Genomic DNA, 180,171 nt, shown 5'->3' on the forward strand with positions numbered 1-180,171 from the left:
CCGTCCTATAATCTGGGATAATTCTTCTATAACCGTAAGCGTTGTCTGGTCTTTTTTGTTTTTATACACCTTATCTATTAGTACTAAATAATTACCCGTATCTTGTTTATAGAATGCTATGCTACAATCGTATACCAGAGTGGTTACCACATCTAATGGGTTACGGATCGTATCTTTAATTTTTAGATCAGGCGTATGCACTTGTGTTTCTATCTCGAGTATATACTTATTTTGCCATACAGGGACTTTATCTTCTTGCAAGGCTTGCCCTATGGTTCTTATTTTTTTAGGTGCTTTTTTTTTGGTGGACCAAAACATATCGTAGTATTAAAATAACCTTACTTTTTCGCCACTTTGTAGATCTATCTCTTTACCAGAGGCTAACTCCAGATTTTCTTTGCTACTATCCAACCGAATCTTATCGGCAGTTTCTTCTATTTCACTAGCAATAACTGTCTTTTTTTCTGTAAGATTAACTTCCTTATTGGTGGCTTGTTCTATAAGGTCTTCGCTGGCAGATAATTCTATATTTTCGCCTGCATTAACCATCACATTTTCGCCTGCATGCACTTCTGTCATTTTTCCTGAGGTAGCGGTAATATTTTCTTCGGCATCCAGATGGATGTTTTTTGCTTTTAGCGTTATGGTATCATTAGCAGAAATCGTGATATTGTTGCCATGGGTATCGATATGGATACTATTATTGTTTTTATCTTTTATCGTTATACTCTCGCTATTATTAGTATCGTTAAACTCTATGGTATGCCCGCTTCGGGTAATGATACTTTTATAGTTGTTTTGGTCTTTTCCTCCTGCGCCAGTAGATCCGTTAAAAAGGCTACCTAGTACAAAAGGGCGGTTAGGATCGTTGTATCGAAATCCTACCATTACCTGATCACCTACCTCTGGGATAAATACATGCCCCCTGTTTTGTGCATGGTGGGTACTGCTTCCTGCATCGGGGGTCATTACCCGTATCCAAGAGGTTTTCATCTCTGCGATTTGCCATTGAAACTGTACTTGTACCCGTCCTTTTTGTTTTGGGTCTTCGTTAGATACTACCGTTGCTATTTGGGGATGCGCTTCTGGAAAATCTACTTCTGGTTCTGGTAGTATTTGGATGCCCGAGGATATCGCCTCAAAACTATTGGTGTACTCGCTCGATCCTGTTGCGTCGTGTGTGATTTTTGTGATAATATACTCCCCATAGTTTTTGATATCAAAAGCTCCAATGCCTTTTTGTGCAGCAGTTACTTTAATTACAGAACCTATGGTTAATCCTTGTTTGGTACTGGTGCCACTAAGCACACTTGCTGTGGCAACGGCACTTGCCTGTTTGTTTTTAACAATGGTATCTATCTCACTTTTATCTTGTACTCTGGTAGTGGAATAGCCTTTGGTATCTACATTAAAAAGAGATTTAGAAGTCTCAAAAGCATGCGTCCCCAGTTCGTTTAATCCTGCTACTTGTCCTAACGTTTTGGATTCGTTTTTGGTGTCTTCTAAAGCGTTATAGCTAAAATTTGTACCACTACTGGCAATAGTTTTTATAGAAATATTAATACTATCCATATCTGCACCATATTCTATAGCGATAGGGTTTGGTAGTGTGGGTTTCCCAAAAACCAATTGTACCCCATCATAATACAACCATTCGTTATATTGTTTTGCCATACGTTGTATAAACTTAAAATGGCTTTCCCTGTACTGGGTTTGATATTCTATACGAGAACTATACACAGGGGATACCTGTGCTGGTATGTCTACAGCATTAATGGTATCGGTTAATATGGATCTTAAATTGGTGTCCTGCCAGGAGCGCATATGGGGGCTGTTTTCTAAAGCAATGGTTTTGGAGTAGCCACTAACCACCAGTTTACCATCATAACCATGTTCATGGCAAAGGTTCACATCGGTAACAATGCCAATAAACTCGGTATCGTTAAAATTGATGACCACCGATTTGCCAAGCCATTCTTTGGAGGCATCTAAGGTATATGCCCCTACCGTTTCTATACTATCATAGTCTACCGTAATCGAAAAAGAATGATGGTCGTTAATGGATTGTTCTAGGGTTACTTGCTCGAAGTTAAAAAGAGGTTCTCCGTTTATTCTAAGGGATGTTTTTGGTTCTATCATGGAGTGGTTTTATTTGGATATTCTATGTTTTTATTTACAATATATCAGTACGTATTGCACAACAAGGTTTTAAGCTCATATAATCCTATATAAAATTCTACTTTACTAAATAAACCTGTAAGGAAACCTAACCAAGCGACTGCTTGTATATAGAGCAAGAACACTCTATGATGAATCCGTATGACAGTTTATATAAAAAAGAAGAAGTTTTTAAATTGTCATTTCTTCAGTTATAAAATTAAGGGTTCTAATGCTTGCATGTTCATTTCCTATAAATTTTAACAAATAGCTTTGTTTTTTGGGGTGAAATTATGGTTAGCCCGTATTATTGCTATGTTTTGGGAGGGGGAAAAACCCCCTTTTGGATTTTTGGTTGTGCTTATATTTTTCATAAAAGTTGGTTTTTTATGTATGATTATGTCGTGAAACCTTAATTTATAATGCAATAATAGAGCTTAAAAGTTTCATTTTCCGACACCGTGGTATTTTTTCTAAAAAAAAGCATAAGTAGGGGTTCTTAGGTACATTTGGTTTCGGGGTTGGGGGCGGTACACAAAATTAATCGGGGTCGATTTGATCTAACAACTCTAAGAACCGTAAACGACCAGTTACGGGATTCTTACTTTTTGGGGAATGTTTTTTCAAAAAATCAAGGACTATAGCTTCCAGATGGGATTCTGTAAAGGTCATTTGCAGGTTATCTTTGGTATAGTCCAGTAGCCGTAATTGCCAAGGCGTGATAAAATAGATCTGCTCTCCACCCATAAAATTGGGCAATAAGGTTTTGATCTTGTATATTTTGATATACTGGCAATGGTCATGCAAATAACAATACCCATAGCGATAGTCATCTACTGCGCTGATATTTGTTTTTATAGAGGTGTTTTCTATCTGTTTTTTAATTTCCTCATACTGTATCGGGCTTTTAAAATCCATAAGCATGGTTTCTATTTTTAAGAGGATATCGTATATCTCTATTTTTTCTAAGCCGTTTAATTGTTTAAAAACGTTCTGGATGATGGTATCTTGGTATGTTATCATTTTGGTAGTCAATAGGGATTAAGAGTTTACTGCATTACATATTTTTTATAGGTAGCAAAAAGACTTTTTACATGGTTTCTGGCATTTTCTTCTTTTTCTTTTTTGGTTTTCATATAGTACCATACGGCTGCATCGGTTTTATCTTTAGCCATAATTGTGATAGCGTTATATTCTTCTTTGGTAAGTAGCTTATATCCTTTGGGGCAGATCTGGGTAAATCGTGCAAAAACATCTTCTCCTTTAGCGGTTTCTATAAAAGAGGGATGGATGGATTTATAGGTAAGCTCGTATTTGGAGTTTTTGTTACGCGACATATAGCTTTGTACCACCTGATTTGCAGTTTCCCGATTCGGGTAAATCCCAAAAACCCTGTCGCCAGCATAGGTAATGCCTTCAAAGCGGATTACTTCTTTTAAAAACACCGCTTCCAGATTCTTTTCTGGGGATTGCCCAAAACAGCTAATGGAAATAAAAAGCTGCAAGAAAAAGAACAGAGGTTTATTAAAATGGTTTGGTAAAAGTATTCGCATTAGTTGTTTTTGGTTTTAAGAGTTTATTTTTTTACAAAGACATCTGGGTACTTTGGTAACCGATGGAATTAAATAAGCTTTCCATACAAAAACAAAACACTTCCCCAAGCGCAAAGCTTTTTTGTACTATTTAAAAGTTCTTACTTACGAGCTACCTCCCATACCCAGTATCCTTGCTAGGAAAAACACAAACTCAACTCAAATGTAATTCCCGTTTTATGGCTTGTTTTTAGCATTCCAATATTTCTTTAAATTTATTTTTTTAACCATTGTCATAATACGATCATAAGTACCCTTGCCAATGATTATAATGCCTTTTTCCTTTTTTACTTCTACAACAGGATTTATATTTTTTAGCACTTCTGCAATGACTTCTTCTGCGGAAAGTATACGACTTAGTTCTACTATCTTTTGCTGTACCAAGATCTGATCTTCTTTAGATAATTGGTTGTATTTAGAATCACTATCCAGCATTAGTAATACATTGCTTTACGAAGCTGTCTGTTATATGCTTTATCTCTAAGTACAAAAATTCTAGTCCTGTAAATGATCTGTATTGCCTCCTCTACAGGTACTCCTTTTTTATACAATCGAATACTCCATTGGTATAACAAGCATTCATAACATTTTCCTGCTTGAATACAATCTTTAAAATCGTTTATGTCTATATGAAAGTGCATTACTATGCTAGAAATAAATTCTTTCTGGTGTTTGTAATATTTTTTGGCTTTCATTTTATTTTGAGGGGTTTAAAATCGAGTTATTTTTTTTAAATGTCCATAGAGTATGGTTATTTCACAATCTGTTAACTTACCGAGATCGGAAGCAAACTTTTGAATTCTACCTTTACGGAAACCAAGTAGTTTTTCCATATGTCTAATATTAAGCGATTGTTTATGCTTGCGTAGATAATGAGTTACTTTACGTCTCCTGTTTTTTGCCTTTAATAAGTCTCTTTCGTACTCGTCCATCTTTTCATATTTTGTTATACAACAATAAAATGACACTCGAAAAGCGATTGGGGAAATCTTCAAACGTGCCTGTTAATTGGCAATACGGAAATCCGTATTATGTTATGACGATGATATTTATGAACTCTATAAATAGATAAGGGATATTCTAATTTTATCAATCTATCTAAATTGCCCATTTTTAATTACATTTGCTTATCTTAAAAACAAGATTCGCACAATTGTTCGCTAAATTAGAACAATTGTGCGTATAAACAAAATATTACAAGACTTTTTTTAAAAAAATCATGAATGGGGTTTTACCAAAAACTAAAATCATATAAAGAAACAAGCGGTTTGTCTTATGACGAACTCGGTGAACCTATAGGTATGAAAGGGAATGCGCTGAGGATGGCTATTAACAGAGAAAGCTTGAGTGATCTTCAGAAAAAAACATTAGAACCTTTTTTTGTTAATAAACTGGACGATAAACATCCTGTGAAAAAGCAACTTGACGAAGTATATCGATTTTTATCCCAGTATACAGAGCTTGCTTTGCAAGACCCTCGAATTAAGAAAATAATTGATAGAGAAGTTGCTAAACGCCTATTTGATGTTGCCTCTAGCAAAGAAGCATTAGAAAAATTTCTTAATAGCTAAGTTTTAGTGAGTGTTTGAAAAATGCTGACGCCTCCAAATAATTATCGTTAAAAAGAGAAGATATTTGTTGTTTTACTTTGATTTTTTCTGTCTTCAATTCTTCCTCTAATCTTTTATCAATCTCTTGCTCCAAAAACGTAAATACCTTCTTTGATATAAATCCAGAATCATGAATATTTTGATTGATTTGTTTAGCTTCTCTTCTGTTCATTTTTCTACGGTATCTGCTTTTAAGCTATTATACTCGTTAAGTGTTTCAACAAGATATTCTTTTTTATCTTTCGTCTGAATATAACGACCATATATTCGATAAGATATTAAATAAGTTAAATGTTGAATTTTACTTGTTAATTCTAATACTGAAAAATGTCTTTTACGTGCCCATCTAATGAAAAAGAAAACACTCGTATTAATAAGTAATGAGCCTAAGAATAGTAAAATGTAATAGAATGAGTAAGGAATGTCTGGTTTAGGATAAAGTGAATAGATGGTAAACCATACCGATACTAAACCAAAGAAGCATAGCACTACGATTACTGTTTTTTGAAACAGAGGATTTTCACGATCTTTGTAACTATAGATCCAAGCACAAAACAATGTCAAAAAGAATAAACAAAAATACGGCGAACCACCTAATAAAAAGCGCCTCCAGTTACTCCAACCAAAGACGCGATTTATAATTATAGAATCATATGCTCTGAAGCAAGTGATCTTACCGTTAGTAATTTCTATTTCATAAGTGTCATCTAATATGTTAAGCCCTTCATGCAATTCTGTATCTGCAATGGAATAGGAACGATCTATCTTCTTTGATAAAAATGTATGTGTAAGTGGAGTGAATCCAATGGTACAAAATAGAAGTGCTATCAAGTAATATTTAACGTTCTTCCAACTCGTCTTTGCTGGTTTTGTAAATAGGTATATCTTTTTCATTATCAATGCCGATTTCATCCTCAATGCTCGCCTTGGTACAGGAGGAAATTATTGCTGTGGTTAAAAATAACAAAGAAATTGAGAATACACATGTTTTAAAATTCATCGCCTTAAGATTTAAAGTGTTACTAGTGAAAAAACTAATATTAATCATCTGATTTTCAAATAAAACTACCACCTTATTTAAGAAATAAATAATTTATTTTTCTATATTTTAATGGTTATTTTGCACCTTTTTTAAAAGAAAATTGAAGTTTTTCTATCTATATTCTTACTGTCTTTTTAATGAAAATGAACATAAAGTCTATGAAAACAGTTAAAGTTGTTAATTATTGAATACAAACAACTGATAAACAATATATTAAATCCTTAATTACAATATGGTTATCCCGTATATTAGTCATATTACTAATTATGACTATAAAACTATAACTGCCATATTAAAAAAAATTAGATTATAGAAATGTAGAATTAAATTAATGTGTCCTTATCAAGGAGTTTTTAAGTATTTTCAAAATTGAAAAACACGCACCTATACTATAAAAGCAAATTAAATATTATCATAAATCTCATTTTTCTTTGTGATTTTTTATTTTTTCTGTTTTAAAGTATTAATTTAGTCCTTGTATTAAGAAAATAACACTACTACTCCAACAAAAGAGATTTGTGCATTTTTCTTAGCCTACCCATAGATCACGCAACCTATAAAGTTGAAAAATAACTAATCGCGTATTACCACTGACAATGAAATCAGACTAATACGACCTGAAAAACATTAACGCCTATGTTAATGAAGCCAGATCGTGCTGATTTTTGTCAAATAATCAAAAAATTAGCCAAAAGTAAAAAAATGACCCCAGATCGTCTGCGGTCATTCTCAGGATTTGAATCCTTAACTGATGATGAAGCAGAAAAAACAATTCTCATGATGGAGCAATTCTGTGAGATAATCTTTAAACATATATCATCGTCTAATTATGAACAACAATGAAAGAAGGTATAAAAATCATAATGAATTATATTTAATTGAACATATATATCAATACTTTGATATTTTTTGAAAAATGTAACGGTTTTTTTTTAAGTTTGTAGGATAAGTAGCAAGAAACCCTCTATATGATGTGTTGATTTTGTTTCTTAAAAAATAAGACAGACGGTCGCTACAAACCGCAGTATTATTAATCTTACACGTGTTCTGACCGACGCTACAATCGGATTTTCACGACCTTAAAACCATTAACACCTATGTTAGTGAATAAAGATCGTGTTGATTCGAAAGAACAACGGCTTAAACAATTCCGAAAAATCAAAAAAATGACTCCTAAACGTCTAAGAACGTTTACAGGTTTCGAAAATGTATCTGATAAGGAAGCAGAACATATCATTCTTACAATGGAAGAATTTTGTAAAATAATGTTTAACCACATTACAAAGGGAAAGTAAAAAATATGGAAAATTTAAGGGTATTTCAAAAGTTTGGAAACAAATCAAAAAATCAAAAAATAGTACAAACTAATAGGGCTGTTATATACACTCGGGTATCTACTAAAGAACAAGCCATGAATAATGCCAGTCTAGAAACTCAAAAGACATACTGTGAAGATTATGCTCATAAAAACGGGCTTCAGGTAATATCCTATTTTGGAGGAACATACGAATCTGCAAAAAGAGATGATCGTATAGAGTTTCAAAAGATGTTACGTTATGTAAAGAACAAAAATAATAAGATATCATTTATCCTAGTATATGCCTATGATCGTTTTTCAAGAACAGGGGGTAGTAGTATAGGGCTAAGCGAAGAACTCAAGACCAAAGGCATTAACATTCTATCGGTAAGCCAACCTATAGATTTTAGCAACGATATAAGCAGTATCGTTTGTGAAAATCTATTTCACATGAATAGTCATATTTCCAATATGAACAGTAGAAACAAAATTATCACAGGAATGAAATCCAAACTTTCCAAAGGATATTGGATTAATACCCTTCCTTTTGGATACACTAATCTTAATCCAGGAAAAGGAAAAGCCCCCAATATTGTTATTAACGAAGATGGAAAACTACTAAAGCTTGCCTTTCAATGGAAATTACATAAAGATATGACCTATCGTGAAATTGCTGAAAGACTACAGAGAAAAGGATTAAAAATCAGATCAAAAAAATTAAGTGATTATTTTAGAAACCCTTTTTACTGTGGGGTAATTGTCCATAATCTACTTGATGAACCCATTTTAGGAAAACATGAGCCCTTAATCTCCAGAAGGGAATTTGCGAAAATAAATGATCTCCTATACCAAAATGGGAAGAAGTACACTAAGGATGATGAAAACCTACCCTTAAAACAATTTATTACAGCAGTTTCCTGTGGTACAAAATATACTGGATATCTAGTAAAACGTAAAAACCTCTACTACTATAAAAACAATCGGATTGGAAGCAAAGAAAATAGAAGTGCTAAAGTAATGCACCAAAAATTCGAAGAGGTTTTACGTCAGATCCAGATTAAAGACAAAAAGTACATCGCTCCTATGAAAGAGATTATGAAATATGTTTTTATAAAAGAACATGAGGAACAATTAAAAGAATATGATATCCAACAAAAGAAAAGCAAAGAAATAGAAAAAAAACTTGAAGTACTAGAGGAAAGATTTGTATTTCGTGAAATTACCGATGAGCAATTCCACAAATTTGAAGCAAAGTTAAAGCAGGAATTAAATACGATTCAAGTATACAATACTAAAAACACCTTTAATTTATCGAACCTTGAAAAATCTATTAATTTAGCATTACAACTTTCTTGTAACTTACAGGAATTATGGAACTTAGGAGATTTAGAGACAAAAAAAGCTGTACAGCATATGGTTTTTCCTGAAGGAATTCTATTTGATTATGAAAATGACTGTTATCGAACCCAGCGAATTAATTCATTATTTGGTATAATCCCTTCATTATCAAATAATTTTGATAAAAATAAAAACGGGATAACACCTAAAAATAAGGAGTTATCCCGTCTGGTACTCAAGGTGGGAATCGAACCCACACGACCGAAGTCACTGGATTTTGAATCCAGCGCGTCTACCAATTCCGCCACTTGAGCATATTGGGACGACAAAATTAATAAAATATTTGTTTGTTCTCACTAAATAACTAATAAAATAAGTGATAGAGTTGAAATAAATTTTTAAATTTGCACCTTGTTTTTAAAAAACAAGTTTTAACTCATTACAAAACAACATTTTACCCTATGCAACCCGGAGTTACAGAAGCAAAATTTTTTGCATGCAGCCAAAGTACAGAACTTGCCGAAAAAATAGTAGCAGCCTATGGCGCTAAATTGGGTAAAATCATTACGTCTACCTATAGTGATGGTGAATTTCAACCTTCCTTTGAGGAATCTGTTAGAGGCTCCAGAGTTTTTATTATTGGATCTACACACCCAAGCTCAGATCATTTAATGGAAATGTTACTAATGCTAGATGCTGCAAAAAGAGCATCTGCAAGACATATCACAGCAGTATTACCTTATTACGGTTGGGCTCGACAAGACCGAAAAGATAAACCAAGAGTCCCGATTGCAGCCAAGTTGATTGCCAAAATGCTAGAAACCGCAGGAGCAACAAGGATTATAACAATGGATTTACATGCAGATCAAATTCAAGGATTTTTTGAAAAACCAGTAGATCATTTATTCGCTTCCACTATATTTTTGCCATATGTACAATCCTTAAACCTAACCGACCTTACCATTGCTTCTCCAGATATGGGAGGCTCTAAAAGGGCGTATGCATATTCTAAAGCCCTAATGAGCGATGTTGTAATATGTTATAAGCAAAGAGAAAAAGCAAATATAATTTCGCATATGGAATTAATAGGTGATGTTACCGGAAAAAATGTAGTTCTGGTTGATGATATGGTAGATACTGCAGGAACATTAACCAAAGCCGCAGATTTGATGATGGAAAGAGGTGCTAAAAGTGTTAGAGCAATATGTACCCACCCTATCCTATCTGGTAACGCATATGAAAAACTAGAAAAGTCAAAATTAGAAGAATTAATCGTTACAGACTCTATTCCTCTAAAACAAAAAAGTGATAAAATCAGAGTGGTAAGCTGTGCTAACTTATTTGCAGATGTTATGAGCCGTGTTCATAACAATCAGTCTATCAGCTCTAACTTTATAATGTAAATCAATAATTAATAAATACTTAAAAATGAAATCATTAACAATCAATGCATCTCAAAGAGAAAGCGTAGGCAAAAAAGCAACAAAAGCCTTACGTAATGCTGGACAGGTACCTTGTGTTATTTACGGTGGAGACACTATTGTACACTTTGCAGCGCCAGAAATTGCTTTCAAAAATTTAGTGTACACTCCAGACGTTCATACCGTGGTAATAGCGTTGGATAATGGTACAAAAATAAACGCAATATTACAGGATATTCAGTTTCACCCTGTAACCGATAAAATTTTACATATCGATTTTATTGAAATTTTTGACGATAAACCAATTACTATGAATATCCCTTTTAAAACAACAGGAAACTCTCGTGGAGTTCGTGCTGGTGGGGTCTTACGTTTTAACTTAAGACGTATTAAAGTAAAAGGTCTTTCTTCTAACCTTCCTGATTTTATAGAAGGAGATATCACTAACTTAAAAATTGGAAACAAGTTATATGTTACCGATGTAGCTAGTGAAGATTACACAATACTTCATCCAGATAATACCGTTATCTGTATGATCAAAACATCTCGTACTGCAGTTGCAGATGATGAGGATGAGGAAGAAACTGAAACAACTGAAGCTCCTGCAGCAGAAGCTTAATTTTTCAGATTTAATATAATATAAGAGCATTCTGATTTGTTTTCAGAGTGCTTTTTTTATTTTTATAAAAAATTTAAGATCGTATCCCCCGATTTCATAATCGAGGTCAGGCTATCGCTGTATCTTTTTTATTGCCCTCTTCTACAAGCCATGAGCACAATAAAAAAGACGCCGCTCCTATCCTTTACGCAAAAAACAAAAACATGTTTTCGATAATTAAAAAATTATTTTTAAAACAAAAAACAAAAGAAACCCAAGAAGATCTTATGAAAAAATTTCTTGTTGCCGGTCTTGGTAATATCGGCCCCAAATACCAAAATACACGCCATAATATTGGCTTTAAGATTTTGGATTACTTAGCCAAAGAAGAAGACCTATCTTTTGAAACCAAAAAACTTGGAGACGCAGCGGTATATAAGTATAAGGGAAGAACCATTATACTACTAAAACCCAATACGTATATGAACCTTAGCGGAAAAGCGGTGCGATATTGGCTAGAAAAAGAAAAAATCCCTGTAGAAAACCTTTTGGTCATCACAGACGACATCAATCTTTCTTTTGGAGTAATACGTCTTAAACCTAAAGGAAGCGCTGGAGGGCATAATGGACTTAAAGATATAGAGGCACAATTACAAACCTCACAATATTCTAGATTTAGATTTGGAGTCGGAGATGAGTTCGGAAAAGGAAGACAGGTAGATTATGTATTAGGAGAATGGACTAAAGAAGAAGAATCCGCTATGATAGAGCGATTACCAAAAGGAATCTCGCTAATTCAATCTTTTGCTACAGCAGGAATAACAAATACGATGAATACCTTTAACGGAAAATAAAGAAACGTGTCATAACTATTTTTTATTTTTACAATTACTTTAAATTTTTGCTTCGTTAAAAGAAACTTTAATAATCAAATTAATGTCAATCACACTAGTCAATGGCAAATTGAATCTGACAATGAAAAAAACATCAAAACAGAATAGATGAAACGCTATACAGATGCCAAAACATATGATAATCAAATACCCTCTGTAGTTACAGTAGGTACTTTTGATGGTGTACATATTGGTCACAAAAAAATAATCGATCGTCTTATAGAAAGCGCAGAAAGAAATGGATTAGAATCTGTTATTCTAACATTTTTTCCGCATCCCAGAATGGTATTACAACAGGACTCTGATATAAAGCTTATCAATACTATTGAAGAACGTATTCAAATTTTAGAAAAAACTAAACTTTCGAGTGTTGTTATCCATCCTTTTACTAAAGAGTTTTCTCGACTCACTGCAGGAGAATATGTCCAAAAAATTTTAGTAAATCTACTTAATACAAAACATATTATTATAGGGTATGATCATCGTTTTGGTCGTAATCGTAATTCTAACATAACCGACCTTGCATCTTATGGTATAAAAAACAGTTTTACTGTCGAAGAAATTTCTAAACAAGACATTGATGATGTAGCAGTAAGTTCTACCAAAATAAGAGAGGCATTATTAGAGGGAGATATCACCAAAGCCAACAGTTATTTAGGATATGAATTTATGCTAACTGGTACCATAGAAAAAGGAAAAAAAATTGGCCGTACACTAAATTATCCTACAGCCAACCTACATATTAAAGAAGAATATAAACTTATCCCAAAAAATGGAGTATATATAGTAAAATCTACTATCGATAATAAAACTTGTTTTGGCATGATGAATATTGGCACTAATCCCACTGTTCATGGAACACACCAAACCATAGAAACCCATTTTTTTGACGCCACCTTTAACTTGTATGACAAAAAAATCCAAATTCAAATGCTAAAAAGAATTCGAGACCAAAAAAAGTTTAACTCTTTAGAAGAATTACAAGAAGCCATGCAAAAAGACGAAGATTTTTCTCGTGATTACATAAATACATTAGTATGATTAATCGTTGGTTGTTCTCGCATATAGATAACAGCGCCCTTATAGTATTCAGAGTTATTTTTGGGTTTTTAATTGCTGCAGAAGCTATAGGAGCTATTTTTACTGGCTGGGTTACTCGTACTCTTGTAGAACCAAAATTTACGTTTAATTTTATTGGTTTAGATTTTTTACAACCTTTACCTGGTAACGGTATGTATTATTACTTTGCAGTAATGGGCGTTTTTGGGATTTTAGTTATGATCGGTTTTAAATATCGATGGAGTATGATTGGATATACAATACTATGGGCAGGAGTGTATTTTATGCAAAAATCATCTTACAATAACCATTACTATCTACTATTACTGCTCTGTATAATAATGACTACATTACCAGCAGGGAGTTATTTTTCTATAGATGTAAAAAGAAACCCATTGCTTCAAAAAATATCCATGCCAAGATGGTGTATATTGCTTATCATTGCCCAGCTTTGGATCGTCTACACCTATGCATCTGTTGCCAAATTATACCCAGACTGGCTAGATTATACTGTTGCAAAAAACCTAATGGCTGGCAGGGCTCATTATCCCATTATAGGTAGTGCTCTTCAAGAACACTGGACTCATATATATATTGCTTATTTTGGAATTTTATTTGACCTTTTAATTATCCCGCTTTTATTATGGAAAAGGACCAGGTTATTGGCTTTTTATATCAGTATATTTTTCCATCTTTTTAATTCTATTATTTTTCAAATAGGAATATTCCCTTATTTATCACTAGCTTTTAGTGTGTTTTTCTTTTCTAAAGAAAAGATACATCACATTTTTATGAAGAAAAAGAAATTTTATACTGCCAATGAGGTAATCATCCCTACGTATCGCAAAATTTTACTACCTGTACTTGCATTATGGCTTATTATACAAATATCGCTCCCTATTCGCCATTGGTTTATCCCAGGAGATGTCTTGTGGACTGAGGAAGGACACCGATTAAGCTGGCGCATGATGCTAAGAGGAAGATCTGGTAATACTAGTTTTTTTATAGTCGATAAAAATGATCCCGAAGGAAAACGACAAGTAGTAAATAAAAGCGAATATCTCTCTAAAAAACAATTACGCTTAGTATCCTCAAGACCAGATGGAATATGGCAATTTGCACAAAAACTCAAAAAAGAATATGCTACAAAAGGTAAAGATATATCTGTTTATGTAACTAGTAAAGTATCCGTAAATGGTAAAAAATATAAAACATTGATTGATCCAGAAGTGGATATTGCTAACACCAAATGGAATTATTTTACAACCAATTCATGGGTTCTAAAATACAACTAGTATCAATCATTCTTTTTTTAGATATCTATTTATTTTTAAACACCACTTCAATCTAATCAAAACGATTAAAATGTATCGACACTTAATTAAAATAATATATAGTGTTATTATAGTACTATCGATTTCGGCTTATAGTCAAAACAAAAAAGAAATAACTATTTTTTCTTCCTTTGGAACAATTCCTAACACTGTAGATCCAAAATTGTATCTGGAACTTAAAAAAAGCTCTAATACTCTTACCACATTACAGCTTGTCGAAAAAATAGGTAGAATACATCTATTAGCAGGCAATACCGATTCTATAATTTATTATGGAAACCTTTTAAAAACGACTACTCTAAAAGAAAAAATATCCGATAAGCAAGCATACCTTTCTAAAGCTAACTACATTATAGGCTCTGGTAAACTTAAAAACGGGCTCTACGACGAGGCTATGAAATATTTTATAGAAGGTATTTCTAATTCCCCTATTTCAAAAATGCAAATAATGCATTATAAACATCAACTAGGACTAGGGATTGTATATTTAAAACAAAAGCAATATGATTTGGTTTTTCCTATTTTAAAATCTTGCATAAAAGAATCCAAAGACGAAGAAACCATAATACTTGCCAAAAAAACCTTAGGAGACACCTATTTTGAACAACAAAATGATAATGAGGCTAAATTTTATTATCTAGATGCTCTAAACAATATTCCTAAAAATACTTTTAACAAAACTCGAATAGAAATACAACTAAACCTAGGGAGAATAGAAGCTTTTCATGATCGAAATATCGAAGCCATAAATTATTTAATACCAATCATGAAAGAAGCTAAAGACAATCAATTTTATGATTTATATATAGAAATAGTTTATCACGTAGGAAGAACTTATCATAAATTAGGAGAATATGAATCGGCAGAAATAATATTAAACACCGCCTATGTTAATGCTGTACAATGGAATAGATTAGAATCACAAAAAAAGGTTATACAAATGCTTAAAAACCTTTATGTTGAGCGCAAAAATTATAAAAATGCTTATAGCTTAATGACGCAATATATAGATGTCTCTAATCAAATAATAAGAAAACAAAATCAAAAAATTACAAAAGAGATAGAAGTAAAATACCAAACTCTTCAAAAAGAAAAAGAAATACTATCTCTTAAAGAAGAGCAATTACTAAAAGAAAGCGAAATTAAAAAAGAACAAACTATCAAGAAGGCTTTTTTGATTGGTTTTCTTATTATCTTAATTCCTATAATCGGATTACTGTTTGTCTATTTTCAAAAACTAAAAACTCAAATCGCGCTTAACAAATCTCAAGAAGAAGTAAATACTCAAAAAGTATATGGGCTAATGAAAGATCAGGAGTTAAATTTGATTAAAGCTACTATGGAAGGACAGGATAATGAACGACAGCGCTTAGCACAAGAGCTACATGATAGTGTTGGTGGAAACCTTGCTAGCATAAAACTACAACTATCTAATACCGAAAAAATTAATGACCAGCAAATTAACATCATTAAACAGATAGATGAAACTTACAATCAAGTAAGAGATTTTTCGCACAATCTTATTCCAAAAAAATTTCAAAAAAATTCTATTTCGACATTAGTAAAAGAATACATTCATAATGTAAAAAACGGAAGCGATCAAAACATATCATTTCACCCACATCCTGAAGACCTAATAGACCAAATTAATCCATCATTTACAGAGGAGTTATTTAAAATCATACAAGAGCTATTGACTAATTGTTTAAAACATGCGAAAGCCAAAAATGTAGATATTTACCTCAATCACCATAAAGATTCTATCCAATTACTTTTTGAAGATGATGGCGTGGGTTTTGAAATTCATAAAACAGTGGAAGGTATTGGTTTTAAAAACATAAAAAATCGATTAAACCATTTGTCAGGAAATATACATATAGATTCTGCTGTTACAAGAGGCACTGTTATTAGTATAGAAATCCCATTAAAATAACATTTAAAAATTAAGCAGAATCATTTTCCTTATTTACAGCATCAGAAGCTTTTTTTATAATCGCTTTTAATCGTTCTGCCCTCAATTCTTTTTCTTTTCGTAACTTATTCTTCTTTCGATTCATAAGTTTAGTATGCTTAGCCTTATTTTGGGTGTTTTTTTCTTTTCCTTTTTTTGCCATACACAAAATTATGTAATTTACCCTTTCCATTGTCGCAGTACATGATTTATATCATATCGTACCTCGGATCGAATTTCTTTTTTACCTTTTCCTTGTCCAAATCGATTATCATAGTCTGTTTCTGCATGTCGTATATGTGCTTCTACAGCAAGATCAATCATTTTAGCATCAAATTGTTTAGCATCGGCTGTACGCCCTACTCTACCACTATATTTTTCACAAGCATGTTTTGCTATATCCTCCTCTCTTTTGGCAGGACAATTGGGGTATCGTTGTCTAATAGCTTTGGCAAATGCAACCTTATATTCTTGATCCTTTATCTCTCGAATTACGGCTGCTTTTTTATTTTTATCATCTCGTATCGCCTGATCTTTTTCACATTCTAATCGTGCTTTTTCTATCGCGATTTCTTCTACCAATTGCCCTTGGCGCTCATAGCGTTTTCTACGCTGGTTCCATGCCAATACTACCCCGCAAAGTGTAGAGTGTTTTTTAGAACGTCTGGTCATAGCAGCATTTCCAGGAGGCAACATCACATACCCTATAAATGGAGAACAACTAAAACAGGTTCCTTTATGATTTTCACTTTCTGCTACAAAAGATTTTCCTTTTCGAATACTTTTGCCACAATTCATACATCGAAGCTTCTCTTTTTTGGTAAGAAATATATTTTGTGCTACTGTTGCCAATTTTACTGTTTTAAAAAAAACAAAAATACTAGATATAGAGTTAATCAGCAACCTTAGAACAGGCTTACAAGATGTGCTTGTGAAAATATATATTGTTTTTGAGTAATTTTCTTAAAATTCACTATCTAACTATACCATAGATACCCTTAAATTTATTTAATTTTACTCTTTCATTGCGATAGGGATAGAAGCGACATCCTTTTTTTAATGGCGTACTGAGTTTTTCGAAGTACATAATTTAAAAAAGATATAGCGGATAGCCTGGCAATCGCCCAAAAAAGATATCATGTTAGTAGTACAAAACATCCTAGCAAACAAAGAGGCTTATATTACGGCTTTGGCTAAACGAAATTTTGATGCCGCTCCGGTTTTAGAAGAGGTTATTACCCTAGATGAAAACCGTCGTGCCACCCAAGCTAAATTAGATAATATTCTAGCAGATTCTAATAAATTCTCTAAAGAAATAGGTATTTTATTTAAAAATGGGGAGCAACAAAAAGCAAATCTTTTAAAAGAAAAAACAGCTCAACTTAAAGAAAACTCCAAACAATTATCTACAGAGCTAAACGATATACAAGAAAAATTAGTTCAAACGCTATATACTATTCCAAATATCCCAAATGACTCTGTGTCAAATGGGCAAAGTGATGACGATAATGAAGAAATTTATAAAGAAGGAGAAATCCCAACATTGCAAGAAGGAGCTTTACCGCATTGGGAACTTGCTAAAAAATATGATATTATAGATTTTGAATTAGGGGTAAAAATAACTGGTGCTGGTTTTCCTGTGTACAAAGGTAAGGGCGCTCGATTACAACGTGCTTTAATTAATTATTTTTTAGATAAAAATACTGCTGCTGGATATAAAGAGTTTCAAGTACCGTATTTAGTCAATGAAATCTCTGGCTATGGCACTGGACAATTACCAGATAAAGAAGGACAAATGTACCATGTTACAGGAGATGATTTATACCTAATCCCAACCGCAGAGGTTCCTGTAACCAATATGTTTAGAGATGAATTAGTTACTGAGAGTGAATTACCTATTTGCTGTACAGGATACACCCCATGTTTTAGACGCGAAGCTGGTTCTTATGGCGCTCATGTGCGTGGATTAAATCGTTTGCATCAATTTGATAAAGTAGAAATTGTGCGCATAGAAAAACCAGAAAACTCGTACAAAGCATTAGACGGTATGGTAGAACATGTAAAAGATATTCTTAGAGAGTTACAACTACCCTTCCGTATTTTACGTCTTTGTGGTGGTGACATAGGGTTTACCTCAGCGTTAACATTTGATTTTGAAGTTTTTTCTACCGCACAAGATCGTTGGTTAGAAATTAGTTCTGTATCTAATTTTGAATCATATCAGGCTAATCGTTTAAAATTACGTTTTAAAGATGCCAATGGAAAAAACCAATTAGTACATACATTAAATGGCAGTTCATTAGCATTACCAAGAGTTCTTGCTGGTATTCTAGAAAACTACCAAACTCCAAAAGGCATCAAAATACCTGATGTACTAGTCCCTTATTGTGGTTTTGAATATATAGATTAAGAAAAGACTATATAAACTAAGTCCTGCTATACGAAATATTACATAACAGGACTTAGTTATAAATATATATTCGTTTATTCTTTATATTCGCCAATAGCTGCAATCTATCTTTACCATAATCTTGCCTAAAATATACATAACGATCTCCATTGTAATTTAAATTCGTATTATTTTGTGGCCATCTTGCTTGAATATGACAACTCATACAATTGGTTTGAATATTAAAATTATTTTTAATTTTTTAGACTAGTCTAAAAAAATCAATAACCTCGGAGAATTAAACTGCACAATGTGTATTAAACTTCTTATAACGAATAAAAAAACCGAAAAAAGATGATAACCCTCTACAAATAAAGGATATTCATAATATACTACTAAGAAGCATTTTGCTATATTTACAAAAAAACTTATAAAATGCGCCTTATATTTTTGTACATCTCCTTATTATTTACTTTATCGACAGTTGCGCAGTCGGAGCAATTGGCAAAAAATTATATAGAGCAAGGACAATATGAAAAAGCTCTTACTGTGTATAAAAAATTATATACCAAAAATCCTAATCGTATTAATTATTTACTAGGACTTGTAGAATCTTATCAGCAATTAGAACAGTTTGATGAAGCTGAAAGTGTTTTGAAAAAAACGATGGAAAGAAGTCCTAATAATGCACAAATTTTAGTTGAATTAGGGCATCACTATGATCTTCAGGGGGAAAAAGAGGAGGCACGATCTTATTACAATAAAGCTATAGAAGCATATAGCAATAGTAGTACTAATCATGCATATTCTCTTGCTAAAAATTTTGAAAAATACAGTCTTTTAGATGATGCTGCTTTGATTTATGAAAAAGGGATGAGAGATAATCCAGGAACTAACTTTAACGTACAACTTGCCAAAATTTATGGAGAACAAGGCAAACTTGAAAAAATGTTTGAAAGCTATCTTGATTTACTAAAAATAGAGCACAATTATATAAATATTGTACAACGAAATTTTGAGGATTATATAACAGAAGATTCTATGAGTGAAGCTAATGTTATTTTAAAAAAATTACTCATAAAAAAACTTCAGCAAAATCCAGATATCTTGTATAACGAAATGCTAAGTTGGCTTTTTGTACAGCAAAAGGAGTTTAAGAAAGCTTTTACACAAGAAAAAGCAATTTATAAACGTAAGAATGAAGGTCCAGAAGGCATTATAGATCTAGCTAGAATTGCTATTGCTGAAAAAGATATTAAATCCGCTACAGAAATACTAAATTATATTTTGGAGACCACTGCTTCTAAAGACATGAAACTTACTGCTCATAAAATTATCTTGAAAGCAAAAGTTGATACTGCCACTAAAAAAGAATATAAAACCATTGTAGAACAATACAATACTGTATTTGAAGAATATGGAAAATCCAGAGAAACAATAGGATTACAGATAGATTATTCGCATTTCATGGCATTTAATCAAGATAAAAAACAAGAAGCTATTGATTTTTTAAAAGATATTTTAGAAAGAGAAAAGCTTTCCAGATTTCAGTCTTCCAGAATAAAAATGGAGATAGCCGATATCCTAATACTAGACCAAAAATTTAATCAGGCACTTATTTATTATACACAAGTACAAAACGCTTTAAAAAATAATTTTTTGGCTCAGGATGCCAGATTTAAAGTTGCTAAAACCAGCTACTATAAAGGGGATTTTGCTTGGGCACAAACACAATTAAATGTCTTAAAATCGTCTACTTCGCAATTAATAGCTAATGATGCTATGGAGTTAAGTCTTATTATTAGCGACAACTCTCTTGAGGATTCTACCCAAACTGCTTTAAAAATTTTTGCCAAAGCAGATTTATTAGCTTTTCAAAATAAAAATCAGGAAGCTATTGCAATGTATGAAACCATCTTAACACAACACAGAGGCGAAAAAATTGAAGACGAAGCTTTTTTATGTCAGGCAAAATTATTTGAAAAAGAAAAATTATTCGAAAAAGCGAAAGTTAACTATCTAAAAATTATTGAGTTTTATAATAATGATATTCTTGCCGACGACGCATACTACTGGTTGGCAGAATTATACGTAAACAAACTTGGAGAGCCAGAAAAAGCTAAAGAACTGTATGAGAAAATCATTTTTAATCATGCAGATAGTATCTACTTTGTAGAAGCTAGAAAAAAATATAGAACGCTTAGAGGAGATGCAATAAACTAGAGTATAACTCGTGATAATTTATAAGTCTTAGTTCACTACATTTGTCTGTTAGTAATTTTAGGTAAAAACTTATTATTATCATTAAAAATACAAACTACAATGTACATCTATAATGTTACTATAAATATTGAAGAGACTATTCATTATGAATGGTTAAACTGGATGAAAGACGAGCATATTCCTGATATGCTTTCTACAGGAAAATTCAGCAAAGCTTTGATGACAAAAGTACTAGTCGAAGAAGAAATGGGTGGCATCACCTACTCTGTGCAATATACCACTACCAGTAAAAAAACCTTACAAAAATACTATGATGAAGATGCAGATATTCTTAGAGCAAAATCAAATCGTTTTGCTGGTAAATTTGTAGCTTTTAGAACAGAATTAGAAATTGTAAGCGAACATAATGGCTAAACCAAAAAAAAAATACACTCCTAACCATACACGTTCTTCTGAAAAAACCGAGGTAAAAGCAAAAAAACACCTTGGTCAACATTTTTTGAAGGATGAAAGTATCGCTAAAAAAATTGGAGACACTCTTACTTTAAATAGTTATCGAAATGTTATTGAAATTGGCCCAGGAATGGGAGTGCTTACAAAATACATACTTCAAAAAGACCTAGATGTAATTGCTATGGATCTCGATAGCGAATCTATAGAATACCTCAACACTAATTTTCATCTCGAGCATCATGAAATTTTAAAAGGACATACTAAGTTTAAAGTAGTAGAAGCAGATTTTTTAAAGTTTGATCTATCTATGCTTTTTCCTGGAGAACAATTTGCTATCACAGGCAATTTTCCGTACAATATCTCTACCCAAATTGTTTTTAAAACCTTAGAAAACAAAGATCGTATTCCAGAATTTACTGGTATGTTCCAAAAAGAAGTTGCACAACGCATTTGTGAAAAAGCTGGTAGTAAAACATACGGTATTCTTTCTGTTCTCGCACAAGCATTTTATACTGCTGAATATTTATTTACTGTTCCCCCAGATGTTTTTAATCCGCCACCAAAAGTAGAAAGTGGCGTTCTACGATTAATTAGAAAAAAAGAATATTCACTTCCTTGTGATGAAAAATTATTTTTCAAGGTTGTAAAAACCTCTTTTGGACAACGACGTAAAACCCTAAGGAATAGCCTTAAAATTTTTCAATTAACAGAAGAAATTAGAGAGTTAGATATTTTATCTAAACGCCCCGAACAGTTATCTGTAGAGGAGTTCATCGAGCTAACATTAGTTGTACAAAATGCACCAATCGAGTAATTCAGATTTTGACTTAAATATATTACATAAAAAATATAATTTATATAACTATTATTCTTCAAAAAAAAACAACTAGGTATTCTACTGTAATATTGAATTACTTATATATTTAAAATAACATAACCATAAAGTGCAATCAAATTGTTTGGCTATCTTTGTTCCGCCTAGGCAAGGGATCTCTTAATAAATAAACATATGCAATTTCAAATTTCTGATGAACTTATCCAACAGGTAAAAGACCTCATTATTACAAAAGAGGACGTACATCTGCGAGATATACTTAATGAAATTCATTTTGCCGATGTTGCGGAAGTTTTAGGTGAACTTAGTTTACCAGAAGCTACTTATCTTATCAAACTACTGGACAGCGAAAAAACTTCTGAAGCACTAATGGAGTTAGAAGATGATTTTCGAGAACGTATTCTTGAAAATCTTTCAGCAAAAGAAATTGCTGAAGAGCTCGAGGAAATGGATACCGATGATGCTGCAGATATTATTGCAGAGTTACCAAATGACCTTGCAGAACAAGTAATTGCAGAGATAGAAGATGAACAACATGCCGAAGATATAAAAGAACTACTTTTGTATGATGAGGATACTGCTGGTGGCTTAATGGCTAAAGAATTAGTGAAAGTAAAAGAAACTTGGACTGTTGCTGGTTGTGTACGTGAAATGAGAATGCAAGCAGAAAATGTTACACGAGTACACTCTATATATGTAGTAGATAAAGAGGGAAAACTAAAAGGACGATTATCTTTAAAAGATTTATTAACTGCCTCTACAAAAACCCATATAAGTGAAATATACATACCAAAAGTAGACCATGTAGATGTTAATACAGAAGGAGAAGAAGTAGCTCGTATTATGCAAAAATATGATCTCGAGGCTATTCCTGTAGTAGACCTAGAAGGGGTTTTGGTTGGGCGTGTAACCATTGATGACATTGTAGATTTTATAAAAGATGAAGCTGAAAAAGATTATCAATTAGCTGCTGGTATATCTCAAGATGTTGAAGCAGATGATAATATCTGGGAGCTTACCAGAGCTCGTCTACCTTGGTTGATACTAGGGCTTTTTGGAGGATTAGGTAGTGTTTTTATCATGCAAGGTTTTGAAGATGTTATGGCAAATCCTAGAATTAGAGATTTGTTTTTTTATACCCCATTAATTGCTGCAATGGCTGGTAATGTAGGAGTACAATCTTCTGCTATTATCGTACAGGGATTAGCAAACAATGTAGTAAAAGGTAGTTTATTGAAACGATTGTTAAAAGAGGTTAGTCTTAGTTTGATTAATGGAACTGCATTAGCTTTACTTATCATCATCTTTGGTTTTATAATGGACTATGAACTTGCTTTTAGCTTAACAATTGCAACTGCATTAATGAGCGTTATTATTGTAGCTGCTTTAATAGGAACTTTTGTTCCTATAATTTTAGATAAAAAAGGTATTGATCCAGCTATTGCAACAGGTCCTTTTATCACAACCAGTAATGATATTTTTGGAATTTTTTTATTTTTCTATATTGCAAAGGTTATTTTAGGGTTTTAACAAAAAAATCTCCCACAATTGGGTCGAACACAATCAAAAAAAGCTTTATATTTTTCTAACTAGTTCAACCCAAAAATAAATACCAAAGAATTTTTTCTAGATTTACTCGAAACTTTTTAACAAGTATGTACTTGTGGACAAGCTATGTATTTATGACAGTATGCAGGACCAGTAACTGCCCCGCTGCAAGAACAACCACATAACGAAAGATCTACTCCTCCTTGTCCTTTAATTTTACTTTGATTTTCTCTAGAAAGCACATTTGCTCCTTTTATCTTTGAAAGATTCGTTTTCATGTAATTATATTTTAATGGTTAATAATTTTAAATTTATTATTAATTTTACTTACAGAAAATATTTTTAACTTTTTTAATAAATTATTTAGATAATCAAGCTTTATATATAAATAATTCATTAAATATCACTTAAAATCAACCAATTAAGCTATCTTTTTTTAATAAAACAAAAAATCATGAAACCCGAAGTTTTTGAATATCATCTTGCTGTACCAAAATCAGCAATTGATGATATGGAACATGTAAACAACGTAGTATATCTACAATGGGTACAAGATATAGCAAAAAAACATTGGGAATCTAAAACCGATAAAGCTATACAAAATACTTATGTTTGGGTAGTTCTTAATCATTTTATAGAATACCACCATCCCACCTTTGAAAATGAAAAGATCACCCTGCAAACCTGGGTGGATAACTATCGAGGAGTTAAAAGTGAACGTCATACCAAAATTATAAATACTACTACCCAAAAAGTATTAGTTTCTGCAAAAACCAGTTGGTGCCTTTTATATAAAGAATCCTTAAGACCTGCCAGAATTACAGATGAAATAAGTACTTTGTTTTTATAATGCTATATTTTTTCTCAAAAGAAATAAGTAAGTATAAAAGATAGTAGAATCAAAATTATATTGAAGAAATCTATAGTATCCGTTTTCATAAGGATTAAAAGTAAAAAGCTTCACAATCATAGTGAAGCTTTTTTAATGGTATCTACAATTCTTAATTTTTAATTACCATCTTCTTAGTACTTATTTTTTTACTTCCAATATACATTGTATAAAAATAAGTTCCTGATGCTAATCCATCACTATTAATATTCACTTCTTTGGTACCTGTTTCATTTAATGCTATTTTAGATATTATTTGACCTATTGAGTTACTAAAAACAATTGAGGCATTAGTAATTCCTGTAGGAAGATAATATTTAATTGAAGATGTGCTATTAAACGGGTTTGGTATATTTTGATATAGTATGGGACCACTATTTTTGGTCTCTTCATTATCACAAGCACAGCTTTCTACGGCATCCAACCTTGATAGTATATCTGTTATTTGCGTTTGCAATGCAACGACTTCATCTTGAGCATCATTTAAGTTTGATTGTAATGAAGAAACAATTGGAGAAAGGTCAACAGAAACGGCAGTACCTCCTTCTATTGCAATGGTAAGATTTGCTCCATTTAAAGTAGCAGATGTAAGATTTTGGTTATCAGAACTTATAAATGTCGATAAATCAATTGTATTTGACCCTCCAGAAATACTTAACATACTACCTGCCAAAGATAACTCTTGATTATCTGTATTATCCAAATATGCAGAAAGATCAATCGTTGCTGTACCTCCAGAGATCCCTAAAGTATTGGTTGTAAGAGATAACTCTTGGGCATCTGTATTATCCAAATATGTAGAAAGATCAATCGTTGCTGTACCTCCAGAAATCCCTAAAGTATTGGTTGTGAGAGATAACTCTTGGGCATCTGTGTTTAAAGAAGATGTATTAAGCCATTGTGTACCATCCCAAGTATATACTGTCTTATCTTCTGTATCATATATCAATAACCCTTCATCTGTAGGAGTTAATCCCCCTTCTAGAGCAGTTTTCTGAGCATTAGTTAACCGATTCATTTGCAAACCTTTATTAGATCCTGATAACTCTAATGAAGCATTAGCATTAGGTGTATCTGTTCCTATTCCCACGCTAAGTGAATTCGTTGCTCCTCCTAATACCATCGTATTATCATTTACTGCTGTAGCTGCATTTCCTATCGCTATCGCATTTGTTCCACTTACATTTGAGTTATATCCTATAGCGATATTATTAACAGGATCTGTTCCTCCTGGATCTGTAGAAGACGCCCCTGTACCAATAACTATAGCTCCGTTATTTTGCGCTACAGAACTAGCTCCAATTGCAATCGCCTCAGTATTATCAACATCTGTAAGGTAACCAATACCTATTGCCCTGCTTTGATCTATAGATCCTTGTCTACCAATCAGTATAGAGTTGGCAGAAGTATTATTATTCATATCTGCCAAATAGCCTACTGCAATAGCACCTGTACTTCGTATATCAACATCATTTCCTATACCAATAGAATATTGACCATCATTAAAGACACTATATCCTAGCATTATGACATCATTATTACTTGGTGTATTATCCGCACCAATAAAAGTACATCGTGATCTTACGGTATTATCAAAATCAGAATATGCTCCCATACCTACATTGTCTTCTCCTTCACGATTAGAAAATCCAGTTTCAAAACCAACATAGGTGTTTCTGTTGGCATTAGAAGTAGAATTGGTTCTGTTATTATCCCAACCTGATCGCGCACCTACAAAAGTATTGTAATCTGCATGTTCTGTCGCCACACCAGATGCAGCCCCTACAAATGTATTATAAATACCTCTATTTACATCTATCCCTGCAGAATCTCCAAATGCTGAATTATGATGTCCTTCACTAACATCAGATAATGCTTCATCTCCAACACCTGTGTTACGATATCCTGTTCCCGAAGATATTCCCGCTTCATTACCAACAAACGTATTTCTATACCCAGTAGTATTACTAAAACCAGCATCTTCGCCTATGAAAACATTTTCATATCCTGTGGTGTTATTTGTTCCAGATTCCTCACCCACAAAAGTATTGTCATACCCAGTAGTCGTATTCTCTCCTGATTCGGTTCCTACAAAGGTATTATCTCCTGCAGTTAAATTAAGTCTACCAGCTTCATGCCCTATAAATGTATTGTCAAATCCAGTAGTATTTTTGTGACCAGCGTAATATCCAATAAATGTACTTTCTGATGTAGTATTATCTCTACCTGCTCCAAAACCTACAAATGTTGTTCTTAATCCACTACTAAGATTTGACCCGGTACTATCTCCATACATGGTGTTATAATCACCAGTAGTAATATTTACTCCAGATCCTGTTCCTAAAGTTTCGTTTAGAGTTTGTGAATATAAAGAAGTATAGGTCGTTAAAAACAAAACACACATTAAAAAAAGTAAAAATTTTCTCATAGGTTTGGGTATTAAAAATTTGATAGATAAAGATACTATTAAATATAACAAAATATTAACAATAATAAAATTTATCCATTTCCAAATCCAAACCTCTTTCGGTTTATTTATCTAAAAAAAAGATTACCTGACCTCTATACTATTAATTTATTAGAAATAATTCTTCTATCTTGCATTAGAACTGATCTATTATTCGATGAAAAAAACAGAGCAAGGCATTGGTTGGTTACTCTTCCTATTTGTATTTATTATTTATGCTTTTTGTTCTCCTAGAACTATTACTTTTTGGGATAGTGCTGAATTTATAGCATCCAACTATAAGCTACAGGTTACTCATCCTCCTGGCGCACCATTTTACATGCTACTTTGTAAATTTATTTTGTCTTTTTTTCCAGTATCTATGTCGGCATATGTAACCAATTTAATCTCCTCTCTATTTGGAGCGCTAACGGTTTTACTTTTGTATTTTATAACAATACATATCGCTAATAAAATTATAAACAAAACATACACAAAGAATACACAAAATTGGTTGTCTATTGTATGTGGTGCTATTGCAGCACTTACTTTAGCTTTTATTCATAGTTTTTGGATTGCATCTACAGAAAGTGAAGTCTATACTCTTTCCTTTTTTCTTCTTTTAGTTATACTATACAACATGATATTATGGGAAAAAGCCAATAATCCTAAAAAAGAAGTTCGTTTACTTTTTTTTATAGCTTTACTTATTGGTGTTTCGGTAGGAGTTCATTTAATTAATATTTCAATCGTTATCCCGCTTTCTGTTTTATACATCTACAAAAAATTTAGATTTACCTTCAAAAATATATGTATCTCATTAGTTATTGGATGCTTACTTTTTTTTACTATTTATAGTGTTTTTATTCAAGGATTCTTAAGCATTGCAAACAAAATAGACATCTCTCTGGTAAATGACTTTGATTTTCCTGTAAATTCTGGACCTATATTACTTATCTGTTTTCTAGCAATCTGTTTTGGAATTGCTATTTGGTATAGCCACAAACAAAAAAAAGTTGTTCTACACCGTTTGTTATTAATGATTGTGTTTTTTGGTATTGGTATGAGTTCTTATACCGCGTCTATAATTAGAGCCAACACCTATACTCCAACCTCTAATGGTTCTTCAACCAGCAATCAATTATTACAATACATTAGAGCAGAACAATTCGGACTAGGTGAAGTCCCCTTAGTTAGAGGACATCTATACAATGCTCCTTTAGATAAGACTACTCCTTTTACAGATGGATCCTCAATTATTAAATACAACATAAAAAAGAAAAAATACACCACAATAGACAACGGGGATTTTAGCAAACCTAATTATGCAAGAGAATTTAGCATATTTTTTCCCAGAATGTATCATAAAGGAGCTTCAAATATTAATGGGTATAATAGTTGGGTTCCTATTAAAGGTAAAACTATTTCTTATCCTGTTCAAGATGAAATTCAACATATTAAAACTCCTACTTTTTCAGAAAATTTTAATTTTTTTATAACCTATCAAATATCATGGCTTAATTTAAGGTATTTGTTTTGGAATTTTATCGGAAGACAAAATGATATCAAAGGCACAGGAAATATTTTAAATGGAAACTGGAGTAGCGGAATAGATTTTTTTGATTCTTCCAGAATTGGCAGCCAAAAGAATATTCCCAATAGATATCATAATGATTTAAGTAATGATAATTATTATTTCCTACCCTTTCTTTTTGGAATTATTGGATTATTTACTTTACGCAAAAACTATCCTTACTTACTAACTACATTATTGTTTTTTTTAACCTTTGGTATCGGAATTACGATATACATAAATCCGACTCCTTCTAGTATTCTAATACGAGAACGTGACTACATTTTTATGGGCTCATTTATTATTTTTGCATTATGGGTAGGATTATCTGTACTTACTGTATTTAATCTATTTCGATTTATTGTTTCAGAAAAAAAACGATTGCTTGTTGTTGGTATATGTATTGGTTTACTTGTGCCAATTCATCTTTTTGCAAAAGGCTGGGATGATCACAATCGATCTAAGGATAATTTTGCTTATGATTTTGCAAAATCATATCTAGATTCCTGCCCAACTAATGCTATCCTAATAACTAATGGAGATAATATGACATTTCCGTTATGGTACTTGCAAGAAGTAGAAGAATACAGAACAGATATTCGAGTAATCAACTTTGATCAATTAACATTAGATTGGTATATCGAAAAATTAAAACGAAAAGTAAATTCCTCAAATCCAATATCGATAAGCTTACCTGAAAACCTCTACAACAATAGTCAACAACTTCTACCTCTAAAAAAAGAGGTAGAGCAACCAGTAGAGCTAAAGCTTTTATTCGATTTTTTAAATAATGATAAAACTAGTGTATTATGGAATGGGAAGAAAATTCATTATATCCCCTCTGATGTATTTTCAGTTGCTATCGATACCTCCAGAATCATTCAAAACCTATATAACCCAAAGGAATTAAAACTAAATTATACAGATCGTATTACCTGGAAGTTTTCAAAAGATTTTTATGCCATTAATGATCTTGTTTTATTAAACCTAGTGCAACAAAATATTTTAGAAAGACCAATTTGTTTTGCCATAAATGGAAACACAAATCACTATATAGGATTACAGAGGTATACTATACAACGTGGTTTAGTAGACTTACTAGCTCCTGTAAAACGTTCAGATCTTTCTTTAAACCCAAAAATTGTAGATACAAAAACCATGTATCCTATTTTTATTAAATCTAATATATTCGAAAACCTAAATGACCCTTCTATATTTATTGATGATGAAAACAGAACATATACTCAAGAAATTTTAAGAAGAAATTACTATTTTCTGGCTCAAGCATTATTAGAAGAAGGCAAAACAAACAAAGCAATTAAAGTATTAGATACTTGTATTTCAATTTTTCCAGACGAAACTATTCCATTTCGACAATATGCATATGCCTTAGGAAAGCTATATTATAGAGTTGGTAATCCTGATAAAGGAAGTAAAATTTGCCAAATTGCTATGCAAAATATTTGGGAAGAATTACAATGGATGACCTCTTTTGACCCTCCCTACCCAATTATAAATGTAAAACATGCAGTGCGGCTTAAAAATATGTATTCTCAGATGATTGAACAGTTTAGACTTAATCATCCCAAAGAATCCAATAGGTTATCGATTCAATTCAAAAAATTTGAAGTTAAATTTCAGAATTGGTATACTATAAACTGGCCTTATTAATTCGCGAACTTAAATATATGTATTTTTTTTCTACTGAAATTACTTCTTCCAAAATATATTCAGACAATCCTTTGTATCAAAGAACACGCAAAGCATACGAATTAGTGCTGGATAAGATACAAGGAAATGTTCTTGAAATTGGTTGTGGAGAAGGATACGGAGTAGCTATGTATCATAAAAAAGCAAAACAATTAACGCTTATCGATAAATCGAAATATTCAACATATTACATTAAAAAAAAGTTCCCTAACACTACTGTTTTTCACAAAAAAGCACCTCCTCTATCCTTTATTTCAGATAATAGTTTTGATATTATAATTTTATTTCAAATTATTGAGCATATTAAAAATGATAAACTCTTTATTGAAGAAATAAAAAGGGTTTTAAAACCCGGTGGAACAGCGTTTTTAACCACTCCAAATGCCATAAAATCCATTGCCAGGAACCCTTGGCACTATAAGGAATATACCTATAATCAAATTAATAACCTAATTAAAGATGTGTTCAATACATACACTATTATGGGTATCGAAGGGAATGAAAAAACAGATCATTATTATACAGCAAACGAAAAAACCGTAAAAAAAATTTTAAAATTAGACCTCTTTAAACTTCAATATAAAATACCATCATTTATTCTTAAGATCCCATACGAGGTATTAAATCGTTATAACAGAAAAAAGCTATTCAGAAAAAATAATGAATTAGTAAAAAGCATAGATATCAGAGATTATTATTTAAGAGAATATTCTGATAAGACTCTAGATTTTTTTTGCAAAATGCAAAAAACAAATTAATCCGTAATACGTTACCATAAATTTTTAAAATTATCATGACCTAATTTCTTATATAAAGAAACGTTAAGACCTGCCAGAATCACAGATGAAATAAGTATTTTGTTTTTATAAAAACAGATATAGTTATGAAAGCAATTAACATCCATGAAAAATTCTCAAAATTTGATAAGCAATGGCATCCTCATCGTATTGCTACGGTAGATGATAACCAGATATATCTTGCCAAATTAAGTGGGGATTTTATATGGCATTCGCACGAAGATGAAGATGAACTATTTCACGTAATAAAAGGAACCTTATACATGAAATTTAGAGATAAAACTGTTACTGTTCAGTCTGGTGAAATAATTGTAGTACCAAAAGGAGTAGAACATAGCCCTTCTACCAAAAATAACGAAGAAGTTCATGTGTTACTCTTTGAAAAACTAAGCGCTAAACACACTGGCGAGATACAAAATGAGCGAACAGTTGCCCAATATATAGATCTATAAAAACTATTAAAAAAACAAAGCTCTGGATTAAAATCGTAAGTAACAGTCATGCAAATACGATTTTTAATACTTAATTTTGAAAATCAATATAGATTTTATGAAAATATTACACCTAGACTCTAATCACCCTTTACTATTAAATCAACTCGAACTGGCAGGGTTTAAAAATGAAGAAGATTATACCTCTAGCAAAGAAGAAGTTGAATCTAAAATTAAAAACTATGATGGAGTAGTTATTCGAAGTCGGTTTGCAATTGATAAAACATTTTTAGACAAAGCCAAAAACCTAAAATTTATTGGACGTGTAGGGGCTGGTCTGGAGAATATTGATCTTGAATATGCTAAAAAAAAAGAAATCCAGCTATTTAATGCCCCAGAAGGAAATCGCAATGCAGTTGGAGAACATGCCTTAGGAATGATTCTATCTCTATTTAATAAAATAAATATTGCTGATAAAAGCATTCGGGATGGGAGATGGTTGCGTGAAGAACATCGAGGTATCGAATTAGATGGAAAAACAGTTGGCATTATTGGGTATGGTAATATGGGCAGAGCTTTTGCAAAAAAACTACGGGGTTTTGCCGTTGAAGTTCTCTGTTATGATATTCGTGAAGATGTAGAAAATAGTGATGCCACTCAAGTAGAATTAGAAGAGTTTTTTGAAAAAACCGATATTCTAAGCCTTCATACACCTCAAACTCCTGAAACTATAGGTATGATCAATAAAAAATTCATTAACCAGTTTAAGAAACCATTTTGGTTGATCAATACTGCTCGAGGAAAAAGCGTAATAACGGTAGACTTGGTTGAAGCTCTGGAAAATGGTAAGATTTTAGGTGCAGGTTTGGACGTCTTAGAATATGAAAAAGCATCTTTTGAAAATTTATTCAATTCAGAAAAAGATGTTCCAAAAGAATTTAAAAAACTCCTTAAAATGGATAATGTAATTTTAAGCCCACATGTGGCTGGCTGGACTATTGAATCTAAAGAAAAATTAGCACAAACTATAGTAGATAAAATCAAAGAAAAATTTTGTTAAAATCTATATTTATAAAATTACTGTCTGGTTATACTCAAGATTCAGAATATACTGAATCTCTATGGAGCGATATTAACAAACAACACAGTAAAAAAAATCGATACTATCACAATCTCTATCATCTAGAGAACCTTTATCATAATTTGCTAGAAATAAAGACCAGAATAAAAAATTGGGATATAGCCCTTTTTGCTTTATTCTATCATGATTACATATATAATGTGCTTAAACAAGATAATGAAGAACAAAGTGCTAAAAAAGCAGAAAAAATACTAAATACACTAAAAATTGAAAAGAAGGATATCACACTCTGTTCTAAAATTATTATAGCAACCAAAGGGCATAATATTTCTAAAAATAGTGATATAAACTATTTTACAGATGCCGATTTATCTATACTAGGAAATGATTGGAAAACCTACGAAGAGTATTATAAAAATGTAAGAAAGGAGTATAAATACTATCCAGATTTTGTATATAATAAAGGAAGAATAAAAGTCCTCCATCATTTTATAAATATGCCAACTATTTTTAAAACCAGTCATTTTTATAATAAATTTGAAGTACAAGCAAAAGAAAACTTACAACGAGAAATAGATTTACTCCATATATAATACCATTTGCACTTTGATGTAGTGCACAAATAAGATCATTTTTTACTTATCAAAAAAAGAATTTATTCTAAATTTTAGAGTAGAAATCCTGATGAAATTTCTAGATCTTTTAAAAAAATAAAGGAAGAACCATTATAGTAAATATGGGAAAATTGAAATAAATTATAGCTCCAGATAGAATGGAAATCGAACTTTGAGAACCAACAACCAAGTATTTTTATAAATAGAAAAAGTTGGTAAAAAACCAACTTTTTCTATTTATAATCTAAATCCACAACCTCGGGGTAAACTCCTGAGATATGCTTCCGAAAATATAATTTATTTTCGAAACCCAAGCCTTGGAAAATAAAACCCTTAATGAAGAGAAGATCAGTTTATTTTTTAATCATTGGCTTTAGGGTCACTACCATATTGATTATCTCCTTTTGTACCTTCTGTAAATGCAAGGATAATATTATAAAAAGGGATTAGCATATACCACCAATCCTTATCCACATCATGCATTCTGCGCACAGCAACTGCAATACTTGGTATTAATACCACAAGAGCATACAACCCTCCAAGTGTTGCCAATAACCCAATATCCAGAATACCTCCTAAAATGATCAATCCATACATGATAATCATATTGAACAAAAAGAACATCCAATACTCTTTACGTCTGGCTCTGCCAGAAAATCCTGTATAATTCTTTAAAGTTTTTAAATACCAATCCATATAAATTATTTTATTAGTTAGTTAGTATTACCAAATATAACAATAAATATAACTTATCTTAATACCTGATACGATAACCTTCTTACATATAAGTAAATATTCTTACATACCTTATGAATTTAGATTGATATTTTTCGTAATTTTCGCCAAACTAATAAATCATAACAAATACTATGAGTGAAGAAAACAATAATTTGGGAGACGATATAAAAAAAGGAGTAGATCAAGCAGCAGAAACGGCTAATGAATTTGCTAATGAAGCAAAAGAAGCTGCCAGTGATTTTACAAATGAAGCAAAAGAAATTGTTAATTCTACAGATAATAAAAAAGTTATTGCTGGTATTTTAGCAATCTTTTTAGGGAGTCTAGGAGTTCACAAGTTTATTTTGGGGTATCAAAAAGAAGGATTTATTTTATTAGGAATATCTTTAATTTCGATTCCTCTAGTATGTATTGGTATTGGTGCATTAACCATGTTTATACCATCAATTATAGGCCTTATAGAAGGTATCATGTACCTAACAAAAACTGACGAAGAGTTTTACCAAACCTACCAAGTTGGTAAAAAACCTTGGTTCTAACATACATAAAAAAGCCAAAATTATAATTTTGGCTTTTTTATTTCATTTTATTATCGTAATATTGCGATATTATAATATTGAATTATGGGAGTAACTAAAACACAAATATTTGATCAACAACAAAACGAACTAGCACAGTTTTTTAAAATACTTGGCCATCCTGCTCGCATAGCTATTCTTCAATATATAAGTAAACAAAACACTTGTATTTGTAATGATTTAGTAGAAGAAATAGGCTTAGCACAAGCAACGATATCTCAACACCTTAAAGAACTAAAAAGCATTGGATTACTAAAAGGAGAAGTTGAAGGCAAGAGTATGTGCTATTGTATTGATGTAGACAGATGGAACGTGCTACAAAAGAATTTAAACTCATTTTTTAATACCACTAAAACAAATTGTTGTTAAACACATTTAAAAACTACAACTATGAATACATCCAATTTTATATCGTTACTAGAAGAACATCAAGACAAATCTTTATTATTTGAATATGCTCCGGGTATGTTGGTTGGCACCAATTACCATATCACCGAAATAAAGCACACAACTATAGACTCTGTAGATTGTGGTGCAGGAACTGATTCTTGGAAAGAAACAGTTATTCAACTTTGGGAAAGCCCAACTGAATTAGGCAAAGAAAACTATATGACTTCATATAAAGCTTTGGCAATATTAAAAAAAGTCGGGCAAATGAAATCTTATGAAATGGATGCTGTTGTTAAAATAGAATATGGAAATGCTATGTTCCACACCTCTCAATTGCACGTAATAGATTTTGAAATTAAAGAAAATAAATTAGTAATAAAACTTACTGTAAACCCTACCGATTGTAAAGCAAAAGAAATATGTGGTGTTCCTGAAACCAACACTGTCGAATCTAATTCTTGTGCTCCAGGAAGTGGATGTTGTTAAAAAAAATAGCTCAATACATGTCTACAACATCTGGTTTTACCATTAAAACAGCTCCTTTTACAAAACAAGATTGGATCGCAGTTTCTCAAATTTATAAAGAAGGTATTGCAACAGGAATAGCGACTTTTGAAACGCAAATACCTACTTGGAACGACTGGAACGCTTTACATATAAAAACTTGTAGAATTAAAGCTGTTAACGACAATACAATAATAGGGTGGACTGCATTATCTCCTACCTCCAAAAGAAATACTTATAAAGGCGTAGCTGAAATAAGCATTTATATTTCCACAAAACACAGAAACCTAGGGATAGGAAAAATACTTTTGGAAAAATTAATTAATGAAAGTGAAAAAGCTGGATTCTGGTCTTTACAAGCAAGTATTTTTAGTGATAACAAAGCAAGTATTGCTCTACATAAATCTTTAGGATTTAGAGAAATAGGATATCGTGAAAAAATAGGAAAATTAAACAATATCTGGTATGACAACACCATTTTAGAACGAAGAAGTGAAATAATAATATAATCACAAAAACACCACAGCAGGAGCCAAAACGCATGGAGTAAATCCAAAAGCAATAGTTATTACAAAAAAGAAAATCCTGCTACATTTACAAAAACCAGAAATCAGATTAGAGAATACTGTAAAAACTTTATAGAGGAAAAATACTAAATACTATTTTTGTGATAACTACATAAACATAAAGACCTCAAAGGTTTTACAGCTTGAGGTCTTTATATTATTCATTGTAGAGTATGATCTATTATTTTATTTATCGCTGCTTTTAAAATATTTTTGCTCCAATTCTTCTTGAAACTCTTCCATCACAGGTTTTACTGTACTTTCTGGAAGATCTGCAATACGTATATACATTAAACCATCTACAGCATTGTTAAACAATGGATCTACATTAAACGCTACTACTTTGGCATTTTGTTTAATATATTTTTTGATTAAAACAGGAATACGTAAACTACCTGGTTCCACCTCATCTATAATTTTATCAAACTTATTTAAATCACTTTTACTCTCATCAAAAACAAAATCTTTATCAGCATCTTTTAATTTTACTTTAAATTCTTTTTTAGGCCTTACATATTGTGCTACATAAGGATCATAATAATGAGATCTCATGAACTCTATCATTAAAGACTTTGAAAAATTACTGAACTTATTACTTATACTTACTCCACCAATCAAATACTTATGCTCTGGAAAACGCAAAGTACAATGTACAATTCCTTTCCAAAGTAAAAACAACGGCATAGGCCTTTGTTGGTATTCCTTAATAATAAAAGCTCTTCCCATTTCTATAGATTCACTCATCATTTTATATAGCTCTGGTTCAAACCTAAATAAATCCTGCAAATAAAATCCATCAATACCACGACTACTATATATTTCTGACCCCATACCCATACGGTAAGCTCCTACTAATTTATTAGCATCATTATCCCATAAAAACATATGATGGTAGTAATCATCAAAAGAATCCAGATCTATAGAGTTATTTGTTCCCTCTCCTATTTCCCTAAAAGTAATTTCTCTTAATCTACCTATCTCATGTACAACATTTGGAACATCTGTTCTTTTAGCAAGAAAAACTTCATAATTTTTACTAACTAATAACCTTCTATCATTTTCTCTACAGTATTCTAATTCAGATTCTATTAAATTAATACTGCCTTTTACTGCAATTTTTTTGGGAGATTTTGAGGCTTTTGGCAACTTTAAATTCTGAGGAATAGATTCTCTTAATGTTTTTTTCTCAAAAGGATTAGCCAACATATACGTTTTCTTTCTCATAAAAGTTGTAAAGTCCTCAAGGTTAGCATACTCTAGCTGATCTTTTACAGAAACAGGATTTCCTATCCTAACTTTAATAATTCTCTTTTCTTGCAAAAAAAGCTCACTTGGTAACTTAGCAGTCCTTAGTAATCCACTAATTGATGCCATTTTATAAAAAAGTCTACTATTGCGTGCGTGAAAATATATAGGTATAACAGGGACTTTTGCTTTTTGCACTAATCGCATGGCACTTGGCGTCCATGGTCTATCCACATAATTCTTTCCTTCTTTTAATGTAGAAACTTCTCCCGCAGGGAAAATACCCAATGGTTTTCCTTCCCTTAGATGCAGAATAGCATTTTTAATTCCATTATGACTGGATTTAACTTCTTTTCTATTCTCAAAAGGATTTACAGGCATCATATATGGCCGCAGAGGTTTAAAGTTATGCAACAAAAAATTAGCGATAACTTTATAATCTGATCTATGCTCCAGCATCAATTTTAGTAATAACCCACCATCAAGGCCACCTAATGGATGATTAGATATGGTAATAAATGCTCCTTCTTTTGGCAATCTTTTAAAATCTTCTTCAGGAATTTCAAAAGTAACTCCATAGGAATCCAAAGCTTTATTAATATATTCTAATCCTTCGAGATGACTTATTTTATCATACTCTCGATTAACTTTGGAGATTCTTGTTGCTTTAATGATAATCCAACCAATAAAGGTGCCGATAAAACCAAGTTTATCTAATTTTAGCCCTTTGGCTACTTCTCTTGCTGTGATTATGGGCATTAATTATTATTTGTTCTAGCTTACAAATATAGCAAATTCATTGAATAGGTTTTCTTATTATCTCGAAACCATTTGATAAGTCTCTCTAGTAATTTGTTTCAACAAAATATCTTTATCTTTTTCTAAAGACATAATCGCTTCATCTGTAAAATGTCTAATAGTAAATAAAGATACATTTGTATTGTAAGTAACTCTAAATTTTGCTTTAAGTTTTACTAAAAGTTCATCAAAATGAATAAATTTATCTTCCAAACATACCGAAAAACTAATAGCAGAGTTTTGAATAAGTCCTACTTTTATTTGATACTCATGAAAAAGACTAAAAATTTGACTCATATTATCTTCTACAATAAACGAAAAATCTAAAGAAGATAGCGATAATAAAATTTGATTCTTCTTTACGATATAACATGGCAAATGAGGATCTAATGGTTGCCCTTTTTTTACAGATGTTCCTAAACCTTCTGGATTAAGAAATGATTTAACATATAATGGTATTTCTTTACGTTGTAGTGGCTGAATCGTTTTGGGGTGAATTACCGAAGCGCCATAAAAAGCCAACTCTATTGCCTCTTCATAAGAAATATGGGATAATAATTGAGTAGTATTAAAAACTCTTGGATCTGCATTAAGGACTCCTGGAACATCTTTCCATATACTCACACTATCTGCATTTAAACAATATGCAAAAATCCCTGCAGTATAATCACTTCCCTCTCTACCTAAAGTAGTAGTAAAATTGTTGTTATCAGAACCTATAAACCCTTGAGTTATGCTTAGTCCTTTTTTATTAGTTTTTTGAGCAATATTTTGTTGAGTAGTACTCCAGTTTACTTCTGTATCTCTGTAGACGCTATCTGTCTTTATGAAATCTCTAGCGTCTAACCAATCATTTGTGTATCCTCTATGATTTAAATACTCACTTATGATAGTTGTAGAAACCAATTCGCCATAACATACTATTTGATCATAAATAAAATCATGTTGTGTAGATTTATTTCTCCCTAATAATGTTTTCATATCAAGAAATAAACTTTTAATTTTCTCAAAAACTGGATGTTGTTTATTCTCAAAAAGATCTTCTACAATCTGATTATGATACTCTTCAATATTTTGGATTTCTTTTTTAAACCCATTGTCCTTTTTTAGATATACTTCCACGACATTTTCTAATGCATTTGTAGTTTTACCCATCGCTGATACTACAATGACTAGATCAGAAAATCCGGTTTTATCAAGAACCTTAATAACATTTCTTACCCCATCTGCATCTTTTACAGACGCACCTCCAAATTTAAAAACCCTCATCAATTTTATTTTAATAATACTCGTTAGGCAGTTTAAAAAACATTATAAATCAGATACAAATTTATGAATCCCTTCTTCATCCATCTGTACTAAGCACCAATCCTTTAAAAGTTTTGCTCCACTTTTTTCATAAAATTTTATAGCTGGAGTATTCCAATCCAAAACTACCCATTCTACTCTTTTTACACCTTCATTTTTTGCATATTTTAACACCTCAGTGTATAAAGCACTACCAACACCTGTTCCTCTCATAGACTCTTTAACAACAAGATCTTCTAGATGAACCGAACGCCCTTTCCATGTAGAAAAACGATAATACACTAATGCCATCCCCACAATTTCATCTTCTATCTCTGCAACAAAACAATGAAAAAGCGGATGATCTCCAAAACCCTCATCAATAAGATCTTTTATGCTAATCTTAACAGCGTCTGGTTCTTTTTCAAAAATTGCCAACTCTCTAATTAAGCCCAATACTTGAATCATATCTTCCTCCTTGGCACTTCTAATTACATAACTCATAAAAATAAAATTTATCAAAACTATAAAATTGTATTAAAAATAAGATCATTTTATTACTCTATCTTTATAATGTTTTTGTGTTTGTTTGCTTAAAAAAATTAATAATTGGCCTAACGAAAACGTTATAGTCTATTAAAAAATAATACTTTTGCACCAAGCAAAACTCACTATAAATGACAAGACAAAATCAAACCTTAGGAGAATTCATTATTGAGAATCAAAATGATTTTCCGTATGCAAGCGGAGAACTTTCTCGTTTGATCAACTCTATTCGATTAGCTGCTAAAATGGTAAATCACCAGGTAAACAAAGCAGGATTAGTAGATATTACAGGCACTATAGGAGAGACTAACATACAGGGTGAAGACCAGCAGAAACTAGATGTTTTAGCAAATGAGACCTTTATCAATACACTTACAAATAGAGAAATTGTGTGTGGTATAGCCTCAGAAGAAAATGATGATTTTATTACTATAAAAGGTCAAAAAAATGATCATCGCAATAATTATGTAGTTTTAATGGATCCGTTAGACGGCAGCTCCAACATTGATGTTAATGTGTCTGTAGGGACTATTTTTTCTATATATCGTAGAGTTACTCCTACAGGGACACCCGTTACTTTAGAAGATTTTCTGCAACCAGGAAACCTACAAGTAGCAGCTGGTTATATTATTTATGGAACATCTACCATGCTTGTTTACACCACAGGAAATGGTGTCAATGGATTTACACTAAATCCAGCATTAGGAACATATTATTTATCTCATCCAAATATGAAATTCCCTAAAGATGGCTCTATATACTCTGTTAATGAAGGAAACTATATTCATTTTCCCCAAGGAATAAAAAACTATATCAAATACTGCCAAGAAGAAAAAGACGATCGCCCTTATACATCCAGATATATTGGGTCGTTAGTAAGTGATATTCATCGTAATATGATTAAAGGTGGGATATACATGTATCCAAATACATCTAAATCTCCTAACGGGAAACTTCGTTTATTATATGAATGTAACCCAATGGCATTCATTACAGAGCAAGCAGGAGGAAAAGCCAGTGATGGTTACCAAAGAATTATGGATATAAAACCAACAGAACTACATGAACGTACCCCATTTATTTGTGGAAACAAAAATATGGTTGAAAAAGTAGAATCCTTTATGAAATAAAGCCAAACACCATGTAACTTTTTTTTATTATAGTTCTAAATAAAGCAATAATTATTATTTATAAAATCACTTATATATATACTCCTCAAAGATTTTAAAACCAACCATAAGGCACTAATTAATAAAAAAGTAAGGTTTTAGCGACCCAGAAGTAATATTATCGGTCATAATTGCCATGTTTTTAACGTTTTTATGTTAATTTTACGTAAGTTAGAAATTAAGAATCTAAATAAACCATCCATAATGGCTAAAGAAAATAAAGCTATTGAAGAAAAAGTTTCTGATGATCCTTCTTCAAAAATAGAAGCAATAAAAAATCTAATTTTTGGAGAAAATATTGCTGCTTATAATTCAGAATTTGAAAAAGTAAAAAAAGATATATCTTCAAAAAAGAAAGAGCTCGAAGATTTTATCGAAGATACTCGTAAAGAATTAAATCAAGCAATCGATAATTTAAGTACCGATATAAATATTAGGATTACCGAATTAGAAGATAATTTGGCAGATAAAGTTGAGATGTTGGACACTAAAAAAGTGGATAAAAAAATGTTAAGCGACCTTCTTATCAACCTAGGCGAAAAAATCAACCAAAAATAATCCAATCTATCCAAAATTATGGAAGAGCAGGATAAACTTAAAATTCTTAAAGAACTTCTTTTTACAGAAGAACATGAGTTTGCCGATTCCATTGCTCAAAAAATTGAAGATTTAACAAAAATTGTACATCAAAAAAAAGAACTTTCACACAAAGTCGATCCAATTATTGATGACAAATTACAACAATTTGTTTTAGAAATCCCTAAAACTTTGGGGCCTACTATTACTGAAGCTTTACGAGAAGAAATTAAAAACTCTCAAGACGCTGTAGTAGAAGCTTTATTTCCTATCATTGGTAAGATGATTAAGAAATATATTGCCCATGAAATGAAATTACTAAGTGAAAATATTAGTAGAAAAACTAAAAAAGCATTTTCATTTAAAAAATGGTTTCGACGAACCAAAGCTAAAGCTCAAGGGGTCAGCGATGGAGATTTAGCTATAAATGATTATGCAAAACCCAGACTTATTCAAATGTTTGTAATCGAAAAAAATTCTGGTATACTACTTGCTGATTATAGCCCATTATCAGAAGACACTATAGATAAAGAAATGATTGCAGGAATGCTTACAGCGATAAAAAGCTTTGTCGAAGATGCCTTTCATGGAGGAGATCAAAACCTAGAACTTATAGAGTATGAATTATACACTATACATATTCAAAATTTTTACTCTTACTATGTTGCTGCAGTAATATCCGGAGCCTATAACATGATGTTTAAAGAAGTTTTAGAAGATCAAATTATAGATTTTGCTAAGAACAATATTTCGAGTAAAGATTTAAAAGATAGCATCCTTTTTACTAAAAAATTAAAAAAATATTTTGCAGATGAAATTGTCTAAAAAAGTAGTGCTTTTAGGACACTTTGGTGTTGGAAAAACATCGTTATTCAGGCGTTTTATTGACAACGAGTTTTCTGAAGAATACAAAGTAACCCTTGGAGTACAAATCAAAAAGAAAACAGTACAATTGCCAGATGGCAGAGAATTATCTATGATAATTTGGGATACAGAAGGACATTCTAACAGTATTGAAGACACCAGAAAATCTTATCTTCTTGGCTCACATGCTTTTATTTATGTTTTTGATGTAACCCGACCAGAAACCTACCGCACACTTAATCAAGATCTAGAATATCTTAAAGAAAATTACACTAAAGTACCTGCCAAAATATTAGGCAATAAGCTAGACTTGGTAAATGAAAAAGAAATTAGTAATCATCTTACCTCTCAAAACATTTATTTTGATTGTTTAGCAAGTGCAAAAACTAATAAAAATGTTCAGGATTTCTTTTCTGATCTAGCAAAAGAAATAACTAAGTGAGTATGACAATACATCCTAACAACCACTTACAATTTAACCCCCAAATACAGGTCATTAACCTTGATAATGGTGGTTTTATAAAAAAAACTGACAAAAATATTTTTGATTGGTCAAAAGGCTCTTTAATTTTTGAAGTGCATCCCTTTTTTGAGGTTTTAAGAAATTTTGAAGAAAATAATCTTTTCGAAAAAAAAACATTAAATTTTCCTTGTATACACATAGAAGATGGTAAAGTTGAAAAAATCTGCGACATTACTTTTACCCTAGAAGAGCAAGAAGTTGTTATTATTCTTTTTGATTATACAACAAAATACAGAGACTTAAATCAAATTGCACAGCAAAAAAACGAGTCTATTTTACTAGCTCGTGAATTAGAGCTGAAGAACAAATACTTATTAGAAAAAGAAGAATTTAAAAACAGTTTTATCGCTAATATAAATCATGAAATAAGAACTCCTTTAACAAGTATTCTTGGATTTGTAGAAGTGCTTGAAAAAACAAAATTAACATTTGAACAAGAAGAACTTGCTAGAATTATTAAACGAGAAAGTCAACATCTTAACGCACTTATAGATGACATGATTGATCTTTCAAAGATAGAATCTGGTAAACTAAAAGTGGTAGAGGAACGTTTTTCTTTTTATAATTTAATGAATGGTTTTAAAGAATCTTATTCTAAAATAACCGAAGAAAAACAAATCATCTTTGAAACCAATATTGATCCTAACATACAAGAATACCTTATAGGAGATAGTACCAGAATATATCAAATCCTAAACAACATTCTTACAAATGCCTTTAAATTTACCGAAGAAGGTAAAATTGTTTTTTCTGTTACCAAAAATTACCAACGAACAAACAAACTAAGTCTCAACTTTAAAATTGAAGATACAGGAATTGGTATTCTCGAAGAAAACATCCCTTATCTTTTTGAAAGATTTACTCGTTTTAACACAGATAAACGAGTCTCTGGAACTGGGCTCGGACTTGCAATTGTAAAAAACTTAGTCGACCTCCTAAATGGTGAAATCAAAGTAAATAGTGCTCCAGAAAAAGGAACCTCTTTTAATATAAAACTTCCTTTTAAATTTGAAATAACAAAAGCAACCCCTAAACGTAAAAAGAAAAAATACACACTCCCTAAAAGCACAACTAAATTTAGGATTTTGGTAGTTGAAGACGAAGAGATAACACAGTATCTAATCATGAAGATCTTGATTTCTCAGGGTACCTTTTTTGTAGACATTGCTATTAATGGCGAAGAAGCAATAAAATATATAGAACGCAGAAAATACGACCTAATTTTAATGGATCTTAATATTTCTAAAATTGATGGTTATCAAACAACAAAGATAATTAGAAATAATTATGGAGATAAATTTATATCAGAAATACCAATTATTGGATTTTCTGGAAAATCTAACGATATCACTAGAGACAAATGCATCCGATCAGGAATGGATGATTTTATACCTAAACCTTTTGAGCAGGAAGAATTGATTTATAAAATCACAAAACAGATAGCAAAAAAGGCTACCGATTAGGTAGCCTTTTATTTACTATTATAAGACAATAAAATATTATCTATTCATATTTTTAATTTCGTCTGCAAAAGTATCTCCATCTACTCCTTGATCTACTAAGTTTAATGCTTTATCTACAACGTATTTTGCATTTTCTGATTTAAACCCTAAACCAATACTTAATTTTTCTAATAAGATGACTTGATCCTCTCCTTTAATATGATCTGCATAAACCATTCTAGCCAAATCATACAACCTCTCTAATCTATTATCATAACTCGTAGGCGGGTTTATAGGGTGTGTCTTATAGTCTTTTAAAATCTCTTTATAATCGTTTTCAGAAATCTCCAATTTTCTGGCTAATCTATCTAAAAAAGCTTTCTCTTCATCAGTAATCACTCCATCACTCATTGCTACTCTTACAATTGCTGCAAAATGGTCTTGGTTTCTTTTCTGAAATCCACTATCAAACAAATCAGATATTGACATTGTATACTTTATTTAATTTGGCTGCAAATATAACTAAACTATATGCCTTTTAAAATTTAAAATAGCCTTTTTTAACAAAAACGATTCTTAGTCTTTTTTTATTTCAAAAAGCATCAAGTTTATAGCTATTATCCCTTATATATTTATCACAAAAACACTTTACAACAGTATACACTAGTACCTTATTCTGTTCTTTATAAATATGTAACACCTTAATTAACAACAACTTATGTTTTATGTTGTTTTTTTGGCACAGCAATTGTTAATATAAATCAAAACAATGATTGTTAATTTAAAAATATGAGATATGAAAACTACATACACCTTTACACTACAACTAAACATTAAACCTTTTATTAATTTTTTAAAAGAGTTACCTGCTTCTTGTAGCTATGCTATACACAGGTAATAATGAGTTGGCAAAATATAACGCTCTACTCACGTAAAAGAGTACAAAAACAATAAAAAGCGAGATCAAAAAAATGGACTCGCTTTTTTTATGCCTATCATTTCCAAAATATACATCAATTATTTAAAATGGGGTTTTGGTAGTAACTCATTTTCATTAATCGCATATCTAAATCCAAAAAACCCTCCCATACCTATGCATGGGAAGATTTTAAGAATCACAAAAAAATCAGCTTACGCGTGAACGTAAAGGGGGTAACCTTATCTAATAGCATCCAAATTTTATCTTGACATAGTCCTACCCTGGTCAGGAATAAAAAATGGATTTTTTTTGAGGGTGTCTAAAAAATAATAACTGTTGTTTGACTGATGATTTATACTATTTTTAAACATCTTCATATACATATATGTTTTATCTAATGATTTTGTTACCCTTTTGACACTGCAATATTAATACATGTTAGTTTCATTTTCCGACACCGAATAAAAAAAACATGTTTTTTTAATAAAATTTCTTTTACATATCTTAATTAAGAAATTTTTAACCTGTAAAAAAACCTACTCACCCCTCTGAATATATACATTTATAAAAAATCTATTTAAAATAAAAACGGAGGCAAGCCTCAAAAGAATTAAACTCCACAATGTGGATTAAAAAAATCAAAATCAAAAAAATCTGATAACAAATGGGGTATCCTGATAAAAAATATTTGAATATTGATATTTCTGAAGCTTAAAACAGTACTATTTTTAAATTCGATTTAACATAAAAATGCTAAGCACATGACAAAAAAAATATACATACAACAACAAAAACACCTATTTGATCTTTCTGAAGGCAGTACCTATTTAAACGGAGCTTACATGTCTCCGCAGTTAAAATCCGTAACCAACGTTGGATTAAAAACTGTTGCTCAAAAGGGTCAACCTTATAAAATCACCCCTGAAGATTTTTTTACTCAAAAAGAAATACTAAAACAACGTTTTGCAACTTTGGTAGATGCGCCCGATTATAAAAACATGGCAATCATACCCTCAGCATCCTATGGCGTTGCAAACGCTGCCAACAACATCCCTTTTCAAAAAGGAGAAGAGATTATATTAGTCGACGAGCAGTTTCCTAGCAATGTATATGCATGGCAAGAAGTAGCTAAAAAACACAAAGTTTCTATAACCGTTATAAAACCGCCAAAAGATTTTAAGGATCGTGGAGCAAAATGGAATCAAAACATCTTAAACGCAATCTCTAAAAAAACAGCAGTAGTAGCAATGTGTAATGTACACTGGGCAGATGGTACTTTATTTGACCTAAAAGCTATACGAGCAAAAACCAAAACTATGAATAGCTATTTGGTTATTGATGGTACGCAAAGCGTGGGTGCTTTACCGTTTTCTATTAAAGAAATAGAACCAGACGCATTAATTTGTGGAGGATATAAATGGATGATGGGCCCCTACTCTATAGGTATGGCATATTACAGTGATGCTTTTAATAACGGCACTCCTATAGAACATAACTGGATGAATCGCTATAATAGCGAAGATTTTACTGGATTAACCAAATACGAAGATCGTTTTCAGGAAAAAGCTGCACGATACTCTGTGGGAGAATCCAGTAATTTTATATTAACCCCTATGCTCATTAAAGCAATAGAACAATTGATAGAATGGACCCCTGCAGCGATACAACAATACTGCAAAACTATATCTGCAAAGGCAGTACAAGAGCTTAAAGATCTAGGATGTTTTATCGAAGAAGATAATTTTAGAGCACACCACCTTTTTGGCGTATACTTGCCCGAAAACATAAACTTAGAAAATCTAAAAACAAGATTACAACAAGAAAATATTTTTGTCTCTTTTCGAGGAAAAGCCATGCGGGTTTCTCCTAATGTATATAATTCTGAAGAAGATTTTAACCAATTGCTTAGAGTATTGATACAAAACAATTAAGGTTTGTTGCATTTGGAGCACTCTTTTTTTGTCAATTCTTCTATTTTGCATAAAAATCATGTGTGATGAATAAAAAATTAACCATAGTAAACTTATTATCCGTGCTACTGGTGATAGTAATAAATTACGTATCCCAAGCACGTTATTTTAACGATATTACCATAGGTGAAGTTAGCAGACAATACAATACCCTATTTACTCCTGCAGGCTATGCATTTTCGATATGGGGAATTATCTTTTTAAGTCTTTTTGCCTATGTGATTTTTCAGATACGGCGAGTTTTCTTTAGTAAAAAAGATAGTGACTTTGTTACTAAAACCGGGTACTGGTTTTTTATAGCCAATTTGTTAAACTCCTTGTGGGTACTTGCTTTTACTTATGATTATACGGGATTATCAGTCCTACTAATGATCGGGATTTTGTTTTCTTTAATCCAAATAATTTTAAAAACAAATATGGAACGATGGGATGCCCCAATCTCCATAATTGCATTTGTTTGGTGGCCAATTTGCCTGTACTCTGGTTGGATTTCTGTAGCAACTATAGCTAATATAGCTACGTATCTTGTAAAAATAAACTGGTCTGGTTTTGGTATTTCTTCAGAAACATGGGCCATTGTCTTAATCATTGCCGCAATAGGTATTAATATAAGCATACTTATAAAAAGAAACATGAGAGAATTTGTTTTGGTAGGCATCTGGGCACTAGTAGCAATTTATATTCGCCATAAAGACACCTATCAATCTATTGCAATTACCGCTCTGGCGGGAAGTATACTTTTAATTCTACTCACTACAATACATGCATATAAGAATAAAGATACAAACCCTTTTAAGAAACTTAATCAATAACCTCGGAGCAGGCTTATGAGGTATGTTTCCGAAAATATATTTTGTTTTCGAGGCAAGCCTCCTTTAGAATTAAACTCCACAATGTGGATTAAAAAAGATAAAAAGTTAATTATCAAAAAAAAATCGTTTTATGCCAGTGGCACTTTGAATTTACTGTAGAAGAAAATGGACTATTTTTTTATTACAGTAAATTCAAAGTGTAAATGGTGTTAATCCCATTTTAAGAATTATGTATAAAATATAAAGAGTAGTATATTTGCTTCAAAATCTGCTACGTGAGTGCATCTATAATCTCGCAAACTTTTATACAGTCTCTACCACTACAGAAACTGCAAAAAGCTATTGCCCAGCCCGAAACAAAAATACATCTGCAAGGAAGTATTGGCTCGTCACTATCCTTTGTTATTGAAAACAGTTTTAAACAAGCCGAAAAGCCCTTTCTCTGTATTTTTAATGACAAAGAAGAAGCCGCTTATCATCTTAATGATCTAGAGCAGTTACTTGGCGATAAAAATGTACTTTTTTACCCTGGCAGTTATCGCCGACCATACCAAATCGAAGAAACCGATAATGCCAATGTGCTTTTAAGAGCCGAGGTACTAAACCGAATCAATTCCAGAAAAAAGCCAGCACTAATTATTACCTATCCAGATGCTTTGTTTGAAAAGGTAGTAACCCGAAAAGAGTTAGAAAAAAACACTCTAAAAATTAATCTCAACGACACTCTTTCTCTGGATTTTGTAAATGAAGTATTATTTGAATACCGATTTAAAAGAGTAGATTTTGTAACCGAACCAGGAGAGTTTTCGGTTCGTGGTGGAATTGTAGATGTTTTTTCTTTTAGTAATGACGAACCCTACCGAATCGAATTTTTTGGTAACGAAGTAGACAGTATTAGAACTTTTGATGTAGAAACACAACTATCTACCGACCAGATCAAAAAAATATCTATTATCCCTAATGTTGAAAACAAAGCGATACAAGAAACCCGAGAAAGCTTTTTAAAATATATATCCCCAGACACTATCATCCTTGCTAAGGACATGGATTTGATTTCGGCAAGAATTGATAAAAATTTCGAAAAAGCGCAAGAAGCTTTTCAAACACTATCCAAAGATATAAAACATGCTACTCCTGCAGAACTTTTTGCTACTTCGCAAGATTTAAATAAACAGTTATTGGGTTTCACTTTAATAGAAATAAGCAATCACCCTTTAACCAAAGCAGATTATGCTATAAAATTTGACATAAAACCACAGCCTTCTTTTAATAAACAATTTGATTTATTAATTCAAAATCTAAATGAAAATCAAGAAGCTGGTTATAAAAATTATATCTTTTGTGTAAGCGAGCAACAGGCAAAACGTTTTCATGATATTTTTGATGATGCCGATCTGGATGTAAAACAATATGAAACAGTAGTGTTTTCTGCTTTTCAAGGATTTACAGACCATGATCTTAAAATAGCTTGTTATACCGACCATCAAATATTCGAACGATATCACAAGTTTCATCTTAAAAACGGGTACGCCAAAAAACAAGCGATTACTTTAAAAGAACTTACCAATCTAGAGGTAGGAGATTATGTAACGCATATCGATCATGGTATTGGTAAATTTGGAGGATTACAAAAAATCGATGTAGATGGTAAAAAACAAGAAGCTATAAAACTAATTTATGGAGAAAGGGATGTACTGTATCTAAGCATTCATTCGCTTCATAAAATTACCAAATACAATGGCAAAGACGGCAAACCCCCACAGGTATACAAACTAGGCTCTAAAGCTTGGAAAACTCTTAAAGAAAAAACAAAATCCAGAGTTAAACATATTGCCTTTAACCTTATACAATTATACGCAAAGCGAAGGTTACAAAAAGGATTTCAGTACCATCCCGATAGTTATATGCAACACGAGCTAGAAGCCTCGTTTATATACGAAGATACTCCAGATCAAAGCACTGCAACAGAAGCTGTAAAAGCAGATATGGAGAGTGAACGCCCAATGGATAGACTTATCTGCGGGGATGTTGGATTTGGTAAAACCGAAGTAGCTATTCGTGCCGCATTTAAAGCAGTAGATAATGGCAAACAAGTAGCTATTTTGGTTCCTACTACCATTCTTGCATTTCAGCATGCAAAAACATTTAGAGAGCGGCTTAAGGATTTTCCGGTAACGGTAGATTATTTAAATCGTTTTCGCTCTGCAAAACAAAAAAAAGAAACTCTCGAAGGTCTGGCTGCAGGAAAAGTAGACATTATTATAGGCACCCACCAATTGGTAAACAAAAATGTACAATTTAAAGATCTTGGGCTACTGATTATAGATGAAGAACAAAAATTTGGAGTATCGGTAAAAGATAAACTAAAAACTATAAAAGAAAATGTAGATACCTTAACTCTAACAGCAACGCCTATACCAAGAACATTACAGTTTAGTTTAATGGCTGCCCGGGATTTATCTACCATTACCACTCCCCCACCCAATCGATATCCTATCGAAACCAATGTAATACGATTTAATGAAGAAACCATTCGGGATGCCGTAAGTTACGAGATACAGCGTGGCGGACAGGTATTTTTTATTCATAATAGAATTGAAAACATCAAAGAGGTAGCAGGTATGGTACAACGATTAGTGCCCGATGCAAAAATAGGTATTGGTCACGGGCAAATGGAAGGCAAAAAACTAGAAAGCCTTATGCTTTCCTTTATGAATGGAGAGTTTGATGTTCTGGTTTCTACTACCATTATCGAAAGTGGATTAGATGTACCTAATGCCAATACTATTTTTATTAATAATGCAAACAATTTTGGGGTGTCTGATCTGCATCAAATGCGAGGACGTGTAGGTCGTAGCAACAAAAAAGCTTTTTGTTACTTTATCACTCCGCCTTATTCTGCAATGACCGAAGATGCCAGAAAACGTATTACCGCATTAGAGCAATTCTCTGATCTGGGCAGCGGTTTAAATATTGCTATGAAAGATCTCGAAATTAGAGGAGCAGGAGATTTATTGGGGGGAGAACAAAGCGGGTTTATTAACGAAATTGGTTTTGAAACCTATCAAAAAATATTATCCGAAGCTATCGAAGAGCTTAAAGAAAATGAATTTGCAGAATTATATAAAGACGATAAAAAAGAAAAAGTATACTTAAAAGATACGCAAATCGACACCGATTTCGAATTGCTTTTCCCCGATGATTATATCAATAATATAACCGAAAGATTAAATCTGTATACCGAACTTAATTCCATCAAAAAAGAAGAAGAACTACAAGCATATCAAAAGCGATTAGTAGACCGTTTTGGAGAATTGCCAGATCCTGCTGCAGATTTATTAAACTCGGTTAGAATAAAATGGATTGCCACTTCTATCGGGTTAGAAAAAGTAATCCTAAAACAAAATAAGCTAATCGGCTATTTTATTAGTGACCAACAGTCTGGTTTTTACCAAAGCCCTACGTTTAGCAAAGTACTACAATTTGTACAGCAAAATCCAGCAGTTTGTAAAATGAAGGAAAAAAATACACGAAACGGTTTGCGATTATTACTAACTTTTGAAAATATTGCATCCATAGATAAAGCATTGCATGTATTGCAACCTTTTGCTGCGAAGGCAGAGAACGGAAGTTAGAAGTTAGAGGTCGGGAGACGAAACCTGGGAGTCGGGTGTTTGAGTTCTCTTGTCTCATCGAGCGATGCCCTGAGGTTCTCGAAGGGTTAGCGTAAAAAAATTGCACTTCGGCAAGCTCAGCAGGTGCTATCGAGGTGCTTTTGAGTCAGAAGCCCGAGGACAGAGGTCAGAAGCCTGAAGTTGATGTATATCCCTTCCAGAATCATCCACAATAACTTTGGATACTCCACTAGAACCCCAGAATCATCCACAGTAACTTTGGATACTCCACTAGAACCCCAGAATCATCCACAATAACTTTTGATACTCCACTAGAACCCCAGAATCATCCACAGTAACTTTTGATACTCCACTAGAGCCCCAGAATCATCCACAGTAACTTTTGATGATCCACTAGAACCCCAGAATCATCCACAGTAACTTTTGATGTTCCACTAGAGATCCAGAATCATCCACAATAACTTTGGATCTTCCATAGCAAGTTTTAATACTCTGTAAAAAAAAATTAACTACTACAACAATATTTTATCTTTAATACAGTTATACCCTCTCAAAAGGCATAGAACACCATAATATCCTACCTATTCGTTCTGCAATCCTTGTATACAAAGTATTCATTTTTAAAAACTATCATTTATGATGCAACGAAAGTATGGAATAAGCGATGCTATTCTACTAGAAACAGCAGATACCATTATTGGATATCTAGAAAATGACATTAACCAATTTACCACCTTTGATCCAGCAGAATTTCCTACTACTTTTATCAACACAGTAAAACAAAAAGTAACCGATGCCTTTATAGAAGGTGGGGACACTTTTAGCAAAACACAGCTAAAGGTACAGACAGGTATGGTAAACAAAGAGATGGATAATTGCAAAACCTATATGGAAGACCTAAAATACTGGGTAAAAAAATCCTTTATAGACCACCCTGCAATACAACAACAGTTTGGAGTTAATCGTTTTGGAGAAATTTTTGGTTCGCAACCAAGGCTTATTCAATTTATGGAAAGCCTATCGCATACCATCCATACCCATCGTGCAGAATTGGTAGCTACGGGTACTCCTGTCACTTTACTGGATCAGGCAGAACCCTTATCCACAGCTTTGCGAGATGCCAACACAACACAAGAAAACCTAAAAGGAAACCGTACCATTACCACAGAGTCCAGAATTATACACCTTAACAGTTTGTATGATCTATTAAGAAAAATAGAAGATGCTGCAGGGCTTATCTATAGAAACGAAGAAGCAAAAAAAAACCTGTATAGAATATCTGTAAACCAAAACTCTTCTGTATAAAAAAAACACAGAAAAATCAATACCCTTGGAGCAAGATAACGAGGTATGCTTTTGAAAATATATTTTGTTTTCGAGGCTAGCCTCGGAGGATTAAAATCCAAATCCCCTGTTCTATCTTTATACGCAGGGGATTTACCATTGTATCCCTGCACTACACTATGTTGTAATAAATAACTTTGTATGGTTATAAAAATCAGATATATTTGTAAGGCACTCTTATCGCAAACATACTCCATACGTTCTTCATATAACTGCAACCAACAAATCCAAAAAAACTTTAAAACCTAAAACAAGATGACTACCAGTATGTCTAATGAAATTAAAAACAAGATTCAAAAATCTTTACAGGAAATTGCAAATCCTATTATGAATGATCCCGATTGCGATAACATGGAAGAGGCAGTAGCAAAATCCATAAACAATCGTATGCGCATACTATCTAACAGCCTTATCTTTAATAGTAGTTATAACAGCGATACAGAGATCAAAGGCGCATCCTATCGCCATGTGAGTAACAGTGGAGGCGTAATTAAAGGAGAGATTGTTATAGAGCACAAACAAAAACAGAACATTTTTAAATATGGTGGTCCTGGCTACCCAGGTACCGAGAATGGGCAACTTTGCGAATATCCAAAAGGCTCCAGAAAATTTTATAAATGGAACAGTACTTTTTGCAAATGGGAGGATCTATACAAAGATACTAAAAGGACTACCACCCAAGGGCAAAGCTGGCATAATAAACTAACCAACAATGCAGCTTTTGAGCCTTGGTGGGGTAATAATCCAGGGATGGATGGTATAAAAAGTGATAGAAAACGAAACGGAGCAGACGATATGTGGGGCGACCCGGGAGTACAAAAATTTGGCGGCCCTTTTAGGCAGTATTCTAAAAATGTTATGGAATCTGTTTACGCCATTGTATACGATTTTAAATCCATGCTTGACCATTATATAAAAATTGACGATTCTTTTAGGGGGGAAGAGAAAAGAAGTTCCAAACAAGAAGTAGTAAAAGAAATTAATATAAAAGAGATTGAGGACACTACTACACATAGATTGGATGTGAACTTTTATAAAGGAGATTCTAACCAACATTTTAGCGGGTTTAACAAAGACATAAAAGGCTATAAAAAAGCGCAAAAAGACTCGGCATATCATGTAAACCGATCTAATACCTCTGTAAAAATAGAAGTAAAACTAACCAAGAAATACCACTAATGCCTAAAAAAATATTATACCTATTTATAACAGTGTTACTAATAGGGTGTAAAGAAAAACTTACTAAAGTCGTGACATATTATGACAATGGTAATATAAAATACATATACTATATTGATAAGGATTCTATTAGACAAGGAAAAGAAATAGCTTATTTTCCTAGTGAAAAAATTTCCTTTGTATCAAAGTATACTGATGGAAAAAATTTAGACACTATATATTATTATAATGATGACGAATCAAATGGGCTAAAAATCAAAAAGCTATTATTCGAAAATGGTTCTACCTATTATGAAGATTTTCATAAAAATGGTTTGCTAAAAAAGAAAGGCTTTTTAAATAAAAATAATCAACGTTTTGGCTTTTGGAAAAATTATGATAAAGATGGTAACCATTATTTTACCAAAGAGTATAAAATCATTGATGATATAGAATACACCAACCAGATGTGGATTACCTTACCCATAGGCGATACCTTAACAGAAGGGGTAAGTATACAATACCATTTTGACAAAAACAAACTACAACTAACAGATTCTATCTATGCATTTTTTCAAACCGACGTATCTTCTTTTGTTTTAGAAGATCAAGAAAAAACCACGGTTAGCGTTGTTTTACCAAAGGACTATACCCAAGCAAATTTTGTTCCCGATTTTTCTAACCGAGCAAAAGATCCAGACGAAAAACAGGGTATCCCTGTTATAGAGGTACAAAGTTTAAAAGAACATCCCAATCCCATGGCAGTATTACAAAAACCTATCGATACCACAGACTATAAAAAAACAGTGGCATTTTATTGGAAACCCAAGCGGATAGGAAAAGATACCATACGAGGGTATTTTAAAGACAAACTTACTCTTGTAGATGAAAGTAAACCTATACAATTAGACAAAGATCAAGATAGTATCATAACATCATACACTAAAAAAATATACTTTGAGTTTGCTGTGGAGGTTACTAAAGACTAAACTTTTACAAAGGAGTTTCTAACCAACATTTTAGCGGGTTTAACAAAGACATTGTGAGCTATAAAAAAGCGCAAAAAGATTCTGCCTATCATGTAAACCGATCTAACACCTCTGTAAAAATAGAAGTAAAACTAACCAAGAAATACCACTAATGCTTAAAAAAATATTATATCTATTTATACTAATCGTATTAATTGGTTGTAAAGAAAAACTTACTAAAGTTGTAACATATCATGATAATGGTAAAATAAAGGAAGTTCACCATATTAATAAGGGTTCCGTAAAACAAGGAGAAGTAATTTTTTATTATCCATCAGGAAGAGTCTCTTATTCTACTGTGTACACAGATGGAAAACTTAAAGATACTATCTATTATTATCATGATAATGATAAGAAAGAACTCGAAATTAAAAAATTTTTCTTAAATGATCACTTAATCTATTATGAAGATTATCATCATAAAGGTGTAACGAAACGAACTGGCACACTAAATATTGATAACCAAAAAGTTGGTGTTTGGAAAAACTATGATAAAGATGGTAACCACCATTTTACCAAAGAGTATAAGATCATTGATGGTATAGAATACACCAACCAGATGTGGGTGACACTGCCTACAGGCGATACCTTAACCGAAGGGGTAAGTATACAATACCATTTTGATAAAAACAAACTACAACTAACAGATTCTATCTATGCATTTTTTCAAACCGAAGATTCTGCTTTTAATGAAGAAGATAAGGAAAAGACTAAAGTTAGCGTTGTTTTACCAAAGGACTATACCCAAGCAAATTTTGTTCCCGATTTTTCTAACCGAGCAAAAGATCCGGACGAAAAAGAGGGTATCCATGCTATAGAGATACAAAGTTTAAAAGAACACCCCAACCCTAAGACCGTATTACAAAATCCTATCGATACCACAGACTATAAAAAAACAGTGGCATTTTACTGGAAACCCAAACGAACAGGAAAAGATACCATACGGGGCTATTTTAAAGAAGAATTTTCTTATTATGACCCTAATGATGAAGAAAACAAAAATATGGATAGAATACTTACCGTACTAGATAAAAAAATATACTTTGAGTTTGCTGTGGAGGTTACTAAAGACTAAACTTTTACAAAGGAAATTCTAACCAACATGTTAGTGGATTTAATAAAGATGTTGTGGGCTATAAACAGGCACAAAAAGATTCTGCATACCATGTTAATCGTAGTAATAGTTCTGTACGTATAGAAGTAAAACTAACCAAAAAATACCACTAATGCCTAAAACATTATTATATCTATTTGTACTAATCATATTACTAGGTTGTAAAGACAAGCTTACTAAAGTTGTAAAATATTACGATAACGGTAGTATAAAAGAAACCTATTATATAGATAAGGATTCGATAGAAAATGGAGAAAAAATATCATATTTCCCTTCAGGAAGAGTTTATTATAAAACATATCTTACTAAGGGAAACTATAAAGACACAGTATATTATTATCGAAATGACGATAAAAATGATATCAAATTCAAAAAGTTTTTTTTAAATAATGATTTTACTTATTACGAAGATTTCTATACTAATGGTAATATGGGTCAAAAAGGAGTTTTAAATGATAATGACCAAAGAATCGGTCTATGGAAAAACTATGATAAAGATGGTAACCACCATTTTACCAAAGAGTATAAAATCATTGATGGTAAAGAGCATGTAAATCAAATGTGGGTGACACTGCCTACAGGCGATACCTTAACCGAAGGGGTAAGCATACAATACCATTTTGATAAAAACAAATTACAGCTAACAGATTCTATCTATGCATTTTTTCAAACCGAGGATTCTGCTTTTAATGAAGAAGATAAGGAAAAAACCACGGTTAGCGTTGTTTTACCAAAGGACTATACCCAAGCAAATTTTGTTCCCGATTTTTCTAACCGAGCAAAAGATCCGGGCGAAAAACAGGGTATCCCTGTTATAGAGGTACAAAGTTTAAAAGAACATCCCAATCCTAAGATCGTATTACAAAAACCTATCGATACCACAGACTATAAAAAAACAGTGGCATTTTATTGGAAACCCAAACGAACAGGAAAAGATACCATACGGGGGTATTTTAAAGAAGAGTTTTCTTATTATGACCCTAATGATGAAGAAAATAAAAATATGGATAGAATACTTACCGTACTAGATAAAAAAATATACTTTGAGTTCCCTGTGGAGATAATGCAGTAGCATTTTAATTTAATAATATTACTAAAAATGAAAAAAATTATTATAGGTACAGGTTTTTACCTTCATCAAAAAATTATTTTGATTTTACTATTTATCGCATTTTTAATCCCAACAATCATATCTTTTTTAAGTGCTATACTATTGATTTTGGGATTATTTATTCAAAAAGGATCTATTTTGATTAAATGGTATCACGGATTACTCTTGTTTTCTATATTTCTTTTTCTCAGTAGTATCTTTTTTTACAAATTAACAGCAAAAAAAGGGATCTATATCAAGGATCATAAACTATATCAGGCTAAATTTATTTTTGGAAAACTGATTCGCAAAAAAAACGTGGATTTAACAAATAAAACCGATGTAAGTAAACTCACATTTAAAGGAAGGTATAAGTTTGCATGGGTAAGCATAGCTACACCAGATGCATCACAAACCATACAGCGTTTTGAAATACACATTTTTAACGAAAGGCATACAGATAAATTTTGCCTTATAGAAACTTTTAAGGAAGATATAGCAGAAAAAATCATTAAACTATTACAAGAAGAATTGAAATTAAATTACCAATCCTACAATCCAAGATTTTAATTTTTTTTTAACATTACCCTTTGTACATCACAAAAAATCTATGATTTTAGATAAATGATTGACAATTAAAAAACTACAGGTGTATTTGTTGTTGTTTTGTCATTCTAGCCCTTCAACAAGTTCAGGATAAACTAAAAGCTGAAATCCATTTTGCCATAGAGTTATCAATGAGTGGATTCCGTTCTGTAACGGAATGACAAATCAGCTCATCTCTATATCGCATAAATTTTTGTCATGTAATAAGAAAACAAATACTACAACTTCAAAAAATACAGAATCGGGTAATTTTCAACATATAAAAAAAAGAGGCTGAATTCTTTATTTTTAAGTTAGAATCCAGCCTTTTAAAAAATATAACGACTACTTCAATTTACTTATTTTGGAGCTAATTTTTTTAAAATCCTTAGGCTTTATATTAACAGACATGGTGGTGTGCTCTTGATAAACTAAATCTCCAGTTCTTCCGTTTACAATATTTATAATTTTATTATGATTTATCTGATTCCACATTAAATAATAAAAATCTTTATCTTCATTAAAGATTTTTTCTTGTAGTGTTTCGCTTTCTACTACTTCATATTTAAAAGAATAATCTTGCATTAAATTTTCTATTCTGGGGCTCTTTTTTTCTAATCCAAAAAAGCCATCGTACCCATATAACAGATTAGAATCTATATACAACGTATGATTTTTAAGATTCTTTAGCTCAGGAAATGCATAGTCATAATAGATATCAATAGGCTTTTCATTCTTCAAATTTTTATTTAATAATTGTAGATAATTCTTTAAATATCCCAATCTAAAATTGATAAAATTACCTTTAATTTTACCTGCTCTACCAGGAAACCCTATCTGTTGTCGAATTTTGACACTCGGTGTAAAGTAAATTGAACCCACTCTTGATATACTCCAAACATTTTTTTTCTTTTTCTTTTTTATTTTATCAATAACGCCAAAATCTATTGAGGAATAACTAAACGATCTTCTCATCCCTGATTTGGTAGTTATCTCAACCTCCAAAATCTCGAATCGAGCCAAAGCATTATCAATTTCTAAATCATCTCCCGTAAAATCATCTTCATAAACTACTTTATAAGGAGTTATATCCCAAACTTTACTAAGAATATTTTCATAAGATGATTTAGGAAAAAAATCAGGCAGAACAAATGTAGTTTGGGTGTTTGTAAACCTTTTTAAATCTTTGATGTTTAATTTCTTAAATCTATTTTTATGATGTGAGAAATCCCCAATTCTTACCTGAGAAATCCCAAATATTGGAGCAAAAATAATGAAGAAAATAATTACGATTTTTGATTTGTAGTTCATTTTATGATACTATTTTAATTTCAGTTATTAGAAAACTTAAAACAAAAATCTGGAAAATACATTTATTAAAAGTGTGAAAACAAAGATTTCTGTAATGATTCCTTTATTAAGAGGATACTTTGTTTTTATTTCCAATACTGATGTATTGCTTTTTATTACCACTATTCCGCATTTTGATATTTTTTCTTTTCACAGATCAAAAAACAAACATTACAGCTTAATATTAAAATTATTACTTTAGACCTCACAGATTTTCAATACTTGTGAGGTTCTAAAACCCCTTTATTTTATAGGTTTGTCGGGTAAATGTCGGGGGAAATACAAACCGAAAAATTTGAAAACTATTCTCTGAAAACTAATATTGCTGAAGAAAATGAAAATTAATCCCATTATGAAACAGCCAGAATTAGGTCAGAAAATTTCTGAACTTAGAAAATCCAAAGGACTAACACAAGAAGAGTTGGTAGAACAATGTAATATTAGTGTTCGAACCATACAACGCATCGAAGCAGGCGAAGTAACCCCAAGAAGTTATACTATAAAAACCATTTTATCGGCTCTGGATTATGATCTTGAAAAAATTAAATCTGAAGATTCTTTGGTTACCAAAGAGTTTAAAAAGTTACTTTTGTTAGATATCGATGATAGTAAAGAAATTAGTTTTTTAATACGACAACTATCTATTGCGTGGATTAGCGGAATTGTATATTTTATTTTAGGGTTTGCAGAGTTTGCCGTAGACTACTTTAGATACTATGAAGATGAAATGATAGCTAACACTGCTATCTACATTATTTTAAAATTAGCGGTTCTTACTTCGATTATTTTATTTATAAGAGGGTTTATCTTAACGGGAAAAATTTTCAAAAACTATTTATTACGTATTACAGCATTCCTTTTTATTTTTATTTGTGTAGTATTTTATATCTACGATATTTTATCCCTTTTTATAAACAACTTTAACTACCAATTTGTTCTTGGAGCAGAGGCGGTAACATACGGTGTAATAGGAATCTTATTTGGTATATCGGTATTGCGACTACAAAAAGGGTTAGGAGGGGTTGCAACTACAACTGGTATTTTTGAAATTATTACCTACAGCTGTATGGTTACTATATTTCTGGCAGTAGTTGGGTTAGTTCTTCTTACTCCTACTATTTTGCTAGAGATTATTTTACTCTATAAAGTCTTTACATTATTAAAAGCGAAACGACAGGAAATTAGCACAGATTAATATATAATACGATTTACGGATGAGAATTGCGTATAAATAATTGCAAAGGTTTTTCGCTAGATTGATGAATCAAATTAAAGAATAGTCATAGCTATTGTTTCATTTTATGAAGAAAATATAGTAGAAAAAGAATGCGATTATATGCGAGATTTTTATTCGTAAATCGTATAATACCTCAATCAAAACTTAAAAATGATAAAAAGCATCCTCCAAATGTTCAATCCTAGTTCCTGATTTATTTTTTATAATGGCAATGATATCAAAACGCACTTCTACATCCAAATCCTTATCTACAACATAATTATTAATAGCTTTTACCAAAGATTGAATTTGTTTGGGTTTTACAAAATCCTGAGGATTTCCAAATTCTGGTGTGCTTCTGGTTTTAACCTCTACTGCTACTACAATCGCATCTTTTTGAGCAATTATATCTATTTCGGACTTTAAATAACGATAATTCTTTTCTAGAATGTCATATCCTTTGTCTACTAAAAAATCTATAGCTAGTTTTTCTCCTTTTTTACCAAGTACATTATGTTCTGCCATAGTTATATATACTCTAAAACCACTTCCGTTTTATCTATTTGCAAAGACACTTCTGCACCAAGCATCAATGCTCTATTATCTTCCAAATGCCCCATAGGAAAATTAAACGCTACAGGAAAGTCATATTCTTTTACAATATCCAAAATAATTCTTTTATATTTTTTACCAAACGGAATATTATTATCATGCATCTTGGTCATTCCTCCTACAATCAATCCTGATAATTTATCAAAATACCCATTACGTTTCAAATTTTGTAGCATCCGATCTATATGATAAAGATATTCATCCAGGTCTTCTATACATAAAATTTTACCCGAAGTATCTATCGAAGAAGCAGAACCACACAAAGAATATAGTATAGATAAATTGCCCCCTACTAATTGCCCTTTGCATTTACCTTGGATATTTTTTTTAGAAGAAGGCACACTATATTTCATTTTTTTGCCAAACAAAGTTTTTTTTAATGAATTAATGGATGGAATAGTACTTTTATGTATATCTATTGGCATAGGAGCATGTATAGTAGCTATTCCAAAATTATGAATATGAGAATGTAAGACCGTAATATCAGAATACCCAATAATCCATTTAGGGGTTTTTATAAATGTAGAAAAATCGACTTTATCTATAATTCTAACAGTACCATACCCTCCTCTGGCACACCAAATAGCTTTAATCTCTTTATCTTCCAACATCTTTTGAAAATCATATGCTCGTTCCTGATCAGATCCAGCAAATTGATTATTTTCTTTACCTATTGTTGAACCTATAACTGGTTCTAAACCCCAAGATTTAAGAATATGAATAGCATCGTTTATCTCTTTAAAATCAACCTTTCTGGCAGTAGAAACAATAGCAATTTTATCTTCTTTTTTAACAAAATCAGGAGTAGCCATATTTTAAATTTTAAATTTTCAGACACGAATTAACAAAGACTTTCGTTATAATCTATTATATTGTACACAATTTTGTCCCTTCTACTCTATTTTAAACTTAATTGCCTATGATGATGTCAGATACTTCTTGTAATCTAGCTTCCTTAACAGAATATGTTCCATCTCCAGAAAATCCATGGAATGTAAGTAAGATAAATCACTTATATCGTAGGATTGCTTTTGGAGCATCTAAAACCGAGGTATTAGCTGCGTTAGCTCAAAACAATCCATCTGCCTTAGTTGATCAACTTATAGATGATGCTCTTGCATTAAACATTACACCGCCTCCCTCTTGGGGGCTCTGGAACAGAGATCAGTTCGATAATGCTCCTTTAGAGACCTTTGAGTATCGACAAGAAGGTAAAAAGCAAATGATAACAGATTTATTACAAAATAAAGTAAGAGAACGTCTTACTTTATTCTGGAGTAATCACTTTGTGACCGAAGATAACACCTATCAAAGCCCCGCATATCAATCTCAATATTACAACCTTTTACAAATACATGCTCTAGGTAATTTTAGAGATTTTGTATACGATATTGGTATATGCAATGCAATGTTAGTGTACCTTAACGGTGATGAAAACATAAAAGACAGACCTAATGAAAATTATGCGAGAGAACTGTATGAATTATTTACTCTTGGTGTAGACAATAGCTATACAGAAAGTGATATACAAGAAACCGCAAAAGCTCTAACAGGATATGTAAACACAAATAATATATCTTGGGGAGATATTGTTTTTGATCCAAGCAAATTTAGTAATGATTCTAAAAATATTTTTGGGCAAGTTGGAAATTGGACGTATGATGATGTAATCAATATTTTATTTCTACAAAGAGAAACACAGGTTGCTACTTTTATTTGTGCAAAGTTATATAGGTATTTTGTAAGTCCAACTTGTAATGATACTATCGTTGCAGAAATGGTACAAACTTTTATAGCTAATAATTATAATATTGCTACCGTACTTCGACAACTTTTTAAAAGTGAACATTTTTTTAATATAGAAGCCATAGGTACAATCATTAAAAGTCCTTGTGATTTAAACATTAGTTTTTTTAATGAAATTGGGTTTGCCCTACCTGCAGATGTTGATCTTATGGATTTTTATAGAAACACCGTACGAATTTTAGGGCAAGATGTATTAAGCCCTATTGATGTTGAAGGTTGGCAAGGAGACGAAGATTGGATCAGTCCCGACTTACTAATTGGGCGCTGGGAGAGTATTCGCTATATTCTTTCCAAAGCTTGGAGCCACAATCAAGATCAATTTAAAGATTTTTTGATAGGAATGCCTATTGGTGAGCCAGGGGATGGAAATTTAGTCGTTACTACAGACGATGTTACCCTTGTAGTAAAAACTATTCTTTTATATTTTTTCCCAAGAGGAATAACAGATCCCGTTATTTTCGCAGAAGCTTTAGGAGTATTTAAAATTGATGGTATACCCGAAAATTATTTTGAAGACGGAACATGGACACTAGGATATCCAGAAATACCACAACAATTTGCTGCTTTACTAAATTACATTGCAGAAATCCCTGAATTCCAACTTAAATAAAATCCAATGTCCGATACTAATAAACCCTATACTATACAATCCAACAAAAAAGGTTCTTGTAATACCGAGGATCATGTAAAATGGAATCGAAGATCTTTTCTACAAGCATTAGGTCTAGTAGGAGGAGGCACCATGATGCTTGCAAATACACCCCTCTCTGTTTCAAGACCATCACCCCTATCCATAGCACTTAGTCAAGCCGAAAATGATAACATATTAATTCTTTGCAGGTTAAGTGGTGGAAATGATGGTTTTAATACGATAATCCCAGTATACGATTACGATATTTATGCCAATGCAAGACCTTTGATAAAAATACCTCCAAGCGAGTTTATTTCTCTTAGTGATGAGTATGCAATGCCTAAACCAATGAATAAACTCGAAAGTGTTTGGGGAGATGGACAAATGAAAATTGTACATGGCGTTGGATATGAAGACTCCTCATTATCTCACTTTAAAGGATCAGATATCTATGCTAATACTAATCTGGTAGAAGAAGACAGAACTGGTTTTATGGGAAGATATTTTCAGGATATTTATCCAGATTATGTTTTTAATCCCCCTGCTAGTCCTCCGTCCATACAGATAGGAAGTATTGGAAACCTGATTTTTAAAGGACCAGAAAATGATTTTTCTTTTGCTGTTTCCGATCCTAAAAGATTATTACAAATTGCACAAAACGGAACTTCTTATAACACTGAAGGTCTTGGAGAGTGCACCTATAATGACAAAGTAAGACACCTAAGAGAAGTTACCAATACCACATTTACCTATGCAGATGTAATTAGTGCAGCTTATGATAAATCCGGACCAACAGATTTTGCAGGGTATCTAGATGATAGTCTGGGTAGACAACTAAGTATTATCTCCAGATTAATTAAAGGAGGGCTAGGAACAAAAGTATATCTAGTAACTTTAGGAGGATTTGATACACATAATAACCAAACACAAAGACATCAGGAATTACTTAACTCTTTCTCTGAAGCAATAAGTACTTTTTATAAAGATCTTACTGCTGCAGGTTGGGATGACAAAGTACTTACTATGACTATGTCTGAATTTGGCAGAAGATTTAAAGAAAATGGATCTTTAGGAACCGATCACGGTACTGCCGCACCAACTATGTTTTTTGGAACCGCACTTAATGGCAACGGTTTTGTTGGAGAACATCCAGACTTATCTAACTTAACTAGGGGCGGTAACGTATTTAACACTACCGATTTTAGACAAGTATATGCAACTGTTATGAAAGAATGGTTATGTGTTGATGAAACTACAGTCGGTAAAGTATTATTAGGAGGGTCTTATGAATCTTTAGATCTGGGCTTTAATTGTTCTGGCACAAACCCTAACATCCCAACTGATGGAGATGGAATTACACATATTGTTACCTATAGCGATAACCAAACGTATATAAATATTGCAACTCCAGAGACTACACATATGGATATTGCTTTATATAATGTGATAGGACAAAAAGTAGCTACTTTACGAAATGAAGTTGTAATGGAAGGAGAGCTTATTATCGATGTAAAACAATCTGCGAATACGCGATTAAGTACAGGCCCATATATATATAGAATCGAAACCAATAAAGGCAACTATAGTAGGTCTATTTTGATTTCTTAATGTATAAAATTAGCACCCTTAAAGCATGCTATAGTATATACATTTACTAAAACACATATTGTCTTCGAGGCAAGTCTCATAGAATTAAACTCCACAATGTGGATTAAAAATAAAAAGACAAATCTTATTAATAGATACTCCTTGAAAAAAGTGATTTTTTTCAAGGAGTATTAAGATCTATTTTATAGTGTTTATTACAAAATAGAGAACGTAAGATTAATACACAAAAGTCTTGTCTCTGGGTTCTGATAGTCTGAATTCTTATTATTACCTTTGTGCCTTATTTTTTAGCATTATGAGCACAAAGGGAAGATACACTATTACAGCAGCTTTACCATATACAAATGGTCCAATTCATATAGGTCATTTAGCAGGGGTTTATGTCCCCGCAGATATTTATTCTCGATATTTAAGAATGACGGGCAATGATGTTGCTTTTATATGTGGTAGTGATGAGCATGGTGCTGCAATCCCAATGCGTGCAAAAAAAGAAGGAGTTTCGCCACAGGTAATTATCGATAAATACCACTCTATAATCAAAAAATCTTTTCAAGATTTCGGAATATCTTTTGATAATTATTCAAGAACCTCTGCTCCTATTCATCATGAAACCGCTTCCGAATTTTTTAAGAAATTATATGAAGATGGTAAATTTATCGAAGAAACTTCAGAACAACTATATGATCCAGAAGCAGAGCAATTTCTTGCAGATCGATTTGTAACTGGCACCTGTCCAAAATGTGGTCATGAAGAAGCATATGGAGATCAGTGCGAAAAATGTGGAAGCTCGCTTAATGCAACCGATCTGATTAACCCAAAATCAACCATTTCTGGAGCAAAACCAATACTAAAAGAAACAAAACACTGGTTTTTACCTCTGGATCAGTATGAAGATTTTTTAAAAGAATGGGTACTAGTAGGACATAAAAAAGATTGGAAAACCAATGTATACGGACAAATAAAATCCTGGATCGATGATGGGCTTCGTCCTCGTGCCGTAACCCGTGATTTAGATTGGGGGATTCCTGTGCCAGTAGATGGTGCAGAAGGTAAGGTACTATATGTTTGGTTTGATGCACCTATAGGATACATCTCCTCTACCAAAGAATGGGCAGCCAGAGAAGGAAAAGACTGGGAGCCATACTGGAAAGATAAAGACACCAAATTGGTGCATTTTATTGGTAAAGACAATATTGTTTTTCACTGTATTATTTTTCCTAGTATGTTAAAAGCAGAAGGTAGTTACATATTACCAGAAAATGTACCTGCTAACGAATTCTTAAATTTAGAAGGCAATAAATTATCTACCTCCAAAAACTGGGCGGTATGGTTACACGAATACTTAGAAGAATTTCCTAACCAACAAGATGTTTTGCGTTATGCATTAACGGCAAATGCTCCTGAAACTAAAGACAATGATTTTACTTGGAAAGACTTTCAAGCAAGAAACAATAATGAACTAGTTGCTATATTTGGTAACTTTATTAATCGCGTAGTAGTTTTAACTAATAAATACTACGATGGTATTGTACCAACTCCAGACGCTTTATCTGAAGTAGATTTACAAACATTAGCCGAACTTAAAGCATATCCTGCAGTAATTTCAAGTTCTATAGAAAGATACCGATTTAGAGAAGCAAGTCAAGAGTTACTAAATGTTGCTCGATTAGGAAATAAATACCTAGCAGATGCAGAGCCTTGGAAATTAATTAAAACCGATGAAGAGCGTACTAAAACCATAATGTATATTGCATTGCAAATCGCATCGGCATTAGCAACTTTATCAGAACCTTTTTTACCGTTTACCAGTAATAAATTAAAATCTATTCTCTCCCATTCTAATCTTGACGTAGAATCTACATGGAATGACATTGTAATAAAAGAAGTCCTATTACCAGCAGGACATAAAATCGAAAAAGGCGAATTATTATTCTCTAAAATAGAAGATACCGAAATACAAACACAACTAGATAAATTGGAAGCTACTAAAAAAGCCAACGAAGCCGAAAACAAAACCATAGAGCCACAAAAAGACACTACCTCTTTTGAAGATTTTTCTAAAATGGATATCCGAATAGGAACTATCATAGAAGCTGAAAAAATGCCTAAAGCAAAAAAGTTATTAGTACTTAAGGTAGATACGGGAATTAATGTTAGAACCATCGTTTCTGGTATTGCAGAACATTTTTCTCCAGAAGAAGTTGTAGGTAAAAAAGTAACAGTATTAGTCAATCTAGCTCCAAGAGCATTACGAGGCGTAGAAAGCGAAGGTATGATCTTGATGACCGAAACTCCAGAAGGTAAATTGGTATTCTTAAATCCAGATGAGAATGGGGTTAATCCTGGTGCTGTAGTGAGTTAAATAATAAATTTCTAATTTCAATATAGATATCTCAACATATAAAGTAAAAGATCAATATAATATCGTATTGAAGAGAACAACAGAGATTTCTTAAGAAGAAAGTTTCGCCCTAGGGTTTGGTGGCGGCTTTATCACAGGTATATTTTAATCCTGTTTTTTATACAATAATAGCACCTATTACAGTTATTATGATAAAAAAGGAACTCTATCTATTATATCGTTTTAAAGAGTAAGACATGCTCAAAATAGCATACCATCCAATCTATACACATCCTTTACCAGAAAAGCATCGTTTTCCGATGCTTAAGTACGAACTATTACCAAAACAATTACTGCATGAAGGTACTTGTATAGAAGAAAACTTTTTTAAACCTAAAATCCCGGACGCTGCTCCTATTTTGGCAGTACATACAGAATCCTACTACAAAAGTCTTTTAAATCTATCTTTAGACCCAAAAGCGGCCAGAAAAATAGGATTTCCATTATCTAAAGAACTCATTGATCGAGAAGTTATTATTGCAGATGGTACTATAAAAGCCTCAAAATATGCTCTAAAACATGGGATTGCCATGAATATTGCCGGAGGCACACATCATGCATATACGAATCATGGAGAAGCATTTTGCCTGTTAAACGATCAGGCAATAGGAGCTCGCTACCTTTTACAGAGGGATCTAGCAAAAAAAATATTAATTGTAGATCTGGATGTACACCAAGGTAATGGTACTGCCGAAATTTTTGAAAAGGAAGGCAATGTGTTTACTTTTTCAATGCATGGAGCAAATAATTACCCTTTTAAGAAAGAAATATCGGATCTGGATATTGCATTACCCAACCAAACCGAAAATCAGGAATACTTAACTATTCTAAAAGAAACACTACCAAAACTTACACAAGATCAAAAACCAGATTTTATCTATTATTTATCTGGTGTAGATATTCTTGCTACAGATAAACTAGGAAAATTAGCTTGTACAATTGATGGCTGTGCAGAACGAGATAGATTTGTACTACAAACCTGTAAGGATCTTAATATTCCTGTTATGTGCTCAATGGGCGGAGGGTATTCTCCTGATATAAAAACTATTATTGAAGCACATGCTAATACTTTTAGAATTGCACAGAATATTTTCTTTTAATATCTAGCAGCAGCATAATTTGTATCTTGCTTACTTTAATCCCATAGGAATGAAACAAAAATCTATAATTATATGTATAGTACTAGGAGCTATATGTAGCTCTTTTGCACAGAGTACTGAGTCTAATGTTTTAAAGTTTACAGACGATATGATTTCTCCTAATGCTACTTTAGAAGATCTTTCTTGGATTAGTGGATACTGGCGTGGGGAAGCTTTTGGAGGAATAACCGAAGAAATTTGGAGTGATCCTTTGGGTAATTCTATGATGTTTTCATTTAAATTGGTAGTAAACGATACCGTTAAATTTTATGAACTTGGAGGAATAACACAAATCGACTCTACTTTATTGATGCAATTAAAGCACTTTAATGGTGATTTTAAAGGATGGGAAAAAAAGGAAGAAACCGTAGATTTTAAACTTGTAAAAGTAGAAAAAGATAAAGTTTACTTTGATGAGCTTACCTTCGAAAGAATTAGTGATTCTGAAATCAATGTTTATTTAGTTATCGATGATAAAGATGGATCTAGTGAAGAAGTTCAATTTAATTACAAAAAGCAATAATTTAGTATGCAAAAAGATTGTCCTGTTTGTGGAGATAAAATTATAGGAAGAGCCGATAAAAAATTTTGTAGTGATTATTGCCGTAATGCATATAATAATCAACTTAATAAGGATAGCAAAAACCTGATTCGTAATATTAATAATCTATTACGTAAAAACTATCGGATTCTAGAAGAGCTAAATCCAAATGATAAAACCAAAATAACGAAGTCGAAACTAATCACAAAAGGATTTGATTTTCAGTATTTTACCAGCATTTACACTACAAAAACAGGAAACATTTATTATTTTGTTTATGATCAAGGCTACTTACCTCTCGAAAATGAGTTTTACGCCTTAGTAAAAAGAAATAGCTAGCAAAAAAAGTAATATACTTTTTTTGCTAGCTATTTCTTTTACCAAATCTATTTTAAGCTATCTATCCCACCAGTTTTGTCCATCCATCTCTAATGCAGCTTTCATAATATCTCTCTGACTAATTTGGCCTATTAATTTACCATCTTCCAAAATTGGAAAACGCCTTCTTTTTGTTTGTAAAAACTTGTTTACAGCATCAAAAATATTTAAATTACCATCTATAGTTTCTACATCTTTCACCATAAAATTTTCAACTCTAGCATCTTCTATAGGCATATTATAATACCTACTTTCATTTAATTGTTTTATACAGTCTCCTTCAGAAATAATACCCAATAATCGATTGTTTACATCCACTACTGGTCCTCCTGATATTTTATGTTTTATCAAAGTTTCAATAACTTCCATCACAGACTGATCTGGACCAAATGTTATCAAGCCCTTTGTCATGTAATCTGAAACTTTTATCTGTGTCTCGTCTAGCTTCTTTGTTTTAGAACGAGCGCCTTGAAAACTAATGATTCCCATATGTTTTATGATTTAGTGAATCTTAAATATAGTGATTTACAATGATTTACACAATAAATCTATAGCTTGGCTATAACTAAAACCATATTTTCATATCTTTATACTTGTCATTTTTAATGGTCAGAAAAAAGTAATTCATTATTATTATGGTAGTATTTATTAAATATTTGTAGCTTATTTCTTACCTTTAACCTAAATCTCACTACAGAAATATGCGAAAGTTCCCCTCTTTACTTACATTTCTTCTCCTTATTGTCATTTTAGCGTATACTTTTTACAGTAGTAAACCGCAACGAATTACAGATCTTGAAACATCTAAACAAGAGTTTTCTACTCTTCGCGCTTTAGAACATGTAAAAAATATATCTAAGAGTTGTCACTATTTAGGAAGTGAGTCTCATGAAGATGTTAAGTCATATATCGTAGAAGAGTTAATAAAAATAGGATTGCAGCCTTTAGTTCAAAAAGGAGTTTCTATTTCTAACAATGGTATAATAAGCAATCCACAAAATATTATTGCAAAAATTAAAGGAAGCAATACTACAAAATCACTATTATTAATGTCTCATTATGATAGTTCGCCTCACTCATCTTATGGCGCAAGTGATGCAGGTAGCGGTGTAGCAACAATTCTGGAAGGAATAAGAGCGTATGTTGCCACAAATAAAGTACCCAAAAATGATATTATAATATGCATTACAGATGGAGAAGAATTAGGGCTTAACGGAGCGGATTACTTTATAAAAAAACATCCATGGGCTAAAAATATTGGGCTCGCACTTAATTTTGAAGCTAGAGGGAGCGGAGGAGATTCATACATGTTAATAGAAACCAATGGAAAGAATGAAAAAATGATCGATGAGTTTTCTAAAGCTGGTGTACAATACCCTGTAACAAATTCTTTAGCATATAGCATATACAAAATGCTACCTAATGATACCGATCTTACTGTATTAAGAGAACAGGGTAATATCGATGGGTTCAACTTTGCATTTATAGATGACCATTTTGATTATCATACCGCAAATGATACGTGGCAAAATTTGGATTTAAACACGCTACAACATCAAGGCAGTTATCTAATACCTCTATTATCTTATTTTTCTGAAACAGATTTAACCAATCTTAAATCAGACCAAGATTATATTTATTTTAACACTCCTATTTTTAACCTTATAAAATATCCATTTAGTTGGATATTTAGCTTGTTAATTTTATCCGTTATTTTATTTATAGGATTAATCTTTTATGGTAAATTTTCTTATAGAATCGATTTTAAAGAAGTTATAAAAGGTTTTGGTCTATTTTTACTATGTATTATTCTTGCAGGAATTTTAACTTTTTGCGCATGGCAATTGCTTACTATCATTTACCCTCAATATAGTGAAATTCAACATGGTTTTACATATAACGGCTATCACTATATTATTGTTTTTATACTACTATCAATTGCTATTTGCTTTAAAGTCTATGCCAAATTTAATAAAATTAAAAACCAAGCCAATTTATTAATAGCTCCATTATTTATATGGATTACTATCTGCTCTTTGGCAGCTTTATACTTAAAAGGAGCTAGCTATTTTATAATTATTGTATTTTTTGGTTTAATCTCCTTATTTGTCCTTATTCAACAAAAAAGACCCAATCCTTTTTTGATGGTTTTACTAGGAACTCCCTCCGTTTTTATTCTATCTCCTTTTATTGTTTCTTTTCCTGTTGCATTAGGTTTAAAAATTCTATTTGTTTCTTCTATTCTAACGGTTCTATTATTTGGTGCTTTACTTCCTGTATTTGGATTTTATAAACGAAAAAAATTAATTGGAAATCTTGCACTTCTTTTAAGTTTTGTTTTTCTTATTGTAGCACATACAAAGTCAGATTTTACAGAAGAAAGACAAAAGCCTAATAGCCTAGTATACATATTGGATACAGATCAAAATAAAGCAGTTTGGGCTACCTATGATCAAACTTTAGATTCTTGGAGTGAAAACTATATCAATCCAGAAGAAAATATCGCAGAAGCTTATAATGCAAACACTTTATACAGCAAGTATCGTAAATCATTTACATATACTAATCAAGCATCAGTTAAAAATATACCACAACCAAAACTAGAGGTTGGTAAAGATACTATTATTGGCAATCAAAGATATATAGATCTATGTATAGCTCCACAGCGAGATATAAACAGAATAGATGTTTATACGAAGACTTTATTTAATTTTGATTCTTTAAAAGCTAATGGAGAAACCACAAAAGATTTTAAGCATTCTAATACTAAAATCTATAATGCATTCTCTAAAAGATGGAGTCAAAACTTGCTCACTTATTATGTTACTAAAAACCAGCCTCTAGAATTACAAATGCAGTTTCATAAAGACTCTCTGCCTCAATTTATAGTATATGAATCCTCTTATGATTTGCTTAAAAACGAGCATTTTTCAATACCTGAAAGAGATAAAAATATGATGCCAAAACCATTTGTTCTTAATGATGCTATAATTATCAAAAAAAGTTTTGAGATAAAAGAGTACCTAGAGAAAAAAGTCGACACGTTGAACAATGAAATTACCGCAACACAATAAAATAAGTTTTAAAAGCCTCTAGAAATGAATCCTTCTATTAGAAATTGAAAAAATACTCTACTATCTCTTATACCATTTGTAGTTTGAGTTTACTGGAAAAGAAAATTAATATTTTTTTTGTTTCAGTGAAGAAGAAAAGCTTATGCTAGACTCGATCTGGTATTAAGCATAGCAGGGCTACGGTTTATTTTTATTCTGATACTGAGGCGGAAAAAACATTTTATTACGGTAAATTCAAATTATAAATGGTATTATTCATTAATATTATAACTACGTATTATGTTACCATAAAAAAATCCAAACCTTACTAAGATTTGGATTTTTTCATATTCAATAAAAAGATTTTTTTACCCTTTTAAACTTGCTTTTAAATACTCACGATTCATACGCGCAATATTTTCTAAAGAAATCCCTTTAGGGCATTCAATTTCGCAAGCGCCAGTATTGGTACAGTTACCAAAACCTTCTTCATCCATTTGATTTACCATTGCTAATACCCGATCTGTAGCTTCTATTTTACCTTGTGGTAAAAGAGCAAATTGAGATACTTTTGCAGAAGTAAATAACATTGCAGAAGCATTTTTACATGCTGCTACGCAGGCACCACATCCAATACAGGTAGCTGCTTCAAAAGCACTATCTGCATCATCTTTATTTACAGGTATTGCATTAGCATCAATAGTATTACCAGATGTATTTACCGAAATATACCCTCCTGCATGTTGTATTCTATCAAAAGAACTACGATCTACCATTAAATCCTTTATTACTGGAAATGCTTTTGCTCTAAATGGTTCGATATAAATAGTATCTCCGTCTTTAAACATACGCATATGTAATTGACAAGTCGTTACTAACCGATCTGGCCCATGAGGTTCTCCATTAATCTGTAATGAACAGGCACCGCAGATCCCTTCTCTACAATCGTGATCAAATACTACAGGATCTTCACCTTTGTTAATCAATTGCTCGTTTAACACGTCTAACATTTCTAAAAAAGACATGTCTCCTTCAATTCCTTTTACTTGATAGTCTACTATCTTTCCTTGTGACTTGGCATCACTCTGACGCCATATTTTTAGTGTAAGATTCATAGCTTTTATTTATAAGAACGTGTTTTTAATTCAATATTATCGAAGACTAAATCTTCTTTATGCAATTTAGCATCCTTTGGTTCTCCCATATACTCCCAAGCAGAAACATATTTAAAGTTTTCGTCGTCTCGCAATGCTTCTCCTTCTTGCTCACCAGACTGCTCTACAGATTCTTCTCTAAAGTGCCCTCCACAAGATTCTCTACGATCTAATGCATCTTTTGCAAACAACTCTCCTAATTCTAAGAAATCTGCTACTCTTCCTGCTTTTTCTAATTCAGGATTCATACTATTTGCTGTTCCTGGTACTTTTACATTTTTCCAGAAATCCTCACGTAAAACTGCAATTTCTTCGATTGCTTCTCTTAATCCTTTCTCATTACGAGACATCCCACATTTATTCCACATGATTTTACCTAATTTTTTATGGTAATAATCCACAGAATTCTCTCCAGATCCACTCATTAGCTTTGCTATACGATCTGTAACCTCTTTCTCTGCCTGATCAAATTCTGGTGTATCTGTAGGGATTTTTCCAGTACGAATATCATGAGATAAATAATCTCCTATTGTATATGGCAAAACAAAGTATCCATCTGCCAATCCTTGCATTAATGCAGATGCTCCTAATCTATTTGCACCGTGATCCGAAAAGTTTGCTTCTCCCGCCGCATAACAACCTGGGATTGTTGTTTGTAGATTATAATCCACCCAAAGACCTCCCATAGTATAATGAACTGCAGGATAAATCATCATTGGTGTTTTATATGGATTCTCATCTACAATTTTTTCATACATCTGAAAAAGGTTTCCATATTTATCTTCAATCACTTTTTCTCCTAATTCTCGAATCTGATCTGCTGTTGGATTGTGTATCCCAGAAGTTAAAGCCTTTTCTTTTCCGTAACGTTGTATCGCTGAAGCAAAATCTAAATATACTGCTTCCCCTGTTTTATTTACACCAAAACCAGCATCACATCTTTCTTTTGCTGCTCTGGATGCTACATCACGTGGCACTAAATTACCAAAAGCAGGATAACGACGCTCTAAGTAATAATCTCTTTCTTCTTCAGCTAATTGTGTTGGTTTTAATTTACCTGCACGTATTGCTTCTGAATCTTCAATTCTTTTAGGAACCCAAATACGGCCATCATTACGTAAAGACTCAGACATTAATGTTAGTTTAGACTGATGATCTCCTGATACTGGTATACAAGTTGGATGAATCTGCGTATAACAAGGGTTTGCAAAAAATGCTCCTCTACGATGCGCTCTCCATGCAGCCATAACATTACTTCCCATAGCATTGGTACTTAAAAAGAATACGTTACCATACCCTCCAGATGCTAATACCACCGCATGTGCTGAATGTCTTTCTATCTCTCCTGTAACTAAGTTACGTGCAATAATCCCTCTAGCTTTACCATCTACCTTTACCAAATCTAACATTTCGTGACGGTTAAATGCTTGTATCTTACCTCTATTTATCTGGCGATTCATGGCAGAATATGCTCCTAAAAGTAATTGTTGTCCTGTTTGTCCTTTAGCGTAGAATGTTCTGGATACCAAAACTCCTCCAAAAGAACGGTTATCTAATAAACCTCCATATTCACGAGCAAAAGGAACTCCTTGTGCTACACATTGATCTATAATATTACCAGAAACCTCAGCTAATCGATATACATTAGCCTCACGAGATCTATAATCCCCTCCTTTTACCGTATCGTAAAATAATCGGTAGCTAGAATCTCCATCTCCTTGATAATTTTTTGCCGCATTAATTCCTCCTTGTGCCGCTATAGAATGTGCACGACGAGGAGAATCTGAATAGCAAAATGTTTTTACGTTATATCCTAGCTCTGCTAAAGTTGCTGCAGCACTTCCGCCTGCTAAACCAGTACCTACAACGATAACATCAATATTACGTTTGTTTGCAGGGTTAACCAGGTTTATAGTGTTTTTATGTTTTGTCCACTTATCTGCCAGTGGACCTTCAGGTATTTTAGAATCTAAAATTGACATAATAGTGGTGTTTTTAATGAGTAAAATGAAGTACTAAAGAAACAATTATAAATCCTAATGGAATTATAATTGAAAATGCTTTAGCAAACTTGGTTGCCGCTATCGAATATTTGTTATTAAATCCAACAGACTGAAAAGACGATGCAAATCCATGCCATAAATGCAATGCTAAAAATACAAACGAAATAACATATATCCCTGTGCGTATAGGACTTTCGAATTTATGCAATAACTCAGGATAATATCGCATGGCGTCTTCTGGTGCAAACTCTACATATTTATGTACCATTTCTGGAATCCAAAAATCGTAAAAGTGCAGTCCTAAAAATGCAAGTACCACTAACCCAGAATAAATCATATTTCTGGACATCCAAGAGGCGTTAGCTCCTCCGTTATATTTTGCATAATTAACAGCTCTGGCATTTCTGTTCTTAATTTCTAACACAAACCCCATTACAAAATGAAAAACTACTCCAAAAATAAGTACAGGTTGTAATGCAAACTGAACTAATGGGTTAGTACCCATAAAGTGTGACAGTTCATTAAATATTTCTGCGCTAAAAATTGATGTTAAATTGATAGTAAAATGTTGTAATAAGAAAAACACTAAGAAAAGTCCCGATAGTGCCATGGCAACTTTTCTCGCTATTGAAGATTTTATCAATCCACCCATTATATAAAAATGTTTAGTTAATTGGAAAACAAAAATAGGGCTCACTAGTCTTTTAGCCAAGTTTTAAAGGGGGTTTATTCTGCTATTTATAATGAATATAAAAAAGAGAAAAAACTTTGTTTAGAGTTCCTTTCTAAATCATTCAAAATATAAAACTAACTTTAAACAAAAATTAAATTGTTTTAACAATTGTGTTAATTTTAAATATATGCAACCTATATCTTCTAAACTTCCAGAAGTTGGCACAACCATTTTTACTGTAATGAGCCAACTTTCTTCTAAACATAATGCTTTAAATTTATCTCAGGGGTTTCCTAATTTTGAGGCAAATCCAAAACTTATCGATCTAGTCTCAAAGGCAATGCACACAGGATACAATCAATATGCTCCCATGCCAGGGCTTATGTCTTTAAGAGAGATTATTGTTCAAAAAACCAATACTCTGTATGGAAGTAATTATCATCCTGAATCTGAAGTCACTGTAACTGCTGGTGCTACACAAGCAATATTTACTATTATTTCGGCTTTTATAAATCCAGGAGATGAAGTCCTTATTTTTAAACCAGCTTATGATTGTTATGAACCTTCTATACAGTTATTTGGCGGAACAGTCGTTCCTGTACAATTATCTGCGCCTAATTTTACTGTAGATTGGAAAGAAGTAGCTTCCAAAATTACCTCTAAAACTAAAATGGTGATCATAAACACCCCTCATAACCCTAGTGGAAGTATTTTATCTAAACAAGATATGCTTCAATTAGAAAAACTACTTAAAGGAACTAATATAATCTTGCTTAGTGACGAAGTATACGAGCATATTATTTTTGATGGTCAAAAACATCAAAGTGCAGCTTTATTTCCAGGATTAGCAGAACGTGCTTTTATTACCGCTTCTTTTGGAAAAACATTTCACACTACAGGTTGGAAAATGGGATATTGCCTGGCTCCAGCAGATTTAATGGCTGAGTTTAGGAAAGTACATCAGTTTAATGTCTTTTCATGTAGTCACCCAATGCAATATGCCCTAGCCGAATATTTAAAAACTCCTGAAAATTATCTTTCTTTGCCACAATTTTATCAAGAAAAAAGAGATTTATTTTTATCCTTACTTAAAGATTCTCGTTTTATTGTAACTCCTGCTTCTGGAACCTATTTTCAATTACTGGGGTATTCTGCTATTACACAAGAAAGTGATATTGCATTTGCCGAGAGATTAACTATAGAACACAAGATAGCTTCGATTCCTGTATCTGTTTTTAACCTTGACCAACAAGACGATAAGGTATTGCGATTTTGCTTTGCTAAAACAGAAGACACTTTAAAACAAGCTGCCGATATTTTGTGTGGGATTTGAAAGTTTTAGCAACGGTATTTCTGTAGGATGTGAGTCTTTGAGTATATTAATATTTGTTAAACCTTTTTTATTAGGCTGATGAAAATAAACTTCTTTCAAAAATCAAATCTAAGCTGGATAATCTCCACTTCTTCTTTTTTCTTTGTTTCTTTTTTTCCTGTATTTAGGTTAGAGAGAGAGATCCCTAGTAACCGCACAGAATCTTTCATCTTATCCTGATATAGTAATTCTTTTGCAGTTTCTAGCAAAATAGCTGCATCGTTTACAAAATAAGGTAATGTTTTACTTCGGGTTTGTAAGGTAAAATCGCTATATCGAATCTTTAGCGTTACTGTTCGTCCAGAAACTTTATTGTTTTTTAAACGTTTTTGAAGCTCTTCGGCAATGCTTTCTAGTCGTTCCAGCATATAAATCTCTGAGGCTATGTTTTCATTAAAAGTTCGCTCTGCTGCCAAAGATTTTCGTTCTCGATTAGGTTTTACTTCACTAAGATGAATACCTCGTACAATACGATAGTAATGCCCTCCAGATTTGCCAAAGTTTTGGATTAGAAATTCTTCAGATTTAGATTTTAAGTCTTTACCAGTGTAAATCCCCATTTGATACATTTTTGCTTGTGTAACTTTACCTACTCCATAGAATTTTTTAACATCCAATCCTTCCAAAAAATCAATTACCTCTTCTGGATTTACTGTTTTTTGCCCGTTAGGCTTATTATAATCACTGGCGACTTTTGCGACAAACTTATTAATAGATATCCCCGCAGAAGCTGTTAAACCAACTTCATCAAAAATACGTTGCCGTATTTCTTTAGCAATCAAGCTCGCGCTTGGGTTTCCTTTTTTATTCTCGGTAACATCCAAGTATGCTTCATCCAGAGACAACGGTTCTACTAAATCTGTAAACTCAAAAAATATTTTTCTAATTTGAGAGGAGATCTCTTTATATCGATCAAACCTAGGTCTAACAAAAATAAGATCCGGGCAAAGTTTTCTGGCTTTAAAACCTGGCATAGCAGATCGCACTCCAAACACACGAGCTTCATAACTAGCTGCGCTAACCACTCCTCGTTTCCCTCCTCCTCCTACTGCCAATGGTTTACCACGAAGATCTGGATCATCCATTTGCTCAACAGATGCATAAAATGCATCCATATCTACATGAATAATTTTTCTATTTGCCAATATCGCTTCCACATTACAAAAATAAGTCATATTGATGATTCAAATTATAATATATTTAGAGCATCTAATAATCATAAGTAATCTTTACAAATTTTTTTCACCTACACTAAAATGAATAAAAAATAATACAACCATGAAAACAGCTATTATACTTGGTGCAACAGGGGTAACAGGAGGGGTTTTATTACAAAAATTGCTTACAGATAGCCGATACGATATTATTAAGATTTTTTCTAGAAATAGTGTTGGCTTTTCCCATCCAAAAATACAAGAGTACCTTATAGATATGCTACAGTTAGAAAATTATAAGGCTAATTTTATGGGGGATCATGTATTTTGCTGTATCGGTACCACAAATACCAAAACTCCAGATAAAGATTTATATCGTAAAATAGATTACGGAATCCCTGTAACAGCTGCCAAACTTTGTAAAGAAAATAATATCTCTACATTTATTGTGATCTCTGCACTTGGTGCAAATACAAAAAGCACTATTTTTTATAATCGTATTAAAGAAGAAATGGAAGAAAGTGTTCTTGCTCTAGGAATTCTTAAAACTCATATCATGCAACCATCCCTTATTGGAGGAAAAAGAGAAGAAAAAAGAGCAGGTGAATATTTTTTTAAACAAGTCATGAAAATTATAAACCCTATTCTGATAGGTTCTTTAAAAAAATATCGTTCTATCTTTCCTGAGACAATAGCTGCTGCAATGATTTATATAGCAAATACTGACTTCGAAAAAACCCAAATCTTATCGGATGAGATAAAGGAAATAGCTAAGGAAAATAATTTTTAACCAAATTAGAGAAACAAATAATCATAAACTATGATTGAAATAGAACGTAAATTCCTAATCACTTCGGAAGAGTTTAAAAATGAAGCTAAAAAAAGTATTCGAATTGTACAAGGGTTTTTAAATACGGATCCAGAGCGAACTGTACGAATACGAATAAAGGGAGAACAAGGTTTTATAACCGTTAAAGGAAAAGGAAATGCCACTGGCGCATCCCGTTTTGAGTGGGAAAAAGAAATTAGTATTCCCGAAGCTGAACAACTTTTATCGTTATGCGAAAAAGGTAGTATTGAAAAGGTTCGCTACGAAATCCCTTTAGGAAATCATACGTTTGAAGTAGATGAGTTTTTTGGAGAAAACACAGGTTTGTTTGTTGCAGAAATTGAATTAAACGATGAAAATGAATCTTTTTTAAAACCAAATTGGTTAGGTAAAGAAATAACAGGAGAATCTAAATACTACAACTCTCAATTAAGTAAAAAACCTTATTTATCATGGTAAGTAAAAGCATCTGCATACTTTGTTTAGCAGCTATTCTTTACTACCAAAAACGACCTCAATAAAAAAACAACAGAGAACTAAATTCTACAGTTACTGCCGTAATTGATCAAAACGTTTCTGTAAAACAGATAAAAAGAAAAATTAATGAAAGATGGTTTTCAGGTTTTTGATTATATAGACGAAAAAAGTGGGAGCGCCATACTTATGCTACAATATTTTATCGATTAAAAAAAAGGTATGAATATGAAATTGTTCGCAAAACAAAAAAAGATGCAGATAGCCTAGCAAAATTAGCCCCTATGGTTAGATCAAAAAGGTTAATCCTAGAGAGACACATTCTTGGGGACAGTAAAAAGGTTCTCATTACGATACACTTTAATTAAAAAGAGTGGATATCTAGATATCCACTCTTTTTTAGTACTCTATAAACTACCCTAAATAACAGGTTGTTATTAACGTTTTACAAAACGTTTTGTATATTGATTTATTCCATCTGTAAACTTCAGAAAATAAATTCCTTGTTTTAGATTTCCTACATCTACCGTAGATTTCATTTTACCAGTAACGGTTATTACTGTTTTTCCTAGTAAATCTACTACGGAATAGGTTATGCTATCCGATTTTGTCTGAAATGATATATTTAGTACATCATTAACAGGATTAGGATATAGAGTAACCTTTATATTCTTATCCGAAGAGAATGGATTTTTTTCTTCAAGAAGAGAAGATCCTCCGATAACCACGGTATAATCCTCTACTTCTCCATAATTAAACGATCCACAAGCAGAAGGAAGGGAATTATATCTCATACTAACACGCATTCTTGTAGCTCCATTAGCAGCAGAGGATGGCACTGTAAAATTACCACTCACGCTAGTATTTTGAGTTGCTGATTGCGACCAAACCTGCTCTCCTGCATCTGTAAAATCTCCATCTTGATTGTAATCTATCCATACTCGATACGCTTCGTTATATTTTCTACCGGTCCAAGTAGGTGTAACCGTAATTGTATTTGAGGATCCTTTGGCTAGATTTGTTGTTACAGCCGTAAAATCGCTATATCCTCCGCTTCCTGCAGTAGAAGTTTTATCAATAGAACCTAGCTGAACTCTACTAATATACTCATCTGAGGTATTATTTCCATTAGCGGCACAATAGGTAACTCCTGCGGTAGTAGTAGTTACATTAACGGTATTACTAAATCCTGAAGTATTACCTGCTGCATCTTTAGCTTTTACTCTAAACTGATATGCTGTATTAGCAGTTAATCCAGTAATAGTAACAGAGGTTCCCGTTGCAAAAGTAATAATTGTATTACCTTGATATACATCATACCCTGTTACTCCTATATTATCTGTAGAGGTAGCCCATGATAAAGACAACGAAGTAGCTCCTACATTAGAAGCTCCCAATCCAGATGGCGTAGAAGGAGCTTGTGTATCTCCACTTCCATTGCCAGGGTTATATCCATTGACTACTTTAGTAGAACACCCTGGAGCAAGCCATTGACAAATATTTGGATAGGTTACTGATAAGCGTCCATACCAATCTCCTCTATCGTTACCACAAGCAGCATATCCGCCATGTAATTGTCCTATAATTCTTTTATTTTGATCAAAAAGAGCAGAACCAGAAGATCCTCCTTCAGTAGTACCGTCGTTCCAATCCGTAACTTGCCAATGTGTGGTTCCTGAACCTCCCAAATATCCAGAAATTGTAGAAGGATCATTATCAAATGATATTTTTTTAACATCTCCAGCTGGGTGGTGAATACCTGTAGTTTTTGTAGGAATATTTCCTGTAGCATCCCATCCAGAATAATATACATTATATGCTGAAGGTGGTGTAGAAGATAGTTTTAATAACGCATAATCCGAGCCTGAACCACTATCCATCATTTGAGAACCAGAGATAGACTGAGCTGTAGATCCATCAGAGTTATTGCTACACCCTGGAGACTCATAGTTAAAAACAAATACCCAATTGGTTACAGTTTGATTAACAGTACAATGATTTGCTGTCAAAAAATATGGAGTCCCGTTATTTGCTGCATTGTTTATTAAAGATCCTGAACACCATCTGGTTCCGTTTCCTAAAATTACTAATGCTACCGATCTAATTTGATCTCTCCATGGGTCTCCTTCTGCACAAACTACATTATTATTACAAGACCCTGAACTTCCAAAAGCTTTTGCCATACTCATTATACCTCTATAATCATGAGCAACTGTCGAGATATTTAAATCTGGTAATTGTTTTACCTGAGCAGGTTGGAAATATTCTACAATTATTTTATCTCCTTTTATAGGGGCTAAACCTAATCTATTTGAACTTTTATTATTTGCAGAGGTAAATGCTCCTCTAACATCAGATCTATCTTTATTGTAAACAAATAACTTACCACCTTCTGGAATTTTAAAACTAGAAAAAGTAAGATTAAGAGATAATGCTCCTGTAGATTCAATTTCTATCAGCCAATATCGATCTCCTTGTGCATTGGTATACCATTTCCCAGAGTTATCAGGGTTTAGGTTTGTATGATGTGGATATGCAAAACGCATTGGCACATCTTTACTTGACTCTAGTTGATCTTCTTTAAGTAGTTTTGCTATATCTAATTTTGGTAATTTTACTGTGGAAGTTAGACTAGATTTTGAAATATTTTCATTTGAGAATGAGGGTTCTCCTCCTTGGCCTATTTGAGAATAGACCCCTATGCTTGAACATATCGCTATGACAAGCAACAAAATTTGATTTTTCATTGGTTTTAAGATTTAATTTTGTGTACTACGTTAATTAGCCTTGAGTTAGTTTATAAAATACTGATTCTAAGATAATAAGATTACTGTTTAATATTTAACAATATTTTTATTTTAACATAATATTGCGATATTTTGTGTTTTTATTAACCTTGATGTTTTATATAAATTACCACTACTTATACTAGTCAATTATTGCACTAAAAAGGAATCATTCTTTAATTTCTATCTTCCTTTTTAATTCATTTCCTTTTTCGTCTAAAACAGTGATATTATGTATTCCAATTTTTGGAGAAACCGGCATTTCATGAAATTGTTTTGTAGTACCTACAAATTCATCATCAATATACCAAAATACTCTTGTCTCAGGGTCGGTATGTGCAATTTTAAGAATAACTTCATTCGTTTTACCATCAAACCCTTTAGGAAGATATACACTACTATTTGCTTTTGGAAATATAAAATCCATTCGCTCCTGAGATTCCTTTATACAATCTGATCTGTATGCTGGTAAGGTTTGATAATCCGCATTATTTGTTTTAAAAAAGTATTCTTGTAATGGGGGTAATACAAACCACGATTCGTGAATAATATTTGCTACATCCTCGCAAGAAGAATTTACTCGGTATTGCCTTGTAGGATCTAAATGTATTAATTGATGAAGCGAACAAGGTTTCGTTCGGCTTCCTGCTAAAGGAATATAGGATTGTTTAACTGGGCAGTTAGCACTTGCAATGTAACCACTTTTTTCACATACTTTTACTTGTGCCAGATCATCATAAGGCATAGGAAACCACTTAGAATTAGGTACTAGATTAAAAACGTCAAATAGTACAGGTGCTGCAGAGTTTACCCCTGTAAGCTCTGGACGTCCTTCTCCATCAGCATTGCCTATCCATACACCAACTACATATTCTTTACTGGCTCCTATCGCCCAAGCATCTCTATTACCAAAGCTTGTTCCTGTTTTCCAGGCAATTTCTTTAGAAGAGTCATAAAACTCCCATGCTTCGTCTCCTTCTGGCCTATTAACTTCTTTCATCGCTTCAAAAGTTAGCCAAATACTCCCAGCTCCATATACTGGTTTTTGTTCTGTTTTTTCGCCAAAAGAAACTTTTTGATTTGCTAAGACAACTGGATCTGTAAACTCCTGAGTGAAATACTCACTAGACGTATCTTGATAATGATTTAAGGTACCTGCAAAACCTGCATAGGTTTTACATAAATCCCAAAGGTTACCTTCTGCACCACCAACAATTAAAGATAATCCATAATGATCTGCACTATATTTTAAATCCCTTATTTTAAAAGCACTAATTTCATCTCTAAATCTCTGTAAACCATATTGCTGCAATAAACGGACTGCAGGAATATTAAGAGATCTTGCCAATGCTCTATTTGCAGGAGCAACACCACTATATCCCTCATCATAATTCATAGGGCTATATCCCGAAATTACGGTTGGAACATCAACAACTAATTGCTCTGGCAGCAACTCTCCCTTATCCATCATCGCAGCATATAATAATGGTTTTAATACACTTCCTGTACTACGAGCGGCTTGAATAATATCTACATCTTTTTGGTGAGCTTTATCTGTTGGAGTATTTCCTACATAACTTAGGACTTCTCTGGTAGTAACATCCAAAACCAGAACTGCCATATTATGCACTTCATTCTGTTTTAAAATTTCATAATGTTTATGTACTACTTTATTAACTTGTTTTTGTAATGTAAGATCTATTGTTGTTTGCACTCGCTTCCCCTCCTTTTCTTTTGTTATTCTTTCTAATAAATGAGGTGCAGTTTGTGGTAAAAAATATGGTTTTCGAGGCAATTTTTCTTCTATAGAGAGTTCATATGTTAAAGAATCGATGGTATGTTCTTGCAAAAGGGTTTGCAATAAACGATTTCTTTTTTGTAGTAAACTATTTTGATTTTTACCCGGGTATATTAATGACGGTGCATTTGGTAATACTGCTAATGTTGCACTTTCTGCCCAAGATAATTGATATGCTGGTAATCCAAAATATCGCCATGAAGCCATATCAACACCTACCACATTTCCTCCGAAAGGTGCATGAGAAGCATATAGTTTCAAAATGTTTTCTTTAGAGGCTCCAAACTCTAAACGAGTCGCAAGAATTAGTTCTTTGAGTTTTTCAAAATAGGTTCTCTTTTCTCCTTTTCGGGCTAATCGAATAACTTGTTGCGTGATGGTGCTTCCACCTCGAACTACTTTACCAGCTTTTATGTTTTGTAGAATTGCTTCTCCCATTGCTACAGGATTAAACCCAAAATGACGGTAAAATTGCTGATCTTCAAAAGCAATAATACATTGTTCAAATTTTTTTGGAACACTATCGGTTTCAGGAAAACGCCATTGCCCGTCTTTTGCTATTTTAGCTCCTAGTAATTCTCCTGCTCTGGTTTCTATTACCGTAGCAGTAGGGTCTTTAAATAAAGGGGTTGGTAATGAAAAGTAATACCATATAGATACTAATCCAAAAAGGATAAAACGTTTAGGGTGTTTTCGTATATAGTTTTTTAGCATTTAGAGAGGTAAGAAATTATACTTCTACAGATCTTCCTTCTGCAGTTTTATTTCCTGTACTATCCAAATAAAAATCAATTTGCCCCATATAGATTCCACTTTTACCACATTGATTAATTAGTACTTTTTGTCCAATAGAGTTATCTACAACTGTAGGCTCTGGCAATAAGGTATGTGTATGACCTCCTATAATAAGATCTATATCTTTTGTTTTTTTAGCTAAATGTAAATCTGAGACTTTATCTGGATTGGTTTTATAATCATATCCTATATGAGAAAGACAAATAATAATATCACAGTGTTCTTCTTCTTTTAAAACCCTCGACATATCCTGTGCTATTTCTATAGGATTCAGATATAACGTTTCTTTATATAAGTTTTTGTTTACTAAACCTTCTAGTTCCACTCCTAACCCAAAAACCCCAATACGAATTCCGTCTTTAACCAATACTTTATAAGGCTTTACAAAATCGTTAAGAACCGTATTTGTGAAATCATAATTAGCAGACACAAAATTAAAGGTTGCATTTGGTAATTGACTTAATAATCCATCTATACCATTATCAAAGTCATGATTCCCTATAGTTGCTAAATCATACTTAAGTTTTGACATGAGTTTAAACTCAATTTCTCCTCCATAATAATTAAAGTAAGGAGTGCCTTGAAATATGTCTCCTGCATCCAACAAAACAGTATTTGGATTTTGTGTCCGAACCTGCTCTATTATAGATGCTCTTCTGGCAAACCCTCCCAAACCCGGATATTTATAATGATTATTGGGTAATGGATCTATCTGGCTGTGTACATCATTAGTATGTAATACTGTGATTTTTTTGGATATTGGCCTACTGCAAGATGCTAAACTTAACCCTCCCAGACTAACAAAAGTAGTTGCCGATGCTACTTGTTGTATAAACCTTCTTCTATTTTGCATATTGTATCCTTTTATCCAATTGTACTTTTAAGGTATCTACAGATTTAAAATAATCAATCAAAGCATTTCTAAGCTTGTAATCTGTTTTATATAATTGCATGGGATTTTCAAAGAAATTCATATTATCCCCTCCTTCTTGCAAATAATCTGTTGTAAGTACTAAATAACTTTTTCCGTCTTCTATAGGATGGCCATTAACAGTTACCTCTTTTACTTTATTAGTGCTTTTTACGATACTTAATTGTATATTCGAAACAGGATGGGCTTGTTGTCTTTTTGCCAGATATGAAACTAATTCTATGGCTTTTTGATAGGATAGCTCGGTTACTACCAGTTCATTTTCAAAAGGCATTAACTCAAAAGCTGTTCTTGCAGTTACCTCGCCTTTAAGTATCGGTGCTCGCATACCACCATGATTTAAAAGCACAAAATCTATTTCTTTATTATATCTTTTTTGAAACACTGGTTGTACTTGTTGCAACGAAATATCTGCCATAAGATTACCCAACGTACTTTCTAACTCTGCATCGTTTTTCGTGAAATTATCGGTAGCAATACAAAGGGTCGCATCTAATGTTTTATTTAAATGATTTCGAAACGGTGTTATAAACGAATCTATATCTTTATTAGTAATTGCTGTAGAATCTATTTTTTGTTGCTTTGCAGAAACCTTACTTATAGAAACAGGTTGCTGCTTACATGCATATATGCTTCCTAAAAGGAAAATACTAAATATAAACTTATAAAACATGGTATTCATTATCTTTTTTGCTGTTTTGACAATGGTACTAAAAAAATCAATAAGTTAGGTTTATGATTAGGTTAAAAATATTTCTCTATCCTGCTAATACTGATTTATAATGCTGTACTATAGGGAAAGGATCATAAAAATGATGTAATAATTCTTTCCATTTTTGATACGATTCTGATTTTCGAAAGCCTATTTTATGGTCTTCTATTGTTTCCCATTCTACCAGAAGTAAGTATTTATTATCTTCTTCTATACATTTTAACACATCATGTTTTAGATATCCTTGCATAGAGCAAATGATTTTTTTTGTGCTTCTTTAAAAGCTTTTTCAAATGCTTGCTGATTGCTCTGGTTTAATATATAAAATTGCTTGCTCTAAAATCATTGTATATGTATAAAACTATACATTACTCTTTTATAAATATTATAGCTATAATTTTAGGTGTCACATGAAACATTATCCCAATCTTGATTCATATACCCTACAAGCCAATTAAGCGCATAATGTCTTTCATAAACAACACCCGGGTGCATGTTTTCTGTGGTAGTCTCGTTTATTCTTGCATCTACACAAGCCCAATCTAATCGATAATACAAGTCATTAGCATCTAGTATTTCGGATTTTGATCTTGTGGCACTTATGCTGTTTATAAATAGATTAGGATCTTTATCTTTACCAATAGGATATCTATCGGATGCTATTTTATTTAAATCTGCTAAATTATTTGGTGAACCAAGATCTTCAATAATTTCTAATGCCCATGATAAAACCCATATACATTCGCATTTCCAGGTTTCGTGACTTTTAGCTTCTTCTGTAGGGTTATCCAAAAAAGATAGTTCTTTTTGAGTTGCTTTTTCTAAAAGATCATACTTTTTCAAGTATTCTATTGCTTGTTCTGCACTTATATGATTAAATGCTACCATGTTTGTTGTTGCTAACAGGGTTATCCTTTCTGCAATTTCTTTAGAAGTTCGAATTATTGTATCATTTTCAGACTCTATACAAGGAAGATTTGTATTTAACTTAACCTGATACTCTTTTATAATGGATTCACTTCTAGATTTTCGATTTTTTTGATCTTCCGTCAATTCTTTTTGATCTCCATCAAAATATATCGAATCGATTTTTACTTCTAGATTTTCGATTTCGCAATTTCCGTTCGTATCTAAAATAAGATTTAAGTCTTTGTTTAAAAAGTGTTGCGTATCTGATTTACTAATATTAATATTTGGTTGAGCAAATACTATTCCGTCAAAAGATTGGCAAATATTTTTGGTTAGCACTTTTAATTCTTCATCCAAATCTCCTTTTGACAGGATCGGAAGCTCACTGTTAAGCGTTTGTATTTTTTGAAGCAATAATTCTTTTACTTTTTCATTTGTATTTGGTAAAGAATTTACAAAACCTGCCATTCCTGATAAATTTTGAGTGAGTGGAGAGTCTATTTCCAAAATTTTATAGGAAGGGGTTATTCTTTCTCTATAAGAAATTTGAAATTCTTTTTTAGGTTTAAAAAGTCCTTCTTTAATAGACACTTGTATTGTTTTTCTTTCGTCTTGTACAGAGGTAGATATTTCCCCTTTCGGAAATACTTTCTGTATCTCTGGTATTATTCTTTCAAAATAAAGTTCGTGTGAATATATAGTACAATAGTTCTCCATTCCAATTTTATTTATACTTCAACAATTTAATATTTAGGTTTTAATCGGTATCGATATCCTTGTAGCCCTAGTTATAATATATTCTGTATGTATCTGCTACACAATACTAAGCATCTTGTGTCAAAAAAAATTCGCAACTTTCTATACTCAAATACTCATCGAATCCTTCGTTCACCAACTAAAACTATTTCACCACTTCTACCCATTTTCCTTGGCCTCTTACTATATAATCATTATCATACATGGCTTCGCATTGTATACCTGGCAGATAATATTTCCCTAAATAAGATGCATTTAATAAAATAGTCATGGTTTTACTCTCGTTTGGTTTTAAATCAAAGTAGAAATTTACACGATCGTCTCTTATATCGGTATGCGTTACGATATTATCTCTAAAAGATCCAAAGTCTGTAAAACGAGTATTTACTATCTCCCACCCTGATGGAAAAACCTCTGTTAAAGCAATATCTTTTACTTTAGATCCTGTGGTATTTGTTATGGTTACTTGTGCTACAAAATCTGTACCCTGTGTTAACAATATTGGATTAATTATATTACCATCTTTGGTTTTATAATCTACGATTGCCTTAAAGTTATTTTGTATTATTTTTTCTTCTCCAACTGGTAATATTCCGCTAGTAGCAATTTGCACAAAAATGGTATTGTCTTTACTATTTTTAAGCACCAATTTATTGTCTTTTAGTATAGCCAATTCCCCAGAGGTTGCTAATGTTTTATCGGTATTCGCATTATTTGATTTTCCGTTTAAAACATAACTTACTTGTACTCCTTTGCCTCCTACATATACTGCATATTTTGCCATCGCTAATAATGCGTAAGATGTGGTTTGCGTACTCATCCAATTTTTAGAAGATAATTCTTTTGCCAACTCTACCGCTATTTTTTGGGCTTTTGCTTTTTGATCTAAGGCTACCAAAGTTTCGAGAGCCATTGCTCGATTACGATTTGCAGAACCATATGTGTACGATCTATCTCTGCTGGTTTTAAAATCTATATTTGCTGAATTTAATAATTGACTAGCTGCATTTGCTTGTCCAATCAATCCATATCCTGCGGCTAATCTTAATTTAGCATCGTTAGAGAGGTTAGATGTTTCTCGCAAACGGTTCATAGAGGATAGATCAGGACTACCTGCTAGAGCTAATGTATATAATCGATATGCCTGTGCCAGATCATTATTACCACTTCTCCATCGTTTAGCTTGTTGTTGTTGATAATTAATCCAACTACTTTTAAACCCAATTGGCAAAACATACCCCTGTTTATTGGCTTCTATCAAAAAGTGACCTGCGTATGTAGTACTCCAATCATTTGGATTACTGTACCCTGGCCAATACGACATGCCTCCTGCAGGCTGTATAAATCGTTTTAACTTATAAATAGCTGCTTCTATATTTTTCTGTATTTTTTGTTTTTTTTCTGAAGATAAATTAAAGACATCTCCCAGATATAATTGTGGAAACGCCGCAGAAGTAGTTTGTTCTAGACATCCATGTGGATACTGAATTAAATAACTTAGTCTGCTTTCAAAATTCATAGGTGGCAAAGAAGACATTTCTATCGTTGCACTATTACTACCATCTATACCAAAAGCTACAAAACTAATCTCTTGTGTGCTATTTGGCTCCAAAATAACTGAGGTTATCTCGGTAGTCATCGGGTTTGGGTTTACAATATTAATTGGAACTTTATAAGACGCTTTTTCTCCACCACCACTTGCTACTACTTCTATATCTGTAATAGAAGCTCCTTCTAATACCTCTATATCAAAATACACCATCTTTTCATCTGGTTGCGGAAAAGAAAGGTTTTTTTCTGTTTCTCCTATTACCACAAATCCTTTGTTTGGTTTTAAAGTAACTTTTACATTTTTAACTTTATTCTCCATCGCAAATACTGTTACCGGAATGGTTACCTTTTCTTTTGGGGTAATTTTACGCGGAATAGAAGTTAATACCATTAATGGTTTACGAACAGGGGTTGTTTTTTCGGCACTACCATACGCTCCCTGTTCTGCATCTGAGGCTACAATCATCGTACGCACAGATCCAACATATTTAGGGATTTTAATGGTATGAGCACGTGTTTCTCCTTTTTTAAGGGCAAAAGGCCCTTCAAAAATTACCATTGGTTTAAATCGGTTTGCTTTTTTAGATTTACTGCCACCAGCTTCTGCATCTCCTCCAATACTAAATACCTGATTAATACTTCCTCCATACGCTCCTATTACATCGTCATAAACATCCCATGTTTTTACTCCTAATGCCTCACGAGCATAAAAACTGCTCCATGGATTTGGGGTTTTAAATCGGGTAAGATCTAATAATCCTTCGTCTACGATTGCTATAGAATAGGTCATTGGTTTGCCATTGTTTTCTCCAACCTTAAGGGTAATTGTTTCTTCTGGTTGTAAAACATCTGGCATCGTTAGCTTTGGTTGTACTTTGGTAGTTGGATCTTCTACAGAAATAGGAACCACACCATATAATCGTATTGGTAAATCATTTAAGGTTGTAGAATGTGGTTGTAATAATGTAATATGAATATACACATTAGGGGTATACAAATTATCAATTGGCAATTCGAATTTGGTTTCTCCTTTTTGAGGGATTACCCACTGCGAGGATAATACTTCAGTTCCATTTTCTACGGTTACTAATGCTCTTCCACCTTCGCTGGAAGGAAATGTTACTTTAGCTTTTTCTCCTACATTATAGGTGTTTTTATCTGTAGAAAACAATAACATGGTTGCTGCAGAAGGATCATTTTTACGAGATTTACCTGCCCATCCTGGCCAATCTATATATAGTATTTTTCCAGTAGCATGACCTCCATTTGGATCTACTACTCTAACTAAGTATCTACCCCACTCTGGATATTTTAATTCAAATTTAAAACTTGCTTTACCACTATTATCTGTAGTAACATTGGTTTTAAAAACCTCATTATGATAGGATCCTTTATTGTAGGAAGACAAATTATCCTCTGTACTATCCCACCACCATCTCCAATCTACTTTATATATATATACTTCTAGGCCTTTTACAGCTTTAGGGATTCCTTTTTCATCTACAGATGCTACTTCAAAGTTATGTTGTGTATCGGTAAGCAACATTCCTCGAGCCTTATCTCCTTTTGGTACGTTTATACCTACGTAAGTATCATAAGGTGAGTATTCTTTACTAACTACATCTGTACTAAAATCTCCTCCATTTTCATAGACTTTAGTAATAAAAGATGCTTTTAATATTCCAGCAGCTTTATTTGTTAATTGTGGTTTTAAGGTAAAGTTAGCCTTTCCTTCTCCAGATAATTTCCCTTCAAATACTTCTTGCTCTTCTGTGCCAAATTTACGGGTTGGATCATCAAAAACATATCCTGGAAAAGTTTTGAAACTGGTTTGTCCCGCATTAAATCGAACATTAATATCTGCTTTTAAGTTTTTTGCTATGGCGCCGTGCAACCATAAAGCTTCTAAATTTCCTTGTATGTTTTTATTGCTACTTAACACCTCATCCTCAAAAGTAGTTTTGATTTTAAGACGATTTGGTTTTATAGTTTCTACCTTAAGTGTTTTGCTAAAGCTAGCTCCTCCAACATTTACTTTGGCTTGCCAGTTACCAGTAGGAGCTTCTTCTGAAGTGTTTACGACAAACTTATAAAAATTGTTTGTACCGCTGGTGCTAGTTTCTTGATGGGTTACTTTTCCGTAAGGGTCTCTTAATTCAAATTTTACAGGATGTCCTTGTGGTAATTTATTGGCATTATCATTTAACATAAAAGACAAAAACAAGGTGTCTCCTGGTCTCCAAACTCCTCTTTCTCCATATATAAATCCTTTAATCCCTTTTTGTAATTGTACCCCCGATACATCAAATTTACTAACTGACAATGCGTTACCATCGTTTAATTTTACATACGTTTGTTGTTTCCCTAACTTTGCAATTGCAAAATATGCAGGGTGATCTGCATCAAACCCCGTAATACCTTCTGCATCTGTAGTAGCTACTCCTACCTCTTGTTGTTGATAATTATAGAAGGTTATTTTTGCACCAGATACTGGATTGGTGGTTACAATATCATTAACGGTAACCATATAGGCATTATTTAATCCTTTTTTAACGGTTACTCCCAAATTAGAGGCTAAAATGTTTGCACTTATCTTTTTATCTCTGAAATAAGAAGTACTACATGGGTTTTCTCTTTCTTGCCAATCATAATCATAGTAATCGTCATAATAATATTGAGAACTATCCCAAAAACTAGATTCTTCTTCTTCATCATAGTTCTCGGCAAGTTCCTTTATTGGCGCATTTTCTAATAATTGCCCATCGCATTTATATAATGAATATGCTTTACGGTAATTAAGTTCTACTCTATATATTGCTCCTGGATCTGGATTTATAAGTTCTTTTAGATCTATTGCAAAAGCATTCCATTTACTAAGGTTTAGAGAGGAGTTTTCCTGAAGATTAATTAGTTTTTTTGCTACTGGTCTTGCTACACTTCTTAAATCACCAGAACCATTCAGGTTATTATTTTGTAAAAACTGAAGAACATTATTTTCGAATACTTTTACTATCTGTACCTCTACTGCACGAAGATTAATCGCTTCAAAATTAAATTTTAAGTTATCCGAAGTGGGTAAAATCACTCCGCTTTGCAATAACCTAATTTCAGGATTAGGTTGCTGAAAAGATATGTTTTCTGTGTATGTGTTCTTAAGTTTATAATTATCGGTACTTTGTATCCCCTCAAAAACGGTCACGTCCAGAGTTCCTTTTAATTCTTGTTTGGGATATACTTTTAATACATTTCCGTTTACGGTATATTTTAAATTGGATTCTCCAGAGATAGTAACCAACCCATTAAAGTTTTGATTTTTTTTAAGTGGATCTGAAAAATTAATTTCTACATATTGTTGATCTGCATTTGCAACAGAAACACTAATTATAGAAAAATTATTTTTACCTGGTATGGATAATACAGAAGACCCTTCGGTATCGATTCCAACAGATTTTCCTGACCATGTGATTTCTATTTCAGAATCGTCTTCAAATCGTTGAATACTATCTATTCTATAACTAAACTGACGGCTATTCTCTAAAGATTCTCCAAACTTTACGGTTATTTTTTTTCCATTCTGGGTAGCGGTAATTAATTGTTTTGCTGTATCAAATTTCATTTGATCGCTAGAAGTTAACGTACCATCTATATATTGCCAATCTTTACTATAGGATTGTAAATTATCGGTAAGTACCGAAAATTGTTGTTTTAATGTTTTCACCACGAAAACAAATTCTTCATCTACATCCTCTTTAAGGTCTTTAACCAAACTCTCTAAATCTAATGTAAAAATATATGCAGTATCTTCTTCAAACCCTTCTTCTGGCTGAAAAGAGATCGTACGGTTATTTACTGCTATTACTTTACCTTTTACTTTGGGAGATACGCTAAGTATATCTTTAGATAGTTCTTGATTATCATTCCATCCTTCTATCGGAGTTTGTAATACTACATATACATTATCGGTAACCGAAATCACTCCTGAAGAAACATCGGATATATATTCCTGATATTTGGTTAATTCTGAGGCATTGGCATCCGCTATAGATTGAGCGTCTTTTTTCTTACAAGAAAATACAACTGTTACAAAAAGCAGCAGGTACAGAATTCGTGATAATCGCATATAGGTCAGTTTTTAGTTACTACCATAAAAGTAAGATAAATTTTGAGTCACACTCCCCCTGTAAACCGTTAATTTAAATATGCCTTTCCCTAAAAGCTGTTTTAAAAATAATGAAGAGATATCCCAGAAACTTTAAAAGTATTTTTTAACTCACAAAATAATAGTTAGTTTTTTTACGTATACAAAATTACATAGATTAAAACTACAAATAAGCATAAATTCCTATTAAAGAAATTTTATTTCTTACAACCTTACTCACCATTAATAATAGCAAAAAAAATCCTATTTATAAATAATTACAACGTGGATAGAAATTATAAATAAGAACTTAATCCATAAAGGAGCAAACTTAAGAAGCTTGCTCCTAAAAATATATTTTGTTTTCGAATCAATTCTCTGGCAATCTGTTTTTAAATGAGTATTTAAAAAAACAAAGGAAAATCCTCATACTTTTATATTTTCCTCAAGGCCAAGTCACAAAATTTTATTACTTTTCATAAATACCTACAGTAAGTTCTCCTTTAGCATTCATTGTAGCGCGGTACATGCCTGCAGTATTAAACTCCATAGTTACATTACCTTTATTATCAATTGCTACTATCCCGCCAGTACCTCCAAGATTTGTAAGTTTTTTCTGTATTACCTCTTCAGCTGCTTCTTTTAAAGAAAGACCTTTGTACTCCATCAAAGCTGAAATATCATGAGCTACCATTGCTCTTATAAAATATTCTCCCCATCCAGTACTGGAGACTGCACAAGTTACATTATTTGCATAGGTTCCTGCGCCAATAATTGGAGAATCTCCTATGCGGTTCCATTTTTTGTTGGTCATTCCTCCTGTAGAGGTACCTGCAGCTAAATTTCCATGTGTATCCAAGGCAGCACAACCTACTGTCCCAAATTTTGAGTCCTTTATAAAGGGATCATAAAAAGCAGTTGTTTTATTCGCTTCCTGATTCTTTATTTTTTCTTTTACTTTTTCTAATGCTTTCATTCGATCTTCGGTATAAAAATAAGAAGGGTCTACTATTTCCAAACCTCTTTCTTTTGCAAATAATTCTGCTCCACCGCCTGATAATAATACATGAGGAGAATTCAACATTACTTCTCTTGCCAAATTAATTGGATTTTTAACTGTTTTTACTCCAGCAATTGCCCCAGCATTTAAGGTGCTTCCATCCATAATAGAAGCATCTAACTCATTTGTACCTTCACTGGTAAAAACAGCTCCTTTACCTGCATTAAACAAAGGAGAATTTTCTAATACATTTATAGTTTTTTCTACAGCTTCCAAACTAGTTCCTCCATTTTTAAGAATAGTATGCCCAACTCTAATAGCCTCTTCAAGTTTTGCATTATATGCTGCCTCTTTTTCTGCGGTCATATTTTCTTTTAAAATAGTACCAGCTCCACCATGAATCACAATCCCAAAATTCTCTTTTGGATTTTGCACTTCTTCTTTAGGAGATTCTACTATAGGAGTTTCTATAGTTTTTTGCGGCTGTTCTTTGCAGGCTAAGAACAAAATAAAACTTAAAAAGACAAGTATTCTTTTCATAATCTAAGAGGGTTTATTTTTATAATAATCTATTAAAGCGATCCTTCCTTTAAAAAATCGAAAGGTTAAATGTAAAATATTTCCTCCATTATCTTCTACGCTTATAGATTTATTTAACTCAAAGTCATATGGTTGATGCTTTCCTCCTTCGACAGCAATATTATCTGCATATAATGCTATAGCATTATTACTTTTTAAAATTGGTTTTATTCTTCCTGAAATTCCTGGTATCTCACCCGATTTATTTAGTATAATAGAGCTAGAACCTATACTTTTTTCTATAGTTACTTTTATATCTTCTTTAGGATTTACATTTTCGAATAGTACTCCCAGATTTTCGGGATGTGCAATAAGTACGGTATATAATTTACGGGTTCTAATTATAAAGTGTGCCAAACCCTTTTCATCCGAAAACCCTTCCAAATATGTTGCATTATTTGCTACCAGTACAATTTTAGCATTTTTTATTGCCTCTTCCTGTTCATTTACCACTTTAACGGTAAAGAGAAAAGGTTTTGGGTTAATTAAAGTAGAAAGTGTTGCCAATTTGCTTTCTAAAAAAGTAGTATCTTTTTTAAGTTTCTTTTCTATCAAACTTGCAAACTCATCTGGTGTTCTATCTTTAAGACTAATATATCCTATCGTTTTAAGTACCCCTGGTATTTCTGTATCATCAAATCTGGCGGGTAATATATATTCTCTACTTTCTTGAAAAGCTCTTGCCTGCATAGAGGCTCGCTCATGATTTGTCCATAACTTTTGGTTATAAAACCCTGAAATAAAAAGCACAGTATATCTGGCTCTATTTTGATAAATTTCTGACAAATACTCATACAAATTCTTTCCCCATAAATTTGTTTCTTCAAATAGATCATAAAACACCTTAACACCTCTTGTTTTCAAACTATTTGCCACTTCCTCTACATACGCTCTGTTCTCTCCTGCAAAAGAAAGCGCAATATCATATTCATAATTCTTGTTTTTCATCACAGACTGTTTTTACCATTAAACCTAAAACCTGACCTACTCTATTACAAAATTAGTTCCTTTATTTGGAATATTTCCTAATTAAGTAGGAATTCTTCCAACAAAATTTTTACTTTTAAACCGTAATTAATGCGTTAAATAATTGTAAATTAATTATTTATGAAAAAAATTAATTTATATAACTATGGATATAATCCTAGTTATTGTACGCCAAAAAAACTTTGAAAAGAATGAAAATTATCTAGATTTGTAATAAAGTTTATGGTCTTTAACTAGTCGTAATGTATAATGTCAAACAAAATTCTAATAAACAAATATGATTAGACTATTATCAAAACCATACCCTTTTCTATTTTCCACAAAAAGAAATGTAGTCATTGCAGTATTGGTAGGTCTACTTGTTGCTATTACAAGCTATTTAACCTCTGATGAAAAAATAATTCAAGAGTCTTTAACCGTCTCTAAAATAGCTTTATCTCTTATTTTTAGCTTAATTACTTTTTCTAGTATTATTTTAATTTTTGAAATATTACCAAAATTAATCATTCCTGAAACGGTAAAGGAAACTTGGACTATATCAAAAGAATTAGGACTAATATCTTTATTAATTTTCGTAATTATTCTATTCAATTTTAGCTTTTTAATACTTGTTTCAACAGATGATTCCACAATTTTATCTGTTGATCTTTTTTTTAATTTGACTATTTGGGCTATAATCATTGGAATAATACCATCGACAGTAGTGGTTTGGATTAATTATATTATCATTTTAAAAGAAAATCTAAAACAGGTTGAACAACACAATAAAAAATTACAAAAAATACTTCAACTACAAAAAAATGATACTACAGCCATTTCTATTCCTTCTGATAATAAAACAGAAATTATTCAGTTTAATGTAGAACATTTATTATTTATTAAATCTGATGGCAACTATGTCGAGATTTACTTAGAACAAAACAATCAAATAAATAAGCATATCCATAGGGCTTCTCTACAAGCCATAGGAAACGAATTACGAAACTATCCTACCATCATTCGTATCCATAGATCTTATATAGTTAATTGTCGGAATATTAAATCCTCTAAAGGAACAGCTCGTAATTATCAACTATTTTTCTCTAATATTGAACAAAGTATCCCTGTAGCTCGCAATAAATTTCAGGTTTTCAATGAGACAATACAAAACTTAAAGCCTATTCAAAACAAATAGACGTCCATTCAAAACAACTTTCTTTTTACTGGTAGTTCTTTACAGAGTTGTTGCCATTTTTGCCAAAAATTAATCTATAAATATAATTTATATGAAAAAAATGTTTGGCAAACTATGCTACCTGATTATCCTGTTTATAATAATTTCGGGATGTCAAAAAGAAGAGATGTTAGCTATTGAAAACTCAGTGTCTCACTCTATTGATTCTTCTTATACAGGTAATGAATATAATCTTCAAATATTATACCCAAAAAATTATGATTTATCTCTGGAGTATCAAACAATTTACTTGCTAGATGGTGATTTATATTTCAATGAGTTGGCAGAAATCGTAAAGTCAAAATATCCTTCTGATATTATACTTATCGGCATTGGATATAAAAATAAAAATAGAAGAAATACTGATTATTCATATCCAGCAGATGACTTTCTATCAAATTCTGGAGGAGCAAAAAACTATATACGATTCCTCAATAATGAACTTTTGCCTTTCATTGAAAAGAATCTTTCGATTAAATCTTCTAAAACCACTTTAGCTGGGCATTCATTAGGAGCATATTTTGCTTTATATCAATTATTTCAACAAGATTACCCTAGTGTTTTTGATAACATAATTGCAGTGAGTCCAAGTTTATTTTGGGCAGAAGCGTATTTACTTGACTTAGAAAACGAATATCATAATATAAATGACACACTAAATATCAAATTATATAGCACAATGGGGGATCTTGAAGGAGTAACTATGAATACGATGTTCGATGCTTTCAATAAAAAAATTGAAAGCAGAGATTATATAGGCTTATCGTTTGACCATGTTAGACTTGACAAAACATCCCATAACAACAATACAATTAAAAGTTTTGATAAAGGAATTTCATTTATTTTAAACTAAAAGAATTATGAAAAAAAATATAATTATACTCTCAATACTATTCTTGATTCAAATTGAATCCTATGGGCAAGATCAAAATTCAAAACATTTTTGGACCAATAGTAGGATAGAATTATTAGGTTCTTATGAGTTATTTGGTGGAGGTATTGGTTTTATCGCAAAAGGTAAAAAAGAAATTTTTAATTTAAAGCATTTTGAAGGTTTTGCTGGCTTAGCTTTTCAGTACAGTTACCAGTCTGAAACGAATAAACTATTAACTGGGATTAAAGGGCATAATAGTGATGTAGGAATGTATACCGTATTTGACATCATACTCTATCCTTTTAAAACCAAAAAAGTTTTTACCGGATTAGAACCATATCTTGGACTAACCACCTTAAAATCTGATGGAGTACTAGAAATACCTAAGCACAATATTTATGAAGATTATTCAAATAGCTACACTTATCTAAATTATGGAATAACACAAACTATTGGATACAGTTTTAAAAGAATAAACACAAGTCTTTTCGCAATGTTGTCATTAAAAGGTATTCTAGACAAAGGAAGAACAAGACCAGGAGATTCTGATTCTAAAATATTTTTCGGATTTAACATCTCCTATAAATTAAAGCCAACAAAATAAGTCAATTTAGAAAAACAATAGACATAATACAAATATACCTATCTTAAACAAGCCTCTTCAAAAAGGCTTGTTTATTTTGACTCTATCATATTATATAGAGACTTATAGTATCCTTTTTCACCCACAACAAATAAGAGCATCGATACTACTCCCATCTACTTGGTTTATTGTACGTATATCTTCTTTTAATTTTATTTTTTCTTCAGGAAGATATATTATGGTTTCTTGTTCTGGATTAAAGGTTCTCCTTTTTATCGTTCTGGTTTTGTTTAAATAATTTGTACTAAAATCTCCCGCTCCTTCTAAATACGCATTGCCGTAATTAGAATATTCTGTACCTATCAACATATAGGTATCGTAGTTTGTTTCAAATCTAAATTTTAATTCATAGTCAGATCGCATCGACTGGTGGGTAATACTAATAACATTAGATTTTATTATTTTTATATAATCTCCTTCTTCGTATATAAATGCGTAAGTCATATTACCACTTTGGGCTCTTTTAACATACGTTTCTTCCTCGGTGCCTTCGTATATTATAATTCTAACATCCCCTGGATAGTTATCATCATCAAAATCATTTAAATCCCCATCTGCAATAATTGCCACAAAATCTTTCAAACCATCTCCATTAAAATCTCCAAATACAATATTTTGATCAACTATAGCATATCCTTCTGGTATAAAATCGGCATAGTCGACTCTATTATTTAGAATTACCTGAGCCTTTTTTGCAGTATTCACCTCTGGCTTTTTGTTACTTTGTATCTCCTTTTCCTGTTTTTTATTTGAACAAGAAAAAAGAAATATGATTAAACATATCTGCATGTATATTTTCATTTATATTCTTTCGTTTCTAACTATAAATTTACTTTTCGAAAGTACTTTGTTAGACAACTCTACACATCACGTTTTTCCGTTAAAACAAACCCCTGTATACTGGGATGCTTTTATTCTGTTTCTATATTGAGTAATATGTTTTTATCGTATTTCTCTTTTGAATTGATTTCATGATAGGTATAGTATTTTTTATTTCCCCCAAAACACATAATCCTATATATCGTATAATATTCGTTATCTTGGTTTCTAATAAATTTATTTTGTAGTATTTTTTAGATCTATCCCTTCTGGGTATCTAATTTTTTATGAAAATGCTTTTTATAAAATAGCATAATAACACTAGTTGTTGTTTGAATTTACTGGAAAAGAAAATTAATATTTTTTTTGTTTCAGTGAAGAAGAAAAGCTTATGCCAGACTCGATCTGGTATTAAGTATAGATGGGCTACGGTTTGTATTTATTCTGAAATTGAGGTATAAAAAGAACATTTCATTCCAGTAAATTCAAATCATAAATGGTATAAAATATAGCAAACTACAGTTTTCCTTCCCATTCTTTATAGAACTGTTCTAAGAACTGTTCCATAAACACATGACGTTTTTCTGCTAGTTCTTTACCAGTTTGGGTATTCATTCTGTCTTTAAGAAGTAATAATTTTTCGTAGAAGTGATTTATTGTTGGTGCTTTTGAAGATTTATACTCTTCCTTACTCATACTAAGGTTAGGAGCAATCTCTGGATCATATAATGCTCTGTTTTTAAATCCACCGTAGTTAAAACATCTTGCAACACCAATAGCACCAATAGCATCTAATCGGTCTGCATCTTGTATAACATCTAATTCTGGAGATTTAAATTTTTGATCCGTATTCCCTCCTTTAAATGAAATGTTTTCAATAATCTTAATTACGTGCTCAATAACATCGTTACTAATTTTTAGAGTATTCAAAAATTCTGTTGCCACTTTAGGTCCTATAGTTTCATCTCCTTCATGAAATTTAGAATCTGCAATATCATGTAATAAAGCTCCTAAAGAAACTATAAAAAGATTTACTTTTTCTCCTTCAGAAATTAACAAGGCATTTTTAAATACTCTCTGGATATGAAACCAATCATGACCTCCTTCGGCTCCAGAGAGTTTATCTTTTACAAAAAGTATAGTTTTAGATATAATCTGATCTTCAGTCACCGAAAACGTATTACTTCACCATTGCTGGTTGTACCCATTTAAATTCAAAAATATCTTCCGGAATAACCAACCTTTCACTAATACGTTGCATTCTAGAAGGTAATTTCATTAAATAATCACGTGCTCTTTCTGCCTCATCAGTAAGATCCATTATTTTATCAATCTCCCATCTATCAATAAGACGTTGCATAATATCGATATAATCTTGTGAGGTGTATACTCCTATTCGTTGCGCCGACCATGAAAAATCTTCGAAAGCACTACCCGCAGCCTGTCCTGATTCTCTAAGAAAATGTGCTGGCATGACAATCTTCTTTTTCATCATATCACTAAATGCAATCATCATCTGGCTTGGATCTACTTCAAAAATACTTCTAACAAACTCACTATATGCGTTATGATGACGCATCTCATCTCCTGCTATAATCTTACACATCTTGGATAAAGACTTGTTAGAGTACTCTTTTGCTAGTTTTGCTACTCTATTATGAGAAATATAGGTAGCTAATTCTTGAAAACTAGTATATACAAAGTTTTTATATGGGTCTCTATCTGTCCCTATATCAAAACCATCACTAATTAAATGCTGTGTGGTTCTTTCTACCTCAATCATGTTTACTCTACCTGATAAATACAAATATTTATTTAATACATCTCCATGACGATTTTCTTCTCCACTCCAGTAGCGAGTCCATCTTGACCATGCATTTCCGCCTTCTTGTTGGTTTATTCCTTCTACATCCATTAACCAAGATTCATAGGTAGGCAATGCTTCTTCCGTTATTGTGTCTCCTACTAAAACTACCCAAAAATCATATGGAAGTTCTTTTGCTAATTCTCTTAACTCTTTAACCTCATCAAAAAAAGTATCTTCATTTTGAGAATCTGGCAAAAAATCGGTTGGTTGCCATATTTTATCTACCGGAATCAAGAATTTATCTATAAAAGAATCTACCTTCTTTTCCAGCAATTGCATTACCTCTAATCTTATATTGTCTAAAGCCATTATAATTGATGTTACGTTCTGATTGCTAAAGTAATCCTTTCTTGTATTTTTTTCAATAATATTTCTGGTTCTTTATCAATTAATAAAGGCTCTTGAACCTCTAATGTTAAATGTATACCTATTCCCATAGGAAAATTACCAAATCTTACTAATTTCCAACTATTATTTATAGTTATTGGTACTACTAATGCATTTGGAGCATTTTTAAATAATATTTTTAAACCAGTTGGAGCAAATTCTTTTGGTTCTCCATTTCTACTTCGAGTACCTTCTGGAAAAATCACTGCCGAAAAACTATTATCCGAAATAAATTTTCCAAATTTGGATAGTGCAGGTATAGATTGTTTTGGATTTTTTCTATCTATAAGAACATTTCCTCCGTATTTTAAATTAAAGGATATACTTGGGATTCCTTTACCTAGCTCAATCTTAGAAATAAACTTTGGCTTATGTTTACGTAAAAACCAAGATATTAAAGGAATATCAAACATACTTTGATGGTTGGATACTATTATTAAGGATTGTTTTTTTGGTAATTTATAGGGCTTTTTAAAGCTAAATGTTACACCTAGAAGGTGTAAGCATCGCAACAAACATAGATTCATAATATTTACTACTCCTCTATGCAATTTAGCTCCCCCTAATTTTACTCCTAACCATTGTAATGGTTGAAAAACTACTAGTGTTAGTCCAAAAAATAAATAAAAAACTACAGAAAGCGGATAGCTAAGTATCTTTTTTATTGCTCCCATTATTTCTAATTAAAAAAATTTAACTTATGTGAATCTAGCGCAAGGTCTTACATTATTTTTAGTTGACCAATAGTTTAATGCACTAAATTAAAATGCTTAAAAACACTATATCATATCGTTAAAAAGTTTCCCATAAACACAATAATTAACTCACTACAAATCATTATTTCGCTAATTATCAATAACATATAAGTCATTTCATTTAACAATCTTGAAAAAAAATCATATATTAACGCTATCAAATTCTTAAAACAATATATTATGACAAAAACAATTTTAAACATTAATGGTGTTCAATTATTGAACAAAGAAATATTAAAACAGGTTAATGCTGGTTTTCGGATAGAGAGGGAAACAGGCTGTAGTTGTAATGGAAACGAAAACAACAATCCTCCTTGCGATATGTGTTAAACTATTATTGTATAAAAAAGGGTGTTTTAAAAACCAAAACACCCTTTAAATTTTCTAACAGTATTCGTTATATGCATCTTTAAGATTTTCTGCTATCATTTCTGCAGGACGACCTTCGATATGATGGCGTTCTAACATATGTACAAGTTCCCCGTTTCTAAACAGCGCCATAGAAGGTGAAGATGGAGGAAATGGCACCATAAAACCTCTTGCTTTATCTGTTGCTTCTTTATCTACACCTGCAAAAACTGTTACTAAATTATCTGGTTTTTTACTATTATTTAATGAAGACTTTGCTCCAGGACGAGCATTTGCTGCTGCGCAACCGCATACCGAGTTTACAACCACTAATGTAGTTCCTTCTTTTGCTATTGCTGCTTCAACAGCTTCTTCTGTATGTAATTCTTCAAAGCCAATACTTGTAAGATCTTCGCGCATTGGTTTAACTAAATCTGCTGGGTACATATTTTTTATTTTTTCATCTATTAATATTCTACTAATTCTTTAATTGTAAGTATAAATAACCAATACATACTTTGGTTTTGATTACCCAATTATATTGCTTCATCTTCTATTACAATTAGATGCAAATCTACAAATTATGTACCACATAAGGATACCTGACAAGTAGTCGTACAGTCTTTTTGCATTTATATCAAAAATTAAGCGTTTTATTACCTCCAAATTGTAATAGATCCAGAATAATAAATACTAATTTCTTGTAAAGAACAAAAAAGTATCTTTTAATAAATAGTAGCTTTGTTCTACAAAACAACTGAACTACTAGTTATTTAATCGATTACCATCCGTTTTGGTACCTGAAGTTGATTGTTTAATCAAAAAATGCTTTCGACACAAACCTTCAAGGTAACCTAAAACCTTGAAGATTTAAATTGATGCGATTTGTTAAATAGGGTTAAAATCTAAAAGAACAAAGCGTAAAATATATCCTTTTTAGAACTTAGCCTAAATAGTTTATCTTTACAGCCCAAAAAAAAATAGTTTTCAATGATTAAATGGTTTACTGCTGTAATAGGATATATATTTTTTAGATTTCCAGGAGCAGTTTTAGGGTTTATATTGGGTAGTTTAATCGACTCTGCAACAAGCAAAAACAGCGGTGGTTTTAAAAAAGTATTTACACAAGAAACAGAAGTCACCCCTGCTGATTTTGAACTTAATTTATTGTCGTTATCTTCGATTGTAATTAAAGCTGACGGAAAAATTAATCAAACAGAATTAGATTATGTGCGACGTTATTTTGTAAGTTCTTATGGTAAAGAACGTGCTAATGCAACTTTTAGAACATTTAATGAAATTATAAAAAGCAGAGAGGTTTCTGCTCAACATATATGTCTATATATCACACAACATACTAGATATCCTTCGAGATTACAAATTCTTCATTTTTTATTTGGCATTGCAAATGCAGACGGATCAGTAAGTGTTTCTGAAGCTGAAGAAATCCAAAAAATAGCAGGATTTTTAAGAATAAATTTCAAAGATTTTGAAAGTATTAAAGCTATGTTTTTTAAAACTGGAGATCATGCTTATAAGATTTTAGAAATTGACAAAACCGCCACAGATGCTGATGTAAAAAAAGCTTTTAGAACTATGGCAAAAAAATACCATCCTGATAAGGTACAACATATGGATCAAATCCATATAAAAGGAGCAGAAGCAAAATTTAAAGAAGTACAAAAGGCATATGATCAAATCAAAAAAGAAAGAGGGATTAATTAAACCTTGTAATTAATTTACAAAGAGTCTACTCTTAAGTGCTTTTAAAAACCTACCTGCAGGCAAACTTGTCGTAATTTTAATCTCTTCTATAATAGTAGTTTCTTCGTCTAGAAATTTTAAAATTTTTGAGCTTTTGTTTCTTGCAAATAATTTTGAAAACAAGGTAGTTCCTATTTGATTTTCTTTAAATAATACATCTATAAAGAGTAAATCATAATACCAAAATCTTGTTTTAGTTTCAAATTTCGACAGGTCTGTATTTATTTTTAAAAATGGAATTAATTTTTGTGTTTTTTTTGATGTTATATTAAATGTATATCCCGTACTTGGTTTTGTCCATCCACCTGCAGTACCAATGTATAGTACATTTTTTGAATTCTGTTTTTTAAAATCATAGCAGGTCATAGGGATACATCCTTGTTCTTTTTCTGTGATTTTATAATTTGCGATTCCTTTTTCTTGCAAATAATTTTTAATCTCTTCCTCATATTCCTGCTTTTCCAGAAGGTCTTCAGAAAACAAAGTGTACTCAAATAAAGCTTCTGTTTCTGAAAATGGGAGTACATACATAAATCTTGTATTTCCTTTTTGAGCTACTGTGAAGTCCATAAAAGTGGCTATTTTACTATCAAAAACAGGTGTTTCTGTTTTTACAAACCACCCAACAAAATGTTGATTCAAAACAGGGTATTGCTTCTGCTTTTTATAATTAGAAGAAAACATAATGCTATTAAAAACTTTTTTTCCTAAATAGGTTTGGGTATTTGTCTTTACAACAACCTTATTATTTTCATCGATTAACGATATAACATTTTCCTGAATGATAGTTATATTAGATTTTTTATTTAAAATATCTAATATAAAATCGTAAAAATCTTTACTTCTAATTAACTTATATTGATATGGCGAAATCTCTATTTGTTTAGAAAAATCTTCACTTCCAAAATAAATAGTATTCCATTTCTTACTTATGATTTCTTCCCATATTCCTATATCCTTTTCCCAAAAACACCAAGTACGATCATTTTGATTTTTCACATCTTTATCTATTAATAAAATCTGCTTTTTATCAAAAAAACAATCTGACACCAAGTGGTACGCTAGCATTAAACCAGAAGCACCAGAACCTAAAATTATATAATCGTATTGTTGCATATCTTTGGAGATCAAATATAGAATGAAAATTTAGCAATTTAATCCTTAATGAAACATTTGAGCTTGTTTTTATATATCTTTAAGATCTATCTCTAATGGTTATGAAAAAATTATTATTATTCCTTTTAATTATTATCCCTTTTGTTTCTGTATTATCTCAAGATTCTACAAAAGTAAAAAGCCCTCAAACTCTTTGTAAGCTTAAAGTAGGAAACACATTAGAGTTTAATGAAAAAAGTATAAAATTCATGAAAGTTACAGAAGATTCACGATGTCCATCTGATATTACTTGCATTTGGGAAGGAAAAGTTACTTTATTAATTGAACTGTATGAGAACAACGCTTTTTTAGAAGAAAAAGAGATTGTTTTTGAAGCCAACAGTAATACTAAAAACAGCCCATTAAGAAAAATATTAAGTTTAGAGTCTAAAATAATATATCTTTATGATGTAAGTCCTTATCCATCATCTGTCGAAACCCCTATTCTTTCTTCTGAATATTATCTAGAGTTTCTTGTACAGTAAATTATAATTTAAAAAACTTAAATTATTGAGTTCTCTTTTTTCAGCTTATTCAAAAGATAACAGATCCCGTTATACAATGAATGAAATTAACTCAACTATCTATTTTAAATACATTTTTCAAACTTTTTAAAATAGAGTTTCATTAACTTTGGAGAATGATATCAAACAAGGCAAAGGCTCATATAGCTTTATTGAGCGTTAATATTATTTATGGAGCAAATTACCTTGTAGCCAAAGGATTAATGCCTAACAAAATCGAAGCTTCTGCATTAGTATTTCTTAGAATAAGTGGTGCTGGTATATTATTTTTAATCCTTAAACTTTTTGTTAAAGAGAAAGTAGATCGAAAGGATATTCCGAGATTAGCTTTATGTGGTTTTCTGGGGGTGGCAACAAATCAGTTCTTTTCAATGAATGGACTTAGCCTTACCTCCCCTGTAGATGCTGCTATTATTATTACGGCAATGCCTATTTTTACAGTTATTATTAGTTATTTTTTATTAAAAGAAGCGCTAACCACACAACGTATTACAGGAATATCTATAGGTGGTGCAGGAGCTGTTTTATTAATTTATTTAGGGAATTCGGACTTAGGAACAGGCTCTCTGCTAGGAAATATTTTTGTATGTATAAACGCACTAGCATTTGCTTTTTATTTGGTTATTGTAAAGCCTCTTATGTCAAAATACAAGCCTATTACAGTAATTGTTTGGACTTTTTTATTTGGATTTATAAGCATGTTCCCTTTTTGTATAGAAAAATTAATCCACACCGATTTCACAACTTTTGTCGTTTCAAACTGGGTTTCTTTATTTTATGTGGTTATTGGCCCTACTTTTTTGGCGTACTTACTTAATATGTTTGCGTTACAGTTTGTAAAACCCACCGTTTCTAGTAGTTATATTTATGTACAACCCGCAGTGGCGATGTTGCTTGTTGCTACAATATCCTATCTAGTTGTAGATAGTCAATACAAGGGTGACTTAACCATTACAAAACTATTATGCTGTATTTTGATTTTTTGCGGGGTATACTTAATTAGCAGCGGCCCTTTAAAATGGTTTAAAAAATAAACTCTGTTATATTTTTAGAGAATAAAACATATTAATTAATGGCATCCACATCCTGCTGAATCACCACAAGATTTAGTTGATTTTTTCTTTACGGAAGAAAGAGATGGTTTCCAAAAGAATTTTCTAACCAAAAATCCTATTGCCATTGCAAAAATTAATGCTATCAGTATATTTTGTATTAGAATATTCATTTATTCTTTTTTTATTGTTACACCTATTATTTTGTGAATTATAAAGTCGTATAAAACTATATAAACTTATTTTTTATTTTAAAATTTGATATACAATTAGCGCAATGCCGTATGCAAGGACACTCATAAAAACAAGTTGTGCCATTGGCCACTTCCATGTATTTGTTTCTCTTTTTACGATTGCCAAAGTACTCATACATTGCATTGCAAAGGCATAAAATAATAGCAATGAGAGACCACTTGCTAAATTAAATAGTGGTTCTCCTGTTTTTTGATTAACCTCGGCTGCCATCCTATTTTTTATCGTTTCTTCTTCATCACTACCAACACTATATATAGTTGCTAAAGTACCTACAAATACTTCTCTTGCCGCAAATGAACTTATAATCCCTATTCCTATTTTCCAATCATATCCCAAAGGAGCCACAATCGGTTCTATTGCTTTACCTGCATATCCTATAAAAGAGTATTCTAATTTATGAGATGCTATTTTATTACTTAATTCCTCTTCCGCAAGATCCGTGTATCGCTCAGTAACGATCTTCTCTGCATTATTAAAATTTTCATTGGGTCCAAAACTCGCTAATACCCATAGTATAATCGAAATAGCTAAAATGATTTTCCCTGCTCCAAAGACAAAAGCTTTTGTTTTTTCAATTACATTAATTGCTACATTTTTAAATAAAGGGATTTTATATCCAGGCATTTCAATAACGAAATAAGATTTACTCTTAATTTTTAAAATTTTATTAAGTATCCAAGCAGATCCAACTGCTGTACCAAACCCTAAAAAATATAAAAACATTAACGTAAGACTTTGGTAACCAAAAATCCATCCTATTTTTTCGTCTGGGATAACCAGCGAAATAATTATAAGATATACTGGCAATCTTGCTGAACAAGTTGTGAATGGCACTACAAGTATAGTTATCAATCTTTCTTTCCAGTTTTCGATATTTCTTGTTGCCATTACTGCAGGAATAGCACAAGCAGTACCTGATACTAATGGAACTACACTTTTACCACTTAGTCCAAACTTTCGCATTACTCTATCCATCAAAAAAACTACTCTGCTCATATAGCCACTCTCTTCGAGAATAGAAATAAAAAGAAAAAGAAATGCTATTTGTGGGATAAAAATAACAATCCCACCTAATCCTGGAATAATTCCTTCGGTAATAAGATCTACTAAAGGTCCTGCTGGCAATATTGAACTTGTAAATTCGCTTAACCATGCAAAGGCCTCGTCAATCAAGTCCATAGGATACGAAGACCAATCATAAATTGCTTGAAATATTAATAATAGTATCGCAAAAAAGATAAAATATCCCCATACTTTATGCGTTAAAACCCTATCTAATTTAGCTCGCATTCCAGTAGCGGCTCTCTCATCTACAGTCAATGCTTCCTTTAACGCACCATTTATAAATTGGTATCTTTTTATGGTTTCTTTTTGTTGTAATCTTTTAAGTTCGCTTTCCGATTTAATCTTAAAATCCGGAGCTATAGATATATCTTGTTTATTAAACTTCCTAAAATTAACATCTTGGGTGATTACCAACCAAAGTTTATATAAAGATTGATCAGGAAATGCCTTTTGTAGTCTGTCAAAATAATCAGGAGCAAAAGACAATGCATTAGTATTAGATGTCTTTGGTAATAATGTATAAGATTCTATTAGTTTTTTAAGATCTTCTATCCCCTCTTTTTTACGTGCGCTTACTAAAGCTATTTTGGTATGGAGTTTTTTTTCTAATAAGGGTATATCTATCGAAATACCTTTTCGACTCATACGATCTGCCATATTGATCACTAAAATAGCTGGTATTTCGAGATCTTTAATTTGTGTAAAAAGAAGTAAATTTCGTTTTAAATTTTCTACATCACTCACTACTATAGCTACATCAGGAAAATCTTTGTCTTTTTTATTAAGTAATAATTCTATTACTACATTTTCATCTAGTGAGGAAGCGTTAAGACTATATGTACCTGGTAAATCCAATATATGGGCTTTAACACCACGAGATAATTTACATACTCCTTCTTTTTTCTCGACAGTAATCCCTGGATAATTACCGACCTGTTGATTCAGACCAGTAAGCAAATTAAAAACAGATGTTTTTCCGGTATTTGGGTTTCCTATAAGAGAAACTTTAATTTGCTTTGCCATATAAAAATTGCTGTTAAATAATTTCGACTTCTATCTGAGCTGCAACTTCTTTACGTATGGCAAGATGGCTACCATTAATATTAAGATACATCGGGCATTGAAAAGGAGCTATTTGTAATAGTTGAACTTCATTTCCTGGCAAACAACCCATTTCTAGTAATTTAAGCGGAATGATATCTGAAGTAACCTCCTTAATTATAGCACGCTGACCTCTTTTAAGTGTAGCTATTGTAGTCTTCAATATTTATTTAGATTGATTTTAAACAAGGCAAAAGTAATGTAAAAAATTGTATTGAAAAAGCTAAAGTTTCAAAATAAATTTATATCAGAGATTTCTTACTTATTTTCTTTCTTTAAAATATCTATATCCTCTAATAACTTGTCTATATCTTCTGGATTGGTTCCATCATAAAATCCACGAATATGTTTCTTTTTATCCACCAATATAAAATTTTCTGTATGTACCATATCATAAGGGCCTCCATCTCCATCAGATTTTGCAGCTAAATAGGATTTGCGTGCAAGATCATATATTTGTTTTTTATCTCCGGTTACCAAGTTCCATTTAGTATCATCTACTCCTTTTTCTATAGCATATTTTTTTAAACGAGCTACACTATCTATTTGCGGAGTAACAGAATGAGAAAGCAATAAAACATCTTTATCCTCACGTAATCGTTCTTGTATCTCTTTCATATGATCAGTCATAATAGGACAAATCGTTTGACAAGTAGTAAAGAAAAAATCTGCAACATATATCTTATCTTCATAATCTTGTTGCGTTATCTCTTTTCCGTTCTGATTTGTTAATTTAAAATCTGCAATTTTATGATATTTACGAATATATTGCACAGTACTATCCACTAGTTCTGTATTTACCATATCGGGTTCATACACTGGTAAAACTTTATTTGGCTTTAAAATAGAATATATTATAGAAATGATAATTGCAGATAGAGCAAAAAGTACAATTGCAAAAAATTTATATTTAGAAAAAAATTGAAGCATACTAAATTTAATATGTTTGCAAAATTACAAGGATTATCTATTATACAGGGGTTGTTTTCATTAAAAAAATCCTAAATATTCTGAACTGTACACTAGATTTTTTTCATATACACTTCTAAAAGGTTACTTTTGCGTGATTTAATTTTGAATAACGACCCATGAGTCCATTTTTTATAAAAGCTATACAGCTATTATTAAGTTTATCTTTACTTATTGTCTTACATGAACTAGGGCATTTTATTCCCGCTAAAATTTTTAAAACCAGAGTTGAAAAATTCTATCTATTTTTTGATGTGAAATTTTCATTATTCAAGAAAAAAATAGGCGAAACAGTATATGGTATCGGTTGGTTACCATTAGGCGGATATGTTAAAATTGCTGGTATGATCGACGAAAGCATGGACAAAGAGCAAATGGCAGGACCGCCACAACCTTGGGAGTTTAGATCTAAGCCAGCTTGGCAAAGATTAATCATCATGTTGGGTGGCGTTACTGTAAATTTTGTTCTTGCAATTATCATTTATGCAGGGATCGCTTATACCTATGGTGATAAATTTATCAAAGCAGATAGTTTAAAAGATGGGTTTTATGTTTCTAATACTGAAATTGGTGAAAAACTTGGAATACAGACAGGAGATAATATAACCGCAATCGATGGAAGTCCCGTAAAAGAGTTTAGCAAATTACCAATAGAAATCATAAATGGTAACCAATTAACAATAGTAAGAGATGGCAATACCATTACAAAAGATATTCCTGTTGATTTTATTGCAAAGCTTTTAGATGTTGAAGATAAAACTTCATTCATAGAACCTCGTTTTCCTTTTATTATTCAAGAAGTTCCTAAAGAATCCCATAATGCAGGAATTGATTTACAAAAAGGAGATGAAATTATAGGAATAAATAACCAAAAGGTTACCTATATGGATCAAATACTACCGATTGTTGATCAAAACAAAGGAAACTCTGTTTCTCTGTTAGTAAAAAGTATTAACGGACAAGAAAAAAGTGTTACTACCAAAATCAGCGAAGATGGAAAAATAGGCGTTATAAGAAATATAGATTTTCTAGAATTAGAAAAAAGAGGTTTCCTTTCTGTAGAAACTATTGAATACTCTTTTTTAGAATCTATCCCAGCAGGAATTAACAAAGGAGTATCTATTTTAAGTAGTTATGTTAAGCAAATGAAAAAAATATTTAACCCTAAAACTGGAGCTTACAAAGGTGTTGGTGGATTTGGTGCTATTGGTGGATTATTCCCTGATCAATGGAACTGGGGTGCTTTTTGGAGTACAACTGCTTTTATTTCTATTATTTTGGCTTTTATGAACATTTTACCTATCCCTGCATTAGATGGTGGTCATGTAATGTTTTTACTATATGAAATTATTACAGGGAGAAAGCCAAATGACAAATTTATGGAGTATGCACAACTTGTAGGTTTTATGATTCTTATTACATTACTTCTTTTTGCAAACGGCAATGATCTTTACAAAGCTATATTTGGATAAAAAAATAGTCTTCTAAATTAGTTTAAACTAATAAAATCGGGATAATTATTTGTAGATAGTTGTTCCGATTTATTTTTATATCATCATACTTAATTGAAAACTTTATTTCCAATTAACAACTCATATACAAGTGATTAAGAACCCAGTCATTATTTAGTAATAATTTCTTATAAAACAGCATTTGATTATTATCTTTAAAAAATCTAAAAAAAATCTAAAAAAACTTTTTGAGATATAAAAAATAGTATATATTTGCACTCGCAAAAGAGAAAAACACTCTTTGGCAGAAAAAATAAATTCCTCCTTAGCTCAGTTGGTTAGAGCATTTGACTGTTAATCAAAGGGTCCTTGGTTCGAGCCCAAGAGGGGGAGCAAAAGTCCAGCAGAAATGTTGGACTTTTTTGCGTTTATATGTGTTTATACAGCACTTAGCACTATCGTAAATAATCCATCTATAATGGATCAAGACCAATTGTTGTGTTTAAGCAAATATTTGAGTTAATCTATAAAGGAAGAATTCTACATTTTGACTCCTCTAACTGGGTTCTAAAGGCTTTTATTTTAGCATTAAAAGATTCAGCTGAAGTATTTGTACTGCAGTTTATGAAGTAATTCAATATAGATCTATAGTTTACAGTTATTGTACTAACAATAGTGTTGAAAGCTTTAAAACCTATTAGCTTTACAATTATTTTAATCAATCAAAGCAAAATTCCTCGATCAAAGCAAAATTATGATCCTTTGTGAAAAAATCTACAGGGTAATATTGTAAAGAATCTTTATTTAAATATATCGCCTCTATAGCACTTAGTTTAACCTTATGAGGTTTAAAATTAAATTTTAAATTATTAACATGTGACAACACCTCAACCACAAACTCTGAGCAATAAAGCTGATTATTTTTATTATCTAACGAAAATGATTTGTCGAATTTTATATCATCCGTACGCATTTCTTTAATTTTTTCTACTAAAATTTTATTCTCATCTAAACTTAAATTTAAAAATTCATAAATCGCGGCATACTTGACTTCTCCATCCTCTATAGAAAAAAAGGTTTGAAAACTATCTTCATTTAAATCAGAGATTCCGTTTACAGAACTAAACACATGATAAACGCTCCATTTGTTAAATAAACAAATAGCAATACCAACATGTGAAATGTCATTATTAATCACATTAAAACCTTTTGCAATAAACCCTTCTTTACTATCAGTTCCTCTAAAAATTAAATATGATTTTTTTTTATCTAAATTAAGTCTATCAACATTTATAAAACTCTCCTCTTTACATGCATTCATAATAATTAAAAACACAAGTGCTAAAATAATTTTCTTCATATGTTATATGATTATATTAAATACAAAAAGCTGTTTTGTAAAAACAGCTTTTTTTACTATACTACGTTTTAATTATTATTTACTGTCAGATAACCCTCCAAAAATACCTCCAATAATAGCTCCTCCAACAGCACAAGGCCAATTACAAATAGTAAACCCTAAAACTGCACCTGCAATTGCTCCAACTGCAGCACAAGGAGCTGGTCTCCCTTGAAGAAGACAATCTCCTCTTCTTTTATTCTGCACCAATATATCTTCTGATGATTTTATCATAATAGAATTAAGCGTTAAAAGTAATTTCTGTTCTTCTGCACTTATAAGGTTAAACTCTTTTTCTTCTTCAATTCCATTTATAAGCCCTCCTGAAAATAATACCTCTATCTTTTGTGTAGTATACTTGGAAAAATCAGACCCTTTAAGAACCTCTTCAATTCCATTATCCATTACTAGCTTTACCTTTTTAACAATTTCTTCTGCCATTTCTAAGTTCACAGATTCCTTTGGTAAATCAAGCAACTTAGTATAATAATCTAATGTTTCTTGATTAAGCTCTATTCCTTTATTATTTTTTGTTGTTTCATATTTAATTTTATTTATAGAATTAAATATGAAATCTGCATTTTCTTCATTCGCTTTAGTTAGCGCACGATTATCTTCTTGTTCAATAACATCCTCCTTTTCATGAGAACAACTAATTGTCACCATACTTAATGTAAATACAGCTATAAAAACCTGTAAAATATTTAATCTTTTCATTTTTAATTATTTTAAAAAATTTGTTCATACCCTACTCATTCGCTTTTCGGTTTCCGCGCCCTTATTTGACTTTCATTAAATAAGAATTTATTAAAGGTTGATCAGACCTCTTGCAATTGCTAGTTTATATAATACACCCTATAGTTCTTCTTCCTCCCAATCTGTTACCCAAAACTTTATCTTTTTTATAAAAAACAAAAAAAATCGTTACGTAATTAATCATAAAACTTAAGAAATAAGCAACTTGAGACTAGAGTTCTCGAAAAATTATTTAGAATCAATAACCTCGGAGAATTAAACATAGCATTTGCTACGGTTCATTTTTATTCTGAAGTAGAAATAAAAAAGAGTATTTTATTACGGTAAATTCAAAGCATGAATTATGTTGCAATAAAAGCTTAGTGACTTAAGCCAAAATATTTATAAAATGCTAATTCGAGGCTTCTGTTATTTTTTATCTAACGCATAGGTTCGACATGATTAACTTAGGTCTAACTCAATTTTTAAAAAGAAGATAATGTTTATTGTAATTGATCCAGCAATTCTCTGGCTTCAGTATTTTTATAGTGGTTTCCTGAAACTAATTCTTGTAATATATTTGTTGCTTTCTCTTTTTCGTTTTGTTTTAGATAGGTTAATGCCAGATACCAATATGCTTTAGAGCTATCTATTGCTTCTGTATTTTTTAGAAGTTCGAAATAATGAAGTGCTTTATCTAATTGATCCAATTCTAAAGCACAGAGCCCTAAATATATTAATACAGAAGGCTGTTGTTCTTTTTGTGAGAGAGCCGTAAATATTGCGTAACTTTCCTTATACTTCTTATCTACAAAAAGCCGCTCTCCTTCTGCTAATTTATTATCTCCCCCTCTACTTGTTAATGATGGCAAATCTTCCCATTCACTATGTTTTACATACATTTCTGTAGTCGAAGATTTACTATTAAACGTATATACTAAAACAAATACTGCTATCGAAGCCGCGACAAGTAATGGTAAAATTATATTTTTTCTCCAAACCCTCTGTTTTTTATAGCCTTGATAATTATTCTTAGCCTTCTGTATCGTTTTTTTTAGTTTCTCTGCTTCTTCACTTCTAAAATAGGTTGTCAAAGCTCTAACATCTTCTTTATCATAATCCCATGATACAACTATATCTTCACTACCTTCTACCTGTGCAAATAACTCTTGATGAATCTTAAATTCTTGTAATAACTCAGGGTTTTGTGTCAAAGATTTTTCAAACAGTTTTTTTTCTTCAGGCGACAATTCATCCCTTAGGTAAGCACTTATTTGTTTATGATATTTCTCCTGATTAATATCCATTTTATTTTAGATTTCTAAATCGTTTATCTGCTTTGATCATTTCAATTAGCTTTGCTTTACATTTAAACACTCGCTGTCTAGCTACCGTTTCAGATGCATACCCAAGTTGCTTTACAATTTGATCATAAGAGGTTTTTTTAAGAAATAGGTTTAATACATGTTTACAGTTACCAGATAACTGCTCTAATTTATCTCTAAATAATTCCCATCGTTCCTGTTCTAGTAAAACATATGTCATATCTAACTCTTCATTTACTAGTTCCTTCACATCATGATTTGTTACCCTTTTTTGTTTTTTATTTAATTCTCTACGCCACAGATTTTTGCATGCGGTAAATAGGTACGCTTCGAATGAATTATTAATAACCTCTAATTTTCTAAGTTTAATTCTTGCAGAAATTTGCAGTAATGCTTTTTGAAAAATATCTTCAGCATCTTCTCGTTGCCCATTATTTTTGTACACAAAAGATAGTACCTTATGGAAAAATAAATTGTATATTTCAGTAACAATCTTTTCGTCAGACTCTAGAATACCTTTAATAAAATAATTACTTTTTTGCATCTAGTCTAATGTAAGAAATATATATTTTTAGGGTAACAAAAATAAGTATTTTGAACTAATTGATGAAATCTTACATAAATGAGGTTTTACAGTAAAAAAAATAAGTTAATTTAGTAATTAAATTCAAAATAAAATATGAAAAAAATATTGATTCTTTTAGTTCTTATTCTTGCGAGCTGTTCTACAGACAATGAAAGTATAGTAGAGAATAGCAAAATCAAAGATCTACCTAAAGACATTAAAATTATAAATAAACAATCGGATAATGAATATGATACCGAAGGAAAATTAACTATAAAATATAGAGAAGGGATTACCGAAGAACAGAAACAAAATATCCGAAATGCAGAACACAACTTTCTGCTCTTAGGGGTTGAAATCACAAACTGTAAAGAAGTAGAAATATGGTATATTACTTATTGTTCAGGATGTAGACCGGGTCCAAAAATTAAATCTCTACCTAAAGACGCATTAGATAAAACTGCATTAGACTGGTATGGAGATTGTAAAGATTTCTAAAAACAATAATTTCTTTTCAAAAAGAACTAGAATCCTTTTTGCACGCAAGAGATTAATAATATTAATCTCTTGCGTGCATTTATTCATTTACAACCTCACCTTTGGGCAACGTGATTTTAACGCCTTAGATTCTATCCTTGAATATGAAACCTCTCTATCCTATAAAAAGAAGAAAATTGATAGTCTACTACACATAACGGCTAAAAAAAACATAAAGGATTTAACCTTTGTGATTTCTATCTATTTTTATCAAAATCAAAACTACACAGATGCATTGTTTTATGGGAATTTGAATTTAAAATCTATACGTGACCAAAAAAATATAGATTCTTTACCCTATAGACGAAGTCTTTGTAATATGGGTTTGTTTCATTACCAAAATAAATCTTTTGATCTTTCTGAAAATTATTATAAATCTGTACTCCTTCAAAATAAAATTGATAAATATCAAGGTAGAGCTGCTTATAGATTAGGAGTCATTCACCAAGAAAACGGAGACTATTACACTGCTTTAAGCTATTATAAAATGGCAAAAAACTCATATTTCGAAAGCTCTTATACAAAAGGAGAAATAGAATCTTCTATAAAAATAGCAGAAATTTATGAAAGCCTTAATGGAAAACTAAATCTTGAAAAAGGGCGAAAAATATTACTTGATATTCTTAATTCTAAACGAATAGCTACTATTGATGAAATCTATCTTCAGGATATACACCTTATATTAGGCAACCTATATGATCAAGAATTTTTGGGAGATAAAAACAAGTCTGAAAAACACTATCTTAAATCACTAGAAATCGCAAAAATAAGAGGTGATGAATTTTTTGAAACAGGGATATATAATAACCTCGGAAATTTATACCTAAAACATGATCTCGAAAAAGCATATTCTTATTTATCAAATGGACTAAAACACTCTAACTCTAACTGGGTTAAAGCCATATTTCTTCATAATTTAGGAATCTACTATTTTAAAGCAAAAAACTATGAAAAAGCTATAGAATGTATAGAACTATCTATTACTAAATATCTTAATTTAGACAAGACCTCATCCATAGCTTCTGTTCCCGAAATAGAACTCGAATCCTCTCTATACAAAAACTATATTCTGGATGCCTATGTGTTTTTAATTGGATATAAAAACATGCACAAAAAAACTAAGAAAGAGCTAAATACCATATATAAAGATATCGATATTGCAGAACGCTTAATAGATTATATACGTTTTGAAATTGAGGATCAAAAATCTAGATTATATTGGCAAAAACAAGCTTCAAAAATATATCAAAATGCTACAAAAACTGCTTTTTTAACAAATAACCCTGAAAAAGCTTTCCATTTTATGGAAAAAAACAAAGCAGTACTTCTTCTTAAAGATATTAAAGATAGAGAACTAAAAAAACATGCAAATCTACCTAATGATATTCTCAAGAAAGAAGAGCAGTTAAAAAATAATATATACCAACTACAAGATGCTTATGTTTTTAATGAAATTAGCAAGAAAGATTCTATTCATGACATTTTATTTAATTCAAAAATAATATACCATAATTTTATAGACTCTTTAAAAGTAGATTATCCAAAATATTACAATTATAAAACTCTTACTAAAATAACTTCTTTAAAAGAACTTCAAAACTCTCTCACTAAGGAACAACTTATTATAGAATATATTCTTAATGAAGAAAATGGTTATGGTTTATTAATAGAAAAAGAGGCTACAACTTTTTTTGAACTTGAAGATATATCACTATTAAACAAATATATATTAGAGTTTAAATCAAAAATAAGATCTCCATTTATTACCAAAAAAGATTTTGAAAGTTATAAAGAATTGGCTTTTCTATTATTTCAAAAATTATTCCCATTTAATAATGCCTCAAAATATATATTCAATAAAAAAATTACTATAATCCCCGATGATAACCTGCAAAATTTTCCTTTTGAAGCACTGATTATTTCAAAAAAAGAACTTGCCTCAGAGTCTTATTTAATCACAAGTGCAGAAATTAACTATGCTTATTCTATTTCATTTCTAAAAGAGAATCAAAATATTTCTCGAAATTCTACAACTAATTTTACTGGCTTTGCACCTGTATATTTTACCTATGACAATCAATTAACAGCTCTAAAAAGAAGTGAAAATGAAATAATCGATGCTGAAAACTTTTTTTCTGGTCATTTATTTACCAAAAACAATGCTACAAAAGATACGTTTTTACAAAATACCCACGATTCTAAAATAATTCATCTCTCTACCCATGCTAATGCAACGGACTCAATTATACCATGGGTTGCTTTTGGGGATAAAAAAATGAGTTTAAACGAATTGTACACTACAAAAAACAATGCTGAGTTAGTTGTATTAAGTGCCTGCAACTCTGCTCAAGGAACACTTAATAAAGGAGAAGGGGTAATGAGTCTGGCAAGAGGTTTTTTCTATACTGGTGCCAATAGTGTAATTTGCTCTCTATGGAATGTGGATGATAAATCCGGACAATACATAACTACTAACTTTTATAAACATTTAAAAAAAGGAAATACAAAATCAAAAGCTCTTCATTTAGCTAAGCTAGAGTACTTAAAAAATCATAGCCTTAGCGAAACTTCCCCTTATTATTGGTCTTCTCTTATCCTTATTGGAGATGCTGGCTCAATAAATACTTCATCTTATTTATGGGTATGGTTTTTAATTATAGGAAGCTTAGTTTTCATTATTTTTTTATGGTGGCTTAAGAAACGGAAATAATATTCCTTAAAAACTCCTTTACTTCATTTTTTGATATTATTAGAATAGCTATCTCACTGTGTTTTTTGAAACTAAAAACAGATCGACTTGCTTGTTAGCCATCGCCAAATAAATTATACCGCCCTACAGAGGTCATTAGAATCATTTTATTGATTAGCTATGCGACTCAAGAGAGTTTTTACATTGAGGGCTGATCTGTTTTTATTTTTCTTTTTTTTTAGGGTAACAAAAAACTATAACAAGAACTAACTATCACAAAAGTCAGGAAATGAAAACAACTAAAAATTACAAATTACAAACATGAAAAATAGCCTTAAATTAGTTTACTTTTTAATTTTATCATCTATACACCTAATTTTTGCCCAAGAAGATGGGATGATACATGAAAATCCTACCGAATTTCAAACAATAATGCCTTTTTTTGGAGAACAATGTGGAACACACTCTCCTCCCCCTACAAAACGTGACTTAAACAAATCCGGGGCAGAAGTCGGAAGCAACCCTGTATTTACTAATACACAATATGTATTGAATGTAAAAGTTCATTTTATAAGTAATAATGTTCCTGTAGCAGATCAACAAAATAAAGCATTAGACATTGTAGGGTCATTAAATATTAATTATAATCCAGCTAACATTTTTTTTAAATATAAAGGATATGATAATATATCAAATCCCGCATTATTAAATTTTAACAGCACTAACATAAATACCCATTTCACACTCTCTACCCCAGATGCTATTCATATTTTTATTAGTGATACGTTTAATGGACAATCTCCCACAAGCCAAGGTACAAATGGTATATGTATTACCAGAATGGCAAATTTTGGAAGTGGGTTTAATATATATGATAAATTTATTGTTATCCGTAAAGATCAAATTCCTGTATTAAACTCTTCTGCTCCTTCTAATATTGATTTTAAATATTATACGTTAGCACATGAAATGGGGCATTATTTAGGACTTTACCATACTCACACGCAATGGAAAATGGTAGGAGGACAACTGGAAGAGGCCAACGATGCAGAATGTGGGCTAGAAGAAAATTATAATGGATCCCAATGGAGCACCCTAGGAGATAGAATACAGGATACTAATCCTGACAGATCTATCAGAAAATATATGAATGGAAGTGCAATGTACAACTCTAATTGCACTATCAGACCTCAAGGTTGGCAAGCTAACGCAACTTGTTCTACTTCTGTAAACTTTAATTTATTCAATCCATCTATGAATAATATCATGGCATATTATAATACCTGCAGAACTGGTTTTTCGCAAGGTCAATATACCTACATGAAAAACTTTATTGCAGATGAATCTGTTCCAAATCGTTTCTTAAACACAAAAATGAACACTATTGATGCTTTATATCTTGCTTTTGAAGGAGGATATGCTGGTGGCCATCAAGGAACTCCCCCTCCTAGTACTATTCTTCGTTTTCAAAAAGGATTTGATTATGAATTTGTGGGGTGTGGACAAACCACCCCTTCGGTTATACAATCGTATGGAATACATCAAATACCTACCGGACACCCTTATCTTACTAGTATAAAAATTACTCAAGTCTCTAATACAGATACACAAAATTGCAATTATCCTATGCCATCTTCTTTTAATGGTGGAGAAGTTATAACATTTGATACTATGATGTATGGTGGAGATTATGAAATTAAAAAATTAAATAATCAAGAAGTCCTAAATGAAAATTTAATAAACTCACTACCTAATGGTCATCATATCATCAAAAAGTATTTAGACAATGGCCAAATTTTAGAAAGTAATATTATTAAAAACAAATAATCTATACTCTATTATAAAATAAGTTCTAACAAAAAGGCAGAATTTTCTTATAGAAAATTCTGCCTTTTTGTTTTTTAGTTCAATTCTAAAGTTTTGGTGATAATACACATCAATTACTAAACTCCAAGAGGCTAAATTATTTATTTTTCAACTTAGAATTCAGTCTTTTATAATAATATTCGTTATTTAAAAATACTATAAGGTTCCTCTTTTAGCTTGTTCTCTTTCAATAGATTCAAAAAGCGCCTTAAAATTACCAACACCAAAGGATTGCGCTCCTTTTCTTTGAATTATTTCGATAAACATAGTTGGTCTATCCAAAATATTCTTCGTAAATAACTGTAGCAAGTATCCTTCTTCGTCCCTATCTATTAAAATTCCATGCTTTTTAAGAACTTCAACATCTTCGTCTATATCCCCTACTCTTTCTAATAAATCATCATAGTAAGTTTCTGGAACATACAAAAACTCTACTCCTCTTTCTCTCATTTTAGAAACGGTTTCTACAATATCATCTGTTGCTATTGCTATATGCTGCACCCCTGGTCCATTATAAAAATCCAGATATTCTTCTATTTGAGATTTTTTCTTTCCTTTTGCGGGCTCATTGATAGGAAATTTAACACGACCATTACCGTTACTCATTACCTTACTCATTAATGCTGTATATTCTGTAGAAATATCATCATCTGCAAAGGATACAATCTGAGCAAACCCCATAACTTTACCATAAAATTCACACCAAGTTTGCATTTCATTCCATCCTACATTACCAACCACATGATCTATAAACTTTAATCCTACAGGTTCAGGATTATAATGAGACTCCCATTTTTGATACCCTGGCAAAAAGACACCATTGTAGTTTTTTCTTTCTACAAAAATATGAACTGTTTCTCCGTACGTATAAATTCCAGATCGAATTACATGACCATGCTCATCTTCTTCCCGAGTTGGTTCCATATAAGGTTTTGCTCCTCTACGAGTAGTTTCTTCATAGGCTTTTGTTGCATCTTCTACCCATAACGCTACTATTTTTACAGCATCTCCATGAACATCAATATGTTTATTAATATCTCCTCCCTGACCGAGTGGTGATGTTAATACCAATCTTATTTTATCTTGTTTAAGCACATACGACACTCTATCCTTTAATCCTGTTTCTAGCCCTGCATATGCTTCGGACTGAAAACCAAAAGCTGTTTTATAATAATGAGCTGCTTGTTTAGCATTACCAACATATAACTCTATATAATCTGTTCCTAATAAAGGAAGAAAATCTTCTGCTTCGGTAAATATTTTTTTTAAGCTATATTCTGTATTTTGTAACTCTTTTAGATTTTTTGTTTCTATTGCCATTTTTTATCTTTTTAAACCATATTTACATAAGAATGTCAATTGCTAAAACAAAAGACCGCTTATTACATTACTCTAAACTGACTTATTATAAGTACTATTTTTGTTTTATTCTAACCAAGATTTATGATAACTTTCGTCTGCTATTTTCATAGCCTCTTCTGTAATTTTTAATGGCTTAAAAGTATCTACCATTACGGCTAGTTCTTCTGTAACAGTTTCTCCTATGCTACGCTCTGTAGCACCAGGATGGGGACCATGTGGTATTCCTGCTGGATGCAATGATATATGACCTGCATCTATATCATTTCTACTCATAAAATCTCCGTCTACATAATATAATACCTCATCGCTATCTATATTACTGTGATTATAAGGAGCTGGAATACTATCTGGGTGATAATCATATAATCTCGGAACGAAAGAGCATATTACAAATGCATCGCTTTCAAAAGTTTGATGCACTGGTGGTGGTTGGTGTATACGTCCAGTAATAGGCTCAAAATCATGAATAGAAAAAGCATATGGGTAATTATACCCATCATACCCAACTACATCAAATGGATGAGTTGCATATACCATTTCTATAATTTCATCTTGTTTTTTAACTTTCATTAAAAAATCACCAGTTTCATCAAATGTTTCCAGTTCTGATGGTCTTCTAATATCTCTTTCGCAAAATGGCGAATGTTCTAATAATTGCCCAAACCAATTTCGATATCTTTTTGGCGTATAAATTGGCCTGTATGACTCTACAATAAAGAGCCTATTATCATCCGTATCAAAATCAATTTGATAAATTATACCCCTGGGAATCAATAAATAATCTCCGTACGAAAAATCTATATTACCTACAAAAGTCCTTAACTTTCCTGAACCTTTATGAATAAAAATCAGTTCGTCTGCATCTGTATTTTTATAGAAATAATCTCGTAAGGATTTTTTAGGAGAAGCTAAAATAATATTACAATCACTATTGGTTAAAACTGTCTTTCTACTTTTTAAGTAGTCATCTTCTGGAGGCACTTGAAATCCTCTAAAACGATAAGACTTAATATTATTTGCAACAGCAACTTTAGGAGCTACGCTATATTGTTTTTTTATTTCTTTTACTTGTGTTGGCCTATGTTGATGATATAACAAAGTAGACATGCCATCAAAACCTATGGTCCCAAATAATTGTTCGTAATATAATGTTCCATCACTTTTTTTGAATGTCGTGTGTCTCTTCCGAGGTATTTTTCCTAGGCTATGATATATCGGCATATATTTATATATTAACATTTGTTAATGTAAATATATACAAATATAAATTGTCGCCAAATTATTTTCAGTATTTTTGACTTCAACAAAATACAGGTAACGTCATTATATGAAGCAAACTACAAAAAAAGAAAAGTTTTTTGAAGAGTCTTTAAAACTTATACATGAAAAAGGTTTTAAAGCAGTCACAATGCGTGATATTGCACAAAGATTAGATTTTGAGCCTGCTAATATTTATAATTATATAGATTCTAAACAAGCGCTATTAGAGCTTTATCTTTTTGATATTTCTTATGAATTTCATGATTCCTTAAATAACATATTAAAATCTTCGTATTCTCCTGAAGAGAAATTAAAATTAATAATTTCTACACACATTCAATTAACCGCAAAAAAGCCTTATAAAATGGCTTTATTGGTTAATGAATGGCGAAACCTTAAAGAACCTAAACTAACCGAATTTACGGAAGGAAAAAAAGTATATGAAAACAAAATACGAGATGTAATAGCTAAAGGAATAGAAGAAGGACAGTTTAGATCAATGGATATTGAAATAGCCACCTATTCATTTTTATCTTCTTTACGATGGATCTATGATAAATATACTGGTAGCGAATCAAAAATAAATCCGTTTGAATTAGAAAAGCAAATTTCTGATTTTATTTTTACAGGAATGGGAAAATAAACGTGCAGCTCAGAATAAATTTATAATAAAGATAAAAACTCAACAAAAAGCTTATTACCGATCTTTTGCTCTTATTTTACTAACAAATTCTGGAGACAACTCTAAATAAGAGGCAATCATATACTGAGGAACTCTTTGTGAAAACTTTGGGTTAGCCTTTATAAAATTCTTATAGAGATCTTCTCCTGTAAAACTTCGGGTATATTTCATCTTATTTATATAGGCAATATGAGTTTTTTCCATTATTAACCTAAATAAGCGATCTATTTTTGGAAGTTCTAAAGAAAGTTTATTAAAAGAATCCTCATGCAATACTAATAACTCTGTATTTTCAATGGCCTGAATAAAATTTTCTGAAGGCTCTTGGTTAACTAAACTTTTATAATTCGTATACCACCATCTATCAATTGCAAAATCTACAATTCTTTCCACTCCTTTATCATCTATATAATAAGATCGAAGACAGCCTTTAACAATAAAATATCTGGCTTTACACATTTTACCTTCTTCCAATAAAAATCCTTTCTTTTTAAGCTTTTGTTTTGTTAAGTATTGATAAAAAAGCTCTATTTCTTTGTCAGAAAAATCCACATAGTTTCTAATATACTCGCCAATAATGGTAATCATAATTTGAAATTGATAAATAAGACAAACCCTATCTTTTATTACTACGTTTTACTAAAGGATTAAAACTTAAACATAATTCAATCCAATATTCCAGATCTTTTTCCATAAATCAATAACCTCGGAGAATTAAACTCCACAATGCGGATTAAAACCATCTGTGATACAAAAATAAAACCTTTTACAGGTTCTTCCTGTAAAATTCATAGACAACATTCATTTTTTTCATTGCCTTTACGGTAGTACCCACACCTGTTCAGGTAACAAATCAACAATCTCAAAGCAAGCTCATGGGTATACTTTCAAAAAAATATTTCATTTTCGAGGCAGACCTCGAGAAAACTAACTTTCAATAGTAGATTAAATTCATTCCTTTTATTAAAAATTATTATTATTTTTCAAAGTTAGCACCAGATATCTCCAACTAATAAATTGTTTTTGATATGACATTACTATTTATTAATTCATAATATCTCTAAAGCAAATGAACTTATGAAGCAAAAAACCTATATTTTTGAAAAAACATAGGTTTCTAAAATGAAGAAAAACGAAGAATTATTCTATTTAATCCAATCATTGACCAAAAGTGAAAAACGATATTTCAAAATCACTGCACAAGGAAATGATGCAACAGAATACCTAGCCCTTTTTGATGCAATAGAGTCACAAAAGGAATATAATGAAGCTAAAATAAAAGAACAGTTTAAAGACAAAGCGTTTATCACCCAATTAACAACTATAAAAAATTACTTAAAACAACGAATCTTACAGTCGTTACGAAATTATCATTCTAAGATATCAAAAAACGCAGAACTCACAGATATTCTTCGCAATGTAGAAATTTTGTATCATAAAGGACAGTACACTATATGCAACAGCGAATTACAACGAGCTGAAAAGAAAGCTGAAAATTTTCAACAAGACATATTACTTTTTCATATCCAAGACTGGAAAAGAAAAGTATATCAGGCACAATACCCACAAGATTTCGAAACTCTTAGAAAAATCATAAAAAACCAAAAAAAAACTTTAAAGTCTACCAACGAATATATAGATCTTTTATTAGCGAATATAGATCCAAATCAATTTTCTTTATCTCATAAAAAAAGTATTTCCTTACAAAACCGAACACTTAAAACATTACACAAATACAGAAAACAATTACTTGCAGAGCATCCTGAAAAAGCAAAACAAACGCTAGAAGATCTTATCAAAGAGTGGGAACAAAACCCTGAACTACTAAAAGAATATTTCTCTATATATCTCTCTATAAACAACAATCTCCTTGGTTTTCTTGTTTTAAAAAAACAGCATAAAGAAGCATACGTACGAATATTACTTTTAAAACAAAAAGCATCTATAATCCCCACAGTTTCTGCTTCGATAATTAAAGAAAAATTAAGGCTTTATAATATAGAGCTTAAGATTCATAGACACTTAAAAGACTTACATCACACACACGAGGTTATCAACGAAATTCAAAATTTTATTGAACTACACAACACTCTTGTACCTAATAGCTATTGGCTCTCTTTTCGTTTTCAGTTTGCCAATATCTATTTCTTAAAAAAAGACAACAAAAAAGCATTGACATGGATTAATGATATCTTAAATAACCAAAACAAAAAAGACCGACAAGATTTAATCACGTACACCTATTGGCTTAATTTACTAGTGCATTATGAACTAGGTAACAACCTTACTTTAAAACACTTAATAGAGATTGTAAAAAAACATTTGAAAAAACAAAAAAACATAGATTCCTATGAAAAAAAATTGTTGAAATTTTTATCTAAAACAAGCGAGTACACAGCCAATGAAAAACGAATTGCTTTTATAAATCTTAAACAACAATTAGAAGTAAATCCTATTCCAGAAGTTATACTAGAGCATATTGATTTTAAAGAATGGATACATAAAAATTGTTAATGAAACCAAAATTTGAGGAAAAAGCTCACTGAATATCTTTCTGAAAACACATTTTATGTTTGAGGCAAGTCTCTAGGGGTTGAAAATCCATATAGTTATAATTATTTATAGTCTTAATAGTATACTGTTGAGTTATTTTAATACATTATCCAGCCAAACAAAATAAAGAGAAACATAATCTAATGAAAAGAATAATACCTCAACTTCTTACATGTTTAATACTCGTTATCTCTTGCAAACAAAAGGATCAAAAAAAACTGACTATTGCTGTCTCTGCAAATATGCAATTTGCTATAAAAGAGATTTCTAAAGCCTACACAAAACAAACAGGTGTTGATTGCGAAATAATTATAGGTTCATCTGGTAAACTAACTGCTCAAATAAAAAAAGGAGCTCCTTTTGATATCCTTGTTTCTGCCGACATGAAATATCCAGAAGAGTTATTTACCTCTGGTTTTACTACGAACAAACCTAAAATTTATGCTTACGGCAAGCTAGTTCTATGGACTATGATCGACAGCATAAAGCCTGCTCTACATCTACTTAAAAACTTAGATGTACACCATATCGCGATTGCAAACCCAAAAACTGCTCCATACGGTATCGCAGCTGTAGAAATATTAAAAAACAAAGGGATTTATAGCTCTATAAACCATAAATTAGTATTTGGTGAAAGCATCTCCCAAACCAATCAATTTATTGTTTCAAAATCGGCTGAAATTGGTTTTACCTCGAAATCTGTTGTTTTATCTCCCAAAATGAAAAACAAAGGAAACTGGATAGATCTCGACAAAAATGATTATTCCCCAATAGCACAAGGGATTGTTGTTCTTAAAAATAGGGCTATGCAAAAAAATGACGCGGAAAAGTTTTATAATTTTATACAGTCTGCTACAGCAAAAAAAATTCTGGTAAACTTTGGCTATTCTGTTAAATAAAACTAATTCATGAACACTCTAAAAGGAAAAATAGCATCTATAAAAACGAATCAAAGTTTATCTTTGGTTACTATACAAATAGAAGAATTGTTTTTTAATACCATCGTAATCGAAACTCCGGATACTGCGACCTATCTAAAAATAGGAGAACCTATTACTATCCTTTTTAAAGAAACCGAAGTAATTATAGGTAAAGGATCAGAACACCATATAAGTATCCAAAACAAAGTAATGGGTACGATTATTAAAATAGAAAAAGGAGAGCTACTTTGTAAATTAATAATCAACACCAAAATTGGAAAAATAATAGCAATCCTTACTCTTGACGCCAGCAACCATTTACAATTAGAGGTAAATGAAAAAATTATTGTTATGATTAAAACTACCGAAATAATGTTATCGCAATGATAGACTGGCAACCTTTACTACTAACTTTTAAACTAGCATTAATAACCACCTGTTTATTGTTAGTTATCTCCATACCAATTGCATATTGGTTGGCATATACAAAATCAAAAATAAAACCAATATTAGAAACATTAGTTAGTATGCCGCTTGTTTTACCACCAACGGTTTTAGGGTTTTATTTACTCATCGCCTTTAGCCCAGCTAATACTTTCGGAAACTGGTTAGACACCTATATGGGTCTACGACTAATATTTTCGTTTGAAGGAGTTTTATTTGCTTCTATACTTTATAGCCTACCTTTTATGGTACACCCTATTCAAGCAGGGTTTTCTAACCTAAATTCGACTATTATAGAGGCTTCTTATATATTAGGGAAATCCAAAACTACCACTCTTTTTAAAGTGCTATTACCTAATATAAAGCCATCATTGCTTACTGGTATTGTATTGGCTTTTGCGCATACTATCGGAGAATTTGGGGTGGTACTAATGATTGGCGGAAACATCCCTGGAAAAACAAAAGTAGCTTCTATTGCTATTTATGATGAAGTCGAAGCGTTAAATTATACTACAGCAAATTGGTATTCTATTATTTTGTTTGTGATTACATTTAGTATTTTACTACTAGTATACCTAATTAATGGCGGGTATTTAAAACGATTCTGGAAATGATACAAATAGCTTTACAAAAAAAATTATCTGCTGCTACAGGAGAAATGTTGTTGGATATTAATATGCAAATCGAACAAGGCAAACTAGTTACCTTATATGGGAGCTCTGGAGCAGGCAAAACCTCTATCCTAAGAATGATTGCTGGATTGCTCCAAGCAGATACAGGAACAATTACTGTACATCAAAAAACGTGGCTAAACACCTCTACAGGAATTTGCCTGAAACCACAACAACGAAAAATAGGTTTTGTTTTTCAGGATTATGCTTTGTTTCCGAATATGACGGTAAAAGAAAATCTTCTTTTTGCATTAGAAAAAAACCAGGATAAGCAAATTGTAAAGGAGTTAATTGAAATTATTGAATTAGAGGATTTACAAAACCGCAAACCCAATAACCTATCTGGCGGACAAAAACAAAGAGTAGCCTTAGCAAGAGCATTAGTAAGAAAACCAGAAATCTTGATGTTAGACGAACCTCTATCTGCTTTAGACAAAAAAATGCGTATAAAATTGCAAGATTACATTCTTAAAGTACACAAAAAATTTAATATAACCACCCTTTTAATAAGTCATGATATAAGTGAAGTCATAAAGATGTCAGATACTGTATTTATGATCGAAAACGGAAAAATTATACAGCAAGGAAATCCTATCGAAGTATTCACTACAAAAAAGGTAAGTGGAAAATTTCAGTTCACAGGAGAGGTTATCGACATTAAAAAAGAAGATGTTATATATATCGTTACTGTTTTAATAGGCACTAATTTTGTAAAAATAATTGCCGAAGAAAATGAAATACAAACAATAACAATCGGAGATCCAGTATTAGTTGCTTCTAAAGCATTTAACCCTTTGCTACAAAAGATAAATTGATTAATATTTAGAAGTATCATAAAAACCGTCAATTCGATTTCTATGACGCAACCAAATGGTTTTAGAAAGTTTGATAAATTATCCGCTCGAAATATTTAAGCAGGTAGTTAGAGCCTTCATCTCATCAACTCGGAACTACTTAGGGACTATCCTCAAATACTTTTTTATCAAAAATTGAGTAAGCAGGAATACGCATATAAGAAAGTATTTGTTTTATACTCTTACTGCTATAACTCATAAGCCTATTAGAAAAATTCTAGTTGTAATTAAAAAACTCTACACCAAAAACAAAACAGCCATGGTTATGATAACCATGGCTGTTTTTAATTTTATAAACTACCCTTTTTTTATTGTTTTACAAAACGGGTAATATGTTGTTTTTTGTCTGAAGTAACTTTTAAAATATATGTTCCAGTTTGCAAGTGATCTACTTTAATAGAAGAGTTAAAATAACCATTAGCTACTGTTTCTCCTAGTAAATTAATGATACTATAGGTTGCTCCCTGAGATGGGTCAAACACAATATTCAATATATTTTCTTTTACAGGATTAGGATACACACTAATTTTTTGTGGTGGTGTAATTAAATCGGTTTTGTTAGCTTGCCCGTTGCAAGAGCTAATGAATGTCCATCTTGTAGTGCCACGCTCCCACAGATTACCTCTATATACTACTCTGTTCCCTGTATTATAACGAACTCCTGATCTCCACTCTACTATTCCTTCACATAAACTAGACCCACATTTTCCAAGGTTTTTCCATCCTCTTATTGTTCTTTCATATACATAATTTTTATACACAACTCGATCTCCAACAGCATATCTAGTACCTGATACAAAAACCTCTACTCCTTCACAAATATCTGTAGTACCTCCTTCTTTGGTAGTTACCGTTAATGCAGTACTGAAGTCTGAAACATTTCCTGCCGCATCTTTAGCTTTTACTCTAAAAGTATAGGTCGTATTGGCTGTTAATCCTGTAACCGAAGATGAAATACCGCTAACGCTGGTGATCATTCTATCTCCTTGATATACATCATATCCTGTTACTGCTACATTATCTGTAGAAGCCGACCAAGATAAAGATAAAGAGGTTTCTTCAACATTAGATGCAGTTACATTTGCAGGAACACTTGGTGCCTGAGTATCTCTGGTTTCTTTTGTAGTAACAGTTAGTGTATTGCTAAAATCGGAAACGTTTCCTGCCGCATCTTTAGCTTTTACTCTAAAAGTATAGGTCGTATTGGCTGTTAATCCTGTAACTGAATACGAAGTACCACTAACGCTGGTAATCATTCTATCTCCTTGATATACATCATATCCTGTTACCCCTACATTATCGGTAGAAGCAGACCAAGACAAAGATAAAGAGGTTTCTTCAACATTAGATGCAATTACATTAGCAGGAACACTTGGTGCCTGAGTATCTCTGGTTTCTTTTGTAGTAACAGTTAGTGTATTGCTAAAATCGGAAACGTTTCCTGCCGCATCTTTAGCTTTTACTCTAAAAGTATAGGTCGTATTGGCTGTTAATCCTGTAACTGAATACGAAGTACCACTAACGCTGGTAATCATTCTATCTCCTTGATATACATCATATCCTGTTACCCCTACATTATCGGTAGAAGCAGACCAAGACAAAGATAAAGAGGTTTCTTCAACATTAGATGCAATTACATTAGCAGGAACACTTGGTGCCTGAGTATCTCTGGTTTCTTTTGTAGTAACAGTTAGTGTATTGCTAAAATCGGAAACGTTTCCTGCCGCATCTTTAGCTTTTACTCTAAAAGTATAGGTCGTATTGGCTGTTAATCCTGTAACTGAATACGAAGTACCACTAACGCTGGTAATCATTCTATCTCCTTGATATACATCATATCCTGTTACCCCTACATTATCGGTAGAAGCAGACCAAGATAAAGATAAAGAGGTTTCTTCAACATTAGATGCAATTACATTAGCAGGAACACTTGGTGCCTGGGTATCGGTAACATTTCCTTTAGGGTATTTACCTGAAATGGAAAACAATCCTAAAGAAGAGTAATCGGAATATCCTGTAGATAGATTTCCTTCTCCTACGCCATCTATTTCGATATAATAAGTACCGCTTTGTAAAGTTGTGGCAATAGATGCTTTTAAGCCTTGCAGGTCTGAAGATGCAACTTCACTTCCATTGCTATTTAATAGCCTTGCTTTAATGTTTAAGTTTGGATAATATGGATTTGGATCGAAAGAAAAGTTTACTTGCCCTCCTGAAGTTTGAAAAGAGAACACATCTTTATCTGATGTTTTTTCAATAATTCCTTCATTATCTGCTTTAGACACATTTCCATTACTATCAGATACTAATTCTGTAGCTCCATTTATAGTATTACTATGATCGTCTTTTTTATATCCAAAACCATTTCTAGAGTTTGAAATGATTGCTAAATCATCCTGAGTATTGTTAGCATTATCATATTCTCCTTTACTCCAGTGTCCTAATGTTTTATTGGCACTCCATCCCATTATTGGACTCCATTGCCCATGTCCTGCATAATATGTGGTTCCTGATCTGGTTCCATCATGTGCCAATCCAAGAGTATGCCCTACTTCGTGAGATCCTGTTTCTCCTGCAGACCTAGTTCCTAGATTATATACCCAACATGGATCATCAGAATTCCAACTAAAAGAGTTTAGATATGCTACTCCTCCGGATCCAGGAGCTGCATCAGTTGTTGGTGTAAATATAGCCATCATTCTTTGGCTTTTCGGAGTAGCATCAAATACATCTCTTCTGGTAGTAACGTTTATATTAAAAGGATTAAAATCATCTACCATAATCCTCCAAACAGCAAGAATTTTTTCATCACTAAAACCTGCAGGTTGTGCATTAATTGTTCTACCTCCTGCCCAACGGGTACCAGACACTACCTCTCCATCAAAATCAAGATAGATAACATGAGCTGCCCCAGGAAGACTCTCTAATTGTATTTGTGCCTTTTGGACGCTTCCTGAAACAGGAGCGTTATTAGTAATTTCTTTTTCTTGTTCAAAATCTACACATAATATACTATGGATATCCGTATCACTAGCTAATACTTGTCCATTATTATTTGTGGAGATCTTAAATGCTTTTTTCTGATCATAAAAAACAATCTCTCCAGATATTTTTCCATCCTTTTCTGTAAAACTAAAAACAGGTTCTATAGCTCTGGCATTTTTAGATTTGTTATTTAAAATATTACCAGTTACAAAATATCCGTCTACAGTATTATTTTTAACGTTGATTTTAAGATTGTATATTTTATTATCTGTTAGTTTGATATCAAAACTGTTATTACTTGATTTACTAGATAAAAAAGCTTGAGAGAAACTGTTTACAGTTCCTATAACGATTTCTTTTTTTTCTTGTGCAAAAGAAGAAAAAGAGAGAATAAATAAAAAGGTAGTAAGAAATACCTTTTTTAGTACATTAGAAAACATCCTTTTTTTAAGGTTTAAATTTTTCATACTATAAGATTTAGGTAAGTGAGTTTGTGTTAAAATCTAATTATAAGATCTGCGCCAAAAGTAAGCCTTGCTCTTTTTTTAGATAGCCCCTATCTAGAATTCATAAGGATTCAATTAGAATTCGTTATACAACAGAGAATAAATGATTGTTTGAAGAAAGTTTACTCATCATTGTTTCAAGAAAAAACAACTTATAAGGAAGATTTAAAACTTAACTATAATTTTACTTCATCTACTAACACGAGTATATATATCTTCTTTTTTGAGAACAATAGTGCTATTTTTTTGACATAAATACCCTATTTTTGAGTCTTTACAAAAAAACACAGAATGCGAACGTTTCTTTTTTTAGGAATTATATTACTTTGTTTTGGATGTCAAAACCAAAGCGCTACCAACTCACAAGAAGAAAAACCTATCTCTAAACTGGATAGCCTTTCTAAAGAAAAGGTCAAAATAGAAATTTTACAGCTTTCTCCTGAGGCTATTAAAAGTCTAGAAAATTTTCATGATTTTCAAAATGTTAAAAGTATAGTAAAAACTATGCATAACGCAAACCCTTTTTATATAAACAAATATGCAGATAGTGTTGATTTATTAATTGGCACTTTTAAAGAAACTTTGCCCCAAGAGTTAAGGAAAAACACCATAAAATCCCGCCTAAGTGTTTTGTCTACAGAAACAAATATATTAAAAGAACTGGGGAAAAGGGAAAATCCTGATCCTAAAAAAATAATGGATGCAAACATCCGATTAATCAAAGCATATAACAGCCTCGTTATTCAGCTTAATGAATTATCATTAGCAATACCTGAAAACATTGAAAAAGAACTTTTAAGAGAATCTAAAGAAGATACAGGAAAACTATCTAAGAGCTTATGAAGGCACATAATAGGTATTTCATTGATGGCTTATAAAACTATAAATAGATGAAAAAAATAATTTTATCCCTATCTATATTAGTATTTAATTTCACTTTTGCACAACAAAACAGTGAAATCTATACTACTTTAGAACAATGGCATAAAGCTGCTAGTGATGCAAATTTTGATGCTTATTTTAGTCTCATGACAGAAGATGCCATTTTTATAGGTACTGATGCTACAGAAAACTGGCTCAATACTGATTTTAAAGCATTTGCAAAACCTTATTTTGATAAAGGAAAAGCTTGGAGTTTTTCTACGCTAGAAAGGAATATTTTTACTGAAGATAAATCAGATTTAGCATGGTTTGATGAGCTGTTAGATACGCAAATGGGCATATGTCGTGGTAGTGGTGTTTTACAAAAAACACCAGATGGATGGAAAATAAAACATTATGTATTATCTATCGCTATACCTAACGCAAATGTTAAAGAAATTACTGCGCTAAAAAAAGAATTCGATACTAATTTGATAGAAAAACTAAAAAAGAAATAAGGTGTATTAATTAGAAATTAATGATTTTTTAAATTCTTCTAAATTTGAAAACCATTTTTTAGCACCATTTTCTAAAAGAGCTATTTTATTTTTATCTCCTATTCCTATAAAATCAATGGATAAGTTCTGTGCTGTTTTTAGATCCCAAATACCGTCCCCTACAGAAATAATTTTATCAAAATGAGGGTTATTATAGAACCTTTTAGCTTTTTCGATTGCATCCAAAACAAACCCCTCTCTGGATTCATGTGTTTTTGATGTAGCTAGCACCCTTTCATCATACCATATACTACATTGATCTAACTTCATCATTGCAGGTTTTGGTAATGCTCCTGTAGCAAAACAAAATGATACTTTTTTTTCTCTCAAAAAAGTAATTAAGGATTTTGCTCCTTCAATTTCTTTTACAGGATCAAACGTATTCATTTGATCTATAAGATTAATTTCTAAATCTTCTATTAAATTATTGTGAAAGGGTTCTTTAAAATTACGCTCATAGTTATATCGCAATGCATAGCTATCGGTATGATGCTTGTAATTATTATAATCGGTATCAATATCCAAAATACCTATAGCCAGCAAAGCTCTGGTAACCGAAATCAAATACATCGGTACACTATCGGTAAGTGTTCCATCGATATCAAATATAAATAATGTGTTTTTCAGATCTTTTCTTTTATAATTAATACCCTTAGAGCAAACTCACAAACTATGCTTCTAAAAGTATATTTTGTTTTCTTGGTAAGCCTTACAGAATTAAACTTTTCAATATAAATTAAAGTGTATATTTTAAGGATACTATAAAATTTCTTCCTGCCGCAGCTATACCAGAAGAGTATGGTCTGTATCGTTGATCTGTAATGTTTTCTACAGATAGTATACTTTTTAATTTTTCTGTTATTTGGTATTGCGTCCTTACATTAAGTGTATACCAGGATGGGGAATACGGATTTCCGTTTTGGTCTGTTGCATACAAATAATCTTTACTTTGTTCTGACGGAGAGAGATTCTCAAAACTCAAACTACCATTATATACAGAAAACACATCTATCGATAATTTGGGCAGGATATAACTTATTTTTGTTGTTCCAAATTGTGGCGACACATGTCTCGCTGGAGCTGTCGATCCGTTATCCAGCTCTTCTTCCCCACCAACAAAAGTGTATTTAGAGATTAATTTTAAGTTTTCGGAAAACTTATATTCCAGTCCAGCTTCAAAACCATATATTTTGGCATTAGCCGCATTTTGAATAGCCTGTACATTACTTAACTCCCCCCCATACTCAATTTGTGTCTCCCCATTAAGATTAAAATCTCTACGCACCAAGGCATCATCTAAATGTGTATAATATGTAGATAAATCTAAAGAAAAATTAGTATCCAAATTAAGTCGCACTCCTAATTCCCCATTATACGCATTTTCAGATTTTATATTTGGATTTGGCACCACTACAGACCCTGGTTCTGAATCAAAAATTTTACCTACATCATCTATATTTGGTGCTCTAAAAGCGGTAGAAAAATTCAATTTCCATTGTATTATATCATTAGGCAACCAGCTTAATCCTGCGGTACTAGTTACTGCTTCTGTATCTATATTCCCTTCAGTAAATGGAAAATCAAAAAATTTAGTATCAAATTCTGAATATAAAATAATTCTATTATATCGTAATCCTCCTTGAAACCTTAGTTTGTCACTAAATTTATGTCTAATACTAGCATATCCAGCAATAGATTGCCAGGTAGCTCCGTCTGGATATCTGGATGGCGCATCTACTGTCATATTCGTTTGTGTATCAAACTCAGCGCCGTTTGAATTTACTTGGTTTAAAACATATTCTAGACCATAATACAGTGTTGTTTTTTCGGTATACTTTTTTTCAAAATCTAAATTTAATGAATATGCATCTACTTGTTCTTTGGTTTTGGAAAAAACGGTACTTCTAAAATCTCGATCGTTCCTGCTCTCTTCAAAATATTGGTATGCTGCAGTAACCTTCATTTCATCATAAAACAAACTTTTTGATTTATGTAATGCTTGTAGGTTACTCATAAACCATTTTTGTGGACCATAAAACCATTCTGCAGATCTTAAATTTCCTTTTCTACGTCTTATTAAACGATCATAACGAGGATAATCTGAAGTTTCACTATACATAAGGCTTGCTTCAAAATCCCATTCTTTATTTGGAGCGAAACGTATTTTTTGTAACAAGTTAATCTGATCATATCCTGTAAAAACTTGTTCTTTTGGATTATCATTTTGAATAACAAAATCTTCTCCATTTAAAACCTCCACATATTCATTTCTTAGATATTCTTCGGGACCATGACTACCCATTTTTAAGTTATCAAAATCAGTATAACTTGCACTGGTAAAAAAAGCCCATTTTTCTAATCCTATATTAAAATCTACATGCCCAGTCTTTTCATTACTAGCGCTTGCATATCTAGCCTGTGCATTACCACTAAACCAATCTTTATCATGTAAAGCAAATTTAGGTCGTGTGGTATAAAAATTTAATACTCCTCCTACAGCGTCACTACCATAAACTACAGATCCTGGTCCTAAGATAACTTCGGTTCTATCTACTGTAAAAGGGTCTATAGATATTACATTTTGTACATTTCCACCTCTAAAAATTGCAGTATTCATACGCACCCCATCTATTGCCAGCAATAATCGATTGGTAGAAAAACCTCTAATAATAGGGCTACCTCCTCCTAATTGACTTTTTTGAATAAATACCTGACCACTACTTTGTAATAGATCTGCGGATGTTTGTGGTGTAGCAAATGCTATTTCATCAGAGTTAATACTTACTATCTTTTGTGTTACATCTTTTTGTTCTTGCTCCCATTTTGAAACAGAAATAATTACCTCAGAAAGTTGATTTTCGTCTAATATTAAATATACGGAATTTGATTTTGATATTTTTGACTTAAGAATATGAGTTTGTAGATGAGAAACATGTGTAAAATATAAAATCTCTGTTTCTAAAAAAATCGATATATCTGCAACCCCATAAAAATCAGTAATGGTACTTTTAGACTTGTCTATATTATAAATAGCTACATTAGGAATAGGCTCGTTATTAGATGTACTATATACTGTTATTTCTTGAGCATTGGTAGACAACACAAAAAATAAAGTAAATAAAAGGAGTGTGATTAATCGCATTATACTAATTAAAAATTTCGTTTAAAACAGATAGTGATTTTGGTTTTTTAAAACCATGCAAATGTAACTCAAAATATACTAATAGCATAGCAAGAAGATCTCTACGTATTGCCTTAGATAATTTTATATACATACTTGCTTCAAATGTTTTACCTAAAAAAAACTTAAACTGCGCTATATGTTGTCCATCAATACAATATGCATTATTGCTGCTAGACTGAAAAACACCTTCTAACATATTAAAATAGTTTGCTTTTGCAATAGGGATATCTGGATAAAAACCTAAATATTGTGTGAGTTTAATTAAAAAAACTATATGAAAATTTCCTATAGTTTCATGTTCGTCTAACCATATCAATACTGTTTCTAAGTATTCAAATAAATCTACATTAGCCTCTTCTTCATGTATAGAATTTTTAAGAACTTCAGAAATAAAGAACACAAGGGAACTTTTCACAAAATTCGTATGTAATGTTTTATAAGTTGTTTTTATTTTTGCTTCTTTAATTCTTTCTAAAGAACCTTTGTCTTTATGAAACGCTTCTATTTCTAATAAAGTGAGAGGCTGAAACAATGAAGCTCTTATTTTTCCTCTTCTAGATTTTAAAACTCCTCTTAATAAATAGGATCGTAATCCATTTGTTTTGGTAAATAATGAAACAATTAAGTCTGCCTCGCTATATCGTAAGGAATGTATAACTATTGCAGGGGATTTGATAATCATTGTATGTTATAATATGTAAAAAAAAGAATCTAATTTGATGTATTAATAACAGATGTTTTTCATATCAAAAGCAAGGGTTATATAGGTGTTGTTATTAAATTTAAACTCATCTATTATTTGCCAACCTAATTTTTTGGTATGTGCCTTTTCTGAAACTATATTTATTTTATTTATAAATGTGATACTAACTGAGTACTTTTTAAACAATTCTATTCTCATTTCTTCAAAAATAAGATTTAATACACCTTGCCCCCTATAGTTTTTATCGATACAAACCGGCCCATACTGAAAACTGTTTTTTGTAGTAATCTCCTTTTCATTAAAGGATAACTTTGGGAAGCGAGAGATCATAAAAGTAAAGATATCCCACTGTTTAAAGTACTCCCAGCTTCCTGCAAAAGCATACGCAATTATTGAAGTTTCGTGTTCTGCTATAAAAAGCCCGTCTTGTGCAATTATTTCTTCTATCTGGGGTATTGTAAATGGTGTTGTTACAAAGCCACTATCTCTTTCCTGTTCGGTTAAGTTTTTATACAGGTATTTTTCTTGTAATGTCAAAACCCCTTTTATATCGAACTTATTTGCGATTCGTGTTTTAATCATATCTAGGTTTTTACTATAATCAACAAAGCCGTTCAAGATACAACTTAAACGGCTTTTTTAATAGTTAGTGTTTAGATTTATTGTTTTGCTTCTAATCTAAAATTAAAATGCCACTCATGAGACCACCAAACCTCCCAATCTTCTAAACTTGTATTATTTTTTTTCTTGGATTCACCACTCCATCCCGTACTACCACAAATACCAGAATCTGCATTCAGATTAGCATCAGATCCGCTTGAAACACCAAGAACTTCTCCATCAATCAAATAATAGGTAAAATTATATTGTGTATTCTTTTTTAAAAGTAAGTTTAACGATGCCAAATCAAAATCTATCCAACCTCCAGCAAAAGGACCGTTTATCATCACATTTTTAGAGGCAACTATAACTCCATTTACATCTCTAATATTTAATTTTAATTCTAAATCTCCCATATATTGTGTATTAGTTTGATCGCTTCTAAAAGGCTCTCTTAACAAAAAACCAAATTTTGTTGGATAGGTATCTTTTGCTAAACGTATAACTTGACCAGTACCTACATTTCTAGGACCTATTTCTGGATAATCAGGTACTACTCTATCATCCCCTCCAAACCATTTACTTGCATTCGATATATCACATTGCGCAACATATTCTTCATTCATTAATTGAAGATCAATTGTATACTCTTTGCTTTCTCCATTTTCTGCAGTGACTTTATATGTAACAGGGTTTGTGTAATCAGAAATAGTTTTTGGATCTGGGCTTATTGTAGCTCTATCTGAAATTATTATCTTAGGATTAAGGGATTGTAAATCTGTGTTTGGCAATAGTCTTTTCTGTATAGTATTATTACTTTCATTAATATCTGCTTCAGTTTCAAAAAAAGCTGTTTTGATCTCAAAAAGCGTAATAGAATTTTCAGAATTCAACTCCCGCTTTATCTCAACAGTATAACTTTTTTTGGTGCCATCTTCTGCTGTTACAACAAAATCAATTGGATCTTTAATTGTTGTAATTGTTCTGGGATCGGGACTAATAGTTGCCTGATCTGAAATAACTATTTCCAAAGAAATATCCATTTCGTCAACAGTGTATGGAAGAGATCCTTCTATTTTATTTTCTTTGATTTCAAAATTTTTTGTAAAACCTCCACTCGTTAATTTAAAAGATGTAATAAAATTATTTGCGCTCAAAATTTGTACATCATCATCTTTTTTACACGAATTAGTGAGAATCAATATCAAAAGAAAAAACAATTTTCCAAGGTTCCATATTTTTTTTAACATTATGTTTTAGTTTTTAGAGATTTTTGTAAAAAAGTAGCAAAGATATATTTTTAATTAAAAAAAGCCATTCAAGATACAACTTAAACGGCTTTTTTTAATTATTTAATGTTTTATTTACACAACTCCTTGTGCTATCATTGCGTCTGCTACTTTTACAAAACCAGCAATATTTGCTCCTTTTACATAGTCTACATATCCATTATCATCTGTACCATATTCTAAACAAGCTGTATGAATATCTTCCATAATTTGTTTTAGTTTAGCATCTACCTCTTCTCTGGTCCAATTATAACGTAAAGAATTCTGAGTCATTTCTAATCCAGATGTTGCTACACCTCCTGCATTAGATGCCTTACCTGGTGCAAAGAAAATTTTAGCTTTATGAAAAGCCAAAATAGCCTCTGGAGTACTTGGCATATTAGCTCCTTCACTAACACATACACATCCATTAGCAATTAACTTTTGGGCATCATCTCCATCTAATTCGTTTTGAGTAGCACATGGTAGTGCTATATCACATTTTACCTCCCATGGAGTTTTTCCTTCATGAAATTCTGCAGACGGATATTTACTAGCGTATTCGCTAATACGTCCTCTTTTCACATTTTTAAGCTCCATTACAAAAGATAGTTTTTCTGCATCAATACCGTCTTTATCATAAATATACCCAGATGAATCGGACAATGTTACTACTTTTGCACCTAATTCTGTTGCTTTTTCGGCTGCAAATTGTGCTACGTTTCCAGAACCTGAAACGGTTATAATTTTTCCTTCAAAAGAATCTCCTTTGGTTTTCAACATATTTTGTGCAAAATACACGTTACCATACCCTGTAGCTTCAGGACGGATAAGGGATCCTCCCCAGCTTAATCCTTTTCCTGTAAGCACCCCTGTAAATTCATTACGCAACTTGCGATACATTCCAAATAAGAATCCTATCTCTCGACCACCTACTCCTATATCTCCAGCAGGAACATCTGTATTAGCGCCTATATGTCTAAAAAGTTCACTCATAAAACTATGGCAAAAACGCATAATTTCATCATCAGATTTTCCTTTTGGATCAAAATCAGATCCTCCTTTACCTCCACCCATTGGAAGCGTAGTTAAGCTATTTTTGAAAACCTGTTCAAAAGCCAAAAACTTTAAGATACTCATATTCACTGTTGGATGAAAACGCAATCCTCCTTTATAGGGTCCAATTGCTGAATTCATTTGAATACGATATCCTCTATTTACATGGATTTCTCCTTTATCATCTACCCAAGGTACACGAAACGTAATAGCTCTCTCGGGCTCCACCATTCGTAACAGAATGTTTTTACCATTATAAATATCTTTGGTAGCTATGTACGGGATTACAGTTTCTGCAACTTCTTGTACTGCTTGTAAGAATTCAGGCTCATGCGAGTTACGAGCCTTTACTTCTTCCATAAATGCATCTATCTTTGCTTGCATATGTTAATTGAATTAATAGATTCTTGTCTAAAGGTTGAAATATCACGTCAAATATATGATATTCTTAAAAAAACAAGTTTATTTTTTTTATTTAATAATTAGCTAACCTATTGCTTGTTTAAGGTCTTCAATCAAATCATCAACATCTTCAATTCCGACGCTTAGTCTAATTAAAGAATCGACAACTCCTGTTTTTTCGCGTTCTTCTTTTGGTATAGAAGCATGTGTCATACTTGCAGGATGTCCTGCAAGGCTCTCTACGCCCCCCAAAGATTCTGCAAGAGTGAAAAAATTTAGATCTTCTACAATTTGGATGGCTTTATCATAATCATTTCCTTTTGTTACAAAAGAAATCATACCTCCAAAACTATCCATCTGTTCTTTAGCAATATTATGGTTAGGGTGATCTTCAAAACCTGGCCAATAAACTTTTTCTATTTTAGGATGATTTTTCAGGTATTTTGCAACAGCTTCTCCATTTTCACAATGGCGTTGCATACGTATATGTAAGGTTTTTATTCCTCTTAAAACCAAAAAACTATCTTGTGGTCCACATACTGCACCACTAGCATTTTGAATAAAATATAGTTTTTCTGCTAATTTTTTATCTTTCACGACCAATGCTCCCATAACCACATCACTATGGCCTCCAAGATACTTAGTTGCACTATGCATTACTATATCTGCCCCAAGATCTAATGGTCTTTGTAAATATGGAGTAGCAAATGTATTATCTACCGCTAATAAAAGATTATGTTTTTTTGACACTCTAGCAACTGCTTTTATATCAATAATATTCATCATTGGGTTTGTTGGTGTTTCTACCCAAATCAACTTCGTATTATCATTTACATATTGTTCGATTTTATCGGCATTTTGCATCCCTATAAAATGAAATTTAATTCCAAAACCTTCAAATATTTTTGTAAACAAACGATATGTTCCTCCGTATAAATCGTTTGTAGAGATAACCTCATCACCAGATTTTAATAATTTAACTACTGCATCAATTGCAGCTAAACCAGATCCAAAAGCCAATCCAAATTTCCCGTTTTCTATACTAGCAAAGGAGTCTTCTAATGCTTTTCTTGTTGGGTTATGAGTTCTACTGTATTCAAATCCTTTGTGCCCGCCAGGAGTAGTTTGTGCGTAAGTAGAGGTTTGATATATAGGTGGCATAACCGCACCATATGCTGGATCATGTTGTTGCCCTCCATGAATTGTTTTAGTGTTAAATTTCATCTATATAATAATTTCTAACAAGAATAAATTAACTTGCTGATTTTACGCTAAAAAACAGCACAAATGTATGATTTAATTCGTTCTAATCATATTTCAATAAACACCTTTAGTAGATGATTAACACAAAAACTAACACCAACCAAAAATTCATTTATATATTATTTATTTTCTTGGGCTTATATGGTTGTGACAACAAAGAATCTTTCACTTTTGTGAAACAAAATTTCACCACAGATACTTTAATAAATTGTAGAAACACAGACTGTGCACTATTAGAGATCAACCTTTTAAAAACAGTAGAGGGTAATATAAATGCTAAAAATATAAATAAAGAAATTGAAACTGTAGCTTGTAATATTTTAAACATAGATAAAAATACACCAGAGCCTAACCTAAAAAAGGCAATTGAACAGTTTAACAATTCTTATCAAGCTATTATCAATGAGTACCCTGATGAGACCGTTCCTTATGAAGCTAATATTGATTGTGAAATTGATTTTCAAGGGAAAAATGTAATTTCTTTAATAATGGATTTTTACGTTTTTACTGGTGGGGCTCATGGCTATGGAGGAATTATATATCTAAATATAGATAAAAAAACTGGCGAACGATTTTCGAACGAAAGATTATTTAAGGATTATAAAAAGTTTAAAGAGTATGCTGAAAAAGTATTTAGATCCAAAAATGAGATTGCTCAAAACGAATCTATTAATAGTACTGGTTTCTTTTTTGAAGATGATGTTTTTCGTTTACCAGAAAACATAGGATTTACAGATACTGATGTTATTTTATATTATAATCCATACGAGATTAGCTCTTATGCTGAAGGGCCTATTAAAATTAAATTAAATAAAGAAGAAGTTGCTTTATTTTTTGCTATCGAAATTTTCTAACACAAAAGATCTTCTTCTTTATTTAAATAATGATCTTATAATTTTCGTTAAAAAAAAATTAAATAGATTTTTTAAGTGCAAGGATATATCCTAGATGAATTCCCTCATGAAAATTATTGAAGTTTATCGCATCCTGAACCGTTTTTAAAACAAAACCTGTACTGGTTTCATAATCATTAAAATTCTTAAAAATTCCATTTTGCAAATCCTTTTCAGTTTTATCTAATGTGGTGAATAAAAGCTCTTTTATCTCTGCTACTTCTAACGCAGTAGCTGGTCTTTCTGTTTTTGTTCCTTTTTTATATAAATCTACTATTTTATCATCAATCATCATTGGTAACCCACTTAGCTTATACACCAACAATTGTTGGGTTACCACAACATGGGCTACATTCCAGATTAGATTATTTTTAAATCCTTCGGGAACTTTATTTAGCTGTTCTAAAGAATAGTTATCTAGTATTTTTTCTAATGCTTTTCGATTAACACGTGTAATTGCTATAGGATCTTGCATAGTATATTTGTTAATTTTATTGTTTTCAAGAGTTATATTTCGACTGTGCTCTGCACGGGTATAAATTTGCCAAGGATTATCTTACTTAAAACTTATAGTTATAATGTATTTCATAATTTTTACCCAAAAATATGAGTTTTAATTGTGAAATGAATTTCCTTTGTGATGATTTTGACACTTAAATTAGTCTATTGTGAAAAAAATATACTACCTATCTACTTGTGATACTTGTAAACGAATTATTGAAGAATTAAATATCCCTTCGGATTTTGTTTTACAGGATATTAAAAAAGAGCACATTACCACAGAACAATTAGATGAAATGCAAAAGTTAACAGAAAGTTACGAGGTTTTGTTTAGCAAACGTGCCAGATTATACAAAGAGCGTGATCTTAAAAGCCAAAATTTAACAGAAAAAGATTATAAAAATTTAATTCTAGAGCATTATACATTTTTAAAACGCCCAGTTATTGTGATTAATGATCAGATTTTTGTGGGGAATACTAAAAAAACAATAGAAGCTGCCAAGTTAGCAATCTAATTCATGAGTAAAAGAACCCTCGCACTTATTGCAGCTAGTTTTGTTGCTGTATTTTATGGTGCAAATTATACTATTGCTAAAGATGTAATGCCTCACTATATAGAACCTTTTGGTTTTATTGTTATACGTGTATTTGGTGCTTTTTTACTTTTTTGGGGCATTAGTTTTTTAGGCCCTAAAGAAAAAATAATTCGTAAAGATTTTCTTCGTATTGCTCTTGCTGCTTTATTTGGTGTAGGAATAAATATGCTTGCTTTTTTTGAAGGTTTAAATCTTACAACTCCAATAAACGCCTCTGTTTTAATGGTTACTGCCCCGATACTAGTTCTAGTATTAGCTACAATATTTTTGAAAGAAAAAATAAGAGTTCTAAAAGTATTAGGTGTTTTAGTAGGGCTTTCTGGTGCATTACTTATTATACTTTATGGAACTGGAAGTCCTGACAGTGCAACAAATCCTACATTAGGTAATTTTTTGGTATTTATAAATGCTGCTTCTTATGCTTGTTATATAATAATCGTTAAAAAAATTACTCAAAAATATCATCCATTCACTTTTATGAAATGGATGTATGGTATAGGTTTCTTGTTTGTATTACCTTTTGGTTTTTCTCAACTACTAGAAATCGAACCTAATTTAATACCGATAGAAGGATTTCTTAAGATTGGTTATGTGATTGTATTTGCTACTTTTGGAACTTATGTCCTTAATATTTTTGCTATTAGAGAACTAAAACCAACTACAGTGGCTGTTTTTATTTACCTACAACCTTTACTAGCCTCTGTATTCGCTATAGGTCTAGGAAAAGATAAACTAGATCTAATTAAAATCATTGCAACTTTACTAATTTTTGTTGGAGTTTATTTAGTTACAAAAAAACCAAAAAGCCTAGTCTAAATCCACTGGAGTTTTTGCAAATTTCCTAGTATCTTCTTTAGTAAGAACCCTAAAATCCTTAGGACGTTCTACTTTATTCAAAAATTCTTGCATCTCTTCAGGGAGAGAGATTAACTTACGGCTTCCTAGGTCTATCCAAGCACCCATCATTTCACATTGAGCAAAATTACGTCCTTTATAATCGTAATATCTGTGTCTAAATTCAAAAAATTTTCCATCTTCACTTAACCCTGTGATTTCTAAAGAAACTTTAACTGGTCTACCATAAAAAACCTCTTTAAAGTAATAAATATGTTCATAAAAGACTACAGGACCTATATTAAATTTAGCTAGTGACTGCTGATCAAATCCTTTTTCTATTAGAAAAGCCATTCTTGTATGTGCTGCAAATTCTATATAAGATTTATTCGCTAAATGTCGGTTAGCGTCAATATCATTCCACCTAATTTCAAAGTCTTTTAGATACATCGTATTCTTTTTTTTATGAAAAACAAAAATACAAAACATTTATTATGCGTGCATAATATAGAATTGTTAAAAAATCAATGCACTTCTTATATAGACTATCTATCTTATTATATTTCGCTTCTTACCATTACAAAATACTTTGCATATAATCTTCTGCAAATACTTTATCTAGATAAAAAACTAATTCTTGTGCATTTTCTTTGTTAAAAACCATTGGAGGTTTAATTTTCAAAACATTATGATCAGGGCCATCAATACTCATTAAAATTCCATGATCTTTTATTCTATTTGCCAAATAACTTGTTTGTTCTGCCAAAGGATTCATATTATCATCGACTAGTTCAAAACCCAGAAATAGTCCTTGCCCACGAACATCTCCTATAATTGGATATTTTACGGCTAATTTTTTTAACTCTCCTTTTAAGAATTCTCCAACTTCTAAAGCATGCTGTTGTAGTTTATCTCGTTTTATTGTTTTAATAACCTCGGCTCCAATAGCCGAAGAAACCGGGTTTCCACCAAAGGTGTTAAAATATTCCATTCCATTAGCAAATTTATCTGCTACTTCTTGCGTACAAGCAACAGCTGCCAATGGATGTCCGTTACCTAAAGGTTTTCCTATAGTTACAATATCAGGAACTACATTATACAACTGAAATCCCCAAAAATTTTTCCCTACTCTTCCGCATCCTACTTGTACTTCATCAGAAATACATAATCCCCCTGCTGCACGAGTATATTCATAAGCTTTAGGTAAAAAACCGTCGGGTAATTCAATTTGACCTCCACAACTTATAATAGGCTCTATAATAAAGGCTCCAACTCCTCTTCCTTTTTTATGTGTTATATCAATACATTTCTGAACCTCTAGCGCATATTGCGTTCCTGTATTTTTTCCTCTATATTTACCTCTATAGGCATCTGGCAAAGGAAATATTTGAGTATGCTCTGGTGCTCCATTACCTCCATTACCATCAAATTTATAAGAACTAATATCGATACACATATTAGCATTTCCGTGGTAACCAATTTCTGACGCTATGATATCTCGTTCACCAGTTACAGCTTTAACCATTCGAATAGCTAGTTCGTTAGCTTCACTTCCTGAATTAACAAAATGCAATACATTTAATTCTGGTGGCAGGGTTTCTATAAGTTCCTTTGCTAATTCGTTAATATTATCATGCAAATAACGAGAATTGGTATTAATCAAAGCCATTTGTTCTTGGCCTGCTTTGACTACAGCATAGTTTTCATGTCCTACATGAGCTACATTATTTACCGTATCCAAGTATTTTTTACCGTATTGATCTATAAGATATTGTCCTGATCCACGCACCATTTTTATAGGCTCTTTGTACTGTAAACTCAAGCTTTTTCCTAAATGCTTTTTTCTGTAGGAGATCAATTCTTTATTAGTAATATCCTTTTTAGCATTTAGGTTTTTTAATTTGAATAAAGAATTTGGGTCTGGACATATCCCTCTCCATACTTCTAATTGATTATAATATGCTACTCCAGGAAAATCTATGGAATAGTCTAGCATAGAATGCATAATCTGAAAATGTAAATGTGGTACCCAATTTCCATTTTGAGTCGAATCCCCCAGATATCCAATACATTCCCCTTTTTTTAGGATATCACCATTCTTTTTTTGCATGGCACTATCTATGGTCAAATGTCCGTATAGCGTATAAAATACTATGGATTCTTCTTCGTGCTTAAGTATAATTAATCCTCCATAATTTTTATCTCCTGTATGGTTAAATGTTGTTATAACTTCTCCATCAAACAATGCGTGAACAGGTGTGTTTGCTGGTAGCCAAAAGTCTACTCCAAGATGTATTGTTCTACTTTCTCTTCCACTATTCCCTATTTTATCATAAGAATCTGATGTATATAAAGCTCTAGGTTCTAGATATCCTCCTGCGATAATCTTATCTGGATTTTCCTTTTGAAGACGGTTAATTTTAAATTGAAATAATTCTAAATCATTAAATTCTTGTTGGTGTCCAACCCATTTGCTAGATACACTTAAATCTAATAGATAAACGTCATTTTTTTGTACTGATGGAAATAGGTCGGATAAAGAAAAGATATTATCCTCTATCCAAGAGGTAAACATCTTTTGATTGAGGTGTACTGAATATCCGCAAGCATTTCTAAAGCTATAATAGGCATATTCTTCACTAATATTTTTCCACTTTTTTAATACTTCCCATGCCGATTTTTCGCTAATCAATAAGTATTCGTTATCTGGCTCTTGAGTTTTATTAATAGCCGACTTAGTTACCGAAATTACTAAACGCATTGCTATGGATATGTACAGATGTTTTAATTCATCTTCACTTAAAGGAAAAGAAGAATAGTACCCCTGTAATATTGGTAAAGTAGCTTCTAATGGGTCGTTATAATTCATTATCGCATATGCACAAGCAATCGCTACATCATTTATAATCTGTGTGTGTATTGCATCTCCATAATCTATTGCTGCTGTAACTTTTGGATCGATTACATCCTTGGAGACAATAACATTATTATCATTAGCATCGTTATGAACGACTGCTTTTCTGAGCATAGAATAGGTACTCTGAGAGGTCTCAAATCTATTTTGAAAAAAAGAAATAATATCTTTTTCTTCCCCTTCAAACAGATGTAAGTATTCCTTGGTCCATAAAGATTGAGCGACATCCCATACAAACTCTCGATGAGCTTTAGGATGATCAAATCCTTGTAAGGCACCAGTTAACAATCCACATTGTTCCCCTAAACTATATCGCAATGCATCTAACTGTGGATTTACAGTGCTCCACACTCTACCACTTATCCAAGATAACAGCCGTATTTTACGTCTATTTCCATATTCATCGGTAATTTCAGAAATAGTACTTCCTTTAGTATCCTTGATTACTTTTGGAGCAATTAAACCTTTTCCGTTATGGGCAATATATTGTAATAATTGTTGTTGAAATTCAAGATAATTTTCATCTTCATCGGGTCTTGATATTTTCAGGATATACCCTTCCTCATTTTTGATTTTAATTCTAAAATTAAAATCAATTTCTCCAGGAAGTAACAAGGCTTTTCCTTCAATACCATACAATTGTTCTAATATTTGTTCTGCTTGATTTGTTGTTATTTGTAGTATTGAATATCTCATTACTTATTCTTTTATTAATAGCTTTATAATATGCTACGCGCCTCTACTAAAATTTTATGAATATAATTCTTGCCTTGTAATGGGATGATAATTTTTCTGCTTATCTTTTATCTTTTCAATTCCTTTTGAGATTTAAGAAGGTTTTTCATACATCTACCCAGTAAACACATAAATTTTATACAATTAATAGGTAGTCACCTACCTAAAAAAACATTCTACAAAAACATAATGATTTTCTTTTAATTAAACTATTTGCTTAGTTAGCTAATAGCAAACATCTAATACTTTTTTGTTATGTTATTTTTTTATGTTTCAAATGTATTATATTTTTCTTTAAGAAAAATTATTGCATGTTTGTAATAGTGAAGATCCATTTTGGAGATAAAACAAATAATGCACCCATAGGGGTGTTTATAAAACTTTTGAAATTGATCTTGGAAAAGATACTGAATGAAAAAGGTTTACCTGAAAAAGAACAAACAAAAGATAATATCTTATACTAATGCCAATAATTACCTCGAATTACAAACCTTCTATACCATTTAGAAATGGGTACGTATCTACTATCTATCCTAATATATTCAGAAAAGTAAAAGGGGTATCACAAAAAAGAGAACGGGTAGAATTAGAAGATGGCGATTTTATGGATTTAGACTGGAGTTATGCTTCTGTACAAAACTCAAAAAAAATTGCGGTAATCGTTCATGGCTTAGAGGGTAATGGGCAAAGACAATATATGCTTGGCCTTACTAAATATTTAAATAATAATGGCTGGGATTCTGTATCTATAAACCTTAGAAATTGTAGTGGTGAAACAAATAGGTTATATAAATCTTATAATGCGGGAGTTAGTGAGGATTTAGATCAAATCATACAGTATATTGTTATAAAATATAGATATGATAATATATCGATATGTGGATTTAGTTTAGGCGGAAACATAGTACTCAAATATTTAGGAGAAGATCGACCTTTACCTAAGGAAATAAAAAGTGCAGTTGCCATTTCTGTCCCATGCGATCTTTATGACTCCTTAACTGAAATTAATAAACCGAAAAATTACATCTACCAAAAACGTTTTATTAAACATCTAAAGAAAAAATTATACAGTCGCCAAATTCATTTTCCTGATATTTTGAGTAAATCAGAGATTAAAAACTGTACATCTATTCAGGACATCGATAATTTATATACCAGTAGAGCACATGGTTATAAAGATGCTATGGATTATTATTCCAAATGTAGTTCTAAACAATTTCTCAAAAATATACAAAAGCCTACTTTAATTTTAAATGCTAAGAATGATTCTTTTTTAGGAGATCTTTGTTATCCTATTGATGAGGCTAAGAACAATCTTAATTTATTTTTGGAAATCCCTGATTATGGTGGTCATGTAGGTTTTTATCTACCTAATGGAATCTACTATAACGAAAAAAGAACCTTAGATTTTTTTGAAAAACCCTTATAATCAAGAACAAAAGAAAGCTTTTTCTTACGAAATAATATGGTAAGCAGATACAAATCCTCGGTTCATGATTTGTAAATGTTTTATGGCTTGATTTTTCATCTCTTAATCGAAAAACTTTTTTTTATTGATAATATTTTAAGAATTTTGATTAATTCCTGAATATTTTATAAAGGATTAAAACAAACACTAACTCAAATTTAATAAAAATGAAAAAAAGCTACAAAAGCCTTATTTCTTCATTGGGCTTTGACAAAAGTACAAACCCAAAACTTAATATTATTATTGTTTCGGCAATGGTTTTTTTATCTGGTGGGATTTATGCTCAAACACCCCAGCAAAAAGTACAAATTGCACAACAAAGTAATTTATCCAAGTTACATCAATTACAAAAAGAAACTGCCAACAAATCTACATTACAAAGAAAAGAAGCTATAACAGCTGCGAAAAAAAATGGATGGCAAATCAAAATGACAAATGCTAATGGAAGCTTTTCTGAACTACAAAGATTAGCAGAAGATGGTAGCCCTATTTATTATACTACATTTAATGTAGCTGCTGCAAGATCTACTAGGGCAAATCATTTAAACTCTGGAGGATCTCTAGGTCTAAATCTAGATGGGCAAAACATGACCGCTCATGTATGGGATGGTGGAGCAACAAGACCAACTCATCAGGAATTTGATGGTGCTGGAGGAAATAACAGAGTTATTATTAGTGACGGTGTTACAACTCTTAATGGTAACAGTTTTCATGCTCAACATGTAACAGGAACAATAGTTGCCTCTGGTGTAAAAGCCAATGCCAAAGGAATGGCTCCTCAAGCAAAAGCTAAAACAAATGATTGGAATAATGATGCTGCTGAAGCAACTACAGCTGCAGCAAATGGTATGCTTTTATCCAATCATTCTTATGGTTTTAGAGCTAGTGCGGTTCCAGATCAATATTTTGGAGCATATATAGATGAATCCAGAACATGGGATGAAATTATGTATAACGCTCCTTTTTATCTTATGGTAGTAGCAGCTGGTAATGATGGAAATGACAATAATTCAAATGCTCAGCCACTAGATGGAAATTCTTCTTATGATAAATTGACTGGACACTCTACTTCTAAAAATAATTTAGTAGTTGCTAATGCACAAGATGCTAATATTAATAATGACGGAGTATTAAATAGTGTAACCATAAATAGTGGTAGTAGCGAAGGTCCAACCGATGATTATAGAATTAAGCCAGATATTACAGGTAATGGAACTGGAGTGTACTCTACATACGACAATAGTGATACGGCATATAACAGTATTTCTGGTACTTCAATGGCATCTCCAAATGTAACAGGTACTCTTTTATTGTTACAACAGCATTACAATACTAATAATGGAAGTTTTATGAAAGCGGCAACCTTAAAAGGTTTAGCTCTTCATACTGCCGATGATATTGGACCTGCAGGACCAGATGCGGTACATGGATGGGGCTTATTAAACGCCAAAGTTGCTGCAGAAGCAATTACCAATAAAGGAACTTCTTCAAAAATAGAAGAACTTACATTAACAAATGGTCAATCCTACACTATCACTGTTGATTCAGACGGTAGCAGTCCTTTACTAGCATCTATTTCTTGGACAGATAGAGCAGGAACTGCTGTAACTGCAACAAATTCTAATACTCCTGTATTAGTAAATGATTTAGACATTAGAGTTACAAAAGGTTCTACTACATCTAATCCATACAAACTTACTAGTGTGAATACAAATAGTACTGGAGACAATACCGTAGATCCTTATGAAAGAGTAGATATCGTTAATGCTACAGGAACCTATACTATTACAGTTACTCACAAAGGAACATTAACAGGAGGAAGTCAAAATTTTTCACTTATTGTTACTGGGCTAACAGGAACTCCTCCAGTATGTACTGCTACAGTACCAACTGGAGTAAATTCTTCTAATGTAGGAGCTACTTCTTCTACTATTCGATGGACTGCTGTTCCTTCTGCAACATACGATTTAAGATATCGCCAAACAGGTGCTACTTCTTGGACTACTTCTGAAGAAAATGGAACTTCTAAAGTAATTTCTGGCTTAACAGCTTCTACAACATATGAAGTGCAAGTAAGAAGTAAATGTAATGATGGTACTGTTTCTGAATATAGTGCATCTACAAACTTTACTACTACTGATGACAACCCCAATCCAACAACTTATTGCGCATCTAACGGAAAAGATGCTTCTTATGAATATATAAGCAAAGTTGTTTTAGGTACTATTAACAAAACTTCAACTGCTGGAACTGGTGGATATAGCGATTTTACAACAGAATCTACAAACCTATCTAAAGGAAGTTCTAATACAATAACCATTACACCAACATGGCCTAAGACAACAACCTATAACGAAGGATACTCTGTATGGATTGATTATAATCAGGATGGCGATTTTGCAGATCCCGGAGAGCAAGTATGGACAAAAGCAGCTTCTAAAACTACTCCCGTAAATGGAAGTTTTACTATACCAACAACTGCGAAAGATGGAAATACAAGAATGCGAGTATCTATGAAATATAATGGAATCCCAACTCCTTGTGAATCTTTTTCTTATGGAGAAGTAGAAGATTACACTGTCGTTATTACTAGTGATGGTGGTGGTACACCAACTATGCATGATATAAAACTTAGTATTACATTCGATAATTATCCAGAAGAGACTAGTTGGGAGATTAAAGATTCTAATAATCAAGTTGTTCACTCAGGAGGAACTTATGGATCAGAACCAGACGGATCTACTCTTTTAATTAACAAAACTTTGGATAAAGGGTGTTATACTTTAGTTTTTAAAGATATACATGGCGATGGTATTTGCTGTAGTTATGGTAATGGATCTTATGAGTTAACAGATAGTTCTACCTCAACTGTTCTGGCATCAGGAGGATCTTTTACTACAACAGACACTAAAAACTTTTGTGTAGGTGGAGAGCAAACAAATATCATGAATAGTGATGTAACTACTAATTCTAGTATAACAGAACTTAGAAATACTGGTCTTGTAATTTATCCAAGTCCTGCAAAAAGTTTTATCATGATCCAAATGAATGATTCTAATTCTGCTAGCTTTAGAATAGTTAATCAAATTGGTCAAATGGTAAAAAAGGGTATAGCTTCTGAAAAAAGAGTAGAATTAAATGATATTCCATCTGGATTGTACTTTATTTCTGTTACTTCCAAAAAGGAAACTATCACGAAAAGATTTATCAAAGAATAAATAAATATAAGTGTTTTCAAAAAAACCCTCAAAGCAATTTGTTTTGAGGGTTTTATAATTTCTATATGATGACAATAAAATTACTTCCGATTTCTATTCTAAAAATAACATCGTTTTTTGAAGTGATTTCATTTAAAAATCTAATCCAATATGTTACATATTTTGCCTGTTATTATTTTAAAGTAAATACAACTGTCTCACTACTTTAATTTTTTTGCACCTTGTACTATAAGATCAATATTATTGCAATAGCAATTTTAAACACCCCCTACACCTTTTTAAAAAATCAGTATTTAATCAACTAAATATTGGATTTTCATTTTTTATATGGCTACTATATAGTAATTCTCCTGGTGCTATTTTCCCATCTGATATGTGTTATACGATTTACGGATGAGAATTGCGTATAAATAATTGCAAAAATTTTTCGCTAGATTGATGAATCAAATTAAACAATAGCCATAGCTATTGTTTAATTTTATGAAGAAAATATAGTAGAAAAAGAATGCGATTATATGCGAGATTTTTATTCGTAAATCGTATTAGATAAACACTACTTTAAAAAACAAAAAATAACTAATTAATATACTAATGCTAAAAATTCTTAAAAAAATGTTAATAATAAAAGTTATTTATTAAATTAAATCCATATATTCGTCTTGCTTATAACAACTTCACACTTTACACCACACAAAATCATTTTAATATCTGGCTTCTATATTTTCTAATATGTAACTCTAAGCTATATAAAAGTATTGTCAGGGCAGAAAAATTTTTGCTTGCTTGCTAGTAATTATATAAAAGGGAATAATTGGATTTTATCTGTTTTAAACAGGTTTGTTAATTCGCTTGTGTCGGGGGACACAAAAAATATATAATTACTAAACCCTCTCTTTATAAAAGAGAGGGTTTGTGCGTTTACAGCATTCTAGACAAAGTAGATTCAAAACCTTAAATCACTTTATATCTGTCGATTGTAATAATATTTAATTGAAAAACACAGCAAAATAAAGATATTTGTTTTATACTGATTTCTGAAGAACCGTTTTGTAATAGAAATTTGTCACTTTATATAATTATACAGAATTTAACTATCTTGATGAAATACATTTATTAAAACTACAGTACAATGAACACGAACTCACCTTATAATAAAAAGCAAAAGAATTAAATAAACTAGAATAACTCTTAAAAACTCTAATACTTATATAATACCTTTTTGACTTTAAATTTATATTCATAATAATTAAAATTCCATAAATTAAGAATTGTAGAGGAGTCAAAAGGGTAAACACTTCCCTAACAAAGTTCTTATTATCAACCTATTATTGTATCTATTTTCTTACGCTAACCAATCAATTTATACTTCTCATAACTAGTATTTAGGTTTTATAAAGAGAATTTACTTACCGTCATCGAAAACTTTTTTGCTTTTAAAGATAATTCATCACTTTTGCACTACAACTACAACTATCTCAATAATTGACTAACTAACTCAACGAAAAATGCAAATAAATCAAAAAATCTTCTTTTCAGAATAAGAAACTAGATTTCATATTTTAAAATCTATAATCTTAAACAAACTACTTTAATCACTTTACTATTCTATAAAATAGTATCCGATAATAATAATAGCTAGTGATAAGCTTATTGCTATTCATTAAAAATCTATGCCATTCTACTATGGGGTACAAGGTTTTAATGATAAAAAAACAATAAAAGTTAATCAATAACCTCGGAGCAAGTTCACGAAGTATGCTACCGAAAATATATTTTGTTTTCGAAGCAAGCCTCGGAGAATTAAACTTCACAATGTGGATTAAATCCCTAAAAACTAAACTCTATTAACTATAAACACAAAAAAAATGAAAAAACCACTTATTATTTTAATTGCATTAATTTGCTATGTTGGGCATTCTCAATATAATTCGAGTGCCCCATGGATGGAAGATTTGAGCCAAAACAAAAGCTCTTCGGGTATCGATATTCCTCTAAAATTTCAAAAAATAACTAATGCATTTGACGCCTATTGGGAAAACAAAGATTATAAAAAAAAGGGTAGTGGATACAAGCCTTTTATGAGATGGGAAGAGTATTGGAAAAACTCTTTATTACCAGATGGTACTATGCCAACTCCTGAAAATTTATGGAGAGCTTGGGAAGAAAAGAACAATATGGTTTCTTCTTCTAAAAACGCAGTAGCAAGCTGGGTTCCTATGGGACCATTTAATCATGAAGTAACAGGTTCTTGGTCTCCTGGACAAGGGCGAGTAAATGTTGCTATTGTAGATCCTAATAATCCTAATACATTTTATATTGGAGCTCCAGCAGGAGGAATATGGAAATCTACTGATAAAGGTGCTAACTGGACATCGTTATCCGATAATCTTCCTCAAATAGGAGTTTCTGGTATAGCCATCGATCCTAATAACTCCAATACCATTTATATTTCAACAGGAGATGACGATGCTAGTGATTCCTATAGTATTGGGGTTCTTAAATCTACCGATGGAGGAAGCTCTTGGGCAAAAACAGGTTTAGAATTTACAAATTCGCAAACCACTAGTAATGATATCTATATCGACCCAAATAACTCGAATACTTTATGGATTGCTACAAGCGTAGGGGTATATAAAACTACTAATGCAGGAAATACATGGACCAGAACATTGACTGGAGATATAAAAGATATCAAATTAAAACCTGGTAATTCCAATGTTATTTACGCAGCTACAAAAAACTCTTTTTATAAATCTACGAATGGAGGAAATAGCTTTACAAAAATCCAAAGTGGATTACCAACAAGTTCAGGAAGATTCGTAATCGAAGTTACTCCTGCTAATCCTAACTATGTGTATATCTTAAGTGCCAAAGATAGAAATGCAAATTATGCTTTTCAAGGCTTATATCGCTCTACCAATAGTGGGGACAGTTTTTCTAAAACTTTAGAAACCACTAATATTTTAGAATCAAGTCAGGCTTGGTATGATTTAGCTTTAGCAGTTTCGGATACAAATGCTAATACCGTTTTTGTAGGATGCTTTAATGTATGGAAATCTACAGATGGTGGAGACAACTTTAAAGTGATTAACGATTGGGCAAGACCTCAACAAGCAACATACACACATGCTGATATTCATTTTTTACGATATTATAACGGAAAACTATTTTGCGGTAGTGATGGAGGAGTATATCTTTCTGAAAACAACGGAGGAAGTTTTACCGATTTAACCGAAGGATTGCAGATTGGTCAGTTCTATAGAATATCGGTTGCCGAAAATAGCAGTTCTAATAATATTGTAGGAGGATTACAAGATAACGGAGGATATGCACGTAATGGAAACACATGGAATAATTATTTTGGAGCTGATGGAATGGACTGTGCAGTAAGTGGTTCAGACCCTAATACGTATTATGGATTTTTACAAGGGGGAGGGTCTCTTTATAAAACTACCAATAGAGGACAAACACAAAACAAAGTTGCTAATGGCCCAGAAGCAGGAAATTGGGTTACTCCTCTGGTTTCTGATAAAGATGGAAATATTTATGCTGGATATTCCAGCTTTTATAAGTTAAACAATACTTCTTTTCAAAAACAAAGCTCTTTTAATTTTGGAGGTAAACTTGATCAGATAGAAGTTGATCCATCTAATACAAACAATATCTATGTTTCTCGCAAAAATAATTTATACAAAAGTACCAACAAGGGAGTAAACTGGACAAAAGTTTATTCTTCTGCTACAAATATTACTTCTATAGAAGTGCATAACGACAATAGTAATATTATTTTTATATCTACTAGTGGATATTCTGCATCAGGAGTTTCTAATGGAGTTTTTAAATCCACAAATCAGGGATCTAATTTTTCTAATATTACTGGTAATCTGCCTAGTGAAGCCAAAAATGTAGTACGCCATCAAAAAGGCACCGAAAACATCTATGTAGGTACGTATTTAGGAGTGTATTATAAGCAAGGAAATAGTGACTGGGAGAATTATTCTGAAAATTTACCTAATGTTTCTGTTAGAGACTTAGAAGTTAATTATAAAGACCAAGTATTACTAGCTGGTACTTATGGAAGAGGAGTATGGAAAATACCTTTGGTAGGATCATCCACCACAGATACACAAGCTCCTTCTGCTCCTACAAATCTAATAGCATCCAATACAACGCAAACTACGGTTGATTTATCCTGGACCGCTTCTACAGATAATGTTGGGGTAACAGGATATGATGTATATCAAGGCACCACTATTATTGGTACAGTAACCACTACAACATATCAAGCTACTGGTTTAACAGCTAATACAGCATATTCTTTTAAAATTAAAGCTAAAGACGCAGCAGGAAATCAGTCTGGTTTTAGTAATACTGCGTCTGCTACAACCAGCGGGGATACTAATCCAACAAACTATTGCGCATCTAATGGTCAAAGTACTAAAGATGAATATATCAGTAATGTAAAATTAGGAACTATCAATAAATCGTCTACTGCTGGAGCTGGAGGGTACAGTGATTTTACCTCAGAATCTACTGGATTATCTAAAGGAAACTCTACCACGATTACTGTTACTCCTGTATGGACTGGAACTAAATATAATGAAGGATACAGTGTATGGATTGATTATAACCAAGATGGTGACTTTGTTGATGCAGGAGAACAAGTATGGACAAAAGCAGCTTCAACAACAACTCCTGTAAGTGGTAACTTTACTATACCTGCAACTGCAAAAGATGGAAATACAAGAATGAGAGTATCTATGAGATACAATGCTATTCCCTCCCCTTGTGAATCATTTGATTATGGTGAGGTAGAGGACTATACTGTTGTTATTGGTGGATCTGTTAGTGGTGGTGGAGATACGCCAATACCTAATGCTCCTACTGCATTAACAGCTTCTAATATAGCACAAACTACACTTACTTTATCTTGGAATGCTGCTACAGATGATGTAGGGGTAACTGGATATGATGTATATCTAGGAAATACAATCATAACTTCTGTTTCTGGCACTACTGCTAATATTACTGGATTAACAGCCAACACTACATATCAATTTAGTGTTAAAGCCAAGGATGCGACAGGAAACATATCTAATTCTAGTACTATTGTAAATGTAACTACAACAAGTTCTGACCCTTGTGCAGGAGTTGCTCCATTCAACTCTTCTATAAATTACCAACCAGGAGATAGAGTAACTCATCAAGGTAATCTTTATGAGAGAACTGCTACGGGATGGACACATCTGGGATCTTGCGGTGTATTTGCAAGAAGCACTACTTCTATTCCTAATAACAATAATGCTTTAGCATTCTATCCTAACCCTGTTACCGAAGGTTATATAACAGTAACCGTAAATAATGACCTATGGAAATCAGGGACTATATTAATTATAGATGTAAAAGGAAACATTGTTCAGGAAATTAAACTTAAAAATAAAGAGACTCGAATAAACACCTCTAAATTTGCTAGCGGAAATTATTTTGTAACTCTTTTTAATGGTGCCAAAAGCTACAATAAGCAAATGATTATAAAATAATCAGCACAATAAGTTCATATTAAAAAAATTGCGCAGACAGCATACATAAAAGATGTTGTTTGCGCTATTTTTTTATATTATAACTCATCAACATTATTTTTCATTAACCAATACTTTATAATAAAGATCTTTTAAATAAATAATCTCTTTTTATTATAAAGTATACCCCACAACCAAAACATGTTTTTTTGTCTCAAACAACTATTTAAGACACAATTCACATAAAACAACCCACCCCATTTCATTCATTTTCAATACTTTTACAGCAACTAAACATAAACTCAATTAAAATGAATAAAATTAATCTACACACTATTTTCATAATAGCATTCAAGTTTATAAACTCTAAAAAAAGAGATTATAGATAGTTTTAAAACAAAAAAGTATGTATTAATACAGAAAAAATAATTTTCTATATCCTTATAAGGATTTGAGGATATCTTCTGTGCACATCAAATGAATCTTAATCAATAACCTCGGAACAAGCTCACGAGGTACGCTTCTGGAAAATATATTTTGTTTTCGAGGCAAGCCTCGGAGAATTAAACTCCACAATGTGGATTAAACGCAACTTTATAAAAAAAATCTTCTTTATCCTATAGATTATAGAGCATCGTATTGTTTATATAGATTGATCTTTCTATATCCCTATAGGATTGAAAAGAATAAAAATTAACTCTTAAAACACACAAATCATGAAAAAAAATGTAACACCAACAAAATTGCATATCCTATGGGTTTGCGCTCTGTTTTTTATGTGCTCTATTTTTAAAACACAAGCACAAGAAAAATACTATCGGGTAGTTTTTGAAACCAATAAAAAACAATTAGAATCTTTACAAAAAAAAGGGCTAGATGTGGATCATTTTCATTTTGAAAATGAAAAAGTTACTGCAGAAATCTCTAATAGCGATCTTAAGTTACTTAAAGAAAATGATGTAAGGTATAAAATATTAATTCGTAACCTGTCCAAAAGAATTCCAAAAATAAATAAGAGAATTGATAAAAGTAATGCTCGAAAAGCAGCTAAATCCAATGCTCAAAAAGTACCTTCTCCGACAAATTTTTCTTTAGGTAGCATGGGAGGATTTCATAAACATGATGAAGCTATCGCTGCCTTAGACAAAATGAGGCAATTATATCCTCAACTTATCACTGTTAAATCTTCTATAGGAACAACTGTACAAGGAAGATCTATTTATATGGTAAAAATAAGTGATAATGCAGATACCGATGAGAATGAAGATGAAATGCTTTTTACCTCTATACACCATGCCAGAGAACCTATTGGACTTTCTCAAAATCTTTTCTATATGTGGTACCTTTTAGAAAATTATAACTCGAATCCAGAAATCAAAACACTAGTAGATAATACTGAATTATATTTTATACCCATTGTTAATCCCGACGGATATATCTATAACCAACAAACCAATCCTAATGGAGGAGGGTATTGGAGAAAAAATCGACGCAATAACGGAGGTAGTTATGGTATCGATCTAAATCGTAATTATGGATACCAATGGGCAGCACCAGGAGGTTCCTCTTCCTCTCCTAGTAGTGATCAATACCATGGACCTTCTAAATTTTCTGAACCCGAAACACAAGCTATGAGAGATTTTACCAATCAACATAATTTTGTAGCTGCATTAAACTATCATTCTTTTAGCAACCTCTTGATTCATCCATGGGGATATAAAGCAAATACATTTACCCCTGATCAAAGTACATTTGTAAAATTATGTACTTACATGACAGAAGAAAACGCCTATACTTATGGCACTCCAAATCAAACAGTAGGATATACTGCAGGAGGGAGCTCTGATGACTGGATGTATGGAGAACAAAGTTCTAAACCTAAAGTATTTGCTATGACTCCAGAGGTTGGCTCATCTAGCGATGGTTTTTGGCCAGCTTCTAGTAGGATTATTCCTTTGTGTAATGAAGTATTTCCTTTTAATCTGAAAATAATGCGAATGGCCACTAAATATGCCAAAGTAACCCCTTCTAACGTAAATCAAACTATTACAACAACAACTGGATCTGTAGCATATTCTATAAAACGCTTTAGTCTTAACCAAGCAAATTGGACTGTTAGTTTATCTTCTAACTCTACACATATAGCTTCTTTAGGGCAACCAAAACAATATAATAATATAACCTTTTTAGGTGCAGAAAATGGTAGTATCAATTTTGAATTAAAAACAACGACTCCATCAGGCACACAAATACCTGTTACTATTACTATAAATAATGGCTCTTGGGAGTATACCACAAATGTTACTATTACTTACAATGGCGGATCCACAAACTGTACTGCAACCGTACCTGGATCTGTAACCACATCAAATGTAACTACTACTACAGCTTCTATTAATTGGGATGCTGTATCTAATGCAACTTATGATGTAAGATATCGCCAAACAGGAACCGCTTCCTGGATTACCTCTGCAGAAAACGGAACTTCTAAAGTTATTACTGGATTAACAGCTTCTACAAATTATGAAGTACAAGTAAGAAGTAAATGTGCCGATGGTACTACTTCTAGCTATAGTGCATCTACCAGTTTTACAACAACTAATGGAAACCCTAATCCAACAAATTATTGTGCCTCTAATGGTAAAAGTACTGCAGATGAATACATAAGTAATGTAAAATTAAGAACTATTAATAAAACGTCTGCTGCAGCAACTGGAGGATACAGTGATTTTACTGCAGAATCTACTGAATTATCTAAAGGAAGTAATAACACTATAACAATCACCCCTACTTGGTCAGGAACTGTTTATAATGAAGGATATAGCGTATGGATTGATTATAATCAAGATGGGGATTTTACAGATGCAGGAGAGCAAGTATGGACAAAATCTGCCTCTAAAACAACCCCGGTAAACGGAAGTTTTACTGTTCCTGCAACTGCCAAAGATGGAAATACAAGAATGCGGGTTTCTATGAAATATAATGGAATCCCTACCTCTTGTGAATCCTTTAGTTATGGTGAAGTCGAAGATTATACTATAGTTATTACAGGCGCTGGTGGTGGTAGTGATACCGAGGCACCAACAGCGCCTACTGGATTAACAGCTTCTAATATAGCACAAACTACTGTAACCTTATCCTGGAATGCTGCTACAGATAATGTTGGGATAACAGAATATGATGTTTACCAAGGAAATACAATTACAACTTCTGTTTCTGGTACCACTGCTAATATTACTGGGTTAACGGCTAATACCACATATCAATTTAGTATTAAAGCTAAAGATGCAGCAGGAAACATATCTGTTTCTAGTACTGTCGTAGATGTAACTACGGCTAATAACTCAGATCCTTGTGCAGGAATTTCTCCATACAACTCTTCTACAAACTACCAACTAGGAGATAGAGTAACTTATCAAGGTAATCTTTATGAAAGAACTACTACAGGGTGGACAAATCTAGGTCCTTGTGGTGCTTTTGCAAGAAGCACTCCTTTAACGTTAGCTAAAGATGCTTTAGAGTTTTATCCTAACCCAGTAGTGGGAGACTTTATTACGGTAACCGTAAATAACAACTTATGGAAATCGGGCACTATATTAATTCTTGATGTTAATGGTAATATAGTACAGGAAATTAAGCTTAAGAATCAAGCTACTCAATTAGATACTTCAAATTTTGCTAGTGGAGCCTATTTTATAGCGCTTTTTAATGGATCAAAAAGCTACAGTAAGCAAATGATTATAAAGTAATATAGATTCACAATAAAACAAATAGCGTAATTAGCAGATCTAAAACTACTAATTACGCTATTTATTTATACAGAAATAACTTCTTCTTCTTGTAATAATTCTTCTTGCCGCAAACGAAGTAAAATCTGTGCAACAGCTACAGTATCTTTTTCACAATAAATTATAATACGATCTATATCTTCTTCCTCATAAAAAACTTGCCTTACTTGACTTCCATCAATATCATCCTTTGGTGATGGGATTCCTAATATGTTTGTTAGTAGTTTTAAAGAAGTATAATGTTTGTAATCCCCAAATTTCCATAAATCAAGAGTATCTAAATGTGGTACTTCCCAAGGTTTTTTACCAAAAAGATTTAATTTATGAGGCAGTGTTATATTATGAATAATCATTCTACGGGCTATATATGGAAAATCAAACTCTTTACCATTATGTGCACAAAGTAAATGATGAGGTGTATTAAAATGAGTTTCAATTATATTTTTAAAATCTATAAGTAGTTGTTTCTCTTCTCCGTAAAAAGATTTGGTTCTAAAAGATCGAGATTCTCCTCTAAAATTAAAATAGCCAACGGATATACAGACTATTTTTCCAAATTCTGCCCATATCCCTGCACGATCATAAAACGCTTCGGGAGAGAACTCTTCTTTACGCTGGTATTTTGTTTTATCTGCCCATAGATATTTCATTTCTTCACTAAGATCTTCAAAATCTTTATGCTCGGGAACCGTTTCTATATCCAGAAATAAAATATGTTCTAAATTTAGTTTATGAAGCATTTTCGAGCATTTTATAAGCTTCTTCTATATATACAAAAAAGTCTTCGGTAAAAGATTCTCCTGGCACAAATTGTCCTCGTTGATGTCCTAATCTTACAATCATGATATTGTCTTCTGGAATACAAATCACATATTGCCCTAAAATCCCTCGCATTGCAAATATCTTTTTATCTAAATGATTGGATAACCAAAACCCATATCCATACATCTGTCCGTCTTCAAATCTTGGAGTTATAGCCTGTTCTACAAATTCTTCTGATAGAATCTCTTCTCCTCCAAACATCCCTTTGTTTTTAAATAACATCCCAAAACGAGCAAAATCTCTTGCATTACTTGCGATACAACAATATGCTTTTTCCATTCCACTTTCTTCGCTATCCAATTGCCAAATTGCTTCATTTTGCATCCCCATTGGTTTCCAAAAACTTTGACTTAGATAAGAAGATAACCGTTGCCCAGTTGCTTTTTCTATAACCATTCCTAGCAATTGGGTATTTCCACTCAAATATTTGTACCCTTTACCTGGCATCTCTATTGTTTTAAGCCCTAGTATAACATCCCTAATATTAGGGTCATAATACGCTCTTGCTGTAACAGAAAAAGGACTTGTATAACTCTCCTCCCAATTAAGCCCAGAAGACATGGAGGATAAATCTCCTACAGTCATCTTTGCGGCTATTCCTTTTGAAAATTCTGGAAAAAAATCTCCTACTGGTTGCTCCAGACTCTTAATATGTCCATCCATAATCGCTTTTCCTAGCATAGCAGTAACTATACTTTTTGCCATAGAAAAAGAATTGGTTTTAGAGTCTTTAGTATATCCATCTGCATAGTTTTCATACCAGATACTATCATTTTTTACAATCATAAAAGCTACTGTACCTAACTCGCTATTAATAGAATTAAGTCTATCTGTAGATTGCGCTTTATTATACTCAGGATGTATTGCCCATGTAATTGTAGCATTACCATTTTCTATACTTCGATTATCAAAATAAGAATGATCATCTATATAAGCAGTAGTATGACCTGTCATATAGACTACTCTAACTCCTTTAAGAATATAGTCATAATCAAAAACATATAATAATACTATACAAAGCAAAGTAATACCAAGTAGTCCTTTAAGAAAAAAGTTGAGTAAGCGTTTTATCATTTTATGAAAGATTGATTTGTTATTATTGCAGTAAATACAAATTTCTCACTTAGCTAATGTATGAAAATTAATTGCAGTTCTTGCCTTGGCAAAACTATTAAATTTACCAATACAATCTTTCTTTTTATTAAGCCTATAATCATATAATGAAAAAAGTTTTATTACTTGTTTTTCTGCTTTTAGTTTTTAAAAAATCCCCTCGTAAAACAAAAGACAACTATTATCAACTTATAGCTACAAATAAATATTTGCTTACTTTTTTTTCTTATAAATGATGAAAAAAAAAGCATTTGTTCTAAGAGAGCGAGCAGAATATGCTTTGGAATAAAAAATTTGAAGAGCTCTTTAATAACAAGGTTTATTAATCTCTTTTAAAACAAGGACTGTTGTTTTACTGGATTTTCATGCTCGAGTAACCATTTTTTTCTCCATAAACCACCCGCATAACCAGTTAAAGAGCCATCACTACCAATAACACGGTGACAAGGCACTATAATCCACAATGGATTTTTTCCATTGGCACTTGCGGCAGCTCGTATACATTTTGGATCTCCTAATCGCTTAGCCATATCCAGATATGTAGTTGTTTTTCCAAAAGGGATAGTAAGCAATTCATCCCACACTTTTTTTTGAAAATCAGTGCCAGAAGGATTCAAAAGCAGGTCAAAATTAGTACGATTACCTTCAAAATATTCTTGCAGTTGTGTAACCGCATCTTGTAAAAAAGCAGGAATATTGGTAGAAGATATACTGGAAGAAGTTTTTGTTACAGAAACACTCGAAACACCATTCTTGTCACCAGTTATAGTAGCGATACCCAATGGTGTTTCTATATATACCGAATTAATCATTCTTTTTATCTTCTACAATACCTAAGCGTTTAGCTCTATATTCCCAATTTTTGCGTGCAAGATCTTGCATATTAGCATCGGTATCACTTTCATCTATTATTTCGAGACCTAATAAAGTTTCGATCACATCCTCCATAGTAACCAAACCACTTACAGATCCATACTCATCTACTACTACAGATATATGATTTTTATTTATTATTAATTCATTAAACAATTCGGGAATAGGAAGATTTCTATTGGTAAACATGATTGGTCTTTTAATGTCTGCCAACGTTTTTTCCCCATTTTGATTTGCCATTTCTTTAAAGACCTCATCTTTTAATACTAATCCTGTAATATTATCGGTTTTATCTTTATACACTGGTATTCTGGAAAATCTAAGATTTTGGTTTTCTTTAAAAAAATCAGAAATACTCATATTCTCTGATGCCATTTTCATGACTGTTCTAGGGGTCATTACATCTTTAATAAATATCTCTTTAAAAGCTAGCAGGTTTTTAATCACTTTAGATTCTGATTCTTCAAAAACACCTTCTTCGTGAGCAATATCTGTCATTACTGTAAAATCTTCTCTACTTAATACAGATCCATGATGCCCTTTTCCACCAATAAGCTTGGTAGTAAGTCTTAATACCCATAATATCCCTGTATATTTTAAAGGAGCAATTAAAACTAGTAGTGCTTTTGAGGTAAAATTTGCGAGTTGTTTCCAAAACGTTGCTCCTATGGTTTTGGGGATAATTTCAGAAACTACTAAAATCAATAACGTCATAATAGTAGAAACTATACCCACCATATTAACTCCTAGGATTTCAAATTTATAAGGCAAGGATTCTGCCTGTACTCCTACCAAAATAGCTCCTACGGTATGTGCAATTGTATTTAGAGTTAAGATGGCAATAAGAGGTTGATCTACATCTTTTTTTAAACCTTCGAGTGTAGTTGCATAAGGTTTTCCTTCCTTTTTTTTAACGTTAATAAATGTGGGGGTAACGCTAAGTAATACCGCCTCTAGTATAGAACATAAAAACGAAAAGAAAATAGAAAGTACTGCGTAAATAATAAGTAAAGTCATCTTATTTTTAGTTAAGTATAAAATACAGTTTTTAAAAATATTTTTTAAGCATCTTTACCACCCTACATATTTTGGCGGCTTAATATCATTTAAATTAAGGTAGACAATTAATTGCCCTCTATGGTGTGTTACATGATCCTGTAATAGATTAAGAATTTGAAGTTTTGATTTTCGACCTGCAAAGAAGTCTGTTTCTGTCTGCAATGTATCCTCTTTTGTATTCTGTATTTGAGTATATACTTTATCAAATGCATTGGTTAATAATCTAATAATGTCTGCTTTTTTTTCAGGAAGGTTTTCTTTTAACTTCTTTTTATCTAATTGTTCTAAAGAAAAATAGGTAGTTCCTAACCATGTCATATTTTCTCGAATATGAAGTAATTGATCTTTAAAACTCATCTCTCTATCCGTAGGTTTAAACCCAAATTTATCTTCTGGCATCTGCTCTGCTATTTCTAAAAGGTAATCTTTAGAGTTTTTCCACTTTTCTAAAAAAGCTGTTTTTGCAGAAAACTGTTGGGATATTACAGAACCTGATAATAAAAAGAAAAATATTAAAAACCTATACATCATTGTGTTTTTCCTTTACTTACATCCATCATATATATTTTTACAGCCTCTAATTCTTCGGGCGTAAATGTTTTGATAATAGCAAAATTTGTTTTCATAACTGCATACGTTTCTGGATCTACAATAGGCTCTGCATTTTGTTTTAAAAACGCAATTATATCTCCATTTTGCTCTTTATACACTTTTATGATCTCTTGTATTGAGGGACCAATAGATTTTTTATCAGTCTTATGGCAGGTATAACATTTTCCTTTGCCATTAAATACACTTTTGCCTAAATCAAAGGTAGAGATCTCTTGTTTTTTTGTTTCTATAGTAAGCTCTTCTTTTTCTTTTTTTTCAGATTTACAACCTGTAGAAAAAAGTACAATTCCGAAAAGGAGTGTTATTATTTTTTGCATGTAAATACTTAGTGTTTATATCTGTTTTTCATTTTTTTCGATATTATTTAAATATCCCCAACAAATTGAACGAAAAACTCTAATTCTAACTTATTTAATTACCTAAAAGTTTTACAACATCTTTTGCAAAATAACTTGCAATAATTTGTGCTCCGGCTCTTTTAATAGCGGTTACTTGTTCTAGCATTACTGCATTATGATCCAACCATCCTTTTTCTGCTGCTGCCTTCACCATAGCGTACTCCCCGCTTACCTGATATACTGCTACTGGTACATCTACTGCATCTTTTATATCTCGTACTATATCCAAATAACACAATCCGGGTTTTACCATTACAATATCTGCACCTTCATCGATATCCATAAGGGTTTCTTTAATAGCTTCATCCCTATTGGCAAAATCCATCTGATATGTTTTTTTATCTCCAAATCCTGGTGCAGAATCTAATGCATCTCTAAAAGGACCGTAAAAAGCAGATGCATATTTGGCACTATAGCTCATAATACCAGTATTCTTAAAGTTTTCTTTTTCCAAAAGTTCGCGCATAGCAAGTATTCGTCCATCCATCATATCGCTTGGTGCTACAAAATCAGCACCAGCTTGTGCATGGGATAAGGACATTTCTGCCAAAACTTTACAGGTTTCATCATTAATAATATATCCGTTTTCTACAATTCCATCATGCCCGTACGAAGAAAATGGATCCAAAGCTACATCAGTCATAACTAACATTTCAGGAACGGTTTCTTTTACTGTTTTGACCGCTCGTTGCATTAATCCATCTGGATTTAATGCTTCTGTTCCTTTATTATCTTTAAGAGCATCAGACACTTTTACAAAAAGTAATACCGATTTTAACCCTAATGACCAAAGCTCTTTAATTTCGATTTTTAAAGTATCTAAACTATACCTGTAATACCCTGGCATAGAAGCAATTTCTTCTTTTAAATTTTTTCCTTCTACGACAAATATTGGCACTAAAAAATCATGTGGTGTAATCGTGTTTTCTCTAACCAAAGAGCGAATAGCATCATTGGTTCTTAATCTTCTGTTTCTTCGAAGTTGTTGCATTATGATATGTAAATTTGATACTGGTAAAGATACTTATATATCTATTATAGGTCACTAATTTTAAGATAGGTTTAAAAATGTTTACGGTAAGAAGAGAGTATTATTTGTTTTTTTTAATCTTTTTTTGCTACAAATAAAAACGTAAAATACTCCTTTTATATTTCTTTTAATTTTGTAACAAAACCTATATAAAACCTACTAACATTAAAATATCTAACTAGCAAATTTTAAAAAGTATGCTTACCATAAAAAATCTCAATAAAACGTATCCCAACGGAACGCAAGCATTAAACAATGTTAATTTGACTTTAGAGAAAGGGATGTTCGGGCTATTAGGCCCTAACGGTGCAGGAAAATCTACCTTAATGCGAACCATAGCTACGTTACAATTAGCAGATACTGGTACTATTGAGTTTGATGGTATAGATGTTTTTAAACAACCACAAGAATTGCGAAAAGTGTTAGGGTATTTACCTCAGGATTTTGGAGTATACCCAAAGGTTTCTGCAGAAATGATGCTTAATCATATTGCCAAAGTAAAAGGAATTACCAACGCCTCAGACCGTAAAAACTATGTTGCCGATTTATTACACAAAGTAAATCTTTATAAATTTAGAACTCGAAATTTGGGGGATTACTCTGGTGGTATGCGACAACGTTTTGGTATAGCACAAGCATTATTAGGCAATCCAAAACTAATAATTGTGGATGAACCAACGGCTGGTCTGGATCCTCTAGAGCGTAATCGTTTTCATAATCTATTAAGTGAATTAGGAGAGAATGCAGTTGTTATTTTAAGTACACACATAGTAGATGATGTTACTAATTTATGTCAAAATATGGCTGTTTTTAATGAAGGTAAAATCTTGCAACAAGGAAATCCACAAGTATTATCAGACACCTTAAACCATAAAGTTTTTAAAAAGAAAATTGAAAAATCTGAACTGGAGAATATGGAAAAAGAATTTACCGTACTATCCAACTACTTAAGGGGAGGTGAATTCTATGCAAATATTTATAGTGAATTTAATCCCGGCAACGGATTTGAACTTATCCATAATACTCTGGAAGATTTCTATTTTTATTGTATTAACAAAAAAGAAGAACCAGAAAAAGTAATTATATAAGTAAACATTATATTACCTCTAATGTTTGCCAAAATACCTTTTGATATTTTATACGATACTTAATTAAGTTGAAGTATACCCCCTCTAAAAAATACATATAAACGGATGAAAGAAATATTTCTATTCGAATTACAATATCGATTAAAAAGACCTGCTACTTGGATCTATATGGCTTTAGGTTTAGGGATTGCAGTTTTAATCTCTATACTGCAAAGATCCTCTACCGCAGAATTTGTAAATAGCCCAAGTAGTATAACCAGTGTTACTGCTGGTTTATCTATTATCTCTATTTTCTTTTATGCTGCAATTATGGGAGTTCCTATTTTTAGGGATCAGGATCATAAAACAGCACAAACCTATTTTACATTTCCTATCCCTCAAAAATCGTATGTATTGGGTAGGTTTTTAGGTAGTTTTACTATCGTAAGTATGCTTAACATGTTTATCGTTATAGGTATACTAGTAGGCTTTGGTATCGGAGATTTTTTAGACCGACCCGATTATGGAGATTATGATACTTTTACTATTTCTTCTTATATACTACCATTTATATTCTTACTGCAAATCAATGCCTTTTTAGTAGGTTCCCTGTTTTTTTGCTTGATGGCTTTTTTTAAGAAAATGCCTATTATCTATCTGGGTGGAATTTGTTTATTCTTATTCAATACCTTATCCAAAAGCCTTTTAGGGGATATAGATAACCAGTGGCTAAGTATTTATCTGGATCCATTTGGAAGTCAAGCATACAGTTATATCAAAAAATATTGGTCTATCAATGAACTTAATATAAATCAGTTACCAATATATGGCAAGTTTCTGGCAAATCGACTCCTTTGGTTGGGCATAGGACTCTTCCTCTTTTTAATTACCTATTTTAGATTTGATTACAAAAAGTTTTTACTTTCTGGTAAAAAAGAAACAAAGACCGATGATATCCCATATACTCCATCCTTAATTACTTCAATAACACAAGTGTTTTCCAAAAAAACACAACGTCAAAATTTACTTTCTCTTAGTAAAATCGAATTTCTATCTATTATTAAAGATCCTGTTTTTAGTATTCTTTTGGTAATAGGCATTATCATTTCTATAGTTACCATTTTTCTTGCTAATGAAACCTATGGCACTCCCAATTTACCATTAACCAGATATGTTATGGTTTTTGTATCTGGTGGCATTTCTTTATTATCTATTATTATTTTGGTTATTTATTCTGGTGAAGCTGTACACAGAACCAGAAAAAATAAAACTTTTGTCTTTTATGATGCACTACCCATTAGTGATGCAAGTTTATACTTCTCCAAAATTATTTCTTTATTAGGAGTTGCAATTATCCTCACTTTGGTTAACATCGTTATAGGAGTTCTGTTTCAAACTTTTAATGGCTATTTTGTTTATGAGTTGGATATGTATCTGGTATATACTTTTGGTATGGTATTACCAGGTTTTATAACTACTGTTTTACTCGCATTTTTTGTTCATGTATTGGTAAATAACAAATTTTTAGGGCATTTTATCGTAATACTTTTATATATAGGGTTACCCTTATTAATTGCTTTGGCTTTTAAAAGTACCAATCCAATGCTTATTTATGGTGGCACTCCTCCGTTTTTTATAAGTGATCTTAATGGTTTTGGTCATTATCTAACCGGGATTACCTGGTTAAACTTATACTGGATATTACTAACTACAATACTAATGTTGGTAGCAAAATTATTTTGGAGCAGAGGCTTCTTTTCTACCGCAAAAGAAAGAATAACACTTGCTAAACAAAGAGTTTCTACTCCAACTTTAGTTTCATTTTTAATCGTTATAGCAGCTTTTATATCTGTTGCAGGTTATAGTTATTATAATCTACAGGTTTTAAATAGAATGGTAGATGGTAACAACTCTGAAAAAATAGAAGCGAATGCCGAAAAAAAATATGCAAAATATATTGGTCAGCCACATCCACAGGTAACCGATTTAAAGGCATATATTGATGTCTTTCCTAAAAAACGCAATGTAAAAGCCAAAGGAGAATATAAAATCATTAATAATAACAGTACTGCTATAGATACTTTATTATTAGAGGTACAATATCCAACATCAAACACACAATTAACAAAAGTACTTTATAACGGTATGCAACTCACCCCCGTAGTTAGTGATTCTGTATATCGAATGTTTTTTTATAAGTTGCCCAAGACAATGCAACCTAATGAAAGAGCAAATCTTACTATAGAGGTATTTGCAGAAACCAAAGGATTTTCTAACCATATGGAAACCGAAGTATTAAACAACGGTTCCTTTTTTAACAATAGTATATTCCCAAGGTTTCATTATGAAAGAAGTTTGGTAGATAATGGGGTGCGTATAAAACATGGTTTAAAAAAATTAGACTATTTAAATCCTCCTCGTACAGATTCTACCGCACTAAAGAAAAACTTATTTAATGAAGATGCTAACTACATTAATTTTGAAGCAGTAGTTAGTACTGCTGCTGATCAAACCGCTTTGGCCCCCGGTAAACTGGTTAAAAGGTGGGAAGAAAACAACAGGGCTTATTATCATTATAAACTAGAATCTACAACCGATCTTTTCTTTAATGTGGTATCGGCTACATACGATATCAAAAAATCTAGTTGGATAGCCCCTAGTGGTAAAAAAGTAGCTATCGAAATTTATCATTCACCAAAACACAAACGTAACCTGCAACATTTTATAGATGGCGTGCAAGTAGCATTAGAGTATTGCTCTACAAATTTTTATGAATATCCAAACTCGGTACTTAGGATTGTGGAGTTTCCTGCACATGCAACTTTTGCACAATCTTTTGCAACTACTATCCCCTATTCTGAAGATTTTGGGTTTGCTGCAAATTTTGATAAAGCAAAAGATTTTAATTACGCCTTTAGAGTAACTACTCACGAAGTAGCACACCAATGGTGGGGACATTTGGTTACCCCCAGCAAAACATCTGGAGCTAATATTATATCAGAAACTTTGGCAGAATACACTTCTTTAATGACAATGAAGCATCAATATGGAGAGAATGGTATTAAAAATTTTTTAAAATATTCTTTAGATCAATATTTAAGAGGCAGAGCGTTTAGTTTTAAACCAGAGCGATCCTTAATTAACGTAGAAACTGGGCAACATATCTGGTATCAAAAAGGATCTATGGTTATGTACGAATTACAGGATATTATTGGGGAAGACAAGATTAATCGCGCCTTAAAAGAGTTTATGCTAGAATACAAAGGTTTTAAAAAAGGAGTCTACCCTACTTCAGAAAATCTATATGATGCTATCTACAAAATTGCACCAGATTCTCTTAAATATGCTGTAGAGGACGGTTTTAAAAAAATAGTGCTTTATGAAAACAGAGTAGCAAAAGCCAAAACCAAAAAATTAGATAACGGCACATACGAAACTATTTTTACTGTAGATTCTAAAAAAATATATTATAGCGATACTGGTAAAGAAGAGCGTACAGACGATTCCACAAATTATATTGAAATAGGGTTGTTTGGTGAAGATATTGTGGATACAAAAGATGTCCCGATAAAAAATCCATATTACCTGGAACGAAAATGGCTACAACCTGGCGAAAATACATTTACTATTATAACGGATAAAAAACCGATAAAAGCAGGTATAGATCCGTATAATAAATTAATCGATCGTAACTCTGATGACAACCTGCAACCGGTTGCAGAAGAGTAATTTTAATCTTCGATTATTCTTAAAACCACGATGCAAGCGCGCTGTTTGGATCGTGATTTTTTTTAGACGGAAAGGTAATACCGTTATTTGAGTAGAGCGTCTGCTTTTTGTCATCCTAGTGCATACTGGGATCCATACGTACTATTCCATATTCAGGGCGTTTATGGATTCCAACCTCCGTTGGAATGACAAACATAATGGATCCCGTTTTTCAATACGATGACAAGACTGCTTTAACGTGACCCAAAAAGGGTTTGGCGATAGTGGGGTTTTGGCATTATCTAATAACAGCTTGTTATAGTCTTTTACATCCTTCATTATTTTATGTCCCTCTTGCGTTGCAATAACATCTGCTACCATAAATAACGCACTTAAAGCCTCTGATAATGCCCAAGTAAGTTCGCCTGTTGCAAAATCAGGAAACTTTTTATATTATTTTCTTACTCTTACCTACCAAAGTTTGACATCACCCGAAAGGATTTGGGCGATAACAGGGGCAAAGTCTCCCGACTTGGAGTGATTTACTTTATGCTTAGTTTTCGGTATTTACTACTACCTATTTTGTTATCTTTTAAATATCGTTTTTAATTATTCCGCGAAGTCAGGAGGCTTTTTTATATTATTTTCTTAGTCTAACCTACCAAAGTCTGACATCACCCGAAAGGATTCGGGCGATAGCGGGGGACCAGATGCTACCCAAACCCCTTGTGGGTTGTCTTCTGGACCATAGGCTACGATCATGTTTTCATCATTTTATAAAAACTCGTTCTACAAGTTCTCCATCTTTATAGGTTTCTGTGTAAAGAAGTTCGCCTTTTGTATTGTTTTTGTAACTATAGAATTTCCATTCTCCTATCTTTTCTCCTTGGTTATATTCTCCCTCAGAATATGAATACAAATTTTCTATACCCCATTTCTTATTTTTGTAAGCTAAATTTCTATCTAAATATAAGTCTTTCCAATTACCCGATTTTAGATGATTTTTTACTTCTCCTTCATTTAAAATAGTATCCTGTTGATTAAAAAACCTTACAATTTTTCCATTATTTTTAATTTTCCATTTTTCATATCTGATAAAATAACCTTGATTTTCTCCATAATTAAAATCTTTAGTATGAATAATATAATCATTGTCTATATATGAAAGTCGATAATCCCCTCCTAAACTATAATTGCCTTCAAAATGATTCAATGTAATTTGATCAATAATTTTATTTCCTTTAATTACAATAAGTTCTCCATAGGAGACACTAAACGGAAATTCCTTATCTGGATTAAGTCTTTCTTTTGAGAACCAAAGACCCAAAACCTGTACAGAATCATTTTTATTGGGAAACCGAGCAATAGAATATTCGAATATTTTTTCAAAATTAATAGTAATATTTCGATAGTCATTTTCTACATTTAAAAAAAAACTTAGGCTCTTGATTTCTCTTTTTGAAACTTTATACTTCTCAGATTTATATCCTTCGTAAAAGCCTAGTAATCTATTTATTTTTTTTTCATCATTTGATACTTTTCTTTTACTATCATAAGGGCTTCCAAAATTCCACTCTTTTGGAAACTCATACTCTATTAAAGATTTATTTCCTATAGGTAGTTTTAGTGGGGTCATAGAATCTATAAAAGAAAAATCTTTGTTTTGAGGTTTTTCTTTTATAAAAGTAACTGTATCTCTTTCTTCTATAAAATTTTTATTGAGTTTTTCTTTATTAAGATTTAAGGATTGAGTTTTTTGTTCTTTACAATTCGTTATAAAAAACAAAAAAGATATAAGTACTATTATATTTTTCATAACCTAAATATTAATTAAGAATAAGAAGTTTATTACTATCAAAATCTCCTGCATGTAAATGATCTTCATGACCACTAATTGCTGTTGCGTTAGTAAGAGAAGGTAACCAACTTATTGTTGTTACTTGAACACCATTTATAATTTTATACCCATAACCTTTATAAACGTTGTCAAAATAAAAATCATTAAAAGCATTAACTTTTAATTGTTCTCTTGTTAAAGTAGCTAAATAAGCAGTATCCACACTATCTCCATTAGGGTGCGTAACACTAGGATAACTGGTAGCATCTGCAAAGCACATACCTGTACAAACGATATCTTCTCTATCTAATTGAATCAAGCTTCCTAAAAAACCAGCAAAACTTTCTGGATTACAATATCTTCTTGCTGTATTTCTATATGTAAATGTGGCTCTAACCCTATTACTTCCCGTTTCTTGATTAAAATTTAAATTATCTGGCATTCTTATTAAATTTACTAAATCATTAAGATTATTAGGGTTAGCAAGTGGATAACGTCTATATCCGTATGCTTGACCGTATGAAATAATTGAACCATCTGCATAATGATAATTAGTTTCTGCATCACCACCTTCAGGAGCTGGAACAGAACTCGTAAAATTGTTATAGGTAGATTGAAATAAAGTTGTTGAAACTCTTTGCCCATTGTTTCTTCTTCTTGCCGTAGAAAGTGGACACTCGCAAATTTCATAGCAATTATCAATCCCGTTATAAAAGAAATATTTTACATCTGTAGAAAAAGTATTTTCGATACTTGCAATTCTCCTTCTTACCACTTCTCCGTTATGTGTATGTGTCCCTAAAGGATTAAACAAATTATCCCCATGATAGATTTCGTATACATTTTTGTTTTGCAGCGTAAACCGATGCCCATCGGTATTCATAAAACGACCAGATGCTACCCAAACCCCTTGTGGGTTCTCTTCTGGACCATAGGCTACGATCATGTTTGCATCCTCGTGTGCGATTTCTATTTCTATAGCAGGCAGATCTTGCCCCGCATTGCTAATGTTTTCTGCCCAGGTATCAAAAACTGCCCTTGTGTTAGGGCGCAAAGATACTTTAATAATAGCGGTATCGGTAAACTCATCTACATTACCATAGGGGCAATCACCATTACTATCGTTTAGCGCGGTAGTATCTCCTACTTGTACAGTAATACTTTCTATAGCAGCAGTACCATCGGTAATTTGCAAGGTCTGCTCTGCGGTACCAGTAAGATTGCAATCTGCTGTTTTTAGCGTTACCGTTAGGCTTGCTCTTTCTGTAGATAGTATATTTTGGTTAAGTGGTATAAAATTTTCTGTTTCTACAAGTATGTACATATCCCTGCCCAATATGCCTTGGTGTATCTCATTAAAAGCTACTGTGGGTGCGGTAGCTGCGGTGTCTCCTTGTGCAGGAGTGCCTGCGGTTACTACCTTTTGTGCAAAATATGCATTGGTGATACGTGGGGTAACAATGGTTAAATCTTCAAAAGTTGCACTTATATGCGGGTGATCGGTAAACCATACTCTGCCCATAACTAATTTTGTGTTTGTTGTGTGATTGCTTTTAACGATAATCTCATGGTATCTGCAGTAACGGTAACGGTTAACAAATCGCCTTGTAGTATTGCCCCGTTGTACTCATAATCGAGGGCATTGTTTGCCAAATCTATGGTTGCTTCTTTACCTGTAGCATTGGTAGTTTTTAGTATATAATAAATCTCATCGCCTGCTTTTAGTTTTCTTTGTGGTATGGTATTACCTTGTAGATCTTCATAATAGCTTTCTGTAATCTCTGGTTCTCCTTCTACCACTTCTGCAGATCGATATGGCATTTGTTTACTTGGTGGGATATAGCTTTTGTTCCACCGTCTAATTATAGGGTATCCATAATCTTGTATCGCAGGAGAAATGGTAATCGTAGTCAACATTGGGGTTTCGCCATTAGTAGCAAAAACCTCTCTATACTCTACTATGGCAGCATCATTAAATTTATATCTTTTTAAAGGGGGATTATCAAAAGAGTTAAAGTAAAATACCACCTCTCCTTCGCTTAAATAATAAAAATCTTCATTTTTTTTATTATGTACCGATGGCATTTGCATAAAGTACAAAAACACCTCCTCGTTATAACCTGTTATAAAAGTACATTCTATTAATCCCCCCAATACCATAGGGGCAGGTTTTCCTTTTTTGTCTATAAGCGTTTGGTA

Annotated in this window: 150 protein-coding genes, 2 tRNA genes and 1 pseudogene; 77 read left to right on the forward strand and 76 right to left on the reverse strand. The window is 31.8% G+C overall.

Annotated features, from left to right (window positions below):
* From H527_RS21395 to H527_RS0104180, 7 genes are all read right to left on the reverse strand, one after another.
* The coding region (locus H527_RS21395; protein ID WP_035087382.1) for a hypothetical protein at positions 1–318 on the reverse strand (318 nt) is incomplete at its 3' end.
* A gap of 9 nt (positions 319–327) precedes the next feature.
* Positions 328–2,139 (reverse strand): type VI secretion system Vgr family protein, encoded by a 1,812-nt coding sequence (locus H527_RS0104155; RefSeq protein WP_027411535.1) that lies wholly within the window; start codon positions 2,137–2,139, stop codon positions 328–330.
* Between the two features lie 558 nt (positions 2,140–2,697).
* Positions 2,698–3,180, reverse strand: coding sequence for a hypothetical protein (locus H527_RS0104160; protein WP_027411536.1), 483 nt, complete (start codon positions 3,178–3,180; stop codon positions 2,698–2,700).
* A gap of 26 nt (positions 3,181–3,206) precedes the next feature.
* The gene (locus H527_RS0104165; protein WP_027411537.1) at positions 3,207–3,710 is read right to left on the reverse strand and encodes a BAR domain-containing protein; all 504 of its coding nucleotides are present in this window, start codon (positions 3,708–3,710) and stop codon (positions 3,207–3,209) included.
* A 216-nt stretch (positions 3,711–3,926) separates the two neighbouring features.
* Positions 3,927–4,184 carry a hypothetical protein gene (locus H527_RS0104170; RefSeq protein ID WP_027411538.1) on the reverse strand — a complete coding sequence of 86 codons (258 nt, stop codon included), beginning with the start codon at positions 4,182–4,184 and terminating at the stop codon, positions 3,927–3,929.
* Complete coding sequence (locus H527_RS0104175) at positions 4,184–4,444, reverse strand: hypothetical protein (protein ID WP_027411539.1); 261 nt, start codon at positions 4,442–4,444, stop codon at positions 4,184–4,186. The genes H527_RS0104170 and H527_RS0104175 overlap by 1 nt, the downstream gene beginning before the upstream one ends.
* A gap of 15 nt (positions 4,445–4,459) precedes the next feature.
* On the reverse strand, positions 4,460–4,681 hold the full coding sequence (locus H527_RS0104180) for a hypothetical protein (protein ID WP_027411540.1): 222 nt from the start codon (positions 4,679–4,681) through the stop codon (positions 4,460–4,462).
* 291 nt (positions 4,682–4,972) lie between these two features.
* Here H527_RS0104180 and H527_RS0104185 point away from each other — a divergent pair, with 291 nt between their 5' ends.
* Entirely contained in the window at positions 4,973–5,320 is a 348-nt protein-coding gene (locus tag H527_RS0104185) for a hypothetical protein (RefSeq protein WP_027411541.1), read from the forward strand.
* Here the strand turns inward: H527_RS0104185 and H527_RS0104190 are convergent.
* Together H527_RS0104190 and H527_RS0104195 are read right to left on the reverse strand one after the other, a co-directional pair.
* The gene (locus tag H527_RS0104190) at positions 5,310–5,531 is read right to left on the reverse strand and encodes a hypothetical protein (RefSeq protein ID WP_027411542.1); all 222 of its coding nucleotides are present in this window, start codon (positions 5,529–5,531) and stop codon (positions 5,310–5,312) included. The genes H527_RS0104185 and H527_RS0104190 overlap by 11 nt on opposite strands.
* The gene (locus H527_RS0104195) at positions 5,528–6,253 is read right to left on the reverse strand and encodes a hypothetical protein (protein ID WP_027411543.1); all 726 of its coding nucleotides are present in this window, start codon (positions 6,251–6,253) and stop codon (positions 5,528–5,530) included. The genes H527_RS0104190 and H527_RS0104195 overlap by 4 nt, the downstream gene beginning before the upstream one ends.
* Positions 6,254–7,037: 784 nt before the next feature.
* Here H527_RS0104195 and H527_RS0104205 point away from each other — a divergent pair.
* Both H527_RS0104205 and H527_RS24795 read left to right on the forward strand, forming a co-directional pair.
* Entirely contained in the window at positions 7,038–7,244 is a 207-nt protein-coding gene (locus H527_RS0104205) for a hypothetical protein (protein ID WP_155837804.1), read from the forward strand.
* Between the two features lie 457 nt (positions 7,245–7,701).
* Positions 7,702–8,532 (forward strand): annotated as a pseudogene (locus tag H527_RS24795) (recombinase family protein); the annotation flags it as partial.
* A 733-nt stretch (positions 8,533–9,265) separates the two neighbouring features.
* On the opposite strand, the gene H527_RS0104215 reads toward H527_RS24795, so the two are convergent.
* Positions 9,266–9,350, reverse strand: a tRNA-Leu gene (locus H527_RS0104215).
* Between the two features lie 147 nt (positions 9,351–9,497).
* Between H527_RS0104215 and H527_RS0104220 the strand changes: the two genes are divergently transcribed.
* The 6 genes from H527_RS0104220 to H527_RS21400 all read left to right on the forward strand — a co-directional run bounded on the left by H527_RS0104220 (position 9,498) and on the right by H527_RS21400 (position 16,274).
* Positions 9,498–10,439, forward strand: coding sequence for a ribose-phosphate pyrophosphokinase (locus H527_RS0104220; protein WP_027411546.1), 942 nt, complete (start codon positions 9,498–9,500; stop codon positions 10,437–10,439).
* A 25-nt stretch (positions 10,440–10,464) separates the two neighbouring features.
* Positions 10,465–11,076, forward strand: coding sequence for a 50S ribosomal protein L25/general stress protein Ctc (locus tag H527_RS0104225; RefSeq protein WP_027411547.1), 612 nt, complete (start codon positions 10,465–10,467; stop codon positions 11,074–11,076).
* 203 nt (positions 11,077–11,279) lie between these two features.
* Positions 11,280–11,909 carry an aminoacyl-tRNA hydrolase gene (gene pth, locus H527_RS0104230; protein WP_027411548.1) on the forward strand — a complete coding sequence of 210 codons (630 nt, stop codon included), beginning with the start codon at positions 11,280–11,282 and terminating at the stop codon, positions 11,907–11,909.
* A gap of 147 nt (positions 11,910–12,056) precedes the next feature.
* Positions 12,057–12,989, forward strand: a complete 933-nt coding sequence (locus tag H527_RS0104235) for a bifunctional riboflavin kinase/FAD synthetase (RefSeq protein ID WP_027411549.1) — start codon at positions 12,057–12,059, stop codon at positions 12,987–12,989.
* Entirely contained in the window at positions 12,986–14,302 is a 1,317-nt protein-coding gene (locus tag H527_RS0104240; RefSeq protein WP_027411550.1) for an HTTM domain-containing protein, read from the forward strand. Before H527_RS0104235 ends, H527_RS0104240 begins: the two co-directional genes overlap by 4 nt.
* Positions 14,303–14,372: 70 nt before the next feature.
* Entirely contained in the window at positions 14,373–16,274 is a 1,902-nt protein-coding gene (locus tag H527_RS21400; RefSeq protein WP_051316627.1) for a tetratricopeptide repeat-containing sensor histidine kinase, read from the forward strand.
* A 10-nt stretch (positions 16,275–16,284) separates the two neighbouring features.
* Here the strand turns inward: H527_RS21400 and H527_RS24295 are convergent, their stop codons facing one another.
* Together H527_RS24295 and H527_RS21405 are read right to left on the reverse strand one after the other, a co-directional pair.
* Positions 16,285–16,455, reverse strand: coding sequence for a hypothetical protein (locus tag H527_RS24295; RefSeq protein ID WP_169726188.1), 171 nt, complete (start codon positions 16,453–16,455; stop codon positions 16,285–16,287).
* Between the two features lie 17 nt (positions 16,456–16,472).
* Positions 16,473–17,144: a DUF2293 domain-containing protein gene (locus H527_RS21405; protein ID WP_035087426.1), complete on the reverse strand. Its 672-nt coding sequence runs from the start codon at positions 17,142–17,144 to the stop codon at positions 16,473–16,475.
* A gap of 286 nt (positions 17,145–17,430) precedes the next feature.
* Here H527_RS21405 and serS point away from each other — a divergent pair, with 286 nt between their 5' ends.
* The gene (gene serS, locus H527_RS0104260) at positions 17,431–18,702 is read left to right on the forward strand and encodes a serine--tRNA ligase (protein WP_027411551.1); all 1,272 of its coding nucleotides are present in this window, start codon (positions 17,431–17,433) and stop codon (positions 18,700–18,702) included.
* 52 nt (positions 18,703–18,754) lie between these two features.
* Here the strand turns inward: serS and H527_RS23865 are convergent, their stop codons facing one another.
* The gene (locus H527_RS23865; RefSeq protein ID WP_155837805.1) at positions 18,755–18,907 is read right to left on the reverse strand and encodes a hypothetical protein; all 153 of its coding nucleotides are present in this window, start codon (positions 18,905–18,907) and stop codon (positions 18,755–18,757) included.
* A 209-nt stretch (positions 18,908–19,116) separates the two neighbouring features.
* Here H527_RS23865 and H527_RS0104265 point away from each other — a divergent pair, with 209 nt between their 5' ends.
* The 4 genes from H527_RS0104265 (at position 19,117) to mgtE (ending at position 23,722) form a co-directional block, all read left to right on the forward strand.
* Positions 19,117–20,904 (forward strand): tetratricopeptide repeat protein, encoded by a 1,788-nt coding sequence (locus tag H527_RS0104265; RefSeq protein ID WP_027411552.1) that lies wholly within the window; start codon positions 19,117–19,119, stop codon positions 20,902–20,904.
* Between the two features lie 99 nt (positions 20,905–21,003).
* Positions 21,004–21,318, forward strand: coding sequence for a DUF4286 family protein (locus H527_RS0104270; protein WP_027411553.1), 315 nt, complete (start codon positions 21,004–21,006; stop codon positions 21,316–21,318).
* Positions 21,311–22,171, forward strand: a complete 861-nt coding sequence (gene rsmA / locus H527_RS0104275) for a 16S rRNA (adenine(1518)-N(6)/adenine(1519)-N(6))-dimethyltransferase RsmA (RefSeq protein ID WP_027411554.1) — start codon at positions 21,311–21,313, stop codon at positions 22,169–22,171. Before H527_RS0104270 ends, rsmA begins: the two co-directional genes overlap by 8 nt.
* A gap of 195 nt (positions 22,172–22,366) precedes the next feature.
* A complete protein-coding gene (gene mgtE / locus H527_RS0104280) occupies positions 22,367–23,722 on the forward strand; it encodes a magnesium transporter (RefSeq protein ID WP_027411555.1) in 1,356 nt (451 codons plus the stop codon).
* Positions 23,723–23,838: 116 nt separating this feature from the next.
* Here the strand turns inward: mgtE and H527_RS0104285 are convergent, their stop codons facing one another.
* Positions 23,839–24,018, reverse strand: coding sequence for a hypothetical protein (locus H527_RS0104285; protein ID WP_027411556.1), 180 nt, complete (start codon positions 24,016–24,018; stop codon positions 23,839–23,841).
* Between the two features lie 176 nt (positions 24,019–24,194).
* Between H527_RS0104285 and H527_RS0104290 the strand changes: the two genes are divergently transcribed.
* Positions 24,195–24,590, forward strand: coding sequence for an acyl-CoA thioesterase (locus tag H527_RS0104290; RefSeq protein WP_035087385.1), 396 nt, complete (start codon positions 24,195–24,197; stop codon positions 24,588–24,590).
* Between the two features lie 151 nt (positions 24,591–24,741).
* On the opposite strand, the gene H527_RS0104295 is transcribed toward H527_RS0104290, so the two are convergent.
* Positions 24,742–27,057 (reverse strand): beta strand repeat-containing protein, encoded by a 2,316-nt coding sequence (locus H527_RS0104295; RefSeq protein ID WP_027411558.1) that lies wholly within the window; start codon positions 27,055–27,057, stop codon positions 24,742–24,744.
* Positions 27,058–27,253: 196 nt separating this feature from the next.
* Between H527_RS0104295 and H527_RS0104300 the strand changes: the two genes are divergently transcribed.
* The 5 genes from H527_RS0104300 (at position 27,254) to H527_RS0104320 (ending at position 33,260) form a co-directional block, all read left to right on the forward strand.
* Entirely contained in the window at positions 27,254–30,319 is a 3,066-nt protein-coding gene (locus H527_RS0104300) for a protein O-mannosyl-transferase family (RefSeq protein WP_027411559.1), read from the forward strand.
* Between the two features lie 17 nt (positions 30,320–30,336).
* Positions 30,337–31,116, forward strand: coding sequence for a class I SAM-dependent methyltransferase (locus tag H527_RS0104305; protein WP_027411560.1), 780 nt, complete (start codon positions 30,337–30,339; stop codon positions 31,114–31,116).
* A gap of 125 nt (positions 31,117–31,241) precedes the next feature.
* Positions 31,242–31,607, forward strand: coding sequence for a cupin domain-containing protein (locus H527_RS0104310; RefSeq protein ID WP_027411561.1), 366 nt, complete (start codon positions 31,242–31,244; stop codon positions 31,605–31,607).
* 97 nt (positions 31,608–31,704) lie between these two features.
* On the forward strand, positions 31,705–32,646 hold the full coding sequence (locus tag H527_RS0104315; protein ID WP_027411562.1) for a 2-hydroxyacid dehydrogenase: 942 nt from the start codon (positions 31,705–31,707) through the stop codon (positions 32,644–32,646).
* 143 nt (positions 32,647–32,789) lie between these two features.
* The gene (locus H527_RS0104320) at positions 32,790–33,260 is read left to right on the forward strand and encodes an HD domain-containing protein (protein WP_248601256.1); all 471 of its coding nucleotides are present in this window, start codon (positions 32,790–32,792) and stop codon (positions 33,258–33,260) included.
* A gap of 381 nt (positions 33,261–33,641) precedes the next feature.
* On the opposite strand, the gene H527_RS0104325 is transcribed toward H527_RS0104320, so the two are convergent.
* A complete protein-coding gene (locus H527_RS0104325) occupies positions 33,642–33,977 on the reverse strand; it encodes a DUF805 domain-containing protein (protein WP_027411564.1) in 336 nt (111 codons plus the stop codon).
* A gap of 173 nt (positions 33,978–34,150) precedes the next feature.
* On the opposite strand from H527_RS0104325, the gene H527_RS0104330 reads away from it, so the two are divergent.
* The 4 genes from H527_RS0104330 to H527_RS0104345 all read left to right on the forward strand — a co-directional run bounded on the left by H527_RS0104330 (position 34,151) and on the right by H527_RS0104345 (position 36,000).
* Positions 34,151–34,558 (forward strand): NINE protein, encoded by a 408-nt coding sequence (locus H527_RS0104330; RefSeq protein WP_027411565.1) that lies wholly within the window; start codon positions 34,151–34,153, stop codon positions 34,556–34,558.
* An 84-nt stretch (positions 34,559–34,642) separates the two neighbouring features.
* On the forward strand, positions 34,643–34,966 hold the full coding sequence (locus tag H527_RS0104335) for an ArsR/SmtB family transcription factor (RefSeq protein ID WP_027411566.1): 324 nt from the start codon (positions 34,643–34,645) through the stop codon (positions 34,964–34,966).
* A gap of 21 nt (positions 34,967–34,987) precedes the next feature.
* Entirely contained in the window at positions 34,988–35,473 is a 486-nt protein-coding gene (locus H527_RS0104340; protein ID WP_027411567.1) for a DUF6428 family protein, read from the forward strand.
* Between the two features lie 17 nt (positions 35,474–35,490).
* Positions 35,491–36,000, forward strand: a complete 510-nt coding sequence (locus tag H527_RS0104345) for a GNAT family N-acetyltransferase (RefSeq protein ID WP_051316634.1) — start codon at positions 35,491–35,493, stop codon at positions 35,998–36,000.
* A 243-nt stretch (positions 36,001–36,243) separates the two neighbouring features.
* Here H527_RS0104345 and H527_RS0104350 read toward each other — a convergent pair whose 3' ends face one another.
* From H527_RS0104350 to H527_RS0104360, 3 genes are read right to left on the reverse strand one after another with little or no spacing between them, the layout of a single operon-like run.
* The gene (locus tag H527_RS0104350; protein WP_027411569.1) at positions 36,244–38,061 is read right to left on the reverse strand and encodes a GNAT family N-acyltransferase; all 1,818 of its coding nucleotides are present in this window, start codon (positions 38,059–38,061) and stop codon (positions 36,244–36,246) included.
* Positions 38,062–38,118: 57 nt separating this feature from the next.
* Positions 38,119–39,369, reverse strand: coding sequence for an aspartate kinase (locus tag H527_RS0104355; protein WP_027411570.1), 1,251 nt, complete (start codon positions 39,367–39,369; stop codon positions 38,119–38,121).
* A 42-nt stretch (positions 39,370–39,411) separates the two neighbouring features.
* Positions 39,412–39,891, reverse strand: a complete 480-nt coding sequence (locus tag H527_RS0104360; RefSeq protein WP_027411571.1) for a GNAT family N-acetyltransferase — start codon at positions 39,889–39,891, stop codon at positions 39,412–39,414.
* 173 nt (positions 39,892–40,064) lie between these two features.
* Here H527_RS0104360 and fbp point away from each other — a divergent pair, with 173 nt between their 5' ends.
* The 5 genes from fbp to H527_RS0104385 all read left to right on the forward strand — a co-directional run bounded on the left by fbp (position 40,065) and on the right by H527_RS0104385 (position 44,528).
* Positions 40,065–41,063 (forward strand): class 1 fructose-bisphosphatase, encoded by a 999-nt coding sequence (gene fbp, locus H527_RS0104365; protein ID WP_027411572.1) that lies wholly within the window; start codon positions 40,065–40,067, stop codon positions 41,061–41,063.
* 243 nt (positions 41,064–41,306) lie between these two features.
* On the forward strand, positions 41,307–41,660 hold the full coding sequence (locus H527_RS0104370) for a hypothetical protein (protein ID WP_027411573.1): 354 nt from the start codon (positions 41,307–41,309) through the stop codon (positions 41,658–41,660).
* 18 nt (positions 41,661–41,678) lie between these two features.
* Positions 41,679–42,503 carry a hypothetical protein gene (locus H527_RS0104375; RefSeq protein WP_027411574.1) on the forward strand — a complete coding sequence of 275 codons (825 nt, stop codon included), beginning with the start codon at positions 41,679–41,681 and terminating at the stop codon, positions 42,501–42,503.
* Positions 42,490–42,984, forward strand: coding sequence for a Rab family GTPase (locus H527_RS0104380; RefSeq protein WP_027411575.1), 495 nt, complete (start codon positions 42,490–42,492; stop codon positions 42,982–42,984). The genes H527_RS0104375 and H527_RS0104380 overlap by 14 nt, the downstream gene beginning before the upstream one ends.
* Positions 42,985–42,986: 2 nt before the next feature.
* The gene (locus H527_RS0104385) at positions 42,987–44,528 is read left to right on the forward strand and encodes an ATP-binding response regulator (RefSeq protein ID WP_035087388.1); all 1,542 of its coding nucleotides are present in this window, start codon (positions 42,987–42,989) and stop codon (positions 44,526–44,528) included.
* Between the two features lie 36 nt (positions 44,529–44,564).
* Here H527_RS0104385 and H527_RS0104390 read toward each other — a convergent pair whose 3' ends face one another.
* Positions 44,565–44,996, reverse strand: coding sequence for a tellurite resistance TerB family protein (locus tag H527_RS0104390; protein ID WP_027411577.1), 432 nt, complete (start codon positions 44,994–44,996; stop codon positions 44,565–44,567).
* A gap of 1,191 nt (positions 44,997–46,187) precedes the next feature.
* On the opposite strand from H527_RS0104390, the gene H527_RS0104395 reads away from it, so the two are divergent.
* From H527_RS0104395 to H527_RS0104435, 9 genes are all read left to right on the forward strand, one after another.
* Positions 46,188–47,357, forward strand: a complete 1,170-nt coding sequence (locus tag H527_RS0104395) for an aminotransferase class V-fold PLP-dependent enzyme (RefSeq protein WP_027411578.1) — start codon at positions 46,188–46,190, stop codon at positions 47,355–47,357.
* 65 nt (positions 47,358–47,422) lie between these two features.
* Positions 47,423–48,208 (forward strand): hypothetical protein, encoded by a 786-nt coding sequence (locus H527_RS0104400; protein ID WP_027411579.1) that lies wholly within the window; start codon positions 47,423–47,425, stop codon positions 48,206–48,208.
* 275 nt (positions 48,209–48,483) lie between these two features.
* Positions 48,484–51,843 carry a transcription-repair coupling factor gene (mfd, locus tag H527_RS0104405; protein WP_027411580.1) on the forward strand — a complete coding sequence of 1,120 codons (3,360 nt, stop codon included), beginning with the start codon at positions 48,484–48,486 and terminating at the stop codon, positions 51,841–51,843.
* Between the two features lie 636 nt (positions 51,844–52,479).
* A complete protein-coding gene (locus H527_RS0104410) occupies positions 52,480–53,148 on the forward strand; it encodes a hypothetical protein (RefSeq protein WP_027411581.1) in 669 nt (222 codons plus the stop codon).
* A gap of 294 nt (positions 53,149–53,442) precedes the next feature.
* On the forward strand, positions 53,443–54,366 hold the full coding sequence (locus tag H527_RS0104415; protein WP_027411582.1) for a hypothetical protein: 924 nt from the start codon (positions 53,443–53,445) through the stop codon (positions 54,364–54,366).
* A complete protein-coding gene (locus H527_RS0104420; RefSeq protein ID WP_027411583.1) occupies positions 54,366–55,334 on the forward strand; it encodes a toxin-antitoxin system YwqK family antitoxin in 969 nt (322 codons plus the stop codon). Before H527_RS0104415 ends, H527_RS0104420 begins: the two co-directional genes overlap by 1 nt.
* A 151-nt stretch (positions 55,335–55,485) precedes the next feature.
* Positions 55,486–56,448, forward strand: a complete 963-nt coding sequence (locus H527_RS0104425; RefSeq protein ID WP_027411584.1) for a toxin-antitoxin system YwqK family antitoxin — start codon at positions 55,486–55,488, stop codon at positions 56,446–56,448.
* A gap of 151 nt (positions 56,449–56,599) precedes the next feature.
* Positions 56,600–57,559, forward strand: a complete 960-nt coding sequence (locus H527_RS0104430; protein ID WP_027411585.1) for a toxin-antitoxin system YwqK family antitoxin — start codon at positions 56,600–56,602, stop codon at positions 57,557–57,559.
* A 27-nt stretch (positions 57,560–57,586) separates the two neighbouring features.
* Entirely contained in the window at positions 57,587–58,147 is a 561-nt protein-coding gene (locus tag H527_RS0104435; protein WP_027411586.1) for a hypothetical protein, read from the forward strand.
* Between the two features lie 360 nt (positions 58,148–58,507).
* On the opposite strand, the gene H527_RS0104440 is transcribed toward H527_RS0104435, so the two are convergent.
* Positions 58,508–59,473, reverse strand: coding sequence for a hypothetical protein (locus H527_RS0104440; RefSeq protein ID WP_027411587.1), 966 nt, complete (start codon positions 59,471–59,473; stop codon positions 58,508–58,510).
* A 391-nt stretch (positions 59,474–59,864) separates the two neighbouring features.
* Between H527_RS0104440 and H527_RS0104445 the strand changes: the two genes are divergently transcribed.
* Entirely contained in the window at positions 59,865–60,707 is an 843-nt protein-coding gene (locus H527_RS0104445; RefSeq protein WP_035087390.1) for a helix-turn-helix domain-containing protein, read from the forward strand.
* Positions 60,708–60,893: 186 nt separating this feature from the next.
* Here the strand turns inward: H527_RS0104445 and H527_RS0104450 are convergent, their stop codons facing one another.
* Entirely contained in the window at positions 60,894–61,253 is a 360-nt protein-coding gene (locus H527_RS0104450) for a YraN family protein (RefSeq protein WP_027411589.1), read from the reverse strand.
* Between the two features lie 2 nt (positions 61,254–61,255).
* The gene (locus H527_RS0104455) at positions 61,256–62,152 is read right to left on the reverse strand and encodes a S66 peptidase family protein (protein WP_027411590.1); all 897 of its coding nucleotides are present in this window, start codon (positions 62,150–62,152) and stop codon (positions 61,256–61,258) included.
* A gap of 107 nt (positions 62,153–62,259) precedes the next feature.
* Between H527_RS0104455 and H527_RS0104460 the strand changes: the two genes are divergently transcribed.
* The 6 genes from H527_RS0104460 to H527_RS0104485 all read left to right on the forward strand — a co-directional run bounded on the left by H527_RS0104460 (position 62,260) and on the right by H527_RS0104485 (position 69,805).
* Positions 62,260–63,756, forward strand: coding sequence for a DUF1800 domain-containing protein (locus H527_RS0104460; RefSeq protein ID WP_081414549.1), 1,497 nt, complete (start codon positions 62,260–62,262; stop codon positions 63,754–63,756).
* Between the two features lie 6 nt (positions 63,757–63,762).
* Positions 63,763–65,385, forward strand: coding sequence for a DUF1501 domain-containing protein (locus tag H527_RS0104465; RefSeq protein ID WP_027411592.1), 1,623 nt, complete (start codon positions 63,763–63,765; stop codon positions 65,383–65,385).
* 295 nt (positions 65,386–65,680) lie between these two features.
* Entirely contained in the window at positions 65,681–67,747 is a 2,067-nt protein-coding gene (gene metG / locus H527_RS0104470; protein ID WP_027411593.1) for a methionine--tRNA ligase, read from the forward strand.
* 236 nt (positions 67,748–67,983) lie between these two features.
* Positions 67,984–68,886 carry a histone deacetylase family protein gene (locus tag H527_RS0104475; protein WP_027411594.1) on the forward strand — a complete coding sequence of 301 codons (903 nt, stop codon included), beginning with the start codon at positions 67,984–67,986 and terminating at the stop codon, positions 68,884–68,886.
* A 49-nt stretch (positions 68,887–68,935) separates the two neighbouring features.
* Positions 68,936–69,448, forward strand: a complete 513-nt coding sequence (locus H527_RS0104480; RefSeq protein ID WP_027411595.1) for a DUF6265 family protein — start codon at positions 68,936–68,938, stop codon at positions 69,446–69,448.
* 6 nt (positions 69,449–69,454) lie between these two features.
* Positions 69,455–69,805: a DUF2116 family Zn-ribbon domain-containing protein gene (locus tag H527_RS0104485; RefSeq protein WP_027411596.1), complete on the forward strand. Its 351-nt coding sequence runs from the start codon at positions 69,455–69,457 to the stop codon at positions 69,803–69,805.
* A 57-nt stretch (positions 69,806–69,862) separates the two neighbouring features.
* Here H527_RS0104485 and H527_RS0104490 read toward each other — a convergent pair whose 3' ends face one another.
* Complete coding sequence (locus H527_RS0104490) at positions 69,863–70,333, reverse strand: CBS domain-containing protein (protein ID WP_027411597.1); 471 nt, start codon at positions 70,331–70,333, stop codon at positions 69,863–69,865.
* A 212-nt stretch (positions 70,334–70,545) separates the two neighbouring features.
* Here H527_RS0104490 and H527_RS0104495 point away from each other — a divergent pair, with 212 nt between their 5' ends.
* Positions 70,546–72,918, forward strand: a complete 2,373-nt coding sequence (locus H527_RS0104495) for a M28 family peptidase (RefSeq protein ID WP_027411598.1) — start codon at positions 70,546–70,548, stop codon at positions 72,916–72,918.
* 347 nt (positions 72,919–73,265) lie between these two features.
* On the opposite strand, the gene H527_RS0104500 is transcribed toward H527_RS0104495, so the two are convergent.
* The 3 genes from H527_RS0104500 to H527_RS0104510 are packed head-to-tail and all read right to left on the reverse strand — an operon-like array spanning position 73,266 to position 76,706.
* Positions 73,266–74,012: a succinate dehydrogenase/fumarate reductase iron-sulfur subunit gene (locus H527_RS0104500; protein WP_027411599.1), complete on the reverse strand. Its 747-nt coding sequence runs from the start codon at positions 74,010–74,012 to the stop codon at positions 73,266–73,268.
* A 5-nt stretch (positions 74,013–74,017) separates the two neighbouring features.
* Entirely contained in the window at positions 74,018–76,033 is a 2,016-nt protein-coding gene (locus H527_RS0104505) for a fumarate reductase/succinate dehydrogenase flavoprotein subunit (protein ID WP_027411600.1), read from the reverse strand.
* Positions 76,034–76,046: 13 nt separating this feature from the next.
* Complete coding sequence (locus H527_RS0104510) at positions 76,047–76,706, reverse strand: succinate dehydrogenase cytochrome b subunit (RefSeq protein ID WP_027411601.1); 660 nt, start codon at positions 76,704–76,706, stop codon at positions 76,047–76,049.
* Positions 76,707–76,914: 208 nt separating this feature from the next.
* On the opposite strand from H527_RS0104510, the gene H527_RS0104515 reads away from it, so the two are divergent.
* Positions 76,915–78,060, forward strand: coding sequence for a methionine aminotransferase (locus H527_RS0104515; protein WP_027411602.1), 1,146 nt, complete (start codon positions 76,915–76,917; stop codon positions 78,058–78,060).
* Between the two features lie 95 nt (positions 78,061–78,155).
* On the opposite strand, the gene dinB is transcribed toward H527_RS0104515, so the two are convergent.
* The gene (gene dinB / locus H527_RS0104520) at positions 78,156–79,274 is read right to left on the reverse strand and encodes a DNA polymerase IV (protein WP_051316630.1); all 1,119 of its coding nucleotides are present in this window, start codon (positions 79,272–79,274) and stop codon (positions 78,156–78,158) included.
* A 103-nt stretch (positions 79,275–79,377) separates the two neighbouring features.
* Between dinB and H527_RS0104525 the strand changes: the two genes are divergently transcribed.
* Together H527_RS0104525 and H527_RS0104530 are read left to right on the forward strand one after the other, a co-directional pair.
* A complete protein-coding gene (locus tag H527_RS0104525; protein ID WP_027411604.1) occupies positions 79,378–80,043 on the forward strand; it encodes an NAD(P)H-binding protein in 666 nt (221 codons plus the stop codon).
* Positions 80,044–80,073: 30 nt separating this feature from the next.
* Entirely contained in the window at positions 80,074–80,541 is a 468-nt protein-coding gene (locus H527_RS0104530; RefSeq protein WP_027411605.1) for a CYTH domain-containing protein, read from the forward strand.
* Positions 80,542–80,993: 452 nt separating this feature from the next.
* Here the strand turns inward: H527_RS0104530 and H527_RS23025 are convergent, their stop codons facing one another.
* The 9 genes from H527_RS23025 to H527_RS0104575 form a co-directional block, all read right to left on the reverse strand.
* The gene (locus H527_RS23025; RefSeq protein ID WP_027411606.1) at positions 80,994–83,303 is read right to left on the reverse strand and encodes a GEVED domain-containing protein; all 2,310 of its coding nucleotides are present in this window, start codon (positions 83,301–83,303) and stop codon (positions 80,994–80,996) included.
* Positions 83,304–83,511: 208 nt separating this feature from the next.
* The gene (gene pbpC, locus H527_RS0104540) at positions 83,512–85,854 is read right to left on the reverse strand and encodes a penicillin-binding protein 1C (protein WP_027411607.1); all 2,343 of its coding nucleotides are present in this window, start codon (positions 85,852–85,854) and stop codon (positions 83,512–83,514) included.
* A gap of 16 nt (positions 85,855–85,870) precedes the next feature.
* Positions 85,871–86,788, reverse strand: coding sequence for a bifunctional metallophosphatase/5'-nucleotidase (locus H527_RS0104545; protein WP_035087412.1), 918 nt, complete (start codon positions 86,786–86,788; stop codon positions 85,871–85,873).
* The gene (locus tag H527_RS0104550) at positions 86,778–87,548 is read right to left on the reverse strand and encodes a 5'-nucleotidase C-terminal domain-containing protein (protein ID WP_035087413.1); all 771 of its coding nucleotides are present in this window, start codon (positions 87,546–87,548) and stop codon (positions 86,778–86,780) included. The genes H527_RS0104545 and H527_RS0104550 overlap by 11 nt, the downstream gene beginning before the upstream one ends.
* Before the next feature lie 76 nt (positions 87,549–87,624).
* Positions 87,625–87,828 (reverse strand): antibiotic biosynthesis monooxygenase family protein, encoded by a 204-nt coding sequence (locus H527_RS21415; protein ID WP_229809246.1) that lies wholly within the window; start codon positions 87,826–87,828, stop codon positions 87,625–87,627.
* A gap of 149 nt (positions 87,829–87,977) precedes the next feature.
* Positions 87,978–89,204: a DUF4272 domain-containing protein gene (locus H527_RS0104560; RefSeq protein ID WP_035087414.1), complete on the reverse strand. Its 1,227-nt coding sequence runs from the start codon at positions 89,202–89,204 to the stop codon at positions 87,978–87,980.
* 184 nt (positions 89,205–89,388) lie between these two features.
* Positions 89,389–94,914 carry an alpha-2-macroglobulin family protein gene (locus tag H527_RS0104565; RefSeq protein WP_027411611.1) on the reverse strand — a complete coding sequence of 1,842 codons (5,526 nt, stop codon included), beginning with the start codon at positions 94,912–94,914 and terminating at the stop codon, positions 89,389–89,391.
* Between the two features lie 487 nt (positions 94,915–95,401).
* Positions 95,402–96,472, reverse strand: coding sequence for an isoaspartyl peptidase/L-asparaginase family protein (locus tag H527_RS0104570; protein ID WP_027411612.1), 1,071 nt, complete (start codon positions 96,470–96,472; stop codon positions 95,402–95,404).
* Between the two features lie 3 nt (positions 96,473–96,475).
* Positions 96,476–97,459, reverse strand: a complete 984-nt coding sequence (locus H527_RS0104575; RefSeq protein ID WP_035087415.1) for a toll/interleukin-1 receptor domain-containing protein — start codon at positions 97,457–97,459, stop codon at positions 96,476–96,478.
* Positions 97,460–97,775: 316 nt separating this feature from the next.
* On the opposite strand from H527_RS0104575, the gene H527_RS0104580 reads away from it, so the two are divergent.
* The 3 genes from H527_RS0104580 to H527_RS0104590 all read left to right on the forward strand — a co-directional run bounded on the left by H527_RS0104580 (position 97,776) and on the right by H527_RS0104590 (position 100,189).
* Positions 97,776–98,672 (forward strand): LytTR family DNA-binding domain-containing protein, encoded by an 897-nt coding sequence (locus tag H527_RS0104580; protein WP_027411614.1) that lies wholly within the window; start codon positions 97,776–97,778, stop codon positions 98,670–98,672.
* 91 nt (positions 98,673–98,763) lie between these two features.
* Positions 98,764–99,564 carry an alpha/beta hydrolase gene (locus tag H527_RS0104585; RefSeq protein ID WP_027411615.1) on the forward strand — a complete coding sequence of 267 codons (801 nt, stop codon included), beginning with the start codon at positions 98,764–98,766 and terminating at the stop codon, positions 99,562–99,564.
* A gap of 7 nt (positions 99,565–99,571) precedes the next feature.
* On the forward strand, positions 99,572–100,189 hold the full coding sequence (locus H527_RS0104590; protein WP_027411616.1) for a hypothetical protein: 618 nt from the start codon (positions 99,572–99,574) through the stop codon (positions 100,187–100,189).
* A 117-nt stretch (positions 100,190–100,306) separates the two neighbouring features.
* On the opposite strand, the gene H527_RS0104595 is transcribed toward H527_RS0104590, so the two are convergent.
* The 5 genes from H527_RS0104595 to H527_RS0104615 form a co-directional block, all read right to left on the reverse strand.
* Complete coding sequence (locus tag H527_RS0104595) at positions 100,307–100,933, reverse strand: hypothetical protein (protein ID WP_155837806.1); 627 nt, start codon at positions 100,931–100,933, stop codon at positions 100,307–100,309.
* A gap of 630 nt (positions 100,934–101,563) precedes the next feature.
* The gene (locus H527_RS0104600) at positions 101,564–102,217 is read right to left on the reverse strand and encodes an HD domain-containing protein (protein ID WP_027411618.1); all 654 of its coding nucleotides are present in this window, start codon (positions 102,215–102,217) and stop codon (positions 101,564–101,566) included.
* 10 nt (positions 102,218–102,227) lie between these two features.
* On the reverse strand, positions 102,228–103,223 hold the full coding sequence (locus H527_RS0104605; protein WP_027411619.1) for an acyl-ACP desaturase: 996 nt from the start codon (positions 103,221–103,223) through the stop codon (positions 102,228–102,230).
* Between the two features lie 11 nt (positions 103,224–103,234).
* Entirely contained in the window at positions 103,235–103,975 is a 741-nt protein-coding gene (locus H527_RS0104610) for a 1-acyl-sn-glycerol-3-phosphate acyltransferase (protein WP_308427885.1), read from the reverse strand.
* 465 nt (positions 103,976–104,440) lie between these two features.
* Positions 104,441–104,851 (reverse strand): BrxA/BrxB family bacilliredoxin, encoded by a 411-nt coding sequence (locus H527_RS0104615; RefSeq protein WP_027411621.1) that lies wholly within the window; start codon positions 104,849–104,851, stop codon positions 104,441–104,443.
* 543 nt (positions 104,852–105,394) lie between these two features.
* Here H527_RS0104615 and H527_RS0104620 point away from each other — a divergent pair.
* Positions 105,395–106,129 (forward strand): TerB family tellurite resistance protein, encoded by a 735-nt coding sequence (locus H527_RS0104620; protein WP_027411622.1) that lies wholly within the window; start codon positions 105,395–105,397, stop codon positions 106,127–106,129.
* A 9-nt stretch (positions 106,130–106,138) separates the two neighbouring features.
* On the opposite strand, the gene H527_RS0104625 is transcribed toward H527_RS0104620, so the two are convergent.
* Entirely contained in the window at positions 106,139–107,284 is a 1,146-nt protein-coding gene (locus H527_RS0104625; protein WP_027411623.1) for a lycopene cyclase family protein, read from the reverse strand.
* A 101-nt stretch (positions 107,285–107,385) separates the two neighbouring features.
* On the opposite strand from H527_RS0104625, the gene H527_RS0104630 reads away from it, so the two are divergent.
* Positions 107,386–107,808 carry a hypothetical protein gene (locus tag H527_RS0104630; RefSeq protein ID WP_027411624.1) on the forward strand — a complete coding sequence of 141 codons (423 nt, stop codon included), beginning with the start codon at positions 107,386–107,388 and terminating at the stop codon, positions 107,806–107,808.
* A 155-nt stretch (positions 107,809–107,963) separates the two neighbouring features.
* Positions 107,964–108,881, forward strand: a complete 918-nt coding sequence (locus H527_RS0104635) for a DMT family transporter (RefSeq protein ID WP_035087416.1) — start codon at positions 107,964–107,966, stop codon at positions 108,879–108,881.
* Positions 108,882–108,916: 35 nt separating this feature from the next.
* Here H527_RS0104635 and H527_RS24300 read toward each other — a convergent pair whose 3' ends face one another.
* The 4 genes from H527_RS24300 to H527_RS0104650 all read right to left on the reverse strand — a co-directional run bounded on the left by H527_RS24300 (position 108,917) and on the right by H527_RS0104650 (position 112,250).
* The gene (locus H527_RS24300; protein WP_169726189.1) at positions 108,917–109,072 is read right to left on the reverse strand and encodes a FeoB-associated Cys-rich membrane protein; all 156 of its coding nucleotides are present in this window, start codon (positions 109,070–109,072) and stop codon (positions 108,917–108,919) included.
* 73 nt (positions 109,073–109,145) lie between these two features.
* The gene (gene feoB / locus H527_RS0104640; protein ID WP_027411626.1) at positions 109,146–111,242 is read right to left on the reverse strand and encodes a ferrous iron transport protein B; all 2,097 of its coding nucleotides are present in this window, start codon (positions 111,240–111,242) and stop codon (positions 109,146–109,148) included.
* Positions 111,243–111,255: 13 nt separating this feature from the next.
* The gene (locus H527_RS0104645; RefSeq protein WP_027411627.1) at positions 111,256–111,483 is read right to left on the reverse strand and encodes a FeoA family protein; all 228 of its coding nucleotides are present in this window, start codon (positions 111,481–111,483) and stop codon (positions 111,256–111,258) included.
* 95 nt (positions 111,484–111,578) lie between these two features.
* Complete coding sequence (locus H527_RS0104650; RefSeq protein WP_027411628.1) at positions 111,579–112,250, reverse strand: SCO family protein; 672 nt, start codon at positions 112,248–112,250, stop codon at positions 111,579–111,581.
* 158 nt (positions 112,251–112,408) lie between these two features.
* Between H527_RS0104650 and rseP the strand changes: the two genes are divergently transcribed.
* Positions 112,409–113,761, forward strand: coding sequence for an RIP metalloprotease RseP (gene rseP, locus H527_RS0104655; RefSeq protein ID WP_027411629.1), 1,353 nt, complete (start codon positions 112,409–112,411; stop codon positions 113,759–113,761).
* Between the two features lie 298 nt (positions 113,762–114,059).
* A tRNA-Asn gene (locus H527_RS0104660) sits at positions 114,060–114,133 on the forward strand.
* Positions 114,134–114,264: 131 nt separating this feature from the next.
* Here the strand turns inward: H527_RS0104660 and H527_RS23470 are convergent.
* From H527_RS23470 to H527_RS0104680, 5 genes are all read right to left on the reverse strand, one after another.
* A complete protein-coding gene (locus H527_RS23470) occupies positions 114,265–114,462 on the reverse strand; it encodes a transposase (RefSeq protein ID WP_229809245.1) in 198 nt (65 codons plus the stop codon).
* Positions 114,459–115,100 carry a hypothetical protein gene (locus H527_RS0104665; RefSeq protein WP_027411630.1) on the reverse strand — a complete coding sequence of 214 codons (642 nt, stop codon included), beginning with the start codon at positions 115,098–115,100 and terminating at the stop codon, positions 114,459–114,461. Before H527_RS0104665 ends, H527_RS23470 begins: the two co-directional genes overlap by 4 nt.
* A 75-nt stretch (positions 115,101–115,175) precedes the next feature.
* Positions 115,176–115,856, reverse strand: coding sequence for a hypothetical protein (locus H527_RS0104670; RefSeq protein WP_027411631.1), 681 nt, complete (start codon positions 115,854–115,856; stop codon positions 115,176–115,178).
* A 521-nt stretch (positions 115,857–116,377) separates the two neighbouring features.
* Positions 116,378–117,181: a hypothetical protein gene (locus H527_RS0104675; RefSeq protein ID WP_027411632.1), complete on the reverse strand. Its 804-nt coding sequence runs from the start codon at positions 117,179–117,181 to the stop codon at positions 116,378–116,380.
* 1 nt (position 117,182) lies between these two features.
* A complete protein-coding gene (locus tag H527_RS0104680) occupies positions 117,183–117,743 on the reverse strand; it encodes an RNA polymerase sigma factor (RefSeq protein ID WP_027411633.1) in 561 nt (186 codons plus the stop codon).
* Positions 117,744–117,878: 135 nt separating this feature from the next.
* Between H527_RS0104680 and H527_RS0104685 the strand changes: the two genes are divergently transcribed.
* From H527_RS0104685 to H527_RS0104695, 3 genes are all read left to right on the forward strand, one after another.
* Positions 117,879–118,262, forward strand: a complete 384-nt coding sequence (locus tag H527_RS0104685; RefSeq protein WP_027411634.1) for a hypothetical protein — start codon at positions 117,879–117,881, stop codon at positions 118,260–118,262.
* Positions 118,240–121,011: a CHAT domain-containing protein gene (locus tag H527_RS0104690; RefSeq protein WP_027411635.1), complete on the forward strand. Its 2,772-nt coding sequence runs from the start codon at positions 118,240–118,242 to the stop codon at positions 121,009–121,011. The genes H527_RS0104685 and H527_RS0104690 overlap by 23 nt, the downstream gene beginning before the upstream one ends.
* Positions 121,012–121,311: 300 nt before the next feature.
* Complete coding sequence (locus H527_RS0104695; RefSeq protein WP_027411636.1) at positions 121,312–122,817, forward strand: zinc-dependent metalloprotease family protein; 1,506 nt, start codon at positions 121,312–121,314, stop codon at positions 122,815–122,817.
* Between the two features lie 195 nt (positions 122,818–123,012).
* Here the strand turns inward: H527_RS0104695 and hppD are convergent, their stop codons facing one another.
* Both hppD and H527_RS0104705 read right to left on the reverse strand, forming a co-directional pair.
* On the reverse strand, positions 123,013–124,176 hold the full coding sequence (hppD, locus tag H527_RS0104700) for a 4-hydroxyphenylpyruvate dioxygenase (protein WP_027411637.1): 1,164 nt from the start codon (positions 124,174–124,176) through the stop codon (positions 123,013–123,015).
* A 105-nt stretch (positions 124,177–124,281) separates the two neighbouring features.
* Positions 124,282–125,439 carry a homogentisate 1,2-dioxygenase gene (locus H527_RS0104705; protein WP_027411638.1) on the reverse strand — a complete coding sequence of 386 codons (1,158 nt, stop codon included), beginning with the start codon at positions 125,437–125,439 and terminating at the stop codon, positions 124,282–124,284.
* 106 nt (positions 125,440–125,545) lie between these two features.
* Here H527_RS0104705 and H527_RS0104710 point away from each other — a divergent pair, with 106 nt between their 5' ends.
* Positions 125,546–126,121 (forward strand): TetR/AcrR family transcriptional regulator, encoded by a 576-nt coding sequence (locus H527_RS0104710; RefSeq protein WP_027411639.1) that lies wholly within the window; start codon positions 125,546–125,548, stop codon positions 126,119–126,121.
* A 54-nt stretch (positions 126,122–126,175) separates the two neighbouring features.
* On the opposite strand, the gene H527_RS0104715 is transcribed toward H527_RS0104710, so the two are convergent.
* Positions 126,176–126,748: a Crp/Fnr family transcriptional regulator gene (locus tag H527_RS0104715; protein ID WP_027411640.1), complete on the reverse strand. Its 573-nt coding sequence runs from the start codon at positions 126,746–126,748 to the stop codon at positions 126,176–126,178.
* Between the two features lie 534 nt (positions 126,749–127,282).
* Here H527_RS0104715 and H527_RS0104720 point away from each other — a divergent pair.
* From H527_RS0104720 to H527_RS0104740, 5 genes are all read left to right on the forward strand, one after another.
* Entirely contained in the window at positions 127,283–128,674 is a 1,392-nt protein-coding gene (locus tag H527_RS0104720) for a hypothetical protein (protein ID WP_027411641.1), read from the forward strand.
* 182 nt (positions 128,675–128,856) lie between these two features.
* A complete protein-coding gene (gene modA / locus H527_RS0104725) occupies positions 128,857–129,612 on the forward strand; it encodes a molybdate ABC transporter substrate-binding protein (RefSeq protein ID WP_027411642.1) in 756 nt (251 codons plus the stop codon).
* 9 nt (positions 129,613–129,621) lie between these two features.
* Positions 129,622–130,020 (forward strand): TOBE domain-containing protein, encoded by a 399-nt coding sequence (locus H527_RS0104730; RefSeq protein ID WP_027411643.1) that lies wholly within the window; start codon positions 129,622–129,624, stop codon positions 130,018–130,020.
* On the forward strand, positions 130,020–130,691 hold the full coding sequence (gene modB / locus H527_RS0104735; RefSeq protein WP_211235725.1) for a molybdate ABC transporter permease subunit: 672 nt from the start codon (positions 130,020–130,022) through the stop codon (positions 130,689–130,691). The genes H527_RS0104730 and modB overlap by 1 nt, the downstream gene beginning before the upstream one ends.
* The gene (locus H527_RS0104740; protein WP_027411645.1) at positions 130,688–131,563 is read left to right on the forward strand and encodes an ABC transporter ATP-binding protein; all 876 of its coding nucleotides are present in this window, start codon (positions 130,688–130,690) and stop codon (positions 131,561–131,563) included. Before modB ends, H527_RS0104740 begins: the two co-directional genes overlap by 4 nt.
* A gap of 347 nt (positions 131,564–131,910) precedes the next feature.
* Here H527_RS0104740 and H527_RS24535 read toward each other — a convergent pair whose 3' ends face one another.
* Positions 131,911–135,054 (reverse strand): zinc-dependent metalloprotease, encoded by a 3,144-nt coding sequence (locus tag H527_RS24535; RefSeq protein ID WP_027411646.1) that lies wholly within the window; start codon positions 135,052–135,054, stop codon positions 131,911–131,913.
* 330 nt (positions 135,055–135,384) lie between these two features.
* On the opposite strand from H527_RS24535, the gene H527_RS0104750 reads away from it, so the two are divergent.
* Both H527_RS0104750 and H527_RS0104755 read left to right on the forward strand, forming a co-directional pair.
* The gene (locus tag H527_RS0104750) at positions 135,385–135,936 is read left to right on the forward strand and encodes a hypothetical protein (protein WP_027411647.1); all 552 of its coding nucleotides are present in this window, start codon (positions 135,385–135,387) and stop codon (positions 135,934–135,936) included.
* 47 nt (positions 135,937–135,983) lie between these two features.
* Positions 135,984–136,472 carry a nuclear transport factor 2 family protein gene (locus H527_RS0104755; protein WP_027411648.1) on the forward strand — a complete coding sequence of 163 codons (489 nt, stop codon included), beginning with the start codon at positions 135,984–135,986 and terminating at the stop codon, positions 136,470–136,472.
* Between the two features lie 6 nt (positions 136,473–136,478).
* Here the strand turns inward: H527_RS0104755 and H527_RS0104760 are convergent, their stop codons facing one another.
* The 7 genes from H527_RS0104760 to H527_RS0104795 all read right to left on the reverse strand — a co-directional run bounded on the left by H527_RS0104760 (position 136,479) and on the right by H527_RS0104795 (position 144,948).
* Positions 136,479–137,159: an HAD family hydrolase gene (locus tag H527_RS0104760; protein WP_323054140.1), complete on the reverse strand. Its 681-nt coding sequence runs from the start codon at positions 137,157–137,159 to the stop codon at positions 136,479–136,481.
* Positions 137,160–137,247: 88 nt separating this feature from the next.
* Positions 137,248–139,653 carry a TonB-dependent receptor gene (locus H527_RS0104765; RefSeq protein WP_027411650.1) on the reverse strand — a complete coding sequence of 802 codons (2,406 nt, stop codon included), beginning with the start codon at positions 139,651–139,653 and terminating at the stop codon, positions 137,248–137,250.
* 4 nt (positions 139,654–139,657) lie between these two features.
* Positions 139,658–140,377 carry a DNA repair protein RecO gene (recO, locus tag H527_RS0104770; RefSeq protein ID WP_027411651.1) on the reverse strand — a complete coding sequence of 240 codons (720 nt, stop codon included), beginning with the start codon at positions 140,375–140,377 and terminating at the stop codon, positions 139,658–139,660.
* 42 nt (positions 140,378–140,419) lie between these two features.
* Positions 140,420–140,980: a hypothetical protein gene (locus H527_RS0104775; RefSeq protein ID WP_051316631.1), complete on the reverse strand. Its 561-nt coding sequence runs from the start codon at positions 140,978–140,980 to the stop codon at positions 140,420–140,422.
* A 77-nt stretch (positions 140,981–141,057) separates the two neighbouring features.
* Complete coding sequence (locus H527_RS0104780; protein ID WP_027411653.1) at positions 141,058–142,248, reverse strand: DUF5018 domain-containing protein; 1,191 nt, start codon at positions 142,246–142,248, stop codon at positions 141,058–141,060.
* A gap of 114 nt (positions 142,249–142,362) precedes the next feature.
* A complete protein-coding gene (gene gdhA / locus H527_RS0104785) occupies positions 142,363–143,706 on the reverse strand; it encodes an NADP-specific glutamate dehydrogenase (protein WP_027411654.1) in 1,344 nt (447 codons plus the stop codon).
* Positions 143,707–143,808: 102 nt separating this feature from the next.
* On the reverse strand, positions 143,809–144,948 hold the full coding sequence (locus tag H527_RS0104795; RefSeq protein ID WP_027411655.1) for a cystathionine gamma-synthase: 1,140 nt from the start codon (positions 144,946–144,948) through the stop codon (positions 143,809–143,811).
* Positions 144,949–145,061: 113 nt separating this feature from the next.
* Here H527_RS0104795 and H527_RS0104800 point away from each other — a divergent pair, with 113 nt between their 5' ends.
* Positions 145,062–145,841, forward strand: coding sequence for a DUF3298 and DUF4163 domain-containing protein (locus tag H527_RS0104800; RefSeq protein ID WP_027411656.1), 780 nt, complete (start codon positions 145,062–145,064; stop codon positions 145,839–145,841).
* A 58-nt stretch (positions 145,842–145,899) separates the two neighbouring features.
* Here the strand turns inward: H527_RS0104800 and H527_RS0104805 are convergent, their stop codons facing one another.
* On the reverse strand, positions 145,900–146,355 hold the full coding sequence (locus H527_RS0104805) for a DinB family protein (RefSeq protein ID WP_027411657.1): 456 nt from the start codon (positions 146,353–146,355) through the stop codon (positions 145,900–145,902).
* A gap of 193 nt (positions 146,356–146,548) precedes the next feature.
* On the opposite strand from H527_RS0104805, the gene H527_RS0104810 reads away from it, so the two are divergent.
* Positions 146,549–146,896: an arsenate reductase family protein gene (locus H527_RS0104810; RefSeq protein ID WP_027411658.1), complete on the forward strand. Its 348-nt coding sequence runs from the start codon at positions 146,549–146,551 to the stop codon at positions 146,894–146,896.
* Positions 146,897–146,899: 3 nt separating this feature from the next.
* Positions 146,900–147,793 (forward strand): DMT family transporter, encoded by an 894-nt coding sequence (locus tag H527_RS0104815; protein WP_027411659.1) that lies wholly within the window; start codon positions 146,900–146,902, stop codon positions 147,791–147,793.
* On the opposite strand, the gene H527_RS0104820 is transcribed toward H527_RS0104815, so the two are convergent.
* Together H527_RS0104820 and H527_RS0104825 are read right to left on the reverse strand one after the other, a co-directional pair.
* Positions 147,785–148,261 carry an acyl-CoA thioesterase gene (locus H527_RS0104820; RefSeq protein WP_027411660.1) on the reverse strand — a complete coding sequence of 159 codons (477 nt, stop codon included), beginning with the start codon at positions 148,259–148,261 and terminating at the stop codon, positions 147,785–147,787. The two genes, H527_RS0104815 and H527_RS0104820, sit on opposite strands and share 9 nt — an antisense overlap.
* 127 nt (positions 148,262–148,388) lie before the next feature.
* On the reverse strand, positions 148,389–151,421 hold the full coding sequence (locus tag H527_RS0104825) for an aminotransferase class III-fold pyridoxal phosphate-dependent enzyme (protein ID WP_027411661.1): 3,033 nt from the start codon (positions 151,419–151,421) through the stop codon (positions 148,389–148,391).
* A gap of 502 nt (positions 151,422–151,923) precedes the next feature.
* Here H527_RS0104825 and H527_RS0104835 point away from each other — a divergent pair.
* The 4 genes from H527_RS0104835 to H527_RS23040 all read left to right on the forward strand — a co-directional run bounded on the left by H527_RS0104835 (position 151,924) and on the right by H527_RS23040 (position 165,414).
* Positions 151,924–152,889: a YheT family hydrolase gene (locus tag H527_RS0104835; RefSeq protein WP_027411662.1), complete on the forward strand. Its 966-nt coding sequence runs from the start codon at positions 151,924–151,926 to the stop codon at positions 152,887–152,889.
* 206 nt (positions 152,890–153,095) lie between these two features.
* A complete protein-coding gene (locus H527_RS21430; protein WP_229809244.1) occupies positions 153,096–156,146 on the forward strand; it encodes a GEVED domain-containing protein in 3,051 nt (1,016 codons plus the stop codon).
* Positions 156,147–158,011: 1,865 nt separating this feature from the next.
* Positions 158,012–161,686 carry a VPS10 domain-containing protein gene (locus H527_RS23035; protein ID WP_051316632.1) on the forward strand — a complete coding sequence of 1,225 codons (3,675 nt, stop codon included), beginning with the start codon at positions 158,012–158,014 and terminating at the stop codon, positions 161,684–161,686.
* Positions 161,687–162,381: 695 nt separating this feature from the next.
* Positions 162,382–165,414 carry a M14 family zinc carboxypeptidase gene (locus H527_RS23040; protein ID WP_051316633.1) on the forward strand — a complete coding sequence of 1,011 codons (3,033 nt, stop codon included), beginning with the start codon at positions 162,382–162,384 and terminating at the stop codon, positions 165,412–165,414.
* A 65-nt stretch (positions 165,415–165,479) separates the two neighbouring features.
* Here H527_RS23040 and H527_RS0104855 read toward each other — a convergent pair whose 3' ends face one another.
* From H527_RS0104855 to hemB, 7 genes are all read right to left on the reverse strand, one after another.
* Positions 165,480–166,193, reverse strand: a complete 714-nt coding sequence (locus tag H527_RS0104855) for a 3'-5' exonuclease (RefSeq protein WP_027411663.1) — start codon at positions 166,191–166,193, stop codon at positions 165,480–165,482.
* Positions 166,183–167,349: a serine hydrolase domain-containing protein gene (locus H527_RS0104860; RefSeq protein ID WP_035087421.1), complete on the reverse strand. Its 1,167-nt coding sequence runs from the start codon at positions 167,347–167,349 to the stop codon at positions 166,183–166,185. Before H527_RS0104860 ends, H527_RS0104855 begins: the two co-directional genes overlap by 11 nt.
* Positions 167,350–167,720: 371 nt before the next feature.
* Positions 167,721–168,200, reverse strand: a complete 480-nt coding sequence (locus H527_RS0104870) for a methylated-DNA--[protein]-cysteine S-methyltransferase (protein ID WP_323054138.1) — start codon at positions 168,198–168,200, stop codon at positions 167,721–167,723.
* Positions 168,193–169,278 (reverse strand): CNNM domain-containing protein, encoded by a 1,086-nt coding sequence (locus tag H527_RS0104875; RefSeq protein ID WP_027411666.1) that lies wholly within the window; start codon positions 169,276–169,278, stop codon positions 168,193–168,195. The genes H527_RS0104870 and H527_RS0104875 overlap by 8 nt, the downstream gene beginning before the upstream one ends.
* Before the next feature lie 54 nt (positions 169,279–169,332).
* Positions 169,333–169,851 carry a DinB family protein gene (locus tag H527_RS0104880; RefSeq protein ID WP_229809243.1) on the reverse strand — a complete coding sequence of 173 codons (519 nt, stop codon included), beginning with the start codon at positions 169,849–169,851 and terminating at the stop codon, positions 169,333–169,335.
* Positions 169,848–170,249, reverse strand: a complete 402-nt coding sequence (locus tag H527_RS0104885; RefSeq protein WP_027411668.1) for a c-type cytochrome — start codon at positions 170,247–170,249, stop codon at positions 169,848–169,850. Before H527_RS0104885 ends, H527_RS0104880 begins: the two co-directional genes overlap by 4 nt.
* A gap of 94 nt (positions 170,250–170,343) precedes the next feature.
* Positions 170,344–171,321 carry a porphobilinogen synthase gene (gene hemB / locus H527_RS0104890; RefSeq protein WP_027411669.1) on the reverse strand — a complete coding sequence of 326 codons (978 nt, stop codon included), beginning with the start codon at positions 171,319–171,321 and terminating at the stop codon, positions 170,344–170,346.
* A gap of 236 nt (positions 171,322–171,557) precedes the next feature.
* Between hemB and H527_RS0104895 the strand changes: the two genes are divergently transcribed.
* Together H527_RS0104895 and H527_RS0104900 are read left to right on the forward strand one after the other, a co-directional pair.
* A complete protein-coding gene (locus tag H527_RS0104895; RefSeq protein ID WP_027411670.1) occupies positions 171,558–172,448 on the forward strand; it encodes an ABC transporter ATP-binding protein in 891 nt (296 codons plus the stop codon).
* 105 nt (positions 172,449–172,553) lie between these two features.
* A complete protein-coding gene (locus H527_RS0104900) occupies positions 172,554–176,156 on the forward strand; it encodes a M1 family aminopeptidase (protein WP_027411671.1) in 3,603 nt (1,200 codons plus the stop codon).
* Positions 176,157–176,904: 748 nt separating this feature from the next.
* On the opposite strand, the gene H527_RS0104910 is transcribed toward H527_RS0104900, so the two are convergent.
* From H527_RS0104910 to tssD, 3 genes are all read right to left on the reverse strand, one after another.
* Positions 176,905–177,951 (reverse strand): toxin-antitoxin system YwqK family antitoxin, encoded by a 1,047-nt coding sequence (locus tag H527_RS0104910; protein WP_027411673.1) that lies wholly within the window; start codon positions 177,949–177,951, stop codon positions 176,905–176,907.
* 10 nt (positions 177,952–177,961) lie between these two features.
* Positions 177,962–179,494, reverse strand: a complete 1,533-nt coding sequence (locus tag H527_RS0104915) for a hypothetical protein (protein WP_027411674.1) — start codon at positions 179,492–179,494, stop codon at positions 177,962–177,964.
* A 2-nt stretch (positions 179,495–179,496) separates the two neighbouring features.
* On the reverse strand, positions 179,497–180,171 hold a 675-nt coding region (gene tssD, locus H527_RS24185; RefSeq protein WP_027411675.1), incomplete at its 5' end, for a type VI secretion system tube protein TssD.

The organism is Aquimarina muelleri DSM 19832 (genome assembly GCF_000430665.1).
GTDB lineage: Bacteria > Bacteroidota > Bacteroidia > Flavobacteriales > Flavobacteriaceae > Aquimarina > Aquimarina muelleri.

What these genes read in the sequence shown, in the direction of transcription:
- H527_RS0104155 (WP_027411535.1), bottom strand. Translation starts at nt 2,139, where the DNA reads ATGATAGAACCAAAAACATCCCTTAGAATAAACGGAGAACCTCTTTTT.
- H527_RS0104160 (WP_027411536.1), bottom strand. Translation starts at nt 3,180, where the DNA reads ATGATAACATACCAAGATACCATCATCCAGAACGTTTTTAAACAATTA.
- H527_RS0104165 (WP_027411537.1), bottom strand. Translation starts at nt 3,710, where the DNA reads ATGCGAATACTTTTACCAAACCATTTTAATAAACCTCTGTTCTTTTTC.
- H527_RS0104170 (WP_027411538.1), bottom strand. Translation starts at nt 4,184, where the DNA reads ATGCTGGATAGTGATTCTAAATACAACCAATTATCTAAAGAAGATCAG.
- H527_RS0104175 (WP_027411539.1), bottom strand. Translation starts at nt 4,444, where the DNA reads ATGAAAGCCAAAAAATATTACAAACACCAGAAAGAATTTATTTCTAGC.
- H527_RS0104180 (WP_027411540.1), bottom strand. Translation starts at nt 4,681, where the DNA reads ATGGACGAGTACGAAAGAGACTTATTAAAGGCAAAAAACAGGAGACGT.
- H527_RS0104185 (WP_027411541.1), top strand. Translation starts at nt 4,973, where the DNA reads ATGGGGTTTTACCAAAAACTAAAATCATATAAAGAAACAAGCGGTTTG.
- H527_RS0104190 (WP_027411542.1), bottom strand. Translation starts at nt 5,531, where the DNA reads ATGAACAGAAGAGAAGCTAAACAAATCAATCAAAATATTCATGATTCT.
- H527_RS0104195 (WP_027411543.1), bottom strand. Translation starts at nt 6,253, where the DNA reads ATGAAAAAGATATACCTATTTACAAAACCAGCAAAGACGAGTTGGAAG.
- H527_RS0104205 (WP_155837804.1), top strand. Translation starts at nt 7,038, where the DNA reads ATGTTAATGAAGCCAGATCGTGCTGATTTTTGTCAAATAATCAAAAAA.
- H527_RS0104220 (WP_027411546.1), top strand. Translation starts at nt 9,498, where the DNA reads ATGCAACCCGGAGTTACAGAAGCAAAATTTTTTGCATGCAGCCAAAGT.
- H527_RS0104225 (WP_027411547.1), top strand. Translation starts at nt 10,465, where the DNA reads ATGAAATCATTAACAATCAATGCATCTCAAAGAGAAAGCGTAGGCAAA.
- pth (WP_027411548.1), top strand. Translation starts at nt 11,280, where the DNA reads ATGTTTTCGATAATTAAAAAATTATTTTTAAAACAAAAAACAAAAGAA.
- H527_RS0104235 (WP_027411549.1), top strand. Translation starts at nt 12,057, where the DNA reads ATGAAACGCTATACAGATGCCAAAACATATGATAATCAAATACCCTCT.
- H527_RS0104240 (WP_027411550.1), top strand. Translation starts at nt 12,986, where the DNA reads ATGATTAATCGTTGGTTGTTCTCGCATATAGATAACAGCGCCCTTATA.
- H527_RS21400 (WP_051316627.1), top strand. Translation starts at nt 14,373, where the DNA reads ATGTATCGACACTTAATTAAAATAATATATAGTGTTATTATAGTACTA.
- H527_RS24295 (WP_169726188.1), bottom strand. Translation starts at nt 16,455, where the DNA reads ATGGCAAAAAAAGGAAAAGAAAAAAACACCCAAAATAAGGCTAAGCAT.
- serS (WP_027411551.1), top strand. Translation starts at nt 17,431, where the DNA reads ATGTTAGTAGTACAAAACATCCTAGCAAACAAAGAGGCTTATATTACG.
- H527_RS23865 (WP_155837805.1), bottom strand. Translation starts at nt 18,907, where the DNA reads ATGAGTTGTCATATTCAAGCAAGATGGCCACAAAATAATACGAATTTA.
- H527_RS0104265 (WP_027411552.1), top strand. Translation starts at nt 19,117, where the DNA reads ATGCGCCTTATATTTTTGTACATCTCCTTATTATTTACTTTATCGACA.
- H527_RS0104270 (WP_027411553.1), top strand. Translation starts at nt 21,004, where the DNA reads ATGTACATCTATAATGTTACTATAAATATTGAAGAGACTATTCATTAT.
- rsmA (WP_027411554.1), top strand. Translation starts at nt 21,311, where the DNA reads ATGGCTAAACCAAAAAAAAAATACACTCCTAACCATACACGTTCTTCT.
- mgtE (WP_027411555.1), top strand. Translation starts at nt 22,367, where the DNA reads ATGCAATTTCAAATTTCTGATGAACTTATCCAACAGGTAAAAGACCTC.
- H527_RS0104285 (WP_027411556.1), bottom strand. Translation starts at nt 24,018, where the DNA reads ATGAAAACGAATCTTTCAAAGATAAAAGGAGCAAATGTGCTTTCTAGA.
- H527_RS0104290 (WP_035087385.1), top strand. Translation starts at nt 24,195, where the DNA reads ATGAAACCCGAAGTTTTTGAATATCATCTTGCTGTACCAAAATCAGCA.
- H527_RS0104295 (WP_027411558.1), bottom strand. Translation starts at nt 27,057, where the DNA reads ATGAGAAAATTTTTACTTTTTTTAATGTGTGTTTTGTTTTTAACGACC.
- H527_RS0104300 (WP_027411559.1), top strand. Translation starts at nt 27,254, where the DNA reads ATGAAAAAAACAGAGCAAGGCATTGGTTGGTTACTCTTCCTATTTGTA.
- H527_RS0104305 (WP_027411560.1), top strand. Translation starts at nt 30,337, where the DNA reads ATGTATTTTTTTTCTACTGAAATTACTTCTTCCAAAATATATTCAGAC.
- H527_RS0104310 (WP_027411561.1), top strand. Translation starts at nt 31,242, where the DNA reads ATGAAAGCAATTAACATCCATGAAAAATTCTCAAAATTTGATAAGCAA.
- H527_RS0104315 (WP_027411562.1), top strand. Translation starts at nt 31,705, where the DNA reads ATGAAAATATTACACCTAGACTCTAATCACCCTTTACTATTAAATCAA.
- H527_RS0104325 (WP_027411564.1), bottom strand. Translation starts at nt 33,977, where the DNA reads ATGGATTGGTATTTAAAAACTTTAAAGAATTATACAGGATTTTCTGGC.
- H527_RS0104330 (WP_027411565.1), top strand. Translation starts at nt 34,151, where the DNA reads ATGAGTGAAGAAAACAATAATTTGGGAGACGATATAAAAAAAGGAGTA.
- H527_RS0104335 (WP_027411566.1), top strand. Translation starts at nt 34,643, where the DNA reads ATGGGAGTAACTAAAACACAAATATTTGATCAACAACAAAACGAACTA.
- H527_RS0104340 (WP_027411567.1), top strand. Translation starts at nt 34,988, where the DNA reads ATGAATACATCCAATTTTATATCGTTACTAGAAGAACATCAAGACAAA.
- H527_RS0104345 (WP_051316634.1), top strand. Translation starts at nt 35,491, where the DNA reads ATGTCTACAACATCTGGTTTTACCATTAAAACAGCTCCTTTTACAAAA.
- H527_RS0104350 (WP_027411569.1), bottom strand. Translation starts at nt 38,061, where the DNA reads ATGCCCATAATCACAGCAAGAGAAGTAGCCAAAGGGCTAAAATTAGAT.
- H527_RS0104355 (WP_027411570.1), bottom strand. Translation starts at nt 39,369, where the DNA reads ATGAGGGTTTTTAAATTTGGAGGTGCGTCTGTAAAAGATGCAGATGGG.
- H527_RS0104360 (WP_027411571.1), bottom strand. Translation starts at nt 39,891, where the DNA reads ATGAGTTATGTAATTAGAAGTGCCAAGGAGGAAGATATGATTCAAGTA.
- fbp (WP_027411572.1), top strand. Translation starts at nt 40,065, where the DNA reads ATGACAAGACAAAATCAAACCTTAGGAGAATTCATTATTGAGAATCAA.
- H527_RS0104370 (WP_027411573.1), top strand. Translation starts at nt 41,307, where the DNA reads ATGGCTAAAGAAAATAAAGCTATTGAAGAAAAAGTTTCTGATGATCCT.
- H527_RS0104375 (WP_027411574.1), top strand. Translation starts at nt 41,679, where the DNA reads ATGGAAGAGCAGGATAAACTTAAAATTCTTAAAGAACTTCTTTTTACA.
- H527_RS0104380 (WP_027411575.1), top strand. Translation starts at nt 42,490, where the DNA reads ATGAAATTGTCTAAAAAAGTAGTGCTTTTAGGACACTTTGGTGTTGGA.
- H527_RS0104385 (WP_035087388.1), top strand. Translation starts at nt 42,987, where the DNA reads ATGACAATACATCCTAACAACCACTTACAATTTAACCCCCAAATACAG.
- H527_RS0104390 (WP_027411577.1), bottom strand. Translation starts at nt 44,996, where the DNA reads ATGTCAATATCTGATTTGTTTGATAGTGGATTTCAGAAAAGAAACCAA.
- H527_RS0104395 (WP_027411578.1), top strand. Translation starts at nt 46,188, where the DNA reads ATGACAAAAAAAATATACATACAACAACAAAAACACCTATTTGATCTT.
- H527_RS0104400 (WP_027411579.1), top strand. Translation starts at nt 47,423, where the DNA reads ATGAATAAAAAATTAACCATAGTAAACTTATTATCCGTGCTACTGGTG.
- H527_RS0104410 (WP_027411581.1), top strand. Translation starts at nt 52,480, where the DNA reads ATGATGCAACGAAAGTATGGAATAAGCGATGCTATTCTACTAGAAACA.
- H527_RS0104415 (WP_027411582.1), top strand. Translation starts at nt 53,443, where the DNA reads ATGACTACCAGTATGTCTAATGAAATTAAAAACAAGATTCAAAAATCT.
- H527_RS0104420 (WP_027411583.1), top strand. Translation starts at nt 54,366, where the DNA reads ATGCCTAAAAAAATATTATACCTATTTATAACAGTGTTACTAATAGGG.
- H527_RS0104425 (WP_027411584.1), top strand. Translation starts at nt 55,486, where the DNA reads ATGCTTAAAAAAATATTATATCTATTTATACTAATCGTATTAATTGGT.
- H527_RS0104430 (WP_027411585.1), top strand. Translation starts at nt 56,600, where the DNA reads ATGCCTAAAACATTATTATATCTATTTGTACTAATCATATTACTAGGT.
- H527_RS0104435 (WP_027411586.1), top strand. Translation starts at nt 57,587, where the DNA reads ATGAAAAAAATTATTATAGGTACAGGTTTTTACCTTCATCAAAAAATT.
- H527_RS0104440 (WP_027411587.1), bottom strand. Translation starts at nt 59,473, where the DNA reads ATGAACTACAAATCAAAAATCGTAATTATTTTCTTCATTATTTTTGCT.
- H527_RS0104445 (WP_035087390.1), top strand. Translation starts at nt 59,865, where the DNA reads ATGAAACAGCCAGAATTAGGTCAGAAAATTTCTGAACTTAGAAAATCC.
- H527_RS0104450 (WP_027411589.1), bottom strand. Translation starts at nt 61,253, where the DNA reads ATGGCAGAACATAATGTACTTGGTAAAAAAGGAGAAAAACTAGCTATA.
- H527_RS0104455 (WP_027411590.1), bottom strand. Translation starts at nt 62,152, where the DNA reads ATGGCTACTCCTGATTTTGTTAAAAAAGAAGATAAAATTGCTATTGTT.
- H527_RS0104460 (WP_081414549.1), top strand. Translation starts at nt 62,260, where the DNA reads ATGATGATGTCAGATACTTCTTGTAATCTAGCTTCCTTAACAGAATAT.
- H527_RS0104465 (WP_027411592.1), top strand. Translation starts at nt 63,763, where the DNA reads ATGTCCGATACTAATAAACCCTATACTATACAATCCAACAAAAAAGGT.
- metG (WP_027411593.1), top strand. Translation starts at nt 65,681, where the DNA reads ATGAGCACAAAGGGAAGATACACTATTACAGCAGCTTTACCATATACA.
- H527_RS0104475 (WP_027411594.1), top strand. Translation starts at nt 67,984, where the DNA reads ATGCTCAAAATAGCATACCATCCAATCTATACACATCCTTTACCAGAA.
- H527_RS0104480 (WP_027411595.1), top strand. Translation starts at nt 68,936, where the DNA reads ATGAAACAAAAATCTATAATTATATGTATAGTACTAGGAGCTATATGT.
- H527_RS0104485 (WP_027411596.1), top strand. Translation starts at nt 69,455, where the DNA reads ATGCAAAAAGATTGTCCTGTTTGTGGAGATAAAATTATAGGAAGAGCC.
- H527_RS0104490 (WP_027411597.1), bottom strand. Translation starts at nt 70,333, where the DNA reads ATGGGAATCATTAGTTTTCAAGGCGCTCGTTCTAAAACAAAGAAGCTA.
- H527_RS0104495 (WP_027411598.1), top strand. Translation starts at nt 70,546, where the DNA reads ATGCGAAAGTTCCCCTCTTTACTTACATTTCTTCTCCTTATTGTCATT.
- H527_RS0104500 (WP_027411599.1), bottom strand. Translation starts at nt 74,012, where the DNA reads ATGAATCTTACACTAAAAATATGGCGTCAGAGTGATGCCAAGTCACAA.
- H527_RS0104505 (WP_027411600.1), bottom strand. Translation starts at nt 76,033, where the DNA reads ATGTCAATTTTAGATTCTAAAATACCTGAAGGTCCACTGGCAGATAAG.
- H527_RS0104510 (WP_027411601.1), bottom strand. Translation starts at nt 76,706, where the DNA reads ATGGGTGGATTGATAAAATCTTCAATAGCGAGAAAAGTTGCCATGGCA.
- H527_RS0104515 (WP_027411602.1), top strand. Translation starts at nt 76,915, where the DNA reads ATGCAACCTATATCTTCTAAACTTCCAGAAGTTGGCACAACCATTTTT.
- dinB (WP_051316630.1), bottom strand. Translation starts at nt 79,274, where the DNA reads ATGACTTATTTTTGTAATGTGGAAGCGATATTGGCAAATAGAAAAATT.
- H527_RS0104525 (WP_027411604.1), top strand. Translation starts at nt 79,378, where the DNA reads ATGAAAACAGCTATTATACTTGGTGCAACAGGGGTAACAGGAGGGGTT.
- H527_RS0104530 (WP_027411605.1), top strand. Translation starts at nt 80,074, where the DNA reads ATGATTGAAATAGAACGTAAATTCCTAATCACTTCGGAAGAGTTTAAA.
- H527_RS23025 (WP_027411606.1), bottom strand. Translation starts at nt 83,303, where the DNA reads ATGAAAAATCAAATTTTGTTGCTTGTCATAGCGATATGTTCAAGCATA.
- pbpC (WP_027411607.1), bottom strand. Translation starts at nt 85,854, where the DNA reads ATGCTAAAAAACTATATACGAAAACACCCTAAACGTTTTATCCTTTTT.
- H527_RS0104545 (WP_035087412.1), bottom strand. Translation starts at nt 86,788, where the DNA reads ATGCAAAATAGAAGAAGGTTTATACAACAAGTAGCATCGGCAACTACT.
- H527_RS0104550 (WP_035087413.1), bottom strand. Translation starts at nt 87,548, where the DNA reads ATGAATACCATGTTTTATAAGTTTATATTTAGTATTTTCCTTTTAGGA.
- H527_RS21415 (WP_229809246.1), bottom strand. Translation starts at nt 87,828, where the DNA reads ATGCAAGGATATCTAAAACATGATGTGTTAAAATGTATAGAAGAAGAT.
- H527_RS0104560 (WP_035087414.1), bottom strand. Translation starts at nt 89,204, where the DNA reads ATGGAGAACTATTGTACTATATATTCACACGAACTTTATTTTGAAAGA.
- H527_RS0104565 (WP_027411611.1), bottom strand. Translation starts at nt 94,914, where the DNA reads ATGCGATTATCACGAATTCTGTACCTGCTGCTTTTTGTAACAGTTGTA.
- H527_RS0104570 (WP_027411612.1), bottom strand. Translation starts at nt 96,472, where the DNA reads ATGAAAAGAATACTTGTCTTTTTAAGTTTTATTTTGTTCTTAGCCTGC.
- H527_RS0104575 (WP_035087415.1), bottom strand. Translation starts at nt 97,459, where the DNA reads ATGAAAAACAAGAATTATGAATATGATATTGCGCTTTCTTTTGCAGGA.
- H527_RS0104580 (WP_027411614.1), top strand. Translation starts at nt 97,776, where the DNA reads ATGATTAGACTATTATCAAAACCATACCCTTTTCTATTTTCCACAAAA.
- H527_RS0104585 (WP_027411615.1), top strand. Translation starts at nt 98,764, where the DNA reads ATGAAAAAAATGTTTGGCAAACTATGCTACCTGATTATCCTGTTTATA.
- H527_RS0104590 (WP_027411616.1), top strand. Translation starts at nt 99,572, where the DNA reads ATGAAAAAAAATATAATTATACTCTCAATACTATTCTTGATTCAAATT.
- H527_RS0104605 (WP_027411619.1), bottom strand. Translation starts at nt 103,223, where the DNA reads ATGGCTTTAGACAATATAAGATTAGAGGTAATGCAATTGCTGGAAAAG.
- H527_RS0104610 (WP_308427885.1), bottom strand. Translation starts at nt 103,975, where the DNA reads ATGGGAGCAATAAAAAAGATACTTAGCTATCCGCTTTCTGTAGTTTTT.
- H527_RS0104615 (WP_027411621.1), bottom strand. Translation starts at nt 104,851, where the DNA reads ATGTACCCAGCAGATTTAGTTAAACCAATGCGCGAAGATCTTACAAGT.
- H527_RS0104620 (WP_027411622.1), top strand. Translation starts at nt 105,395, where the DNA reads ATGATTAAATGGTTTACTGCTGTAATAGGATATATATTTTTTAGATTT.
- H527_RS0104625 (WP_027411623.1), bottom strand. Translation starts at nt 107,284, where the DNA reads ATGCAACAATACGATTATATAATTTTAGGTTCTGGTGCTTCTGGTTTA.
- H527_RS0104630 (WP_027411624.1), top strand. Translation starts at nt 107,386, where the DNA reads ATGAAAAAATTATTATTATTCCTTTTAATTATTATCCCTTTTGTTTCT.
- H527_RS0104635 (WP_035087416.1), top strand. Translation starts at nt 107,964, where the DNA reads ATGATATCAAACAAGGCAAAGGCTCATATAGCTTTATTGAGCGTTAAT.
- H527_RS24300 (WP_169726189.1), bottom strand. Translation starts at nt 109,072, where the DNA reads ATGAATATTCTAATACAAAATATACTGATAGCATTAATTTTTGCAATG.
- feoB (WP_027411626.1), bottom strand. Translation starts at nt 111,242, where the DNA reads ATGGCAAAGCAAATTAAAGTTTCTCTTATAGGAAACCCAAATACCGGA.
- H527_RS0104650 (WP_027411628.1), bottom strand. Translation starts at nt 112,250, where the DNA reads ATGCTTCAATTTTTTTCTAAATATAAATTTTTTGCAATTGTACTTTTT.
- rseP (WP_027411629.1), top strand. Translation starts at nt 112,409, where the DNA reads ATGAGTCCATTTTTTATAAAAGCTATACAGCTATTATTAAGTTTATCT.
- H527_RS0104665 (WP_027411630.1), bottom strand. Translation starts at nt 115,100, where the DNA reads ATGAAGAAAATTATTTTAGCACTTGTGTTTTTAATTATTATGAATGCA.
- H527_RS0104670 (WP_027411631.1), bottom strand. Translation starts at nt 115,856, where the DNA reads ATGAAAAGATTAAATATTTTACAGGTTTTTATAGCTGTATTTACATTA.
- H527_RS0104675 (WP_027411632.1), bottom strand. Translation starts at nt 117,181, where the DNA reads ATGGATATTAATCAGGAGAAATATCATAAACAAATAAGTGCTTACCTA.
- H527_RS0104680 (WP_027411633.1), bottom strand. Translation starts at nt 117,743, where the DNA reads ATGCAAAAAAGTAATTATTTTATTAAAGGTATTCTAGAGTCTGACGAA.
- H527_RS0104685 (WP_027411634.1), top strand. Translation starts at nt 117,879, where the DNA reads ATGAAAAAAATATTGATTCTTTTAGTTCTTATTCTTGCGAGCTGTTCT.
- H527_RS0104690 (WP_027411635.1), top strand. Translation starts at nt 118,240, where the DNA reads ATGGAGATTGTAAAGATTTCTAAAAACAATAATTTCTTTTCAAAAAGA.
- H527_RS0104695 (WP_027411636.1), top strand. Translation starts at nt 121,312, where the DNA reads ATGAAAAATAGCCTTAAATTAGTTTACTTTTTAATTTTATCATCTATA.
- hppD (WP_027411637.1), bottom strand. Translation starts at nt 124,176, where the DNA reads ATGGCAATAGAAACAAAAAATCTAAAAGAGTTACAAAATACAGAATAT.
- H527_RS0104705 (WP_027411638.1), bottom strand. Translation starts at nt 125,439, where the DNA reads ATGCCGATATATCATAGCCTAGGAAAAATACCTCGGAAGAGACACACG.
- H527_RS0104710 (WP_027411639.1), top strand. Translation starts at nt 125,546, where the DNA reads ATGAAGCAAACTACAAAAAAAGAAAAGTTTTTTGAAGAGTCTTTAAAA.
- H527_RS0104715 (WP_027411640.1), bottom strand. Translation starts at nt 126,748, where the DNA reads ATGATTACCATTATTGGCGAGTATATTAGAAACTATGTGGATTTTTCT.
- H527_RS0104720 (WP_027411641.1), top strand. Translation starts at nt 127,283, where the DNA reads ATGAAGAAAAACGAAGAATTATTCTATTTAATCCAATCATTGACCAAA.
- modA (WP_027411642.1), top strand. Translation starts at nt 128,857, where the DNA reads ATGAAAAGAATAATACCTCAACTTCTTACATGTTTAATACTCGTTATC.
- H527_RS0104730 (WP_027411643.1), top strand. Translation starts at nt 129,622, where the DNA reads ATGAACACTCTAAAAGGAAAAATAGCATCTATAAAAACGAATCAAAGT.
- H527_RS0104740 (WP_027411645.1), top strand. Translation starts at nt 130,688, where the DNA reads ATGATACAAATAGCTTTACAAAAAAAATTATCTGCTGCTACAGGAGAA.
- H527_RS24535 (WP_027411646.1), bottom strand. Translation starts at nt 135,054, where the DNA reads ATGAAAAATTTAAACCTTAAAAAAAGGATGTTTTCTAATGTACTAAAA.
- H527_RS0104750 (WP_027411647.1), top strand. Translation starts at nt 135,385, where the DNA reads ATGCGAACGTTTCTTTTTTTAGGAATTATATTACTTTGTTTTGGATGT.
- H527_RS0104755 (WP_027411648.1), top strand. Translation starts at nt 135,984, where the DNA reads ATGAAAAAAATAATTTTATCCCTATCTATATTAGTATTTAATTTCACT.
- H527_RS0104765 (WP_027411650.1), bottom strand. Translation starts at nt 139,653, where the DNA reads ATGCGATTAATCACACTCCTTTTATTTACTTTATTTTTTGTGTTGTCT.
- recO (WP_027411651.1), bottom strand. Translation starts at nt 140,377, where the DNA reads ATGATTATCAAATCCCCTGCAATAGTTATACATTCCTTACGATATAGC.
- H527_RS0104775 (WP_051316631.1), bottom strand. Translation starts at nt 140,980, where the DNA reads ATGATTAAAACACGAATCGCAAATAAGTTCGATATAAAAGGGGTTTTG.
- H527_RS0104780 (WP_027411653.1), bottom strand. Translation starts at nt 142,248, where the DNA reads ATGTTAAAAAAAATATGGAACCTTGGAAAATTGTTTTTTCTTTTGATA.
- gdhA (WP_027411654.1), bottom strand. Translation starts at nt 143,706, where the DNA reads ATGCAAGCAAAGATAGATGCATTTATGGAAGAAGTAAAGGCTCGTAAC.
- H527_RS0104795 (WP_027411655.1), bottom strand. Translation starts at nt 144,948, where the DNA reads ATGAAATTTAACACTAAAACAATTCATGGAGGGCAACAACATGATCCA.
- H527_RS0104800 (WP_027411656.1), top strand. Translation starts at nt 145,062, where the DNA reads ATGATTAACACAAAAACTAACACCAACCAAAAATTCATTTATATATTA.
- H527_RS0104805 (WP_027411657.1), bottom strand. Translation starts at nt 146,355, where the DNA reads ATGCAAGATCCTATAGCAATTACACGTGTTAATCGAAAAGCATTAGAA.
- H527_RS0104815 (WP_027411659.1), top strand. Translation starts at nt 146,900, where the DNA reads ATGAGTAAAAGAACCCTCGCACTTATTGCAGCTAGTTTTGTTGCTGTA.
- H527_RS0104820 (WP_027411660.1), bottom strand. Translation starts at nt 148,261, where the DNA reads ATGTATCTAAAAGACTTTGAAATTAGGTGGAATGATATTGACGCTAAC.
- H527_RS0104825 (WP_027411661.1), bottom strand. Translation starts at nt 151,421, where the DNA reads ATGAGATATTCAATACTACAAATAACAACAAATCAAGCAGAACAAATA.
- H527_RS0104835 (WP_027411662.1), top strand. Translation starts at nt 151,924, where the DNA reads ATGCCAATAATTACCTCGAATTACAAACCTTCTATACCATTTAGAAAT.
- H527_RS21430 (WP_229809244.1), top strand. Translation starts at nt 153,096, where the DNA reads ATGAAAAAAAGCTACAAAAGCCTTATTTCTTCATTGGGCTTTGACAAA.
- H527_RS23035 (WP_051316632.1), top strand. Translation starts at nt 158,012, where the DNA reads ATGAAAAAACCACTTATTATTTTAATTGCATTAATTTGCTATGTTGGG.
- H527_RS23040 (WP_051316633.1), top strand. Translation starts at nt 162,382, where the DNA reads ATGAAAAAAAATGTAACACCAACAAAATTGCATATCCTATGGGTTTGC.
- H527_RS0104855 (WP_027411663.1), bottom strand. Translation starts at nt 166,193, where the DNA reads ATGCTTCATAAACTAAATTTAGAACATATTTTATTTCTGGATATAGAA.
- H527_RS0104860 (WP_035087421.1), bottom strand. Translation starts at nt 167,349, where the DNA reads ATGATAAAACGCTTACTCAACTTTTTTCTTAAAGGACTACTTGGTATT.
- H527_RS0104870 (WP_323054138.1), bottom strand. Translation starts at nt 168,200, where the DNA reads ATGATTAATTCGGTATATATAGAAACACCATTGGGTATCGCTACTATA.
- H527_RS0104875 (WP_027411666.1), bottom strand. Translation starts at nt 169,278, where the DNA reads ATGACTTTACTTATTATTTACGCAGTACTTTCTATTTTCTTTTCGTTT.
- H527_RS0104880 (WP_229809243.1), bottom strand. Translation starts at nt 169,851, where the DNA reads ATGATGTATAGGTTTTTAATATTTTTCTTTTTATTATCAGGTTCTGTA.
- H527_RS0104885 (WP_027411668.1), bottom strand. Translation starts at nt 170,249, where the DNA reads ATGCAAAAAATAATAACACTCCTTTTCGGAATTGTACTTTTTTCTACA.
- hemB (WP_027411669.1), bottom strand. Translation starts at nt 171,321, where the DNA reads ATGCAACAACTTCGAAGAAACAGAAGATTAAGAACCAATGATGCTATT.
- H527_RS0104895 (WP_027411670.1), top strand. Translation starts at nt 171,558, where the DNA reads ATGCTTACCATAAAAAATCTCAATAAAACGTATCCCAACGGAACGCAA.
- H527_RS0104900 (WP_027411671.1), top strand. Translation starts at nt 172,554, where the DNA reads ATGAAAGAAATATTTCTATTCGAATTACAATATCGATTAAAAAGACCT.
- H527_RS0104910 (WP_027411673.1), bottom strand. Translation starts at nt 177,951, where the DNA reads ATGAAAAATATAATAGTACTTATATCTTTTTTGTTTTTTATAACGAAT.
- H527_RS0104915 (WP_027411674.1), bottom strand. Translation starts at nt 179,494, where the DNA reads ATGGGCAGAGTATGGTTTACCGATCACCCGCATATAAGTGCAACTTTT.